The 228,245-nt window shown below is 72.6% G+C and carries 181 protein-coding genes, 1 tRNA gene, 1 pseudogene, 3 CRISPR repeat arrays and 1 riboswitch (2 of these 187 only partly in view); of the genes and pseudogenes, 101 read left to right on the forward strand and 82 right to left on the reverse strand.

What is annotated here, in order from left to right; translation table 11 throughout:
- The 5 genes from ACSMTC_RS30290 to ACSMTC_RS30310 all read left to right on the forward strand — a co-directional run.
- Positions 1-199: the 3' end of a DUF4865 family protein gene (locus ACSMTC_RS30290; RefSeq protein WP_436562909.1), read on the forward strand. The gene continues 389 nt to the left of window position 1, outside the view; only the last 199 of its 588 coding nucleotides appear in the window; its start codon lies off the left edge, out of view; it ends in the stop codon at positions 197-199.
- Entirely contained in the window at positions 196-1,134 is a 939-nt protein-coding gene (locus ACSMTC_RS30295; RefSeq protein ID WP_436562910.1) for a phosphotriesterase family protein, read from the forward strand. Before ACSMTC_RS30290 ends, ACSMTC_RS30295 begins: the two co-directional genes overlap by 4 nt.
- Positions 1,135-1,419: 285 nt before the next feature.
- Complete coding sequence (locus ACSMTC_RS30300; protein ID WP_436562911.1) at positions 1,420-2,283, forward strand: universal stress protein; 864 nt, start codon at positions 1,420-1,422, stop codon at positions 2,281-2,283.
- 67 nt (positions 2,284-2,350) lie between these two features.
- Positions 2,351-2,806: a hypothetical protein gene (locus tag ACSMTC_RS30305; RefSeq protein ID WP_436562912.1), complete on the forward strand. Its 456-nt coding sequence runs from the start codon at positions 2,351-2,353 to the stop codon at positions 2,804-2,806.
- Between the two features lie 184 nt (positions 2,807-2,990).
- Complete coding sequence (locus ACSMTC_RS30310; RefSeq protein WP_436562913.1) at positions 2,991-4,145, forward strand: alpha/beta hydrolase; 1,155 nt, start codon at positions 2,991-2,993, stop codon at positions 4,143-4,145.
- Positions 4,146-4,149: 4 nt separating this feature from the next.
- Here ACSMTC_RS30310 and ACSMTC_RS30315 read toward each other — a convergent pair whose 3' ends face one another.
- Together ACSMTC_RS30315 and ACSMTC_RS30320 are read right to left on the reverse strand one after the other, a co-directional pair.
- Complete coding sequence (locus ACSMTC_RS30315; protein ID WP_436562914.1) at positions 4,150-4,479, reverse strand: MoaF-related domain-containing protein; 330 nt, start codon at positions 4,477-4,479, stop codon at positions 4,150-4,152.
- A gap of 218 nt (positions 4,480-4,697) precedes the next feature.
- Positions 4,698-5,093 carry a ribonuclease gene (locus ACSMTC_RS30320; protein ID WP_436562915.1) on the reverse strand — a complete coding sequence of 132 codons (396 nt, stop codon included), beginning with the start codon at positions 5,091-5,093 and terminating at the stop codon, positions 4,698-4,700.
- Positions 5,094-5,505: 412 nt separating this feature from the next.
- Between ACSMTC_RS30320 and ACSMTC_RS30325 the strand changes: the two genes are divergently transcribed.
- Positions 5,506-5,817: an antibiotic biosynthesis monooxygenase gene (locus tag ACSMTC_RS30325; RefSeq protein WP_436562916.1), complete on the forward strand. Its 312-nt coding sequence runs from the start codon at positions 5,506-5,508 to the stop codon at positions 5,815-5,817.
- A gap of 163 nt (positions 5,818-5,980) precedes the next feature.
- Here the strand turns inward: ACSMTC_RS30325 and ACSMTC_RS30330 are convergent, their stop codons facing one another.
- On the reverse strand, positions 5,981-6,775 hold the full coding sequence (locus ACSMTC_RS30330) for an IclR family transcriptional regulator (RefSeq protein ID WP_436562917.1): 795 nt from the start codon (positions 6,773-6,775) through the stop codon (positions 5,981-5,983).
- A gap of 188 nt (positions 6,776-6,963) precedes the next feature.
- Here ACSMTC_RS30330 and aceB point away from each other — a divergent pair, with 188 nt between their 5' ends.
- Positions 6,964-8,643, forward strand: coding sequence for a malate synthase A (gene aceB, locus ACSMTC_RS30335; protein WP_436562918.1), 1,680 nt, complete (start codon positions 6,964-6,966; stop codon positions 8,641-8,643).
- 62 nt (positions 8,644-8,705) lie between these two features.
- On the opposite strand, the gene ACSMTC_RS30340 is transcribed toward aceB, so the two are convergent.
- From ACSMTC_RS30340 to uraD, 5 genes are all read right to left on the reverse strand, one after another.
- Complete coding sequence (locus ACSMTC_RS30340) at positions 8,706-10,088, reverse strand: 8-oxoguanine deaminase (protein ID WP_436562919.1); 1,383 nt, start codon at positions 10,086-10,088, stop codon at positions 8,706-8,708.
- 62 nt (positions 10,089-10,150) lie between these two features.
- Positions 10,151-11,605, reverse strand: coding sequence for a nucleobase:cation symporter-2 family protein (locus ACSMTC_RS30345; RefSeq protein ID WP_436562920.1), 1,455 nt, complete (start codon positions 11,603-11,605; stop codon positions 10,151-10,153).
- 253 nt (positions 11,606-11,858) lie between these two features.
- Entirely contained in the window at positions 11,859-12,773 is a 915-nt protein-coding gene (pucL, locus tag ACSMTC_RS30350) for a factor-independent urate hydroxylase (protein WP_436562921.1), read from the reverse strand.
- Positions 12,774-12,798: 25 nt separating this feature from the next.
- On the reverse strand, positions 12,799-13,152 hold the full coding sequence (uraH, locus tag ACSMTC_RS30355) for a hydroxyisourate hydrolase (RefSeq protein WP_436562922.1): 354 nt from the start codon (positions 13,150-13,152) through the stop codon (positions 12,799-12,801).
- Between the two features lie 49 nt (positions 13,153-13,201).
- Entirely contained in the window at positions 13,202-13,726 is a 525-nt protein-coding gene (uraD, locus tag ACSMTC_RS30360; RefSeq protein WP_436562923.1) for a 2-oxo-4-hydroxy-4-carboxy-5-ureidoimidazoline decarboxylase, read from the reverse strand.
- A gap of 404 nt (positions 13,727-14,130) precedes the next feature.
- Here uraD and ACSMTC_RS30365 point away from each other — a divergent pair, with 404 nt between their 5' ends.
- Complete coding sequence (locus ACSMTC_RS30365) at positions 14,131-15,312, forward strand: RNA-guided endonuclease InsQ/TnpB family protein (RefSeq protein ID WP_436564853.1); 1,182 nt, start codon at positions 14,131-14,133, stop codon at positions 15,310-15,312.
- 17 nt (positions 15,313-15,329) lie between these two features.
- Here the strand turns inward: ACSMTC_RS30365 and ACSMTC_RS30370 are convergent, their stop codons facing one another.
- The gene (locus ACSMTC_RS30370) at positions 15,330-15,698 is read right to left on the reverse strand and encodes a helix-turn-helix domain-containing protein (protein ID WP_436562924.1); all 369 of its coding nucleotides are present in this window, start codon (positions 15,696-15,698) and stop codon (positions 15,330-15,332) included.
- Positions 15,695-15,970, reverse strand: a complete 276-nt coding sequence (locus tag ACSMTC_RS30375; protein WP_436562925.1) for a thiamine-binding protein — start codon at positions 15,968-15,970, stop codon at positions 15,695-15,697. The genes ACSMTC_RS30370 and ACSMTC_RS30375 overlap by 4 nt, the downstream gene beginning before the upstream one ends.
- A 272-nt stretch (positions 15,971-16,242) precedes the next feature.
- On the opposite strand from ACSMTC_RS30375, the gene ACSMTC_RS30380 reads away from it, so the two are divergent.
- From ACSMTC_RS30380 to ACSMTC_RS30395, 4 genes are all read left to right on the forward strand, one after another.
- Positions 16,243-17,385 (forward strand): glycerate kinase, encoded by a 1,143-nt coding sequence (locus ACSMTC_RS30380; RefSeq protein ID WP_436562926.1) that lies wholly within the window; start codon positions 16,243-16,245, stop codon positions 17,383-17,385.
- A 177-nt stretch (positions 17,386-17,562) separates the two neighbouring features.
- Complete coding sequence (gene allB / locus ACSMTC_RS30385; RefSeq protein ID WP_436562927.1) at positions 17,563-18,960, forward strand: allantoinase AllB; 1,398 nt, start codon at positions 17,563-17,565, stop codon at positions 18,958-18,960.
- Positions 18,961-18,970: 10 nt separating this feature from the next.
- Positions 18,971-20,227 (forward strand): allantoicase, encoded by a 1,257-nt coding sequence (gene alc / locus ACSMTC_RS30390; RefSeq protein ID WP_436562928.1) that lies wholly within the window; start codon positions 18,971-18,973, stop codon positions 20,225-20,227.
- A gap of 233 nt (positions 20,228-20,460) precedes the next feature.
- Positions 20,461-21,240, forward strand: coding sequence for an IclR family transcriptional regulator (locus ACSMTC_RS30395; protein ID WP_436562929.1), 780 nt, complete (start codon positions 20,461-20,463; stop codon positions 21,238-21,240).
- Between the two features lie 188 nt (positions 21,241-21,428).
- On the opposite strand, the gene ACSMTC_RS30400 is transcribed toward ACSMTC_RS30395, so the two are convergent.
- Complete coding sequence (locus ACSMTC_RS30400) at positions 21,429-22,178, reverse strand: ricin-type beta-trefoil lectin domain protein (protein WP_436562930.1); 750 nt, start codon at positions 22,176-22,178, stop codon at positions 21,429-21,431.
- A 214-nt stretch (positions 22,179-22,392) separates the two neighbouring features.
- Here ACSMTC_RS30400 and ACSMTC_RS30405 point away from each other — a divergent pair, with 214 nt between their 5' ends.
- The 8 genes from ACSMTC_RS30405 (at position 22,393) to ACSMTC_RS30440 (ending at position 30,296) form a co-directional block, all read left to right on the forward strand.
- Positions 22,393-22,827 carry an XRE family transcriptional regulator gene (locus tag ACSMTC_RS30405; protein ID WP_436562931.1) on the forward strand — a complete coding sequence of 145 codons (435 nt, stop codon included), beginning with the start codon at positions 22,393-22,395 and terminating at the stop codon, positions 22,825-22,827.
- 19 nt (positions 22,828-22,846) lie between these two features.
- The gene (locus tag ACSMTC_RS30410; RefSeq protein ID WP_436562932.1) at positions 22,847-23,500 is read left to right on the forward strand and encodes a ParH-like protein; all 654 of its coding nucleotides are present in this window, start codon (positions 22,847-22,849) and stop codon (positions 23,498-23,500) included.
- The gene (locus ACSMTC_RS30415; protein ID WP_436562933.1) at positions 23,490-24,683 is read left to right on the forward strand and encodes an MAB_1171c family putative transporter; all 1,194 of its coding nucleotides are present in this window, start codon (positions 23,490-23,492) and stop codon (positions 24,681-24,683) included. Before ACSMTC_RS30410 ends, ACSMTC_RS30415 begins: the two co-directional genes overlap by 11 nt.
- Before the next feature lie 182 nt (positions 24,684-24,865).
- Positions 24,866-25,771: a metal-dependent hydrolase gene (locus tag ACSMTC_RS30420; protein WP_436562934.1), complete on the forward strand. Its 906-nt coding sequence runs from the start codon at positions 24,866-24,868 to the stop codon at positions 25,769-25,771.
- A 217-nt stretch (positions 25,772-25,988) separates the two neighbouring features.
- Positions 25,989-27,074 (forward strand): PDR/VanB family oxidoreductase, encoded by a 1,086-nt coding sequence (locus ACSMTC_RS30425; RefSeq protein WP_436562935.1) that lies wholly within the window; start codon positions 25,989-25,991, stop codon positions 27,072-27,074.
- Positions 27,075-27,086: 12 nt separating this feature from the next.
- Entirely contained in the window at positions 27,087-27,923 is an 837-nt protein-coding gene (locus ACSMTC_RS30430; RefSeq protein WP_436562936.1) for a M24 family metallopeptidase, read from the forward strand.
- Positions 27,920-29,635 carry an SDR family oxidoreductase gene (locus tag ACSMTC_RS30435; protein WP_436562937.1) on the forward strand — a complete coding sequence of 572 codons (1,716 nt, stop codon included), beginning with the start codon at positions 27,920-27,922 and terminating at the stop codon, positions 29,633-29,635. The genes ACSMTC_RS30430 and ACSMTC_RS30435 overlap by 4 nt, the downstream gene beginning before the upstream one ends.
- A gap of 37 nt (positions 29,636-29,672) precedes the next feature.
- Positions 29,673-30,296 carry a LysE family translocator gene (locus ACSMTC_RS30440; protein WP_436562938.1) on the forward strand — a complete coding sequence of 208 codons (624 nt, stop codon included), beginning with the start codon at positions 29,673-29,675 and terminating at the stop codon, positions 30,294-30,296.
- 45 nt (positions 30,297-30,341) lie between these two features.
- On the opposite strand, the gene ACSMTC_RS30445 is transcribed toward ACSMTC_RS30440, so the two are convergent.
- The 4 genes from ACSMTC_RS30445 to ACSMTC_RS30460 form a co-directional block, all read right to left on the reverse strand.
- Complete coding sequence (locus ACSMTC_RS30445; protein WP_436562939.1) at positions 30,342-31,526, reverse strand: XdhC family protein; 1,185 nt, start codon at positions 31,524-31,526, stop codon at positions 30,342-30,344.
- Positions 31,527-31,658: 132 nt separating this feature from the next.
- Positions 31,659-34,082 (reverse strand): xanthine dehydrogenase subunit D, encoded by a 2,424-nt coding sequence (pucD, locus tag ACSMTC_RS30450; RefSeq protein ID WP_436562940.1) that lies wholly within the window; start codon positions 34,080-34,082, stop codon positions 31,659-31,661.
- Positions 34,079-34,567, reverse strand: a complete 489-nt coding sequence (locus tag ACSMTC_RS30455; RefSeq protein WP_436562941.1) for a (2Fe-2S)-binding protein — start codon at positions 34,565-34,567, stop codon at positions 34,079-34,081. The genes pucD and ACSMTC_RS30455 overlap by 4 nt, the downstream gene beginning before the upstream one ends.
- Positions 34,564-35,451: an FAD binding domain-containing protein gene (locus ACSMTC_RS30460; protein ID WP_436562942.1), complete on the reverse strand. Its 888-nt coding sequence runs from the start codon at positions 35,449-35,451 to the stop codon at positions 34,564-34,566. Before ACSMTC_RS30460 ends, ACSMTC_RS30455 begins: the two co-directional genes overlap by 4 nt.
- Positions 35,452-35,846: 395 nt before the next feature.
- On the opposite strand from ACSMTC_RS30460, the gene ACSMTC_RS30465 reads away from it, so the two are divergent.
- Positions 35,847-37,439 carry a PucR family transcriptional regulator gene (locus ACSMTC_RS30465; RefSeq protein ID WP_436562943.1) on the forward strand — a complete coding sequence of 531 codons (1,593 nt, stop codon included), beginning with the start codon at positions 35,847-35,849 and terminating at the stop codon, positions 37,437-37,439.
- A gap of 85 nt (positions 37,440-37,524) precedes the next feature.
- Here the strand turns inward: ACSMTC_RS30465 and ACSMTC_RS30470 are convergent, their stop codons facing one another.
- Positions 37,525-38,556, reverse strand: a complete 1,032-nt coding sequence (locus tag ACSMTC_RS30470; protein WP_436562944.1) for a glycoside hydrolase family 26 protein — start codon at positions 38,554-38,556, stop codon at positions 37,525-37,527.
- Positions 38,557-38,800: 244 nt separating this feature from the next.
- Here ACSMTC_RS30470 and ACSMTC_RS30475 point away from each other — a divergent pair, with 244 nt between their 5' ends.
- The 3 genes from ACSMTC_RS30475 (at position 38,801) to ACSMTC_RS30485 (ending at position 42,943) form a co-directional block, all read left to right on the forward strand.
- A complete protein-coding gene (locus tag ACSMTC_RS30475) occupies positions 38,801-39,325 on the forward strand; it encodes a hypothetical protein (protein WP_436562945.1) in 525 nt (174 codons plus the stop codon).
- Between the two features lie 169 nt (positions 39,326-39,494).
- On the forward strand, positions 39,495-41,651 hold the full coding sequence (locus ACSMTC_RS30480; protein WP_436562946.1) for a bifunctional polysaccharide deacetylase/glycosyltransferase family 2 protein: 2,157 nt from the start codon (positions 39,495-39,497) through the stop codon (positions 41,649-41,651).
- 2 nt (positions 41,652-41,653) lie between these two features.
- The gene (locus ACSMTC_RS30485) at positions 41,654-42,943 is read left to right on the forward strand and encodes an acyltransferase family protein (protein WP_436562947.1); all 1,290 of its coding nucleotides are present in this window, start codon (positions 41,654-41,656) and stop codon (positions 42,941-42,943) included.
- Positions 42,944-43,054: 111 nt separating this feature from the next.
- On the opposite strand, the gene ACSMTC_RS30490 is transcribed toward ACSMTC_RS30485, so the two are convergent.
- Positions 43,055-44,134 (reverse strand): alpha/beta hydrolase, encoded by a 1,080-nt coding sequence (locus ACSMTC_RS30490; protein ID WP_436562948.1) that lies wholly within the window; start codon positions 44,132-44,134, stop codon positions 43,055-43,057.
- A gap of 353 nt (positions 44,135-44,487) precedes the next feature.
- Between ACSMTC_RS30490 and ACSMTC_RS30495 the strand changes: the two genes are divergently transcribed.
- From ACSMTC_RS30495 to ACSMTC_RS30525, 7 genes are all read left to right on the forward strand, one after another.
- Positions 44,488-45,477 (forward strand): substrate-binding domain-containing protein, encoded by a 990-nt coding sequence (locus ACSMTC_RS30495; RefSeq protein WP_436562949.1) that lies wholly within the window; start codon positions 44,488-44,490, stop codon positions 45,475-45,477.
- On the forward strand, positions 45,474-46,505 hold the full coding sequence (locus ACSMTC_RS30500; protein WP_436562950.1) for an ABC transporter permease: 1,032 nt from the start codon (positions 45,474-45,476) through the stop codon (positions 46,503-46,505). The genes ACSMTC_RS30495 and ACSMTC_RS30500 overlap by 4 nt, the downstream gene beginning before the upstream one ends.
- On the forward strand, positions 46,466-47,281 hold the full coding sequence (locus ACSMTC_RS30505; RefSeq protein WP_436564854.1) for an ATP-binding cassette domain-containing protein: 816 nt from the start codon (positions 46,466-46,468) through the stop codon (positions 47,279-47,281). The genes ACSMTC_RS30500 and ACSMTC_RS30505 overlap by 40 nt, the downstream gene beginning before the upstream one ends.
- Positions 47,282-47,283: 2 nt before the next feature.
- Complete coding sequence (locus tag ACSMTC_RS30510) at positions 47,284-48,393, forward strand: ROK family glucokinase (protein ID WP_436564855.1); 1,110 nt, start codon at positions 47,284-47,286, stop codon at positions 48,391-48,393.
- 431 nt (positions 48,394-48,824) lie between these two features.
- Positions 48,825-49,256: a hypothetical protein gene (locus ACSMTC_RS30515; RefSeq protein ID WP_436562951.1), complete on the forward strand. Its 432-nt coding sequence runs from the start codon at positions 48,825-48,827 to the stop codon at positions 49,254-49,256.
- A 314-nt stretch (positions 49,257-49,570) separates the two neighbouring features.
- Positions 49,571-50,374, forward strand: coding sequence for an exodeoxyribonuclease III (locus ACSMTC_RS30520; protein WP_436562952.1), 804 nt, complete (start codon positions 49,571-49,573; stop codon positions 50,372-50,374).
- A 164-nt stretch (positions 50,375-50,538) separates the two neighbouring features.
- Positions 50,539-51,453 (forward strand): hypothetical protein, encoded by a 915-nt coding sequence (locus tag ACSMTC_RS30525; RefSeq protein ID WP_436562953.1) that lies wholly within the window; start codon positions 50,539-50,541, stop codon positions 51,451-51,453.
- Between the two features lie 85 nt (positions 51,454-51,538).
- Here ACSMTC_RS30525 and ACSMTC_RS30530 read toward each other — a convergent pair whose 3' ends face one another.
- Together ACSMTC_RS30530 and ACSMTC_RS30535 are read right to left on the reverse strand one after the other, a co-directional pair.
- The gene (locus ACSMTC_RS30530; protein ID WP_436562954.1) at positions 51,539-52,258 is read right to left on the reverse strand and encodes a lysoplasmalogenase; all 720 of its coding nucleotides are present in this window, start codon (positions 52,256-52,258) and stop codon (positions 51,539-51,541) included.
- On the reverse strand, positions 52,255-53,115 hold the full coding sequence (locus tag ACSMTC_RS30535) for a sterol desaturase family protein (RefSeq protein WP_436562955.1): 861 nt from the start codon (positions 53,113-53,115) through the stop codon (positions 52,255-52,257). The genes ACSMTC_RS30530 and ACSMTC_RS30535 overlap by 4 nt, the downstream gene beginning before the upstream one ends.
- Positions 53,116-53,274: 159 nt before the next feature.
- Here ACSMTC_RS30535 and ACSMTC_RS30540 point away from each other — a divergent pair, with 159 nt between their 5' ends.
- Positions 53,275-54,759 carry a DUF2398 family protein gene (locus ACSMTC_RS30540; RefSeq protein WP_436562956.1) on the forward strand — a complete coding sequence of 495 codons (1,485 nt, stop codon included), beginning with the start codon at positions 53,275-53,277 and terminating at the stop codon, positions 54,757-54,759.
- A 114-nt stretch (positions 54,760-54,873) separates the two neighbouring features.
- Here ACSMTC_RS30540 and ACSMTC_RS30545 read toward each other — a convergent pair whose 3' ends face one another.
- The 3 genes from ACSMTC_RS30545 to ACSMTC_RS30555 form a co-directional block, all read right to left on the reverse strand.
- The gene (locus ACSMTC_RS30545; RefSeq protein ID WP_436562957.1) at positions 54,874-55,059 is read right to left on the reverse strand and encodes a hypothetical protein; all 186 of its coding nucleotides are present in this window, start codon (positions 55,057-55,059) and stop codon (positions 54,874-54,876) included.
- Between the two features lie 240 nt (positions 55,060-55,299).
- Positions 55,300-55,671, reverse strand: a complete 372-nt coding sequence (locus ACSMTC_RS30550; protein WP_436562958.1) for a MerR family transcriptional regulator — start codon at positions 55,669-55,671, stop codon at positions 55,300-55,302.
- 95 nt (positions 55,672-55,766) lie between these two features.
- Complete coding sequence (locus ACSMTC_RS30555) at positions 55,767-56,543, reverse strand: alpha/beta fold hydrolase (RefSeq protein ID WP_436562959.1); 777 nt, start codon at positions 56,541-56,543, stop codon at positions 55,767-55,769.
- A 231-nt stretch (positions 56,544-56,774) separates the two neighbouring features.
- Here ACSMTC_RS30555 and ACSMTC_RS30560 point away from each other — a divergent pair, with 231 nt between their 5' ends.
- Together ACSMTC_RS30560 and ACSMTC_RS30565 are read left to right on the forward strand one after the other, a co-directional pair.
- Entirely contained in the window at positions 56,775-57,947 is a 1,173-nt protein-coding gene (locus ACSMTC_RS30560) for a sulfite oxidase (protein WP_436562960.1), read from the forward strand.
- A gap of 224 nt (positions 57,948-58,171) precedes the next feature.
- Positions 58,172-62,212: a Pls/PosA family non-ribosomal peptide synthetase gene (locus ACSMTC_RS30565; RefSeq protein ID WP_436562961.1), complete on the forward strand. Its 4,041-nt coding sequence runs from the start codon at positions 58,172-58,174 to the stop codon at positions 62,210-62,212.
- A gap of 153 nt (positions 62,213-62,365) precedes the next feature.
- Here the strand turns inward: ACSMTC_RS30565 and ACSMTC_RS30570 are convergent, their stop codons facing one another.
- From ACSMTC_RS30570 to ACSMTC_RS30590, 5 genes are all read right to left on the reverse strand, one after another.
- Positions 62,366-62,983 (reverse strand): TetR/AcrR family transcriptional regulator, encoded by a 618-nt coding sequence (locus ACSMTC_RS30570; protein ID WP_436562962.1) that lies wholly within the window; start codon positions 62,981-62,983, stop codon positions 62,366-62,368.
- Positions 62,984-63,071: 88 nt separating this feature from the next.
- The gene (locus ACSMTC_RS30575) at positions 63,072-63,989 is read right to left on the reverse strand and encodes an acyl-CoA thioesterase (protein WP_436562963.1); all 918 of its coding nucleotides are present in this window, start codon (positions 63,987-63,989) and stop codon (positions 63,072-63,074) included.
- A gap of 204 nt (positions 63,990-64,193) precedes the next feature.
- Positions 64,194-65,447, reverse strand: coding sequence for an MBL fold metallo-hydrolase (locus tag ACSMTC_RS30580; RefSeq protein WP_436562964.1), 1,254 nt, complete (start codon positions 65,445-65,447; stop codon positions 64,194-64,196).
- Between the two features lie 454 nt (positions 65,448-65,901).
- Positions 65,902-66,357, reverse strand: a complete 456-nt coding sequence (locus ACSMTC_RS30585; protein ID WP_436562965.1) for a MaoC family dehydratase — start codon at positions 66,355-66,357, stop codon at positions 65,902-65,904.
- 147 nt (positions 66,358-66,504) lie between these two features.
- Positions 66,505-66,936 carry a pyridoxamine 5'-phosphate oxidase family protein gene (locus ACSMTC_RS30590; RefSeq protein ID WP_436562966.1) on the reverse strand — a complete coding sequence of 144 codons (432 nt, stop codon included), beginning with the start codon at positions 66,934-66,936 and terminating at the stop codon, positions 66,505-66,507.
- Positions 66,937-67,240: 304 nt separating this feature from the next.
- Between ACSMTC_RS30590 and ACSMTC_RS30595 the strand changes: the two genes are divergently transcribed.
- The 13 genes from ACSMTC_RS30595 (at position 67,241) to ACSMTC_RS30655 (ending at position 80,959) form a co-directional block, all read left to right on the forward strand.
- Entirely contained in the window at positions 67,241-68,095 is an 855-nt protein-coding gene (locus ACSMTC_RS30595; protein ID WP_436562967.1) for a hypothetical protein, read from the forward strand.
- A 133-nt stretch (positions 68,096-68,228) separates the two neighbouring features.
- Complete coding sequence (locus ACSMTC_RS30600; RefSeq protein WP_436562968.1) at positions 68,229-68,852, forward strand: hypothetical protein; 624 nt, start codon at positions 68,229-68,231, stop codon at positions 68,850-68,852.
- Positions 68,853-68,866: 14 nt separating this feature from the next.
- Positions 68,867-69,793 (forward strand): hypothetical protein, encoded by a 927-nt coding sequence (locus ACSMTC_RS30605; protein ID WP_436562969.1) that lies wholly within the window; start codon positions 68,867-68,869, stop codon positions 69,791-69,793.
- A gap of 111 nt (positions 69,794-69,904) precedes the next feature.
- Entirely contained in the window at positions 69,905-70,729 is an 825-nt protein-coding gene (locus ACSMTC_RS30610; protein WP_436562970.1) for an SAF domain-containing protein, read from the forward strand.
- Entirely contained in the window at positions 70,729-71,892 is a 1,164-nt protein-coding gene (locus ACSMTC_RS30615; protein WP_436562971.1) for a CpaE-like family protein, read from the forward strand. Before ACSMTC_RS30610 ends, ACSMTC_RS30615 begins: the two co-directional genes overlap by 1 nt.
- Complete coding sequence (locus ACSMTC_RS30620; RefSeq protein WP_436562972.1) at positions 71,882-73,474, forward strand: TadA family conjugal transfer-associated ATPase; 1,593 nt, start codon at positions 71,882-71,884, stop codon at positions 73,472-73,474. The genes ACSMTC_RS30615 and ACSMTC_RS30620 overlap by 11 nt, the downstream gene beginning before the upstream one ends.
- Positions 73,474-74,421 (forward strand): type II secretion system F family protein, encoded by a 948-nt coding sequence (locus ACSMTC_RS30625; protein WP_436562973.1) that lies wholly within the window; start codon positions 73,474-73,476, stop codon positions 74,419-74,421. The genes ACSMTC_RS30620 and ACSMTC_RS30625 overlap by 1 nt, the downstream gene beginning before the upstream one ends.
- The gene (locus ACSMTC_RS30630; RefSeq protein ID WP_436562974.1) at positions 74,418-75,302 is read left to right on the forward strand and encodes a hypothetical protein; all 885 of its coding nucleotides are present in this window, start codon (positions 74,418-74,420) and stop codon (positions 75,300-75,302) included. The genes ACSMTC_RS30625 and ACSMTC_RS30630 overlap by 4 nt, the downstream gene beginning before the upstream one ends.
- 32 nt (positions 75,303-75,334) lie before the next feature.
- The gene (locus tag ACSMTC_RS30635) at positions 75,335-75,607 is read left to right on the forward strand and encodes a hypothetical protein (protein ID WP_436562975.1); all 273 of its coding nucleotides are present in this window, start codon (positions 75,335-75,337) and stop codon (positions 75,605-75,607) included.
- A 236-nt stretch (positions 75,608-75,843) separates the two neighbouring features.
- Positions 75,844-76,206 (forward strand): TadE/TadG family type IV pilus assembly protein, encoded by a 363-nt coding sequence (locus tag ACSMTC_RS30640; protein ID WP_436562976.1) that lies wholly within the window; start codon positions 75,844-75,846, stop codon positions 76,204-76,206.
- A gap of 41 nt (positions 76,207-76,247) precedes the next feature.
- The gene (locus tag ACSMTC_RS30645; RefSeq protein WP_436562977.1) at positions 76,248-76,643 is read left to right on the forward strand and encodes a TadE/TadG family type IV pilus assembly protein; all 396 of its coding nucleotides are present in this window, start codon (positions 76,248-76,250) and stop codon (positions 76,641-76,643) included.
- Between the two features lie 54 nt (positions 76,644-76,697).
- Positions 76,698-77,162: a hypothetical protein gene (locus ACSMTC_RS30650; RefSeq protein ID WP_436562978.1), complete on the forward strand. Its 465-nt coding sequence runs from the start codon at positions 76,698-76,700 to the stop codon at positions 77,160-77,162.
- Complete coding sequence (locus ACSMTC_RS30655) at positions 77,162-80,959, forward strand: LysM peptidoglycan-binding domain-containing protein (protein WP_436562979.1); 3,798 nt, start codon at positions 77,162-77,164, stop codon at positions 80,957-80,959. The genes ACSMTC_RS30650 and ACSMTC_RS30655 overlap by 1 nt, the downstream gene beginning before the upstream one ends.
- Positions 80,960-81,205: 246 nt before the next feature.
- Here ACSMTC_RS30655 and ACSMTC_RS30660 read toward each other — a convergent pair whose 3' ends face one another.
- On the reverse strand, positions 81,206-81,658 hold the full coding sequence (locus ACSMTC_RS30660) for an SRPBCC family protein (protein ID WP_436562980.1): 453 nt from the start codon (positions 81,656-81,658) through the stop codon (positions 81,206-81,208).
- A 56-nt stretch (positions 81,659-81,714) separates the two neighbouring features.
- Here ACSMTC_RS30660 and ACSMTC_RS30665 point away from each other — a divergent pair, with 56 nt between their 5' ends.
- Both ACSMTC_RS30665 and ACSMTC_RS30670 read left to right on the forward strand, forming a co-directional pair.
- The gene (locus ACSMTC_RS30665; RefSeq protein WP_436562981.1) at positions 81,715-82,197 is read left to right on the forward strand and encodes a MarR family winged helix-turn-helix transcriptional regulator; all 483 of its coding nucleotides are present in this window, start codon (positions 81,715-81,717) and stop codon (positions 82,195-82,197) included.
- 383 nt (positions 82,198-82,580) lie between these two features.
- Complete coding sequence (locus tag ACSMTC_RS30670; protein WP_436562982.1) at positions 82,581-83,447, forward strand: alpha/beta fold hydrolase; 867 nt, start codon at positions 82,581-82,583, stop codon at positions 83,445-83,447.
- Between the two features lie 134 nt (positions 83,448-83,581).
- Here ACSMTC_RS30670 and ACSMTC_RS30675 read toward each other — a convergent pair whose 3' ends face one another.
- Positions 83,582-84,214, reverse strand: a complete 633-nt coding sequence (locus tag ACSMTC_RS30675) for a DUF4232 domain-containing protein (protein ID WP_436562983.1) — start codon at positions 84,212-84,214, stop codon at positions 83,582-83,584.
- 444 nt (positions 84,215-84,658) lie between these two features.
- Between ACSMTC_RS30675 and ACSMTC_RS30680 the strand changes: the two genes are divergently transcribed.
- Entirely contained in the window at positions 84,659-86,677 is a 2,019-nt protein-coding gene (locus ACSMTC_RS30680) for a hypothetical protein (RefSeq protein ID WP_436562984.1), read from the forward strand.
- Between the two features lie 112 nt (positions 86,678-86,789).
- On the opposite strand, the gene ACSMTC_RS30685 is transcribed toward ACSMTC_RS30680, so the two are convergent.
- The 4 genes from ACSMTC_RS30685 to ACSMTC_RS30700 all read right to left on the reverse strand — a co-directional run bounded on the left by ACSMTC_RS30685 (position 86,790) and on the right by ACSMTC_RS30700 (position 91,685).
- On the reverse strand, positions 86,790-88,157 hold the full coding sequence (locus ACSMTC_RS30685; RefSeq protein ID WP_436562985.1) for a S53 family peptidase: 1,368 nt from the start codon (positions 88,155-88,157) through the stop codon (positions 86,790-86,792).
- A 204-nt stretch (positions 88,158-88,361) separates the two neighbouring features.
- A complete protein-coding gene (gene fabG, locus ACSMTC_RS30690) occupies positions 88,362-89,120 on the reverse strand; it encodes a 3-oxoacyl-ACP reductase FabG (protein WP_436562986.1) in 759 nt (252 codons plus the stop codon).
- Between the two features lie 155 nt (positions 89,121-89,275).
- The gene (locus ACSMTC_RS30695) at positions 89,276-90,463 is read right to left on the reverse strand and encodes a thiolase family protein (protein ID WP_436562987.1); all 1,188 of its coding nucleotides are present in this window, start codon (positions 90,461-90,463) and stop codon (positions 89,276-89,278) included.
- A 58-nt stretch (positions 90,464-90,521) separates the two neighbouring features.
- Positions 90,522-91,685 carry an acyl-CoA dehydrogenase family protein gene (locus ACSMTC_RS30700; RefSeq protein WP_436564856.1) on the reverse strand — a complete coding sequence of 388 codons (1,164 nt, stop codon included), beginning with the start codon at positions 91,683-91,685 and terminating at the stop codon, positions 90,522-90,524.
- A gap of 296 nt (positions 91,686-91,981) precedes the next feature.
- Here ACSMTC_RS30700 and ACSMTC_RS30705 point away from each other — a divergent pair, with 296 nt between their 5' ends.
- Positions 91,982-92,626, forward strand: a complete 645-nt coding sequence (locus tag ACSMTC_RS30705; protein ID WP_436562988.1) for a TetR/AcrR family transcriptional regulator — start codon at positions 91,982-91,984, stop codon at positions 92,624-92,626.
- Between the two features lie 193 nt (positions 92,627-92,819).
- Here ACSMTC_RS30705 and ACSMTC_RS30710 read toward each other — a convergent pair whose 3' ends face one another.
- Together ACSMTC_RS30710 and ACSMTC_RS30715 are read right to left on the reverse strand one after the other, a co-directional pair.
- On the reverse strand, positions 92,820-94,241 hold the full coding sequence (locus ACSMTC_RS30710) for a sugar porter family MFS transporter (protein WP_436562989.1): 1,422 nt from the start codon (positions 94,239-94,241) through the stop codon (positions 92,820-92,822).
- A 173-nt stretch (positions 94,242-94,414) separates the two neighbouring features.
- Positions 94,415-95,215: an SDR family NAD(P)-dependent oxidoreductase gene (locus ACSMTC_RS30715; protein ID WP_436562990.1), complete on the reverse strand. Its 801-nt coding sequence runs from the start codon at positions 95,213-95,215 to the stop codon at positions 94,415-94,417.
- A gap of 86 nt (positions 95,216-95,301) precedes the next feature.
- Between ACSMTC_RS30715 and ACSMTC_RS30720 the strand changes: the two genes are divergently transcribed.
- Positions 95,302-96,156 carry a helix-turn-helix transcriptional regulator gene (locus ACSMTC_RS30720; RefSeq protein ID WP_436562991.1) on the forward strand — a complete coding sequence of 285 codons (855 nt, stop codon included), beginning with the start codon at positions 95,302-95,304 and terminating at the stop codon, positions 96,154-96,156.
- A gap of 226 nt (positions 96,157-96,382) precedes the next feature.
- Here ACSMTC_RS30720 and egtD read toward each other — a convergent pair whose 3' ends face one another.
- The 5 genes from egtD to ACSMTC_RS30745 form a co-directional block, all read right to left on the reverse strand.
- Entirely contained in the window at positions 96,383-97,366 is a 984-nt protein-coding gene (egtD, locus tag ACSMTC_RS30725; RefSeq protein ID WP_436562992.1) for an L-histidine N(alpha)-methyltransferase, read from the reverse strand.
- 114 nt (positions 97,367-97,480) lie between these two features.
- Positions 97,481-98,221 (reverse strand): ergothioneine biosynthesis protein EgtC, encoded by a 741-nt coding sequence (gene egtC / locus ACSMTC_RS30730; protein WP_436562993.1) that lies wholly within the window; start codon positions 98,219-98,221, stop codon positions 97,481-97,483.
- On the reverse strand, positions 98,221-99,576 hold the full coding sequence (egtB, locus tag ACSMTC_RS30735) for an ergothioneine biosynthesis protein EgtB (protein WP_436562994.1): 1,356 nt from the start codon (positions 99,574-99,576) through the stop codon (positions 98,221-98,223). The genes egtC and egtB overlap by 1 nt, the downstream gene beginning before the upstream one ends.
- Complete coding sequence (egtA, locus tag ACSMTC_RS30740) at positions 99,570-100,904, reverse strand: ergothioneine biosynthesis glutamate--cysteine ligase EgtA (protein WP_436562995.1); 1,335 nt, start codon at positions 100,902-100,904, stop codon at positions 99,570-99,572. Before egtA ends, egtB begins: the two co-directional genes overlap by 7 nt.
- Positions 100,905-101,097: 193 nt before the next feature.
- Positions 101,098-102,228, reverse strand: coding sequence for an aminotransferase class I/II-fold pyridoxal phosphate-dependent enzyme (locus ACSMTC_RS30745; protein ID WP_436562996.1), 1,131 nt, complete (start codon positions 102,226-102,228; stop codon positions 101,098-101,100).
- A gap of 343 nt (positions 102,229-102,571) precedes the next feature.
- Between ACSMTC_RS30745 and ACSMTC_RS30750 the strand changes: the two genes are divergently transcribed.
- The 3 genes from ACSMTC_RS30750 to ACSMTC_RS30760 all read left to right on the forward strand — a co-directional run bounded on the left by ACSMTC_RS30750 (position 102,572) and on the right by ACSMTC_RS30760 (position 107,746).
- The gene (locus tag ACSMTC_RS30750) at positions 102,572-104,605 is read left to right on the forward strand and encodes a putative Ig domain-containing protein (protein ID WP_436562997.1); all 2,034 of its coding nucleotides are present in this window, start codon (positions 102,572-102,574) and stop codon (positions 104,603-104,605) included.
- Positions 104,606-104,783: 178 nt separating this feature from the next.
- Entirely contained in the window at positions 104,784-105,590 is an 807-nt protein-coding gene (locus ACSMTC_RS30755) for an SAM-dependent methyltransferase (protein ID WP_436562998.1), read from the forward strand.
- Positions 105,587-107,746: a putative bifunctional diguanylate cyclase/phosphodiesterase gene (locus ACSMTC_RS30760; protein WP_436562999.1), complete on the forward strand. Its 2,160-nt coding sequence runs from the start codon at positions 105,587-105,589 to the stop codon at positions 107,744-107,746. Before ACSMTC_RS30755 ends, ACSMTC_RS30760 begins: the two co-directional genes overlap by 4 nt.
- Positions 107,747-107,803: 57 nt before the next feature.
- On the opposite strand, the gene ACSMTC_RS30765 is transcribed toward ACSMTC_RS30760, so the two are convergent.
- On the reverse strand, positions 107,804-108,469 hold the full coding sequence (locus ACSMTC_RS30765) for a GTP cyclohydrolase II (protein ID WP_436563000.1): 666 nt from the start codon (positions 108,467-108,469) through the stop codon (positions 107,804-107,806).
- Positions 108,470-108,718: 249 nt separating this feature from the next.
- On the opposite strand from ACSMTC_RS30765, the gene ACSMTC_RS30770 reads away from it, so the two are divergent.
- Both ACSMTC_RS30770 and ACSMTC_RS30775 read left to right on the forward strand, forming a co-directional pair.
- Positions 108,719-109,627, forward strand: coding sequence for an NADP-dependent oxidoreductase (locus ACSMTC_RS30770; protein ID WP_436563001.1), 909 nt, complete (start codon positions 108,719-108,721; stop codon positions 109,625-109,627).
- A gap of 13 nt (positions 109,628-109,640) precedes the next feature.
- A complete protein-coding gene (locus tag ACSMTC_RS30775) occupies positions 109,641-110,405 on the forward strand; it encodes a VOC family protein (protein WP_436563002.1) in 765 nt (254 codons plus the stop codon).
- Positions 110,406-110,604: 199 nt separating this feature from the next.
- Here ACSMTC_RS30775 and lnt read toward each other — a convergent pair whose 3' ends face one another.
- A complete protein-coding gene (gene lnt / locus ACSMTC_RS30780; RefSeq protein ID WP_436563003.1) occupies positions 110,605-112,116 on the reverse strand; it encodes an apolipoprotein N-acyltransferase in 1,512 nt (503 codons plus the stop codon).
- 523 nt (positions 112,117-112,639) lie between these two features.
- Here lnt and ACSMTC_RS30785 point away from each other — a divergent pair.
- Positions 112,640-114,097 carry an FAD-dependent oxidoreductase gene (locus tag ACSMTC_RS30785; protein ID WP_436563004.1) on the forward strand — a complete coding sequence of 486 codons (1,458 nt, stop codon included), beginning with the start codon at positions 112,640-112,642 and terminating at the stop codon, positions 114,095-114,097.
- A gap of 112 nt (positions 114,098-114,209) precedes the next feature.
- Here the strand turns inward: ACSMTC_RS30785 and cobN are convergent, their stop codons facing one another.
- Positions 114,210-117,821: a cobaltochelatase subunit CobN gene (cobN, locus tag ACSMTC_RS30790; RefSeq protein WP_436563005.1), complete on the reverse strand. Its 3,612-nt coding sequence runs from the start codon at positions 117,819-117,821 to the stop codon at positions 114,210-114,212.
- Positions 117,822-118,032: 211 nt separating this feature from the next.
- Positions 118,033-118,179: riboswitch (cobalamin riboswitch) on the reverse strand.
- A 76-nt stretch (positions 118,180-118,255) separates the two neighbouring features.
- Between cobN and ACSMTC_RS30795 the strand changes: the two genes are divergently transcribed.
- From ACSMTC_RS30795 to ACSMTC_RS30810, 4 genes are all read left to right on the forward strand, one after another.
- Positions 118,256-119,494 (forward strand): cobalamin biosynthesis protein CobG, encoded by a 1,239-nt coding sequence (locus ACSMTC_RS30795; protein ID WP_436563006.1) that lies wholly within the window; start codon positions 118,256-118,258, stop codon positions 119,492-119,494.
- Positions 119,491-120,117 (forward strand): precorrin-8X methylmutase, encoded by a 627-nt coding sequence (locus ACSMTC_RS30800; protein WP_436563007.1) that lies wholly within the window; start codon positions 119,491-119,493, stop codon positions 120,115-120,117. Before ACSMTC_RS30795 ends, ACSMTC_RS30800 begins: the two co-directional genes overlap by 4 nt.
- Positions 120,114-121,679 (forward strand): precorrin-2 C(20)-methyltransferase, encoded by a 1,566-nt coding sequence (locus ACSMTC_RS30805; protein WP_436563008.1) that lies wholly within the window; start codon positions 120,114-120,116, stop codon positions 121,677-121,679. The genes ACSMTC_RS30800 and ACSMTC_RS30805 overlap by 4 nt, the downstream gene beginning before the upstream one ends.
- Before the next feature lie 156 nt (positions 121,680-121,835).
- Entirely contained in the window at positions 121,836-122,759 is a 924-nt protein-coding gene (locus tag ACSMTC_RS30810) for a S41 family peptidase (RefSeq protein WP_436563009.1), read from the forward strand.
- Between the two features lie 98 nt (positions 122,760-122,857).
- Here ACSMTC_RS30810 and ACSMTC_RS30815 read toward each other — a convergent pair whose 3' ends face one another.
- The gene (locus ACSMTC_RS30815) at positions 122,858-123,628 is read right to left on the reverse strand and encodes a cobalt-precorrin-6A reductase (protein WP_436563010.1); all 771 of its coding nucleotides are present in this window, start codon (positions 123,626-123,628) and stop codon (positions 122,858-122,860) included.
- A 20-nt stretch (positions 123,629-123,648) separates the two neighbouring features.
- Here ACSMTC_RS30815 and ACSMTC_RS30820 point away from each other — a divergent pair, with 20 nt between their 5' ends.
- Positions 123,649-124,800, forward strand: coding sequence for a cobalt-precorrin-5B (C(1))-methyltransferase (locus ACSMTC_RS30820; protein ID WP_436563011.1), 1,152 nt, complete (start codon positions 123,649-123,651; stop codon positions 124,798-124,800).
- Positions 124,801-125,142: 342 nt separating this feature from the next.
- Here the strand turns inward: ACSMTC_RS30820 and ACSMTC_RS30825 are convergent, their stop codons facing one another.
- The 5 genes from ACSMTC_RS30825 to cbiE all read right to left on the reverse strand — a co-directional run bounded on the left by ACSMTC_RS30825 (position 125,143) and on the right by cbiE (position 131,110).
- Entirely contained in the window at positions 125,143-125,811 is a 669-nt protein-coding gene (locus ACSMTC_RS30825) for a hypothetical protein (protein WP_436563012.1), read from the reverse strand.
- 570 nt (positions 125,812-126,381) lie between these two features.
- Positions 126,382-127,506, reverse strand: coding sequence for a HesA/MoeB/ThiF family protein (locus tag ACSMTC_RS30830; RefSeq protein WP_436563013.1), 1,125 nt, complete (start codon positions 127,504-127,506; stop codon positions 126,382-126,384).
- A gap of 477 nt (positions 127,507-127,983) precedes the next feature.
- On the reverse strand, positions 127,984-128,805 hold the full coding sequence (locus ACSMTC_RS30835) for a MerR family transcriptional regulator (RefSeq protein WP_436563014.1): 822 nt from the start codon (positions 128,803-128,805) through the stop codon (positions 127,984-127,986).
- Between the two features lie 239 nt (positions 128,806-129,044).
- Complete coding sequence (gene cobM, locus ACSMTC_RS30840) at positions 129,045-129,806, reverse strand: precorrin-4 C(11)-methyltransferase (protein ID WP_436563015.1); 762 nt, start codon at positions 129,804-129,806, stop codon at positions 129,045-129,047.
- The gene (gene cbiE / locus ACSMTC_RS30845; RefSeq protein ID WP_436563016.1) at positions 129,803-131,110 is read right to left on the reverse strand and encodes a precorrin-6y C5,15-methyltransferase (decarboxylating) subunit CbiE; all 1,308 of its coding nucleotides are present in this window, start codon (positions 131,108-131,110) and stop codon (positions 129,803-129,805) included. The genes cobM and cbiE overlap by 4 nt, the downstream gene beginning before the upstream one ends.
- 296 nt (positions 131,111-131,406) lie before the next feature.
- Here cbiE and ACSMTC_RS30850 point away from each other — a divergent pair, with 296 nt between their 5' ends.
- Positions 131,407-132,438 (forward strand): zinc-binding alcohol dehydrogenase family protein, encoded by a 1,032-nt coding sequence (locus ACSMTC_RS30850; RefSeq protein ID WP_436563017.1) that lies wholly within the window; start codon positions 131,407-131,409, stop codon positions 132,436-132,438.
- Here ACSMTC_RS30850 and ACSMTC_RS30855 read toward each other — a convergent pair.
- Complete coding sequence (locus ACSMTC_RS30855; RefSeq protein ID WP_436563018.1) at positions 132,420-132,860, reverse strand: MarR family winged helix-turn-helix transcriptional regulator; 441 nt, start codon at positions 132,858-132,860, stop codon at positions 132,420-132,422. The two genes, ACSMTC_RS30850 and ACSMTC_RS30855, sit on opposite strands and share 19 nt — an antisense overlap.
- Positions 132,861-133,007: 147 nt before the next feature.
- On the opposite strand from ACSMTC_RS30855, the gene ACSMTC_RS30860 reads away from it, so the two are divergent.
- Positions 133,008-134,186: a hypothetical protein gene (locus tag ACSMTC_RS30860; protein ID WP_436563019.1), complete on the forward strand. Its 1,179-nt coding sequence runs from the start codon at positions 133,008-133,010 to the stop codon at positions 134,184-134,186.
- A 29-nt stretch (positions 134,187-134,215) separates the two neighbouring features.
- On the opposite strand, the gene ACSMTC_RS30865 is transcribed toward ACSMTC_RS30860, so the two are convergent.
- From ACSMTC_RS30865 to ACSMTC_RS30875, 3 genes are all read right to left on the reverse strand, one after another.
- Positions 134,216-135,589 carry a sensor histidine kinase gene (locus tag ACSMTC_RS30865; RefSeq protein ID WP_436564857.1) on the reverse strand — a complete coding sequence of 458 codons (1,374 nt, stop codon included), beginning with the start codon at positions 135,587-135,589 and terminating at the stop codon, positions 134,216-134,218.
- A 126-nt stretch (positions 135,590-135,715) separates the two neighbouring features.
- Positions 135,716-136,393 (reverse strand): response regulator transcription factor, encoded by a 678-nt coding sequence (locus ACSMTC_RS30870; protein ID WP_436563020.1) that lies wholly within the window; start codon positions 136,391-136,393, stop codon positions 135,716-135,718.
- A gap of 361 nt (positions 136,394-136,754) precedes the next feature.
- The gene (locus ACSMTC_RS30875) at positions 136,755-137,573 is read right to left on the reverse strand and encodes an alpha/beta fold hydrolase (RefSeq protein ID WP_436563021.1); all 819 of its coding nucleotides are present in this window, start codon (positions 137,571-137,573) and stop codon (positions 136,755-136,757) included.
- 132 nt (positions 137,574-137,705) lie between these two features.
- Here ACSMTC_RS30875 and ACSMTC_RS30880 point away from each other — a divergent pair, with 132 nt between their 5' ends.
- Positions 137,706-138,308 (forward strand): TetR/AcrR family transcriptional regulator, encoded by a 603-nt coding sequence (locus tag ACSMTC_RS30880; RefSeq protein ID WP_436563022.1) that lies wholly within the window; start codon positions 137,706-137,708, stop codon positions 138,306-138,308.
- A 288-nt stretch (positions 138,309-138,596) separates the two neighbouring features.
- Positions 138,597-139,829: a serine hydrolase domain-containing protein gene (locus ACSMTC_RS30885; RefSeq protein WP_436563023.1), complete on the forward strand. Its 1,233-nt coding sequence runs from the start codon at positions 138,597-138,599 to the stop codon at positions 139,827-139,829.
- 90 nt (positions 139,830-139,919) lie between these two features.
- Here ACSMTC_RS30885 and ACSMTC_RS30890 read toward each other — a convergent pair whose 3' ends face one another.
- The 7 genes from ACSMTC_RS30890 to ACSMTC_RS30920 all read right to left on the reverse strand — a co-directional run bounded on the left by ACSMTC_RS30890 (position 139,920) and on the right by ACSMTC_RS30920 (position 149,196).
- Positions 139,920-141,275, reverse strand: a complete 1,356-nt coding sequence (locus ACSMTC_RS30890; RefSeq protein ID WP_436563024.1) for a bifunctional folylpolyglutamate synthase/dihydrofolate synthase — start codon at positions 141,273-141,275, stop codon at positions 139,920-139,922.
- 108 nt (positions 141,276-141,383) lie between these two features.
- On the reverse strand, positions 141,384-142,703 hold the full coding sequence (locus tag ACSMTC_RS30895; RefSeq protein WP_436563025.1) for an MFS transporter: 1,320 nt from the start codon (positions 142,701-142,703) through the stop codon (positions 141,384-141,386).
- A 79-nt stretch (positions 142,704-142,782) separates the two neighbouring features.
- Positions 142,783-144,435, reverse strand: a complete 1,653-nt coding sequence (locus ACSMTC_RS30900) for a phosphodiester glycosidase family protein (protein WP_436563026.1) — start codon at positions 144,433-144,435, stop codon at positions 142,783-142,785.
- 187 nt (positions 144,436-144,622) lie between these two features.
- On the reverse strand, positions 144,623-146,134 hold the full coding sequence (locus ACSMTC_RS30905; RefSeq protein WP_436563027.1) for an MFS transporter: 1,512 nt from the start codon (positions 146,132-146,134) through the stop codon (positions 144,623-144,625).
- 185 nt (positions 146,135-146,319) lie between these two features.
- Complete coding sequence (locus ACSMTC_RS30910) at positions 146,320-147,069, reverse strand: beta-glucanase (protein WP_436563028.1); 750 nt, start codon at positions 147,067-147,069, stop codon at positions 146,320-146,322.
- 203 nt (positions 147,070-147,272) lie between these two features.
- Positions 147,273-148,565, reverse strand: coding sequence for an aspartate aminotransferase family protein (locus ACSMTC_RS30915; RefSeq protein WP_436563029.1), 1,293 nt, complete (start codon positions 148,563-148,565; stop codon positions 147,273-147,275).
- A gap of 103 nt (positions 148,566-148,668) precedes the next feature.
- Entirely contained in the window at positions 148,669-149,196 is a 528-nt protein-coding gene (locus tag ACSMTC_RS30920; RefSeq protein ID WP_436563030.1) for a SixA phosphatase family protein, read from the reverse strand.
- Between the two features lie 220 nt (positions 149,197-149,416).
- Between ACSMTC_RS30920 and ACSMTC_RS30925 the strand changes: the two genes are divergently transcribed.
- Together ACSMTC_RS30925 and ACSMTC_RS30930 are read left to right on the forward strand one after the other, a co-directional pair.
- Positions 149,417-149,665 (forward strand): hypothetical protein, encoded by a 249-nt coding sequence (locus tag ACSMTC_RS30925; RefSeq protein ID WP_436563031.1) that lies wholly within the window; start codon positions 149,417-149,419, stop codon positions 149,663-149,665.
- A gap of 99 nt (positions 149,666-149,764) precedes the next feature.
- Positions 149,765-151,615, forward strand: coding sequence for an ABC transporter ATP-binding protein (locus tag ACSMTC_RS30930; RefSeq protein ID WP_436563032.1), 1,851 nt, complete (start codon positions 149,765-149,767; stop codon positions 151,613-151,615).
- Between the two features lie 72 nt (positions 151,616-151,687).
- Here ACSMTC_RS30930 and ACSMTC_RS30935 read toward each other — a convergent pair.
- A pseudogene (locus ACSMTC_RS30935) lies at positions 151,688-153,520 on the reverse strand (poly(A) polymerase); the annotation flags it as partial.
- Between the two features lie 216 nt (positions 153,521-153,736).
- Between ACSMTC_RS30935 and ACSMTC_RS30940 the strand changes: the two are divergent.
- From ACSMTC_RS30940 to ACSMTC_RS30960, 5 genes are all read left to right on the forward strand, one after another.
- A complete protein-coding gene (locus ACSMTC_RS30940) occupies positions 153,737-154,702 on the forward strand; it encodes an alpha/beta hydrolase (RefSeq protein WP_436563033.1) in 966 nt (321 codons plus the stop codon).
- Positions 154,695-155,861 (forward strand): acyltransferase family protein, encoded by a 1,167-nt coding sequence (locus tag ACSMTC_RS30945; RefSeq protein ID WP_436563034.1) that lies wholly within the window; start codon positions 154,695-154,697, stop codon positions 155,859-155,861. Before ACSMTC_RS30940 ends, ACSMTC_RS30945 begins: the two co-directional genes overlap by 8 nt.
- A gap of 25 nt (positions 155,862-155,886) precedes the next feature.
- Complete coding sequence (locus tag ACSMTC_RS30950; RefSeq protein WP_436564858.1) at positions 155,887-157,179, forward strand: sensor histidine kinase; 1,293 nt, start codon at positions 155,887-155,889, stop codon at positions 157,177-157,179.
- Positions 157,180-157,187: 8 nt separating this feature from the next.
- Positions 157,188-157,859, forward strand: coding sequence for a response regulator (locus ACSMTC_RS30955; protein WP_436563035.1), 672 nt, complete (start codon positions 157,188-157,190; stop codon positions 157,857-157,859).
- A 184-nt stretch (positions 157,860-158,043) separates the two neighbouring features.
- Positions 158,044-159,471, forward strand: a complete 1,428-nt coding sequence (locus ACSMTC_RS30960) for a family 2B encapsulin nanocompartment shell protein (RefSeq protein WP_436563036.1) — start codon at positions 158,044-158,046, stop codon at positions 159,469-159,471.
- 84 nt (positions 159,472-159,555) lie between these two features.
- Here ACSMTC_RS30960 and ACSMTC_RS30965 read toward each other — a convergent pair whose 3' ends face one another.
- Positions 159,556-160,611, reverse strand: coding sequence for an ABC transporter permease (locus ACSMTC_RS30965; protein ID WP_436563037.1), 1,056 nt, complete (start codon positions 160,609-160,611; stop codon positions 159,556-159,558).
- A 336-nt stretch (positions 160,612-160,947) separates the two neighbouring features.
- Here ACSMTC_RS30965 and ACSMTC_RS30970 point away from each other — a divergent pair, with 336 nt between their 5' ends.
- Positions 160,948-161,631 (forward strand): TetR/AcrR family transcriptional regulator, encoded by a 684-nt coding sequence (locus ACSMTC_RS30970; protein WP_436563038.1) that lies wholly within the window; start codon positions 160,948-160,950, stop codon positions 161,629-161,631.
- A 25-nt stretch (positions 161,632-161,656) separates the two neighbouring features.
- Here the strand turns inward: ACSMTC_RS30970 and ACSMTC_RS30975 are convergent, their stop codons facing one another.
- Together ACSMTC_RS30975 and ACSMTC_RS30980 are read right to left on the reverse strand one after the other, a co-directional pair.
- Positions 161,657-161,863 (reverse strand): DUF397 domain-containing protein, encoded by a 207-nt coding sequence (locus tag ACSMTC_RS30975; protein ID WP_436563039.1) that lies wholly within the window; start codon positions 161,861-161,863, stop codon positions 161,657-161,659.
- Positions 161,860-162,732, reverse strand: a complete 873-nt coding sequence (locus tag ACSMTC_RS30980; protein ID WP_436563040.1) for a helix-turn-helix domain-containing protein — start codon at positions 162,730-162,732, stop codon at positions 161,860-161,862. The genes ACSMTC_RS30975 and ACSMTC_RS30980 overlap by 4 nt, the downstream gene beginning before the upstream one ends.
- Positions 162,733-162,853: 121 nt before the next feature.
- On the opposite strand from ACSMTC_RS30980, the gene ACSMTC_RS30985 reads away from it, so the two are divergent.
- The 3 genes from ACSMTC_RS30985 to ACSMTC_RS30995 all read left to right on the forward strand — a co-directional run bounded on the left by ACSMTC_RS30985 (position 162,854) and on the right by ACSMTC_RS30995 (position 166,439).
- The gene (locus ACSMTC_RS30985) at positions 162,854-163,303 is read left to right on the forward strand and encodes an ATP-binding protein (RefSeq protein ID WP_436563041.1); all 450 of its coding nucleotides are present in this window, start codon (positions 162,854-162,856) and stop codon (positions 163,301-163,303) included.
- A gap of 145 nt (positions 163,304-163,448) precedes the next feature.
- Positions 163,449-164,489, forward strand: coding sequence for a hypothetical protein (locus ACSMTC_RS30990; RefSeq protein ID WP_436563042.1), 1,041 nt, complete (start codon positions 163,449-163,451; stop codon positions 164,487-164,489).
- Between the two features lie 303 nt (positions 164,490-164,792).
- Positions 164,793-166,439 (forward strand): hypothetical protein, encoded by a 1,647-nt coding sequence (locus ACSMTC_RS30995; RefSeq protein ID WP_436563043.1) that lies wholly within the window; start codon positions 164,793-164,795, stop codon positions 166,437-166,439.
- Positions 166,440-166,490: 51 nt separating this feature from the next.
- Here ACSMTC_RS30995 and ACSMTC_RS31000 read toward each other — a convergent pair whose 3' ends face one another.
- Positions 166,491-168,575 (reverse strand): hypothetical protein, encoded by a 2,085-nt coding sequence (locus ACSMTC_RS31000; RefSeq protein WP_436563044.1) that lies wholly within the window; start codon positions 168,573-168,575, stop codon positions 166,491-166,493.
- A gap of 100 nt (positions 168,576-168,675) precedes the next feature.
- A complete protein-coding gene (locus ACSMTC_RS31005; protein WP_436563045.1) occupies positions 168,676-169,539 on the reverse strand; it encodes an LLM class flavin-dependent oxidoreductase in 864 nt (287 codons plus the stop codon).
- A gap of 145 nt (positions 169,540-169,684) precedes the next feature.
- Between ACSMTC_RS31005 and ACSMTC_RS31010 the strand changes: the two genes are divergently transcribed.
- Positions 169,685-170,791 carry an ADP-ribosylglycohydrolase family protein gene (locus tag ACSMTC_RS31010; RefSeq protein WP_436563046.1) on the forward strand — a complete coding sequence of 369 codons (1,107 nt, stop codon included), beginning with the start codon at positions 169,685-169,687 and terminating at the stop codon, positions 170,789-170,791.
- Between the two features lie 93 nt (positions 170,792-170,884).
- On the opposite strand, the gene ACSMTC_RS31015 is transcribed toward ACSMTC_RS31010, so the two are convergent.
- The 5 genes from ACSMTC_RS31015 to ACSMTC_RS31035 form a co-directional block, all read right to left on the reverse strand.
- On the reverse strand, positions 170,885-173,614 hold the full coding sequence (locus tag ACSMTC_RS31015; protein ID WP_436563047.1) for a hypothetical protein: 2,730 nt from the start codon (positions 173,612-173,614) through the stop codon (positions 170,885-170,887).
- A gap of 19 nt (positions 173,615-173,633) precedes the next feature.
- Positions 173,634-175,817 (reverse strand): putative T7SS-secreted protein, encoded by a 2,184-nt coding sequence (locus ACSMTC_RS31020; protein ID WP_436563048.1) that lies wholly within the window; start codon positions 175,815-175,817, stop codon positions 173,634-173,636.
- Positions 175,817-176,452: a hypothetical protein gene (locus tag ACSMTC_RS31025; protein WP_436563049.1), complete on the reverse strand. Its 636-nt coding sequence runs from the start codon at positions 176,450-176,452 to the stop codon at positions 175,817-175,819. The genes ACSMTC_RS31020 and ACSMTC_RS31025 overlap by 1 nt, the downstream gene beginning before the upstream one ends.
- Positions 176,452-176,889, reverse strand: a complete 438-nt coding sequence (locus tag ACSMTC_RS31030; RefSeq protein WP_436563050.1) for a hypothetical protein — start codon at positions 176,887-176,889, stop codon at positions 176,452-176,454. Before ACSMTC_RS31030 ends, ACSMTC_RS31025 begins: the two co-directional genes overlap by 1 nt.
- Before the next feature lie 175 nt (positions 176,890-177,064).
- Positions 177,065-177,760: a TetR/AcrR family transcriptional regulator gene (locus tag ACSMTC_RS31035; protein ID WP_436563051.1), complete on the reverse strand. Its 696-nt coding sequence runs from the start codon at positions 177,758-177,760 to the stop codon at positions 177,065-177,067.
- Positions 177,761-177,865: 105 nt separating this feature from the next.
- Between ACSMTC_RS31035 and ACSMTC_RS31040 the strand changes: the two genes are divergently transcribed.
- From ACSMTC_RS31040 to ACSMTC_RS31055, 4 genes are all read left to right on the forward strand, one after another.
- Positions 177,866-179,242 carry a serine hydrolase domain-containing protein gene (locus tag ACSMTC_RS31040; RefSeq protein WP_436563052.1) on the forward strand — a complete coding sequence of 459 codons (1,377 nt, stop codon included), beginning with the start codon at positions 177,866-177,868 and terminating at the stop codon, positions 179,240-179,242.
- A 779-nt stretch (positions 179,243-180,021) separates the two neighbouring features.
- Complete coding sequence (locus tag ACSMTC_RS31045; RefSeq protein WP_436563053.1) at positions 180,022-181,434, forward strand: family 2B encapsulin nanocompartment shell protein; 1,413 nt, start codon at positions 180,022-180,024, stop codon at positions 181,432-181,434.
- 100 nt (positions 181,435-181,534) lie between these two features.
- Positions 181,535-182,905 (forward strand): family 2 encapsulin nanocompartment cargo protein terpene cyclase, encoded by a 1,371-nt coding sequence (locus tag ACSMTC_RS31050; RefSeq protein ID WP_436563054.1) that lies wholly within the window; start codon positions 181,535-181,537, stop codon positions 182,903-182,905.
- Positions 182,906-182,922: 17 nt separating this feature from the next.
- Positions 182,923-183,819 carry a geranyl diphosphate 2-C-methyltransferase gene (locus tag ACSMTC_RS31055; RefSeq protein ID WP_436563055.1) on the forward strand — a complete coding sequence of 299 codons (897 nt, stop codon included), beginning with the start codon at positions 182,923-182,925 and terminating at the stop codon, positions 183,817-183,819.
- Between the two features lie 420 nt (positions 183,820-184,239).
- Positions 184,240-185,611: a CRISPR direct-repeat array (repeat unit 29 nt; unit sequence GGGACCAACCCCGCAGGCGCGGGGAGCAG).
- Between the two features lie 116 nt (positions 185,612-185,727).
- On the opposite strand, the gene istB is transcribed toward ACSMTC_RS31055, so the two are convergent.
- From istB to casA, 9 genes are all read right to left on the reverse strand, one after another.
- Entirely contained in the window at positions 185,728-186,567 is an 840-nt protein-coding gene (istB, locus tag ACSMTC_RS31060) for an IS21-like element helper ATPase IstB (protein ID WP_436558408.1), read from the reverse strand.
- On the reverse strand, positions 186,567-187,838 hold the full coding sequence (gene istA, locus ACSMTC_RS31065) for an IS21 family transposase (RefSeq protein WP_436558407.1): 1,272 nt from the start codon (positions 187,836-187,838) through the stop codon (positions 186,567-186,569). The genes istB and istA overlap by 1 nt, the downstream gene beginning before the upstream one ends.
- Before the next feature lie 131 nt (positions 187,839-187,969).
- A CRISPR array of direct repeats spans positions 187,970-191,719; the repeat unit is 29 nt; unit sequence GGGACCAACCCCGCAGGCGCGGGGAGCAG.
- An 80-nt stretch (positions 191,720-191,799) separates the two neighbouring features.
- Entirely contained in the window at positions 191,800-192,153 is a 354-nt protein-coding gene (cas2e, locus tag ACSMTC_RS31070; protein WP_436563056.1) for a type I-E CRISPR-associated endoribonuclease Cas2e, read from the reverse strand.
- The gene (gene cas1e / locus ACSMTC_RS31075; RefSeq protein ID WP_436563057.1) at positions 192,150-193,127 is read right to left on the reverse strand and encodes a type I-E CRISPR-associated endonuclease Cas1e; all 978 of its coding nucleotides are present in this window, start codon (positions 193,125-193,127) and stop codon (positions 192,150-192,152) included. The genes cas2e and cas1e overlap by 4 nt, the downstream gene beginning before the upstream one ends.
- A 5-nt stretch (positions 193,128-193,132) precedes the next feature.
- On the reverse strand, positions 193,133-193,837 hold the full coding sequence (cas6e, locus tag ACSMTC_RS31080) for a type I-E CRISPR-associated protein Cas6/Cse3/CasE (RefSeq protein ID WP_436563058.1): 705 nt from the start codon (positions 193,835-193,837) through the stop codon (positions 193,133-193,135).
- Between the two features lie 4 nt (positions 193,838-193,841).
- Positions 193,842-194,528, reverse strand: a complete 687-nt coding sequence (cas5e, locus tag ACSMTC_RS31085; protein WP_436563059.1) for a type I-E CRISPR-associated protein Cas5/CasD — start codon at positions 194,526-194,528, stop codon at positions 193,842-193,844.
- A complete protein-coding gene (gene cas7e / locus ACSMTC_RS31090; RefSeq protein WP_436563060.1) occupies positions 194,525-195,757 on the reverse strand; it encodes a type I-E CRISPR-associated protein Cas7/Cse4/CasC in 1,233 nt (410 codons plus the stop codon). The genes cas5e and cas7e overlap by 4 nt, the downstream gene beginning before the upstream one ends.
- 71 nt (positions 195,758-195,828) lie before the next feature.
- Positions 195,829-196,449 carry a type I-E CRISPR-associated protein Cse2/CasB gene (gene casB / locus ACSMTC_RS31095; RefSeq protein ID WP_436563061.1) on the reverse strand — a complete coding sequence of 207 codons (621 nt, stop codon included), beginning with the start codon at positions 196,447-196,449 and terminating at the stop codon, positions 195,829-195,831.
- Complete coding sequence (gene casA, locus ACSMTC_RS31100) at positions 196,446-201,236, reverse strand: type I-E CRISPR-associated protein Cse1/CasA (RefSeq protein ID WP_436563062.1); 4,791 nt, start codon at positions 201,234-201,236, stop codon at positions 196,446-196,448. The genes casB and casA overlap by 4 nt, the downstream gene beginning before the upstream one ends.
- Positions 201,237-202,125: 889 nt before the next feature.
- Positions 202,126-204,165: direct repeats of the CRISPR family, unit length 29 nt; unit sequence GGGACCAACCCCGCAGGCGCGGGGAGCAG.
- 860 nt (positions 204,166-205,025) lie between these two features.
- Between casA and ACSMTC_RS31105 the strand changes: the two genes are divergently transcribed.
- Complete coding sequence (locus ACSMTC_RS31105) at positions 205,026-205,958, forward strand: LLM class F420-dependent oxidoreductase (protein WP_436563063.1); 933 nt, start codon at positions 205,026-205,028, stop codon at positions 205,956-205,958.
- 77 nt (positions 205,959-206,035) lie between these two features.
- On the opposite strand, the gene ACSMTC_RS31110 is transcribed toward ACSMTC_RS31105, so the two are convergent.
- Positions 206,036-206,123, reverse strand: a tRNA-Leu gene (locus ACSMTC_RS31110).
- Positions 206,124-206,707: 584 nt separating this feature from the next.
- Here ACSMTC_RS31110 and ACSMTC_RS31115 point away from each other — a divergent pair.
- Complete coding sequence (locus ACSMTC_RS31115; RefSeq protein WP_436563064.1) at positions 206,708-207,304, forward strand: ATP-binding protein; 597 nt, start codon at positions 206,708-206,710, stop codon at positions 207,302-207,304.
- A gap of 270 nt (positions 207,305-207,574) precedes the next feature.
- On the opposite strand, the gene idi is transcribed toward ACSMTC_RS31115, so the two are convergent.
- Positions 207,575-208,222: an isopentenyl-diphosphate Delta-isomerase gene (gene idi / locus ACSMTC_RS31120; protein WP_436563065.1), complete on the reverse strand. Its 648-nt coding sequence runs from the start codon at positions 208,220-208,222 to the stop codon at positions 207,575-207,577.
- Between the two features lie 547 nt (positions 208,223-208,769).
- Between idi and ACSMTC_RS31125 the strand changes: the two genes are divergently transcribed.
- The 16 genes from ACSMTC_RS31125 to ACSMTC_RS31200 all read left to right on the forward strand — a co-directional run.
- Positions 208,770-210,782 (forward strand): DUF5941 domain-containing protein, encoded by a 2,013-nt coding sequence (locus tag ACSMTC_RS31125; protein WP_436564859.1) that lies wholly within the window; start codon positions 208,770-208,772, stop codon positions 210,780-210,782.
- Positions 210,779-211,534, forward strand: coding sequence for a phosphocholine cytidylyltransferase family protein (locus ACSMTC_RS31130; protein ID WP_436563066.1), 756 nt, complete (start codon positions 210,779-210,781; stop codon positions 211,532-211,534). The genes ACSMTC_RS31125 and ACSMTC_RS31130 overlap by 4 nt, the downstream gene beginning before the upstream one ends.
- Positions 211,522-212,583: an iron-containing alcohol dehydrogenase family protein gene (locus tag ACSMTC_RS31135; protein ID WP_436563067.1), complete on the forward strand. Its 1,062-nt coding sequence runs from the start codon at positions 211,522-211,524 to the stop codon at positions 212,581-212,583. The genes ACSMTC_RS31130 and ACSMTC_RS31135 overlap by 13 nt, the downstream gene beginning before the upstream one ends.
- Positions 212,561-213,391 (forward strand): CDP-alcohol phosphatidyltransferase family protein, encoded by an 831-nt coding sequence (locus ACSMTC_RS31140; RefSeq protein ID WP_436563068.1) that lies wholly within the window; start codon positions 212,561-212,563, stop codon positions 213,389-213,391. Before ACSMTC_RS31135 ends, ACSMTC_RS31140 begins: the two co-directional genes overlap by 23 nt.
- Positions 213,392-213,480: 89 nt before the next feature.
- Positions 213,481-214,326 (forward strand): glycosyltransferase family 2 protein, encoded by an 846-nt coding sequence (locus ACSMTC_RS31145; RefSeq protein ID WP_436564860.1) that lies wholly within the window; start codon positions 213,481-213,483, stop codon positions 214,324-214,326.
- Between the two features lie 138 nt (positions 214,327-214,464).
- Positions 214,465-215,433 carry an ABC transporter permease gene (locus ACSMTC_RS31150; protein WP_436563069.1) on the forward strand — a complete coding sequence of 323 codons (969 nt, stop codon included), beginning with the start codon at positions 214,465-214,467 and terminating at the stop codon, positions 215,431-215,433.
- 7 nt (positions 215,434-215,440) lie between these two features.
- Positions 215,441-216,256: an ABC transporter ATP-binding protein gene (locus ACSMTC_RS31155; protein ID WP_436564861.1), complete on the forward strand. Its 816-nt coding sequence runs from the start codon at positions 215,441-215,443 to the stop codon at positions 216,254-216,256.
- Positions 216,257-216,392: 136 nt separating this feature from the next.
- Positions 216,393-217,328 (forward strand): squalene synthase HpnC, encoded by a 936-nt coding sequence (hpnC, locus tag ACSMTC_RS31160; RefSeq protein WP_436563070.1) that lies wholly within the window; start codon positions 216,393-216,395, stop codon positions 217,326-217,328.
- Positions 217,329-217,369: 41 nt separating this feature from the next.
- Positions 217,370-218,227, forward strand: coding sequence for a presqualene diphosphate synthase HpnD (gene hpnD / locus ACSMTC_RS31165; RefSeq protein WP_436564862.1), 858 nt, complete (start codon positions 217,370-217,372; stop codon positions 218,225-218,227).
- Positions 218,228-218,393: 166 nt separating this feature from the next.
- On the forward strand, positions 218,394-219,791 hold the full coding sequence (hpnE, locus tag ACSMTC_RS31170) for a hydroxysqualene dehydroxylase HpnE (protein ID WP_436563071.1): 1,398 nt from the start codon (positions 218,394-218,396) through the stop codon (positions 219,789-219,791).
- The gene (locus ACSMTC_RS31175) at positions 219,788-220,951 is read left to right on the forward strand and encodes a polyprenyl synthetase family protein (protein ID WP_436563072.1); all 1,164 of its coding nucleotides are present in this window, start codon (positions 219,788-219,790) and stop codon (positions 220,949-220,951) included. The genes hpnE and ACSMTC_RS31175 overlap by 4 nt, the downstream gene beginning before the upstream one ends.
- 178 nt (positions 220,952-221,129) lie before the next feature.
- Positions 221,130-223,073, forward strand: a complete 1,944-nt coding sequence (shc, locus tag ACSMTC_RS31180; RefSeq protein ID WP_436564863.1) for a squalene--hopene cyclase — start codon at positions 221,130-221,132, stop codon at positions 223,071-223,073.
- Between the two features lie 231 nt (positions 223,074-223,304).
- A complete protein-coding gene (locus ACSMTC_RS31185; protein ID WP_436563073.1) occupies positions 223,305-223,964 on the forward strand; it encodes a 5'-methylthioadenosine/S-adenosylhomocysteine nucleosidase family protein in 660 nt (219 codons plus the stop codon).
- Between the two features lie 2 nt (positions 223,965-223,966).
- On the forward strand, positions 223,967-224,998 hold the full coding sequence (gene hpnH / locus ACSMTC_RS31190; protein WP_436563074.1) for an adenosyl-hopene transferase HpnH: 1,032 nt from the start codon (positions 223,967-223,969) through the stop codon (positions 224,996-224,998).
- A 4-nt stretch (positions 224,999-225,002) separates the two neighbouring features.
- Positions 225,003-226,922 (forward strand): 1-deoxy-D-xylulose-5-phosphate synthase, encoded by a 1,920-nt coding sequence (gene dxs, locus ACSMTC_RS31195; RefSeq protein WP_436563075.1) that lies wholly within the window; start codon positions 225,003-225,005, stop codon positions 226,920-226,922.
- Positions 226,912-228,245, forward strand: partial view of an aspartate aminotransferase family protein gene (locus ACSMTC_RS31200; RefSeq protein WP_436563076.1) — the 5' portion only. 52 nt of this gene lie beyond the right edge of the window; 1,334 of the gene's 1,386 nt are visible here — the first part of the coding sequence; the start codon lies at positions 226,912-226,914; its stop codon lies beyond the right edge, outside the window. The genes dxs and ACSMTC_RS31200 overlap by 11 nt, the downstream gene beginning before the upstream one ends.

Here is a 228,245-nt window from a genome sequence, read left to right on the forward strand (position 1 = left end):
CCTCGCGGGCCTCCCCGACCGGCCCGGCCTGCACTCGGTCGCCGTCGCCCTCGACCCGAACCGCTGGGAGCTGCTGCGCTTCGCCCTGTGGGAGCAGGACACCGCCCCCGCCGACGAGGACGACACCGCCTACCAGGTACTGCATCTGTCCCACCCCGAACTCGACGCCCTCGCGGCCGGAGCGGAGGCGGCCCGATGAGCGGCACCCCGGCGGTCCGTACCGTCCTCGGCGACCTCGACCCCGCCGAACTCGGGATCTGCGACGCACACGACCACCTCTTCATGCGCAGCCGGCTGCTCCCCGGCCAGGAACTGGACGACCCGGTGGCCGCCGAGGCCGAGCTGCGCGCCTTCGCGGCCCTCGGCGGACAGGCCGTCGTCCAGTGGACCCCGCACGGCATGGGCCGACGGCTGCCCGACCTGGTCGCGCTCGCCCGCGCGACCGGGGTCCACCTGGTCGCCGCGACCGGCCTGCACCAGGCCGCCCACTACGAGCCGGAGCGGCTGCGCGACCTGGACCTGGCCCGGCTCTTCGTCGCCGAACTCACCGAAGGCACCGAGCACGCCGGCCCGACCGGCCCGACCGGCCCGACCGGCCCGACCGGCCCGACCGGCCGGGCCGGGCTGATCAAGGTGGCCGGCGGCTACCACGGCCTGGACCGGCACGCCCGCTGGACCATGACGGCGGCGGCCGAGGCCCACCACGCCACCGGCGCCCCGATCGCGGTCCACCACGAACTGGGCACCGGTGCGCTCGACGTCCTCGACCTGCTCTGCGGCAGCCTCGGCGTCCCGCCGCACCGGGTGATCCTCGGCCATCTGAACCGCTTCCCCGACCTGCGCCTCCAGCGCCAGGCCGCCGAGTCCGGCGCCTACATCGCCCTCGACGGACCGTCACGCGTCAACCACGCCACCGACCACCACCTCTTCGACACCCTGGCCGCGCTCATCGAGGCGGGCCACGCCGAACACCTGCTGCTCGGCGGTGACACCACCACCTCGGCGGCCCGCGGCAACCCGGGCATGCCGTACCTTCTGGCCACGCTGCGCCCGCGCCTGGCAAGGGAGTTCGGGCCCGATCTGCCCGACCTGGTACTGCGCGCCAACCCGGCCAGGGCCCTGGCCTTCGCCTGAACCCCGCACCGTGCGGGCCGCGGTCCCGAACCCTCCGCCACGTGGGTCGAGGCGCCGAACCGTCCGCCGTGCGGGCCGAGCCGGACGCCTCGCCCGTCGGGCCAGGGACGGGCGCCGGGCGCCACGGCCGGCCGCGGCGAAGGCCCCGGGGCGGGGCCCGCCCGGCGAGGTCTCCCCGGCAGGCACGGCGGTGCATCCTGGTACCAGGGCCCTGCGGGACGGCTCGCACCGGATGGACCCGGGACGGGCCGGACGCGGGGCATGGAGCGGTTCCTGGAGCCGAGTATGAACAGCAGAACCCCCGCGGGAATCGTGGTCGGGGTGGACGGTTCGCCGCAGGCGGCCGCAGCCGCCGAGTGGGCCGCACAGGAGGCCGGGCGGCGGGGCTGCTCGCTGCACCTGGTGCACGCGGTCAACACGGGCACGGTCACGCTCTCCCCGCGGACGAGCGAGGCGGTCACCGATCTCATCCTCAAGAACGCCAGGGACGTCCTGGACGAGTCGCTCGGCAAGCTGGCCGCCGCTCATCCCGAGCTGCACCTGACCGGCGACGTGGTGCCCCGGGAAGCGGCCCTGGCCATCCTCACCGCCGCCGAGCACTCCGAACTCGCCGTGGTCGGGACCCGGGGCCACGGGGGCTTCGCCTCCCTGCTGCTCGGCTCGGTCAGCCTGCGGGTCTGCGCCCACTCCGGCTGCCCGACGGTGGTGGTGCGGCAGGGGTCCTCCACGGGTGAGCACATCCTGGTGGCGATCCGGGACGAACGGGACGGCGAGGCGCTGCGGTTCGGGCTGCGCGAGGCCACCACGACCGGTCTTCCGGTCAGGGCCGTGCACGTCTGGTCGCCGGTGGTGGCCGACGTCGCGCACGCGGCGCCGATGATCGACGAGCTGGGCGAGGAGGCCCGGCTGCACGAGCAGCTGCTCCACCACACCTGCGACCCGGTCAGCGAGGAGTTCCCCGGCGTCCCCGTCCACGCCGAGCACCTCGCGGGTGCCACCGCCGCCACCCTGGTCGAGGCCTCCCGCCAGGCCGCGCTCCTGGTCATCGCCCGCCACCCGCCGGCTCCCCACTTCGGCCTCCGCCTCGGCACCGCCCTCCACGCGGTCCTCCACCACGCCCACTGCCCGGTGGCCGTGCTCCCGGTCTAGGGCGTGTGGCTACCCCGAGGGCGCCGGGCCGGTGCGTCCGGCCGCCGCGTCCGGCATGATCTTGATCATGGGACATCCGCAGCTGCCGACCACCGAGGCCGCCGTCACGGCGATCCGCGAGATCGCGCGCCTCCACCACCTGGACGTGACCGTCACCGACGACATCGGTGCGGACCGGACCTCCCGCCGCACCTCGGCCGGAGCCTTCGCGGTCGCGGACCCGGACGGGTCGCTGCCGCACGAGGCCTTCGTCGAGCTGGGCGGCTCGCCCGCCGTCACCGTGCAGCTCTTCCCGGAGGGCGATGCGAGGATCACCGTGGACGGTGTCGAGTTCGCCGACGTCCCCCGGGACTCGGTTCCCGGGTTCCTGCGCTCCGTCTACGGCGGACTGGCCCGGGTGAAGGGGCGGTTCTTCCCGCCCGGGCAGTGGCTGACCGTGCCGCTGTCCGGCGACGAGACCTACCGTGAGCTCGTCCCGTCCGGCGCGCTCACCCCCTGGCTGGCCCGCAGCATCAGGGGCTAGCCTCGGGCCCCGCCGCCGTCCCGCGGGCCGGCCCGGACGGAGCGCTCTTACAGCTCCGGGGCCCCGGCCGCAACCGCGCGCCCCTCTGCGGCGTACCTTCGGGCATAGGTCCTCCGCGGGCCGTCCATCACGCACCGGGCCGTTGGGCCACGGGCTGTCCGCAGCACACGGGAGAAGCAGGGCGATGGGGCTGACGAGCCACAAGGTGCTGGCGCTGGCGGTACTGGCCGCGGTACTGGCGATGACCGCGACGGTATGGCTGTGGCCGCGGCTGGCCAGGACGAGCTGGAAGTCGGTGCTCGGCCGGATCGGGGCGCTGCTGGTCACCCAGTTCGCGGTGCTCTGCGCACTGGCCCTGGTGGCCAACAACTACTTCGCCTTCTACGGCAGTTGGGACGATCTGCTGGGGACCGGGGACCAGGGTGCGGTCACCGTGCGCAGCTCGGCCGGTACGAGCAGCGACGGCCGGGCGGCGGGTGCCGCGACCGTGCAGCTGCTCGGCAAGGAGCCCGTCCAGGGCGGCGGGGCGGACGGCCGTGATCCCGGGCAGGTCGGCCGGATCGACTCGGTGCGCATCCCCGGACCGGCCAGCGGACTGACCACGGACGGCTATGTCTACCTGCCCCCGCAGTACTTCCAGTCCGACCACGCGAACGCCAGGTTCCCCGCCGCGATCGTGATGACCGGCTTCCCCGGCGACGCCAAGAACCTGATCACCAGGCTCAACTACCCGGGCGCGGCGCTGGACCTGATGCGGGCGGGCAGGATGCAGCCGACCGTCCTGGTTCTGATGCGCCCCTCCCCGGCGATGCCCACCGACACCGAGTGCGAGAACATCCCGGGCGGGCCGCAGTCCGAGACCTACTTCGCCAAGGACGTGCCGAAGGTGATGGAGGCCAGCTATCGGGTGGCCGCCGATCCGCACGCCTGGGGCGTGATGGGCGACTCCACCGGCGGGTACTGCGCGCTCAAGCTGACGATGCGCAACCCGGGTTCGTTCCTCACCGGCGTCTCGCTCTCGGGCTACTACAAGGCGGCCGAGGACGCCACCACCGGCGACCTGTTCAAGGGCAGTGAGCAGCGCCGCAACGAGGCGGACCTGGTCTGGCGGCTGAAGAACCTGCCAAGGCCCGCGGTCTCGGTCATGGTGGCCGGGACGGAGGAGGGCGACGGCGACTACAAGCAGCTGACGGACGGGTTCGTGGCCGCGGTCCAGGCGCCGATGACCGTCGCGACCGCGAATCTGCCCAGCGGCGGCCACAACTTCAAGACCTGGGGCCGACTGCTGCCCCCGGGGCTGGAGTTCCTCTCCCAGCACCTGGAGGTCCCGGCCCGGTAGCGGTTCAGGAGATCTGCTCCAGCGTGCCGGTGTGCAGTTCGCCGACCCGGCCGCCCTCGCCCTCGTAGGTCCAGAAGGTGCGGACGGTCAGCTTGGCGAGGTCCATCACATGGCTGACGGTGAGGCCGCTGGCCTCGGTCCAGCTGACGAAGTAGATCTGCGGGGCGACCTCGGCCACGTGCAGGGCGACGTCCTCCGACTGGCCGGCGGACTCGCCGAGGCCTTCCCAGTGCAGACGCGTCCCGTCGGCCGAGTAGGCGTTGCGGAAGGCGGCGCCGTTGTCGACCCGGAACAGGTAGGTGTGTCCGGCGAAGCCTGGCAGGGGCGCGGTCATCGTATGGGTGATCCTCTGGAGAGTCGGTCGGCGGGTGCGGCCGAGGACCGGCCGCACCCACCAAACCTATCCGACGCGCCGCCGGAATCCGTCGTTCGGCTTCCGAACCGGCTGGCCGCGCCGGTGCCGTGGCGTCGGCTCAGCGCCGGTCGGCATCGGTCGGCGTCGGTGGATCACCGGTGGATCACCGGCGGATCACCGCCGAGGGGGCTGTCCGTTCAGCAGGTGAAGTCGATCAGGTTGAACGTCGCGTAGTGGTCGGAGGTGTAGTAGTCCTCCTGGTCCCCCTCACCGGTGATGATCCGCCGGGTGCCTCTGGTGGAGGCACCGGGGGTGATCACGGTGTACTCGTGGTAGTAGCCGTACGACTCGGAGGGCAGCACGCCCTCGCGGTTCTGGAAGACGACACCGTCCTGCGAGTACGGGAACGGCCCACCCTGGGCGATCAGGGAGAGGGTGTCGTCCGCCTCGCTCGGCAGCGCGCTCTGGCAGATCGTGCCGCTGACATCGGCGTGCGCGGCGGTGGCGGAGACGGCGGTGGGCGCCAGGGTCAGCAGGGCGACGGCGGCGACGGAGACGGCGCGGGACTTCCACGCGCGTAGAGTGTTGGTCATGTCAGCAGTGTGACGGCGTGTCAGGTTGACACGGAAGGGCCATGACAAGGCTTTACCGGAATCTCATCAACGCAAAACCGGCGCGACTCATGCCGTACCGCCGTCCGTTGCCGCCGCTTCGCGATGGGCCGTCGTGTCGGTGCATACCGGGCATTCGTGCAGGTTGGGCGGCTGTGGGTGCTGGGGCCGGGGCGCCTGGGAGTGGAGTGCTCGGATGCTGCGTCCGCCGCCCCGCCCGCCACCGGTGGAACGCCGCCCGCCTTCACGGCGGCCCGCGTGCGGGTCTGCCGCCGGGGCTGGCCCCATCTGCCCGACCCAAGCGGCCCTTGCTCCTCGTGCGCCCCGTTCGCGCAGAGTGCCAGGCCGGTCGCGGAAGGTGTCAGCGTAGCCTGGAACTGCGGAGGTGATAGCGATGTCCGGAAGGGTGTTGAGCGAGGTCAGCGCCGTGGTGGCGGCCGAGCGGGAGACCGAGTTGGTGGACTCCTACCGGGAGTTGGTGTCCGGCCCGCTGCCGGACGGGCTGATCAGGACCGAGCTGCTGCGCGGCCCCGGCGGGCGCTGGAGGGTGCAGTCACTCTGGCGGGACCTGGAGTCCCTGGAGGCGGTCCGCGCCAACCCCCGGCTGGCTGCCGCGCCCCGTCTCTTCGCGCAGCTCGGCGCCGAGCCGGAGCTGACGGTGTTCCAGCTCTCGGCCAGTCAACTCGGTGTGCCGGTCATGGACTGAGCCCCGCGCGGGGTTGGGCACGCAGGACTCCACCGGATCGCCTGCGTGCACGGGAGTCCGCGTGCGCGGGAGTTCACGTGCACGGTGGTTCGCGCGCCTCCACGGGCGGCCGCCCGCGAGGCCTCGGCCGCCCGCGCCGCCCCGGTGGCCCGGGGCGCGCCGCTCAGGGGGCGAGGACCTGTCCGAGGCGCGAAGCGATCCGGATCATCACCGGCACCAGTGCGGTCTCCCCCTCCTGGGCCTCCAGAGCCCGGATCCGCGCCTCGGGGCCGGAGACCGAGAGTGCGGTGGGTGTCGGTGCGCCGGGCACCGCCACCGCGATGCAGCGGACCCCGATCTCCTGCTCCTGGTCGTCCACCACGTAGCCGCGCTCCCGGGAGAGTGCCAACTGCGCGAACAGCTCCGCAGGGTCGGTCACCGTGAAGGGCGTGTGCGACTGCAGCGGCTGGGTGCCGAGGGCGGCCCTGGCCTCCTCCTCCGGGAGCTGGGCGAGCAGCGCCTTGCCGACGCCGGTGCAGTGCGGCTGGACCCGCCGCCCGACCTCGGTGAACATCCGCATCGAGCGCCGCGACTGGACCTGCCCGACGTACACCACCTCACCGCCCTCCAGGACGGCCAGGTTGGCGGTCTCGCCGGTGGCCTCCATCAGTTCGGCCAGGTAGGGGCGGGCCCAGCTGCCGAGCAGGCGCCCGGCGGTCTCGCCGAGCCGGATCAGCCGGGGGCCCAGGGTGTACCGGCGGGCGGTGTCCTGCCGGACGTAGCCCTGCTGGACGAGGGTGCGGATCAGCCGGTGGATGGTCGGCATCGGCAGACCGGAGACGGTGGACAGCTCGCTCAGGGTGGCGACGCCGCCGGAGTCGGCCAGCGCCTCCAGTAGCTGGAAGGCGCGTTCGACGGACTGGACGCCGCCACTCGCGCGGTCGGACCCTGTGGGTGCTGTGGCGGGGGTGCTGGCCACCGGCGTTCCCTTCGCTGTCGGAGGAGGAGCTGGGTCGCCGCAAACTCTCAACAAACCGTTGAAATTCTGTATCGCGGAAACTAGTCTCCACCTTACAGAATGGAGCCGATCCGCAGGCGGGCACGGATCGAGGAAGTGCCCGCCGGAGCACCCTTCGCCGGCTCCACCGTCCAAGGAGTGTCGTGCTCATGGCTGCAGATCAGGGACCCGGTCCCAGCCTTCGGCCGGGGGTGCCCACGGGCGCATCCCCCGCCGCCCCGGCCGTCACCGTCGCCGGTCCGAGCGTCCCCCGCGCGGCGGAGGTGCTCACCCCGGAGGCGCTCGCCTTCGTGGCCGGGCTCCACTGCGCCTTCGAGGGCCGCCGCCAGGAGCTCCTGGCCCGGCGGAAGACCCGCCGCGCCGAGATCGCCCGGACCGGCACGCTGGACTTCCACCCCGAGACCGCCGCGATCCGTGCGGGTGACTGGAAGGTCGCCGAGGCCCCGCGAGCGCTGCGGGACCGCCGGGTCGAGATCACCGGGCCGACCGACCGCAAGATGGTGATCAACGCACTCAACTCCGGTGCGAGGGTCTGGCTGGCCGACTTCGAGGACGCCACTGCCCCCACCTGGGAGAACGTGGTCACCGGCCAGCTCAACCTGATCGACGCCTTCGAGGGCCGGATCGACTTCACCTCACCGCAGGGCAAGGCCTACACCCTCAGGCCCGCCGCCGAGCTCGCCACCGTCGTGGTCCGCCCGCGCGGCTGGCACCTCGACGAGCGACACCTGCTGGTCGATGGCGCCCCGGTGGCCGGCGCCCTTCTCGACTTCGGCCTGTACTTCTTCCACAACGCGGAGCGGCTGCTGGCCAAGGGTGCGGACGACCCCAACTCGGGGCCGTACTTCTACCTCCCCAAGACCGAGAGCCACCTCGAGGCCAGGCTCTGGAACGATGTCTTCGCCCACGCGCAGGCCGAGCTCGGCATCCCGTACGGCACCATCCGGGCCACCGTCCTGATCGAGACCATCACGGCGGCCTTCGAGATGGAGGAGATCCTCTACGAGCTGCGCGACCACGCCTCCGGGCTCAACGCGGGCCGCTGGGACTACCTCTTCTCGATCGTCAAGAACTTCCGCGACGCCGGCGGGCACTTCATCCTGCCGGACCGCAACAGCGTCACCATGGCCTCGCCGTTCATGGCCGCCTACACCCGGCTGCTGGTGCGAACCTGCCACCGGCGCGGTGCCCACGCCATCGGCGGGATGGCCGCGTTCATCCCCTCCCGCAAGGACCCCGAGGTCAACGCGGTGGCCCTGGCGAAGGTGAAGGACGACAAGGACCGCGAGGCGGCGGGCGGTTTCGACGGCTCCTGGGTGGCCCACCCCGACCTCGTCCCGGTGGCCCGGGCCTCCTTCGACGCGGTGCTCGGCGAGCGCCCCGACCAGAAGGACAACCCGGGCCCGGACGAGGCCGTGACGGCCGCCCGGCTGCTCGACATCGCCGGCGCCGGCGGCAGCTGCACCCGGGCCGGGCTGCACAACGCCGTCCAGGTCGGCATCCGCTACATCGAGGCCTGGCTGCGCGGCCTCGGCGCGGTCGGCATCTTCAACATGATGGAGGACGCCGCCACCGCGGAGATCTCCCGCTCGCAGATCTGGCAGTGGGTCCACAACGGCGTCATCCTCTCCGACACCGGCGAGAAGGCCACCGCGGAGCTGGTCCGCCGCCTCGTGGCCGAGGAACTCGCCGCCCTGCGGGCCGAGTCGGGCGACGCCGCCTACGCCCGGGGGCGCTGGAGCGAGGCCGCCGAACTCTTCGAACAGCTGTCACTGGCCGAGGAGTTCGTCGACTTCCTGACCCTGCCGGCGTACGAGCTACTCGACTGAGCGCGGCCGGTGGAGGGCCGGACGGCGCACCGTCCCTGGCACGGCCCGGAGCCCGGTGCGGATCAGCCGCGGGAGGCGAGCTCCTTGGCGGCGCGGGCGCAGGCCAGGGCGATCCGGTCCTCGTCCGCCGTGGTCAGGTTGCCGTGCTCGACCACGGTGTCGCCGTTGACGAAGAGGGCGGTCAGCGGGGGCAGTGCGCCCAGCACCAGGGCGGCGACCGGGTCGGCGATCGAGGAGTGCATGATGCCGTCGATCCGCCAGAGCGCCAGGTCGGCGAGTTTGCCGGCCTCGATGGATCCGATCTCGTGATCGCGGCCGAGCAGCCGGGCGCCGCCCATGGTGCCCAGGCGCAGCGCCTGGCGGACCGTCAGTGCGTCCGGGCGGCCGTGCAGGCGGTTGATCAGCAGGGCGTTGCGCAGCTCGGTGCCGAGCTCACCGGACTCGTTGGAGGCGGTGCCGTCCACACCCAGGCCCACCGGGACGCCGGCCCTGAGCATGTCCGGGACCCGGGCGATGCCGGCCGCCAGCCGTGCGTTGGAGGAGGGGCAGTGGGCGACGCCGGTGCCCGTCCCGGCGAACCTGGCGATGTCGGCGTCGTCCATGTGGACGCAGTGCGCCATCCAGACGTCCTCGCCCAGCCAGCCGGTCGACTCGAAGTAGTCGGTCGGGCCCATGCCGAACCGCTGCCGGCAGAACGCCACCTCCTCGGTGGTCTCGGAGCCGTGGGTGTGCAGCCGGACGCCCTTGCGGCGGGCCAGTTCGGCGCTCTGCCTCAGCAGCTCGGTGGAGACCGAGAACGGTGAGCAGGGGGCGAGGGCGACCTGCAGCATCGAGCCGAAGGAGGGGTCGTGCCACGTGTCGACGGCCGCCTCGGAGGAGATCAGGATGTCCTCGGTCCGCTCGACCGTGTGGTCCGGCGGCAGTCCGCCGTCCGTCCTGCCGCGGTCCATCGAGCCGCGCAGCGCGGTGAAGCGCAGGCCGAGTTCGCGGACGGCCTCGATGGAGGCGCCGAGGACGTCGCCACCGCCGCGCGGGAAGACGTAGTGGTGGTCACAGGCGGTGGTGCAGCCGGACTTGAGCAGCGCGGCGGCGGAGCCCAGGGCGGCGGCGTGGACGAGGCTGTCGTCGATCCGGGCCCAGGCCGGGTAGAGCGCCACCAGCCAGTCGAAGAGGATGTCGTTCTGGGCGAGTCCCCGGGTGATCCACTGGTAGAAGTGGTGGTGGGTGTTGACCAGCCCCGGGGTGGCCAGGTGGCCCTCGCCGTCGATCCGGCGCACCACGTTGTCCAGCCACCGCGGGGCGGGGCCGTCGCCGACCGACTCGATCCGGTTGCCGAGGAGGACCAGGTGGCCGCGGGCGTACTCGGTGTCGTCGGCGTCGACGGTGGCGATCGCGACGTGCTCGATCACGGTCCGCCGGTCTGCGGGCGGGGGCTGGACTGCCATGGTGTGACTCCTAGGGGGAGGGCCGGGGACGCGGGACGCGCGGTCGCGCGCCCCCCGGCCGGTCAGGGCGGTGGCGCCGTCGGGCCGGGTGCTTCGCCGTCCGGGGAGCGGCGGTTCCCGCCGAGGTGGTGGAAGAGCAGGTTGAGCAGGACGGCCGCGATGCAGCCGGCCGAGATCCCGGAGTGCATCAGGGTGCGGACGGCCTCCGGGAACGGGTCGTAGAAGTCGGGGGAGGCGATCGGGATGACGCCGACCCCGAGCGACACCGACACCACGACGGTGTTGGCACCGGAGTCCAGGCCGGCCTCCGCCAGGGTGCGGATACCGCTCGCCGCGACCGTGCCGAAGAGCACGATCCCGGCGCCGCCGAGCACCGGCTGCGGCACCAGCGAGACCAGTGAGCCGAGCACCGGGAAGAGTCCCAGCAGAACCAGGATCCCGCCGCCGGCCGCGACCACGAAGCGGCTGCGGATCCCGGTCAGTGCCACCAGTCCGATGTTCTGGGCGAAGGCACTGCAGGCGAACCCGTTGAAGACCGGGCTGAGCGCGGTGGCCAGGCCGTCCGCCCGCAGTCCCGCCGTCAGGGTCCGCTGGTCGGCACGGCGGTCCACGATCCGGCCGAGCGCGAGCATGTCGGCGGTGGACTCGGTCATCGAGACCACCATGACGATGCAGAGCGAGACGATCGCGGTGAGGTCGAAGGCCGGTGCGCCGAAGTGGAACGGGGACGGGAGCGCGAAGATCTTCGAGTCCTCGACCGCGCCGAAGGCGGTGAGCCCGAGCGGGAGGGCGGCCAGGGTGCCGATCGCCAGCCCGATCAGGAGCGAGAGCTGCTGCCGGAAGCCGCGCAGCAGCCGGTTGCACAGGACCACCGCGGTGAGGGTGAACGCGGCGAGCCCGATGGCCCCGGCGGATCCGTAGCCGGGGGCGCCGGGCGAGCCGCCCCGGGCCCAGCCGACCGCCACCGGAAGCAGGGAGACCCCGATGAGGGTGATCACGGTGCCCTGGACGACCGGCGGGAAGAACCGGATGAGCCTGCTGAAGTACGGCGCCGTGAGCAGGCACAGCACCCCCGCGGTGATCACGGCTCCGAAGATGACGGGCAGGGCCGCCTTGGGGCCGTGCTCCTTGGCGATGGCGAGCATCGGTGCGACACCGGCGAACGAGACGCCGTTCACGAACGGCAGCCGGGCGCCGATCCTCCGGACGCCCAGAGTCTGGAGCAGGGTGGCCAGACCCGCGGTGAACAGGCTGGCCGAGATGAGCAGGGCGAGCTCGGCGGGGGAGAGCCCGACGGCGGCGCCGACGATGAGCGGGGGCGCGACCACGCCCGCGTACATCGCGGCGACGTGCTGCAGACCGGTGGTGAGGAGCCGTACCGGCGGGAGCAGTTCGTCCACCGGATGGACCCCGTGGCCGGGCGGGGTGCCGGGGGTGGTGGCCGGCACCCCGCCCGGCCGCGGTGGTCCCTCGGGGGTGGAACCGCCGTCAGTGGTTCGGGTGGAACGGAGTGCCATGTCGAGCCCCTCCTGTGCTCGCGGCCCCGGCGCGCCCGTGGTGCCGGAGACGGCCCGAGGGCGGTGCGGAGTCTCTCGGGCGGATTCTTCGGCGACTCCGGTCGGCCGCCGGGTGAGCACGCTCTCCGACGGGTGGAGAGACAGGCTCTTCAACTGCCGTGACTGTCAGGGGTGTTGCCGGAATTCCGGGACCGTTCGGCGGGTGGTTCCGGAGGGTGCGGTGGTGCCGGACGGCGTCCATGGTGGCCGGGGGTCAGGTGACCGGGATCACCGGGACGACGCCCTCGCGGTGCACGGTGCCCTCGATGAGGCCGTACATCCGGTCGGCGGCGTAGTAGACCTCGTCGTCGTTCTTGAGGCCGAAGGGCTCCAGGTCGACGAGGAAGTGGTGTTTGTTCGGCAGCTCCAGGCGGACCTCGTCCACCTCGGCGCGGTTGTCGAGCACCCGGGCGCCCATCGCGTGCAGGGTCTGCTGCAGCGAGTAGGAGTAGGTCTCCGCGAAGGCCTCCAGCAGATGGCGCCTCACCTGGGCGTAGCAGCGGTTCCAGTCGGGCTGGGCGGTACCCGCCCGGCCGCGGTAGGAGTACGTCCAGCGAGCGGTCACCTCGGTGGCCAGGATGCGGTCGTAGGCCTCCTTGAGGGTGGTGTACCTGTCCTTGAGGTAGCCCCAGAACTCCGAGTCGGTGGAGTTCATCACGGTCAGCCCCCTGAGGCCGGAGATCACCCGGACGTCCTCGCCGTCGTAGACGATCTCGGCGGTGCGGGTCTCCTGGCCGTTGCGGACGAAGGAGTGGCCGACCTTCTTGGGGCCGGTGGGGTGCGAGGTGCCGTCCGGGGTCCCGATCCGGTCCCAGGCGTACTCCTCGATCCGGATCCGGGCGCGGCGGACCGGAGCGGTGCTGTCGACGAAGTGGCGGGCCAGGGTGATGCCGAAGGCCTCCGCCGACTCGATGCCGTACTCCTTGGCGAAGGCGTAGACGGTGTTCTTGGTGGTGTCGGTGGGCAGGCAGTTGGCGTTCGAGCCGGTGAGGTGGACGTCCTCGAAGTCGCCGGAGAGCGCGACCGAGACGTTCAGGTCCTTGATCTCGTGGCGGGAGGAGTCGCGGCGGACCCGGACGATGCGGTTCTCCGCCTTGCCGTACTGGTTCTGACCGAGCACATGGGCCATGGCAGGCTCCTAAGCAGGTCGCGGCCTAGCTTCCGCGGTAGACCGAGTAGCCGAACGGGTTGAGCAGCAGCGGCACGTGGTAGTGCTGCTGCGCGGGCGCGACGGTGAAGACGACCGAGACCTCGGGGAAGAACGGCGTCCCGTCCGGTCCCGGTGTGCGGTCCGCCCCCGCGGCGTAGTAGGCGGCGGTGTCGAACCGGAGCCGGACGACCGAGCCCGCCGCCACGGCCGGCAGGTCCCCGGCCCGGCCGTCGGCGTCGGTGGCCCGGGTGCCGAGCACCGTCCAGCCGCTCCCGGTGCGGGTCGCCAGCTCGACCGGGACGCCCTCGGCCGGGCGGCCGAGGCTGGTGTCGAGCACATGCGTGGAGATGCCGGTCATGAGTGAAGTGACCTCGAATACAGGTGAGTTGACCAGTGATCAGCGAATTTCAGAAGCCGTCGAGCAGCCGGTTGATGCGAATGTCGTTGATCTTGCGCAGTTCACCCCGGACGATCTCCGTCTCGGTGGCGGCGTCGTTGGGAAGACGTCGACGCAGTGACGCGAGCATGGTGGCGGCGGTGTGGCCGCTGGCGCAGACCAGGAACACATGGCCGAACTTCGCCTCGTAGGCGGCGTTGGCCCGGTGCAGTTCGTCGAGGAGCGCGATGTCCGCGCCCCGGACACCGGCCTGCTCGCACTCGGAGGCGGCGTCGCCCGCCCTGGGCTCGCCGATCCGCGCGTGGCCGGCCATCGCGTCCTTCAGGGCCTGGACGGTGAGCGACGCCATGGCGGCCGCGTTGGCGGCCAGCAGCGCCTCGCGGTCGGCCCACGGCCGGGAGGCCGCGACGGCCCCGGCCCAGTCGGGGCTGGCGCAGATCTCCAGCAGGATCCCGGCCAGCTCGGCCGAGGGGGCCTCGGCCAGCGCCTTCAGGGTGGCGGTCGCGTCAGCAGGCGCGCGGGGGTGGTTGGTCACGGGTGGACCTCCTGAGGAGTGGTGCCACTCGCACAAGCTAGATCCGCCACCCCCGAGCGTCAACACTTTGTTGAACGGTTGGTGGTCGTGTTTCGGGCGGTCGGGGCGTCCGGCGTGTGATCCGCCGAATACGCCTGCCGCCAAATACGCCAGCCGTCGAGTACGCCGCTGCTACGGCCATAGCGGGCTGGGCCGATGGCGGCTGCGGTCAGCTGGTCCTGCCGCTCTCCTGCTGCCGGTTCAGCGCGATCTTGCGAGGAACCCCGGCCGTTTACGGCCGGGAGGAATCGCATCCTAGACCCGGAGGAGTGGAGCGCCGGAGTTCGCTTCGTTGGCAGCCGGTGCTTGCTGTCAGTGCCTCCTGTTACGTTGCGCTGGTGAAGCTCGTGACGCAGGTGAAGCTGATGCCGGAGGCCGACCAGGCCGCCGCACTACGCTCCACCCTGCGCGCGGTCAACGACGCGGCGTGCTGGGTGTCGGTTGTGGCCTTCGAGTGCGGTGTGCCACGTGAGTGGGAGCTTCGCAAGCACACCTACGCTGAGTTGAAGGCGCGCGGACTGGGGGCGCAAGCCGCCCAGCACGTCATCAAGAAGACACGGGATGCCTACACCGCGTTGAAGGCGAACATCCGCGCCGGGAACCTCGGTAAGCCGGGTTCCAAGCGCCGGGTCAAGGCGGAGTCCAAGCCGATCGCGTTCCGCCCTGAGGCCGCGCAGCCCTACGACGACCGGTGTCTGTCCTGGCAGTTCGATGCTGGAACAGTGTCGATCTGGACCACGGCCGGACGGCTCAAGGGCGTGCGTTTCACGTGTTCGCCGGACGCGCTCAAGATGCTCCGCGAGCACCGCCAGGGCGAGAGTGACCTGATCGAACGTGACGGCGAGTTCTACCTGGTCGCCACCTGCGACGTCCTGGAGGAGCCCCTCAACGAGGATCCGACCGGATTCATCGGCGTCGACCTCGGCATCGCCAACATCGCCACCACGTCCACCGGTTACCGGGCTGCGGGGCGCGGCCTGAACCGGCACCGCAGGCGGCAACTCGACCTCCGCAGGAAGCTCCAGGCCAAGGGCACCAAGGCTGCCAAGCGCCTGCTCAAGAAGCGTTCCCGCAAGGAAGCCCGGCACGCCGCCAACGTCAACCACATCGTCTCCAAGGCCATCGTCACCACCGCTGAACGCACCGGCGCGGGTATTGCCCTGGAAGGTCTCACGGGCATCCGCGGCCGGGTACGGCTCCGCAAGGACCAGCGGACCTCTCTGCACTCGTGGAGCTTCCATCAGCTCGCCGTCTTCGTGGGGTACAAGGCGAAGCGCGCCGGGGTGCCGTTGGTGTACGTCGATCCGGCGTACACCAGCCAGGAGTGCTCCGAGTGTCACCACATCGACCGGAAGAACCGCGTCGATCAGGCAACGTTCGCGTGCCGCGCCTGCGGGATCGTCATGCATGCGGACTTCAACGCGTCCCGCAACATCGCCCGCAGGGGCGAGACCGTGTGGACTGCGGGGCGTGAGTCACGCGTCCCAGCCACCGCAACCCAGGTGGCTCAGACGTGGGAGGCCACGCGGCAGCCAGCCGCGCCCTAGCCACAAGCCCGGCCCCTTCAGGGCCGGGTCAAGTTGACGTAGTTGTATACAGTGAACCGGCTGACGCCGAGTGCCGCGGCCACCGTCTCCACCCCGTGGCGGACGGTGAAGGCGCCGCGCTCCTCCAGCAGGGCGACCACGCGCTGCTTCTCCCCGCGGTCCAGTTCGGCCAGCGGGCGGCCGTCGAACTGGCGGGCCATGTCGGCCAACAGGCGCTCCAGGGCGCTGTTCAGGTGGGGGAGGCGGACGGCCACCGCCGGCACGCCGTCCCACTCCAGGACGACATCGTCGGGCCGGGCCTCGGTCAGCTCGACCCGGGTCGCGCCGACGGCTTCCAGCAGCGGCTTTATCGCCGAGGCGAGCGGGTGCTCCAGGGTGTCGCTCACGGCGTGCCCACTCCTTCCGGACCCTGCTCCGTGCCCTTGTCGAGGACGCTGACCTGGAGGGAGATCCGGGTGGCTCCGGCGTCCAGGGTCTTTCGCAGCAGCTCGGAGACGGCGGACAGCACCTGCTCCGCCTCGCCCTCCGCGCCGGTGCCGAACGGGCCGACGGACACGGCGAGACCTGCCTCGTCCACCGCCCGCCGGGCGGCCGCCGCGTGCTCGGGGAACGTGTCCAGCTCGAACGGTTCGGTCGTGAACTCCACCATCAATCGCACCCGCTCACTCTATCGAGAGGCGCCGCGGGCGGGGGCGGGACGGGGAAGGGCCGGGTGGCCGGGCGGTGCCCCTCCCGCGCGCGAGGGAGCTCCCGTACGCCGGAAGCGGCCCGAGGGCGACGGCGGGGCGGGGGATCTCCACGGGGCCCGGGGAGCCGCGAGGGCGGATACGGTCAACTGTCCAGGAGCAGATGCCCGGTTGCCGGGATACCCTCGCAGTTCCCCGAGCCCCGGACCGTGCGACTCACCTGATCGGAAGAGAGGCCGCCGCCATGCCCGCCACCCCCGTCGAGGGCCATGTGGTCGTCGCTCCCGACAAGTTCAAGGGCACCCTGTCCGCTGCCGAGGCCGCGGCCCGGATCGCGGCGGGCATCCGCCGCACCGTCCCCGGTACGGAGGTCCGCGAGCTGCCGGTCGCCGACGGCGGTGAGGGCACGCTGGACGCCGCGCTGGCGGCCGGGTTCGCCAGGGTGCCCGTCAGGGTCACCGGTCCGACCGGGCTTCCGGTGGACGCCGCGATCGCGGTCAGGGGGGACACCGCGGTGGTCGAACTGGCCCAGGCCGCCGGGCTGGCCCGGCTCCCCGGCGGGCGTACCGCGCCGCTCACCGCCGGTTCCCGCGGAGTCGGCCAGCTGATCGCCGAGGCGGTGGCGCTGGGTGCCGGACGGATCGTGGTCGGCTTGGGCGGCAGTGCCTGTACCGACGGCGGTGCCGGCATGGTCCAGGCGCTCGGTGCGCGCCTGCGCGACGCCGGCGGGGCCGAGCTCGCCCCGGGCGGCGCGGCGCTGCGCGGACTGGCGGCCGTCGACCTCTCCCCGCTCGCCGACTCGCTGGCCGGGGCCGAGATCACCGTCGCCTGCGACGTGGACAACCCGCTGCTCGGCCCGCGCGGCGCGGCCGCCGTGTACGGCCCGCAGAAGGGGGCCGCAGCCGAGGACCTGGTGGTCCTGGAGGAGGGGCTGACCCGCTGGGCGGACACGGTCACGGCGGCCGTCGGCCGGGACTTGCGCGAGGTCCCCGGCGCCGGGGCCGCGGGCGGGGTCGGCTTCGCCGCGCTGGCGCTGCTCGGTGCCACCATGCGGCCGGGTATCGAGCTCCTCCTCGAACTGCTGGGTTTCGACGAGGCGGTGCGCGGGGCGCGCCTCGTGGTGACCGGCGAGGGCTGTCTGGACGCGCAGACGCTCCACGGCAAGGCGCCCGCCGGCGTCGCCGCGGCGGCCGCCCGGGCGGGGGTCAGGGTGGCCGCGGTGGCCGGGCGGCTGGAGCTGGGGGAGGAGCAGTGGCGAGGGGCCGGCTTCGTCTCCGCGGTCGCCCTCACCGATCTGGCCGGACGGCCCGGCGACAGTACGGCCAGGGCCGCTGAGCTGGCCGAGCTGGCCGGCGAGCGGCTGGCGGCCGCACTGCTGGCCCGCTGAACCCCGGCGGCGGCTCGCGGCTGTGCGCATTGACGTTCTGTTGAAGGCGGTCCTAGGCTCCGAGCCATCACGGCAGCCGGTCCGGGCGGTTTGAGCGCAGGACCGCCGACAGCCGCCCCGGCACCGCCCGCCCGCTTCGGCGACCACCACCCGTACTTTCCGAGCACGGAGGTCCAGATGCCGCTCAGTGAGACGCCGCCTCAGGGACCGCCCCGCCTCCGGGTGCCCGTACCCGGTGCCGCCACCGCGGTGTTCCGCTCCCGCCGGGTGGTGCTGCCGGACGGGGAGCGTCCAGCCGACGTGCTGATCCGAGGCGGTCGGATCGCGCGGATCGCCGACCACGGCACGCTCGCCGAAGAGGGCGTGACCGACCTCGGCGAAACGGTTCTGCTGCCCGGTCTGGTCGACACCCATGTGCATGTGAACGAGCCCGGCCGCACCGAGTGGGAGGGCTTCGCCACCGCCACCAGGGCCGCCGCCGCGGGCGGGGTCACCACGATCATCGACATGCCGCTGAACTCCGTACCGCCCACCACCACCGTGGACGGCCTGGCGGCCAAGCGGACGGCCGCCGAGGGCCAGGCCTGGGTCGACGTGGGCTTCTGGGGCGGGGCGGTCCCGGGCAACACAGCCGAGCTCGAACCGCTGCACCGGGCCGGGGTGTTCGGCTTCAAGAGCTTTCTCGCCCCCTCCGGCGTGGAGGAGTTCCCGCACCTCGGGCGGGCCGACCTGGAGACCGCGCTGGCCGAGCAGGCCAGGATCGGCGCACTGGCGATCATCCACGCCGAGGACCCCGCGGTGCTCGCCGCCGCCCCTCGGCAACCGGGCACCCACTACCGGGACTTCCTCGCCTCCCGGCCGGCCGAGGCCGAGACCGCCGCCGTGGCGGGGCTGCTGGAGGCCGCCGGGCGTACCGGTGCCCGGGTCCACGTCCTGCACGTCTCCTCCGCCGCCGTGCTGCCGCTGCTGCGGCAGGCCCGGGCGGACGGCGTCCGGGTGACCGCCGAGACCTGCCCGCACTACCTCACCCTCGCGGCCGGGGAGGTGCCGGACGGCGACACCGCCTTCAAGTGCTGCCCGCCGATCCGCGACGAGTCCAACCGCGAGCTGCTCTGGGAGGCCCTGGCGGGCGGCGAGTTCATCGCCGTCGTCTCCGACCACTCGCCCTCCACACCGGAGTTGAAGGGCCTGCGGCGCTACGGCGGCAGCGGCGACTTCACCGCCGCGTGGGGCGGTGTCGCCTCCCTCCAGCTCGGCCTGCCCGCCGTCTGGACCGAGGCCCGCGGGCGCGGCCACGGTCTGTCCGAGGTGGTCCGCTGGATGTCCGCCGGACCTGCCTCGCTGGTCGGCCTGACCGGCAGCAAGGGCGCCATAGCGGTCGGGTACGACGCCGACCTGGTCGCCTTCGACCCCGACGCCCGGTTCGCGGTGCGCGCCGACCGGTTGCACCACCGCAACCCCGTGACCCCGTACGCCGGCCGGACCCTCACCGGTGCGGTCCGCGCGACCTGGCTGCGCGGCCGGGCCGTGGACGTGACCGGTGAGCCGTTCGGCCGTCAGCTAACTCGAAGCTAGGAGTCGGAAGTTGAGCACACATCAGCCGACCGGAGCCCCGTTCGCCGAGCTGGTCGACCTGGCCTCCCGCGTGCTGGGCGCCGGCGCCGTCGCCACCAGCGACGACACCTTCGCGGCGGCGGAGAACCTGCTGGTCGCGGAGCCGGCCGAGTTCCGTCCGCACACCTTCGGCCACAAGGGCCAGATCATGGACGGCTGGGAGAGCCGCCGCCGTCGCGGCGTCTCGGCGCGGCAGCCGCATCCGACCGACGAGGACCATGACTGGGTGATCGTCCGGCTGGGCGTCCCCGGTGTGGTCCGCGGTGTGGTCGTGGACACCGCGCACTTCACCGGCAACCACCCCGAGTCCGGGTCGGTCCAGGGTGCCTCCGTCCCCGGCCACCCCTCGCCCGAGGAGGTCCAGGCGGCCGAGTGGGTGGACCTGGTGCCCCGTACACCCCTCCGGGGCGACACCGCCCATGAGTTCGAGGTCGGCAGGGAGCGGCGCTTCACCCACGTCCGGCTGAACATCTGGCCGGACGGCGGCGTCGCCCGCCTGAGGGTGTACGGCGAGGTCCGCCCCGACCCGCGCGACCTGGACGGGCTCACCTTCGACCTCGCCGCGCAGGAGTACGGCGGCGTCGCCGAGGCCGCCTCGGACCGCTACTTCTCCTCCCCGCACAACCTGAACGCTCCCGGCCGGGCCGCCGTCATGGGCGACGGCTGGGAGACCCGGCGCCGGCGCGACAAGGCCAACGACTGGGTGCGGATCGCCCTGGCCGGGGCCGGCCGGCTCCTGGCGGCCGAGGTGGACACCACCCATTTCGTCGCCAACGCCCCCGGCTGGGCCGACCTGGTCGGCTACGACGCCTCGGCCGGGGGAGACCCGTCGGCCGACGCGGCCGGCTGGTTCGAGATCCTGCCCCGCACCCGCCTGCAGCCCGACACCCGGCACCGCTTCCGGCTCACCGGGGACCGCCCCGTCACCCACGTCCGGATCAACGTCTACCCCGACGGCGGTCTGGCCCGGCTGCGCCTCACCGGCAGCCTCACCGGAGCCGGCCGCGCGGCCCTCGCACTGCGCTGGTTCAACTCGCTGTCCGCCGCCGAGGCCGAGGCCGCGCTCACCGAGGCCGGACTGGACGCGGCCGAGGCCGGCGCGCTGACCGCCGCCCGCCCGCTCGCGGACGCCGCCGCGGCCGCGCTCGTTCTGGGGCCGGCCGACGGCCCTGACGGTGAACGGTCCGCCCGCCGGCGCTCGGCCCTCGGGCGCCTGCTCGGCGTCTGACCCCTCCCGTACCGCGGGAGCCGATCGCGGCCAGCCCCCGCAGGGCCCCGGCGGGCGCGTTCCGAAGGCTGTCTGCCGGGGTGCGGCGGGCTGCATATGCCAGTCAAGGGGAACCGGCATTGTGCAGGCGAAATTCGCCTCGGCGTGGGCTGTGACACCCCGGGCGTGGATAGTCTGGGGGGATCGCGGCAGGTCCGCGCGGATGGGTGGGATCGCACGTGAAGGGGGCCCTCATGACGGCACGGAGCTGGGGCGACCAAACCACACTCGACCAGGGTGGTCCGAGTCCGTTCGGCCCGCTGCAGCGGGCCCTGCGACTGCTGGAGGCGGTGGACCGCCACGGCGCCGGCGTCACGCCGGCGGTCCTCGCCCGTGAACTCTCGCTGCCCTTCGCCACCGTCCAGGAGCTGGCCGAAGTGCTGGAGCTGGAGGGCTATCTGACCAACCAGGAGGGTGCCTGGGTGCTCGGCGGCGCCTTCGCCCTGCTCGGCCAGTCCAGCCGCAGGCAGCTGCTGCGCAGCAAGCTGGACCGCACCCTGGCCGAGCTGCGCGACGAACTGGGCGCCGCCGTCTACTTCAGCCGCTACGTCGACGGCGAGCTGACCGTGGACGCGGTCGCCTCCGCCGACTACGCCCCGCCGGTCGAGGAGTGGGTGGACCTCCGGGCCTCGGCGCACGCCAGCGCGCTGGGCAAGTGCCTGCTCAGCCAGCTCGACCAGGACGCCCGCCGGGACCATCTCGCCCGGCACCCGGCGGCCCGGCTCACCTCGCGGACCATCACCGACACCGAGCAGCTGATGCACCGTCTGGAGCGCCAGCCCGCCACCGTCCCGGTGCTGGACATCCAGGAGTACTCGATGGACACCGTCTGCGCGGCCGTCCCGGTCACCGCGGGCAGCACGGTCGGCTGCCTGGCCACCGCGCTGCCGGTCTCGGACATCCACCGGCTGCGCGCCGCCGCCGAACTCCTCGCCGAGCGGGCCGCTCCGCTGATGATCGCGATGGCGGTCTGACCGGGCGTCACCGGTACCCGGGGCGTCACCGGTAGGCGAGGAAGACGGAGCCCTGGAAGGCGGTGTTGAGTACGGCGGCGATCACCATGGCGTAGCGCAACTGCGGTGATCGCCAGAGGAATGCGTGTGCCATGGCCACCTCTTCCGGTCTTCCGGGCGGGCGTCTTCCGGTGCCGATCGTGGGTGGGTCAGCCGGGCAGGTGCCACTTCTGGTTGGCGAGGCCGTTGCAGTCCCAGATGCCGAGCTGGTTGCCGTTGCCGGTGCCGAAGCCCAGGTCGTCCAGGCAGCGGCCGGACTGCGGGTTGAGCAGCGAGCCGTCCGGCCGCGGCTTCCACTGCTGGGCGCCGCTGCCGTTGCAGTCGTAGAGCTGCACCAGGGTGTGGTCGGCGGTGCCGCCGCCCTGGACGTCCATGCACTTGCCGAGCGCGTGCAGGGCGCCGTCGGTGGCGACGGTCCACTGCTGGGCGGCGGTGCCGTTGCAGTCGTAGATCTGGACCGGTGCGCCGTTGCCGGTCCGGCCGCCGGCGACGTCGACGCACTTGGCTGCGTAGCCGGTGATCTGGCCCTTGGGGCCGACGGGCGGCGGCGGGACCAGGCCGCCGAAGGCGACCCTGGGGATCGAGGGCTGCACCAGGAAGCCGTTGTGGAAGCCGCAGCCCGTGGTGTAGGCCGTCCCGTCCCCGACCATCTCCCGGCTCCAGACGGACCAGGACTGCAGGACCGGGCCGTTCCAGTACTGGCACTGCGCCATCACCGACCAGGTCTGCCGGGGATCGATACCGCTGCAGGTGCCGACGCCGCTGTCGGCGACGACGCCGGTGGAGCAGCCGGCGGCGGCGGGCCTCACCGCCGATGGGGCGGCCTGGGCGGCCGGAGCGGTCAGGGCGGCCGCAGAGGCCAGCAGTGAGGTCGTCAGGACTGCCGCGGCACGGCGCATGTGGGACGCCCTTTCTGAGTAGTCGTCAACTCATCGTTCTGCCAGGGTTGATGAGCCGATCCCGGCCTCGCCAGGATCGCAGTCGGCTCCATGGGCGTCAACTGATGTGAATGAGAGTTGTGAGATCCATCCATTTCAGCTGGCGTCCCATTCAGCTGGGCCGCAAGGGCGGCTACCCTTACGGGGGCAGGCTGCTGGACCCGGGAGGTGGACCATGGGGGACGACGAGGTGGGAACGCCCTCGCTCGCCGAGAAGATCGAGCGGCTCTTCGAGGTGGTCCGGCGGGACGACCGGGAGCCGTACACCAACGAGGAGGTCGCGCGGGAGTGTCGCCGGTTGACCGGCGAGTCGTTCTCGACCACGTACCTCTGGCAGCTGCGCACCGGTCGGCGGGACAATCCGACCAAGCGGCACCTGGAGGCTCTTGCGCAGTTCTTCCAGGTCCCGGCAGCATACTTCTTCGACGACACGGAGTCGGCGCAGATCGCCAGGGAGCTCGAACTCCTCGGCGCGCTGCGTGATGTGGGGGTCCGTGACGTGGCACTTCGTGCGGTCAATCTGTCGGCCGAGGGGCTGGGCACGATCAGCGACATGATCGACGTCATCGCCCGTCGGGAAGCCGCCCGCCGGGCTGACCTCCCGGGCTGAGCGGCCGGAGGGAGTCCAGGTGCGGTTCGGTCCGTTCCGGCTGACCCTGCCGGGAGCGCGGCGCGGCGCCGCCGCGCCGGACGGACCGGCCGGGGAGGGCTCGCGGCGGCGGGACGTCTGGCGGCGGTGCAGCGAGATCGCCGACTCGCTGACGCTGCCCGACCCGTTCGACGCCGCCGCGTTCATCGCCGCGCTCGCGCACCAGCGCGGACGGCCGATCGAACTGCTCCCCGTCGCCTGGCAGCCCAGTACGCCCTGCGGCCTGCTGGTCACGGCCGACCAGGCGGACTACATCCTGTACTGCGCCGACACCAGCGCCCTCCACCAGCAGCACATCCTGCTGCACGAGGCGGCCCATCTGCTCTGCGGGCACCAGGGCGGGGCGCGGCGCCCGCTCGGGCTGACACCGCATCTCTCGCCCGACCTGGTGCGCAGGGTCCTGGGCCGGACCGTCTACACCGAGCCCGAGGAGGAGGAGGCCGAACTGCTGGCCTCGCTGGTGCTGCACCGCCTCGCCTGGTCAGCCCCCACCGCCCAGGGCCTGAGCAGTGAGCAACTGCGGATCGGCGCGCTGCTCGGTCTCAAGTGCGGCCTCGAAACGGGCGCCGGGTCAGGTGCCGGTCCGGGCACCGGCGTTGCCGGGGAGAGCCGCCGGGACTCCGATGCCGGCTGACCTCGTCCACTACCTCGCCTGCGCCATCGCGGCCACGCTCTGGGTCACGCTGCTCCTGCTGAACCGCGGCCGCGGCCCGGACTCCGCGGTCCGCTACGGCCGGGCCTTCGCGTTCTTCCTGGCGGTGGCCACGGCGCTGCTCGCACCCTCCACCCTGGCCGGGCTGCACCGGCTGGACCCGGAGCTGGACTGGCCCATGCTGCTCGGGGACGAGCTGCGCGGCGCCGCGGTCTACTGCCTCGCCCGGCTGGCCCTGGCCCTCAGGCCGTCCGGGGCCGGTGGCCGCCGGGTCCGCTGGTACCACGCCGCGAGCGTGCTGGCCGCGCTGGGCGCCGTGCCGCTCTTCATCGCGGCCGACTCCCGGGTGCACGGCGGCACCATGCTGATCGCCGAGCCGGGACGGCTGGCCATGGCGGGGTACAACCTGCTGATGACGGGATACACCACGGGATCGATGGCGGTCTTCGTGGTCCTGATCGGCCGGCGCTCCAGGGACTGCGCACAGCCGCTGCTCCGCCTCGGGCTGCACCTGATCGTGCTCAGCGGGATGGCCGGACTGGTCTGGTCGGCCTGGGGGCTCGACGACGTGCGGGCGGTTCTGGTCACCGGCGCGCAGACCGAGGGGGAGGACTCGGTCTCGGTGGTGCTGGGGACCGCCACCACCGCGCTGGCGGTGGCCGGTGCCACCGTCAGCCTCTGGGGCGGGGGACTGGTCTCGGTGCGGCAGCGGCTGTACTCCTACCGCTGCCACCGCCGCCTGGCGCCGCTGTGGACGGCACTCCACGAGGCGCTGCCGGAGATCGCCCTGGACCCGGTCGGCGGCGGCCGCCTCGGCGGTCCGCGCAGTGCGGCCTTCGCCCTCTACCGCCGGGTGATCGAGATCAATGACGCCCAGTTGGCGCTGCGTCCGTACCGCCACCCGGACACCGCCGCCTGGGTCCGCGAGCTCGACCCCGACTGCCGCCCCGAGACCGTGGAAGCGGCGGCCATCGCGGCGGCGGTGGAGTCGGTCCGGGCGGGGTGGCGGCACGCGGCCTGGACGGCGCCGAAGGCGGACGCGCCGGCCGCCGCTTCCACGGCCGCGACGGAGACGGACTGGCTGATCCGGGTCGCCGACGCCTACCGGACCGCTCCCGCGGTGGCCGCGGTCCGGGACCGGATCCGTGCCGAGCTGCGCGGCTGAGTGCCCGTCACGCCGCGGGTCCGGCCCCGGTGGCCGGATTCTTCCGACACGTCGCGGTACTACTGTCGGCCGGTCTTATTAGACTCGATGTCGATAAGAATGCCCGAAACCCTTGTAGGGCGCTCTACTCACGAGTAGGTTGCCGGTAACCACCGCGCCACCCGCAGGTCAGGAGGCTCCCCATGCCCCGCCCCACCGCATCCTTGGCCGCCCCGCCCGCCGTACACGACGCCCTGGTGCTCGAACCCAGGGACGTCCGCTTCGACTGGTCGCGGCTGCCGCTGCACTGGATCCCCGACGAGCCGATGGCCACTCACACCATCAACGTGCTGCACCTGCTGCTCCCCGAGGGGGAGCGCTGGTTCACCCGGGTCTTCAAGGACGCGCTCCCGATGATCAGGGACGAGCAGCTGCGTGAGGAGGTGCTCGGCTTCATCGGCCAGGAGGCGATCCACGCCGAGGCCCACCAGGAGGTCCTCGACCACCTGCTCTCCCAGGGGCTCGACCCGCGCCCGTACGTCCGTCAGATCAACTGGCTGTTCCACCGCATCCTCGGCGAGAGGCCCGGACTGACCGGGTGCCAGCGCCGCGAGAACATCATCGAACGGGTCGCCTTCGTCGCCGCGATCGAGCACTTCACCGCCTTCCTCGGCGACTGGGCGCTCAACTCGCCCGGACTGGACCTGGCCAAGGCCGACCCGACCATGCTCGACCTGCTGCGCTGGCACGGCGCCGAGGAGGTCGAGCACCGCAGCGTCGCCTTCGACCTGATGGTCCACCTCGACCCGGGCTACCTCCGGCGGGTCCGGGGCATGGCGATGTCCGGGCCGCTGCTGGTCCACCTCTGGGTACGCGGGGTCCGCTTCCTGCTCGCCGCCGACCCCACCCTCCAGGGGCGGGTCCGGCCCACCTGGCGCGAGGCCCAGCTGAACTCCAGGCGCGGCCTGCTGCCCGATCCGCTCAAGTCCCTCCGCTCCGGCCTGCGTTACCTGCGCCCCGGCTACCACCCCACCCAGGAGGGCTCCTCCAGCCAGGCCCTCGCCTACCTCGCCGCCTCCCCGGCCGCCCGGGCGGCCGCCACGCACTGACGGCAGGTCAGAACGCCTCGGGGGATGTCGGGGACCGTGCGAGAACTCCCGTATGCCAAGGCACGGCTGACCGCGCGCGGCCGGCCGGGCAGTGCCCCGTCCCGGGGCCGGCGCCGGCCGGGGAGCGCCGAAACCGCCACCGAGGCACACGGACGCCGCGCACCGTCGACCCCGCAGCGCCGCCCCCATCTGTTCAATTCGACCCGGAGCCGCCCGGATGGACCTCAGCACACCGCCGCCCGACCTCTACGGCCGCCCCCGGCCGGACCGCTTCATCCAGCGGCTCACCGCCTTCGGTGACCGCTACAACCCCGCCATGGGCGGCCCGCTGCTCCGCCGCAGTCCCCACCGCGCCGAGCCCCGCCCCACACGGCAGATCCAACTGGTCGTCACCCGGCACGAGTCGGTCGCCGACGACGTGGTCGAGCTGCACCTCGCCGACCCCTCAGGCGCGCCCCTGCCCGGCTGGCAGCCCGGCGCCCGCCTGCTGCTCACCCTCCCCTCCGGCCGCGAGCGCCACTACTCCCTCTGCTCGGACCCCGCCGATCCGCGGCACTACCGCATCGCGGTCCGCCGGATCGCCGACGGAGGCGGCGGTTCGGTGGAGATCCACGACGAGCTGCACGTCGGCGCGCGCCTGACGGCCCGTCGTCCGCGCAACGGCTTCGCCTTCTGCGCCGAGCCGGCCGTCCTGTTCCTGGCCGGCGGCATCGGCATCACCCCGCTGCTCCCGATGGCGCGCGAGGCGGCCCGCCTGGGCCTCGACTGGCGGCTGGTCCACACCGGCCGCACCGCCGGCTCCATGCCGTTCGCGGACGAGCTGCGCGCCTTCGACCCGCGCCGGGTCACCCTGCTCACCGACGACCGCGACGGCGCCCCGACGGCCGAAGCCCTGCTCGCCCACGCCCCGGCCGGGGCCGCCGTCTACTGCTGCGGCCCCGCCCCGATGCTCGCCGCCGTCCAACGGGCGCTGGACGCCTCGCCCGCGCGCTCGCTGCACTTCGAACGCTTCGGGGCCGCACCCGTCCTGGACGGCCACTCCTTCACCGTCCGGCTCGGCGCCGGCGGACCCGAACTTCCCATCCCCGCTGACCGGTCCGCACTCGACGTGCTCCGCGAGATCCGACCGGACCTGCCGTACTCCTGCCACCAGGGCTTCTGCGGCACCTGCAGGCTGCGGCTGCTCTCCGGCACCCCGCAGCACCGCGACCGCCGCCTCACCGAGGAGGAGCGCGCCGCCGGTGCCCTGCTGCCCTGCGTCTCCCGAGCCGCCGAGGGCGAGACACTCGTCCTCGACCTGTAAGGAGCCCGACCCATGCCGCGCTTCCCCTTCGACGACCGCGACCTGGAACGCTTCCGGGAGACCCAGCAACTCGCCTACCACTGCGCCGAGCAGGTGGCCGCCTGGATCGAACCCGGGGTGACGGAGCGCCAGGCCACCGCCAAGCTGCGCCGCTGCCTGGTCGCGGCGGGCGTCCAGGACTTCTTCCACGTCCCGTTCGCCTGGTTCGGCGACCGCACCGCCTTCCGGCACTTCCACACCCCGCTGCAGTTCTTCGCCGGCGACCGCCGCCTGGCCGAGGGCATGCCGTACGTCCTGGACTGCGCACCGGTCGTGGACGGCTACACCGCGGACATCGGCTACGGCGGCAAGGTCGGCGAGAACCGGATCTGGGACCGGCTCGCCGCCGACCTCCAGGTGTACCGGGAGCTGATCCTGCGCGAGGTGCGGGCCCGCAAGCCGCTCGACGAGGTGTACGCCGCGGTGGACGCGCAGATCGCCGCACACGGCTACGACAACCGCCACCGGGTCTACCCGGGCCGGGTGATCGGCCACCAGGTGACCCGGATGACCGCTCGCGGCCCGGCCGGGGTGAACGTCTTCGGCTTCGGCGTGCGCACCCTGCAGACCCTCGGCCGCGAGCTGATCAGCGAGCGCCTGCACGGCCGCTCCCCGCTCTGGGCCGACGGCCGCGCCTCGCGCCACGCACCGACTCCCGGACTGTGGGCGGTGGAACCGCACATCGGCTTCCGCGAGGTGGGCATCAAGTTCGAGGAGCTGCTGGTGGTCACCGAGGACGACGCCTACTGGCTCGACGACGACCTGCCGCACGTACGCCGGTGGGCCCGGCAGAAGGAGACCGCTCGATGAAGAAGCAGCGCACCGTCCGCTCCGGCGGCATCTCCCTCGCGGTGTTCGAGGAGGGCGACCCCGCCGGCCCCACCGTGATCCTGGTGCACGGCTACCCGGACACCCATGTGGTCTGGGACGACGTCGCCGCCGATCTCGCCGCCGACCACCACGTGGTCCGCTACGACGTCCGCGGCGCCGGTGCGTCGGGCGTCCCGCGCTCCCGTGCCGGGTACCGGCTGGAGCTTCTCGGCGCCGACCTGTTCGCGGTCGCCGACGCGGTCAGCCCCGACCGGCCCGTGCACGTGGTGGCGCACGACTGGGGCTCGGTGCAGTCCTGGGAGGCCGTCACCTCGCCCGGCGCCGAGCAGCGGATCGCCTCCTTCACCACCATGTCCGGGCCCTCGCTGGACCACATGGGCCACTGGATCCGCCACCGGCTGCGCAGGCCCACCCCGCGCCATCTGAGGCAACTGCTGGTCCAGGGCGTCCACTCCTGGTACATCACCGCCTTCCACCTGCCCTTCCTCGCCCCCGCGGCCTGGCGGCTCTGGCTGGCCCGGGCCTGGCCGAGGGTGCTGCGCGACCTGGAGTCGGTCACCCCGCGCCCCGGCCATCCGCAGCCGACCCTCAGGCAGGACGCGGTCCGCGGCATCGAGCTGTACCGGGCCAACATGCGGCCCGTCCTGCGCGATCCGCGCGAGCGGCCCACCGAGGTGCCGGTCCAACTGGTCACCCTGGCCCGGGACCACTACGTCGGGGAGTTCCTCTCCGAGGGCCTGGAGCGCTGGGTTCCCAGGCTGAGGCGCCGCACCCTCGACGCCACGCACTGGTCCGCGCTGCTGGAGCGGGGGCCGGCGGTGGCCGGACTGGTCCGCGAGTTCGTCGCCCGGGCCGACGCGGGCGAGGCCCAAAGTCCTTCGGACAACGGACAGTTGGTGGTGATCACCGGGGCCGGCAGCGGGATCGGCCGGGCCACCGCGCTCGCCTTCGCCGAACAGGGCGCCACCCTCGCGCTCGCCGACCTCGACCTGCCGTCCGCCGAACGCACCGCCGAACTCTGCGAGTTGGTCGGCGGCCGGGCCCGCGCCTACCGTCTCGACGTCAGCGACGGCGCCGCCGTGGACGCCTTCGCCCAGCAGGTCGCGGCCGAGCACGGGGTGCCCGACGTGGTGGTCAACAACGCGGGCATCGGCCACTCCGGGACCTTCCTGCAGACCACCGAGAAGGAGTGGCAGCGGGTCCTGGACGTCAACCTCTGGGGCGTCATCCACGGCTGCCGGGCCTTCGGCACCCTGATGACCGAACACGGGCGCGGCGGACACATCGTCAACCTGGCCTCGGCCGCCGCCTACCTGCCCGCCAAGGTGCTCGCCGCGTACGCCACCAGCAAGGCCGCCGTACTGATGCTCTCCGAGTGCCTCGGCGCCGAACTGGCCCCGCACCGCATCCGGGTCTCCGCCATCTGCCCCGGCATCGTCAACACCAACATCACCCGCACCTCCACCTTCTCCGGCACCACCGCCGGCGAGCAGGCCGCGAAGCGGGAACGCGTCTCCAGGATGTACGCCCGCCGGGGGTTCCCGCCCGAGAAGGTCGCCGCCGAGATCCTCCGGGCTGTCCGCACCGGCAAGCCGGTCGTCCCGGTCACCTTCGAGGCCAAGGCCGCACGCCTGCTCGGCCGGCTCTCCCCGGGCCTGCTCCGCCGGGCCGCCCGCCTCGACATCGGCTGAGCACGGCCCGCCGGCCACGGGGTTAGGATCGAGGTCCATGGAGATAACGACAGCTCTGTGGTCCTTCGCCCTCGTCGTGGGGCTGCTCACCCTCACCCCGGGGCTGGACACCGCACTGGTCCTGCGGACCGCGGCTCTGGGGGAGCGCCGGGGTGCCTGGGGCGTGGTGCTCGGCATCCAGACCGGCACCCTGATCTGGGGCACCCTCAGCTCGCTCGGGATGAGCGCCCTGCTCACCGCCTCCCGGCTGGCCTACGAGACGCTGCGCTGGGCGGGAGTCGCCTACCTGCTCTGGATGGGCGTCCAGATGATCCGCCGAAGCGGCGCCCCCGCGCCCGAGGAGGAGACCCGGGCCCAGACCGGCGGGCTGTTCGCGGGCTGGCGGCGCGGGACGCTGACCAACCTGCTCAACCCCAAGGTCGGGGTGTTCTACGTGGCGGTGCTGCCGCAGTTCATCCCGGCCGGGGCGCCGCACCTGGCGACCGGTGTGCTGCTCACCTGCGTGCACGTGGTCGAGGGGGCGCTCTGGTCGGCGGTCCTGGTCGGTTTCGCCCAGGCCCTGCGCGGCTGGCTGAGCCGGCCGAACGCCCGCAAGATCATGGACCGGATCACCGGAGCGGTCATCCTCGGCTTCTGCGTCCGCCTGGCCGTCTCCGACTGACGAGGAGTCGGCCGCGCGGTCGGCGCCCCCGGAGGGGCGCTGCCGTCATGCCGCGTGGACGCGGGGTACGGACCCGGGGCCGCCGTCGGAGCGGGACAGGTCGTGGTGGATGGGGCCGTCGCCACCGGAGAGCGGGAGGCAGCCGCCGCCCCGGCGGTGGGCGACGATCTCGGCGGCGACCGAGACGGCGGTCTCCTCGGGGGTGCGGGCACCGAGGTCCAGGCCGATCGGTGAGCGCAGGCGGGCGATCTCGGCCTCGGTGAGCCCGGCCTCGCGGAGCTTCGCCTCGCGGTCCCGGTGCGTGCGCCGCGACCCCATCGCGCCGACGTACCCGAGCGGCAGCCGCAGCGCCCGCTCCAGCAGCGGGACGTCGAACCTGGCGTCATGGGTGAGCACGCACAGCACGGTCCGCCCGTCGATCCGCTCCAGCTGCGAGTCCAGATAGCGGTGCGGCCAGTCGACCACGACCTCGTCGGCCTCCGGGAAGCGCCGCCCGGTGGCGAAGACCGGCCGGGCGTCGCAGACCGTCACGTGGTACCCGAGGAACTTGCCGATCCGTACCACCGCCGCCGCGAAGTCGATCGCCCCGAACACGATCATCCGTGGCGCGGGGACGTACGACTCGACGAAGAAGACGGCCACACCCCGCCCGTCCGCATCGCACGGACGCCCGTCCGGTCCGAGGACGAGCTTCCCGGTGCGCCCGGCGTCGAGCATGGCCCGGGCCTCGGCGACCAGGGCGCGCTCCAGCACGGCGGTGGTGCCGGGCGCGGGCGAGAGCGACCCGTGGTGGGTGCCGGCGGTGACGGCGACGGTGGCGCCGAGCAGCCCGGCGGGGCCGTCGACCACCCGGGCGAGTGCGACCGGCGTACCCGAGGCGATGTGGGCGATGCCCGCGTCCAGCCCGGGATCGGTGCCCGGCGCGATCGGCTGGACGAAGACGTCCAGGACGCCGCCGCAGGTCAGGCCGACCGCGAAGGCGTCCTCGTCGCTGTAGCCGAAGCGTTCCAGGACCGGCGTGCCAGAGGCGATGGACTCCCGGCAGAGCTCGTACACCGCACCCTCGACGCAGCCACCGGAGACCGAGCCGATCGCCTCGCCCGCCGCGTTCACGGCGAGCGCGGCCCCGGGGTCGCGCGGCGCGCTGCCCGAGACCCCGACCACGGTGGCGACGGCGAAGGAGTGCCCGGATGCGTGCCAGCCCTGCAACTGCTCGGCGATGTCCTGCACGTCCGGGCTCCTCATGCGTGTCGGGGACGGGAACGGGGTCGACAGGAATAGATAAGCGGATCATGGCACCGCCGTGGTGCGGGGGGTGGGTACCCGGCACCACGGCGGGCGGCGCCGGGTCCTGACGCGCGGTCAGAGGGTGCCGGTCAGGTGCTCGGGCCGGACCGGGATCCGGTTGAGCGCCAGGCCGGTCGCGTTGCGGATCGCGGCGACGATCGACGGCGTGGCCGAGACGGTGGGGGCCTCGCCGACGCCGCGCAGCCCGTACGGGGCGTTCGGGTCCGGGAGCTCCAGGATCTCCACCGGGATCGGCGGGGTGTCCAGGATGGTGGGGATCAGGTAGTCGGTGAAGGAGGCGTTGCGCACCTTCCCGTCGCTGACGATGATCTCCTCCATGACGGCCAGCCCCAGCGCCTGGGTGCAGGCGCCCTGGATCTGGCCGACCACCGCGAGCGGGTTGACCGCCTTGCCGACGTCCTGGACGGCGGTCAGCTCGACCACCCTGACAAGTCCGAGCTCCACGTCCACGTCGACCACCGCGCGGTTGGCGCAGAAGCTGTACTGGACGTGGCCGAACCCCTGCCCGGTCTCCCTGTCGAACGGCTGGGTCGGGCGGTGGCGGTACTCCCGGGTGAGGTCGATCGCCTCGTTACCGAGCAGGTCGGCGACGGAGACCAGCACGCCCTGGGACTCGGAGACCACCTTGCCGTTGACCAGCGTCAGATCACTCCCCGTCCACCCGTAACGGCGCCGGCCCTCCTCGAACAGCGCCTGCCTGACCGCCTCGGCCGCCAGCTTCACCGCGCCGCCGGTCATGTACGTCTGACGCGAGGCGGAGGTCGAGCCGGCCGAGCCGACCTCGGTGTCGGCCGGGCGGATGGTCACCTGCTCGACGCCGAGCTCGGTGCGGACGATCTGGGCGTGCACGGTGACGCCGCCCTGACCGACCTCGGCCATCGCGGTGTGCACCATGGCGACCGGCTCGCCGCCGATCACCTCGAGCCGCACCCGGGCGGTGGAGTAGTCGTCGAAGCCCTCGGAGAAGCCGACGTTCTTGATGCCGACCGAGTAGCCGACGCCGCGGACGATGCCCTCACCGTGCGAGGTGTTGGACAGCGCGCCCGGGAGCTGCCGGATGTCGAGGTCGTCGAGGTCCAGCGGCGGGGGCAGCGGCATGTCCTTGACCCGCCGCAGCAGCTCGGCGACCGGGGCGGGGGAGTCGATCCGCTGTCCGGTGGGCATGTGGTCGCCCTCGGCCATCGCGTTCAGCCGGCGCAGCTCCACCGGGTCCATGCCGAGGGCGTCCGCCAGCCGGTCCATCTGCGACTCGTACCCGAAGGCGGCCTGTACCGCGCCGAAGCCGCGCATGGCTCCGCAGCTCGGGTTGTTGCTGTAGAGGGCGAGCGCCTCCATCCGCACGTTGGGGATCACATAGGGGCCGAAGCCCAGTGAGGCCGCGTTGCCGACCACGGCCGGCGAGGAGGAGGCGTACGCGCCGCCGTCCAGCACGATCCGGGCGTCGGCGAAGACCAGCCGGCCGTCCCGGGTGGCCCCGTGCTCGTAGTGCAGCTTCGCCGGGTGGCGGTGGACGTGGCCGAAGAAGGACTCGTCCCGGGAGTAGACGATCTTGACCGGCCTGCCGGTGTGCCGGGCCAGCAGGCAGGCGTGGATCTGCATCGACAGGTCCTCGCGGCCGCCGAAGGCGCCGCCGACACCGGCCAGGGTCAGGCGGACCTTCTCCTCCGGCAGGGCCAGCACGGGTGCCATCTGCTTGCGGTCCACGTGCAGCCACTGGGTGGCGATGTACAGGTCGATGCCGCCGTCCTCGGCGGGCACGGCCAAGCCGGACTCCGGGCCGAGGAAGGCCTGGTCCTGCATGCCGACCTCGTAGTCGCCGCTGACGATGACATCCGCCGTGGCACGGACCTCGTCGCTCACCCCGAGGCCGGAGACCAGCTTCTGTGAGTGCACGATGTTGCCCCGAGCGTGCGCCCGGTACTCGTGCGGCTCGTGGACGTAGCCGTACCTCTCCGGATCGAGGCACTGCTCCTCGGTGACGATCGGGGTGAGCACCCGGTACTCGACCTTGATCTTCTTCACCGCGCGGCGGGCCGTCTCCGGGTGGTCGGCCGCGACCAGCGCGATCGCCTCGCCGTGGTAGCGGACCTTGTCGATGGCCAGCACTGGCTGGTCCTGGATCTCCAAGCCGTAGTACTTGGAGCCCGGGATGTCCTGGTGGGTGAGGACCGCGTGGACGCCGGGGACCTTGAGGGCCTCGGAGACGTCCACCCCCAGGATGTCGGCGCGGGGGTGGGGCGAGCGCAGCGCCGAGCCCCAGAGCATGTCCTCGTGCCACAGGTCGGAGGAGTACGCGAACTCGCCCTTGACCTTCAGCGTGCCGTCCGGGCGCAGCGGCGAGCCGCCGACGCCGTCCCTGCCCGTCTGCCGGATGTCCTGGAGGTTCTTCTGCCCCCGGATGGTCCGGGTGGTGCCCGGTCCGCCCGCCCGCGCCTCGCCGGTGCGGCGGGTGCTGTGCCGGATGGTCCGCCCGCTCATTCGCCACGCCCCTCGGCAGCGCACTTGCGGGCGGAGGCCAGCCGCACCGCGTCCATGATCTTCTCGTAACCGGTGCAGCGGCACAGGTTGCCCGAGAGCGCCTCGCGGATGTCGGAGTCGCTGGGCTGGGGGTCCTGCTCCAGCAGCGCGTCGGTCTGCACCAGCAGGCCGGGGGTGCAGAAACCGCACTGCACGGCACCGGCGTCGACGAAGGCCTGCTGGACCAGGCCGAGCTCGCCGTCGTCGGCGGTCAGGCCCTCGACGGTGCGGACCTCGCGGCCCTGTACCTGGCCGGCCGCGACCAGACACGAACAGACCGCGACACCGTCCAGGTAGACGGTGCAGGAACCGCACTCGCCCTGCTCACAGGCGTTCTTCGAGCCGGGCAGACCGACCCGCTCGCGCAGGACGTACAGGAGGCTCTCGCCCTCCCAGACGTCGTCCGCCTCCACCGGTCTGCCGTTGGCGGTGAACGTGACCCTCATGCCGCACTCCCGATCTGCTTGCCGTAGTCGTTCCAGGTCCAGGTGAGGGTGCGGCGGGCCAGCACGGCCAGTGCGTGCCGCCGGTAGCCGGCGGTGCCCCGGACGTCGTCGATCGGGGAGGCGGCGGCCCTGACCAGCTCGCCGAACCGCTGGACCACCTCGGTGCCGAGCGGCTCGCCCGACTCCCACAGGCCCCGCTGCTCCAGTTCGCCCCGCAGGTACTCCTCCGCCTCGACCGCGCGCCGCGGCGTGGGGGCGGCCGAGCCGATACCGGTGCCGACGGTGCGGCCCCTGGGGTGCAGTGCGAAGCCGAAGGCGCACACCGCGATCACCATCGCGTTCCGGGTGCCGATCTTCGAGAACTGCTGCGGACCGTCCGCGACCGGGATGTGCACCGCCCGGATCAGCTCGTCGGCCGCCAGGCAGTTGCGCTTCACCCCGACGTAGAAGTCGTCGATCGGGATCATCCGGGTGCCGCGCACGGAGGCCGCCTCGACGAACACGTCAGGTCCGGCGGCCAGCAGCGCGGGGTGCGAGTCACCCGCGGGCGAGGCCGCGCCGAGGTTGCCGCCGACGCCGCCGCGGTTGCGGATCTGCGGGGAGCCGACGGTGCGCGCCGCCAGCGCCAGGCCGGGCAGCGGCCCGGACAGCTCGTTGATGATCCGGGTGTAGGTGACCGAGGCGCCGAGCCTCACCACGTCGCCCTCGACCGACCACCGGTCGAGCTCGCCGATGCGGTTCAGGTCGAGGATCGCGGACGGCCGGCGGAGGTCGAAGTTCAGCTCGACCATGACGTCCGTGCCACCCGAGACGGGCAGCGCGGTCGGGTGCTCGGCCTTTACCGCGAGCGCCTCGTCCCAGGTGGCGGGCCGAAGGAACTCCATGCGGGTGTCTCCTCAAGTCGTCGCCGGCCGGACCGCGGGCACAGTGCCCATCGGCCGGTGTCCGGACCGTGCCCACCGTCCCCTCGCCGGGCGGTGAGCCCAGGTCACCGGAGTGTGTCCGGCGGCGTGTGGCCAGTGAACCGCTGGACCGGGCGCACTGGCAGTCACCGATGGCATGAAGCCCCTGCCCTGCTCCTGCCGGACATCCTGTACGTTCCTCTAAGGCGGACAATTGCCCTGTACAGCGGCGTGCCCACCGCTACCTACGACCGTAATCCGGCCGTGACCGCCAAGTCACGGGTCCGTGACCCGGGTGTCGGTCGGGGGCGCACCGGCCGAACGGTCCCGGGCACCCTGTGGGCCCCTCACCACCACACAGACGAAGGAGTCTGCGGATGCGCGTCCGTGACCTGCTTGCCCCCGGGGCCCCGCGGCTGCGGCTGCTCGCCGCCGAGGAGGAGCTCGACCGGCAGGTCGGCGGTGTCATGACCACGGACCTGCAGGACCCCGGCCGCTACCTGCACGGTGGTGAACTGGTGCTCACCGGCATGCTCTGGCGGGGCAGACCCGAGGACTCCGAGCGGTTCGTGCGGACCATCGTGGCGGGCGGCGCGGTCGCCCTCGCGGCCGGTGAGGCCGAGGTCGGGCCGATCCCGGAGGACCTGGTGGAGGCCTGCCGCCGCCACCGGCTGCCGCTGCTCGCCGTCCCCGACGACATCGCCTTCAGCACCCTCACCGAGTTCATCGGCCGCCAGGTCTCCGCCGACCGGGCCGCCGACCTCGCCGCCCTGGTCGACCGGCACCGGATGCTGGTCTCGGCCGCGGGCGGGGGCGGCCTGGACGCCGTACTCGACCTGCTGGGCGGCGATCTCGACCTGGACTGCTGGGTGCTCGCCCCCACCGGACGGGTGGTCGCCGGACCCGCCGACCGACTCCCGGCCCCGGACCGCGACCAGCTGGTACGCGCCCACCTCGCCGCCCAGCACCAGCGCCGCCGCCCCCCGCACCGGGCCCGCCTGGCCTCCGGCTCCTACTCGCTGCTGCCGGCCTCGGCCACCCCCGAGAGCGGCTCGCCGCTCGCCGACTGGGTGCTCGTGGTGGCCGGTGACGTGACCGAGTGGACCACCAAGCGCCAGCAGCTCGCCGAGAACCTGGCCCGGCTGGTGGCCGCCGAGCGCACCCGCCGCGACGAGGGCCGCCGGCTGCGCCGCCGGCTGGCCGACGAGATGCTGACGCTTCTTCAGGGTGACGCCGACCCGGCCGAGATCAGCAGGACGCTGTACGCCTCCTCCGCCATGGCTGCCCGGTATGACGGCCCGGATCCCACCGCCCTTGCCGCGGAAGGCAGTTGGCTGGTGCTCAGTGCCGAGGGCACGGGTCTGCCCGAAGGGGCGGTGCGGTCGGTCCTGGAGGAGGCGCTCACCGACGCCACCGACCTGGCCCTGGTGTCCGGTACGGGCACCGGTGCCGTGGTGGTGCTGCCCGCCCCGGAATCCGCCGTCCCCGCCGAGGCGTTGGGCGAGCTGCTCGCCCCGCTGGAGGCCGGACTCGGCTCCGAGGGCCGGATCACCCTCGGCGTCTCCGCCCCCGCCTCGGAGGCCGGCGGGCTGCGCGGCGCCCTGGAGGAGGCCAGGCACGCCCGCCGGATCGCCGCCGCGAGGGTGGGCCGGGTCTGCGTCGCGGGTCCCGAGGAACTCGCCTCGCACGTCCTGCTGTTGGCCGCGGTCCCGGACGAGATCCGGCGTGCCTTCCGAAGCCGTCTGCTGGACAAGGTGATCGCCTACGACCTCGAGCACCAGGCCGACCTGGTCCGCACCCTGGAGGCGTTCCTGCGCTCGGACGGTTCCTGGACCCGCTGCGCGGCCGGGCTCCACGTCCACGTCAACACCCTGCGCTACCGCATCGGCCGCATCGAGGAGTTGACCGGTCGCGACCTCTCCCGCCTGGAGGACCGGGTCGACTTCTACCTGGCCCTCGAACTGGCCTGAGTCGTCGGAGTGATGCCCCGCGCGGGAACGGCCCCCGCTGCGGGGGCCGGGCACCCCTGGCTGAGCCCGTTCCCCCGAGGGACCGTCAGGGGGCGACCCGGAAGCCGAACTTCTGCCCGGCGGCCGCCTTGGCCACCTCGGCGGCCGCCGCCGCGGAGCTGTCCACCCGCCAGTCCGTCGGCTGCTTGCTGCCCGGCCACTGCCTGAGCAGGTCGTACCAGACCAGTCCGATCAGGCCGTCGCTCGCGGCCGCGCCCGCGAACAGGTCGTCGATCTGGGCGACCTTGCGCGGGCCCTCCGCGACCCCGGTCTCGGCGATCAGCAGGGGCTTGGCGGAGAAGGACCTGACGGTGCGGATGGTCGGGGTGAACAGGGTGCGGTAGTCGCTGCCGTCCTGCGGGCCGTAGTAGCCGATCAGGCCGACCCAGTCGAGGTAGTCGTCACCGGGGTAGTACGGGCGGATCGCCGCCGGGGTGCCGGAGTCGGTCACATGCGGGGTCCAGACCCAGATCACGTTGGTGGTGGCCTGGTCGCGGAAGACGTCGTGGATGTGCCGCCAGGCGGCGACGAAGTCCGCCGGACTCGCGTGGCCGGGCCCCCAGGCGGTCCAGCCGCCGTTCATCTCCGGTGCGAAGCTGATCACCAGTGGTCCCTGGTACGAGCGGACCTGCTGGGCGAACCGGGTGAGGTAGGCGTCCTCGCCGCCGGAGGCGATCCGGGTGAGCGGCGCCTGCTCGGGCACCCAGGTGAGCATCGGCACCTGGCCGTTGTGCCACAGCTTGGTGTTGCCCGCGGGGTCGAAGTCGTCGCCCCACTCCTGGTAGTACTCGCGGATGTCCGGCTGGTGCCCGGCCTTGGCGCCGAACGAGTTGACCGGTGCGAGATCGCCGACCGCCCCGTCGGACGCCACGCCGAACAGCCGGCCTCCGGGCGTGCGCAGGGCCGACGCGTCGTAGGGAGGGGCCGAAGGGGAGGCCGCGGGGCTGGTGGCCGCCGGACCGCTCGCCGGAGCCGCGCCGCCGCCACTGCACGCCGCGAGGAGGAGCGGTGCGGCGACGGCCAGGGCGACCGCGCGGTGGGTCCGGGGTCCGCGGGCGGCGAGAGCGCTTCTGATCAAGGGGGGCCGTTCCTGAGCGGGATGGTTCGGGCCGACTTCATCGGCGGGTTCCGGGCATCCTATGAGGTCATCCGATGAGCGGGAAAAGTGTCATGTTCCAGGAGGAATTGCGATCAGGTCACAAGAGCTGGCCAGATCCACCCAAATCGAACATTGATGCAGATTCCGCTGACGAATGTGCACTACGGTCCTCCCTGGCAGCAGAACCGCGACTCCCAGTTCCTTTGGAAAGGCCCCGCCCTCGGTGGCAGTACCACTTCTTCGGCCCGAGCATCCCGAGCCCGGGCCGGCCGTCCCGACCGCAGGGCACTCCCCGGTCTTCGTCGACCAGTCAGGCAGCCGCGGGCGCAGGCTCCGCGGCTTCGGCTGGCTGATCGGCCTGGCCAGTGCCATGGGCGCGGCGGCACTCAGCAGCAGTCTCATCGGCCTCCAGTCCCAGGCACCCGCACTCCAGGTGCCGCCCCAGCCGTCCAGCACCATCGCCGGCCCCCGGCCGAGCGCCACCGGCCTGCCTGCCGTCTCCCCCTCGCCGATGGGCAGTCCACCGCCGGCCTCCGGTTCGCCGGCCGCCACCGGTCCCGCGGCCATGGCCACCCCGCCCGCCGGCAGCGCGAAGCCGTCGGCGGGAGCGGGCCACTCCCAGAGCCCGGTGCACTCCCAGAGCCCGGTGCACTCCCAGAGTCCGTCCGGCGGAAGGCCGACCGCGACGGCGCCGCACCCGAGCCGCTCGCCCGGCGCCGTGACCGGAACCCATACGGCGAAGTCCTAGACCGACCGGCGACAGCTCTCGCCTGGACATCGCGCGCTGCGCTCTCTTCCCCCAGCCTCCGGCCGGGGGACCCCCTCCTTCACCCACGCTCCCTGTTGCCGGTCGGTCGCAGCCCGCACTCCACCCCAGATTCACCGACCTCACCCACGTTCCGGATCCAGGTACACACATGTCCCGCCATCAGCGACGGCGGCAGTCGATTCTTCGGCCGCGCCGGCTCGCCGCCCCGCCACTGCGCTTCTTCCTGCCGGTGTCCTTGCTGGTCTGTCTGCTCGCCATGCTGGTGCTGCGCGGGATGGCCACCAACGAGGTCTTCCACGACGCCCGGATCGCCGTCTCGGTCGACAAGACCACGGTGCCGCCGAACCTGCTGACCGGTGGTCCGATCATCGACGCCCGGGGTCCCAGGAACGACCACCCGGTGAGCTACTCCGTCCCGGACCACACCGTGGTGCTGAGCTTCGACGACGGCCCGGACCCGGTGTGGACGCCGAAGATCCTCGATCTGCTGGCGGCCCACCACATCCACGCCACCTTCTTCGTCACCGGTTCGATGACCGCGCACAATCCGGACCTGATCCGGAAGATCGTGGCCGGCGGGCACGAGATCGGGCTGCACACCTTCACCCACCCCGACCTGGCGCTGCAGTCCAGGAGCCGGCTCGGCTGGGAGCTCGGCCAGACCCAGCTGGCCCTGGCCGGGGTCGCGGGCGTGCACTCCTCGCTCTTCCGCCCGCCGTACTCGTCCACCGCGGACGCGCTGGACGACTGGACCTGGCCGGTGACCAAGGACGTCGGCAAGCGCGGCTACCTCACCGCCTTCATCGACTCGGACACCGACGACTGGAAGCGCCCCGGTGTGGACGCGATCGTCAAGACCGCGATGCCCAAGGTGCCGGGCAAGGGCGAGCTGGTGCTGCTGCACGACGCCGGCGGCGACCGCTCCCAGACGGTGGCGGCGCTCGGCCAGATCATCGACCGGCTCCAGGCGCAGAACTACCGCTTCGCCAGCATCGGGGAGGCGCTCGGTGCCTCCGACACCATGGTCCCGGTGCACGGCTACCAGCTCTGGGCGGGGAAGGCGTTCATCCTCTGCACCCAGATCTCGGTCACCGTGCTGCCCTGGCTGATCGGGCTGCTGGCGGTGGTCGGTGCGCTGGTCTTCGCCAGGTTCGCGCTGATGCTGGTGCTGGCCACCCGGCACGCCCGCCGCTCGCGCCGTCCGGACTTCTCCTGGGGCCCGCCGGTGACCGCGCCCGTGACGGTACTGGTCCCCGCCTACAACGAGCGCGAGTGCATCGCCAACACGCTCAACTCCCTTGCCGCCAGCGAGCATCCGATCGAGATCATCGTCATCGACGACGGATCGACCGACGGTACCTCCGACATCGTGGAGGAACTGGCGCTGCCCAACGTCCGGTTGATCAGACAGCCCAACGGGGGCAAGTCCACCGCGCTCAACAACGGCATCGCCAACGCCTCCCACGACATCGTGGTGATGATGGACGGCGACACCGTCTTCGAGCCGTCCACCGTACGGGAGTTGATCCAGCCGTTCGCCGACCCGGGCGTCGGCGCGGTCGCCGGGAACGCCAAGGTCGGCAACCGGGACACCCTGATCGGGGCCTGGCAGCACATCGAGTACGTGATGGGCTTCAACCTCGACCGCCGGATGTACGACTCGCTCAACATCATGCCCACCATCCCCGGGGCGATCGGAGCGTTCCGCCGCAGCGCCCTGCTCCAGGTCGGCGGGATGAGCGACGACACCCTGGCCGAGGACACCGACATCACCATGGCCATGCTCTGCCAGGGCTGGCGGGTCGTCTACGCCGAGCGGGCCAGGGCCTGGACCGAGGCCCCGGCCAGCATGCAGCAGCTGTGGTCGCAGCGGTACCGGTGGAGCTACGGCACCATGCAGGCGATGTGGAAGCACCGCCGGGCCGTCCTCGACCGGGGCCCGGCGGGCCGCTTCGGCCGGGTCGGCCTGCCCCTGGTGGTGCTCTTCGGCGTGCTGGCCCCGCTGCTGGCCCCGCTGATCGACCTGTTCCTGCTGTACGGGGTGTTCTTCGTGGACGCCCCGGGCACCCTGGGCGCCTGGGCCGCCGTGCTGCTGCTCCAGGGCGGTCTGGCCTGGTACGCCTTCCGGCTGGACGGCGAGAAGCCCTGGCACCTGGTCACCCTGCCGGTCCAGCAGGTGGTCTACCGGCAGCTGATGTACCTGGTGCTGCTCCAGTCCTCCATCACGGCGGTGACCGGCGGCCGGCTCCGCTGGCAGAAACTACGGCGCACCGGCGAGGTCGCGGCGCCGATCGTGGAGGTCTGATCATGTCCGAGTCCTACGCCCTCGCCCCCGACCTCCGCTCCGACACCATCCGGCTGCGCCTTCCCCGGCTCGCCCCCGAGGCCCGGCCGGCCGAGCAGGGTGCCGAGCAGGGTGCCGAGCAGGGCGCCGAGCAGGCACCCGCGCCGCGCAAGGGCGGGCGCGACCGCTACCTGGACCTGCTGCGGGCCCTGGCCCTGGGGCGGGTCGTGCTGTACCACAACTTCGGCTGGGCCTGGCTGCCGCTGGTCTTCCCCTCGATGGGTGTGATGTTCGCGCTGGCCGGGTCGCTGATGGCCCGTTCGCTCAGCCGCCCGGCGCTCAGCGTCATCCGGGGGCGACTGCGCCGTCTGCTGCCGCCGATGTGGCTGTTCGGCGCGGTCCTGATCACCGCCATGGTGCTGGACGGCTGGGGTCCGGGCTCCGCCGGGAACCCGGCCCGCTGGTGGGGCGAGCTGGCGTTCTGGGTGCTGCCGCTGAGCACCCCGCCGTTCGGCGACAACCTGCACGGCTTCCACGGCGTGGTCGAGCCGACCTGGGCCGAGCAGATCGCGGTGCCGCTGTGGTACCTGCGCGCCTACCTCTGGTACGTACTGCTCTCGCCGCTGATGCTGAAGGCGCTCCGCCGGCAGCCGTGGATCACGGTGTTCACCCCGCTCGCCCTGTCGATCCTGATCAACTCCGGTCTGTTCGACCAGGAGGGCCGGATCTGGGAGACCGTCACCGACTTCACCACCTTCGGCTCCTGCTGGATCCTCGGCATGGCCCACCAGGAGGGCCTGCTGCGCAGGCTGCCGCAGTACCTCGCGCCCTCGGTGGCACCGCTGATCATGGTGGCCGGCCTCTGGTGGCTGTTCAGCAGGCCGGTGGAGGACCCGACGGCCCCCAGCGACCTGGACAGCGTGCCGATCGCCCAGGCGGTCTGGTCCTTCGGCTTCGTCCTGCTGCTTCTGCACCTCAGTCCGTCCTGGGAGAGCTGGCCGCGGCCGCTGGAACGCTGGAACGGCCTGATCAGCCTGCTGAACGCGCGGGCGGTCAGTGTCTACCTCTGGCACAACACCGCGCTGGTCCTGGCGATCCCGATCATCGACCGGCTCTGGGACATCGACTTCATGTTCCAGCACGGCCAGTGGCTGCTGCGCAGCCACTGGTTCCCGCTGATGATCGCGCTCCCGCTGATCGCCCTGTTCGTCCTCTGCTTCGGCTGGATGGAGGACCTGGCGGCGAAACGTTCACTCAGGCTCTTCCCGTGGCCGCGCCGGCAGCTCGGCAGGCGCCGGGCCGCCGGAGACTGAGCGGCGGCTGGGAGGGCACTGGGCAGCGGATGAGGCGGACCCGGGTGGTGCCTGGGAACGCGAAGGGGCCTGCCGAAACGTTTCGGCAGGCCCCTTCCGGGTCGTTCGATCTCAGTGCTGGACCGGGATGACCCCCGTCAGCCACTTGAAGGCCTCGGGGAGGAGGTTGGCCCAGACGTCCGTGGTGTGCGGGCCGGTGATCTCCTGGACCGTGACCGTGGTCGGAGCCTTGGCGGCGGCCTTGACGGCGAGCCCGGCCTCGTAGCCGTCGGTCTTGGCGCCCGCCATGAAGAGCGCGACCTTCGGCGGGGTGGCGGCGTTCTTCAGGATGTTCAGCGGGTTGGAGATCTCGTGCAGGTGCGGATCCTTCGCGGTGAGCGAAGCCGGCTCGGCGGCCGGGTCGTTGTAACCGGAGAGGCTGATCGCGGCGCGGTAGCGGTTGGGGTGCGACACGGCGAGCTTCTCGGCGCAGTGGGCGCCGGCGGAGTACCCGGCCACGGCCCAGCGGTCGGCGGAGTCGTCCACCCGGAAGTTGTCCATCACCATCTGCGGCACGTCACGGCTGAGCCAGGTCTCCGCGTTGACCTTGCCGGGAACGTCGGCGCAGCCGGTGTCGGTGGTGTTGCCGAGCAGCAGGGTGCGCGGCGAGACCAGGATGAACGGGGCCACCTGGCCGCTCTCCATCAGCGGCTTCAGCTTGGCGGTGACGTGCAGCGAGCCGTACCAGGTGGAGGAGGAGCCCGGCCAGCCCGGCAGCAGCTCGACGACCGGGAACTTCTTGTCCTTGTACGCCGGGTCGTCGTACTGCGGCGGGGTCCACACCACGACCTCGCCGTCCACACCGGAGAGCTGGCCCTTCAGATCGGTGGTCTTGACGTCCTTGGGGACCTTGGGGTCGTCGACCGCCTTGAACTGCTGGATCACCTTGGGCCGGTCCGAGGCGGCCTGACCCGGGGCCGCGTTCGGGTCCTCCTTCGGTACCTCGGGCACGGCCCGGATGTGGTTGCCGGTACCCAGCAGGTCGTCCCAGCTGCCGTAGATCAGGTTGGCGTTGTTGACCATCACGAAGACCATCAGCACGGCCGTGATCTGGGTGAACAGAATCATGATCAGCCGAGTCAGGAACTGCAGCGGCTTGGGACCGCGCACCTTCCCCCAGAACAGCATGGCAACCGCGATCGAGACCGGCACAAGGACGATCGTGAGGATCAGAAATGGCTTACCTGTGAGTTGCATCTACATTCTCGTATCCGGGTTGCAGGCTGACCGGGCACCGCTTGCCCGGCACGCACTCCGATGGGATCAGACGGTCTCGAACGGGAGATCAGTTGCTCTCGAACCTGGTGGAAAGCTGAGAGGAACGTCACATGTTGCTGGGAACCGGCTAAGTGCGGGGACATAGTCTGCCACCCGTCCGGGTGGGGGCGTTCAACGGCCCGGCCCCCCGCTGTGGAGGCCGTGCGGCTGCCGTACCGTCACCCGCGCGGCGGTCCGAGTGAGGGGGTGCGTGCTGACCTGGGAGAAACGCACCGACAATAGGAGGTATGCCACGAACCGTAACGATGCTCCTCGCCCTTGCCCTGCTGACGGCAGGCTGCAGTAGTACTGGAGGCCTGCGCGCCGAGCAGGCCCGCAGCCGGGCGGCGAGCACGGCGGGCGGCGCGGTCGACACCCCCCGCTGGAAGATCGCCATGATCACCCACGCCGGGGCGGGCGACGCCTTCTGGGACACCGTCCGCAAGGGCGCCGAACAGGCCGCGGCCAAGGACAACATCACCTTCCTCTACTCCAACGACGCGCAGACCCAGGGCCAGGTCCAGCTGGTGGACGCCGCCGTCGACCAGAAGGTCGACGGGATCCTGGTCACCCTGGCCAAGGGCGAGGCGATGGCCGCCCCGCTGGCCCGGGCGAAGGCCGCCGGCATCCCGGTGATCAGCATCAACTCCGGCCAGGAGTACTCCGCCCGCTTCGGCGCGCTGACCCACATCGGCCAGGACGAGAGCACGGCCGGCCAGGCGGCCGGCGAGGCCCTGGGCAAGCGGGGCCGCAAGGACGTCCTGTGCGTGATCCACGAGCAGGGCAACATCGGCCAGGAGCAGCGCTGCTCCGGCGCCAAGGGCGCCTTCGGCGGACAGCTGGAGACCCTCTACGTGAACGGGGTCAACCTGCCCGACGCCCGGTCCGCGATCGCCGCCAAGCTCCAGGCCGACCCGAACCTGGACACCGTCCTCACCCTCAGCGCCCCGCTCGCCGCCACCGGACTCCAGGCCATCCAGGACGTGGGGCGCGGCGTCGAACTGGACACCTTCGACCTCAACACCCAGGTGGTGGACGGCCTGAAGTCCGGCTCCGTCGGCTTCGCCGTGGACCAGCAGCCCTTCCTCCAGGGCTACGAGGGCGTGGACCTGCTCTGGCTCTACCGCTACAACCTGGACGCCCTCGGCGGCGGGAAGCCGGTGCTCACCGGACCGCAGGTGCTCACCAAGGACGACGCCCCCGCGCTCGCCGAGTACGTCGCGCGAGGTACCCGATGAGCACCGACGTACTCGCCCAGGAGCGGTCGCCGCGCCGCCGGCACCACCACTCCCGCCCGGAACTCGGTGCGCTGCTCGCCGCCGTCGCGGTCTTCGTGTTCTTCGCCGTGGCCGCGGAGAGCTTCCTGAGACCCGCCTCGATCGGCACCGTGCTCTACACCGCCTCGACCATCGGGATCATGGCGGTGCCGGTGGCGCTGCTGATGATCGGCGGGGAGTTCGACCTCTCGGCCGGGGTGGCGGTCACCACCGCCGCGCTGACCTCCTCGATGGTCTCCTACCAGTTCACCGCGATCACCTGGGTCGGGTCGCTGGTCTCGCTGGCGGTGGCGCTGGGGATCGGCGCACTGAACGGCTGGCTGCTGGCCAGGACCGGGCTGCCCAGCTTCATCGTGACGCTGGGCACCTTCCTGATGCTCACCGGCGCCAACCTCGGCGTCACCAAGGTGATCTCCGGCACGGTCTCCACCAAGTCGATCGCCGACATGCAGGGCTTCGCCTCCTGCCACTGGCTGTTCGCCTCCCAGTTCACCGTCGGCGGGCTCACCCTGAAGGCCACCGTGTGGTGGTGGCTCGGCCTGATGCTGCTCGGCAGCTGGGTCCTGCTGCGCACCCGCTTCGGCAACTGGATCTTCGCGGTCGGCGGTGACGCGGCCGCCGCCCGCGCGGTCGGCGTGCCGGTGGCCCGTACCAAGATCTTCCTCTACCTGGGCGTCGGCTTCTGCGCCTGGGTGCTCGGGCAGCACCTGCTGTTCTCCTTCGACACCGTGCAGTCGGGGGAGGGCGTCGGCAACGAGCTGATCTACATCGTGGCGGCGGTGATCGGCGGCTGCCTGATCACCGGCGGCTACGGCTCGGTGGTCGGCTCCGCACTCGGCGCGCTGATCTTCGGCATGACCAGCAAGGGCATCGTCTACGCCGAGTGGAACCCGGACTGGTTCAAGTTCTTCCTCGGCGCGATGCTGCTGCTGGCCGCGCTGCTCAACCACTGGGTCAAGCGACGGGCGGAGCGGGGGCCGGGCAAGTGACACTTCTCGAACTGACGGATGTGGGCAAGTCCTACGGGGCCGTCCGGGCGCTGGAAGGCGTCTCGCTGACGGTTCAGCAGGGGCGGATCAGCTGTGTGCTGGGCGACAACGGCGCCGGGAAGTCCACCCTGATCAAGATCATCGCTGGGCTGCACCCGCACGACGAGGGCAGCTACGCCATCGCCGGCGAACAGGTCCGGCTCAGCTCGCCCCGGCAGGCGCTGGACCGCGGCATCGCCACGGTCTACCAGGACCTCGCCGTGGTGCCGCTGATGCCGGTCTGGCGGAACTTCTTCCTCGGCGCCGAACTCGGCCGCTTCCGCCTGGACGTCCCCAGGATGCGCAGCATCACCCGGGACGCCCTGGCGAAGATGGGCATCGAACTGCAGGACGTGGACCAGCCGATCGGCACCCTCTCCGGCGGCCAGCGCCAGTGCGTGGCGATCGCCAGGGCCGTCCACTTCGGCGCCAAGGCGCTGATCCTGGACGAGCCGACGGCCGCACTCGGTGTCAAACAGTCCGGCGTGGTGCTCAAGTACGTGGCCGCCGCCCGGGACGCCGGGCTCGGCGTGGTGCTGATCACTCACAATCCGCACCACGCCTATCTGGTGGGCGACCACTTCACCCTGCTGAAACGAGGGAGGATGGCGGGTAGCCATCCGCGCTCGGAGATCAGCCTGGAACAGCTCACCACTGAGATGGCGGGCGGTTCCGACCTGGCCGAGCTCTCCCACGAACTCGGCCGTACCGAACCGAAGGAGCATCCGCCGACGTGACCGTGATCCCCAGCGGCACCGCCAGGCCGCCCGTGCTGCCCACCCTCTTCGGCCTCGGCCCGCGCAACGCCGACCGGCGCCGCCGTGCCCTGCCCCCGAGCGTGCTGCGCCTGCCCACCATCGGGGTGGACATCGGCGGCACCAAGGTGGTCGCCGGAGTGGTCGACGGCGAGGGCAAGGTGATCGACCGGCTGCGCACCGAGACCCCGGACAAGAGTAAGAGCGCCAAGGTGGTCGAGGACGTCATCGTCGAGCTGGTACTCGAACTGGCCGACCGGCACGACGTCCACGCGGTCGGCATCGGCGCGGCCGGCTGGGTGGACGCGGACCGCTCCAAGGTGCTGTTCGCCCCGCACCTGAACTGGCGCAACGAACCGCTGCAGGAGGCATTGAGCGAGCGCTTCCGCTTCCCCGTGGTGGTGGAGAACGACGCCAACGCCGCCGCCTGGGCCGAGTGGCGCTTCGGGGCCGGCCGGGGCGAGGACCACATGGTCATGATCACCCTGGGCACCGGCATCGGCGGCGCGGTGGTCCGGGACGGCTTCGTGGACCGCGGCAAGTACGGTCTGGCGGGCGAGTTCGGCCATATGCAGGTGGTCCCGGGCGGTCACCGCTGCCCGTGCGGCAACCGGGGCTGCTGGGAGCAGTACTCCTCCGGCAACGCCCTGGTTCGCGAGGCCCGCTCGCTGGTCGAGGAGGAGTCGCCGGTGGTCGAGCCGCTGCTCGCCCGCGCCGGCGGCACTCGGGAGGGCATCACCGGGCCGCTGGTCACCGAGGCGGCCCGGGCTGGTGACCCGGTCGCCATCGAGCTGCTCTACGACATCGGCAACTGGCTCGGCGTCGGTATCGCCAACCTGGCCGCCGCCCTGGACCCGGGACGCTTCGTCATCGGCGGCGGCGTCTCCGAGGCGGGCGACCTGCTGCTCGGCCCGGCCCAGGAGGCCTTCAAGCGCACCCTCACCGGTCGAGGCTTCCGGCCCGAGGCCCAGATCGTCCACGCGGCCCTCGGCAACGAGGCGGGCCTGGTCGGCGCCGCCGACCTGGCCCGCCAGGTCGCGCGCCGTTTCCGCACCATCAAACGCCGCCGTTCCGAACGGGCCCACCTGGCCTGAGACGGACATCCGGGGCGACGCCGGCCCGGGACGGGACGGGTCCGCCCCGGGCCGGCGTCCGCCTGTTCGGCCCGGGACGGGCCCGGTGCGGGCGGACGCGCCGTCAGGCCGCGTGCCAGCGGTTGCGGCCGTCGGAGCCGGGGCCGCAGACCATGGGTGTGCCCTTCGAGGTCACGCCGGTGGCGCCCTCGGGGGAGCAGAACGCGCCGGGGTGGACGACGGGGCCCGAACCGCCTCCGGTGGAGCTGCCGCCGGAGCCGGAACCCCCGGTTGACGAGCCCCCACCCGAGGAGCCGCCGCCTGAGCCGGAGCCTCCTGAGCCTGAACCACCTCCGGAGCCGGAGCCGCCGGAGGAACCGCCGCCCGAGCCGGAGCCGCCGGACCCGGTTCCTCCCGATGAGTGGCTGCCGCCGGTCGAGGAGGACCCGCCGGTGGAGCCGGAGGTGCCGTGGGTCTCCTCCGGTGCGGGATCCGGTGCCGCCGTGGTGGGAGCGGGGGCCGGCGAACTGTCGGCCGCCTCCGGCGAAGGCGTCGGCGTCGGCGTGGGAGTCGGCGACGGTGACGGCGAAGGTGACGGCGTCGGCGAGGGGTCGGGCGTGGTGGCGGCCGTCGAGGTCACGGCCGACGGCGCGTCAGGGGTGGCCTGGCTGGGCGCGGGGCCGACCAGGGCGCCGAGCCAGAAGAGGCAGCTGAAGAGGGCCAGGACGGTGCTGAGTATTCGCTTCCACAGCGCGCGCGGCCAGCTCCAGGCGATCGCGAAGGACGCCACCGGCAGGAAGATCAGCGCGAGCACCTGGATCGCTCGCCGCTGCCACCAGGGGCGGGGCGGCGGTGGTGGCGGGGTCGGTGCCGGGTACGGGTAGGACGGGTCCGGAGGCTGGTACACGGTCGCTGCGGCATCCTTCGAGCTTGCGGGGAGTGGAGAAACGGCTCGCAAGGTATCGAAGTGATCGTCTTGCTCTTCAAAAGATCTGCATTTCGTGTACTCAACCGTTACATCCTGTGTCACCTCCGCACGCCGGCGGGCCGGAGGCGACCCGGGCCTGCGGAGCGGCTGCCCGGGCCTTCCACCGGGTCGCCGGGGTTGTCGGTGGCGGGCGGTATGTTCGGGGTGGGATTCCCGGTGAGGGTTTCCGTCCCTGTCCGCACCAGCTCCGCACGCCCGGGAAGGCCGCCCGTGACCGTCCGAATCGCCACCTGGAACATCAACTCCGTCACCGCCCGGCTGCCCAAGCTGCTGGAGTGGCTCGACGGCGCCAAGCCGGACGTGCTCTGCCTGCAGGAGCTCAAGTGCGCCACGGACGCCTTCCCCTTCGAGGCGGTCGGCGAGCTCGGGTACGAGGCGGCCGCCCACGGCACCGGCCGCTGGAACGGCGTGGCGATCCTCTCCAGGCTCGGCCTCACCGACGTCGTCCGGGACCTGCCCGAGCAGCCCGGCTACCTGGCCGACGGCGCGCTGCTGCCCGAGACCGAGCCGCGCGCCATCGCGGCGACCTGCGGTCCGGTCCGGGTCTGGTCGGTATACGTGCCCAACGGCCGCGAGGTCGGCCACGCCCACTACCGCTACAAGCTGGAGTGGCTGGAGACCCTGCGCCGGTCCGTCCTGGAGGACGCCGCCGGGGCCCGCCCGTTCGCCGTGCTCGGCGACTTCAACGTCGCCCCGGCCGACGAGGACGTCTACGACCGCGCCGCCTTCGAGGGCCAGACCCATGTCACCGAGCCCGAGCGCGTCGCCCTCGCCGCCCTCCAGTCGGCCGGCCTGCAGGACGTCGTGCCGCGCGCGCTGAAGTACGACCGCCCGTACACCTACTGGGACTACCGGGCCCTCGGCTTCCCCAAGAACCGCGGCATGCGGATCGACCTCACCTACGGCAACAAGCCCTTCGTCGAGGCCGTCAGCGACAGCTACGTCGACCGCGAGGCCCGTAAGGGCAAGGGCACCTCGGACCACGCGCCGGTGGTGGTCGACCTGGCGCTGTAGCCGGGTCCCGCCGGGTCCCGCCGGGGCCTTCCGGGTACCCGAACGGGCCCGTGCGGTGGCCGCCGGTGTCGGTGCTGCCTAGCGTCGGGGGCGACAGGGCGTAGTCGTCCGATCACGTGGACGGCCAAGTCCCCGGCTGCGCCCGAGAACCTGGAGGTACGGGCATGCGCATCACGCGTACGGCCGCAGCTCTGCTGGGTGGCTCGGCTCTGGTCGCGGTCGCGGTCCCGGCCGCGATCGGCTCCGCGACGTCCGAGACGGCGGCCAGGAACGCCGAATCGGTCCTGGTCAGCCCGGCCGCGGCGGCCCCCGGAGAGTCGGTCACGGTCAGCGTCGCCTGCGGGAGCAGTCCGGAGAGGACCGTGACCGCCGGCTCGCAGGCGTTCTCCGGCGGGAAGGCCACCCTCAGCGCCGGTCAGGACGGGAAGTACAGCGGCACCGCCCTCCTGGTGGCCAAGGAGGAGCTGGCCCGGCTTGCGTCGGGCAAGTCCGGTAAGGGCGACAACAAGTGGGGCGTCGAGGGCAAGTGCCCGGACGGCAGGAGCTTTGCCGGGGCCGTCGAGGTCGCGCTGGGCGCCGCCGGTGCGGGATCCACGGTGAACGCCGCGCCCGCGCCCGCGCCCGCGCCCGCGCCCGCGCCCGCTCCCGCCCCCGCTCCCGCCCCCGGGCAGGGTGTCGGGGAGTTCGGGGAGCGGCCGGGCGGGCCGGTCCGGGACCCGGGGCGAGAGAACGGTGCGGGCCACGAGAACGGCCGGGGCCACGAGAACGGGGCCGGCCGCGACGGTGGCTCCGGCCATGAGGGCGGTTACGGCCATGAGAGCGGGGGCGGCCGAGACGGCGGCTCGGGTCACGACGGCGGGTACGGCCGAGACGGCGGCTCGGGTCACGACGGCGGGTACGGCCACGAGGGTTCCTCCGGCCACTACCCGCACGGCGGCATGGGCACCGGCCTGGGCGGTTCGATCACCAGCGACCCGAAGCAGCTGACCGCCGGGGCCGCGCTGGTCGCGGCCGGGATCGGCGGCGTCTGGCTGCTGCGCCGCCGCGGTGGCGCCAAGGAGGACGCGGCGAGGCACTGAAGGCCCGGCGGTGAACCCGGGTCGGACCCGCGAGGCCTGTGCCTGGCGCGGGTCCACCGCCGGCCTCCCGTCGACGGCGCCCCGCTCAGCGCCCGGCTGAGTGGACCGGGGCGCCGAGGCCCGTCCGGGCTCCGGCCGGCTCGGTGCCGGACGCGTCGGCGGTCTGCGCGTGCAGGGTGCCGACGGCCAGCAGGTACTGGGCCACGATGTAGGTCGCCATGATCCAGAACCCGTGTCCGGGCAGTTCGCGCCAGCCCGCCAGCTGAGTGGCGATCAGGGTGTCCGAGAGCAGGAACAGCGCCCCGCCCAGGCCCGTCCGCCAGCCGAGGCCCGCGGAGGTCACGGCGGTGGAGGCGAGCAGCAGACTGTAGGCCGCGACCGGGATCTTCAGGTCGCCGAGGCCGGGCCAGAGCTGACTCACCAGGGTCGCCCAGGCCGCCGCGTACGCCGCGGCGACGAGCACGGTGCGCCGGTGGTCGTTCAGCGCGCCCCGCTTGACGAACATCGTGACGTAGCAGACATGGGCGGCCGCGAAGGAGCCCATCCCGGCCAGGAAAGCGGTGTCGCCGCCGACCTGCAGCAGTACGTCGCCGCCGGTGCTGGCCGCGAGCGCCGCGGTGAGCAGCTTCGGCGTCCGCTCGGCCCTGGCCAGGGTGTGCGCGGCGAGCAGCGGCATCAGCGCCGGCTTGGTGGCGGCCTGCAGGACGCTCGCACCGGTGGCGATGGCACCGAGGTGGGCGGCCGAGGTCGCGGCGAGGGTACCGAGCAGGCCGCGGGCGCTGCGCAGGCGTCGGGTGATGGTCATGCGGGGTTGCCCTCCGGGCGGTCGGTCGGGGCCGGCTGCCAGCCGGGCCCCTTGGTGAGATGACGGACGCGGTCGCTCCAGCTGCCGGCCCTGGCGACGTCCCGGGCGATCGAGACGTACTCGTGGGTGGCCACCCGGAGCGGATTGAACGTGTCCAGATTCTTCGTCAGTCCGAAGACGCACCTGGTGGTCTCCGGGGTGAAGCTGCCGAACAGCCGGTCCCAGACGATCAGGATGCCGCCGAAGTTGCGGTCCAGGTAGCCGCCCTGGGAGGAGTGGTGCACCCGGTGGTGGGACGGCGTGTTGAGGACGTACTCGACCGGTCGCGGCAGGCGGTCGATCCGCTCGGTGTGGATCCAGAACTGGTAGACCAGGCTGGCCGAGGAGCAGAAGGCCAGGGCGGCCGGGTGGACGCCGGCCAGGATCATCGGGATGTAGAACGGCCAGGCGGTGGCGCTGGTCCAGGGCTGGCGGAGCGCGGTGGAGAGGTTGTAGTGCCTGCTGGAGTGGTGCACCACATGGCTGGCCCAGAGGATCCGGACCATGTGGTGGCCCCGGTGCACCCAGTAGTAGAAGAAGTCCTGGGTCAGCAGCATCAGCGGGACGGTCCACCAGAGCACCGGCACCCGCAGCGGCGTCAGCTCGTAGAGCACGGAGTAGACCGCTACGACGGGGATCTTCCAGCCCGCGTCGAAGAGGAGGCTGCCGAGACCCATGGTGAGGCTGGTCGCGGTGTCCCTGACGCCGTAGCCGCGCTCGTCCTGGTCCGGATGGACCCGGAACGAGACGATCTCCAGGGCGGTGAGCAGGACGAAGGCAGGTATCGACCACAGCACGACGTCGGGCAGGCGGGGCATGCCAGGACGATAGGCGACGCCGGGCGGCTTGCGGAAGGGGTGGTTACCGGTGCGTAGGACATCGTCGCGCACCGGGCGGCCGGAATCGGCGCCGATTCCCCCGGCCGGTCCGGACGGTGCCGCGAGCCGCCTCACCCACCGTCTAGTCTTGTGTGCGACATGGAGCAGCGCGAGTACACCACCGGCGCCGGAGCGGCACCCGGTGGCCTGGCAACCGGGCGCGGGGTGGGAGCGGGACAGCTCATCGCCGACGCGCCTGCCGACATACCCGCCGGGGCGCCCGCCGTGACGGCGGCTCCGGTCGGTGCGGCCGCTGCCGATACCCGGGCGGAGCGCCTGGCGGTGCGGTTGGCGGCGGCCGACCCCGGTGCGGCGCACGATCTGTTCACGGCGGCCTACGGGCTCTACGGTGCGCGGCACTTCGGCGGTGTGGTGGAGGCCGGGCGGGCCGCGGGGCCGGGGACCAGCTGGTGGCACGGGCCGAGTGTGCAGCTCCCGGCCGGGCTCAGGTCCCGGGTGGGCCGGCAGGCCGGGGGCCCGCGCCGGGCCCGGCGGATCGCCGCCGACGCGCAGCCCCCCGTGGCCCCGGCGACGCGCGGCCGGCATCGCAAGCCCGAGCGTTCGCCCGGCAGTACGCCGCAGGAGGTGGCGGTCGAACGGCGCACCGCCGCCCGGCTGTTGGCGGCACACCCGCTGGTGACCGCGACCGGCCCGCACGCGGCGGGCTTTCCGCTGGTGCGGCGTCATGCGGACTGGCTGGCGGAACGATTCCTCACGGTGCTCGGCTACCCGCTGACCATCGGTCACTCCTACGCCCGGCTGCACAAGGCCGGGCTGCCGGGCCGAGGGCTGACCGGCTTCGAACCGGCCGGGTACGCCGGTCTGGTACGGGCGCTGAGCGCGCTGGCCGACGGGCGACCGGTCGAGGCCGAGCGGGACGATGTCCTTCAACTCCTGGACGAATGGCAGGTGTTGACCCGGGATGCGGACGGCGCTCCACAGGTCGACCGTGAACTCGCGCGCGCACTGGGTCCGTTGGCCGCGCCGCCCGCCGAAGGTCCGGCTCTCACCGTACGGCGGCTGCTCGCCGAGACCCCGGTGGTGCTGCTGGACGAGCTGAGCGCCGAGGAGCGGGGCTGGCTGCTGGAGCACCAGTGGGCGGAGGCCGAGTTGTTCGCCGACTTCCTCGGGCTGGAGGCGGAGATCAGGGCCGAGGGCGTCGCCCTGCTGGATCCGGCCGACGAGCTCACCGACCTCGCCCTGCCGGGCAGCGGCACGCTCGCCCAGGCCGCCCTGCTGCTGGCCGAGCGCCTGGTGGAGGATCTGCGGCCGCTGCCGGAGGAGTCGGCGCCGTCGGCGGTGCTGATTCCCGACGCGCTGATAGACGGTGCGCTGGGCGACATCACGGACGAGTACGGCCTGGCGGCCGGGTGGCACCGCGACTACCTGGCCGACCTGGCGGGATTCCGGCGGGACGCGCTCGATCTGCTGCGCCGGATGCAGCTGATCGCTCCGGCCGGGCGGGCCTGGCTGCTGCGGGCTCCGGCCGCGCGCTACGCCCCGCCGTCGGAGGTCCACCGGACGTCGGGGTCCGGGCGGCACTCCCGGCCAGGGCCGGCGGTCCAGCAGGAGCTGATGGTCTGACCTGGCGGCCTGCCGGGCGCCGCCTCGCGGCCTGGGGGCGCGGCTCTTTGAGGGCCGCTGCCTTCGGGACCGCTGCCCGGGGCCGGGCGCGGCGGGCGGGCCCGGGCGGCGGGCTCAGCGCGCTGCTGCGGCGGCGACGGTGTCCTGGCGGACGGTTTCGACGGTGGCGGCCACACCGAGACTGCCCAGGGCGATCGAGGCGGCGACGGCGGCGCAGGCGAGGACGCGGCGGTGCCGCTGGGGGAGGGGGAAGCGTTCCGGGGGAAGGGCCTGCGGGGCCGAGGTCGGCTGAGCGTTCATGGTGCGGAGCATTCCAGAACGGCGTTAAGCGATGACTACGCCCGGGTGAAGACTGGGCGGGGCTCGGGCGTCGGGACATCTGCGCAGGTGACGGGCGGGTGAGGGGTTCGTGAGGGCCGGGTGCGGCTCCGCCGGTCCGGGCCGGGGGAGCCGCACCGTACGTTCGAGGAGTGAAGGCGGTGCGCCCGTGGGCGGCCGCGCCCGGCCGGCCGCTGTTCGGGTTCAGGCCGCTGTCCGGGTTCAGGCCGCGTACGGGGCGGTGGCCGGCCGGGCGGTGGCCAGGTAGTCGGCCAGGGCCGCGCGGCTCTGCAGGAGGGTCTCGATCCGGCCGTCCAGGTCGGCGAGTTCGGCGTGCAGCGTGGCCAGCAGGCTGGGGCAGGCCTCCAGGGCGGGCAGCGGCCCGGTGGCGCACGGGAGGATCTCGGCGATCACCCTGGTGGGGAGTCCGGCCGTCAGCAGGCCGCGGATCTGGCGGACCCTCACCTGGGCGTCCGCGCCGTACTCCCGGTACCCGCCGGAGGTGCGCTCGGCCTGGAGCAGCCCCTGCTGCTCGTAGTACCGCAGCAGGCGGGTCGAGACGCCGGTCAGACGGGAGAGCTCTCCGATGCGCATACCCGGTCCAACGCCGCTGTGCGACCGGCTGTTCCGGGCGAACGGCGCGGCCCGCGGGAGGGCCACCGGCGGACCGGTGACCGCTGCCGCCGTCTTCACCGGTGCTGCTCCGCGAGGAAGTCCCGGATCGCGGCCAGCAGTTCGGGGCCGCGCTCGATGGCGACCAGATGGCCCGAGGCGAGTTCGAGGAGCCGGGCGCCCGGGATGTGCTCGGCGAAGGTCCGGTGCTGCGCCGGTACGGACAGGGTGTCCTCGGTGGTGCTGATCACCAGGGTCGGCACGGTGATCCGGGGCAGGTCGCCGGTGATGTCCACGGTGGAGACCAGCTCGAACTGCCGGCGCAGCCCGGCCGGTGTGCCCGCGGCCACCGCCTTTGCCAGCAGGGTGAGTTCGTCCGACGAGTGCCGGTTGATCCAGTCCGCGCCGAACGCGTAGGTGATGTTGAACTTGCCCCACAGCTCCGGGCTGAGCCGCTCCGCCGCCAGCAGCGCGTCGATCACCAGCCGGATCTGCGAACCGGCCTTGGCCACCCCGGCGACCAGCACCAGCGAACGCACCCGCTCCGGGTGCCGGGCCGCGGCCCGGACCGAGACCGCCGAGCCGAGCGAGAAGCCGACCAGGTCGAAGCTCTCGTGCCCCTCCTCGACGGCCGCCGCGACCAGCCGGTCGGCGAGGTCGTCGAGGTCGAGCGGGCCCTCCTCGACCGGGCTGGCGCCGGAGCCCGGGTAGTCCGGGGCGACCACGGAGTAGTGCTCGGCGAGCGGGCCGATGAGGGTGCCCCAGTTCGCCTCGGCACCGCCGCCCGCGCCGTGCGCGAGGACGAGCGCGGGACCGCTGCCCTTGGTGATCCGGGAGAGTGAATTTTCCGCCATGGTCAACTCCTTGATGGTACGTCGGACATGATGCCGGGTTTCGGCCGGTGCGGCGCCGTCACTGGGAAAGCTAGAGGTTGACACCTGTGTCAGGGTCAAGCCGACGGCTGTCGGAGTGCTCCGGGCCGCCCTATCATCCGGGCATGACTGGGCTGCTACGGGCGCCCGACCACCCCGCGGGCGCCCGCGGACACGCCTCCTCCCAGCCACCCGAACGGAAGGACGCGACCGATGGACGAGTTCGAGTACAACCGTGTGCGACACACCGTCAGCGGCGAGGAAACCCCGCGGCCCGGAACGGAGGCGGCGGCCGGAAGGCCCGGGATCGTCAAGCCGCTGCCGCCCGAGTGGTTCATCCCGCGCGGGACCAACGCCGAGATGCGCTGGGACACCCTGCGCGACAGCTGTACCGGCTTCCACACCCCCACCGAGCGGTTCTTCGTCCGCAACCACACCAGCACCCCGGTGATCGACCCCGACGGCTGGCGGCTCACCCTCACCGGCAGCGGACTGGCCGGACCCGCCGTCCGGTTCGACCTGGCGGAACTGCGCCGGCTGCCGGCCACCTCGTACAGCGCGGCGATCGAGTGCGCGGGCAACGGCCGGAGCTTCTTCACCACCCAGCAGCGGCAGGACGTCCCCGGCACCCCCTGGACGCTCGGCGGCATCGGCGTCGCCCGCTGGCGCGGGGTGCGGCTCGCCGAGGTGCTGCACCTGGCCGGACTGCGCCCCGAGGCGGTGGACGTGATGCCGATCGGACTCGACCCCGACTACGTCACCTCCGACGGCCGGAACCTGGGCCACGTCCGCCGGCCGTTGCCGGTCTCCAAGGCGCTGGACGACGTCCTGCTCGCGTACGAGATGAACGACGCCCCGCTGACCGCCGATCACGGCGCCCCGCTGCGGCTGGTGGTGCCCGGCTGGGTCGGGATCGCCTCGATCAAGTGGGTCGGCACCATCGAGGTCTCGACCGAGCCGCTCCGGTCACCGTGGAACACCGAGTTCTACCGGATGTTCGGCCCGGACTACCCGCAGGACGGCGGAGCGCCGCTCACCCGGCAGACGGTCAAGTCCGTCTTCGAACTGGCCCGGGGCGCCACCCTCGCCCTGGGGGAGCGTCACCTGCTGTACGGGCGCTCCTGGTCCGCCGGGCCGGCGATCGAGTGGGTGGAGGTGAGCTTCGACGACGGCCGGAACTGGCGCCGCGCCAGGCTCCTGGACGAACCGGGCCGCGCCGTCTGGACGCGCTGGAGCGTCGACTGGCAGCCCCGGTACCCGGGCCGGCACACACTGCTGGCGCGCGCCGGTGACGTGGAGGGAAACACTCAGCCCCGGGTGACGCCCGTCAACCGCGAGGGCTACCTCTTCGACGCCATGGTGCGGCACCCCGTGAATGTCGTCTAGACCACATGCGGTGACCTGCTCATTACCACTGGTAGGGTGCCTCGCTGCGCCGTTCGCAATCTGTGAGCTGTCCTTAACATCCATGAGACTTTGATGAACAGACGCCCTCAGCGAACGGTTTGGCATGACTGTGCGTCTAGCCTCATGCAGCGGGGCACTGGCCGTGCACGGTCCGTAGCCGCCGTTGGATGGATCCGCAGTCCACGAGACCGAAGAGCAGGTTGATGGAATCACGTGAAGTAGCGGACTTGAGTCTGCCTCCGTTCGGGAACACACCCGGACTGGCGGGCGGGGCGCTGTGGCCGGTGACCCCGGCCGCCCCCGTACGGACCCTGATCGATGTGATCGAGGCCGCCGCCCAGGCGAATCCGTACGTCCCCGCCCTGGATGCGGGCGCCGTGGTACTCGACTACCGGACGCTGCTGGAGCAGGTCGACGCGTTCGCCGGACGCCTGGCGTCCCTCGGCATCGGCCGGGGGGACCGGGTCGGTGTGCGCGTCCCGTCCGGGACGGCCGACCTCTACATCGCGATCCTCGCGACGCTGCGCACCGGCGCGGCCTACGTACCCGTCGACGCAGACGACCCCGACGAGCGGGCCGAGATGGTGTGGGCGGACGCCGGGGTCAGCGCGGTGGTCGGCGCCGGCCTGGCCATCGCGACCGACGCCCGCACCAGGCCCGGAGGCCGCCCGGGCAGACCGACCCCCGACGACGACGCCTGGATCATATTCACCTCGGGAACCACCGGGCGTCCCAAGGGAGTTGCGGTCAGCCACCGCTCCGCGGCGGCCTTCGTCGACGCCGAGGCCAGGCTGTTCCTGCGCGGCCGCCCGCTCGCCCCCGGCGACCGGGTGCTCGCCGGACTCTCGGTCGCCTTCGACGCCTCCTGCGAGGAGATGTGGCTGGCGTGGCGTCACGCCGCCTGCCTGGTGCCCGCCCCGCGCGCGCTGGTGCGGGCCGGAGCCGACCTCGGGCCCTGGCTGGTCGAGCGCCAGATCACCGTGGTCTCCACCGTGCCCACCCTGGTCGCGCTCTGGCCGACCGAGTACCTGGAGCGGGTCCGGCTGCTGATCCTCGGCGGCGAGGCCTGCCCGGAGGAGCTGGTCCACCGGCTGGCCGCCCCGCACCGTGAGCTGTGGAACACCTACGGCCCCACCGAGACCACGGTGGTCGCCTGCGCCGCCCTGATGACCCCCGGTCAGCCGGTGCGCATCGGAGCCCCGCTGGACGGCTGGGAGCTCGCGGTCGTCGACGAGCAGGGCAAGCCGGTCGCCTGGAACGAGACCGGTGAGCTGCTGATCGGCGGCGTCGGCACCGCCCGCTACCTGGACGCCGCCAAGGACGCCGAGAAGTTCGTCGACAGCCCGTACCTGCACAGCACCCGCGTCTACCGCAGCGGCGACCTGGTCCGGGCCGACCCCGAGGGGCTGGTCTTCGTCGGCCGGGCCGACGAGCAGGTCAAACTGTCCGGACGCCGGATCGAACTCGGCGAGGTCGACGCCGCGCTGCAGGCGCTGCCCGGCATCCGCGCCGCCGCCGCGGCGGTCCGCAACACCCCGGCCGGCGGTCAGGTGCTGGTCGGCTACCTGGTTCCCGACGGCGGCCCCGGGACCCCGTTCGACACCGCCGCCGCCCGGGTGGCGCTGCTGGACCGGCTGCCCCAGGCCCTGGTCCCGCTGCTGGCCCTGGTGGACGACCTGCCGACCAAGACCTCCGGCAAGGTCGACCGCAACGCCCTGCCCTGGCCGCTGGCCGGCGTCACGCAGACGGCGGAGTCCACCGGCCCCGCCCTCACCGGCACGGCCGGCTGGCTGGCCGAGAAGTGGCAGGACCTGCTGGGCCTGCCGGTCTCCGGGGACACCGACTTCTTCTCCCTCGGCGGCACCAGCATCGCGGCCGCCAAGCTGGTCTCGGAGCTGCGCACCCGCTACCCCGCCGTCTCCGTCGCGGACATCTACGGCCACCCCACCCTGCTCGCCCAGGCCGCCAGGCTGGACGAGCTCGGCGGTCCGCCGCGCGAGGAGCGCCTGGTCCGGCCGACTCCCCGGCGTGCCGGAGTGGTCCAACTGGCCGTGCTCACCCTGCTGTTCACCGTCAGCGGCCTGCGCTGGGTGCTGGCCCTGGCCGCGCTCGACAACCTGGCCGGGGCCGACAGCTTCGTCGGGCACAAGCTCTCCTGGACCCCGTACACGCCGTGGTGGCTGATCATCACCGGCTGGGTGGTGCTGTCCAGCGCGGCCGGACGGCTGGTGATCGGGGCGGTTTCCGCCCGGCTGCTCACCGCGGGACTGCGGCCCGGCAGCTACCCCCGGGGCGGCTCGGTCCACCTGCGGCTGTGGGCCGCCGAACGCCTGGTGGCGTCCTTCAACATCGGCTCGGTGATCGGCACCCCGTGGGCCGGCCGGTACGCCCGGCTGCTCGGCTGCCGGGTCGGCGAGGACGTGCACCTGCACGCCATGCCGCCGGTGACCGGCCTCGCCCGGTTCGGCTCCGGCGCCAGCATCGAGCCCGAGGTGGACCTGGCCGGCTGGTGGCTGGACGGCGACATCCTGCACCTGGGCGGCGTCGAGGTCGGCCGGGGCGCCCGGGTCGGCACCCGCAGCACCCTGATGCCCGGCGCCCGGGTCGGCGACTTCGCCGACGTCGCCCCCGGCAGCTGCGTCCTCGGCGAGGTCGCCGAGGGCCAGCAGTGGCACGGCTCCCCGGCCCGTCCGATGGCCGGTGCCGGCCCGGCGGGCACCGGCTGGCCGCTGCCCGCGCACCACCGCTCCCGGCTGTGGAACGCCGCGTACGGGCTGGGGCTGCTCGGCTTCGGGCTGATGCCGCTGATCGCCGCGCTGCCCTCGCTGGCCCTGGTCCTCTCGCTGCTCGACCAGGACCAGACCCTGCGCACGGCGATGGTCCAGCTGCTGCTCGTGACGCCGCTCGCGGTGGTGGTCTCGCTCGTCTGCTACGCCCTGATGCTGATCGCCACGGTCCGGCTGTGCAGCCTGATGATCAAGCCGGGCCACCACCCGTCGCTCGGCCGGGTGGCATGGGCCTCCTGGGTCGTCACCCGTCTGATGGACACCGCGCGCAGGTCGCTGTTCCCCTTCTACGCCTCGCTCCTCACCCCGGTCTGGCTCCGGCTGCTCGGCGCCCGGATCGGCCGGCGGGTGGAGGCCTCCACGGTGCTGGCACTGCCCGGCCTGATGCGGGTGGACGACGGGGCCTTCCTCGCCGACGACACCCTGGTCGCGCCGTTCGAGGTGCGCGGCGGCTGGCTGCGGATCGGCCACTCCGAGGTCGGCCGGCGGAGCTTCGTCGGCAACTCCGGAATCGTCGGACCGGGCCGTACGCTCCCCGACGACTCCCTGGTCGGGGTGCTCTCCGACGCACCGCCGCACGCCGAGCCCGGCTCCTCCTGGCTCGGGCGCCCCGGCTTCTCGCTGCCCCGGGTGGCCCGCACCGGTGACCTGTCCCACACCTACGACCCGCCGAGGCGGCTGATGGTCGCGCGCGGCCTGGTGGAACTGTGCCGGCTCCTGCCGGTGCTGCTGGTCGCCTTCCTCGGCGACCTGGCCTTCGGTGTACTCCAGGAGGTCATCGACCAGGACGGCCGGGCGGCGGCCGCCGCGTGCGGCGGGCTGATCCTGATCGGGGCGGGGATCGCCGCGCTGCTCACCACCACGGTGGCGAAGTGGCTGCTGGTCGGCCGGTTCAGGACCGGTGAACACCCGCTCTGGTCGCACTTCGTGTGGCGCAACGAGCTGTACGACGTCTTCGTCGAGGAGCTGGCGATGCCCTGGCTCGGCCAGGCGATCATCGGTACTCCGTTCCTCAACGTCTGGCTCCGCTCGCTGGGCACCCGGATCGGACGCGGTGTCTGGTGCGAGACGCACTGGCTGCCCGAGACCGACCTGATCGCCATCGAGGACGGCGCGAGCATCAACCGCGGCACGGTGCTGCAGACGCACCTGTTCCATGACCGGGTGATGCGGCTGGACACCGTGCGCATCGGCGCCGGGGCCACCACGGGCCCGCACTCCATCACGCTGCCGGGGTCGAGCCTCGGCCAGGGGGTCTCGGTCGGGGCCGCCTCGCTGGTGATGAGCAACGAGTCGATGCCGGACGGCACGCGATGGCTCGGCAACCCGGTCGCGGCCTGGCCGGCCGAGCAGCCCGTCGGGCCCGGATCGCATCTGGTGAGCGGGTTCGGGCGACGGCGCGCGCGGTCCCGGGGGCACCGGGGTGGTGGGCGGCGGCAGGTGGGCAGCGGCGTCTGACGCCGCCGGACGCCGGTGACCTACCGCTGACGGCGGGTGGGACCTTCGGGTCCCGCCCGCCGTTTCGTTCGAAGGCGCGGGAAGCGGCCGGAACGCCGGGACCGGAAGACGGGAGCGCCGCGGCGGCCGGTCGCCCGCCGGGGCTCCGTGCGCTCAGGCGGCTTCGTACGGGGTGAGGACCAGGCGCACGACGTCCTCCAGACGGCGGCGGGCGTCGTCGAGGGTGGTCCGGCCGGTCACCCAGGCGGTCAGCTCGCCCTGCCAGGCGTGGCCGACGATGTGCCGGACCACATCGCCCGCACCGGGCGGGACCTCGGCCATCACGGCGTTCAGCGCCGCTGCGTCGGCCCGGACCAGGCCCTGCAGGGCCTCGCTCGCGAAGGGGTCGGTGGAGGCCGCGACCGACACCCGCAGCCGGGCGAGCTGGGGCTGGCGCTGGTAGGCCCGCATGCCGTGCCGGACGAACCGGACCACCCGGTCGGTGCCGGTGAGCCCGGCGCGGGGACTGCGCAGGTCGGCCACCAGGTCGGCCAGCAGCAGCCGGTGCCAGTCGGCGATCGCGGCGGCGAGCAGGTGGTCCTTGGAGGAGAAGTACCGGTAGGCGGTGCCGAGCGCGACCCCTGAACGCTCGGAGACCTGCTTCATCTGCAGGCGCTCGACGCCGGTCTCGTTCACCAGCGCGAGGGCGGCCGAGAGCAGACTCCGGCGGCGTTCGAGCTGACGGGGCGACATCGCCTCGATCGGCCGTGGTGACAGGTCAACCTTGGTCACCCGCACCATGATACGGGGCGGCCACCCGGGAGCGAACGACGCCTGATCAGCGCACTACCGGCCGCGGAGGTGCGCCGGGGGGCGGTCCCTACGGCTGCACCGGGGGTGGCGCCAGCTCGCGGAGCAGGGTCTCCTGCACCGCGGAGGCGACCAGTTCGCCGTCCCGGTTGTAGAACTCGCCGAGGGTGAGCCCGCGTCCGTCCGAAGCGGACGGGCTGCGCTGTGCGAACAGCAGCCAGTCGTCCGCGCGGAACGGCCGGTGGAACCACATCGCGTGGTCCAGCGAGGCGAGCATGACCCTGGGCGGTCCGGAGCGGTGCAGCCGGTGCGGCTGGAGGTGCAGTGCCGCGGTCGGGGCGAGGGTCAGGTCGGAGAGATAGGTGAGCGCACAGACCTGGACCAGCGGATCGTCGGCCGGAAGCGGGGTGCCCGCCCGGAGCCAGACGAACTGCTGTGGCACGCCCGGGAGTTCAGCAGGAACGCCGGGGGCGTCGGCCGGGACGAAGCGCATGTCGAGCGCACGGAAGCCGCTGCTGCGGGCGTAGTCCTCGGGGTGCTCCGCCGCCCAGCGGGGCAGCGGGTCCGGCAGGTCCTCGGGCCCGGGCACCGGGGGCATGGTGCGCTGCCGGGCGCCGCCCTCCTCGGGGAGCTTGAAGGAGGCGGAGAGTGTGAAGATCGCCTCGTTGCACTGCAGCGCGGTCACCCGCCGGGTGGCGTACGAGAGTCCGTCGCGGACCCGGTCCACCTGGTACTCGATCGGGCGCTGCGGGTCGCCGGGGCGCAGGAAGTAGCCGTGGAGCGAGTGCACCGTGCGGGCCGGGGCCACCGTCAGCCCGGCGGCGGTGAGCGCCTGCGCCGCGACCTGGCCGCCGAAGGCGCGCATGGGCGCCCCGGCGTGGCAGCGGCCCCGGAACAGGTTCTTGTCCAGGGTCTCGATCCGCAGCAGCTCGATGAACGAGCCCACCGTGCCGTGGTCCGGATTCTGCTGTCTGATGGCGTCGGTCACCCGCACATGGTGGCAGAAGAGGGCCGGTCGGTGGTGTGACCTGGGTTACCGGAAGAACCCCGCGGCGGATGGAACGAGTTCCAGAAACGTGGGTCACGGGCCGGCGGGTTCCGGAAACGGCGAGTTCCGGAGAGCGGCGGGTTCCGGGCACCGGCGGGTCCGGAACCCGTCTCCACCGGCCCGCGGGCTTCGGCGCCCGGGGGCTCAGACCGTGACTTCGTCACCTTCGGCAGGCCGGCCGGTGACCGGGGCGGCGGGTTCGGGGACCAGCGGTTCGGCCCCTCTGGGCACCGCCGCGACCGCTCGCCACCAGAGCCGGAGTGCGGGTGTTTCGGCGGGTTCGAAGGGGTGCCCGGGGACGGGGACGGCGAGACGGGCACCGAGGGCGTGGGCCGCGGCGACCGTGCGCTCGGCGGGTTCCTCCCACGGGTGGGGAGCGAGGTTGAAGGTGCACCAGTGGATCGGGAGCATCAGCCGCCCGCCCAGGTCGAGGTGGGCCCGGACGCCCTCCTCGGGGGTCATGTGCACCTCGGGCCAGAAATCGCTGTAGGCGCCGATCTGCATCATCGTCGCGTCGAACGGACCGAGCCTGCGGCCGATCTCGGCGAAGCCGGGGAAGTAGCCGGTGTCCCCGCTGTGGAAGATCCGGTGCTCGGGTCCGGCCACCGCCCAGGAGGCCCACAGCAGGTGCGGACTGGTCTTCGGCCCGCGGCTGCAGTAGTGGCGGGCGGGGGCGGCGGTGAGGGTGAGCCCCGCGACCTCGGCCGACTCCCACCAGTCCAGTTCGACGATCCGGTCGGCGGGCACCCCCCAGTGCTCCAGGTGCGCCCCGACGCCGAGCGGCACGGCGAAGACCGCGGTGGAGCCGGTCAGGGCCCGTACGGTGTCCATGTCCAGGTGGTCGTAGTGGTCGTGCGAGATCACCACCACGTCCACCGCGGGGAGCTCGGTCAGCGAGAGCGGCACCGGGTGCAGCCGCCTGGGTCCGGTCCAGGCGAACGGGGAGCAGCGTTCTCCCCAGACCGGGTCGAACAGGACCCGGCGGCCGTCCAGCTCGGCCAGGACGGTGGCGTGGCCCAGCCAGGTCAGCCGGAGCCCGGAGGCGGGCGGCTCGGCCAGTTCGACCGGCCGCAGCCGGTGCAGGGGAACGGCGGCGGCCGGCACCCGGCGCGGGCGGTTGGCGGTCAGCTGGGAGTGGGTGAGCTCCAGCGGCGAGCGGTCGTAGACCAGCCGCCGGGTCGGTACGGGGTTCCGGAAGGCGCCGTCGGTGAAGTTCGGTGAGGCGAGGACGCGGGCCAGCCGGTCGCCGGCCGGCTCGGCGCCGAAGGCCTCGGCGCGGAGCCGGCGCCAGGCGGTGCGAGGCAGTGCGCGGAGTGGCAGGAGGCCGGGACCGGTGCCGGTGCCGAGCTGCGTGGTCAGAGTGGTGAACCGGGAGATCCAGGAGACGGAGCTGGGCACAGCACCTCCATGGGCGCACAACAACGCACGTTCGCAGTGACGCGAACGCACGGGAGAGGCCGTGCGGCAGGGGCCCGTGAACCCGCTGCCGTACGACAGGCATCTGACCGGACCTTACCGTTCCGGCGGCCGCCGAACCCGGTGAACGGGGTGGCCAGCACGCCGTTCGGCGGACCCGCACGGATCCCGCGGATGGGCCAACTGCCGCTGCCCGGTGGGCGCGAGCGCCTGCGGCGGTGGTGGCCGCCGCAGGCGTGAGCCGGTGCACTGTGGCGCGAGGGCGCGCAGGGGCCGGGAGCGTGCGCGGGGCGCGTGGGTTCGGACGGTGTACGCGGGCTCAGGGCGTCGGTGGCCAGGGCGCAGGCCGTCGGTCGCCACGTCGGTTGCCACGTCCGTTGCCAGGGCCCGGGCCGGCCGTCCGGGGCCGACCGCGGACCGGGCGGGGTGCTCCGGCTCAGGCGGCGTAGAAGCGGGTGATGGTCTCGGCCACGCAGTGCGGCTTGGGGCCGGTCTCGCTGCTGATGGTGAAGCGGACCACGGCCTGCACACCGCCGGGGACCTCGGCTGCCGAGAGCAGTTCGGCCGTCGCCCGCACCGCCGTGCCGACCGGCAGCGGGGCGGGGAAACGGACCTTCTCCGAGCCGTAGTTGAGGGCCATCCGGACGCCGTCGACGCTGTAGCACTCCTTCGCCAGCACCGGGATCAGCGAGAGCGTCAGGTAGCCGTGCGCGATGGTGCCACCGAAGGGGCTGTCCTTGGCGCGGTCCGGGTCGATGTGGATCCACTGGTGGTCGCCGGTCGCCTCCGCGAACAGGTTCACCCGGTCCTGGTCGATGATGTGCCACTCGCTGGTGCCGAGTTCGGTGCCGACGGCGGCGGAGAGGTCGGCGAGCGAGGCGAAGGTCGTCACAACGTGCTCCTGTGGGGTGCTGCTGGCGGGACTCCGATTCCGCAGAGTATGCCTACTCGGGAGTCACCTGTCAGGAGTCGCAGGCCCGGAGACCGGCGGCCACGGGCCCGTCGGACCCGGGCGGCGCCGGACGGTGGCACCCCGGACTCAGGAGATGCGGACGGGCCGGACGGCCGGGAGCAGGCGGTGGCCGCTGACCAGTTCCGGGGCGAGCCGCACGAGGCGCTGCTCCCGGGCGGGCACCGTCGGCCGGGGTGCGGGAAGCGGCGGGTGCCCGTGCGCGACGGCGTCGCGGACCGTTTCGGTGCGGCCGTGGACCAGGACTGACCAGCCGGTCCCGGTCACCGGGTCGAGCCGGTCGGCCTGGAAGGCGGCGACCGTGCCGTCCAGGGCCCGGGCCACCGCGGCCCCGGCGTCCAGGGCCAGGAGCAGCCGCCCGTCGGGCCCGACCTCGAAGGCCACCGGGCGAACGGCGGGCAGCGCGTGCTCGGTGTACACCACCCGCCCGATGGGCACGGTGCCGAGCAGGCGCAGGCACTCGGCCTCGCTCAGGGTCTCCACCCGGTTGTCACGGTCCATGGCAGTGATGGTGTCGCCCCGGCCACCGGGCCAATAGAGTCCATGGTCCCTGGGCTGTGGCGATTCCCGGCCGTGACCGGCGAGGCCGGTCGGTGCGGGCGGTGAGGCCGGTACGACGCCGGTACGCGGCCGCGGCGGTAGCTTGTCGGCGGTGTTCCGAGCTGGTTCAGTCCAAGGTGGGTCCGCGGTGTGGTCGCGGACAACTCGGCGGTGACGGGGCGGGACGACTGAGATCCGGCGGCCGGTCGGCCGAGTCGGAGCGGTGGGCGGCCGGCGCGCGGGCCGGCGGTACGGGGAGGGGTCGGTGCGAATGGGCGGCGGCATCGAACTGGTGGTGATCGGTGCGGACGGTGGGCCCGAGCGCGCCCACGGCGGCTCGGCGCGGGCGGCGGAGGGGGCCGGGCTGCTCGCCGACGCGCTGCCCGGAAGCTGCTTCGACGCCGGCACCCGGGGCTGCCGGGTGACCCTGCCGCCGCCGGACGCGGACGCCAACGCCATGCTCACCGCACTGCGGGCGGCGGCCCAGAGACCCTCGCGCTGGCTGGTGGTCTGCCTGATCGGCCAGCTGGTGGCCGATCCGCGCGGCCGGCGGCTGGCGCTGGTGGCCGGTGGCAGTACCTCCGACAACGCCTACCGCCGAGGGCTGGCCTGGGACTGGGTGGTCAGCACCATGGTCCACGGCGAGGCCGAGGGCACCCTGCTGCTGGTGGACGCGGTGGCCGACCGGGAGACGTGGGCGGCACTGGAGCACGGTGGGGAGGACGGCGCGGGCGAGCTGCTGGCGCACTCCCGGGTGCCGCTGTGGGGACGGGTCGGGCGGTTCACCGCCGGGCGGCGCGGCCGGGACGCCGTACTCCCGGGCGGGGAGGGCTCGTTCGCGTGGGCGCTGGCGCGGGTGCTGGAGAACGGCGTACCCGGCGCACCCGCCGCCCTCGGGCCCGCCGAGCTCCAGCCCGTGGTGGAGGCCGAGTTGGGCCGGGGGGCGGGTGGTGGTGCGGGTGCGGGGGGCGTTCGACTGCTCGTTCCAGGCCAGCACGGGCGCCTGCTGATGCGCAATCGGGCGGCCGTGCGAGGCGTATTGGCCGGATTGTCGCTTTCAGAGGAACTGTTGGCGGTTCTGTGGCGGGAAAGTGCCCCAACGGATCCGCCTTCCGCGTAAGGTCAGGGGGCCCGAGGTGTTGCCGCGAAGAGGCGGGTGGCGAAGAATCGATGCCCCGGGCAGCACTGCGGGACGGCGGATATCTTCTGGCGGCCATGGCAACGGACGGTGCCGGCCGCGATGAGGTGGGGCGATGCGGCAGCGCGGAAGAGTGTTGCGCCCTGGGGCGGTTGGAGTCGGCGGCGCGATCCTGCTGACGGTTCTCACCGCGTGCGGCGGTGACGGTTCGGCGGGTTCCACCGATCGGCTCGCCAGCCCCGGGGCCAGCGTCGCGGTCCCGGCGCCGGTAACCCCTTCGGGTGGTACGGCTCCGGAGTCGGCCGCCCCCACCGAAGGGCCGGAAGGCGCGGTCGGGCGAGTGGTTCTGAGGGCGTATCAGGCCTGGTGGGATGCCCAGACGGCGGCTTTCGCGCAATCCGGTTCCGATGGTTCGCAGTTACAGGCCTACTCGTCCGGACTCGCGCTGAGTGAGGCGGTCGCCAGTCTTCACCAACTGCACGAGGCCAGACTGGTGATGATCGGAAGTCCGCACAACTCGCCGGTGGTGAAGGCGATCGACCTCGAATCGAATCCGCAGACCGCATCGGTCGAGGACTGCCTCGATGTCGGCGACTGGCATCAGGCGGACGCCGCGACGAAGGCGTTGAAGGATCCGAAACAGCGGCTCTCGCGCTATGTCGCCACCGCTGGACTCCGTAAGACGGACGGACGTTGGATGATCGTCGACTTCAAACGAGAGGTGGACCGAACATGCTGAAGTCCGCTCGGCGATTGGTGATTCAGTTCGGTCTGCTGCTCGGAATGCTCACCGCCTCACTCTCCCCGGCGATCGCCGACGATCCGGGAGGTGGAGCCGGACCGTGCGCCGTACGCGACATCTGCGTCGTCATCACCGAGCCCGGCGGCGGGACTCCGAGCGGTGGCACCGGTGGCGGTGGCACCAGCGGTGGGAGTGGCGGCGGGGAGCAGCTGTGCAGCTGGAACGGGCAGCAGTGGCCGTGCTGGGACGACACGCTGGGCTGGTTCAGTTCCTCGGACGGGTGCTACTACCACCGGATGGACCCGCAGCCGCCCGCCGGTGACCCGCTCTGGACCGGGCACACCCCGTCCCAGGGGGCGATGTACGAGGTCAACTGCCGTGGTACGGACGGGAACCTGACGCCGAAGACGCCGATGTTCTTCGCGCAGCCGCCCGGTGGCGAGCCTCCGCCGGACCGGCCGTACGACCTGGGGCTGAAGGCGCTGAAGGAGATCCGGCTGGCAGCGCCCGAGCTGCATGCCGCGCCGACCGGCACCGCCGTGGTCGGGGTCCCGGTGTGGCTCTGGTACGACCGGAACGACGCCACCGTGGGTCCGCTGAGCGCGACGGCCAAGGGGCGGCAGATCAGTGTGACCGCCACCGTCACGCTGGACAGCGTCACCTGGGACACCGGCGACGGCTCGACCGAGACCTGCAGGTCGGCCGGTACCCCGTACCACGTGGACGCCGGGGGCTCGCCCTCGCCCGACTGCGGTCATGTGTACCGGACCGGCTCGGCCCGGCAGCAGGACGGCCGGTACTACCTGACCGCCACCCTGAACTGGAAGGTCAGGGCCGAGGTCAACGGCACCGGCGAGAAGGTGTTCGCGTTCGACTTCCCGGTCACCGCCGACCAGCCGCTCCCGCTGCGGGTCGGCGAGGTCCAGGTCCTCAACTGACAGTCCTCAACCGACAGTCCGCCACTGGCCCGGCCGCCCGACCGGCGGGCCGGCAACCAGCCGGCCGGTCGCCGAGCGCCGAACAGTCCCCGTACGAAAGGCCGTAGTCCGGTGGAGAACCGAACCTTCGCAGCGCCGAGTACCGGCACCGCCGCCCTCGCGCCCGAGCCGGCGCGCGCGGTGCCGCACACGCCGCCACGCACGCTGCGCGCCCGGCGCCGCAGGCCGGCCGTGCTGGCCATGTCGGTGGCGCTGATCGCGGCGGGCGGACTCGGCGGCGCGGTGCTCTACAACAGCACCGGCCAGCGGATCTCCGTACTGGCTCTGGCCCGTGACGTTCCGATGGGGCAGACGCTGACCGCCGACGACCTGGTGGTCGCGCGGATCGCCGGGGATCCCGCGCTGCGCCCACTGGACGCCAGGGACCGGCAGCGCGCCATAGGGCTGCACGCCACCACGGACCTGCACCGGGGCGCGCTGCTGCTCAACGCCGACGTCAACGCGGACCCGGTGCTGAATCCCGGTGACCAGGTCGTCGGTGTGGCCGCCAAGCGCACCCAACTGCCCGCCACCAGGCTGCAGACCGGCCTGAGGGTGCTGGTCGTCGCCACCGTGGACCAGTCCAACGGCCAGGCCGGGACCACCAGGACCCCGGACACCCTGCCCGCCACGGTGGTCACGGTCGGCCGGGTGGACTCGGACGGCGGCCAGGTGGTCGACGTCGCGGTGCCGCCGACCGACGGGCCCCGGCTGGCCGCCTGGGTGGCCAGCGGGAAGTTCCAGGTGATCCTGGCGCCGAGGGCGGACGCCGCTCACGCGCCGGAGCCGTCCGGCAGCTCCTCCGCCGGTCCGTCGGGCGCACCCTCGTCCGGCGGCCCCTCGGGTGCGCCCTCGGCCGGCGGCGCGGCAGCGAGCCCGGGCGGGGGTGGCAACTGATGGCCGTCGTCGCCGTGGTCGGCGGTCCCGGTGCGCCGGGCGCCACCACCAGCGCCCTGGCCCTGCTGCTGGCCTGGCCGTTGCAGCCCGGCCGCCGGATCATGCTGGTCGAGTGCGACCCGGACGGCGGCGCGGTGCTGGCCGGAGCGCTGGAGGGCCGGGTCGAGGCCGTGTACGGGCTGCGCAACCTGGCCGTCGCCGACCGGCGCGGCCTGCTCGCCCAGAGCCTGTGGGAGCAGCTGATCGACCTCTCCCCGGCCGGCGGCGGCGAACGGCTGCTGCTGCCGGGACTGACCGACCCCGCGCAGGCACCCGGCCTCGCCTACACCTGGGAACCGCTGGTGGAGACCCTGCACGCACTGGAGCCCCAGGGCTACGACGTCATCCTGGACCTCGGCCGCTCCGGCGCGGCCGGGGCCGGGGCGGTGCTCACCCGGCGGGCCGACGTGGTGGCCGTGGCGGTGCGGACCACGCTGCGCGGACTGAGCGCCGCCCGGCCCCGGCTGGCGGCGCTCCGCGAGGACCTGGACACCTCCGGCACCGGCGCGGACGCCCTCGGGCTGCTGCTGGTGGCCGAAGGCCCGTACCCGGCGGCCGAGATCTCGCGGCAGTTCGCGCTGCCCACGCTCGGCCTGCTGCCGTACGCGCCGAGGACCGCGCGGGTGCTCTCCGACGGCGGCGACACCGCCGACCGGCGGTTCATCCGCTCGGAGCTGATGCGTACCGCCAGGTCGGCGGCCGACCAGATCCAGCTGCTGATCCGGCGGCGGCGTCAGCGGCTCGCCCCGGCAGCGGCCCCGCCCGGCCCGCAGGAGGGGCGGTTCGAGCCGGCGCAGCCGCTCCCACCCGCGCAGCCGCTCCGGTACGGGCAGTCGTTCCCACCGGGGCAACCGGGCCGGCCCGGGCAGTCGTTCCCGCCCGGTCAGCAGGGTCAGCAGGGTCAGCAGGGTCAGCCGGGGCAGTACGGCGGGCAGTTCCCGCCGCCCGCGCAGCCGCCGATACCGGCCGAGGACCCGGCCTTCGAGGCGCGCCCGGCGGCATACCTCGGGCCCGTCCCGGCACCCGCCCCCGCGCCGTACGTACCGCACCCGCCCGCCCCCGAGCCGTTCCAGCCGCAGCCCCCGCAGCAACCGGCGTACGGGGAGGTGCTCCGTGCGCGGTAGCCCCCTGTACCAGAGCCCGGGCGGCGCGGTGGACCCGGCCGAGCTGCCCTGGACCACCACCGCCACCACCGCTCAGCCCGTGACGCCGCCCGTGACGGCGCCCCCGCCCGTGGTGCCGAGCGCCGCACCGGCCGGCCGGTTCACCCCGGGGCCGGTCCGGGGCACGGACGCGCCCGCGCTGGAGCCGGTCGCGGCACGGCCGGCGGTCGATCCGCAGGTCGCCCGCGAGCTCAAGCGCCAGGTCGCGGCCGAACTGCACCAGCAGCTCTCGCGGTTGGCCGGCGGCTCGGGCCTGGAGGCCGACCGGGCGACCCGCCGTCAGCGCGGGCGCGCGCTGATCGAGGAGGCGGTCGCCCGGTGGTCCGACGCGTACGCCCAGACCCACGGCATCCCGCCGACCAGGGAGCAGGACCGGGCGCTCGCCGAGGCCGTCTACGACCTGCTGTTCCGGGCCGGGCGGCTGCAGCCCTACCTGGACGACCCGGAGATCGAGAACATCCTGATCAACGGCTGTGACGATGTCTGGGTCTCCCGGGTGCACCAACCCCTGCGCCAGGTACCGCCGGTGGCCGACACCGACGAGGAACTCGTCGAGCTGCTGCAGGACCTGGCCCGCCAGCACGGCGGCGGTGAGCGCACCCTCTCCACCGCGAGCCCGACGCTCGCGCTGCGCCTGGAGGGCGGGATGCGCCTGCAGGCGATGACCGAGGTCACCCCCCGCCCGTACGTGGCGATCCGGCGTCACCGGGTGGCCTCCGCCACCCTCACCGACCTGGTCCGGCTCGGCACCCTGGACGCCACCCTGGCCGCCTTCCTGGCCTCGGCGATCCGGGCCAGGAAGAACGTGATGATCACCGGCACCCAGGGCGTGGGCAAGACCAGCCTGCTGCGGGCGATGGCCGCCGAGATCCCGCCGGACGAGCGGATCGGCACCCTGGAGTCGGAGTACGAACTCTGGCTGCACACCCTCGGCCACCTGCGCCAGGTGGTACCGATGGAGGCCCGCGAGGGCAACGGAGAACGCGTGGACGGCCGGCCGGCGGGCGAGTTGACGATCGGCGAACTGATCCCGGCCGCGCTGCGGATGACGCTGTCGCGGATCATCGTCGGTGAGGTCCGCTCCAGCGAGGTCGTCCCGATGCTGCGGGTGATGACCAACGGCGAGGGCGGCTCGATGTGCACCCTGCACGCGCGCGGCCCGCACATGGTGGTGGACCGGATCGCCGAACTCTGCCTGGAGTACGGCGCGCACATGACCGACAGCCTCGCCTACCGCCTCACCGCCAACGCCGTCGACCTCATCGTGCACGTCGCCATGGTCGACGAGACCGCCGTCGGCGGCCGCCGGCACCGCTTCGTCTCACACGTCCTGGAGGTCACCGGCCTCGGCGAGAACGGCCGTCCCGCGATGAACACCGTCTTCGGGCCGCGTCCCGAGCACGGCGAACCCAGGGCCGTTCCGCACACCCCGCCGAGCTGCGTCGACGACCTGCGCCGGACCGGCTTCGACGCCGCGCTGCTCCAGAACCCGTACGGGAGTTGGGGCGCCCCGCTGGCGCTGCGGATCGGCGGTCCGCGGTGATGCTGCTCTTCGTACTGTGCGGCCTGCTGGTCGCGGGCGGCGCCGTCGCCCTGGTGACCGGCCTGCTCGGCGGTGCGCCCAGGGAGACGGACCGCAATCCGATGGGCGGGCGGCTGCACACCCTCTGGTACGGCGCGCCGGGCAGCCCGAGCGCCCGGGTCGCCCGGCTGCGCCGGATCCAGAGTGCGCTCGCCCTGATCGCGGCGCCGACCGCCTGGCTGTTCACCGGAGTTCCGCTCACCGCCCTGCTGGTGCCGCTCGCCGTCTTCGGCCTGCCCTGGCTGTTCGACGCCACCCGCTCCGACACCCGCCGGATCGAGCGGCTGGAGGCGCTCTCGGAGTGGACCCAGCGGCTGGCCGACGTCCTGCTGCTCGGAGTCGGGCTCAACCAGGCGATCCTGACCAGCCGCCGCACCGCGCCGCCCGCCCTGGAGAGCGAGATCGCCGAGCTGGCGGCCCGGTTGCAGTCCCGCTGGCGTCCCGAGGACGCGCTGCGCGCCTTCGCCGACAGCCTTGCCGACGCCACCGCCGACAAGGTGCTGGCCGCGCTGCTGCTGCGCGCCGGGGACAGCGGCCCCGGACTGGCCCGGGCGCTGGCCGACCTGGCCGAGTCGGTGCGCGAGGAGGTCCGCCAGCGGCGTGCGATCGAGGCCGACCGGGCCAAGCACCGCACCACCATCCGCTGGCTGGTCACCATCATCGTGGGCGTGCTGGCGGTCGGCTCGTTCAACACCGACTACACCGCGCCGTACGAGACCTTCGTCGGCCAGCTGGTACTCGGGGTGGTCTCGGTCGTCTTCGTGCTGGTGATCGCCTGGATGCGCTCGCTCGCCCGGCACACCCCGCCGCCCCGGCTGCTGGAGGTGGACCGGCGCAGCAAGGCGGGCCGCCTGCCCGGAGCCGAACCCGAGGCGCCCGCCGACCCGTTGCTGAAGGAGGCGCGGTGATCTCGCCCTGGGCCGTCCTCGCCGGTGCCGCCGCGGCCGGCGGCATCGCCCTGCTCGCCGCCGAACTGCGGCCCGCCCCACCGGACCTGGGGCAGGCGCTGGACCGGCTGCACCGGGTGCCGGCCGAGCAGACGGCGCGCGGTACGGACGGGCTCTCCTGGTACGACCGGGTCGGTGAGCGCTCGCTCGGCCTGCCCGGCGCCCGGATCCCGCACCAGCAGCTGGCGCTGATCGGCCGGACCCCGGCCCGGTTCATGGCGCACAAGCTGCTGTTCGCGCTGATCGGCCTGCTGCTGCCCGGGTACTTCTCGGCGATGGCCCTGGTGCTCGGCATCGGCCTGCCGCCGGCCGTACCGCTGCTGCTCGGCCCGGTGCTGGCCCTGCTCGGCTGGCTGGTCCCGGACGCCATCGTGGCGGGCGAGGCCAAGGAGGCCAGGACCGAGTACCTGCACGGCCTGGTCGCCTACCTGGAACTCGTCGCGCTGGAGCGGGCCGCCGACTGCGGACCCGCCGAGGCACTGCGGCGGGCCGCCTCGGTCGGCCGGGGCACCGTGTTCCGCCGGATCCGGGACGCCCTGGAGCGCGCCAGCACCGACCGGCTGCCGCCCTGGGAGGGGCTGGACGCGCTCGCCGTCGAGCTCGGCCTGACCCCGATGCAGGACGTGGCCGACATCATGCGCATCTCGGGCACCGACGGCGCCGCCGTGTACGACACCCTGCGCGCCCGGGCGAAGAGCCTGCGCGGCGAGCTGCTGGCGGAGGAACTGGCCAGCGCCAACACCGACAGCGAACGGATGGTCGCGCCCGGCTCGGTGCTCACTCTGCTGATGACGGCGCTGATCGTCTTCCCGGCCCTCTACCAGATGCTCAACGTTGTCTAGCCGTCCGCCACTTCCTCAGGAGACCAGCGACCATGAACCGGATCCGCAATCTGCTCACAGCGCTGCTGCTGCCCCTGCTGCTGCCGGTGCAACTCGCCATGTCCGTCTTCGTCCACTACCGGATGGGCCGGGTCCGCGCCGCCCGCGCGGCCGGCGACCGGGGTGCGATCACCATCGAACTGGCCCTGGCCGTGGTCGGGTTGGTGGTGGTCGCGGGGATCATCGTGGGCGTGCTCTACAGCCTCGCCGGGAAGGTCAAGAGCAAGGTCAACGACACCCCGATCGATGTGCCGAACCCGACGTGAGCCGCTACTCCTTGCTCGCCTCCGGGCGCTCTGACCCGGTGCCGACACTCGTCCCTCCGGCGCGCCCTCGTTCCTCGGTCGCTTGGCGCTCCTCCCTTTCGACACCGGCGCGCTCTTTGGCTCGCAAGGGGGCCTTGCTCGCCTCCGAGCGCTCTGACCCGGTGCCGACGCTCTCCCCCAGCCAGGGGGTACCTCCCGGTCGGAGGCTGGGGGAGGCCTGGTCCGACCGGGGGGCGATGACGCTCAGCCTGGCCATCGTCTTCCCGGCGGTCCTGGCGATGGTGGTGCTGGTGGTGCAGGCCGCCCTGTGGTGGTACGCGAGCCAGGCGGCGCTGACCGCCGCGCGGGAGGGCGCCGACGCCGGGCGGATCACGGGGGGCACGCCGACGAAGGCCGTCCAGCGGGCGACGGACTTCCTCGACCGCCAGGGCGCGCTGGCCGAGCCGATGGCGGTGCTCCCGGGCGGGGACGCGCAGATGTTCAGCCTGCGCGTCTCCGTCCGGGCGCAGAGCCTGCTGCCCGGGATGACCGGGATGACCATCGTCCGTCAGGTGACCGCCCCGCGCGAGAAGTTCGTCCCGCAGGGCGGTCAGCCGTGAGGCGGGGGGCGGACCTCCGGGCCGACCGGGGGAGCGTCGCGGTGGAGGCCGCTCTCGTCGTCCCGGCACTGGTGCTCTTCGTGATGATCGCCGTGGTGGCCGGGCGTATTCAGACCACCGGCGGGGTAGTGGATGCGGCAGCGCGTTCCGGCGCCCGCGCGGCCTCGCTCGCCCGGAGTCCGGATGGCGCGCGGCAGGCGGCACAGGACGCGGCACGGGAGGTGTTCCGGGACCAGCGGGTGCCCTGCGGCGACGCCGAGACGGCCCCGGTCGAGTACGGCACGATCGACACTCCGACCGGCCCGCTCACCACCGTCAGCGTGACGGTGAGCTGCAAGGTCGCACTGGACTACCTGTCGGTCGGGGGAATGCCGGGCAGCCGGACCATGACCAGCCGGTTCACCTCGGTGATCGACCGGTACCGGGGCACCGGCTGACCGGGCTCCGGCAGGCGAGACCCGGGTCAACCACCCGGTGGGGGAGGGGAATTGATGCCACGCCTTAGCAGACGTGGGCCAGACGCGGCACCGGACACCGGTGCGGTCTCCACCTTTGTGGCGATCTGCGCCGCCGGACTGGTCGTGGTGATCGGCATAGTGCTCGACTGCGGCGGCCGCCTGCGCGCGATCGAGAACACCGACGCGCTCGCCCAGGAGGCCGCCCGCGTGGCCGGGCAGCAGCTCGACCAGGGGGCGGTGCTGCGCGGGGACGGCTACCCGGTGATCGGCGCCCGCGAGCACGACCTCGACGTGGCCACCCGCGCCGCCGACGCCTACCTCGACCAGTACCACCTGAGCGCCGACGTCGGCTTCAAGGACGACCACACCGTCCAGGTGAGCATCGACACCACGTACCGCACCGCACTGCTCGGTGCGATCAACGTCAACACCCTCCCGGTGCACGGCCAAGGCACGGCCACCCTGGTGCACGGGGTCACGGAAGCGGAGAACGGCTGATGGCCGCGCCACGAGCCAGGCACCACGCCCACGGCACCCGTACCGACTCGTCCGCCCGCGGCGAAGTCCCGGGCGCACCGGGCCCCGACCGGCGGCGCCCGGTGCCGCTGCGCGCCGACCGCCGTGCCAGGAGCGCCGGTTCGGTCGCCGCCGCGCTCGGCGCGCTGACCGCGCTGCTCGGGCTGCTGGCCGGCCTGCCGGCGCTGCTCCTCTACGGCACCCTGGCGGTCGCCGGGATGGGCGACCCGGCGGGCGGCGGGTTCGTCTCGATGCTCACCGGCCCCGACGACGGACGGCTCTTCCTCTGGGCGCTGGTCGTGGTCGGCTGGGGCGCCTGGCTGTGCTTCGCGCTGTCCGTACTGCTGGAGGTCCCGGCGCAGCTGCGCGGCCGGATCGCCCGCCGGATCCCCGCCTTCGGCTGGAGCCAGCGGCTCGCGGCCGGACTGGTCGGCTCGGTCCTGGCCGTGCTGCCGGTCGCGGGCGGCGCCTTCGCGGCCACCCCCGACAAGGCGCCCGCGGTGGTCGCCCCGGCCCAGCTGACCGCCCGCGCCCCCCTCGCCGCACTGCCCGCCGCCCCCGTCGCCCCGGCCCTCGCGCCGGCCGCCGCCGACCAGCAGCCGACGTACACCGTCCGGGACTCCCGCCCGGCGGACAGCCTCTGGTCCATCGCCGAACGCCAACTCGGCTCCGGTGAACGGTGGGTGGAGATCGCCAAGCTCAACGACGGCCGGACGATGGACGATTCGGGCGGCCGATTCGACGCCGACCGGCCGATCCAGCCCGGCTGGAAGCTGCTCATGCCGAACGACGCCAAGCCGGACGGGAGTTCGGCGAGCCCGTCGCCGGGTTCGTCCCAGGGAGGCGGTACCGCTCCCGCGACCACGCCCGCCGGTGGGCAGCACGCAAGCGTCACCGTGCACCCGGGCGACACGCTCTCGGCCATCGCCGAGCAGGAACTGGGCTCCGCGGAGGCCTGGCCGAAGCTCTTCGAGGCGAACAAGGGTGTCAGCGCGCCCGACGGGGAGAAGCTGACCGATCCGGACGTCCTCACCCCCGGCATGGTGCTCGCCATCCCCGGTGCGCAGGCCCAGCCGCCGACGCCGGCCCCCTCCCAGTCCCCGGACCCCGCGCCCGGTACCGGCGGTGCGACCCAGTCCGCCCCGGCCTCCGGCACCCCGAGTGCCACCCCGAGCCCGGCCCCGGCCGGCGCCCACCCGTCCGCCCCGGCCGGGCACAACCCGCCCACGGCCAGGCCGGGTTCCGCAGGCAGGGGGGTGTCGCCCAGCGACGACTACAGCATGGCACTCGCCGCCTCCACGGTGGGCGTCCTGCTGGCCGCGGTGATGATCGGAACGGTGGCCCGCCGCCGGGGCGACCAGCAGCACGCCCGCCGTCCCCGGCACCGGATCGCGCTCCCGCCCGCGCCCGCCGCCGCCTTCGAGGCCGAAATGAAGGTCCGCCAGGGCGACACCGCGCTCGACCTGCTGAACCGGGCGCTGCGCACGCTGGCCCGCAACACCGTGCGCGGAAGCAAGCGCCTGCCCGCCCTGGTCGCGGTCCGGGTGACCGCCGAGCGCACCGTGGAGCTGCACCTCGCCGCCCCCGCCGCGCCGATCGCACCCTTCCGGGCCGCCCACGCGCCGAACGTCTGGTGGTGCCCCGAGGACTCATCCGAGCTGCTGTCCGCCACGCAGGCGGCCAGGACCACGGCGCCGTACCCGGCCCTGGTCACCCTGGGCACCGCTCCCGACGGGGCCGTGGTCCTCGCCGACCTGGAGACCGTACGGCTGATGCACCTGTCCGGGCACCCGGACGACGCCAGGGACGTACTGCGCACGCTGGCGGTGGAGTTGGCGCACAGCCCGCTCGCCGACCGGCTGCACCTGCACCTGGTCGGACTCGCCGAGGACCTGCCGCTCACCGGCCCGGCGGTGGAACGGGTGCACCGGTACGACAGCCTGGAGGCGGCCATCACGGCACTCGGCCCGCGTACGGTCAAGGCCAGGGCCACCCTGGTGGCCGCCGAGGCGGCCAGTCCCCGGGACGCCCGCAGCCGGGGCCACGCGGACGAGTCCTGGGTGCCCGAGATCGTGCTCTCCACCCAGCCGCCCGGCGGCAGTCTGCCCGCCGAACTGGGCCGGCTGCTCGACGGCACCCCGCGCACCTGCCTCGCCGTGGTGACCCGCGCTCCCGAGCGCGGCAGCGGCCCGGTCGCCCGTTGGACCCTGCCCAGCAGCGGTGCCGCCAGCATCCCGGGACTGCACCTCGGCGTCGAACTCCAGAAGCTCGACCCGCAGCAGTACGACCACCTCGGCGAGCTGCTGCGGACCGCCTGCGACACCACCCAGTACCCCGCCCCCGACTGGACCCTGGACGGCCCGGGCGGTGACCGCGACGCCGAGGAGATCCCGCTGCCTCCCGTGCCGGTGCTGGCCGCGGTGGGCGCGCCGCCGGCCCTGCCGGTGGACCTGGCCGGCGCTCAGCTGATGACCCGGATGATCGGCACCGGTGCCAGCCCGTTCGCCGGCACCGACCCCACCGCGACCCCGGCCCCGCGCCTCGCCGCTCCCACTGACACCGCCGTCCCCGCCGCCACCGCCCCCGCACCCGCACCCGCCCCCGCCGACGCCGAGCCCGGCGCGGTCGAGGAGGACCGGGCGGGACCGGTCGCACCGCCGCGTCCGCCGTCCCGGCACAGCGCCAACGGCCTCGGGCTGCACAGCAACGCCCCGGTGTCCGCCGGTCCGGCCGACACCGACGCACCGGCGACCGTCGAACCGCCGGCGCCCGAGAGGCCCGAGCCCGTCCGCCCCGCAGCGCCCCCCGAGCCCGCGCCGATGCACGACCCGGCGCCCCCGGCGGAGGCCTTCGCGGACCCGGCCGGCCAGGCGCGCCCCCTCCCGGCGGGCGTGGTGCACCCGGTGGCGCCGGTGTCCCCGGTCCCGCCCGCGCCCAGCTCCACCCGCAGCGACAGCGACGACCTGCTGGCCATCCTGCGTTCCCCGGAGGCGCACGCCGCCCGGACCGCCCCCCGGATCCGGCTGCTCGGTCCGGTGGACGTGCTGGGCGCGGCCGGTCCCGCCGAGCCGGCCGCGGTGTCCCGGCTGACCGAGCTGGCCGCCCTGCTCGTGCTGCGCCCGGGAGTCGAACACGGCGCGCTCGACCGGGCCCTGCACCCGGGAGCCGCGCACCTGGTCCCCGACCGGTCCGGTGCCGGGCCCGAGGCCGACCGGCCCGCCACCCCGCTGCCCGCCAAACTCGCCGAACTGGCGGCCTGGTTCGGCAACTCCACCGAGGGCCGGGCCTTCCTCCACCTGGACACCCCGGACGGCTACGCCTTCGCCCCGACCGTGACCTGCGACTGGGACGAGTTCCGCAGCCTGTACCGGCGCGGCATGCGCAGCACCAGCAGTACCGCCGACGCCGCCCTGGCGCACGCCCTGGCCCTGGTCCGCGGCGCGCCCTTCGCCGAGGCCCCGACCACCGCCTACACCTGGGCCGAGGCCGAACGCCAGGACATGATCGCCGCGATCGTCGACACCGCGCACGAACTCGCCGCCCGCCGCCTCCAGTACGGCGACCACCGCAGCGCCGAAGCCGCCATCTTCCGCGGCCTCGCCGTCGCCCCGGACGTCGAGCTCCTGCACAGGGACCTCTTCTACACCTATGCCTCCGCCGGAGCCCGCGACCAACTGGTCCGCGCGGTCAACCGGTTGGACGCCCTCAGCCGCCGGACCGGCCGCGACCTGGACGCCGACACGGTCGCCCTGCTCCGCGACCTGCTCGCGGGCAACTGACCGGCCGGCCGGGGTCCAGGTTCCGCGGTTTCGTGAACACTTCCGTCAGTCCTGCGTCAGGGTTTGCCGGGCAGGCTTCGGAAGAACTCCCGGATGTCGGCCACGAGTAGCTCGGGTGCTTGGAGGGCGGGGAAGTGCCCGTGGTGCGATGGTTCCGGCAGTCCGAGTACCCGGGGTGACCGTACGGTGATGTGGTCGGCTGCGGCCGGCCGCGACAGGTGGGGCGGACCGTCCCGGCTGGTCGGTTCAGGCGCCGTTCTCGACCAGAGCCTTGAGCCGCGGCAGGGTCTTCTCGATGCCCTCGGCGTTCCAGCGGGGCCACGGTGTGCGCAGGAGCAGCCCGCGCACCGGCGAGGTGGAGAAGTCGCAGGTCTCGACGACCCGTGTGGCGCCGTCGACCGCTTCGAGTTCGTAGCGCCAGCGGTGCTTGCCGGGGTGGCACCACGCGATGCGCCGGTCCGCCTCGAACTCAACCACCGTGTTCACGATTTGGTAGCGCACACCGAACAGTTTCATGGCTGTTTTGAACGTGTCGCCCAGGCCCAGGCGGTCGGGTCCCGAGACCGCGTTCTTCACGGTGCCCGAGCCGTCGAAGTCGGCGTGGCGGTGCGGATCGGCGAGCACCGAGAACACCGCCGAGGGCAGTGCGGCGATGACGATGCTGCGTGAGATTAAGAGGGGGTGGCGTACGGAGGGCATGCGGTTCTCCTCATTCGCTCATTGCGGCCCGAAGCGCAACATGACAACATGTTGCCATGCCCGAGAAGGTAGCGACACGACAACATGCTGTCAAGGACGGCGGCCGGGCCTGTGCTGCCTACAGTGCACTGATCGACCAGGTCGGCAGACTCGCCGACGTCGTCGAGGCGATCGGCAACGGCATCGCCCGGCCGACCGGCCAGAGCCTGGCGCGCTGGCAGGTCCTCGCCGAGGTCGAACACGAAGCCGCCCCGATCGGGGTCATCGCCGGGCGGCTCGGCCACACGCGCCAGGGAGTCCAGCGCGTCGCGGACCTGCTCGTCGAGGACGAACTCGCCTGCTATCGACCCAATCCCGCGCACCAGCGGGCCAAGCTGCTCGAGGTCACCCCGACCGGCCGCGCCGCACTGCACAGGATGCAGGCGGCCTACACCCAGCTTGCCCTGCGCACCACCGAAGGTCTCGATCCGGAAAGGCTCGACCTCGCACGCGAGACCCTCGTTGAACTGCAGCGCCGCCTCGAATCCGAGCTGCCCTGACCCATCGGATGGCGCGGCGGCACCCAGGGGATCTCGACGCACAGATCGCCGTCAGGACCGCCGTCAGGGCCCGCCGCGCCCATCCGGCTGACAAACCGGTCAGGACCCGGGTGCGGACCGTCGAAGACGCCCGTAGATCGAGCGCGTAGAGAACTCCAGTGCAGGGCATGAGGGCGATCTCCCTCGTCACGCTTACCTCTGCGACGAAATAAGGGAGTTCGGCAGGAATGGTCGGGTGGCCGGGCGCATTGCTGCTGGGCCGTTCCTGCGCACGCATTGCCACCTATAGCGAGGGAACCCGGTACCGTCCGGGCCGCCGGAAGGCGTGAAAGCATGGACGGGTGAGTACGAGTTTCCGCGCGCGGGACCGAGTGACGACACCGGTGCTCGAGATCGCATACGAGCAGACCGGCGAGCGCGGCCGGGAATCGGGCGTGCCCGTGATCCTTCTGCACGGATTTCCCTACGACGTCCGGGCGTTCGACCAAGTCGCGGCCAGGCTCGCCGCCCGCGGGAGGCTCGTGCTGGTGCCCTACCTGCGGGGCTACGGGCCGACGAGGTTCCGGCACGAGGAGACCGTGCGCAGCGGCCAGCAGGCGGCGCTCGGCCAGGATCTGATGGACTTCATGGACGCGCTGGGGATCGAGCGGGCGGTGGTCGCGGGCTACGACTGGGGCGGACGCGCGGCCTGCGTCGCCGCGGCCGCCTGGCCGGAGCGCGTCCAGGGCCTGGTCACGGCGGGAGGCTACGCCATCCAGGACATCGCGCGCTCGACGGAGCCCGCCACGCCGGAGGCGGAGCGCAACTTCTGGTACCAGTACTACTTCCACTCGGAGCGCGGACGCAGGGGTCTGGAGCAGAACCGCGAGGAGCTGTGCAAACTGCTCTGGCGACTGTGGTCGCCGACCTGGCCGGAGGCCGAGGAGGCGTTCGCCGCCTCGGCGAAGAGCCTGCACAACCCGGACTTCGTCGAGGTGGCGATCCACTCCTACCGGCACCGGTACGGCCTGGTGGAGGGCGATCCGCGCTACCGGGCCCTGGAGGACCTGCTCGCCGCCCGGCCGCCGATCGAGGTTCCCACGGTCGTGCTGGTGAGCGGCGCCAACGGAGTGATCGCGCCCGCCGACCAGGGCGGCACCGAGCACTTCACCGGCCCGTGCGAGGTCCGGACCCTGCCCGGGGTGGGTCACAACGTTCCGCAGGAGGCACCGGAGGCCTTCGCCGACGCGATCCTGAGCCTGCCTGACTGAACCGGGCGTCGCTGCCGGCCCAGCGCGGCGGCCCACGGCCGATGACCGCCGGCACCTGCGGGCCCCATGGCGGAACCGGGCCACACGGCGACCGGGGCGGCTGCGGACCCGTCGGATCCGCAGCCGGGCGGCTGCTACGGGAGACCGGACCAGGCGCTGATCCCCAGCCTCCCGGTGGTGCCGAGGTCGAGCAGGGCCGGCACGCGGTGCGCCCGCGCCCCGGGGCGCGGGACGATCTCCAGGTAGCCACCGTTGACCGGGGCTTCGTCGGAGGCGTCCACGGTGTTCCGCCAGACCACCCCGAACTGGGCGCTCTCGCCGGGCCGCAGGGTCAGCGGCACGGGACCGGCGTCGAAGCCCTCGATGACGGTGATGGGGGCGGCGCCATGGCCGACCGTGAGGTCGAGCGGCTGCTGCTCCCGGTCCAGCAGCCGGACCGTCGGGTAGCCGTCCAGGGTGTAGGGCTCGGTGCCGCAGTCGGTCAACTCGACCGTCAGGACGCGCAGTCCCAGCGCCGCGTTGGCCTCCCCGGCCCGGAGGACGACCCCGTCGGCCGGGCATTCCCCGGAGGTGTCGTCACCCGTGCCGTACGCGGCCACCGCCATGGAAGACGGTGCGACGGGAGACGGTGCGACGGGCGCGGCCGCGTACGCCCCGGTCGCGGCGGCCGACCTGGTGCCGCAGCCGGTGAGCAGGCCGCCCACCGAGAGCAGCAGGCATGCGGCGATGAGGGATGTGCGACGGTTCCCGACGGATGTCGTCTGCATCTGCCCATCGTGTCACAGTTCTTGACCGAGTCTTTGCCTTTTCGGTGATACGGACCGCATCGGCACGCCATCGCGTGCCGGTCACCGCGGATCGGATTCGGCCCCCGGCCCAACCGATCTGACGTACGGTACGTCCGAAAGCGCACACGATCCGGCCGCCCGGAAGCGGCACCTCCGAGGGCCCGGCCTGGCTCGTCCGAGGGATCGCACCGTAAGGTTGCGGATCGCGCGTGGTGAAGAGCACCACGGTAGGAGAGACAGGCCCGCGTGAATGGCGTGGGGCGGGGCGGGAGACCGGCGGTGGCTGACCTCACATCGACCTCCGGGAGCGGCGACCAGCCCCCCGGCGCAGACGATACGGCTCCGCTGCCCCCGTACCCGCCGGCCCCGCCGGCCGTGCCGAGCGCCCCGCCGATGCCGCCCGTCCCGCCGACCCCGCCGCCGATGCCGAGCACCCCGCCCAGCCCTGCGGCCGAGCGCACCGCCGTGCTGCCGCCGGTTCCCGACGCCATGGACGGGCCGATGCCCTCCACCGGCTGGACCGGGATGATGCCCGCGATCCGGCTCCAGCAGCCGACCGCCGCACCCGTGACGGTGGGCGCGAGCCCGGGGCTAGGCGGTGGACCGCGCGGCCGGATCCTGGTGGTCGAGGGCGGTTACGGCGGATCAGGCCGCCGTCTGCTGGGGCGCAGCGGCTCGGCACAGGCACCGGTGCTCTCGGCGATGCTGGCCGGTGTCTCGCCCTCGATCCTGCTGGCGGCCGACGCCGTGGACGCCGTCCACCTGCCCGGTGCCAGCGACCCGCAGAGCGTCCTGGCCCACCTGCGGGCCGCCGCCCGGCACGCCGGACCGCTGATCGTCCACCTCGGCGGCCACCTGATCGCCGACCGGCGCGGTGGCCAGCTCTACCTGACGCTGCGTGACTCCAAGGCGGGATCGATCCGCCAGGACGGGCTGCCCTGGGCAGCCGTCGCGGCCGAGCTGCAGCACCGCCCGGCCGAGTGGGACACCCTGGTGATCGCCGACCTGAGCGCCGACCAGGCCGTCTGGCCGCAGCTCCAGAGCACCATCTCCCCGCTGACGGACGGCGTGCCGCTCTGGGCGGTCGTCGCCCCGGACCCGGAGCAGATCGGCACCTTCACCCGCGCGCTGATAGAGGCGCTGCACGGTGGCCGCCCGGGCGCCGAGCCCGTCCTGACACCGGAGCAGCTGCGCCAGCAGGTGCACTCGGTACTGCGCCCCGACGTGATCATCCATACCGCGCACCCCGCCGACCGGCCGCTGTTCCGCAACACCGCCCGCCAGCTGGGCGAGGCGGAGCCCCGGCCGCGCGACGGACGGCTCCCGGCGGCCGTGATGCCGAAGCCGCCCGTGCGAGTGGCGCGGCAGCGCAAGGCGGCGGACCGGGTGCGCCTGGACAAGGGCACGGCTGCCCGGACGCCGGAGCCGACACCGGCCTCGCGCGGACCGGTCTCGCTGCGCAAGCCGGGTGTGCCTCCGACGCCGCCGCGTCCGGTGCGGCCGGTCTCACTGCGGAAGGCGACGCAGCCGGTTCCCGGCACCGCGCCCGCCGAGACGGGAGTGCCCGCGGTGAGCCTGGCCAAGGCGGTCCCGGCTCCCGTCGTGGAGCAGCCGGAGCCGAGGCCCGGCCTGATGACGCAGACGGGAGGGCGGCCGGCCGAGTCCAAGGCACCCGCCGCTCGGGTGCGCCTGGCCAAGAAGCCGGCCGAGGCCGCCGGGGCCTCGCAGCCGGAGCCTCCGGCTGTCGAGCCGTTGGCCCCTGAGTCGTTGGCCCCCGAGCCCTTGGCCTTCGAGCCGTCGGTCTCCGAGCTGTCGGTCTCTGAGTCGTTGGCCTTCGAGCCGTCGGTCTCCGAGTCCCCGGTTGCCGAGGTGTCGGCTCCCGAGCCGTCGGTGGCCCCCGAGACGGAGCCCGCGCCCGATCCCGCCCCCGCGCCCGATCCCGCCCCCGAGACGGAGCCCGCCCCCGAGACGGAGCCCGCCCCCGAGGCGGACCCGCTCGCCGCCTACCGTGAGGCGATCGGCCGGATCGTCCGCAGCGCCGACGCGGGCGAGCACGAGCAGGCGATGGAGCTGGCGCTGGAACTGGAGCAGCAGGCGGTCTCCACACATGGCCCCGGCGGACCGGCCGTGCTCCAGGTCCGCCAGGTCCGTGCCCACGTACTGAGACTTGCGGGCCGTCTGGAGCAGGCCGCCGAGCTGTACCGCGAGGTCGCCCTGGCACTGTTCCGCTCCGAGGGCGCCGAGCATCCGGAGACCCAGCGGGCGGCCACCAACGCGGAGGCCTGCTGGCGCTCGATCAAGGACAAGACCGAGGCGATCAGGGTGGCACCGGAGATCATCGAACTCCGCGCCTACCTCCCCGGCCCGGACGGCCGCAAGCTGCGCGCGGCCGAGCGCTACCTCAAGCAGCTGGTGACCGCGGAGATCGAGACCCAGCTGTAGACCGACCGACGGGCTGATCGAAGGGCCGACCGATCGACGGGCTGATCGACCGGCCGGCGGCCCATCGACGACCGATGGGCCGTCGGCCGTGCCGACGAGGCCGGACCCGTCACTACCCGGCGAGGGCGTGTACGAAGCGAGCCCCGTCGATGGTGCCGAGCCCGCTCGCGAGGTTGTAGCCGGGCCTGGCCGAGTAGCCGCTGACACCGCCCCAGGAGTTGTCGCCGACCGTGACATCGGTGATGCCGCTCGCCTCGGCGGGCAGCCGGCCGAGCGCGTACAGGCGCGGGTTGAGCTGTCCGAGGCGGTGGCCGGCCAGCTGGTCGGCGAGTGCGACGATTCCGGCGAAGATCGGGGTGGCCTCGCTGGTGCCGCCGGTGAGGTGCCAGCCGACCTGGGTGGGGTCGTAGGACTCGTACGTCCAGGCGGCGCCGTCCACGGCCGCGCTCATGCTGATGTCGGGCGTGCCGCGGTGGCCGCCGGTGACCTTGGCGACCTTGGCCTGGTACGAGGGGCGCGGGAAGACGGCCGAGACGCCGCCGCCGCTCGCGCCGTACTTGTCGTGCCAGACCCGGTCGGGCGCGGTGCGGTCGCCGCTGTCGTCCAGGGTGAGCTGGGTCCCGCCGACCGAGGTGACCAGCGGGTCGGAGGACGGCCAGGAGTTCACCCGGTACGGATAGAGCCCGCTGGTGTCGGTGGAGTCGGTGGCGCCGTTGTCACCGGAGGCGGCGAGCACCGTGACGTTGTGCTCGGCGGCGGCCCGGAAGGCGTACCGCAGCCCGGTGAGCGAGCCGAAGTCGCCCTTGTCGAAGCCGGGGAAGGTGTTCTCGGTGGCGCTGAAGCTCTGCGAGATCACGTCGGCCCGGCCGGAGTCGATCAGTGCCTTCTCGGCGTCCATCATCTCGGGCAGGCCGGTCATCCCCTCGGTCTCCGCCACCGGGGTCTCCACCAGCAGGATGTGCGCGTCGGGGGCGATCGCGTGGGCGTACTGGACGTCCAGGGTGGTCTCACCGGCCCAGGCGAGGTGGTCCCGGTTCGCGGGGTCGAACGGCGGCACGTTCCCCCACTTCACCACCTCGACCCGGGTGTCGGGGAGGCCCCACTGCTTGTCGAACGCCTCCAGGTCGTGCTGGACGGTCGGTGAGCCGAAGGAGTCCACGATCACGATGGTCCGGCCCTTGCCGGTGATGCCCTCCCGGTAGAGCGGGCCCAGGTGGTACGCGGTGCGGTACTGGAGCGGCGAGTAGCAGCGCAGGCCGGTCTTGCTGACGCAGGCCGAGGTCGCCGTCGGCGCGCCCAGGCCCGTGAGGCTGATGCGCCCGGTCGAGGCCGGCCGGACGTGCACCCCGGCCGGGGCGGTGGCGGCACGGCCACCGCCGGCGACGCCGGTGGTCAGTGCGGCGGCCCCGGCCGCGAACAGGGCCAGGGCACGCACCACGACGGAGTGGCGGGGACGGCGGCCGGCCGGAAAGGCACCCATGGGACTCCTTCGGAACGACGGTTCGACGGTATCCGACTGTGGACGGTCGGCCCAGTCGTCTCCCCGGTCCGGGAGCGGCCGGGCCACGGCCGGTTCGGAGGGGCCGGACGGCCCCTACCGGCCACCTGGATAGGTAGCGGCCGTCCCCGGTCCCGGTAGCGACGCGTCAGGATCGGCCGACTGACGGACAGCCGGTCACCTGTTTCAGCGTGCTCCACCGTTCACGTACAGGGTCTGGCCGCTGACGTAACTGGCGTCCTCGCTCGCCAGGAAGGCCACCACGGCGGCGATCTCCTCCGGCTGGCCGACCCGGCGCAGCGGGGTGCGATCGGCGACCTCGGCCTGGTGCGACTCGGGCGTGGCACCGACCCGCTCGGCGGTGGCGGCGGTCATCGAGGTGGCGATGTACCCGGGGGCGACCGCGTTGACATTGACGTTGAACGGGCCGAGCTCGATGGCCAGCGTCGCCGTCAGCCCCTGGATCCCCGCCTTGGCGGCGGCGTAGTTGGCCTGGCCCCGGTTGCCGAGCGCGGAGCGCGAGCTGAGTGAGACGATCTTGCCGTACCGCTGCTTCACCATGTACTTCTGCGCCACATGGCTGCAGTTGTAGGCGCTGGTCAGGTTGACCGACAGGACGGCGTCCCAGTCCGCCTTGGGCATCTTGAAGAAGAGGTTGTCCCGGGTGATCCCGGCGTTGTTGACCAGGATGTGGATCCCGCCGAGTTCCTCGGCCGCGGCGGCGAACACCGCCTCCACCGCGTCGTAGTCCGAGACGTCGCAGCCGTACGCGCGCGCCGTGCCGCCCTTGGCGGTGATCGCCTCCACGGTGCCCTGCGCCCGCTCGGCCGTCAGGTCCACCACGGCGACCGCCGCCCCCTCCTCGGCCAGCCGCAGCGCGGTCGCCGCGCCGATCCCCTGCGCGGCGCCGGTGACCACGGCGACCTTGCCTGCGAAACGTGCCATTGCCCTCTGCTCTCCTTCGGATGGGATGGGTACACCGGGGGCGGGGAGCCGCACACCCGGCTCGTACTGATCTCACTAGGGCGGACCGGCAACGGGCTTCGCGCACGCGCCTGTTGCCGGTCCGCCCTGCCCGCACTCGTGCCGCCCGAGGGGCGCTAGTCGCGCTCGACCACCACCGCGCTGCCCTGCCCCACGCCCACGCACATGGTGGCCAGTCCGCGCCGGGCCCCGGTACGCCGCATCCGGTGCAGCAGGGTGGTGAGGATGCGTGCTCCGGAGCTGCCCAGCGGGTGCCCGAGTGCGATCGCGCCGCCGGTGGGGTTCACCAGCTCCGGGTCGAAGCCCAACTCCCCTATGCAGGCCAGCGCCTGGGCCGCGAACGCCTCGTTGAACTCGGCCTCCTCGATGTCCGCCACCTGCCAGCCGACCCGGCCGAGCAGCTTGCGGGTGGCCGGCACCGGGCCGATCCCCATCACATCGGGGTGCACCCCGGCCGAGGCCCCGCCGACGTAGCGGCCGAGCGGCTCCAACTCCAGCTCCCGCAGCACCTCTTCGCTCACCAGCAGCAGCCCGGCCGCACCGTCGTTCATCGGCGAGGCGTTGCCCGCGGTCACCGTGCCGCCCTTCCGGAAGACCGGCTTCAGGCGGGCCAGCTTTTCCAGGGAGGTGTCCTCCCTGATGCCCTCGTCCTGGCCGACCGTCACCCCGTCCGGGCGTACCACGGGCAGGAGTTCGGCGTCGAAGTGCCCGTCCTTGCAGGCGAGCGCCGCCCTCTGGTGGCTGCGCAGCGCGAACTCGTCCTGCTGCTCCCTGGTGACGCCGTACCGGGCCGCGACCTCCTCGGCGGTCTCGCCCATCGAGAGCATGTCGTGCAGCTCCGGCATCCGGGGGTTGACGAACCGCCAGCCGAGCCGGGTGTCGAAGGTCTCCATCCGCTGCGGCAGCGCCTCGTCCGGCCGGGCGAGGACGAAGGGCGCGCGGGTCATCGACTCGCAGCCGCCCGCGATCACGATCTCGGCCTCGCCGCAGCCGATCGCCCGGGCCGCCGCGGTGACCGCCTCCATGCCCGAGGCGCAGAGCCGGTTGAGCGTGGCGCCGGGCACGCTCTCGGGCAGCCCGGCGAGCAGGACGGCCATCCGGGCGATGTTGCGGTTGTCCTCGCCGGCCTGGTTGGCGGCGCCCCAGTAGACGTCGTCGATCCTGGCCGGGTCCAACTGCGGTACCTGGTCCAGCAGTCCGCGCAGTACGGCCGCGGAGAGGTCGTCCGGGCGTACGGTGGACAGCGCGCCGCGCAGTCGTCCGATCGGGGTGCGGCGGGCGGCGGCGAAGTAGACGGGACGCATTTCCTCTCCTCTGCTGAATCTGCCTGTCGGACCGGGACCGGGTGCCGGGCCGGTCGGATCAGAACGCGTTGATGCCGGTCAGGGCACGTCCGATGAGCAGCTTGTGGATCTGGCTGGTGCCCTCGTAGAGGGTCATCACCCGCGCGTCGCGCAGGTACTTGCCGACGGGGTACTCGTCGATGAAACCGTAGCCGCCGAAGACCTGCAGGGCGTTGTTGGCGGCCCGGACCGCCGCCTCGCTCGCGTAGAGCTTGGCGGTGGAGGACTCGGTGGCGAACGGCAGGCCGCGCTCGATGTGGTCGGCCACCCGCCAGGTCAGCAGCCGGGCCGCCTCGATGTCGACCGAGATGTCCGCGAGCAGCTCCTGCACCAGCTGGCGGGAGGCGATGGGCCTGCCGAACTGCTCGCGCTCCCCGGCGTACTTCACCGCCGCGTCCAGGCAGGCCCGGGCGATACCGACGCAGCCGGCCGCGACCGACATCCGGCCCTTGGCCAGCGCGGCCATCGCCACCGTGAACCCCTTGCCCTCCGGGCCGAGCCGGGCGCTGTCCGGGACCCGTACGCCGTCCAGGGACAGCTCGGCGGTGGCCTGGCCGCGCAGGCCCAGCTTGCCGTGGATCTCCCGGCGGCCGAAGCCCGGCAGGTCGGTGGGGACCAGGAAGGCGGTGATGCCGCGATGGCCCTGCCGGTCGGGGTCGCTGCCGCCGGTGCGGGCGAAGACCAGTGCCACCTCGGCCCAGGTCCCGTTGGTGATGAACGTCTTGGTGCCGGTGATCAGCCAGTGGTCACCGTCCTGGACCGCCCGGGTGGTGAGGTTGGCGGCGTCCGAACCGGTGCCCGGCTCGGTCAGCGCGAAGCAGCCCAGCGCCTCGCCCGAGGTCAGCCTCGGCAGCCAGTGCCGCTTCTGCTCCTCGGTGCCGAAGCCGTTGACGGACTTGCCCACCAGCCCCAGTGACACCGAGACGATCCCGCGCACCGCCGAGTCGCCCCGGCCCAGCTCCTCCAGCACCAGGCAGTACGCCAGGTGGTCGCCGCCGCTGCCGCCGTACTCCTCGGGGATGGTCAGCCCGAGGAAGCCGACCTCGGCCAGCTTGCCGACGATCGCCCGGTCCACCGACTCGGCCCGGTCCCAGTCGGCGGCGTACGGCACGACCTCGCGGTCGGTGAACTCGGCGGCCAGCTCGCGTACGGCGGCCTGCTCCTCGGAGAGCTCCAGGTTCATCGCGGCGGCCCCCTCGTCCCGGTCCGGCACCTTGTCCCAAGGGCCGGGGCCAATAAACTAGCGGTGCAAGTTTTATTGGACTGTAGCCCGCCGGACCCGGATCTGGGAAGAGGTGCTGTTACTCGCCCTTTCGGCACCGGGGGGCTGCCCCCAGCCTTCGGCCGGGGGACCCCCTCGGCTCGGGGCGGGGCGCTCGCCCGCTCACCTCCGGGCGCTCTCGCCCCGGCGGCTCAGGGCGGAGAAGCGGGCTGAGACAATGGCCGGCGAACATCCGGCATGCCGCCGAGGAGGCGATGATGGCGCGCCCGCGCACCCCGCTGCTCAGTCGCGACCGCATCGTCACGGCCGCTCTCGCACTCGTCGACGCTGAGGGCCTGGAGGCGCTCTCCACCCGCCGGCTGGCCGCCGGGCTCTCGGTGAGCGGGCCCTCGCTCTACAACCACTTCGCCACCAAAGACGAGCTGCTCGACGCCGTGGTGGACAGCGTGATGGGCGAGGTCGACCTCGGCATGTTCGGGGAGGGGAGCGGTGCGGACTGGCGCAGCGCCCTGCGGGACTGGGCCCGCTCCTACCGGGCGGCCCTCTCCGCTCACCCCAACATCGTCCCGGTCCTCGCCCAGGGCCCGGGCCGCCGCCCCAACGCGCTGCGGCTCGCCGATGCCGTCTTCGGCTGCCTGGTGGACGCCGGCTGGCCGCGCGGGCAGGCGACCCGGATCGGCGCGCTGATGCGCTACTTCATCACCGGCTCGGCGCTGGCCTCCTTCGCCGCCGGCTTCCCCGAGGACGCCCGGCTCTACGCCACCGAGTACCCCCACCTCGGCGAGGCCCACCTGCTCGCCGAAAGGCGTCGCGCCATCGACGACGGCGCCTTCGAGACCGGTCTGGAGGCCCTCCTCGACGGGCTGGCCCTCAGATTCCCCGGCCCGGGGCGGCGGGACTGAGCCGTGCTGCCGGAAGGCGGGCCGACCGGCCGTCCCCCGGCGCGGTGACGCACCGCTCTGGCCGGGGCCGTCGGTGGAGCACCCCGGTGTGCCGCGGGCGGTTCCCGTGGCAGGGCGCGGCCCGACGGGACGCACGAGGGCCCCGCGCCTGACGCCGTCAGGTGCGGGGCCCCGGTGTGCGGGAGGGTGGGGGTCAGCCCATCTCCTCCAGGCGGACGCCCTTGGTCTCCTTCATGAAACGGGCCACGAAGATGATCGACAGCGCCGCGAAGGCCGCGTAGATCGCGTACGTCGCCGAGAGGTTCCAGCGGGACATCGACGGGAACGACACCGTGATCGCCCAGTTGGCGACCCACTGGGCCGAGGCGGCGACCGAGAGGGCGGCGGCGCGGATCCGGTTCGGGAACATCTCGCCGAGCATCACCCAGACCACCACGCCCCAGGACAGGGCGAAGAAGAGCACGAAGGCGTTGGCGGCGACCAGGGCCACCGTGCCCTGGAGGTCCGGGATCCTGACGTTGTCGCCGCTGCCGGTGGCCGAGCTGAACGCCCAGGAGGCCGCGCCCAGCGAGAGGGCCATGCCGACCGAGCCGATGATCGCCAGCGGCTTGCGGCCGATCCGGTCGACCAGCAGGATCGCGATCACGGTGCCGACGATGTTGATGATCGAGCTGGAGAAGCTGATCAGCAGCGAGCTGCTCTGGTCGATGCCCACCGACTGCCAGAGGATCGACGAGTAGTAGAAGATCACGTTGATGCCGACCAGCTGCTGGAAGACCGAGAGGCCGATGCCGACCCAGACGATCGGGAGCAGGCCGAAGCGGCCGCTGAGCAGGTCCTTGAAGCGCGGTCGGTGGTCGGAGGCGATCAGGCCCTGGATCTCGGTGATCCGCGCCTCGGTGTCCACGCCCTCACCCTCGACCTCGCGGAGCACCTTGCGGGCGTCCTCCAGCCGCTCGACCGAGATCAGGTAGCGCGGCGACTCCGGGATCATCGAGGAGAGCACGAAGTAGACCACGGCCGGGATCACGCAGATCCCGAGCATCCACTGCCAGGCCTCCAGGCCGAGCAGGTGGCCACGGGTGTCACCGCCGGCCGACTCGGCCAGCACCCAGTTCACCAGCTGCGAGATGGCGATGCCGAGCACGATCGCGGCCTGCTGGAAGGAGGCCAGCCGGCCCCGGTACTTGGTGGGCGCGACCTCGGCGATGTAGGTCGGGGCGATCACCGAGGCGATACCGATCGCGGCACCGCCGAGCACCCGCCAGCACGCCAGGTCCCAGGCGGCGAAGGGCAGCATCGAGCCGACCGCGCTGATGGCGAACAGGACGGCCGCCACCTTCATGACCCGAATGCGGCCGTAGCGGTCGGCGAAGCGGCCCGCCAGCGCGGCACCGACGGCCGAACCCAGCAGCGCGGAGGAGACGATCAGGCCGGTGGCGCCGCTACCGATCCCGAACCGGTCCTGGATCCCGGAGACCGCACCGTTGATCACTGAGCTGTCGTAGCCGAACAGGAAGCCGCCGAGGGCGGCGGCCGCGGTGATGAAGACAACGAATCCGAGCCGGTCCGGGGCCTGGGCCCCGGACCTTACGGGCTGCTGGGTGACGCTCACGATCTGACTCCTGTACTCAACGCTGAGGCGCTGAATAGTAACCACATCGTTTAAGCCTTGTACATCAGGTCGTTGATCATCACCGCAGCCTTTTCAAGACTTGAACATATGTCCCTTGCAGACAGGCCCGGGTCGGACTTGGAAACAGGCCCCGGCAGGCCTCGGAGCGCAGTTCAGGCCAGCATTCCGCCGTCGACCCTCAGTACCGTGCCGGTCACGTAGGAGGACCGGTCGCTGAGCAGCCAGGCGGCCGCCTGGGCGATCTCGTCGGGGTCGGCCGTGCGGCGCAGCGGGGTCCGCGCGTTGAGCTGCTCGACGATCCCGGGTGAGGACTTCTCCCACTCGCGCAGCATCTCGGTCAGCACGGTGCCGGGCGCGATGGCGTTGACCCGGATGCCCTCCGGGCCGTAGGTGACGGCGGCCGACTCGGTGAGGCTGTTGACCGCTCGTTTCGTGGCGGCGTACGCGGCCAGTTCGGGGTTGCCCGTCAGGCTGCCGACGCTGGAGGTGTTGACGATGGCCCCGGTTTTGGCGGTGGCCCGGATGGCGGCGACCTCGGCGGCCATCGCCTGCCAGGTGCCCCTGAGGTTCACGGCGTAGACGTGGTCGAGGTCGGCTTCCCTCGTCCGGTCCATCGGGCCGGGCGGCGCGATCGCCGCACCGTTGTTGAAGGCGACGTCGAGCCGGCCGTACAGCTCCACGGCACGGTCGACCGCGGCGCGCACCGCGGCCGCGTCGGCCAGGTCGCAGACCACGTGGTCGGCGGTGCCGCCCGCCGCCCTGATCTCCTCGGCCACGGCCTCCAGCTGGGCTTCGGTACGGGCCGCGAGCAGCACCCGGGCGCCCTCCCGGGCGAACAGCCGTGCCGCGGCCGCCCCGATGCCGCGCCCGGCGCCGGTGACGAAGGCGACCTTGCCGGCCAGCAGGCCCGAAGTGACCTGGGTGGCCGCGGTGTCGATCGGTGTGTTGTCCATGGCACCGAGCCTGCGGCCGGTCGAGGAGGCCATCCAGGTACCGGCAGTACCTGGATGGACGGAGGGGCTCTTGCTCACACTTGGGTGTGGACAGACGACAACTGGCCGGTTTCCTGCGCAGCAGGCGCGAGCGGATCACCCCCGCCGAGGTGGGACTGCCCGCCGGGCCGCGCCGCCGTACCCCGGGGCTGCGCCGTGAGGAGGTGGCGCAGCTGGCGTTCATCTCCGCCGAGTACTACACGCGGCTGGAGCAGGCCCGCGGTCCGCGGCCCTCGCGCGAGGTGCTGGCCGGGCTGGCCCGCGCGCTGCGCCTGTCGGATGCCGAGCGCGACCATCTGCACCATCTCGCCGGCGCCCCGCCGGGTCCGCCGGCCGGGCCCTCCTTCGAGGTGCGGCAGAGCCTCCTGGACCTGCTGAACCGGCTGCCGCAGACGGCGGCGATCGTGCTGTCCGCGACGTACGAGGTGATCGCCTGGAACGATCTGGCGGCCGCCCTGCTGGAGGACTTCTCCGCCCTGTCGCGGCGCGACCGCAGTCTGATCCGCCGGGCCTTCCTCGGGCCGCGCCCCGAAGGGGGGTGCCGTCTGTACGGGCTGTCGGACTCGGACGAGTTCGCCCGCAGCGCGGCCCGGCACCTGCGTGCCACCGCCGCCCGCTATCCCGACGATCCCGGGGTGGCCGCGCTGGTGGCCGAACTCGTCGACGGCAGTGAGGAGTTCGCCCGGCTGTGGTCCTCCCATGACGTGTGCGCCAAGCCCACCCTGTGCAAGACCATCCGGCATCCGCTGGTCGGCCCCGTCACCGTCGACTGCGACGTCCTCGACATCACCGACCGGGACCAGCGGCTGGTGCTCTACACCGCCGCCCCCGGCTCGCCGTCCGACCAGGCGCTGCGGTTGCTGTCGGTCATCGGCACCCAGCGCCTCGATGTGCCCGGCTGAGAGAGTGCCGGGTGCTTGACCGACCGTGCGGCGTGAGGTGCCGGCGGTGGTCTTCGCGGTCGAGGTGTCCGCGAAGACCACCGTCAGGTGTGTCCGTCCGTGCGAGCCGCCCCGCCCGCCTCGCCGGCGAGGAGACCGGACCGCGCGGCCCCGTCGTGACCGACGCGGCCCGCCGCCTCGCCGGCGACCTCGGGAACGGGTGACCACCCGGTCGCCCGACGCTTTCTCAGACGTGCCGCCCGACCGGCTCCGCCAGCGACAGCCCGAAGCGCCCCTGGTCGTCGGTCCACCACTCGGCCAGCCGGAACCCGGCGGCCGTCAGCTCGTCGGCCACCCGGGCGTGCCGGAACTTCGCCGAGATCTCCGTCCGCAGCTCCTCGCCCTCCTTGAAGCGCACCGGCAGACCGAGCGCGTCCACCCGCACCGTCTGGGACGCGCGCGAGCGCAGCCGCATCTCGACCCACTCGGCCGCCGGGTCCCAGAGCGCGACATGGTCGAACGCCGCCGGGTCGAAGTCCGCCGACAGTTCGCGGTTCACCACGGCGAGCACGTTCCGGTTGAAGGCGGCGGTCACCCCCGCCGCGTCGTCGTACGCGGCCACCAGCACGGACGGTTCCTTGACCAGGTCGGTGCCGAGCAGCAGGGCGTCACCGGGCTCCAGCTCGCGGCGGAGCGTGGCCAGGAAGTCGGCCCGCTCGGCCGGGAGGAGGTTGCCCAGGGTGCCGCCGAGGAAGGCGACCAGCCGGGGGCCGCCGCCGGGCGGCAGGCCGAGGCCCTGGGTGAAGTCGGAGACGATGGCGTGCACCGCCAGCCCCGGGTAGTCCTCGGTCAGCGCCCGCCCGGCCGCCGTCAGCGCGCTCTCGCTGACGTCCACGGGAACGTACGCCCGCAGGCTGCCCACCTCGCGCAGCGCGTCCAGCAGCAGCCGGGTCTTCTCGGAGGAGCCGGATCCCAGCTCCACCAGGGTGCGGGCCTTGGTGACGGCGGCGATCTCGCGGGCGCGGGCGAGCAGGATCTCCCGCTCGGCCCTGGTCGGGTAGTACTCGGGCAGTCGGGTGATCTCCTCGAACAGCTCGCTGCCGCGGGCGTCGTAGAACCACTTCGGCGGCAGCCACTTGGGACTCGCGGTCAGACCGTGCCGTACGTCGTGGCGTAGCGCGCGGCTGAAGTGGTCGGCCGGCAGCAGTCGGGTGAGGTCGAAGGTGCCCATGATGCGGTGTTCCTCTCACGGCGCAGCGGATTCACGCGGCGGATCGGGACGGGGTCGGACCGGTCGGCAACAGGGCCCGTGGCGTCGACACTCCCTGTCGCCGGTCGGTCTTGGTCAGCCGAGCGGCCGGACGGTCACGCCGTCCGGGTCGGCCAGCAGCAGCGAGCGGTCGGGTGGGTGCTCCCAGCCGGGCAGGTCGTCGTACGGCTCCGAGGCGAGCAGCACCGAGCCGGGCCCCCGCCGGTAGCAGAGGCTGTCGCCCCAGGCCACGGCGGCGATCGAAGTCCCGTCGGTGAGCAGCAGGTTGAGCCGGGCCTCGGCGCAGTGGCCGGCGGCCTCCAGGACGGTCTGGGCGAGCGCGGTGTCCAGCGGCGCGCCCGCGCGCAGCCGGTGCAGGACGAGTGCCCACAGCAGCGCGGAGTCGCTGGCGGCCGCCAGGTCGAGCAGTTCCTCCGGCGGCAGGGTGGCGGCCAGCTTGCCGAGCTGCCCCGGCCAGCCGGGCAGCGCGCCGTTGTGGCTGAACAGCCAGCGGTCGGCGCCGAACGGTGCGGCCGCCGCCTCGCCCGGTGCGCAGCCGTCGGTGGCGGAGCGCACCGCGGCGAGCAGGGCGCGGGTCCGCACCACCCGGGCGAGGTCGGTGAAGGAGGGGTCGGCCCAGATCGGCCCGGCCCGCCGGTAGCGGGCCGGAACCGGGTCGTGCTCGGCGTACCAGCCGACGCCGAAGCCGTCCGCGTTCATGCTGCCGTACTGCTGCAGCCGGGGCGCCCAGGACTGCCGGTACAGGCCGGCCGGCGGGTCGACCAGCAGCCGTCCGATCGCCACCGTCGGTCCCAGATAGGCGAGATGACGGCACATCAGGCGTCCTCGACCGAGGCGGCGGTGCGGAAGCCGGAGAAGATCTGCCGCCGGACGGGGTAGTCCCAGTTGCGGAAGGTGCCCCGGCAGGCCACCGGGGCGACGGCGAACGAGCCGCCGCGCAGCACCTTGTACTCCGGGCCGAAGAACACCTCCGAGTACTCCCGGTAGGGCCAGGTCCTGAAGCCGGGGTACGGCCGGAAGTCACTGGCCGTCCACTCCCACACGTCGCCGATCAACTGCCGTACCCCGTAAGGAGAGCCGCCTTCCGGGTAGCTGCCGACGGGGGCCGGCTGCAGATGGCGCTGGCCCAGATTGGCCAGTTCGGCGGTGGGGTCGGCGTCGCCCCAGGGGTAGCGGCGGGAGCGGCCGGTCGCGGGGTCGTACCGGGCGGCCTTCTCCCACTCGGCCTCGGTCGGCAGCCGCCGCCCGGCCCAGCGGGCGTAGGCGTCGGCCTCGTACCAGCACACGTGCAGCACCGGCTCCTCGCCCGGTACCGGCTCGGTCACCCCGAAGCGGCGGCGCAGCCACAGGCCGTCCTCGCGCCGCCAGAACAGCGGGGCCTCCAAACCGGCCTGCTGCCGGTGCGACCAGCCCTCGGGTGTCCACCAGCGCGGGTCGTGGTAGCCGCCGTCCGCGATGAACTCCTGGTAGGCGGCGTTGCTCACCGGAGTGGTGTCCAGCCGGAAGGCGGGCAGGTCCACCCGGTGGGCGGGGCGCTCGTTGTCCAGCGACCAGGGCTCGGTGTCGGTGCCCATGGTGAACGGGCCGCCGGGGACGAGGACTTCGGCCGGCAGCGGTCCGGGGGCGGCTGCGGGCGGCGGGGGAGCGGTGAGCGCGGCCGGGCCCGGTCGGAGCTGATGGGTGATCAGCATGGTCTCGTCGTGCTGCTGTTCGTGCTGGGCGATCATTCCGAAGGCGAAGCCCGCGTCGAGCAGCGGAGCCCCTTCGAGCGGGGTGGCCGCGAGCAGGTCGAGCACCCGGCCGCGCACCTCGTGGGAGTAGGCACGGGCTTCGGCCGGGGGGAGCAGCGGCAGTGCGGGGCGTTCGGCGCGCGGGTGCTGGAAGGCGTCGTAGAGCGGGTCGATCTCCGGGTGCATCGCCTCGCGACCACCGACGTTGCGCAGCAGCCAGAGCTCCTCCTGGTTGCCGATGTGGGCGAGGTCCCAGACCAGCGGGGACATCAGCGGGGAGTGCTGGGCCGTCAGGTCGTGCTCGTCCACGCAGTCGGTGAGCGCCGCGGTTCTGGCGCGGGCGGCCAGCAGTTCGGCGGCAATCCGCTCGCGCAGCGGCCCGGGGGCCGGCCCTTCGGCGGGATCCGGCGTGGCCTCGGGGAGACGGTCGGCGTTCAGCATGGTGCGCTCTCCTGGGGGACTGGACGGACACCGGCCCGCAGGGCGTCCAGCTGGTCGTCGGCGGGACAGCGGCCCCGCGCGGGGTGGCGTTCGGCGAACCGGGCGAGCGCGCCGCGCAGCCGTTCGCCGTCGGCCCGTCGGCCGAGGGCCTGCTCGGCGGCGGCGAAGCAGGCCAGCGCGGCCCGGCGCAGTGCGGGGTCGGTCATCGCCAGGGTGGCTGCCCGGCGCCAGAGCCCGGAGCGCGGCGGCAGGTGGTCGAGGGTGCCGAGGGGTTCCAGCGCGGCGAGTGCGGCGTCGGTGGCGGCCGGGTCGTCCAGCAGCCCGGTGACCAGCGCCAGCGGGACCAGCCAGCCGCTCTCCGGCTGGGCGTCGATCATGCGCAGTTCCAGGTGGCCGCGTGGGCGGATCGGCGGGAACAGCGTGGTGCAGTGGTAGTCCAGGTCGGCCACGGTGGGCGGCCGTTCGCCCCCGTCGCGCAGCCAGTCCCGGAAGGTGCGCCCGGCCGGTGCGGACCAGGAGTGGCCGTCGCCGCGCCGGATGCACATCAGCTCGGCGTCCAGTACGTAGCGGGCCCAGTTCTCGGCCGGGTCGCCGTCGGCCAGCCGCGGTGCCAGGGTGCGGGTCGGATCCATCCGGGACCAGATGATCTGCCGGGTGGAGCGGTGGCCGGTGAGCCGGCCGTCCAGTAACGGGGAGTTGGCGAAGGCGGCGACCAGTACCGGGCCGAGCAGATGGAGCAGCCGCCAGCGCTCGGTGTACGACGCCCGGCCGCGCTCGGTGCCCGCGTCCACGCAGACCTGGAGGGACGCGGTGCCGCACATCATGGTCCGGCCCCAGGGCCCGGAGCGGTCGAAGTGCCGCGCCATCGCCAGGTAGCGGGGGAGGGGGAGCTGCATCCGGCGTTCACGGGCCAGCGGGTCGGTGCCGGAACCGGTGAGGCGCAGGCCCTCGGCGGCGAACGCGGAGCGTAGGGCGCCCTGGTCGAGCAGCAGGCCCTCGGCGCAGTCGCCGGGGCTCTCGGCGGGCGGGGAACTGAGTTCGACCTGCCCGCCGGGTTCGTGGGTGAGAGCGGAGCCCGCCGGGAACAGCGGACCGGGGGGCCGGCGGTCGGGGCCGGAGGGCAGGGCCGCCAGGGCCCGGTTCACCCGCCGCGGATCCACCGCCGCATCGGGGTATCGGAGGTCGTGGACGAACCACTCCGCCTCCACACCGGTCAGCCGGGGTGGGCCGATCTTGAAGCAGATCGCGGTCAGATGCCCCTCGGCATTCGCCTCGGTCAGCGGCGGTACGTCCGTGCCCTGGGGTATGTCGGTCAGCGTCTCGGTCACCGGGCTCACCTCGGTCAGTGGCGGGGCGGCACCCTTCGGTGCGCTTGGTCCCGCCGTACGGCTGTCACCGGACTCACCAATCCTCGGGCCGCGGTCGCGGCCCGGTACTTCTTGCTCAGTCTGCTACGAATCAAACCTCCGCGCCGACCGGGCCGCGTCCGCTCCGGTGGAACCGGCAGGCCGGCGCGGAGGCTCAGCGCCGGGGCCCGGGGCCGGTCAGACGCGTGAGCGCCCGGGCCAGCAGCGGCCGGGGCAGGGCGTAGTTGAGCCGCAGGCACCCCCGTCCGAGCGGCCCGAAGTCGGCGCCGTCCGAGAGCTCCACGCCCCGTTCCGCCATCAGGGCCTCGCGCGCCCGCTCGGCGGGCAGGCCGAGCGCGGCGGCATCCAGCCAGAGGAGGTACGAGGCCTCGGGGCGGGAGAGCGCCGCACCGGCCGGAAGCGCGGCCAGCACCAGCTCGCGGTGGGTGACCAGTTCGCCGAGCAGGCCGTCCAGCCAGGGGCCGCCGTGCCGCAGCGCGGCCTGCTGCACCACCTGCTCCAGCAGGCCGCCCTCCCAGAGGCCGTAACCGGCCAGATGGGCCGTCAGCCGTTCGCGCAGCACGGCGTCCGGCACCAGGGCGAAGCAGCTGGGGATGCCCGAGGTGTTGAAGGTCTTACCGACCGAGCTCAGCGTCACCACATGCCGGGCCGCCGCCCCGGCCACGGCCACCGCCACCGGCTGCGGCAGCCCGTGATCGGGATGGACCAGGTCGCCGTGCACCTCGTCCGAGACCAGCAGCCCGTCGCCGGCGGCCGCCCCCTCGGCCAGGGCCCGGATCTCCGCGGCCGTCCAGACCCGCCCGGACGGGTTGTGCGGGCTGCTCAGCGCGATCAGGTCGGTGCCGCCGGCCGTCAGCTCGGCCACCGGCAGCCGGTAGCCCAGCGCGTCCCGGGCCAGCGGCACCATGCGGAACGGCAGCCCGGCCGCGCGGCAGAGCTGTGCGAAACCGGCCCACTCGGGCGCCGGGAACGCCACCGGCCGCCGGGGCCCGGCCACCGTGAACAGCAGCCGCAGCGCGGTCCGCGGGCCGAACGGCAGCAGCATCACCCAGTCCGGATCCACCACCACCCCGTGCCGCTCCCGGTACCAGGTGGCGACCAGCTCACGCCCGGCCGGATCGCACGCGGTGTAGCCGTACGCGGCGTGTTCCGCCCGCCGCGCCAGCGCGGCGCCGATCTCCGGCGGCCCCGGCAGGTCCATGTCCGCCAGCCCGAGCGCGATCCGCCCGGCCCCGGCGCGGGCCCACTTGACGCTTCCGGTACCCGTGCGGTCGAACCGCTCCACCAGACCTCCAGACGGACGGCTGCACCCCGACTCCCCTGCGGCCCGCGTCGGCGCCGGCCCCCGGATCCGGGGGCCGTGCGCCCTCACGGCCGCGCTCGTCGGCATCCTGCCGGCCTACCCCACGCGCCCGGCCCAAACCGCGTCCCCGGTCGCCGGCGCCTTGCCAAGTCGCAACCGCCGCACCGGAGATGAGAAACCGGCGTATTGATTTCACCAAATCTACACATGATCAACGGGCGTTGCCCATACTCGGCTCGACCACGCACCATTCGGACGAGTCACTGCCGCCCGACCGGGCACCGCCTTCGTGCGACCCCCGTCGGCGGCGGAAGGGTGGGGACCCATGACACACCGGCGGTACACGGCGGACCCATGGGGGAGGGCCGCCGCTCGGCGGGCGTTACCGCTCATCGCGGTACTGGCCCTGGTGACGGCGCTCACCGGAGTGGCCGCACCGCAGAGCGCCCGGGCGGCGAGCACACACCCGCAGGCGCGCCGGGCCTGCGCGGACGCGCGCCCCGGACACGCCCGATGCCGGTTACTGGTACGGACCGGACCGGCAGGCACGGCCGAACCCAGGGCGGCGGCCGAGCCGCCCGCCGGCTACGGCCCGGCGGACCTGCGGAAGGCCTACAACCCGAGCGGCGCCTCCGACGGAGCGGTGGTGGCCGTGGTGGACGCCTACGACGACCCGAACGCCGCCCTCGACCTGGCCGTCTACCGAGCCGAGTACGGACTGCCGCCGTGCACCGAGGCGAGCGGCTGCCTCACCAAGGTGAACCAGCGCGGCCGCGCCGACGGCTACCCGGCGCCGGACGACGGCTGGGCCAGGGAGATCTCGACCGGCCTGGACATGGTCTCCGCGCTGTGCGACGACTGCCGCATCCTGCTGGTCGAGGCCGACTCCGACCGCAGCGACGACCTCGGTGCCGCCGTGAACACCGCCGTCTCGCTGGGGGCGCGGTACGTCGCCACCGGCTACGGCGCACCCGAGGACCCGTCCGAACTCGCCCTGGACGAGAAGTACTACGACCACCCGGGCGTCCTGATCACCGCGGCCGCCGGCGACGACGGCTACGGCACCTCCTACCCGGCCGCCTCGCAGTACGTACTGGCGGTCGGCGGCACCACACTGACCAGGAAGAGTGACCCCGACCCCCGCGGCTGGACCGAGACGGCCTGGGGCGATGCCACCGGCCGGAACGCGGGCACCGGTTCGGGCTGCTCCACCGTGGAGCCCAAGCCCTCCTGGCAGAAGGACACCGGCTGCCCCGGCCGGATGATGAACGATCTCGCGGCCGTCGCCGATCCGGCGACCGGAGTGGCCGTCTACGACAGCTACGGGGACCAGGACACCAAGGGCTGGTCGGTGGCCGGCGGTACCGGCACCGCGGCCGTGATCGTCGCCGCCACGGCCGTCCACGCCGGGCCGGCCTGGCCGAGCTCCCGGCCGGCCTCGTTCCCGTACCTGTCCGGCCGCCTGGGGCTGACCTGGGACGTGGGCGCCGGAGCGAACGGCTCGTGCGACGGCTCCGCCGCCTACTTCTGCACCGCACAGAAGGGGTACGACGGGCCCACCGGGCTCGGCACGCCGAAGAGCACGATCGCCTTCACCGACCGGGTCGTCGCGCACGGGCTGATGACGGTGACCCAGCCGCCCGCGCAGACCGGCCGGGTCGGCACACCCGTCTCACTGCAGATCAAGGCCAAGGGCATGTGGTCCAACAAGCTGGGCTACGCGGCCACCGGGCTGCCGCCGGGGCTGTCCATCGACCCGGCGACCGGACTGATCTCCGGCACGCCCACCGCCTGGGGCACCTGGACGACGAGCGTCAACGTCCAGGACTTCCACCGGCACGACCTCGGGGTCTCCTTCGCCTGGCGGGTCACCACCGCCGGCGGCTGCTACCCGGGCCGGCTGCTGGGCAACCAGGGCTTCGAGACCGGCACCCCCGGCCCCTGGACGGCGACCGGGGCCTGGACCTTCGACACCGTGAACCCGGCCCACACCGGCCACTACTCCGCGTACTTCGACAAGAACCGGGCCACCGGCCCGAGCGACACCCTGAGCCAGACCGTCGCCATCCCGGCCGGCTGCACCTCGTACCGGCTCGACTACTGGCTCTGGCCCTCCTCGGACCTGCCCCCGGCCGACCCGGCCCAGGACTTCCTGCGGGTGCGGCTGCTCGACGCCTCGGGCAAGGTCCTCACCACCCTGGCCACCTACTCCAACCGGGATGACACCGACCACTTCGTGCCGCGCAGCGTCGACCTGTCCGCCTACGCCGGGCAGACGGTGGTGCTCGCCTTCACCACGGACTCGGCCGCCGACGAGACCGACTTCGCGCTGGACGACGTCACGCTGACGATCGGCTAGGCCGGTACCGCCCTGGGGAGCCGCCCGGACGTCCGGGCGGCTCCCCGTGCCGTGCGACCTGCGGTACCGGTCGCACCATCGCGGCCGCCCGGCTTGCAGGCAGCGGATGATGATAGGAAGATCCTGACGTTTGTTGTCTACTCCAGTTGTCTGCTCCAGCTCCGGAAGGGTTGCCGTCATGGGACGACCACACTGGGTACCCGCCGGAACCGATCTCGACAAGCCGAACGCCGCCCGTGTGTACGACTACTACCTCGGCGGCTCCCACAACTTCGAGGCCGACCGCGAGATGGCCCGCAGGGCCATCGAACTCTGGCCCGACCTGCCCGCCATCATGCGCTCCAACCGCGCCTTCCTGCGCCGGGCGGTCCGGCACGTCGCCGACGCGGGCATCTCCCGCTTCCTGGACATCGGCTCCGGCATCCCGACCTTCGGCGCCGTGCACGAGGTGGCCAGGGGTATCCACCCCCGGTCCCGGGTGGTGTACGTGGACCGCGACCCGGTCGCGGTCGCGCACAGCCGCCTGCTGCTGGGGGACGACCCGCTGAGCGAGGTGGTCGAGGCCGACCTGCGCTCGGTCGAGGACCTGCTCGCGCGCCCCGAGGTCACCGCACTGCTGGACGCCGGCGAGCCGGTCGCGGTGCTGCTGGTCGCGGTGCTGCACTTCATCACCGACGACGACGACCCCGTCAGGCTGGTGGCCACGCTGCGCGACGCCCTGCCGCCGGGCAGCGCGCTGGTGCTCAGCCACGCCTCCACGGAGGGCCGCCCGGACCAGGCCGGCCCGCACCAGGACCTCTACAAGAGCACCCCGACCCCGCTCACCATGCGCGGCCGGGACCGGATCGAGACACTCTTCGACGGCTTCGAACTGGTCGAGCCCGGCGTGGTCTACCTGCCGGAGTGGCACCCCGAGAACCCCGAAAGAGTCGGCCCGCACCCGGAGTGGATGTCCGGTATGGCCGGGGTCGGGTTCCTGCGGTGAGTTGGGCCCCGCCGGAGGAGGCCGCCCGGCCCGAGAGACAGGACCGCCCCGGCGGGCACCGCGGTACCGACGTCCGGCACGAGCACGCGACCGGGTTCCACCGGGAGTGGGCCCGGCTGCTGCAGGGCGGCCACGGGGTGGCCGTCGACCCGGCCATCCTGGACCGGCTGATCTCCCGGACCGCCGGGCTGCTGCACCGCGCGCAGCTGGAACGCCCCTTCCAGCCGGAGCTGGCCACCGAGGCGGGCGCCCTGCTGGTGGACGCGCAGTTCACCGACCCGGCGGTGCTCTCCCGCGCGGTCGAGCTGCTGCAGCTCCAACCGCTGGACGACCGGGCCCCGCAGCTCTGCGGGGCCTTCGCGGCAGGCTGGGCGGCGGCGCTGCGCGAGCGGACCCTGCGGGAGCAGGAGTCCATCCGGCTGGCGGCCGACACCGCGCGCCAGGAGATCGAGAAGGCGCTGCGCGCCTCCGAGGCCCGGTTCCGGGCACTGTTCGAGAGCGCCGCCATCGGGATCGGCCTCGGTGACGTCGACGGCACCATCCTGACGGTCAACCGGGCCCTGCAGGACCTGTTCGGGGCGCGCCCCGAGGACCTCCAGGGCCGGCGGGTCGGCGACCTGGTGCATCCCGAGGACACCCCCGGCGTCTGGGAGGCGTACGAGGAACTCATCGCCGGCAAGCGGGAGTACTTCCAGTTCGACAAGCCGTACTACCGGCAGGACGGCGAGGTGGTCTGGACCCATCTGACCGTCTCGCTGATCCGCGACGACGACGGCAAGCCGGTCTACCAGGTGGCGATGCTGGAGGACATCACCGACCGCTACCGCCTCCAGGAACGGCTGCGCCACCAGGCCAACCACGACCCGCTGACCGGACTTCCCAACCGGGCGGCCTTCTTCGAGCGCCTGGAGAAGCTCTTCGAGGAGCCCGAGCCGGGTGCCCGGTTCGGGCTCTGCTACGTGGACCTGGACGGGTTCAAGGTGGTCAACGACAGCCTCGGCCACGACACCGGCGACCAGCTGCTGACGGCGGTGGCCGGACGCCTGGAGGCCGCGCTCACCCCGCTCGGCCACCTGGTGGCCCGGCTCGGCGGTGACGAGTTCGTCGTCCTGCTGGAGAACTGCCGGGGTGAGCAGGAGGCGGTCGCGGCGGCCAAGACGGTGCTGGCGGCGCTCACCAAACCGGTGCTGATCGGGGACCACCGGCTCGCCGTCGGCGCCAGCGTGGGCGTACTGGAGCGCCGGGTCGCCAGCACCACCCCGGGCGCGGCGGTCCGGGCCGCCGACCTGACGCTCTACCGGGCCAAGGAGGCCGGCCGGGGCCGCTGGGTGCTCTTCGACCCGCAGGAGAACGCCCGCGCGGTCAGCCGCTACACGGTCTCGGTCCGGATGCCCTCCGCCCTGGACCGGGGCGAGTTCTTCATCGACTACCAGCCGCTCTGCTCGCTGCGCGACGGCTCGCTGGTCTCGGTCGAGGCACTGGTCCGCTGGCGGCACCCGCAGCTGGGTGTGCTCGGACCCGAGGAGTTCATCGGGATCGCCGAGGAGACCGGCCTGATCATGCCGCTCGGCCGCTGGGTACTGGAGCAGGCCTGCACCCAGGCCGCCGACTGGGTACGGCAGTTCGGCGATGCGGCGCCTCAGCTGAACGTCAACCTGGCGGTCCGCCAGGCGCGCAGCGCCAGCCTGGTCGGCGACGTGGAGCGGATCCTGCGCACCACCGGACTCAGCCCCGCAAAGCTCCAGTTGGAGATCACCGAGTCCACCGTGGTCGGGCCGGAGGACGAGGCACTCAAGTACCTGCACGCGCTGGTGGACCTGGGAGTCTCGCTGGCCGTGGACGACTTCGGCACCGGCTGGTCCAACCTCGCCTATCTGCGCGACCTCCCGGTCTCCGGGCTGAAGATCGCCGGCTCCTTCGTCGGCGATCTGCACGATCCGGGCAAGGACGCCGCGCTGGGCTGGCGGATCATCAGCGGACTGGTCTCGCTCGCCCACACCCTGGGTCTCACCGTCACCGCCGAGGGCGTCGAGACCGGCGCCGACGCCGACCGCCTGCGGCAGATGGGCTGCGACTGGGCCCAGGGCTGGCACTTCGGCCGCCCCGTCCGCCCGGCCGACATAGCCCGCCGCATCGCGGAGGGTAGCGGCCGTTAGACCCCGGCCCGTACCGCCGCCCGCAGCGGTGGAACGGAGGTCTTCCGGCCGGCCGGTTCAGGCGCCGACCGGGAGCACGGAGATGCCGTGGCCGAGGGTCAGTTCGGTGCCCGCGGCCTTGGTGCTGAGGTAGCGCACATTGCTCTCGGAGAGGTGGACGCCGGTGGGGACGCGTTCGGCGACCGTTATGCCGAGGCCGGTGAGCTGGGCGGCCTTGTCGGGGTTGTTGCTGAGCAGGCGGATGCCGGTGGCGCCGAGGGTGTGGAGCATCTGGGCCGCGGCCGTGTAGTCGCGGCCGTCCTCGGGCAGGCCCAGGGCGGTGTTGGCCTGGTAGGTGTCCAGTCCGGAGTCCTGCAGGGCGTAGGCGTCGAGCTTGTTGTAGAGGCCGATGCCCCGGCCCTCCTGGCGGAGGTAGAGCAGGTAACCGCCGCTGTCGGCGATCCGCTCCACGGCCTCGCGCAGCTGGGGCCCGCAGTCGCAGCGGTCCGAACCGAGGACGTCGCCCGTCAGGCACTCCGAGTGCAGCCGGACCAGCGGCGTCCGGCCCACCTCGCCGAGCCTGAGGGCGAGGTGCTCGGCGCCGTCGGCCAGGCCGTGGAAGGTGTGCGCCTCGGCCTCGACCCGGTAGCCGTCGCCGAAGGTGAGCGGGATGCGGACCCGGGAGCGGACGGTGGCCGGGCCCGGCAGGGGGCGGTGCTGCTGCTCGTGCTCGGGCTGGGGCATGCCGGGCCTCCGGGGGTCGCCGGGTGGCGGGTCGCCCCCGGGGGTGCAGATGCTCTGGGTTCGAAACCGCTGGTCGGGCTCGACCGTACACTGTTGTTCGAATTTGAACAAATATGCTCCCGTCGGAACCCGCCGAGGATCCGGCGCCTCGTTCGGCTCAGCTTCCCCGTTTCGGCTCAGCATTCCCGTCCGCCTGTGCGGCCGCGCCCGCAAGCTGGTGAAGGGGCGTCGCCGAGCGTAAGGAAGACCATGTCCAAGGCATTCGGATTCGTGGCCTACGGCGGGCCGGAGAACCAGGAGTTCTTCGACCGTCCCACCCCCTCGCCCGGGCCGGGCCAGCTGCTGGTCGCCGTCCGGGCCGCCGGGGTCAACCCCGTGGACTGGAAGATCCGGCAGGGCTTTCTGGGCACCGGACGGCCGCTGCCCGCCGTGCTCGGCTCCGAGGTGTCGGGGGTGGTGCAGGCCGTCGGGGCGGGCGTCGAGGGATTCTCGGTCGGTGACGAGGTCTTCGGTGCCACCGTGGCCGGCGGCTACGCCGAGCACACCCTGCTGGACGCCGCGATCACCGCCCACAAGCGGCCCGACGTCAGCTTCGCGCAGGCGGCGACGCTGCCGGTGGCCGCCGCGACCGCGTACGACGCGCTGACGCAGCTGGATCTGACGGCCGGGCGGACGCTGCTGATCCTCGGTATCGCCGGCGGGGTCGGTACCGTCGCCGCCCAGCTCGCCAAGGGGCACGGGCTCACGGTGCTGGGGACGGCGGGTGACGGCAGCCGGGCCTCGGTGGAGTCGCTCGGCGCCACCTGGATTCGGTACGGCGAGGGCGTGGCCGACCGGATCAGGGCCGTCGCGCCGGACGGCGTGGACGGAATCCTGGACCTGGTCGGCGGTGACGACCTGCGGGCCGCCGCCGTGGCCCTGCGCGACCCGGCCAGGCTGGTCTCCACCGCCGACCAGGCCACCGTCGCCGAACTGGGCGGTGCGTTCGTCCGGCGCAGCCTCGGTGCCGACACCCTGGACGCGCTGGCCAAGCTGGTCGCCTTCGACGCGCTCGACCCGCACATCGCCGCCACCTACCCCCTGGAGCGCGCCGCGCAAGCCCTCGCCGACGTGGAGTCGGGTCACGTCCGCGGCAAACTCGTCCTCGACCTCGGCTGATTGGACGCCCACCGTGAAGATCACCACCCCCACCGTCAACGCGCCCTGCTGGGTCGAACTGGGCACCACCGACCCCGAGGCCGCCGGCGCCTTCTACCGCGAACTCTTCGGCTGGGCGGCCAGGACCGACGTCCGCCCCGGGGCCGGCGGCTACACCCAACTCCTGGTCGGCGACGCCCCGGTGGCCGCGATCGGCCCCATCGCCTCCCCCCGGCAGCGGACCGCCTGGCTGGTCGGCATCGCCACGGCGGACGCCGACGCCACCGCCGCTGCCGCCGTCGAGAACGGCGGCAGGGTGCTGAAGGAACCGACGGACGTCTTCGAGGAGGGGCGCTTCACCGTCCTCGCGGACCCGGCCGGCGCGGTCTTCACCGCCTGGCAGGCCAAGGAGTTCAAGGGGGCGGGCCTGCTCAACGAACCGGGCGCGCTCGGCTGGGTGGAACTGGCCACCCGGGACACCGCCGGGGCCAAGGAGTTCTACAGCCGGGTCTTCGGCTGGAGCGTCACCGTCGGTGAGACCTACACCCAGTGGGGCCTGGCGGGCGAGGACTTCGGCGGAATGCTCGACATGGCCGAGCAGTTCCCGCCGGACGTACCGCCGTACTGGATGCCGTACTTCGCGGTGGCCGACGTCGACCTGGTCGCGGAGCGGGCCGCGGCACTCGGCGCCACGGTCATGCTGCCGCCCACGGACGTGCCGGGCGGACCTCGGCTGGCGGTGGTCCATGACGCCCAGGGGGCCCGGTTCGGCATCCACGCGGCGGGCACCGAGGGCTGAACTCCTCGGGGGGAAAAGTGAGTTGCCCGTGGCCTCAGCGGACGGGGCAGCCCCCGGCGCGGCCGGATGCGCCGGGGGCTGCCCGCTGACAAGCCACCTCTCCGAGCTCCCCGAGGGCGCTCAGTACTCGTGACCGGGAGCGGCGGCGGTACTGGGTGGTCCCATCTGCCCCAGCGGATCGCGGCGGTGCGGATCCTCTTCAGGCCGCGTCCGGCGACGCGGGTGGGGCGGCAGGGCCCGGGCGGAGCAGGGTGAGGCCGCCGGCGGTCAGGGTGATGGCGGCGGCGGAGAGCGGGGCCCAGTCGCCGAGGCGGTCGTACCAGGTGCGGTCGGTGGGGGCGGCGAGGGGGAGTCGTACGGTGAGGGCGCCGTTGGCGGAGGTGTCCAGGTGGGCCAGGCGGCGGCCCTGGCGGTCGTAGGCCACCGACTCGCCGGTGAGGGCGGCCTGGACCACCGGCCGGCCGGTCTCGGCGGCCCGCAGTGCGCCGAGTGAGGCGTGCTGCGTGGGTGCCCAGGTGTTCTGGAAGGTCGAGGTCGCCGACTGGTAGACCAGCAGCCGGGCGCCGTCCCTCGCCGCCGTGCGGGACATGTCGGGAAAGGTGGACTCGAAGCAGATCAGGGCGGAGAGCGGCAGTGGGCGGCCGTCGCGGGTGCTCGCCTGGAGCAGGTGGAAGTCGGTGCCCGGCACCCGGTTCTCGGCCGCCGCCCTGCTGATCCCGGCGAGCCAGCCGAGCACGGGGCGCAGCGGGATGTACTCGCCGAACGGCACCAGGCGCATCTTGCGGTAGCGGGCGGCGACGCCGTCGGGAGTGATCAGGACGGCGTCCTTGGAGATCCGGCCGTCGGCCTTGCGGGCGTCCTCGCTGACCAGGAGCTGGGCGCCGGTCGCGGTGGCGAGGCCGCGCAGCCGGTCCACCGTTGCGGAGTTGCGGTCCAGGTCGGCGGCGGTGCTGCTCTCGCCCCAGACGACCAGGTCAAGCGGCTGTCCGATCAGGCGGGTGGTGATCGCGGCGCTGGCGTCGAATCTGGCGGTGGGGCCGTCGGTCACGCCCGGCTGGACCAGCGCCACGGTGGCCTGCTCGCCGGGCGAGGGCTGGGTGCGCAGCGCGAACAGCGCGGGACCCGAGAGCACCACGAGTGCGGCCACCGTGGCGGCCAGTACCCGGCCCGCGAGCTGACGACTCGTCAGAACGACGAGTACTCCGGTGTTGGCCGCCACGATGGCCGCGCTCACCAGCCAGGCCCCGCCGACCGAAGCCAGCGCCAGAATGGCCGGGTGCTGCCACTGGCTGGCGCCGAGCAGTGCCCAGGGTCCGCCGAGTGCCTGCCAGGAGCGCGCGTACTCGATGGTCACCCAGACCGACGGGACGACCACCAGTGCGCCGAGAGTCCGCGCGAGGGTGAGCGGTGGGTGCAGCAGGCGCCACACCGCCAGTCCGAGCGCGGTCTGCAGTGCCCCGAACACCACGGCCAGCAGGAGCAGTCCCGGGCCGATCGAGGGCGCCAGCCAGTACAGCGCGGCCAGGATGAACCCGGCGCCGAACCACCAGCCCCGGAGCGCCGCCTCCCGTCCGCTCGGTGCGCGCTGCATCAGCAGCAGGCCGGGCACCAGGGCGACCCAGGCGAGCGGGGCCAGGTCGGGAGCGGGGAAGGTGAGGACTGGCAGTGCGCCGGCGAGGAGCGCCGCGAGGCGGGCGAGGCGGGGCGTCATGACCTGATTGTCCGCCCGTACGGTGCGAGTTCCCAGGTCGCGGAAGCCGGAGTCTTCGCCGGTCTTCGGGCGCTCGGGAGGGCCGGTGGGGCGGGGCTGCGCGGGCGGTCATCGCAGGAGCTACCGGGCCACGGACGGTAGTCGTTCCGCACGGGGTGGCGTGATCGGCTCGCAGTGTGCATGTTGGCGATCGATCGCTTCGAGATGTACAAGTCCCCTTCATAGCAACATATTTGACGTGTCATCGGGAGTCCGGCGAAGTCCGGCCGTGCCGCCGGGTAGCCGTCGGGGCCCACGCTCGGTACGACGACGCGTCCGGTCGGCGTGCGGTCACGGGCTCCCGGCCGACCGGTGAGGAGACGTCGTTCGAGCGCTTCCGGAGGAGGTGCGACGATGGAGTCGATGGTGTCCGCCGCCGGGATGCCAGGGCCCAGGGAGGTGCGGCCCGACTCCGACCCCGGCGTCCAGGACGCCGCTCGCCGCCGTGGCGCCCTACGTCCGGCCGGGAGCGGGAGGAGATCTCATGACAGCGTTGGCGGGCTCTCCCCGCGCGGTGGAGCCCCAGGCGGTGGCGGACCTCCGGGTGGCGGTGGTCGGTTCGGGGCCGGCCGGCCTCTACACGGCCGAGGCGATGGTGAAGCAGGCCGCGGCGGACGGGGTCGAGGTGGAGGTGGACGTCCTGGACCGCCTGCCCACCCCCTACGGTCTGGTGCGCTACGGCGTCGCCCCGGACCACCCCTCGATCAGGTCGATCGCGGACTACCTGAGGAGGGTGCTGGAACTCCCGAGGGTCCGGTTCCTCGGAGGCCTGTGCTTCGGCCGGGACGTGACCCGCGAGATGCTCCTCGCCTGTTACGACGCCGTGGTGTACGCGACCGGCGCCCCGCTCGACAAGCGGCTGCGGGTACCCGGCGAGGACCTGCCCGGCAGCGCCGCGGCAGCCGACTTCGTCCGCTGGTACTGCGGGCACCCGGACTCGGACCCCGCGATGTTCGAGCTCGATGCCGAGGCGGTCGCGGTGATCGGAGCCGGCAACGTCGCGCTCGACGTGGCCCGGATCCTCGCCAAGCCCGCGGCCGAGTTCGGGGCCACGGACGTACCGGAGCCGGTGCTCGCCGCGCTGGCGGCCAGCAGGGTCAGAGAGGTCCACATCATCAGCCGCCGTGGGCCCGCGCAGGCCAGGTTCACCCCCAAGGAGCTGCGCGAACTCGGTGAGGCGCCGGGCTTCGAGGTCACGGTCGACCCGGCTCAGACCGATCTCGACCGGTTCGATCCCACCGGGGAGAGCAGCGCCCTGGCGGAGTCGGACCGCCGGGTGCGCGGCAACCTGGCGGTGATCAGGGAGTGGGCCGGGCGGGAGCCGAGGGAGTGCCCGAGGCGGGTGTCGGTGAGGTTCTGGGAGCGGCCGGTGGAGATCATCGGCACCGACCGGGTGACGGCGCTGCGGGTCGAGCGGACCAGGCCCGAAGCGGCGGGGCGGGTGGCCGGTACCGGTGAGTTCACGGAGCTGCCGGTGCAGCTGGTGCTGCGTTCGGTCGGCTATCAGAGCGTGCCGCTCCCCGGGGTGCCGTTCGACGAACGGCGTGCCGTCGTCCCCAACGCGGAGGGGCGGGTCCTCGGGGCCGACGGCACCCCGCTGGCGGGGGAGTACGTCTCCGGCTGGCTCAAGCGCGGGGCCACCGGCGTGATCGGAAGCAACAAGTCCGACGCGGCGCAGACGGTCCGCGCGCTCCTCGCCGACCGGGCGCGGGACGCGCGGCCGGCGCACCGTGCGGACCGCGCGGCGCCACGGCTGGCCGAGCTGCTGGCCGCACGCGGAGTGCGTCCGGTGAGCTACGCCGACTGGCTCGGGATCGACGAACGGGAGCATGAGCTCGCCACGGCACTGGGCCGGGGTGAACGGGTGAAACTCTGCGGCTGGGACGCACTGGACAGGGCCTGCGGCCGCGGCCGGGCCGCCCGGGCGGGGGCCCGGCCGTGAGGAGCCCGCCCGGCCGGTGAGGAGCCCGCCACGGCAGGCAAGGCCGCGTCGGGCTCCTCATGACAGGTCCCCCCGTCCGGTCCGGTCCGGAGACCGTTCCGGGAGGCAGACCCTAGCCGTTGCCCTCCAGATCCCCCTCGGTCTCCAGGAAGGCGGTGCGCAGGGCGTCGATCAGCTCGGGGTCGGGCTCGGCCCAGAGACCGCGCTCGGCGGCTTCGAGCAGTCGCTCGCTGATGCCGTGCAGCGCCCAGGGGTTGGCCGCGCCGAGGAACTCGCGGTTGGTCGGGTCGAGCACGTACTCCTGGGTGAGCCGCTCGTACATCCAGTCGGCGACCACGCCGGTGGTGGCGTCGTAGCCGAACAGGTAGTCCACGGTGGCGGCCATCTCGAAGGCGCCCTTGTAGCCGTGCCGGCGCATCGCCTCCAGCCAGCGCGGGTTGACCACGCGGGCGCGGAAGACCCGGGCGGCCTCCTCGGTGAGGGTGCGGGTGCGCACCGTCTCGGGCCGGGTCGAGTCGCCGATGTAGGCGGTCGGGGCCTTGCCGGTGAGCGCGCGGACGGTGGCCACCATGCCGCCGTGGTACTGGAAGTAGTCGTCGGAGTCCGCGATGTCGTGCTCGCGGGTGTCGGTGTTCTTGGCGGCGACGGTGATCCGCCGGTACGCGGTCTCCATCTCCTCGCGCGCCGGGCGGCCGTCGAGACCGCGGCCGTAGGCGTAGCCGCCCCACACCGTGTAGACCTCGGCCAGGTCGGCGTCGGTGCGCCAGTCACGGCTGTCGATCAGCTGGAGCAGGCCGGCCCCGTACGTACCCGGCCGGGAGCCGAACACCCGGACCGTGGCCCGGCGTTCGTCGCCGTGCTCGGCGAGGTCCGCCTGGACGTGGGCGCGGACGAAGTTGTCCTCGTCCGGCTCCTCCTGCCGGGCGGCCAGGCGGACGGCGTCGTCCAGCAGCGCGACCACGTGCGGGAAGGCGTCCCGGAAGAAGCCGGAGATGCGCAGCGTCACGTCGATGCGCGGGCGGCCCAGCTCCTGCGGGCTGATCGCCTCGAGACCGGTGACCCGGCGCGAGGCGTCGTCCCAGACCGGGCGGACGCCGAGCAGGGCGAAGGCCTCGGCGATGTCGTCGCCCGCCGTACGCATCGCGCTGGTGCCCCAGAGCGAGAGGCCGACCGAGGGCGGGAAGGCGCCGTCGTTGTCCGCCCGGTAGCGCTCGATCAGCGAGGCGGCCAGGGCCTGGCCGGTCTCCCAGGCCAGCTTGCTGGGGACGGCCTTGGGGTCGACCGAGTAGAAGTTGCGGCCGGTCGGCAGCACGTTGACCAGTCCGCGCAGCGGGGAGCCGGACGGTCCGGCCGGGACGAAGCCGCCGTTCAGCGCGTGCAGCACGGCGTCCAGCTCGTCGGTGGTCCGCATCAGGCGCGGCACCACCTGGCGGGCGGCGAAGTCCAGCACCTGGCGGACCGCCTCGCCGTGCCCGGCCGCGACCTTCTCCACCGCCTCCGGTGCCCAGTCCTCGGCCTCCATCGCCTCGACCAGCGCACGTGCCTGGGCCTCGGCCGCGTCGGTGGCACCGAGGGTCGGCGCCGCCTCGTCCAGGCCGAGCGCCTCGCGCAGGCCGGGCAGAGCGTTCACACCGCCCCAGATCTGCCGGGCGCGCAGGATGGCGAGCACGATGTTGATCCGGTCCTCGCCGACCGGGGCCTGGCCGAGGACGTGCAGGCCGTCCCGGATCTGGGCGTCCTTGACCTCGCACAGCCAGCCGTCGACGTGCAGCAGGAAGTCGTCGAAGCCGTCGTCCTCGGGGCGCTCCCGGAGACCGAGGTCGTGGTCGAGCCGGGCGGCCTGGATCAGGGTCCAGATCTGGGCGCGGATCGCGGGCAGCTTGGCCGGGTCCATCGCGGCGATGTTGCTGTGCTCGTCGAGCAGTTGCTCAAGGCGCGCGATGTCGCCGTAGGAGTCGGCGCGGGCCATCGGCGGGACCAGGTGGTCGACCAGGGTGGCGTGGGCACGGCGCTTGGCCTGGGTGCCCTCGCCCGGGTCGTTCACCAGGAACGGGTAGATCAGCGGGAGGTCGCCGAGTACGGCGTCCGGACCGCAGGCGGCCGACAGCGCGGCCGTCTTGCCCGGCAGCCACTCCAGGTTGCCGTGCTTGCCGAGGTGTATCACCGCGTGGGCGCCGAAGCCGCCGTCCTCCCGGGCGGCCGCGATCCAGCGGTAGGCCGCCAGGTAGTGGTGCGAGGGCGGCAGGTCGGGGTCGTGGTAGATGGCGACCGGGTTCTCACCGAACCCGCGCGGCGGCTGGATCAGCACCAGCAGGTTGCCGGAGCGGATCGCGGCCAGCACGATGTCGCCGTCCGGGTTCCGGCTGCGGTCCACGTACAGCTCGCCGGGCGCCGGGCCCCAGTGCTCCTCGACCTGCTCCCGCAGCTCGGCGGGGAGCTCGGCGAACCAGCGGCGGTAGTCGGCGGCCGGGATGCGGACCGGGTTGCGGGCGAGCTGCTCCTCCGTCAGCCAGTCCTGGTCGTAGCCGCCCGCCGCGATCAGCGCGTGGATCAGCGCATCGCCCTCGTGTGAGGCATCGTCGCCGACGTCGAGTCCCGGCAGCTCGTCACCGAGGTCCATGCCCTCCGCGCGCAGCCGGTGCAGCAGCCGGACCGCGCTGGCCGGGGTGTCCAGACCGACCGCGTTGCCGACCCGGGCGTGCTTGGTCGGGTACGCGGACAGCACCAGCGCCAACCGCCTCTCGGCGGGCGGGACATGGCGCAGCCGGGCGTGCCGGATCGCGATGCCCGCGACCCGGGCGGCGCGCTCGGGGTCGGCCGCGTAGACGGTCAGGCCGTCCTCGTCCAGCTCCTTGAAGGAGAACGGGACGGTGATCAGGCGGCCGTCGAACTCGGGTACGGCGACCTGGGTGGCGGTGTCCAGCGGGGAGAGGCCGTCGTCGCTGCCCTCCCACTGGGCCCGCGACCAGGTCAGGCAGAGCGCCTGGAGGATCGGCCGGTCGAGCGCGGCGAGCGCGCCCGCGTCCCAGGCCTCCTCGTCCCCGCCCGCCTGCGCCTCGGCCGGGCGGGTGCCGCCGGCGGCCAGCACCGTGGTGACGATCGCGTCGGCCCGGCCCAACTCGGCCAGCAGCTCGGACTCGGCGCCGCGCAGCGAGGAGCAGTACAGCGGCATCGCACGGCCGCCCTGGTCCTCGATCGCCCGGCACAGGGTCTCGACGAAGGCGGTGTTGCCGCTCATGTGGTGGGCGCGGTAGTAGAGCACCGCGATCAGGGGGCCCTCGGTGGTCGAAGGCGTGCGCTCCAGCGGGCCCCAGGCGGGGGCCGAGGCGGGCGGGGCGAAACCGTGGCCGGTGAGCAGCACGGTGTCGGAGAGGAAGGCGCCGAGCTCGGCCAGGTTGGCCGCGCCGCCGTGCGCCAGGTAGGCGTGCGCCTCGGCGGCGATCCCGGCGGGGACGGTGGACAGCTCCATCAGCTGGGCGTCCGGCGCCTGTTCACCCGTGAGCACGACCACCGGGCGAGGGCCGGCCAGCAGCGCGTCCAGGCCCTCCTGCCAGGCCCGGCGGCCGCCGAGCAGCCGGACGATCACCAGCTCGGTGCCCTCCAGCAGCGCGGGCAGCTCCTCGGGGGTCAGCCGGGCCGGGTTCCCGAGGCGGAAGCGCACCGGGCCCTGCGAGGCGCGGGCGCTGAGGAGATCGGTGTCGGAGGTCGACAGCAGCAGGATCATGCGGTGGGCCTCCCGGCCTGGTGGATGGTGGGCCGAGCGGTGCGGTGCTCGGCGGACGGCGGAGTGCGGCGGGTGCCCGGCCGGCCCACGGGAACGGGTGGCGTGGGAGCGTGCGGCGCCGGCTCGGCACACCCGGCACACAGCGGGCGGAGCACGGCGGACCCGGGCATGCGGGAGCGCATCACTTCTGGCCTTCCTCGGGGTCCGCGCCCCGGGCTGGTCGAGGACGGCGGGAGTACCTGGCTCCCAGGGCCCAGTTGAGCCGTGGTTACAGTGGCGGGACCGCACCGGTTTTCCACCGGTTTCCTCCGCATATGCCGTCAGGCCGCCCGCGCGGGCCGCCCGGGAGCATCGTACGGGTTGCGACTGACCTGGGGGGAGTGTGATCTGTTCGGTACGGTGCACCCCGAGCGGTGATCTGTATGCTCGCCGCCATGCCACCCACACCCGACGCCGTCGTGCCGGGCCCCGGTGCGCCCGACCGCGACCGTTCGGACGCCTGTCCGGGGGCCCTGCGGCTGCACACCGCCGACGACGGCTCCCTCGCCCGGATCCGGATACCCGGCGGACTGCTGACGGACCGTCAGGCGATCGCGCTCGCCGAGGCCGCCGAGGAGCTGGGCGACGGCGAGTTGGAGACCACCTCGCGCGGCAACGTGCAACTGCGCGGCCTGCCTTCGGACTCCGGTCTCGAACTCGGCCGCCGCCTGCGCGCCGCCGGACTGCTGCCCTCGGACACCCATGAGCGGGTCCGCAACATCGTCGCCTCCCCGGCCGCGGGGCTGGACGGCCTCGGCCACGCCGACGTCCAGGACTGGGCCCGCGAACTGGACCGGCGCCTGTGCGCGAGCGAGGCGGCGGCCGGGCTCTCCGGCAAGTTCCTCTTCGCCCTGGACGACGGGCGCGGTGACGTCGCCGCCCTCGACGCCGATGTGACATTGATCGCAACCGCCGGCGGCGGCGCCCTGCTGCGCCTCGGCCGCGCCGCCACCGCCCGCCCGGTGCCGCCCGGCCGCGCCGCCGAAGGTGCGGTCCGCGCCGCCGAGGAGTTCCTGCACGCGCTGCGCGCCACCGGCACCAAGGCCTGGCACCTGCGCGAGGCGCCCGAACTGCTCGACCCGGGCACCGAAGAGCTGCCGGCCCTGCCCGGCGCCGCCCCTGCCCCCGGCGCCCTGCCCGGCGGGCTCTCGGTCGGCCTGCGGTTCGGCCGGGTCGGCGCGGCACGGTGGCGGCTGCTGGCCGCGGCCTCGGCCGGGGAACTGCGCCTGACCCCCTGGAGGGGAGTCATCCTGCCGGGGGCGGCGGCCGGCCGGCTGCCCGAGCTGGCGGCGGCCGGGTTCCGTACCGACCCCGGTTCGGCCTGGGAGCGGGCCAGTGCCTGCACCGGGCTGCCCGGCTGCGCCAGGTCGCGGGCCGACGTACGGGCCGACGCGGCACGGGCGTTGGACGCGGCGGCGCGGCGGTCCGCCCCGGGCGGACTGCCCGTGCACTGGTCCGGTTGCGAGCGGCGGTGCGGGCATCCGGCGGGGGAGTGGGTGGACGTCCTCGCCACGGGGCAGGGCTACCGGGTGACCCGCGTCGGCGCCTCGGCGAAGGCGCCGGCGGATGTGTCAGTGAACGTGACGACAGAGCGGATGGCCGAGGCAGTGGCCGAGGCCCGGAGGATCAAGTGATCGAGTACGAGAAGGACGGCGCGGCCATCTACCGCCAGTCCTTTGCCACCATCCGGGCCGAGGCCGAACTGGCCCACCTGCCCGCCGACGTGGCGCAGGTCGCCGTGCGGATGATCCACGCGTGCGGCATGACCGACCTGGTCGAGGACCTGCTCTGGTCGCCCGGCGTGGTCGCGAGCGCGCGCGCCGCGCTGCACGCCGGTGCGCCGATCCTGTGCGACGTGTCGATGGTGGCCAGCGGGGTCACCCGCAAGCGGCTGCCCGCCGACAACGAGGTGATCTGCACCCTCTCCGACCCCTCGGTGCCCGAGCTGGCGAGGAAGATGGGCAACACCCGGAGTGCCGCCGCGATGGAGCTGTGGCTGCCCCGCCTGGAGGGCGCGGTGGTCGCCGTCGGCAACGCGCCGACCTCGCTGTTCCGGCTGCTGGAGATGATCGAGGCCGGTGCGCCGCGTCCGGCCGCCGTGATCGGTGTGCCGGTCGGCTTCATCGGCGCCGCCGAGTCCAAGGAGGCGCTGGCCGCACACCCGTCCGGCCTGGAGCACCTGGTGGTGCGCGGTCGGCGCGGAGGCAGCGCGATCGCCGCCGCCGCCGTCAACGCGATTGCGAGTGAAGAAGAGTGACGGAGCATCAGGAAGTCGCCAGCGGGCGGCTGTACGGTGTCGGCCTCGGCCCCGGCGATCCGGAGCTGGTGACCGTCCGGGCCGCCGCGCTGATCGGCCGGGCCGACGTGGTGGCGTACCACAGCGCCCGGCACGGCCGTTCCATCGCCCGCTCGATAGCCGAGCGCTACCTGCGCGGCGACCAGATCGAGGAGCAGCTGGTCTACCCGGTCACGGTCGAGACCACCGACCACCCCGGCGGCTACCGGGGCGCACTGGACGAGTTCTACGAGGAGGCCGCCGCCCGGCTGGCCGCCCACCTGGACGCGGGCCGGGACGTCGTCGTACTGGCCGAGGGCGACCCGCTGTTCTACGGCTCGTACCAGCACATGCACAAGCGCCTGGCGCACCGCTACCCCACCGAGGTGGTGCCCGGGGTGACCTCGGTGAGCGCCGCCGCCGCCCGGCTGGGTGAGCCGCTGGTCGAGGCCGACGAGGTGCTGACCATCCTGCCCGGTACCCTCCCCGAGGAGGAGCTGACGGCGCGGCTGGCCGCCACCGACTCCGCCGTGGTGATGAAGCTGGGCCGTACCTTCCCGACCGTGCGGCGGGCGCTGGAGCGCTCCGGGCGGCTGGCCGAGGCCCGGTACGTCGAGCGGGCCACCATGGCGGGCGAGCGCACCGAGCCGCTGGCCGAGGTGGATCCGGCGAGTGTCCCGTACTTCTCGGTCGCCGTACTGCCCAGCCGGATCGGGGGCGCGCCCGTCGAACCCGCAGGGACCGCCGAGGGTGCGCAGTGCGCCGACGGCGAGGGCGAGGGCGAGGGCGAGGGCGAGGGCGAGGTCGTGGTGGTGGGCCTCGGGCCGGCCGGCCCGCTCTGGCTGACCCCCGAGGCACGCGGTGAACTGGCCGCCGCCACCGACCTGGTGGGCTACACCACCTACATCGACCGGGTACCCGTCCGTCCCGGCCAGCGGCGGCACGGCTCGGACAACAAGGTGGAGGCCGAACGCGCCGAGTTCGCCCTGGACCTCGCCCGGCGCGGACACCGGGTGGCCGTGGTCTCCTCCGGCGACCCGGGTGTCTTCGCGATGGCCACCGCCGTACTGGAGGCGGCCTGCCAGGAGCCCTACCGCTCGGTGCCGGTACGGATCGTGCCGGGGATGACGGCCGCGCACGCCGCCGCCTCCCGGGCCGGTGCCCCGCTCGGCCACGACTACGCGGTGGTCTCGCTCTCCGACCGGCTCAAGCCCTGGGAGGCGGTGGCCCGGCGACTGCGCGCCGCCGCCGAGGCCGACCTCGTGCTCGCCCTCTACAACCCCGGTTCGCAGAGCCGCACCACCCAGGTCGGCCTGGCCCGCGACCTGCTCCTCGAACACCGCGCCCCCGACACCCCCGTGGTGATGGCCCGCGACGTGGGGGGTCCGACCGAGCGGGTCCGGACCGTCCGGCTCGCCGAACTCGACCCGGCCCAGGTCGACATGCGGACCATCCTGCTGGTCGGCTCCTCGCAGACCCAGGCGGTCCGGCGCGAGGACGGCACCGAGGTGGTGTGGACGCCGCGCCGGTACCCCTCGGCCTGAGCGGTCCGCGACGGGGCGTCAGTCGGGCAGAACACCCGCCTGACGCCCCGTCGAAGGTCTCCCGGGGCAGGGGTACCCGCGCGGCGCACCGCCGCCCGTTCCCGCGGTCTGATAATCGGTCGGCTCACCGGGGGCCTCCCGCTACCATCGCGGCTCATGACGACAATCGCCGACACGGCCGGAACACTCGACACGGCCGGAACACTCGACAGGGCCCTCGCCCTGATCACCGCCGGGTACGTCTTCCCCGAGCGCACCGCCGCCATCGAGACCGCGATCCGCGGACACCTCGCCGCCGGCACCTACGAGGGCCTGGCGGCACCGGAGTTGTGCGCGGCGGTCACCGCGCACCTCCAGGAGGCCTGCCCCGACAAGCACCTGCGGCTGCTGTACGAACAGGAGCCGCAGCCGATGGAGGAGGAGCCGGAGGAGCTCGCCGAGGCGCGGTTCGAGTCGATGTGCGTGGAGGCCAACTTCGGTGTCCAGCGGGTCGAACGGCTCGACGGCAACCTCGGCTACCTGGACCTGCGTCTGATCGCGGACCCCGCCACGGCCGCCGGCACCTTCGCCGCCGCCATGCAGCTCCTGGCCCGGACCGAGGCCCTGATCCTCGACCTCCGGAAGAACATCGGCGGCCTGCCCTCGGGCGTCGCGCTCTGGTGCAGCTACTTCTTCCCGGACGGCGAGACCCACCTCAACGACGTCTACGACCGCAAGACCGAATCGACCCGCCAGTACTGGACCTCCACCCACCTGCCCGCCCCTCGCTACCTCGACCGGCCGGTCTACGTGCTGACCAGCGACTCGACCTTCTCCGGCGGCGAGGAACTGGCCTACAACCTGCAGGCCACCAAGCGGGCCACCCTGGTCGGCGAGACCACCCGGGGCGGTGCCCACCCCACCGCCCGGATCTCCGTCACCCCGCACGTCACCGTGACCGTACCGACCGCCCGCTCGATCAACCCCGTCACCGGCACCAACTGGGAGGGCGTGGGCGTCATCCCGGAGATCTCCGTCCCCGCCGGAACGGCGCTGGAGACCGCGGTCGAGCACGCGCTGCGGCGGATCACCGCCGGGTAGGCCCGGCCCGGTTCGGCCGGCGGTGATCTCCGGCGGGCGCCCGGGCACGGGCCGGCCGAGCCGGTAGTCGGACCGGGGCCGGTGCGTGCCGTCGGCCGTCAGAGTGCCCGTACCGGAGACGCCAGCCAGGCGAGGGCGCCCGGGACGTCCGGGACGGCCGGGACGCCCCGGGGGAGTTCGGGGCGGCGGACGATGACCACCGGCAGGCCGAGTTCGCGGGCGGCCGTCAGCTTCGGGGCGGTGGCCGCACCGCCGCTGTCCTTGGTGACCAGGACGTCGATCCGGTGCTCGCGGCAGACGGCCCGCTCGCCGTCCAGGGTGAACGGGCCCCGGTCCAGCAGGACTTCGGTGTGCGGGGGCATCGGCGCCTCGGGGGCGTCCACCGAACGGGCAAGGAAGTGGTGGTCGGTGAGGTGGGCGAAGGCGGCCAGCCCCTGGCGTCCGGTGGTCAGGAACACCCGGCGGCCCAGGCCCGGCAGGGCGTCGGCAGCCTCGGCCAGCGAGTCCACCGGGTGCCAGCGGTCCCCGGGAACCGGCACCCAGCTGGGACGGCGCAGCGCGAGCAGGGGAACATGTACCTCGGCGGCCGCCTCGGCCGCATTGCGGCTGATGGTTCCGGCGAAGGGATGGGTGGCGTCGATGAGCGCGTCCACGTGCTGCTCGCGCAGCCAGGAAGCGAGCCCGGACGGCCCGCCGAACCCGCCGATCCGCACCTGGCCGGCCGGCAGCCGGGGCTCGGCCACCCGGCCCGCCAGCGAGCTCGTCACCCGCACCGACGGGTCGGCCGCCAGCCGCTCGGCCAGCCGCCGGGCCTCCGTGGTGCCGCCGAGGATCAGGACGTGCCGCACCGGGGCCGGCTGCACAGACATGGGAACTCCAGGGGACGTACGTGGCTGAGACGGGAGGCCGGGCCGCACAGCTCAGGAGCAGCGGACTGCGGCACGGGTGGACGACGGGTGCCTGCGCGACGGCGGCGACCGCCGCAGCGTACACGGCACTGCTGACCGGGGAGTTCCCCGACCCGGTGACGATCACGCTGCCCAAGGGCCAGCAGCCGGCCTTCGCCCTCGCGGCAGATGACCTGACGTACCGTCAAGAAGGTTCCGGTGTAAGGACCCAGGCCATGGCCGCAGTGGTGAAGGACGCCGGGGACGACCCGGACGTCACCCACGGCGCGCTGATCCGCTCCACCGTGCGGCCCGCGCCGCCCGGGAGCGGGGTGGTCTTCCGGGCGGGTCCCGGCGTCGGCACCGTGACCAAGGCCGGTCTGCCGCTGCCCGTCGGCGAACCCGCGATCAACCCCGTGCCCCGGCAGATGATGCGGGACGCCGTCGCCGAGATCGCCGCCCGGTACGGCGGCAGCGGGGACGTCGAGGTCGAGATATCGGTCGACGGCGGCGAGGAGATCGCCCGCTCCACCTGGAACCCCCGGCTCGGCATCCTCGGCGGCCTGTCCATCCTCGGCACCACCGGCATCGTGGTGCCCTACTCCTGCTCCGCCTGGATCGACTCCATCCGGCGCGGCGTGGACGTCGCCCGCGCCGCCGGGCGCACCCATGTCGCCGGGTGCACCGGATCGACCTCCGAGAAGGTCGCCGTCGCCGTCCACGGCCTGCCCGAGGACGCCCTGCTCGACATGGGCGACTTCGCCGGGGCGGTACTGAAGTACCTCAAGCGCCACCCGGTACCCAGACTGACGGTCGCCGGGGGCTTCGCCAAGCTCTCCAAACTCGCCGCCGGCCACCTCGACCTGCACTCCTCCCGCTCCCAGGTCGACAAGGGCTACCTGGCCGGGCTGGCCCGGCAGGGCGGCGCGGACGAGGCCCTGACCGCCGCCGTCGCCGCCGCCAACACGGGACTCGAGGCCATCCAGCTCTGCTCGGCCGCCGGTGTCCCCCTCGGCGACCTGGTCGCCCGGGCCGCCCGCACCACCGCCCTCGACGTCCTGACCGGCTCACCGGTGGCCGTGGACGTCATCTGCATCGACCGCGCCGGAACCATCGTCGGCCGAGCCGCCCCGGCGGGGCCGGGGCACCGGTAGCGCGCGGAGGACCCTGACGAGCGTCGCCGGGCAGGGTTTCCCGGTGCTGCCAGGCGAGCCGGAGCAGCGCGGCGCCCGCCGGCTGCATCGGCTCGGAGCCCGTGAGGTGGTCGACCCGGTCGGCGGGCGTGCTGAGCGGCATCAGCCCCTTGGCGCGGCGAGGCGGCCGAGGTCATCGACACCGCCCACCTGGCGCCGACTCAGGTTGCCGGGCAGGCCCTGAAGGTCCTCCAGCGGCGGTGACCGAAGCTCATTCCGCGGCGATGTCCGACGAAGCCGTCGACGCGCTCCGAGCCTTCCCGCCACAGACCTCTCTGCGACCTTGTTCCGACCAACTCGCGGTCAGAGCGCCGGCTCGTCCTGGACGAGATAGCCCAGGGCACGGGCCTGTGCGGCAACGGTCTCAAAGTCTGCGGTGGAGGAAAGCGACGCGACCGTCCGGCGATTCAGCGGGGAACCCGTCAGAACGGCCTTCACGGCGTCTCGGTCGACGGGTCGTTCATGGTAGTCCTCGGCGTACTCCACGTATGCTTCCGGGCTGCCGTCGGTGAGAAGGCTGAACAACCAGCCGGCGCCGTCAGACTCGTCGTCGGCGAACTCCACTGATCCGCACTGCCACGTGGTGGCATCTGCCTCACGCCATGCGCACACCGTCGCGTCGAAGAATCCCTTGAACTGAAGCTCCGGTGCCGCCGAGTAGTGTGCGAGCGCGGCGGGCAGGCCGTCGAGCAGACCGGGCCAGTGCGCGCGGGGCTCTTCCCGCCATGGAGTGGCGTCGCTCTCGTGGTCGAACCCGTAGAGGAACACCCCGGCCGGGTCGAACACGATCCCGTACTGGTCACCGGAGCCGTTGTCCATCGACGCCAGGCCGACGCCTTCGCGCCAGTCGGACACGAAGGAGTGGGTGGGAGTGTCCTCATCGAGGATGGTGTCGAGCAGCGCCAACGCCCGGCAGCGGGCAAGCAGAACGGCGGGTTCCGGCAGCAGGGTCACCAGTTCGTGAACGGTCATGGCGCACATTCAACATCGCGCCACCGACACCCCCGACCGCGAGCACCGTCGGGTTGTGGACGGTGCGGTCGGTCGTCTCCGATCTCGCCGCCGGCCGCCTCGACCCGCACTCCTCCCGCTCCCAGGTCGACAAGGGCTACCCGGCAGGGCCGGCCCGGCAGCGGGCCGCTGCCGTACGTTGCCCGTGAGCAGCCCCGGCCCGGTCTCGGCCCTCGGAGGGCCGTCTCACGCGGTCAGGCGGAGAACCGGCCGTCAGGCGTGAGAGGGGACCGGGCCGGGGCAGCGCCGGCCGGCACCGCTCAGTGCGTGCGGAGTGCGGCTACGCGGGTGCGGGTCGGCGGCTTCTCACAGTGGGGTCAGAACCGAGCCCCCATGACGAAGGTCCTCTGGTTCGTCTGGCCCTTGTCCAGCTTGCGGATCAGGACCGCTCCGGTCGCCTTCTGCATGCCTGTCACCTCCCTCCCCTCCGGGTGTCCGCACCGTGCACGCGGCCAGGCTGCCGCGCGCCGGTGAGTCCGAAGCTCATGACGCCCCGCCCGCGCCGCGGTGCGCGGCCGGACGGTTGCCGGGTCAGGCCCGGTTGCCGCACAGCGGGCAGTCGGGCCGGCGCTCCGTCGTCAGGTAGAGCCGCTCGTCCGGCGCGACCAGGTTCAGCCCGAACTGGAAGCTGCGGCCGTCGAAGTCCGGTGCCCCGGTGATGTGGGCCAGCACCGCGTGGGCGACCATCAGGCCGCCCAGGCCCGCGGAGACGGCGGTGCTCGCGGCCACGTCGTCGTTGCCGAGCGGCGCCTGCTCGCCCGGTGCGACGACGGCGGCCGGCGCGTTCTCCGACAGTTCGGCGCTTCGCTGGTGGAGGCACTCGAAGCAGGCGCCGCGCTGGTCGAAGGTCTGGGCCACGGCCACCGGCCCGACGTATCCGCCGGTCACCCAGGGAACGCCCGCCTCGCGGCAGGCGGTGTCGGCCCAGTGCTTGATCTCCTGCGGCTGGTCCGCGCACAGGGCGAGCACATCGCAGCGGGCCGCGAGGCGGCGCAGGTCCGCGACTCCCTCGACCTTCGCCTCCTCGCCGGTGACGCTGACCGTCGAGTTGACCGCGCGCAGCCGTGCCACGGCCGCGTCCACCTTGGAGCGTCCGATGTCGGCCTCGGTGTACAGGAACTGCCGGGTGAGGTTCGACAGTTCGACCCGGTCGTGGTCGACCAGGTGCAGCGTGCCCACGCCCGATGCGGCCAGCGCCAGGGCCACGCTGGAGCCGCCTCCGCCGAGCCCGACCACCACGACCGTGGCCGCCTTGATCCGTTCCTGCGCGGTCCACGCCGAAGGCCGCGGCGTCAGGTCGATCCAGCGGTAGAACGCCTGGTTGCGCGAGTACCGCTGCTGCTCCTCCGCGCTGAGTACGGCCGAGTCCTGGGCCGCGGCGTCCTCAAGGAACCCGCCGTGGTAGAGCGCGTCGAGCAACGCCGTCACGGTCTCGCCGGGCTGCCCCGACTCGGCGCCGAGCTGCTCCGGGGACCGCGTGCCGTCGACCAGCCGGATGATCTGCCAGAGCGAACCGTCCGGGTCGTCGATCGCCGAGGCGATGCCGTGGATGTCGCCGCCGATCTGGATCGTTCCGTCGTCCCGCCGGAGCGCCTGGTGCTCGCGCTTGACCCGAGGGAGGTGGTAGGGAGGCTGCGACGCCCCGGCCGATGGCATATGGCTCCAGTCGAACGCTGACGATGACATCACGTGCGAACCGCCGGTCGATCCACGTACCGCCGCGCCACCACAGTCGCTGTGCCGCGTCGGTGATGCCGCGCCCCCGGACGGGGAGGCTTGAACTCCGGGGAGTCTGTGATGAATTGGTGTGCGTGGCGCAACGCAAACGATAGGTAGGCACTTATGAGCCGTCAATGCCATTGAATATCAATGTTCTTGAGAGCGCAGGCCGCGTGCTCCCAGGAGTGCTGGGCCGGGTGGAGCCTTGCCGGACCCGTCCGTTCGTGTGGTTGTGCCGGATCGCGCCGCGCCGTCCCGCCGGCGCCACCTGCCCCGGCGGGACGGCGATCGTCTCGCTCCCCGTGAAGCCCGCGAAACCGCGGCCGGGCAGCCGCGGATCCGTGCGGCCGCCGACTGCCCGACCATGGCGCTCGGCCCTGCGGGGGCCTCGTCCGGGCCGATCCCCCCTGACTGTCAGGGCGCGGCGACCGGTGCCTGCAGTTCGGTCACCCAGTCGTCGCGGTTGTCCGGGCACTCCAGAGTGACCTCCCGCGGGTATCCCTCCGACCGGTACCCGTTGCCGTCGATCCAGCGGGCCAGGGCCTGTGCCGTGGGCAGCACGGTGTCCATCGAGCCGCGGTGCACGATCGTCGCCGCCTGGTCGACGGGCGGCAGGTCGAGTACCCGGAAGGCGCCGTCCTGAACGGGGGCCGTCACCTGGACGGCGGCGTGGACGACGATCCTGCCGCCGCCCTCCGGGGCGTCCTCGTAATAGGCGACACCGGGCCCCGTCGGCGTGACACCGGCCGCGCCCAGGCGCCGGAACAGCTCGTCGTAGAGCGGCCCGATGACCGGGCTGATCTCCTGCGGCTCGAAACTCGCGGCGGTCGCGGTCAGCTCCGCCACCCGGATCGCCGGAACGCTTTTGATGACGACGTCATTCGTGGGCATGTGCCCCTCACTCTCGATCGACCGGAGCCTCACCTCGACCTGGACCAGCCGTGCGGCCGCGGCGGTCATCGTGGCCTCCAGCTCGGCCCGCCGCAGCCGCAGCATGCCGCGCAGTTCCTCGGTGCTGATCCTCTCGTCCACGATGTCCTGGACCTGTTGGAGGGTGAAGCCGAGGTCCTTGAGCGCGATGACGCGGTTGAGGCGGGCCAACTGGGCGGCCGTGTAGTAGCGGTAGCCGGTGGCCGGGTCGACATGGGCCGGACGCAGCAGTCCGGTCGCGTCGTAGTGACGCAGCATCCGGACCGAGACGCGGCCGTGCCGGGCGAAGTCTCCGATGGTGAACATGATGTCTCCGAGTTCAGCGCCTGACACGGTGTGAGGGTCAACAGGCCGCTTCCCGCCCGGTACGGGGCAGCCACGCCGGCACCGGGCACCCATCCCGTGAAGCACCCGTCGGGCAACGCCACCGCGTGGGGTGTCCTCCGATTCCGCGCTGCCGACGATCGCTCCGGCACGACCGCCGGCTCGCAGCACCCACCACGAGGTCGCTCATCGCATCCGACCGGTCACATCGGACCTCTCGGCTAGCCGTCGCAGGGCTCGTGCGGCCGCTCGCGCTCCGGGGAGTAGAGGTGGCTGTCGCGGAACTGCTCCGCCCCGAGGGTGCGGCCGACCAGGATGACGGCGGTCCGCAGGACGCCGGCCGCCTTCACCCGGGCCGCGATGTCGCCGAGCGTGCCCCGGAGTACCAGCTCCTCCGGGCGGCTGGCCATCGCCACGACGGCGGCGGGGCAGTCGGCGCCGTAGTGCGGCAGCAGCTCGTCCACCACGCTGTCCACGTACCGCGCCGCCAGGTGCAGTACCAGCAGGGCGCCGCTGCGCCCGAGGGTGGCGAGGTCCTCGCCCTGCGGCATGGGGGTGGCCTGCCGGGCGACCCGGGTGAGGATCACCGTCTGGCCGACCGTCGGTACCGTCAGTTCGCGCTTGAGCGCCGCGGCGGCGGCCGCGAACGCCGGTACGCCGGGCACCACTTCGTACGGGATGCCGACCGCGTCCAGTCGCCGCATCTGCTCGGCCACCGCGCTGAACACCGAGGGGTCGCCCGAGTGCAGCCGGGCCACGTCCTGGCCCTCCTCGTGGGCGCGGACCATCTCGGCGATGATCTGGTCCAGGTTCAGGTTGGCGGTGTCGACCAGCCGGGCGTCCGGCGGGCACTCGGCGAGCAGTTCGCGCGGTACCAGGCTGCCCGCGTACAGGCAGACCCCGCTGGCGGCGAGGATCCGCTGGCCGCGCACGGTGATCAGGTCGGCGGCGCCGGGACCGGCTCCGATGAAGTGGACGGTCATGGCGTCTGCTCTCCCTGGGTGTTGGCGTGGGTGTCGGTCTGTTCCGCGGCGGGCTTGACCACCGACCACTGGGTCACCGGCATCGCCTGCCGCCAGCCGGTGAAGCCGCCGACCGGTACCGCGTGCGCCACCGCCAGTCGCAGCAGTTCGCCGCCGTGCCGGCGGTACCACTCGGTCAGCAGGGCCTCCGACTCCAGTGTGACCGTGTTGGCGACCAGCCGTCCGCCCGCCGGCAGGGCGTTCCAGCAGGCCTCCAGCAGGCCGGGGGCGGTGAGTCCGCCGCCGATGAACACCGCGTCGGGGGTGGGCAGTTCGGCCAGTGCGGCGGGCGCGGGGCCGGTCACCACCGCGAGCCCGGGCACCCCGAGCGCGGCCGCGTTGCGGGCGATCCGCTCCGCCCGGAGCGGGTCGCGCTCCACGCTGACCGCCCGGCAGGAGCGGTGCGCACGCAGCCACTCGATGGCGATGCTGCCCGATCCGCCGCCGATGTCCCACAGCAACTCGCCGGGCACCGGCGCGAGTTGGGCGATGGTTGCGGCGCGCACATGACGCTTCGTCAGCTGACCGTCCGACTCGTACGCGTCGTCGGGCAGCCCGGGGACCAGCGAGCGGCGGGGCGCACCGGGCGCGGGAGCGCACTCGACGGCGATCAGGTTGAGCGCGGCGCCCGCCCGGTGCGGCCAGGAGTCGGCGCGGCCGTCCAGCTGTCGCTCCTCGGGGCCGCCGAGCTGCTCGAGGACACGCAGGCGGCTCGGGCCGAAGCCGCGTTCGGTGAGCAGCGCGGCGACGGCGGCGGGCGTGCCCGCGTCGGCGCTCAGCACCAGCAGCCGGCGGCCCGGGTGCAGGGCGAGGGTGAGGGTGTCCAGCGGCCGTCCGACCAGGCTGACCACCTCGGTGTCCTCCAGCGGCCAGCCGAGCCTGGCGCAGGCGTACGACACGGAGGACGGGTGCGGCAGCACCCGCAGGCGCCCGGGACCGACGGTCTCGGCCAGGGCGCGGCCGATGCCGTAGAACATCGGGTCGCCGCTGGCCAGTACCACCAGGCGCCGCCCCGCGTGCTCGGCGAGCAGCCCGGGGACGGCCGGGCGCAGCGGTGAGGGCCAGGGCAGCCGGTCGGCGGTGACCTCCGGCGGGAGCAGCTCCAGCTGGCGCGGACCGCCGATCACGGCGTCCGCCGCGTGCAGCGCCGCCCGCGCGGTCCCGGTCAGGCCGGCCCAGCCGTCGGCGCCGATCCCGACCACGGTGACCGGCTGGTCCGCGGTGTCCGTCGCTCCTGGCGGCACGGGGGGCGTGGCGGTGGCCAACGGGCTGCTCCTCTGGTGGTCGGGCTGACTGTCCGCGCTGGTCGCGACCGGTCCACGCCGGCCGCAACGGGCAGCCCGCAGCCTACCGGGACCGGTCCGGCCCGCTGCGGGCGCCCGGATCACCCAGGTCCGCGGCCGCCGAGTGGATCCGGGCTACTCCTCCGGAGGCGGGCCGTCGCCGTCGGCCGTCCGGCCGGGTCCGACGTCCGGACTGGACTGATCCGGCCGGTGGTGGCCAACTCGGTAGGGGAGCGGTCCGACGGGTGCGCCGGGCCGTCGAGCGAGAGGAGCGGCCGATGGGCGGCGCGGTCCGGACGGGGGCGTGGGTGGTCGACGGGGGGCTGCGGTGGGTGGCACGGGAGGTGCCTGAGCCGGGGCCCTACGGGGTGGTGGTGGAGGTGTCGGTCTGCGGGGTGTGCCGGACCGATCTCCATCTGGTCGAGTGGGATCTGCCGACCCACCTGCCACAGTGCACGCCGGGCCACGAGGTCGTCGGCCGGGTCGTCCGGGCCGGGCCCCGGGTGGCCGGGCTGGCGCCGGGGGACCGGGTCGGGGTCGCCTGGCTGGCGCGGACCTGCGGGCTGTGCCGGTTCTGCCGCAGCGGGCGGGAGAACCTCTGCCCGCACTCCCGGTACACCGGCTGGGACCTGCACGGCGGGTACGCCGGCCTCACGGTGGCCGACAGCCGCTACGTCTACCGGCTGCCGCCCGGTGTCCCGGACGAGGAGTTCGCTCCACTGCTCTGCGCGGGCATCATCGGCTACCGGGCGCTGGAGCGGGCCGAACTGCCTCCCGGCGGACGGCTGGGCATCTACGGCTTCGGCGCCTCGGCCCACCTGACCGCGCAGCTGGCGCTGGCCAGGGGTGCGACCCTGCATGTCTTCACCCGGGGCGAGGACGCGCGCCGGCTGGCTCTGGAGCTCGGGGCCGCGTCGGCGCAGGAGGCGTACGCGGGCTCGCCGGAGCCGCTGGACTCGGCGATCCTGTTCGCGCCGGTCGGGTCGCTGGTGCCGGTCGCGTTGGAGGCGCTGGACAGGGGCGGGACGTTGGCGATCGCCGGGATCCACCTCACCGACGTGCCGGCGCTCAACTACCAGCGGCACCTGTTCCAGGAGCGGACGCTGCGCAGTGTCACCGCCAACACCAGGGCGGACGGTGAGGCCTACCTCGCCGAGGTGGCCGCGCACCGGCCGGTGGTGCACCTGACGCGGTACGCGATGGCGGAGGCGGCCGAGGCGCTGGCGGACCTGGCGGCCGGCCGGTTCACGGGAGCGGCGGTGCTGGTGAACGACGGCCGGTCCGAGGCCGGTCAGAAGTCGGAGTTGTAGCGCTCCAGATAGGCGGCGAACTGGGCGATGTCCGTGTCGTCCCAGTCCGCGAGGCGGTCCAGGAACGCGGTGCGGCGTCGCTCGTAGGCTGCGCGCATCGCCGTCAGGCCGGTGGGGGAGGGGCGCAGGATCTGGCCGCGGTGGTCCTCGGGGTCGGTCTCGCGGACCACGTAGCCGAGCTTCTCCAGAGCGCCGACCTGGCGGCTGACCGTCGACTTGTCGAGCATGAAGTACGCGGCCAGATCGGCCCCCCGGCAGCCGCCGCGCTCGGTCATCAGGTCGAGCATGGAGAAGGCGACCAGGGAGAGCTCGGGGTGCAGCTCCGCGGCCCGGCTGCGGGCGCGCCTGGCGAAGGCGGTGAGCTCCCGCTGGATCGAGCGGAGCGAGTCCTCGCGGGAGGGGGATGGGGCTTTCTCGTTCACGGTTGTATAGTACATCCGTATGGGTTGTATTTACCAACCTATCGGACTCATCTGCCCTGATGGTTGTATTTGCCAACCGGCACTGACGCTGGCACTCCCGACCTGACGGACCGATCGCGAGACAAGACGAGAAGGACCGCACGGACCATGACCGCATCCCACCGGGCCGCACACGCCAATCCCACGGCTGCGAAGACCGCCAGCGCGAAGGCCGCCGCCGTGAAGGCTGCTGCTGTGAAGGCCGCCGGGCAGGGCGCCCCGGGCCTGGGGCACAGCCTCCGGCACCTCGCCGTGCACCTGCTCACCCCGCTGCTGATGTGCCTGGGCATGGCCCTCGCCTACCAGGGCGCCTTCCACCAGCCCGAGCCGCACCACCTCAAGGTCGCCGTGGTCGGCACCACGCCGCAGGCCCAGGTGCTGGCCCAGACCGTCAAGGACCGGGCCGGCGACGCCCTCGACGTCACCACGCTGCCCGACCGGCAGAGCGCCGAGCAGCAGCTCCGCGACCGGAACCTGGCCGGGGCGTTCCTGCCGAGCTCCAGGCACCCCGAACTGCTGGTCGCCAAGGCCGGCTCCGACACCTCGGCGATGGCCGCGGAGGCCGTGTTCCAGACCGTCGCGGCCCACCAGGGCGCACCGCTGGCCGTCACCGACGTGGTACCGCTCACCGCCGGTGACCCGACCGGTCAGGGGATCTTCTTCCTGCTGGTCGCGCTGAGCATCGGCTCGTACGGCAGCGTGGCCGTGATCGGCGCGGCGGGCTCGGCGGTGGCCATGTGGGTGCGGGCGCTGGTCGGCCTGGCGACCTCGCTGGTCGTCAGCGTGATCGGGATCGCCACCGCGGGCCCGCTGTTCCACATCGTCGACCACCACCGCGTCGCCGTCTGGGCGCTCGGCTGGCTGTACTCGGCGGGCATCATCGCGATCGGCACCGGCCTGCACACCTTCCTCAAGCGCTGGACCACGCTGACCCTGATGGTGCTCTTCGTGATGCTCAACTTCACCACGTCCGGCGGTATTTACCGGCCCGAGCTGCAGAACGGCTTCTTCGGCGCGCTGCACGCCTTCTGGAACGGCGCCGGTTTCGTGGAGGGCGCCCGCAGCATCCTCTACTTCGACGGCGGTGCCGGGCTCGGCGGGCGGGTGCTCTCGCTGGTGCTGTGGTTCGTCGCGGGCCTGGCCGCGCTGGCCGTCGCGGGCCGGTACGAGAGGCGGCGCGCCCTGCCGACCGAGGTCGCGGCGGCCCGGGTGCCGCTGGAGCGGGCCGAGGCGGCCGAGGCGAGCGAGGCGGACGAGGAGGAGATGGCGGAGGCCGTCGGAGTCTGAGCCGTGTCCGGCCCGGCCGGGGAGTGCGGTCAGTCGCGCTCCCCGGCCGGGTGCTCCCGGTGGAGCGGGAGGCGGGCGACCAGCAGGGCGCCGCGGGGGGAGGGCGCGGCGGTGAGAGTGCCCCGGTGGTGGGTGGCGATGTCGCGGGCGATGGCGAGGCCGAGGCCGGTGCCTCCGTGGTCGCGGCTGCGGGCGTCGTCGAGCCGGGTGAAGCGCTCGAAGACGCGGTCGCGGTCGGCGTCCGGGATACCGGGGCCGTCGTCGCGCACCTCCAGTACGGCGGTGCCGCCGGGGTCGGTGCGCAGGGTGAGCCGGACCTGCTGCTCGGCGTGGCGCTGGGCGTTGTCCAGCAGGTTGGTGAGCAGCCGGGTGAGCCAGCTGCGGTTGCCGGTCACGGTGATGTCCGGCTGGAGCTCGGTGTGGACCGGGATCCGGTCGCCGTGGCGGGCGGCCACGGTGGCCCGGCAGAGTTCGGTCAGATCCAGGGAGTGGGTCTTGACCGGGTCCGCGGCGTCCATCCTGGCGAGCATCAGCAGGTCGGAGGCCAGGTCCTGGAGGCGGACGGTGTCCTCGAGCGCGTCCTTGACCAGGTCGGGCCAGAGCTCCGGGGCGGGGTGGGCCATGGCGACCTCGAGCTGGGTGCGCAGCACGGTGATCGGGCTGCGGAGCTCGTGCGAGGCGTCCGCGATGAACTGGCGCTGCCGGGCGCCCGCCTCCTCCAGCCGGTCCAGGGTGGAGTTCATGGTGCGGGCCAGGCGCGCGATCTCGTCCTCGGCGGCCGGGACCGGGACCCGGCGGTGCAGCCGGTGCTCGGTGATGTCGGCGACCTCGGCGCGGATCGCCTCCACCGGGCGCAGCGCCCGGCCGGTGACCCACCAGGTGACCCAGGCGACGGTGCCGAGCAGCAGCGGCAGGCCGACGGTGAGCGCGGCCTTGGTGATGTCCTTGGCGGCGTCGGCCTGGCGCAGCGAGGTGCCGGCGTAGATGGTGAGCGGGCCGGTGGGTGTCCGGGTGGTGACGGCGACCATGCGCTGGTCGTGGTCGTCGTCCACCGGGCTGCCGGACCAGGTGGTGCGCAGGGTGCCGGAGGCCGGACGGAGATTGGCCACGGGGGGCCGGCCGGCCAGGTTCTGGCTGGCGGCCACCACCCGGCCGTTGGCGTCCACGGCCTGGATGAAGTCGGCGCCGTGGGCCAGTGGCACCAGGTCGGGCAGTCGGCCCTGGGCCGCCAACTGGGCGACGGTGTCGGCCTGTTGGACGGAGGCGCGCTCGGCGTCGGCGCTCAGGTTGGCGTGCAGGATGGCGAGCAGGGCGAGGGCGCCCGCCCCGAGGGCGACCGCGACGACCGCGGTCGCGCCGACGGTGGCCCTGGCCCGTACGGAGGCCGGCCACAGGCGGCGCAGGGCGCGCGGGAGGAGGGGGTGCGGGCGGGGGAGACGGGGAGGACGGATCCTGGGCACGGCGGTCAACCCCGTACGTTCCGGCACTGCGCGGAGCGGGGCACGGCGGCGGGGCCGAACCGGCGGGGCTCAGCCACCGTCGGCCGCCAGGCGGTAGCCGGCACCGCGGACGGTCTCCAGGGCCGAGCGTCCGAAGGCCGTGTCGATCTTGCGGCGGACGGCACTGACGTGCACCTCCACCAGGTTGAGGTCCGCCTCGAAGGCCGAGTCCCAGACCTGGTCCAGGATCTCGCGCTTGGGCACCACCTCCCCGGCCCGTCGGGCCAGGTACTCCAGTACCGCGAACTCCCGTGCGGTGAGCCGTACTTCGGTGTCGGCCCGGGTGCAGGAGCGGCGCGCCGGGTCGATCACCAGGTCGCCGAGGGCGAGCGTCCGCGGCAGGCGGCGGCCGGTACGGCGGTGCAGGGCGCGCAGCCGGGCGACCAGGACCACGTACGAGAACGGCTTGGAGAGGTAGTCGTCGGCGCCGGTGTCCAGCGCCTCCGCCTCGTCGTACTCGCCGTCCTTGGCGGTGAGCATCAGGATCGGCGTCTCGTTACCGGCCGCGCGCAGCCGGGCGCAGACCCGGTAGCCGTTGAGGCCGGGCAGCATGATGTCGAGCACGATCACGTCGTAGTCGCGCTCTATGGCCAGCCACAGTCCCTGGTGCCCGTCATGGGCGGTGTCCACGGTGAAGCCCTCGGCCTGCAGCCCCCGTTGCAGGGCCTGGGCCAGCCGTTTCTCGTCCTCTACCACCAGTACGCGCACGGGGTCCAGGGTCGCACACCGGTTCTGCCGAGGCTGAAGCGGTCTTCAGCGCGCTTCAGGTTGACTTCAGGAACGCGTGGCCATGCTGAGCTGCTGCCCACTGCCGCCCTGCGCCCGGCGCCGGGCGGCCCCTGAGCCCCCCGGTGCACCGCACCGGGAGGATCCACCCGGCCCGCCACACCCCGGAGCGGCCTTTCGTCGCTGCGGCGGGCCGGGTGCGTACACCCCCGGGCCGTGCCCTCACCGCTGCGAGCCGGGTGGGCGCGGCGGCACCCGCGAGGTGCCCGGCGTTCGCGCGAGGTGCCCGGCCGCCGTCGTGGCCCCGGCCGGCGGCCGAGGGTCGGGGTGAAGCGGGGCGGACTCAGCCCTGGAGGGAGTCCAGGAACTCGCGGACGGCCCTGCCGAAGCCCACCGGGTCGCCGCTGTGGACGAAGTGGTCGGTTTCCAGGGAGGCCAGCCGGGTGCGGGGCCGGCGTTCGGCCATGGCGTGCGCCAACTCGCCGTCCACGCAGGGCGGTCGGGTGCCGCAGACCAGCAGGGCCGGGCAGTCGCTGCCGAGCCACTCCGCCCAGTGGTCGCCGTGCACCTGCTCCTCGGAGGAGACCGTGTCCTGCGGGTGGAAGGGCAACTGCCAGCTGCCATCCGGGAGTTCACGCAGATACTCGCCGATCATCGGCCCCGCCACCGGGCCGAGCGCTTCGAGCAGCGCCTCACGGGTCGGCGCCGTGTAGGGCCAGCCGAGTACGAAGGCGAGCGGGCTCGGTCCCCCGGTCGGGATGGCGGCCGCGCCCTCCTCGTTGATCAGCGCGCTGACCAGGTGCGGATGGCGGGCGGCGAGCTGGTAGGCGGTGATGGCGCCGCCCGAGTGGCCGAGCGCCGGGACCGGCCCGAGGCCGAGGTGTTCGAGCAGGGCGACGACGTCCGCTATGTAGCCCTCACGGGAGTAGTCCGCCGCCCGGTCCGAGTCGCCGTGGCCGCGCAGGTCGGGGGCGATGATCCGCCACTGCGGCGCCATGTCGCGGGCCAGGGCGGCGAAGGTCATGCCCTCCGACAGGTGGCCGTGCAGGGCGAGCAGCGGGCGGCCCGGACCGCCGAAGTCGAGGTAGGAGAGCCGGCGGCCCGCGAGGTCCAGCCCGGCGCGTACGGGGTCGGTCGGCTTCGGTGCTACGGCGTGGCTCATGGCTTCCCCTCGGTTCGGTGTCCGTTCCCGGCGACATCGCAACCGTAGCGAGGATTTGGGCAAATGCGCAATGCATTCGCCTAAGACGAGCGTCTAAGGCTTTCGCGCGACCCTCCGGCTATCATCCGGGCCATGGGAAACCGTGAGGATCTGCTCGCCGGGGCCAAGCAGTGCCTGCAGGACAAGGGCTACGCGCGCACGACCGTCCGCGACATCGCATCGGCCGCCGGGGTCAGCATGGCCGCCATCGGCTACCACTTCGGCTCCCGGGAGGAGCTGCTGAACGCCGCCCTGCTCCAGGCCATCGACGAGTGGGGCGTGGAGATCGGCCGCGCCGTGGCCGGGGCCGTGGACCCGGACGCCACGTCGGCCGAGCAGTACGAGGCCATGTGGACCCAGGCCATCCGGACCTTCGACAGCCACCGCTCGCTCTGGGTCGCGAGCGTCGAGGCCTTCGTGCAGGCCGAGCGCTCGCCCGGGCTGCGCCGGCAGATCGCGGCCGGCCAGGCCGAGGGCCGGCGGGGTGTGACCGCGGGGCTGCTGGGCACCCCCGAGGAGGCAGTTCCGGAGGCCTCGACGCGCACGCTCGGGGCGGTCCAGATGGCCCTGCTCTCGGGGGTCATGATGCAGTCGCTCACCGACCCGGACGGTGCGCCGTCCGCCGCGGAGATCGTGGCGGGCCTGCGCGGCCTGATCGCCGTCCTCGACCGGGAGCCGGGCGGCCACGAATCCTGATTGACCGTCAGATGTGTTGGTGATGCGCCCGATCCGGTCCTGCGCCGGTCATACGGCCCACCCGCCGTGCCCGAGCCGAGGCAGGCCGATGGTTCCCGGCCGACCCTGAGTGAGTTTCAGCCAGCCGTCCGACTGCGGGAGGGGAGCGACTCAGCCCTGCGAGGGAGTCGGAGACCGAGGTGCGGGAGGTAGACAGTAGGTGTCCGAAGGGACGGTCCGCCGCACCTTGGGCGGCGGACCACGGCCGGTGGGCGACCCCGGCCAGAAACGGGAGGGAACATGGCTGGCATGCGGTTAGGGCACGGACTGCGCGGGGTGGGCGTGCGCGCGGCGATCGGGGTGCTGGCGGGCGCGACCGTCGTCGGAGTGGTCGCTCCCACGGCGCTGGCGGCGACGCCCGCACCCGCGCAGCTGTCGGCGGCACCGGCGAACCCGGCCCTGGATCAGGAGCTTCAGGCCGCGCTGGACGGAGCGGTGGCGGGTCAGGGCAACAGCGCCGCGCTGGCCGCGGTCCGGGTGGACGGCCGTACCGCCTGGAAGGGCTCGGCGGGCGTGGCCGACCTGGCGACCGGCGCTCCGGTGAACGCCGACGGCGGTTTCCGGATCGGCAGCGTCACCAAGACCTTCGTCGCGACGGTGGTGCTCCAACTGGTCGGTGAGCACAGGGTGGTCCTCGACGATCCGATCGAGCGCTACCTTCCCGGCGTGGTCCCGAACGGCGAGCACATCACCGTCCGCCAGCTCCTCAACCACACCAGCGGGATCTACAACTACCTCCAGGACCCGCGCCTGGCCGTGACCTCCGCGGACGACATGTGGAAGTGGCGCAAGGACTACCAGCCACGGGGAATAGTGGACATCGCCACCTCCCACGCCCCCAACTTCGAACCCGGCACCAAGTGGTCCTACTCCAACACCAACTACATCCTGGCCGGGATGCTGATCCAGCAGGTCACCGGCCACAGTTGGGCGGAGGAGGTCGAACACCGGATCATCCGCCCGCTCGGCCTGCACCACACCTCGATGCCCGACACGTCGACGGCCATCCCCGGCCCGCACGCCCACGGGTACTTCAAGACGCCCTCCGGCCCGGTGGACGTCACCGTGATGAACCCCTCGATCGCCTTCTCGGCCGGAGCCGGGATCTCCACCACCGCCGACCTCGCCAGGTTCAACGCGGCGCTGCTCGGCGGCCGGCTGCTGCGCCCGGCCGAGCTCGTCGAGATGAAGAGGACCGTCCAGGCCGCCCCCGGCTTCGACTACGGCCTCGGCCTGTTCCGGGTCCACAGCACCTGCGGTGAGCTGTGGGGCCACGACGGCGGTACGCCGGGCTTCGACACGGTCGTCTTCGGCGATCCGCAGGCACGGCACCAGATCGTCGTCTCGTACAACCCGTACGACCCGGCGGGTGCGGCGTCCGCCGGGAAGTCCATCAACAACCTGGTGAACCTCGGTGCCTGCGGGGTGCCGCTCCCGTCGGCACCGGCCACGGGGCAGCAGCCGCCCGGGCAGGGTCAGTAGCGTCCGTCCGTCCGGAGCCGGTGCGGTCGCGGAGCCGGAGCCCCGTCCCCTCCGGCGGTTGCCGGGGGGACGGGGCGCTCCGCCGCCCGGTCAGGCCGGCGGCAGGCCGAGCGCGGTACGGGCCTCGCCGACCAGGCGGAGTGAGCCGATGACCACCACCAGGCCACCGGGGCCGGTGAGTTCGGCGGCCCGGCGCAGCGCCGAGGCGGCGTCCGGCGCGATGACGGACGTCGCACGCCGGTCCGGGACGAGACCGGCCCGCAGGGTGTGCGGGTCCGCCGCCCCGGCCGCCCCGGTGCGGGTGAGGACCAGGGGCCAGTGCTCGGGCAGCGGCGCGAGCATGCCGTTCGCGTCCTTGTCCCGCATCGCGGCGAAGACCAGCGCGGTGGGCCTGGTCCCGCTCTCCCCCTCGCCGCCCGCCAGGCGCAGGATCTCCGGGGCGACGGTGGCCACGCCCTGGGGATTGGTGGCGCCGTCGAGCAGTACCCGGCCCGTCCAGCCGTCCAGCCTTGCCTCGGCGACGAGTTCGAGGCGGCCGGGCCAGCGGGTGGCGGCCAGGGCCGTGCGCAGCCGGTCGTCGTCGAGGTCCGGGATGTGCCCCCGGTCGGCCATCGCGTCCACCGCGGCCACCGCCACCGCCAGGTTGTGGTGCTGGTGCGCGCCCGGCAGCGGGCAGGGCAGGCCGCGGTGCACGGCGCGGGGGGTGGTGACGTCGACGAGCATGTCTGACTGCTCGTCAGATTCGTTGCCTGCCGGGCGGGCTGTGTACCGGACCTCGTGGTCCATGCGCCACACGGACAGGCCCGTCCGCCCGGCCAGCACCCGTTCGGCGGCCGCGGCGGCCTCCGGTGGAATCCGGCCCAGGACGACGTGCTCGCCGTCGCGCACCACGCCGACCTTGGACTCCGCGATCAGCGCCAGCGAGTCGCCCAGCAGCTCGGTGTGGTCGAGCGCGATCCCGGTGACCACCTTGACGTCGAAGTCGAGGAACCTGGCCGCCGCCCAGCGTCCGCCGATGCTCGCCTCGGCGACCGCCAGCTCCACCCCGGCCCGCCGGAAGTGCGCCGCGGCGGTCGCCGAGCACATCCCCGAAGCGGACACGGGCAGTTGGTGCCGGTCGATCGCCTCGCAGACCTCCGTGAACGCCGCCGTGTACTGCTCGCGGGTGACCGGAACGCCGTCCACCCGGACCCGCTCCCGGGGCTCCTGCAGGTGCGGGCTCGGCATGCTGCCCGCGCGCGCACCGGTCGAGGTCAGCGCCGACACCGCGAACGCACTGGTCGAGCCCTTGCCGTTGGTCCCGACCACCATCATTCCGCGTAGCCGGCGCTCCGGGTGGCCGAGTGCCTCGAGCAGTGCCGGAAGGTTCCCGAACAGTGCCCCCCGCTCCTCGGGCCGGTAGCCGTAGAGCCTCGCGAGGCGGTCCGCGCAGTCCTGGTAGTCCACGAGGAGCAATCATGGCACCAACGGGGGAAGGACGGACCGGATTCTCCGCTTCCCCTGGCCTTTCCGGTTCCGGGTTCCCGATGCGGTAACTCGCCTCGGACGAAGCCGTCATGACCGACTGTCGGACCGGAGAGGCCGACCGGGAACCGCCTGCTCCTCTCCCTGCCGCTGCCCCTGCTCTTCTCCCCGCCCCTGCCCCCGCTCCTGGCGCAGAGCGCGGATGGGCTTCGAGGCCATCCCCACCACCCCGGCCGCGCACACGGCGGTCGCACACAGCGCCGTCGCGGTGACGGCACCGGCCGAGTCGGCGAGAGCGCCGAGCGCGTTGTTGGCCAGCACCAGCGCGAGGCTCTGGACGAGCGTCAGCAGCGCCTGCACCCTGCTCAGATGGGTGGCCGGGACGTTGGCCAGGACCAGCGGGGAGAGGTGGCAGGCGAACATCCCGGAGCCCGCGCCGACGGCGATCCCTCCGGCCACCGCGACGGCGGCGGTCGGAGCCGTGGCCAGCACCGCGGTGCCCAGCGCCGCCCCGCACAGGCCGATCGCCGCGCCCACTCCCACCCGGTTCACGCCGCCGCGCCGCGCGACCACCAGCGCCACGGTGAGTGTGCCGAGGCTCAGACCGCCGGCGACCAGGCCCGTGGCGCCCGCGCCCCACCCGCGCTCCCTGGCCAGCAACGGGTTCAGCAGCGAGGCCACCGGCAGCAGGAACCCGGCGGCCACCGCCGTGAGCAGCAGAGCCGGCCGCAGGACTGGGTCCTTGACGGCGAGCCGCACCCCGTCGGCGGCCGCCGCGAGCAGTCTCCCCTCCCGGACCGGAGGTTCGGCCCCGGCGGCGGGCCGCACCCGCAGGAGCACCACGAGGACGAGCGCGAACGTCGCGGCGTCCACGGCGGCGGCGCCAGCCAGCCCGGCGGCCGAGACCAGTACGGCGCCGAGCGGTGCCCCGAGCAGCGAGGCGAGCTGGCCGCCGGCCTGCCGCGCGGCCAGTGCCCGGGGCAGCTGCGGTTTCGCCACCAGGCGGGCGGGCATGGACCCGCTGGCCGGGAGGTAGAACGCGTCGACCGTGCCGACCACGGCGGCGACCGCCAGCAGCAGCCACGGCGACGGCCCGAGGCGCAGGCCCGCCAGCGCCAGCACCACCGTCACCGCGAGCATCACGGCATCCCCGGCGATCATCACCCGCCGGGCACCGAACCGGTCGCCGACCGCCCCGCCGAGCAGCAGGAGCACCGTACGCGGGAGGGTGATGCCGGTCAGCACCAGCGCGCCCGTGCCACCGCCGTGGGCACTGGCCGCCCACCCGAGCGCGAAGTACAGGACCGCGTCCCCCACCAGCGAGGCCCGGGTACCGGCCAGCCAGACGAGATACGCACGAGGAAGTCCCGCCCGGCCCGCAACGGTCCGGGCGGTGTCATCAGTCGCCATGGCCGCCGACCGTAGGGCCCTCGACCTGCTTGAGGGCAAACGCTCCGGCCCCCGGGGCGGACCGCCCGGTGGGTCGTCCTCAGTGCGGTGCGGCCGCCGGCGGCAGGACCAGGAGGGCGTTGCCGACCGCGCGTTCCCCCGCCGGGTCGGAGGGACGGCCGACCAGGCCGGTACCGGCGGCGTACATGGCGGAGGAGCCGCCGCCGTCGAGGTTCATGGCCTCGGTGGCGCCGAGGGCGTGCAGGACCCTGGCCTCCTCGTCCAGGGAGAGGCCCTGGCTGTAGCCGGGCTCCCGGCCGTCGGCCTGGAGCAGGATGATCCGGCCGGCGCGGTCGGTGCCGATGGCGGTGCGCGGGTTGCGGCGGATCCCCCAGCCGTAGAAGTAGGACGGATCGCCGGGGTGGACCAGGCCGTCGGCGACCGGGCGGATGTCCTGGGCGCCCCGGGTGAGCAGCTTGGGGCCGCCCGCGATCACGTAGTCGTCCGGGCCGAACCCGACCTGTCGGCCCCGGCCGTCGGTCACCGTGGTCTCCAGGGCCAGGCGGCCGCCCACCGGGAGGCTTCCGGTGAGCCAGGCGGCCTCGGTGCCGATCGACTGGACGACGGTGTCACCGGCCGGGACCGGCCTGCCGTCGCGCGGGCCGACGGAGACCACGGTCCCGGCGGGGTCGAGGACCGCCTGGGCGCCGGGACCGGCCGGGGGAGCGGAACCGTACTCGGGGGTGAGCACCACGGTCTCGTCCGGTTTGGTGCAGGTGACGTCCATCAGGGGCGCGGCGGTGGGCCGGTCGCCCGCCTGGCCGCAGTTGGGGATCAGGCCGGGGGAGCGGTTGAGGCCCGCGACGGCGTGGTCGCCGTCCGGCGTGCGGAGCCGGATGGCGGTGCTGAGCTCGGCGAACTCGATCCGCCTGCCGCCGTCGCGCAGGATCGCGGCGATCCGGCCGTCGGTCGCCTCGTGCAGCAGCCTCCCGTGCTCGACCACGGCACCGATCGGCTGGCCGGGCACCCCGGCGGCCGGATCCATGACGAAGTAGCCGCCGTTGACCGCGGCCAACGCGCCCCCCTCGGCCGCGAGCCGGGAGGTGGTCCGGCGCCCGGTCTGGCCGTCGCCGTGGGACTCCTCGATCCGGCCCGCGAACCGGTGCGGATCGATCACCAGCTCGTGCAGCACCCAGGGTCCGCTGGTCTGGGTCCGCTCGCCGCCGGTGAACATGCCGACGCCCTTGAAGCCCAGTCGCTTCAGCTTCCTGGCGGCCGCGCTCGCGGCCGCCTGGTCGCGGTAGCGGCCGAGCCGGACCGTGAAGCCCTGCGAGCCGGCCGGGAGGTCCCGGTAGGCCGGGTTCCGCTCCTCGACCACCTCGGGCCGGTAGCCGGCCGCGGTCAGCCGGGCGGCGACGGCGGTGGCCGCGGCCTTGCTACCGAGGACCGAGGACGGGGCGTCCGGGTCGGGCGAGGGCGGCAGTTCACCGGCAGGGATCGCCACGTCCACCGTCCAGTGGTCGCCCGGCGCGACCCGCCCCCGGACGATCGTGGTCAGGGTCACCCCGTCGGCCAGTTTCCGGGTGCTGCGGGTCTCCGGCAGGTCCTTCGACCCCAGCGGCAGGCCCGCCGCCCGGTCGGCCCGCGCCGCGTCCGCCACCGGCCCGGCCTGCGCCGTGCCCATGGTGAACGGTGCGACGGCCATGAGCAGTCCGGCGAGTGCCGCCGCGCGCGGTCGGATCCGTACGGCCATGTCCTCCCCCTTCCCGTGACGCTCCGAAGCTCCGGTGATGCTCCGAAGCTCCGGTGACGCCTAGGTGACGGTCGGCCGGGGCCCTCGCCACGGCCTGACCGCAGCCTGACAACCGGCCGGTTCCGTGCGCCACCGCGCGGGGGTGAACGGGACACCAGCGTTGGGTGTCCACCGCCCGTACACCGGGTCAGGCGCCCGTGGCGGGCCGCCGGATCACGAACACCGCGATCAGCACGGCGAGTACGGCGAAGACCAGCCCCGCGGTGAAGGCGCTCGCGATGCCGTGCGCCAGGACCTGCTGGGCGTACGGTGCGGGCAGCCGGCCGCTCGCCCGGAACTGCGCCAGCTGCGCCGCGGTGCCGTGGTCGGACAGCCGGACGAGCTGCCGGGCGGCCTCGTGGCGGCTCGCCGCGCCGTACACGGTCACCAGGATGGACAGGCCGAGCGAACCGCCGATCTGCTGCGTGGCGTTGAGGGTGCCGGTGGCCGCCCCGGTCTCGTGCGGGGCCACTCCGGAGACGGCGGTCAGCATGGTCGGGACGAAGAGCGAGCCCATGCCGAGGCCGAAGAGCAGCGTCGGGCCGAGCACGCCCCCTGCGTAGCCGCTGACCGTGGAGGTGTGGGTGAGCCAGAACAGCCCGCCCGTCACCAGCAGCGCGCCGGTGACCTGGAACGGCTTCGCGCCGAACCGCACCTGGTTGCGGGCCGCGATCTGCGCGGCGGCGACGATGGACACGCTGATCGGCAGGAAGGCGAAACCCGCCCGGAGCGGACTGAAGTCCAGCACGTTCTGCACGAACAGGGTGATGAAGAAGAACACGCTGAACATCGCGCCGGCCAGGCAGAGCATCATCGCGTAACTGCCGGACCGGTTGCGGTCGCGGAACAGGTGCAGTGGAGTGATCGGCTGGGCGGTGCGCCGCTCGTGCAGCAGGAAGTACGGCAGCAGGACCAGCGCGGTGGCGAACGCGGCGAGGGTCCAGCCGTCGGTCCAGCCGTGCTCGGAGGCGCGGATGAAGCCGAACACCAGGGAGCCCGTGCCCAGGGTCGCGGTGCACGCGCCGAGGAGGTCGAAGCGGCCGGGACGCCGGGCGGACTCGTTGATGTAGAGCGGGGCCAGCAGGGCGACGGCGAGGGCGATCGGCACGTTGACGAAGAACACCCACCGCCAGGACAGCCAGGTGGTGAGCATCCCGCCGGCCAGCACCCCGATCGCGCCGCCGCCCGCCGCGACCGCCGAGTACACCCCGAAGGCGCGGTTGCGGGCCCGTCCCTCGGCGAAGTTGGTGGCGATCAGTGCGAGCGCGGTGGGCGAGGCGATGGCGCCGCCCACCCCCTGCAGCGAGCGCGCCGCCAGCAGCCAGGTGGCGGAACCGGCCACGCCGCCGAGCAGCGAGGCGAGGCCGAAGAGCAGGACACCGACGACGAACATCCGGCGGCGGCCGAGGATGTCCCCGGCCCGGCCGCCGAGCAGCAGCAGGCCGCCGAAGGTCAGTGTGTAGGCGTTGACCACCCAGGAGAGGCCCGCGGTGGAGAAGGCCAGGGCCTGCTGGATGTGCGGCAGCGCGATGTTCACGATGGTGATGTCGAGCACCGCCATCAGCTGGGCGGCGGCGATCACGGTGAGGGTGATCCCCGGGTGCCGACCGCGTCTCGCGCGTGCGGGCGGAGCCTGGGCCAGGTCGGCTGAAGAGGCCATGGCGTTCCCCTGGGGGCTGGGAGTGAACGACGCCGTTCACTTGAACCGAGGCTAGCCGTCCGGGGCGTCGGGGGCACAACGGCGAGGCCGCTCTCCACCGGCACCGGCCCGTTGAGCGGGAACTCGTTCCGGCCGCACCGCGCGCCTCGCCGCCGGTCGTCCCACCGCGGCCCGTCGGCGTGGGGCTACGACCGGGTGATCGACAGTGAGTGGCAGGTCCAGAAGAGCGGTCCGTTGTCCCGGGGGGCCGGGCGGGGGTGGTAAGTGCCGTCGCTCACCGAGAGGTTTACGATCAGATAGGCGTGCCAGGAATTCCCGACCCCGCGTCCGTCGGCGAAGACGAGCGCGCCGTTGACGTACCAGAGGACCGATCGCGCGCCGAGCACCACCCGCAGGTCCAGGGTGGCCCCGGGGGCGACCGCGCCGGTGGGGTCGTTCCAGTAGCTGTGGCCGCCCCGGACGTTGTTGGAGAGCTCCAGCATGCCGGGGTGGTCCGGGTGGTACTCGAAGAAGTCCACCTCGTTGCCGCCGTTGCGCCAGGTCCAGATCGCGGGCCAGGCGCCGAGCCCGGTCGGCAGGGTGACCCGGGCGTCCAGGACGTCACCGGTGCGGAGCTGGAAGGCGTCCGGACTGCCCTCGGTGGTCAGCAGGTCGCAGTCCCACAGGCCGTCGGTCCGGCGGGTGGCGGTGAACCGCCCGCCGGGGCAGTAGTGGTTGTTCAGGTGGTCCAGCTTGTGGTCGCTCCGGTTGGTCGGGCCCGACTGCGGATAGGCGCTGGTGCGCCCGGCGGCCCACTGCCGGGTCGAGCCGAAGTCGGCCTGGAACACCACCTGGCCTCTGACAGGCTCGACCGTCTCCGGCGGGGTCTCGCTCCGCCCGGACCACCGGAGCCACCGCTGCCGCCACCACGCCTGAACTGTTCGCCAGAGCCGCATGGTTGTCACCTCCCGTGAATGACAGCTCACACGGCGTGGTGTACCCCCTCCGGCGGAGTCGATGCGGAGCCCTCAGGTCCGGCGGGTGGCCGGGCGGCGTGCGGCGGGAGGTGGGCTCCGCACGGGAGGCGCGGCCGACCGGCAGTGCGCGCCCGACCTGCGGTGCGCTGCCGGTCGGCGGCGCACCGCAGGTGGCCGGGTGGTCAGGCCGCCCGGGCGCTGTTCACCGCTTCGAGGGCGTCGACCAGCACGGCCAGCCCCTCCTCGGCCTCGTCCGTGCTGAGCGTGAGCGGCGGCGCCATCCGCAGGGTGTGGCCGTACAACCCGCCCTTGCCGATCAGCAGTCGGCGCTCCCTGGCCTCCTCCAGTGCGGCGGCGGCCAGCGCCGGGCTCGGCTGCCGGCTCGCCGGGTCGACCAGGTCGACCGCGAACATCAGCCCCTTGCCCCGGACCGTGCCGACGATCGGCAGCTTCTCGGTCGCCGCGCGCAGACCCGCGATCAGCCGGCTGCCGAGCCGGTGGGCGTTGGACTGGAGGTCGTGCTCCAGCAGGTAGTCCAGGGTGGCGTTGGCGGCCGCCGTTGCCAGCGGGTTCCCGCCGAAGGTGGAGATGCCGTTGGCCGGGAGGCCGTCCAGCAGGTCACCCCGTGCCACCACGCCGCCGATCGCCAGGCCGTTGCCCAGGCCCTTGGCGAAGGTCATGGCATCCGGTGTCACGCCGTGGGCCTCGATGCCCCAGAACGTCTCTCCGGTGCGGCCCCAGCCGGTCTGCACCTCGTCCGAGACCAGCAGGATCCCGTGCTCGTCCAGCACCTGCTTGAACTCCCGCAGCAGCCCGTCGGGTGCGGCGGTGAAGCCGCCGACGCCCTGGATCGGCTCGACCAGCAGGCAGGCGACGTCGGTGGCGGTGGCGGTGGCCAGGCAGGTGCGCAGGTCCTCGACGCAGAACCGCCGGTACTCGCTCTCGGACAGCTGCGGGAACCGCTCGCGGTCGGTGCCGTGGAGGTAGTGCACGTTCAGCGGGGAGAGCGAGGAGTTCTTCCAACTCCGGTTCCCGGTCACGGCCATGGCGCCGTACGAGCGGCCGTGGTAGCTGTTGCGCAGTGCGAGCACCTGGTCGGAGCGGCGGGCGTGGGTGGCCAGCAGCAGGGCGGTCTCGTTGGCCTCCGTGCCGGAGTTGGTGAAGAACACCTTGGCGTCCGGGATGCCGGAGAGCCGGGCGACCTTCTCCGCCAGCTCAACCTGGGAGCGGATCAGGTACAGCGTGGAGGTATGGACCACGCCCGTCCTGAGCCGGCGCTCCAGCGCCTCACGAACCTCGGGGACGTCGTACCCGAGCATGTTGGTGAGGATCCCGCCGAAGAAGTCGAGGTAGCTCACCCCGTCCGCGTCCTGGACGCGACACCCCTTGCCGCTCACGAGCTCCAGTGGGCTGTCGTAGTAGAGCGTCAGCCAAGCGGGCAGGACTGCGCGATGCCGATCCAACAGTTCCGACATGTCGGGTCTCGCTCTCCTCTCGGGCAGGCGAAGCGACCGATCGGTCAGGCCGTGCCGCGATGTTACCCGGATCACACCGTTCCGCGGCAGCCTTTCCGGCGGTTCAGTCGTCGGGGTGGCGCGGTACGACGAAGTCCCGCAGCAGGGCCGATCCCGCGGTCAACTTCCCCCACGGGATGTGGAGTTCGAGTACCGCGGCGGCGCAGGTGGGGAACTTCTCCCGGAGTCGGTCCAGGTGGTCGCCGACCGCCTCGCCGGTGAGCTCCAGGGCCAGCTCCTGGACGGCGGGCTGGTGCCCGACCAGCAGTACCGTCCGCGCGTCCACGGGTACTTCGCGGAGCACGTCGGTGATCTCCTCGGGCGGCGCGCCGTAGAGCCGCTCGTCGTACTCCACCGCGGGTGCGACCGCCCATCGCGCCGCGACCAGCTCCCAGGTCTCCCGGGTGCGCCGGGTCGGCGAGCAGAGCACCAGGTCGGGCAGTAGATCGAGGGCGCGCAGCCAGTCGCCCGCCCGGTCCGCGTCGCGACGGCCCCGCGGGGCCAGCGGGCGGTCGCGGTCCGGGACGTCCTCGGGGCGGGCGGACTTGGCGTGGCGCAGTACGACCAGCCGTCGCGGGGGGAGCTCGGTCATGCCCTCATGCTGTACCCGCCCCGTCCGATCGGCAGCCTGGTGACGGCTCGCCACGCAGTGTTTCTTGACCAGATGTTGACTGGAACAGGGTGTCAGCAGCCCGGCCATGGGGCCGATCCGACGGAGTCATTAAATCTTCACATTTCCCCCACTCTGCGCTTGTGCATCACCGGTGCCGGGATGACGATGGAGTCAGGGAACTTCGAAAGAAGGTCTGATCATGGCATTCCTCGGAAATTTCCGTTCCTTCGGCTTCCGTGAAGGCGGCTGGGGCGGTGGACGCGGCGGCTACGGCGGCTACGGACGCGGCGGCTACGGCGGCTACGGCGGCTACGGCTTCGGACGTGGCGGCTACGGCGGCTTCGGACGTGGCGGCTACGGCGGCTACGGCTTCGGACGCGGCGGCTACGGCGGCTTCGGACGCGGCGGCTACGGCGGCGGCGGACGCGGCGGCTACGGACGTTACTGAGCGTCTCCAACCCAGTTGTGAGAGCGGGCCGGGCATTCTTGCCCGGCCTTGCTGTTCGATCGGGGGGCCGGTCTCGGGGACGAGCGAGAAGGCTGTGAGATGACGAGGAAACGCCGCCTCCGGTCGGCCCTGCGACGGCTGCTCGTCGTCGAGGACTCGGACGCCCTGGTAGCCGCCGCACCGCCGGTTCCGCTCCGGGAGATCTTCCGGCGTTTCTGGCCGTACACCAGGGGCGGCCGCCGCTGGCTGCCGGTGCTGCTGGTCCTGGTCGTACTCGGCCCGGTGGTCGAGGCGGCGGAGATCTGGCTGCTGAAGATCGTGATCGACGACATGCTGATCCCGCACCGGCTGAGTCTGTTCCTGCCGATCGCCCTCGCGTACGTCGCGCTGACCCTGCTCGCCGGGGCGCTGGACTTCGCCGACGGGGTGACCTCCACCTGGGTCAGCGAGCGCTTCCTGCTCGGCCTGCGGTCGGACGTGTTCCGGCACATCCAGGGCCTGTCGCTGGGCTTCTTCGAACGCCGCCGGCTCGGCGACGTGCTGTCCCGGGTGACCGAGGACGTCGACGCGGTCGAGACCTTCCTGCTCTCCGGGATCGTCAACACGCTCAGCCAGCTGGCCAGGCTCGGCATCTACGTCGGCGTGCTGCTGGTGCTGCGCTGGGACCTGACGCTGATCGCACTGGTCGCCGCACCGCTGTTCTTCCTCATCGCCCGCGGCTTCGCCGGGCTGATCCAGGGGGCCTCGCGCGAGCGCCTCAGGCGGAGCGGCTCGATCAGCGCGGTCACCGAGGAGGCGCTCGGCAACATCGCGCTCGTCCAGGCCTACAACCGCCAGGACTGGGAGCACGCCAGGTTCCAGCGGGAGAGCGTCGGCCGGTACCGCGCGACGATGGCCTCGACCCGGATCGGGGCGCTCTACGGGCCGGCGGTCGACATCGTGGAACTGCTCGGCGGCATGGTGGTGATGGGTCTCGGAGCCTGGGAACTCGTGCACGGCGGGCTCACGCTCGGCGGGCTGCTGGTCTTCCTCGCCCTGCTCAGCCGGCTCTACGGCCCGATCCAGGGCATGTCCGGGATCGGCACCGTCTTCTTCGCCGCCTCCGCCGCCGCCGAGCGGATCATCGAACTGCTCGACCAGCGCCCACAGGTGACCGAACCCGCCACTCCCCGGGCGATCGGCCGCGCCCGGGGCGGGATCGAGTTCGACGGCGTCACCTTCCGCTACCCCGATACGGCGGGAGCCGCACTGTCGGACGTGTCCTTCAAGGTGGCACCGGGGGAGACCCTGGCCCTGGTCGGCGTCAGCGGCGCGGGCAAGTCCACCGTCGCCAAGCTGCTGCTGCGCTTCTACGACCCGGACCGCGGGGCGGTCCGGCTCGACGGCGTGGACCTGCGCGAGCTGTCCCTCCTCGACCTGCGCGAGAACGTCGCGGTGGTGCTCCAGGAGACCCTGGTCTTCCACGGCACCGTCCGGGAGAACATCGCCTACGGGCGCCCGGAGGCGACCGAGGCCGAGATCCTGGCGGCCGCCCGGGCGGCGGACGCCCACGAGTTCATCACCGGGCTCCCGGACGGCTACGACACGGTGGTCGGCCAGCGCGGCCGGCTGCTCTCCGGAGGCCAGCGCCAGCGGCTGGCCATCGCCCGCGCGATGATCCGGGACGCGCCCGTCCTCGTCCTGGACGAGCCCACCACCGGCCTGGACGCCGAGTCGGCCCGGCGGATCATCGGCCCGCTGCGCCTGCTGATGGCCGGTCGCACGACCATCATCATCTCGCACAACCTGCTCACCGTCCGTGACGCCGATGAGATCGTGCTGCTCGACCACGGACGGCTCGCCGCCCACGGCACCCACGACGAGCTCCTCGAGCGCAGTCCCGCCTACGCCGCGCTCCACCGGCTCCACCACCCACCGGGCGAGTCCGAGTCGGTGCCGATCGTCCCCTGAGCCCCTGAGCCCCGTCCGTCCGGAGCTTCCGCCCGGCGGTCCGGCCGCGGCCCTGGAGGGCCGCCGCGCCGGTCAGCGCAGCGTCGGCACCGCGCCGCACTCCACCAGCTCGACCGTCACGGCCGGCAGCCCCCGGGCCCACCCTTCGGCGATCCCGGCGAGCCGGGCCGTGTCCGGGGGTGTACGGCCGAGGCCGATCGCGAAGCAGCTCACCGCCGGGGCGGGCTCGAACGGGCGCGGCCAGGCGTGCGCGTCCGGTACCCCGGCGTCCTCCAGGGCGGAGAGCAGGGCGCGCATCCGGCCGCGGACCCGGTCCAGGGTCTCCTCCGGCGCTTCGGTCCGGGCCGGCCGTACGGTCACCACCGCCCAGGCCGCGTGCCGGCGGTGCAGGGGCGGTGGCGAGAGCAGCTCGGGCCAAGGGGAGGAACGGGCCGCAGCCGCGGCCTCCAGAACCTCCCAGGCGCGGTACAGCTCCTGGGACAGCAGCTCCGCGCCGCCCCCGCCGACCTGCCCGGTGCAGCTGCGCACCGGTGGGCTCGGCGTCAGGACCGTCACCGCCCCCGGCCACGGAGCGTCGGCGGCGGTGAGCGCGACCGGGTCCCGCCAGTCCCAGACCGCCCAGCGGGCGAAGAAGTGCCGGAGCAGGCCGTCGGCGTCGAGGTCACCGGCCTCCCGCACCGTCCGGGCCGCCAGGAGGGACCAGGCCAGGCCCGGCAGGCCGCCGAACGGGGCCGAGTCGAGGCCGCGCGCGCGAGCCCAGGCCCTGACCTGCCGGGCCAGTCGGGCGAAGGCGGGGTGGCGGCCGCCGACCGCCGCCCGTACCGCGTCCGCGTCGCTGACCGCGCTCAGCGCGATCGAGGCCGCCTCGCCCAGCTCGGCGCGGCGGTCCACCGCCTCGGCGGGGGCGAGCGCACCGGTGGCGACCACTGCCAGACAGACGTCCAGCCCGTCGGCGCACAGCCGCAGGCCCGGCACCCCGGCGCCGGTCGCCCGCCGCACCCGGGCCGCGTCCGGCAGCGCCGCGCCGACCCGCGCCCGCACCTCGGCCATGTCGACCGAGCCCGGCAGTGCCGCCACCAGGTCCAGGCCGGCCCCGGCCAGGGCGCAGCCCGTCCGCCGCGAACCGGCGACCCGGACGACCCCTTCGCCCAGCGCCTCGGAGATCCGCCGCACGATGCCGTCGGCCGTGGAGGCGTCACCGCCTCCGGCCGGCTCACCCGGGTCCGCCCAGGCCTGCCGGGCGCCGTCCGCGGCCGGCTCGGCCGCCCCACCCGGACCGGTTTCGGGAAGCCAGTGGACCTCGCCCGTGCCGAGCGCGACCGTGGCCCGGGGCCGCATCGGCTCGTCACCCCGGCGGGAGAGCAGCACCACTTCCCCGACCAGCGCCGACCGGGAGCCCAGCCGTGCGTCGCACTCGGCGGCCAGCCGCCGGGGGTCGCGGCTCCGGCCCAGCGAGAGGTGCGGGGTGAAGCCCCTGGCACGGCCATGGCAGCTCGGGAACCGCTCCACCAGCGCCCGGTACAGCTCAGCCCACGGCGCCGCGCCGGCCGCGGCCGGATCGAACCAGACGGTCGAGTACTCCCGGTGCCGGAAGCTGCGCACCCCGTGCAGCCGGGCGGTGAACGCCGGTGTCCGCGCCGCCGCGGAGGCCAGCAGCGGGGCGGCCCGCTCGAACTCGTACTCCGGTACGAAGCCGAACAGCACGTTGACATGCGGCGGCCACCGGCGGATCTGCGGGTCGTGCTCCCAGCGGATGTCCTGGATCGCCGGCCAGAGCTCCCCGGGTGGAAGCCATGCCACGGCCGTGCGCGGCGTCGGTGCGACGTCGAGGACGTCGGCGACCCCGGCCCCGCCGAAACCCGGCTCCGCTTCCACACCGCAATGGTCCGACTCCTCCACCCCCTCCGCACCCGTCCGGGCAGGCCAGCGACCAGCACAGCAGCCGGGTATGACGGCCCGGACCAGCGGTCTTGGCCGGTCCACGGGGTGAAGCCCCCTACCCGTAGTACTTCAGGACTACCCGGCAGGTCCGCTCCGCGGCGGGACGCCGGTCACAGGGGGTGATCCATACCTTCGGTGCCGGAAGTGCGACAGAGCTCCGGTACGGAAGGACCACCCGACATGGCGTCACGCCCGCTCAGCCGTCTGCGGCGCACCCTGCTCGCCGCCCTGGTGACCGCCTCGGTGGCGCTGCCGGTGTCGGGTGCGGCCGGCCCCGCGGCGGTACCGGCCCCGGCCCCGGCCGCCCTCGCGCCGCTGCGGTCCGTGAGCCCCGCGGCGCTCGCCGAGCGGTACGCGGCCACCCGCGCGGACATCCGGGCGGCCGAGCGGACGGCCGCCGGGCACGGCGACCGGGAGCGCGCCGCCGAGCTGCACGGGATGGCCGACCCGGCGCGCCGTTTCCTCTCCTTCGACGGCCGCGACGGCGGGCGCGCCGCCGAGGTCTTCGGCGACCTGTCCGACGCCGACCGGATCGCCGTACTGGTCCCGGGCTCGGACACCGATCTCGACCGGTACGGACGCTTCCGGGACGGCGCGCTGGCGCTCCGTCAGCAGCTGGGCGGCCGCTCCGCCGTCATCGCCTGGCTCGGGTACCGGACTCCGAGCCTGCTGAGCCCCGACGTGCTGACCACCGGCCTCGGGGCGGACGCCGCCCCCGAACTGCGCCGCTTCACGGCCGAGTTGAGCTCGGCCGCGCCCGCCGCCCGGATCTCCGTGCTCTGCCACTCCTACGGTTCGGTGGTCTGCGCCAGGGCCGCGTCCGGGCTGGACGTCGCGGACCTCGTCCTGTTCGGCAGCCCCGGTACCGGCTACCGCGACGCCGCCGCGCTGCACACCCGGGCCGCCGTCTGGGCGGGCCGGGGCACCGGCGACTGGGTCGGCGACGTGCCCCACGTCCGGCTCCGGCTCCCCTTCGCCACCGTCGGTCTGGGGACCGACCCGATCTCGTCGCAGTTCGGCGCCAGGGTCTTCCCGGCGGGCGACGGCGGCCACAGCGACTACCTCAAGCCCGGTTCCGTGTCCCTGCGGAACATCGCCCGGATCGTCTCCGGTCTCACCCCTGCCCAGGAGGGCGGCCATGCGTGACCTCGTACGGCGGATCGACTCCGCCACCCCACCGGACCGCGACCGTGCCGTCGACGCGCTGCGCGCCCTCGCCATCCTCGGTGTGGTGCTCGGCCACTGGCTGGTGACCGCCCTGGTCGCCGACAGCGGTGCCCTGTACGGCGCCAGCCCGCTCCGGTTCATGCCCCAACTGACGCCCGTGTCCTGGGTGTTCCAGACCCTGGCGGTGTTCTTCCTGGTCGGCGGCCAGGTGGGAGCGCAGAGCTACGCCTCGGCCCGCGACCGGGGCACCTCGTACCGGCGGTGGCTCGGCGCCCGGCTGGCGCGGCTGTTCCGGCCGGTCGCCGTCCTGCTGACGGTGTGGAGCGTGGCGACGGTCGCGATGCTCGGCTCCGGGGTCGGCCAGGACACCGTGCACACGCTGGCCAAGCTGGCGGTGTCCCCGCTCTGGTTCCTGCTGGTCTTCACGGCGCTGACGGCCGCGACCCCGCTGGTCGCAGGGCTGCACCCGCTCTGGCCGCTGGCCGTCGTGCTGCTGGTGGACCTGGCCCGGTTCCATCTGGGTGCGCCCGCCGGGCTCGGCTACGTCAACGAGCTGGCCGGCTGGCTGGTCCCGTACTGCCTGGGCGCGGCCTGGGCCCGGGGCGCGCTGCGCGGCCGTACCACCGGCTGGGCGCTGCTGCTCGGCGGCGCGGGCGCCACCGCCGCACTCGTGCTGTGGGCGGGCTATCCGGCCTCCATGGTCGGGGTGCCCGGTGCCCCCGTCTCCAACCTGGGACCGCTCACCCTCGCGGCCGTCACCTTCGGTCTCGCCCAGTGCGGCGCGGCCCTGCTGCTGCTCGGCCCGCTGCGGCGGGTGCTGCGGCGCCCCGCGGTCTGGGCGGCGGTGGCACTGGTGAACCTGTTCGCGATGACGGTCTTCCTGTGGCACCAGACCGCGATGATGGCGGTCACCGCGATCGGCCTGTTCACCGGAGGGTCGCTGCCCGGTCTGCACACCGTCCCCGACGGCGCCGGCTGGGTGCTCGCCCGGCTGCTCTGGCTGCCGGTGTTCGCGCTGGCGCTGATGGTGTGCTGGGCCGCGTTCCGCTCGTACGAGCAGCGGAGGCCCGCGCGGAGCGCCACCCGGGTGGTGCGCGAGGAGCGCCCGCTGCTGACGCCGGCGGTGCGGCGTGCCTAAAGTGGATCTTGTGAAGCGGGGGGACATGATGGAGCGGCTGGTCGGCGCCCTGCGGGAGCTGCCGCGGCTGCTGCGTGACGATCTGTGGACGGCGGCGTTCGAACCGGTGCCGCGCAGAAGGCGGTTGGGCGGGCACTGGTTTCCGGCGATCGTGGTGCTGGTGGTGTTCGCCGCGGTCTTCCTGGGCGTCGCTGACGCGAACATCCTGACCACCCAGTACTTCCTGGGCCGAAGCGCCGGCCCGGTGCTCGCGTTGATCCAGGCGACGGCGCTGCTGCTCGCGCTGTTCCGCCCACTGCTGGCCTGGTGGGTGTCGACGACCGTGGCGGCTCTGGCCGCACTCCTCGCCCGGCCCGTACCGCCTGATCTGTTCGTCTTCTGGGCCAGCCGCAACCCTGACCCCGTCAACGGGCCCGGGCTCACCCTGGAGGCCGGGGTGCTGTTCCTGGCAGCGCTGGCGCTCAAGCCCCGAGCCGCGGTCGAGGCGCTGGCGGTCAGCGTGGTGGTGGGCCTGGCCTGCAACGGCGTCGTGCGCTTCGGCGGCGTCGACATCGTGGCCCTCACCATCGCCGTCCTGGTCGGTGCCTCGCTGCGCGGCCGTCAGGTGGCCCGTAGCAAGCTGGTCGAGCAAGAGGTGATCACCGCCGAGGAGCGGGCCAGGCGCACCCTGCTGGAGGAGCGCAACCGGATCGCCCGCGAGCTGCACGACGTGGTCGCCCACCACATGTCGGTGATCTCCATTCAGGCCCAGGTCGCCCCGCACCTGGTCGAGAACCCCTCCGAGGAGCTCAGGGAGAACCTGGCCGGCATCCGCCAGAACGCCGTCGAGGCGCTGGCCGAACTGCGCCGGGTGCTGGGCGTGCTGCGCTCGGAGGACGCCCAGGCGGAGGGCGTGCGCTACTCCCCGCAGCCCACCCTGGGCCGGCTGGACGAACTGATCGGCAATGTCCGGGGCACCGGGCTGACGGTCACCACCGGGACGACCGGCGAGATCCGTCCGCTGTCGCCGGGCGTCGAACTGTCGGCCTTCCGCATCGTGCAGGAGGCGCTCAGCAACGCGATGCGGCACGCGCCCGGAGCGGCGGTCCGGGTCGAACTCGGCTACCAGCCGGACGGCTTGACCATACAGGTGGTCAACACCGCTCCCGAGCAGCCCGCCCCGCCCTCGCAGGGGGCCGGCCACGGGCTGTTGGGGATGCGCGAGCGAACTGCCATGCTGGGCGGCGAACTGGCCGCCGGACCCACCCCGGACGGCGGCTGGGAAGTGACCGCGAACCTGCCCGCAGGCGCCCCGAAGCCGTCCGCCGAACCCCGCTGAGGACACCCATGACGACCATCCGCGTGCTGATCGCCGACGACCAGATGATGGTCCGTCAGGGCTTCACGGTGCTGCTCAACGCCGAACCGGACATCGAGGTGGTCGGGCAGGCGGTGGACGGCCTCGACGCCGTCGCCAAGGTCGCCGAACTCGCCCCCGACGTCGTCCTGATGGACATCCGGATGCCCGAGCTCGACGGCATCGAGGCCACCCGTCGGATCACCGGGCCCGCCGGCGCCGCCGTCCGAGTGCTGGTGCTGACCACCTTCGACCTCGACGAGTACGTCTACGAGGCGCTTCGCGCGGGCGCCTCCGGCTTCCTGCTCAAGGATGCCTCGGCCGCCGAACTCGCCCAGGCGGTAAGGGTGGTGGCGGCCGGCGACGCCCTGCTCGCGCCGAGCATAACCAGGCGCCTGATCGCCGAGTTCTCGCGGACCACCAGCGTCCCCCGCGCCCCGCTCAAGGACCGCGTCGGCGACCTGACGGAACGCGAGACCGAGGTGCTGTCCCTCATCGCGCAGGGCCTGTCCAACGCCGAGATCGCCGAGCGCCTGGTGGTCGCGGAGCAGACCGTGAAGACCCATGTCAGCCGGATCCTGGTCAAGCTGGGCCTGCGCGACCGCACCCAGGCCGCGGTCTTCGCCTACGAGACGGGGCTGGTGCGCCCGGCGGGGTACTGAACCGTCCAGAGATGGCCTCCCGCTACTCACGGTACGCGGTGAGTTCGTTCCTGTAGGCGCGCCTGCGACAGTCTCGGATCACGGTGCGTTACTAATTCGTACCGAAGTGATCAGCCTGGGTGTTCAGTTCGGACCCGGCCTGATCGCAGCCATGCGGATCATCTCAGGAATCGGAGAGCAGTCGATGACCGTTGAGACGCGCCCGGGGCAGGCAGCGAAGACTGGGGGACAGGTGCAGGCGGAGGAGCAGCACAGCCTCAGCACCGCGGCGGCACGGAACCTTGCGACGACCACCAAGTCCGAACCGCAGATGCAGGGGATCAGCTCCCGGTGGCTGCTGCGGAAGTTGCCGTGGGTCAACATCCCCGGCGGCACCTACCGGGTGAACCGGCGGCTGTCGTTCACGGTCGGCGACGGGAAGGTGACCTTCGACAAGAACGGCTCCAAGGTCCGCGTGATCCCTGCGGAGTTGGAGGAACTGCCGCTGCTGCGAGGCTTCAACGAGCCCGTGGCCCTGGGTGCGCTGGCCGACAAGTTCGTCCAGAAGGAATACGACCCCGGTCAGATCATCGTGGAGCAGGGGCGGAAGGCCGACCACGTGTTCCTGATCGCGCACGGCAGGGTGGAGAAGATCACTCCGGCGAAGTACGAGGGCGAGGCCGTCGTGGGCCGGCTGTCGGACGGCGACAGCTTCGGCGGCAACGTGCTGGCGGACGCGGACGGCAAGTGGGAGTTCACGGCCCGCGCGGTGACCGCGACCACGGTCCTGGCGCTGCCGTACAACGCGTACAAGACGGTCGCCGGCCAGTACGAGGCACTGCGGTCCCACGTCGAGCAGCTCGGCGCCAGTGCGCAGCGGCCGACGAACAGGGCGGGAGAGGCCGTTATCGAGTTCCTCTCCGGCCACGAGGGCGAGCCGACCCTGCCGGGCACGTTCGTGGACTACGAAGTCAACCCGCGCGAGTACGAGTTGAGCGTGGCGCAGACCGTGCTGAGGGTGCACACCCGGGTGGCCGACCTCTACAACCACCCGATGAACCAGACCCAGCAGCAGTTGCGGCTCACCATCGAGGCGCTGCGCGAGCGCCAGGAGAAGGAACTGGTCAACAACCCCGACTTCGGGCTGCTCAACAACACCGACTTCGACCAGCGCATCCCGACCCACTCCGGCCCGCCCACCCCGGACGACTTCGACGACCTGCTGAGCATGCGCCGCGGCACCAGGTACATCTTCGCCCACCCGCGCGCCATCGCCGCCTTCGGCAAGGAGTGCAACAAGCGCGGCATCTACCTCGGCAGCGTCGACGTCGACGGCCACCACATCCCCGCCTGGCGGGGAGTGCCGATCCTGCCGTGCGGCAAGATCCCGATCTCGGAGTACCAGACCTCGTCGATCATCGCCATGCGCACCGGCGAGGACAACGAGGGAGTCATCGGCCTCTACCAGACCGGACTGCCGGACGAGATCGAACCCGGCCTCAACGTCCGGTTCATGGGAATCGACGAGAAGGCCATCATCTCCTACCTCGTCAGCACCTACTACTCCACCGCCGTCCTCGTCCCGGACGCCATCGGCATCCTCGAGAACGTCGAGGTGAGACCGCGTGACTGAAGCGCGTACTTCGGGGCCATGGCGGCCAAGGACCTCGTCCCGATCGACGCCGTCGACCCTCCCACCCTGCCGCGGCCGGAGCGGTCACGCCGCGGCCGGCTCCCGCCGAGCGGCTCGGAGGTCGAGGACGTACTGGACGGCCAGGCACCCGAGCGTCCAGGCGGCGAGCAGGAGGAGGCCACCGGTCAGATGCGCGGAGTGGTAGTAGCCGGCGCCGCGCAGTGCCCGGACGGCGGCGGCCGGAGGCATGATCTGCGACAGGGGAGCCAGCCACGGCGGCAGGAAGGAAGGGGGCAGGATGCCCCCGGAGGTGGCGTTGCCGAAGATCAGCAGCACCACCGACGCCACCGGCATGCCGATCGGGCCGCACACCCGCAGCAGCACTCCGGCCGCTGTGGCGGTCGCCATGGCCAGCAGGCCCGCGACCAGGGCCACGGTGGCGAACGCGGCCGGCAGGGCGTGCAGGGCCGCGTGGCCGATGAGCGCCACCATGACGCCGGTCGCGGCCGCGAAGACCACGGTGGAGGCCAGCCGGGCGGCCAGCGGCAGGCGCGGGGCGATCTGGTACGAGGACACCGAGAACAGGAAGCCGGCCAGCACCACGCCGAAGGAGGCGTAGAAGACCGACAGCCCGCGGGTGTCGCCTGAGGCCAGCGGTACCACGTCCTCGACCGCTACCGGGTGGCCGACCGCCGAGGTGGCGGCGGCCTGCAGGCCGGCGACGGTGGACGGGCCCTGAGCGCCCGCCGCGATGAGCACCATGTCGTGGCCGCGGGCGACCAGGGCGGCGGGCACCTGGTCGTGCGCGACGGCGTCACGGGCGGCATCGGCACTGGGGTAGCGGTGGAAGGTGTACGCGTCGGGCGCGGTGTCGTTCAGGGCGAGTTCGGCCCGCGCGGCGGTCTGCTCGGAGGCTGCGATGCCCAGTGGCTGGTGGTGGGCCGTGGGCGCGTGGAAGGCCGCCAGGTACACCGCGACGAACACCGTTCCGATGGCCAGAGCGGTCACCACCGGAACGAGCATGGCCTTGCGGATTCCGGCACCTGCGGCGAGCACCGGGGTGGGGATGCCGGGCTCGGTGTCGAGCAGTGCGTGGCGACCGCGTCGCTCGCCGTTCTCGGGGCGGGAAACGGTCGGCATGTCGACGGATGCCCCCGCCGGCCGGTCGGTTGGCGAGGCGGACCGAGTCGGCTCGGCACCCTCGGGGGACGTGGGGACAGGCGTGGTGCGGTGCATGGCGAGGGTATCTGCCGCTTACGCGCGGCCTGCGGTGGGGGATTTCTTGCGGTGAACGCCAACAGGGCTTCAGCCGTGGGGACTTGCCCATGAGGCGCCAGTGCCGAGTCGGCCGGGGCGGACGACTGTCGGGCCGACGTGGACGAGGCTAACACGAACCGCAGGAAATCCTTCACTTATTCGGATTGCCGTACGCTCTAGCACGCAGACAGAGGACGACGACAGCAGAGGTGGACCACGGTGACCGGCAGCACCCCGGCGCGGCGCGGGACCCCGCGGCTGCGCGCCGACGCCGCACGCAACCGCGCCCAGATCCTGGCCGCCGCGCGCACCGCCTTCCGCGAGTCGGGCACCGCCGTCCCCCTGGACGAGATCGCCCGCCGGGCAGGCGTGAACATCGCCACCCTCTACCGGCGCTTCCCCGACCGCGACGCCCTGATCACCCAGGTCCTCCTGGACGGCTTCACCTTCGTGCTCGACACCGCCCGCACGGCGGCGAAGACGGCGCGGACCGACCCGCTCGCGGCCGTGGAGGCCTTCCTGCAGGATCTGATCGACCACCGCGACCTGCTGGCACTGCCCCTGATCGGGGGCCCCACGACGAACGATCCCCGGGCCCGCGAGCTGCAACGGGAGATCGCCGTCGCGCTGGAAGAGATCCTCGCCGAAGGGCGCACCCGCGAGGCCCTCCGCCCCGACCTCAGCGCGGTCGACCTCATCACCACCGTCGCGCTGATCTGCCGCCCCCTGCCCTACCTCCCACCCGGGCAGGCCACCGCGCTGGCCGCACGGCACCTCGGCGTCTTCCTCGACGGGCTGCGCCCGGACCGCACCCGTACCCTGCCACCGGCCCCCACCCACGAGGAGGTGACGGCCCACCTCGCCGTCGAGGCCGGGTCGGCCGACACCCCCACCGAGCCGTAACGTCCCGGGGCACCGAGAGATACGGTCAGGAATACGCTCGGAGCTTGGCGGCGAAGGGTACGAAGGCCGTCCACTCCTCGGGTGTGAACGACAGTTGGGGTCCGTGCTCGTCCTTGGAGTCGCGGACGAGTACGGCGTCAGTTGCGAGGGCCACCTCGACGCACTCGCCGCCCTCGCCTCCGCTGTGGCTGCTCTTGAACCAGGTCGGTCCCGTGGATTCCTCGGCGTTCATTGCTCTCCCAGCAGCTTATCGATCAAGGCCAACGAGTCCCGTGGGGTGAGAGCTTGACCTCGAATGCTTCCGTAGCGCGCGGCCAGCATACGGACTTCGACGGGTTCGGTGACGAGGTGGCCGACGCCTTGCACTTCCAAGTAGCCGACCTGAGGCTTGTTCTTCGGGGTCAGCAGGATGAACGGGCCGTCGACACCAGCGTATTCATGGCAGTCCAGCGGGAGCACCTGAACTGTTGCGTTCCGAAGCTGTCCAAGCTTCAGCAGATGTTCCAACTGCCCCTGCTGAACCAGGCGACCGCCGATCTCGCGGCGGAGCACCGACTCGTCGATGACAGCTGTCACGAGCGGAGCGGGCCAGCGGGTCAACGTTTCCTGGCGCGCGAGCCGTGCGGCGACGCGTTGCTCAATCGTCTCCTCCAGCAGTAGCGGTTGTCGCACGGAGAAGGTGACCCGTGCGTACTCCTCGGTCTGGAGAAGACCGGGAACCGTAAGCGTGCTGAAGAAGCTGATCTCCTCCGCCTCGGCCTCGAGTCGCGCGTAGTCCCGGAACCACGCCGGATGCCGTACCCGCGCCCGCGTCTTCGCCCGTACGACGTCCTCCTTCGCCGCCTTCAACAGGCCGCCCGCGCCCAGCAGTTCGTCCGCCGCGTCAAGGAAATCGGGCTGCGGGGTCCGCCGTCCGCGTTCCAGGGACGAGATCAGGTCCTCTCCGTAGTTCAGCCGCTCGCCCAGCTCCCGTTGGGTCAGTCCGGCGCGCTCGCGCAGGAGTCTGACCTGGCGGCCGATCGTCCGGAACAGGTCCGCCGACCCGTCCTCGTCCTCCGGCTGCTCGGGTCTGCGCTCCGTCAGCGCATCCGCCCCCGACATCGACACTCCGACCACCGCCTTGCCGACGAACCGTACAGGGCACCTTCCGTGCCGGTACGCATGCCCGCCGTACCGCGAGCCTTGCTGGTCAGCGTACGGCCGACCGCACACGCTGGGTGACGTGAACGCCGAAACAACACACCTTCCAGGCCCCGCCGTTGCCGCCGCCGCGCGCCACTTCACGGTGCTGCTCTCCGGTACGCGCCGGGGCGCGCGCCTCGCGCGCCGGTTCGCGGTGCAGCAACTCACCGACTGGGGTGAGCCGTACGAGACGGCCGAGCAGATCGTCGCCGAACTCGCCTCCAACGCCGCCGTGCACGGTCGTCTGCCCGGTCGGAGCTTCCGGCTCACGCTCTCGCTCGATCCGGGTGTCACGCTCCACATCGCCGTCACCGACCCTCGCCCGGAACTGCTCCCGGAACCCGGTGACTTCGGCGTTCTCACCGGAGAGGACGCGGAGTCGGGTCGTGGTCTACTGATCGTGGCCGCGCTCGCCGACCGCTGGGGCGTGGACCTCACCGTCAGCCCGGTCAAGACCGTCTGGGCCGAACTCGACCTCGGCGCAAGGTGATCGGACCAGCCTGACGCCTCGTCCGTTCCGGCGCAAACCACGGATGACGGCCAGTCACGGCGTGCTACGGTGCGGCTACGGAAACGAATCGACCCCGGCGGTGCTACCAACACCCCGGGGTCCGGCACGGGAGCAGAACCTCCTCATGCTCGTCCACTTTATCGCGCCCGCGCGCTATCTCCGGGCTTCCCACGACATCATCCGCCACCCGCGTCTGAAAGGGGTGGCGAAGACCCTCCTCCTGTGGGCGCTGTCCCTGCCTTTCAACAGCAAGGACACCATCCTGAGCATCGGTCGCCGGATGCCCGAGGGGCGGGAGGCCGTCTCCAGAGCGCGCGGCCAGCTGATCGACGAGGGATTCCTCCACATCCGCCGGTTCCAGCATCCGACCAAGGGCACCTGGGTCACCAAGGTGATGGTGACCAGCGTCCCGCTCACCGATCCGGAGGAGGTCGCCGCCGCCTGGGCCGCAGCGGAGGCGGCAGCCGCCACGGCGCCGAGTTCCGGGAACCCGACGGTCGGTGAACAGGTCAGTCGGGTTGTCGGCACTTCCCCCAAGGGGGAGAACAACGAGGAGAACACCTCCCTCCCCGCCCAGCCGCCTCCGGTACCCGAACCGACCCGGCTGGCCGCTCCCGATCCGTCCGCTCCCGATCCGACCGTTCCCGACCCGTCCGCCCCCGATCCGTCCGCTCCCGAGCCGGCCGCCACCGAGCCGGCCGCCACCGAGCCGGCCGCCACCGAGCCGGCCGCCGCCGAGGCGGCGCGTCTGCTCTGCGGACTCGGTGCGCGCGACCGGCGCCTTCGGCTCGGCCTGGCCGAAGCGTTGGAGCTGGCACCGCTGGTCTGCGAGTGGCTCGCCCGGGACGCCGGCCCGCACCGCCTCCAGGAAGCGCTGCTCGACGGCCTGCCCGACCGGGTCCATGCCCCGGCGGCGTTCCTGCGCAAGCGCCTGGAGGTCAAGATGCCCGCCGCCCCCGTCCTGGCCCCGCCGCCGCGCCTCGGCCATGAGTGCGCCCACTGCCGGGTCCCGACACCGGCCCCCGGAGTCTGCCGTCCCTGCGCCGGGCTCAACCGGTCTCCCGATCCGGACCCCGCCGCCGTGGCACGCACGCGCCAAGGCGCGGCCCGCGCCCGCGAGCTGATGCGCAGTGCCCGGGCGACCGCGCTCGTGGGCGTTGGCTGAGTGTGACGCGCGTCGACTGTGTGTTTCCTTAACTACCAATCGGTACAGGCGATCTGTCGCCACGTCGGGCACTACGCTGCCGTCCGTATCTCCGGATCGGTGACGGGCGTCGGCACCTGAGGTGTTCAGCCGTCGCCGGAAGCACTCGTTGCGGTGCCCGGGGCAGGGCAGCCCCGCCGCGCCGATCCACCTTCCTGACTTCGCAGCCAAGCAGGCTGACCGGTTGATCCCGCCCCGTGTTCAGGGGCGGCCCGGTCCGGCCTGCCGCTCATCCTTCCGCTCATCCTTCCGGGAGAAGCCGCAGTGGAATCCACCAGCTATCGGATGGTCGTCTCGACCGAACAGGACTTCGTGACGGCCGCCGCCGTTGCCGAGCAGCAGCTCGCCGCGTGGCTCACCGGCAAGCGCTACGACGCGTCGGCTCTCCTGGACGGCCGTAACGAGATTGCCCCGAACGTCACACTCGACCGCGACTCCTACTCCGGCCGGCGCGGCGCCTACACGCGCTGGAGGATGCGCGAGACGCCGTCCAGCCGGATCGGCACGTGGCAGTCCACCCTGACCGTCCGTGACGACCACCAGGACGACCAGCGCCTCACCTGGGTGCAACTCGACGTCGAACACCTTCCGTCCGGGCCCGACGAGCAGCCTTCCCGGGTCAACACGCCCAGGATCGCCAGGCCCCTCCTGGAGGCGCTGCGGGCCCGTGACGGACTGGCCGACGTCACCCCTCTGCCGCTGCTCATCACACCCGGGGACGTGGACGAGGTCATAGAGGAACTGTGCGACCCTGACCGGCGGTTGCCGATCGTGGTCGCCAGCGTGCCGTACCGCAAGGACGCCGACCGGTGGACCGACTCCGTCGTGGAGAAGGCGTTCGCGTATCTCGCCGGACTCGCGGTGCTCTACGTGCTGACCGCCGAAGCGCAGCCCGAGTTCAACCAGGCGCTCGAGTTCCACCCGGTCTACGGCGGCGGTGTCCGCACCTATCTCCCGGGGATCGATCTCGCCTGGAAGCAGGACGCCCAGCGCCACCCCGTGATGTCACGCTCCACCCTGGAGGCCGATCCCCGCCGCGCGGCCGCGATCCTGGCCGCACTCCCGCAGCGGCACGCCCGACTCGTGCCGCTGCCCCAGCCCCTCAGCACGCTGCCCGTACAGCGCACCCGTCCCCGTCCGCTGACGCAGGGGTCGGAGCTGGAGCGGCTGAAGTCGGAGAACGAGACGCTGTACGCGATCCTCTCGGACGCCGAGCAGACCGAGGCGGCCCGCGTCGAGGAAATCGGCGAACTGCGCCGTGAGCGGCAGGAACTGGAGTTCCGCACCTACGAGTTGAGCGGCGAGTACGACGAACTCTACGAGGAGCTCCAGAAGGCACGCCGCCGGGTGCGTGCTCTGCAGGTCCAGTTGGAGAAGGCAGGCGCGCGCGATCTGGCCTATGCCGAGCAGGGGTCCACCGCCATCGCCCGCCCGAGGAGCTTCGCGGAGCTCCTGGACCGCATTCCCGATCTGGCGCACATCCGCTTCACCGGAAGCCGGAAGGTCACGCTCTCCCTCGACGACCACCCGGTGGACAACTGGGTCGAGATGGCCTGGGACGGTCTGCTCGCCCTGGAGCACTTCGCGGCCGCCTCCGCCGAAGGGACGGCGCACTGCGACTTCCGCGCCTGGTGTTCGTCATCGTCGGCCGACGTCCACCCGTTCCCCGTGGGCAAGGTGAAGATGGTGGAGTCCGACGCGGTGGGCAACCGCAGGCGCTGGAAGGAGGAGCGCACCTTTCCCGTACCGCCCGAGGTCCACCCCGACGAGAAGGTGTACATGCAGGCCCATCTCCGGATCGGCGGCGGCAACACGGTGGCTCCGCGCCTCCACTTCTACGACGACGGCTCGAACACGGGTCTGCTGTACGTCGGTTACATAGGGCCCCACCTGACCAACACCCTCACCTGAGAGGTGCATCGGCCCACCGGTGGCCTGCTGCGCCGGTGGGGACGAACCAGGTCAGCGGCGCCGCTTTCGGCTGCGGCGGGTGGTGCCTCCGCGCCGGGCGCCGTTGATGCGTCCGAGCTGTGCGGAGCGTTCGCGCAGCGGACCGTCGGCAAGGGAGTGGAGCGTCGCGAGCCCGGCCCGGTCGGGGTGTCCGGAGGCCAGCGCGGCGGCGATGATCTCCCGGGCCTGGCTGCGGCCTTGGGAGAGCAGCGAGTCCACGGTGGCGTCCCGGCCGCCGATCTCCAGGAGCTGCAGCAGGCCCTCGGCGACCATCAGCAGCGACTCGGGCTCGGTGAGGTCGTCGGGGTCGAGGACCTCGAGGCGGGTGAGGATGCTCAGGGCGGTCGGGGCGAGGTGCCGGTCGCTGCGGAGAGAACGCAGGAGCTTCTCGCCTTCGACGTCCGGAAGGGCGGTGGCGAGGGTGTCGAGCATGGCCTCGGCCCGGGTGCGCCACGGCGTGTCCCGTACGGCCTGGAGGAGTTCGCTCAGCGCGGGTTCGGCGCCGCCGTGCGTGGCGGTCCAGATGGTGAGCTCGGCGCGGGCGGATTCGGGATCGTAGTGCTCGGCGAGTACCCCCAGGAGCCCGGCGGCCGGAGCGTGGGCGAGTTCGCCGATCAGGGGTGCGTCGCGGCCTTCGGCGAGCAGCCGCAGCCGCACGGCATGGGTGCCGAGGTCGGTGAGGCGGATCAGCTCGACCGGGCCGGCGGTGAGCTCCCGGCGCAGGTCCTCGGCGCGTCGGGGAGCGTCGAGGTCGGGGGCCGGAGCGCCCGGGAGGGTCGCCGGTTCCACGGGCGTCCCCGAAGGCAGGGCCGGGGTGGGCGGCGTGGGCGGAAGGTCGAGGAAGGCCGGATGGGCCATGCCCCGCTCGCGGGTGAGGACGCCGAACTGCTCCAGGACGTCGAGGACATGGCGAAAGTCGTCGTCCGCCTCCTGCAGCCACGTGCGCTCCAGTTCCGGCTCCTGGCCCCAGGAGCGGTAGTGGGCACGGTAGGCCAGGTGGGTCGACTCGCGCAGCCCGGGCCAGGGCATCGGGTACGGAAGGCTGTAGAGGGTGTTGAGGACATCGGGCAGGAGGTCCTCGTACGCCGTGAACATCATCGACGCCGCGTGGTACCGGTCCCGGCCGATCAGTGCCTTGCGCAGTTCGAAGAGCGTCTCGAAGGCTCGCTGCCACAGCGCGAGCGGGTCCTTGAGCAGCGGTTTGGCCGTGGCCACCGCGTACACGCGGCCCTTGGCCGACCGGACCACGCGGGCCCTCTTCGCCCACTGGAAGACCAGGTGCAGGTGCGGCAGATCGGCGCTGGTGCGGGGTGAATCGTGACGGTCGCCGGTGCCCAGGGCGGTGACGAGTTCCCGGGCGTCGGCGAGTGTGAGCCGCCCGGCCTTCGCCAGTTCCCGGCCGTCCTTTCCGGCCCACTCCGCGAGACCGGCCAGTTGCCCGACGAGGGGGACGGCCGCCGCGGCGGCGCGCAGTTCGTCCTCTCCCGGCAGCGTTACGGGCAGCTGGGGCTCGGCACGTTCGACCCCGGGCGGGCCGGTGAGGCGGTGGCGCTGGACGATCGCCGCCAGCGCCGCCTCGTCGTAGGGAACCCGGCCGTGCCGGGCGCGCTCGGTGAACCGCTCCAGCGCACGCTGGTCGAAGACGTCGACGCCCTGCTCGGCGGCGACGGTCGTCCAGAACTTCGCCAGCCCCCAGCGGGTGCGGTCGGCCATCGCCTCCGCGAACCTAGGCGCCACCGCGTCGATCGCACGTTCCAGCTCGAGCGGCGGTTCACCCAGAGGATCGTCCAGCCCCATCGCTCGCAGGAACCGCAGGAGGGCCAGGAGCCCTCCCGGGCCGTCGGCCGGCGGCTCACCGGGCAGTTGGGTGAGCGTGCGCGGCAGCCAGTCGAGCAGGAACTCCACCACATGCCGCGCCTGCCACCGCCCCAGCCGGCCGTCGACCGTACCGCGGTGTCGGTAGTCCAACGCCGACTCCGCCACCACCGGGTCGCACGCCTCACCGCGTTCCTCGCACCAGGCCACAAGGCGGCTGACCAACTGCTCACAGCAGACCGTGAAGCCGTTCTCGTCATCCGGCTCGAAGAACATACGCATGGGACTCGGTGCCTCGCGGGGGACGGTGGGTTGACTTCGTCAGCCTACCGGTGCGGGGCGAGCGATGACGCCGTGTCATGAAACGATCACGTCCTTGTTGTCAGAGGACCGGCGGCCCCTGCTCGATGCGGCGCAGGACCGGTGCGAGCCGGTCGAGTTCACCGCTGTCCAGGATCTGCCGTTCGTCCCACCAGGTGGCTCCGGCGTCCAGCAGCGGCCCGATCGAGTCGAGCGCCTTCGCACCCTTGCCGGCGGTCGTTCCACCGAGGACGATCTCGAAGGGACTGTCCTTCCTGTCGCCGCGCTGCTGGTGGAGGTAGGCGACCAGGTCGCGGACCTCGTCGACGGGCGGGATGTGGCCGTGCCTGGCGGAAGTGAACAAGGGGACCGCACCGTCCCAGCGGGCGGCGCGGCGCATCGGCGGGCGGTTCGGCCAGAATCCGGCGATCCAGACCGGGGGTCGAGGGCGTTGCACGGTGGCGGGCAGCAAGGTCACGTCCCGTACCCGGTAGTGCCGCCCGTCGTGGTCCACGGGCTCGCCCGTCCAGAAGCGCTGCAGCAAGTCCAGCCCCTCGTCGAGGCGTTGGGCGAGTACGAGGGGGTCGGTCGTGTCGCCGAAGCGGCCGTACTCGTCCTCGATCGGACCGCCCAGACCCGCCCCGAAGATGACCCTGCCGCCGCTGAGATTGTCCAAGGTGGCCACTTGGCGGGCGAGTTGCTGCGGACGCCGCCGGGCGACGGGGGTGACCAGCGTGCCCAGCCTGATCCGCGAGGTCGCCAGCGCCGCGGCCGTCAGCAGCATCCAAGGGTCCCCGTACGGCCGCTGCTGGTACCGTCCGTGCACAACGTGGTCCCAGACGAACAGCCCGTCCCAGCCTGCCTGTTCCGCTGCTTGGGCGACCGTCGCCACCGTCCTGGGATCGGCGAAGTCACCGAAGTTCGGGATGTTGATGGAGAAGCGCATCCCTGCATGCTCCTCCGCACGGCGAGGCGCGGCAATCGGATATCAGGACATGGTCGGCGGCAACCCCCGCCCCGGTCGCGGCCGCCCGACCGCACGCCGAGGCGGCTAGCATGCGTGGCGGTCATCGGGCCGAAGAGGGGTGCGAATGAGGTATCTGCAGGGGGAGGAGCTGGCCGTCTACCGGGCGCGGGTCCGTGGCTGCCTGCTCGGCGGAGCGATCGGGGACGCGCTGGGCAACCCGATCGAGATGAAGTCGATGGTCACGGTCGAGGCCCAGTACGGGGAGGAGGGCATCACCGGGCTGGTCCCGGATCGTCACGGCATGGTCGGGACGATCACCGACGACACCCAGATGACCCTGTTCACGGCCGAGGGCTGGCTGCGCGGCTACGCCCGCATCATGGCGGACGGCGGCAGGGTGGAGACCGCCCTGGTGCAGGAGGCCTACCTGCGCTGGCTGGACACCCAGCAGCACGACGCGCCGCCACCCGAGCTCAGCGCTCCGCACCGCACCGGATGGTTGCGCAAGGAGCCCTGGCTGTACGCGCGGCGCGCCCCCGGCCGCGCCTGCGAGTTCGGCGTCCCGAAGAACCACGTCCCCGACCCGCTCGGCGCGGTCGACGGCACCCCCGGCCCGGTCAACCCGGACGCGAAGGGGTGCGGCTCGGTGATGCGCTCCGCGCCGTTCGGCTTCACCGACGCGAGCCCCCAGTACGCCTTCGAACTCGCGGCACGTTGCGCCCGGATCACCCACGGTCACCCGACCAGCTACTACGCCTCCGGCGCCTTCGCTGCCATGATCAGCCACCTGATGACCGGCGAGTCCCTGGCGGGCGCGGTCCGCCTCGGCATGGAGCTGCTGGCCCGCTACCCGGGGCACGAGGAGACAACCGCCGCCCTGCGCAAGGCTGTTGGCCTCGCGGCAGCCGGCCCCGCGACTCCGCAGAAGGTGGAGAGCCTCGGCGGCGGCTGGATCGCGGAGGAGGCCCTGGCCATCGCCGTCTACGCGGCGCTGGCCCGCACCGACCACTGGAAGGACCGCACCCCGATCGAGTCCGCGCTGCTGCTGGCGGTCAACCACTCCGGCGACAGCGACTCCACCGGCGCGATCTGCGGCAACCTCCTCGGCGCCCAGCACGGCGACGCCCTGCTGCCCCAGCACTGGCTGGCCCAGATCGAGGGGCGGGCCCAGATCGCCATGCTCGCGGACGAGTTCACCGCCACCGTCTGCCCGGGCGGACAGCGACCGTAGGACTACTGACGCCGCGTCGGGAAACGGGACGTCGTCGCCTCACCCCGGCGGTCCACGCGGAAGCCGTCGGACCGCCGGGGACGTGGTCGGTGATCAGTCGAGGGTCAGGCCCAGAACGCCCTCGGGAAGACCGAGGCAGACCAGGCCGGTCGGATCGATCGCGAGATCGCCAGCGGGCAGACCGAGGCGAAGGTCAACCATCGTGGCGGCAGTGCCCCAGCGGCGGAGGCGGATCAGGCCGTCGGCCCAGGCGGATGCGATCAGCAGGCCCTTGGGCGTGCTGGCGACGGCCACGGCCGTGACCAGGTGGTCGCGGGCGTCGACCGGGTCCGGCATCGGCGGGCGCCCGTGCATCCAGGTCCATATCTTGCCGTCCGCACCGCCGCTCACCACGAGGACGCCACCGTCCACCCGGGCCAGGTCGAGGCTGGTGACCGGGCCGTTGTGCAGCGGCTGGTCCGGGGACAGGAACGCCTCTCCGCCGAGGCGGACGTACGTCACTTTGCCGCCGCCGTCCCCGACTGCCTGGATCGGGCCACCGTCACCACTGAGGGTGGCGATGGCGGAGACTCCGTCGTCGATGTACTCGGGGAGCCCCTCGGCCGCGCGGGAGGGCTTACCGGGATCGCCGCCGAGGGGCACGGCGGTGACGACGCCCTTGCGGTCCAGTACGAACACTCCGCCGTCCTCGCCGCAGGCCAGGCCGGCGACGAGTCGGTCGCGGGGCCGGAACGGGCCGGTCTTGAGGGAGTGCTGGCCGGTCTCAAGCTCGATGAACCCGACAACGCGGCTGAGGGCCAAGGCGAGGAGCCCGGCGAAGGGGCCTGCGCCCAGGGCCAGCCGTTGCACCCGGTCCCCGTCTTCCCGGTACGACCACAGCGCCCGCCACCCCTGGCCCGACTTCGCGGCACACCAGTCGGCGGCCTGCTGGTCCCGGCCTGCCAGCCAGGCGTGCAGGGCAGCGGCCTTCACAGTCGGCTCGGAGGTGCCGATCACCACCGGCCCGGCGAGATGCCATGCCTTGGCGAGCTCGCTTTGCGTGCCGCCGGTCGCCTGGGCGTGCTCGAATGCGGCGGTGACCTCGATCGGATCGGCGTGGACCAGGAACTCGGGGTCCGACAGGAACTGGTCTGCGGCACCCGCGTACAGGGCATGGCGCAGCAGCAGTCCGAGCCAGCCCGGTGCGACCTTCGTCAGGTCGGCCCAGCTGCCATTGGACTGCCGGAGACCGGCGCTGATCTCCCGTACCAGCGCAGTGTGGTCGAAGGGCGGAGCCCCGGCCGCAACCTGCGCGAGCTGTTCGGGTTCCAGCCGGCAGAGTCGGCGTTCGGCCGACGGTGGGACGTACCCGCCCGCCTTGCGGACGACTCCCCGGCTGTCCACGGGCAGCATGAGCCATTCCTCGCCGGTGAGCGGCCGTCCGGAGGCGGCGAGCGAGTGGATGGCAGGGCGCAGTTCGTCCGGCAGTGCCGCCCACCAGGCTGAGGCCAGTTGCGACGCCCGGTCGGCGGGCGAGGCTGCCGGGCTCAGAGTCGCTCCGGTGGGGGTGCGGGCGGCGAGGTGGGCCAGACCGGGGCTCGGGTAGACCTGGTCAGCGACCACCCCGGCACCAGCCGCCTTGGCGCACCAGGCGGTGAAGCGGTCCTTGTCGGTCCAGCGGGGGTCGTCCAGGTCGAGTACGGCTTCGCCGGACGCGGCGGCGGTCAGTGCCGTTGCGGCGGGTGCGCCGGAGGCGGACTCCACCAGCACCCGCAGCCACGGGACTTGGAGCAGCGGGGTGAGAAGTTCGGTGGCGATCCGTTCGGGCATGTCGGGCAGCAGGTCGCTGCCGGCCCGGTCGAGGTCGGTGACCACCAGGACCCGGGGTACGCCGTCCTGCAGCGCCTCCGTCAGATCGGCGGGAGTGCCGCCGGCCACGCCGAGCCGGTCGGCCAGCAGCCAGGTTGCGCTGCGGACCGTCAACCCCGTGGCGGAGAGCGTCGCATGGACGCGCCGTCCGGTCCTGGGGTTGTCTATCGGGCAGGCTGTGGCAAGCCAGGTGAGCAGGTGGGTGCGGCCACTGCCGGAGGAGCCCGCGATGCGGCAGAACCTGGGTGCCCTCGGGTCCTCCAGCCAGTCCAGCAGCGCTTGGCCGGCCGCTCGGCGGCCTGCCCGCAGTGGCGGTACCGCACTGGCTTCGCCTGACGTAACGGCTGCTTCGGGGGTGGAGCCGTACACCGGGTTGTGCCAGAAACGCAGCAGCACGCCCCGGGAGTCGACCTGCCAGGCCCCCTCCACCGCTTGCGGGGGGACCCGCCCCGCCGAGTCGTGGCCCTCGTCCACCTTGTACAGCCAACCAGCCCCGGCCTCAGCCTGCTTGAGCTGCTCGTTGGTGATCGGCGGGTCGGGACGGTACCCGATCGGCGGCACCGGCTCCTTCGGTGGCGTCCAGCCCTTGGCGGCAAGGCTTTTCAATTCGGTGAGGCTGCTCGCGACGGCTTTGGACTCAATGACGATGTGCCCGTAGAACGGATGTCCCGGGTCCGCAGCAAGCTGCTGGACGGCTTGCGTCGGGGGAAGCCCTTGGGACTTGGCCTCGAGCAGCTTTGCGGACCAGAAGATGGCGGAGTTCAGGTCACCGTCCGCCAGTCGCCGTTCGAAGTCGGCGGCGTCGTCAGCGTCACAGGTCCAGAGGTAGCCGGTAACCCGGCCGTGTTCGTTGGCCACCGTGTAGAACTCGACGGCCTGGTCCGTGCTGTCCGCGTAGCGCGGCGGCCCCTCATCGACCACCACGAACGCCAGGTCCTCGTAGAGACGTTCGCTGGTCCAGCTGCTGGGCTTCACCGATCTTCCCTCGTAGTCATCACAGGACCTCACCGTAGACATGGAGTTTGCCGTCCGCGGACTTGATCACTTTATCGACCCGCCACTGCTGCCCTCGGCCGAGCAACAGCTCTCGCTCGGTAGAGCCGAACTGCCCCGCGCCCTCCACCCAGAGCCCGGGTATCCCCGCGGGGACCTTGAGGTGCAGCATCGCCGATTGGCCCCGGAACGCGGCTGGGACATCCCACCCGGGTGAGGTGGACATGAAGCCCGGTTCGGTGAAGGTCTTTCCCGGCATCTTGTCCGGGGGTAGGTCCAGATAACCGAGATCGACGCCCCGGCTGACCACGACGTCCTCCGGAACAGGATGGGCCGTCATAGCCCTGTCGAGTTCGGCGATGCGGTGCGCCATGTCACTTGTGAGGTCCTCCTGGCCGCGGAGAGGCCCGTTGAACTTGCCGCTGCCCTCCGTGTAGGCCGCGATCGCGTCCTTCTGCGACTGGGGAAGCCTGCTGACATCTTCATTCCACGACTTTCCGAAGTCCATGACGTCGTAGTCGTCCATCATTCTGCGGGTGCCCTTGGAGATCTCCGCCTTGGCGGCGCTCATCTCCTCCTCGGCCAAAGCCCGCTTTTGCGCGACTTCGGGGTCTTCCCTGTCCCGGAACCAGTCCGGTAGCTCGCGCTCCGGCGCGGGCGTGTGCTCAGCAGCGGGCTCATGGGCGGGAGCCGGTTCGTGGGCAGGGGTGTGTTCGGGCGCGGGCGTGTGCTCGGGAGCAGGCTCCACCGCGTGCTCGTGTGCCGGTGCGGGATCGGGTTCAGGAGTGTGGGTCGGGGCGGGTTCGTGGGTCGGGGCGGGGGCGGGCTCAGGTGCGTGGGTCTGGACCGGTTCGGGGGTGGTTGGGCGGACGGCGCCGGGTTCGGGGGGTCGGACGTGTTCGGGGAAGGCGCTGACGTCGAAGTGGGGCGCGCTCGGGCGGTTGAACGCGGCCCCGGCGGCCCGTTCGGCTGCGTCGGCGGCGGCCTTCTGCGCGGCGTTCTCGGCCGCGTTCTGCGCCGCGGTTTCCGCGGCCTTGATGCCGCCGCGTTCGCCGGCGGCGGCCGCCGCGTCCATGGCCACCCGCGCGCCCGCGACACCGGCCTCGCTGCCACCGCCGGTGGCCAGACCCGACAGCAGGTTGAAGATGGCCGTGCCACCGGCCTCGGCCGGGTCCTTGCCCCAACCGGAGCCCACGACGGCCGAGACCAGCTCGGTCGGATGGTTGGCGGTGTGCACCAACCCGGCGGCAACCGTGTTCAGATGATCGAGATACAGCGCGGGGTGAGTGAGGTTGTAGGGGTCCATCGGGTTCACACCGCGCACGAACTTCACCAGGTCGGTCGCGCCCTTGACGACACCGCCCTCGAAATGGACCACACCGACCACGGCCTCCACGTTCAGGTCGGCGAAGTCCATACCGAGCCGGGACAGCAGACCCGGCTCCTTCGGCGCATGACCGGTCGCAGCCGCCAGCGCGTCCGCAGCCGTCCGGGCCGCGCTGTCCCGCTGCCCGCGCGCGGCCCGCAGCATCTCCTGAGCCTGCTTGAGACCGGCCTCACCGGGGTCGTGGAACTCACCGGGAGCGGTCGGCGCGGCGACGTTCTGCCCGGCCGCCGCCGCCCGACGGCAGTCATCGAGAGCGCTGTTGTACTCCCCGACCTGCCGGTTGTACGCGTTCCGGGCTTCCTCCGACGCCTTCCTGGCGGCGTTGTAGGTGTCGATGGCCTGCTGCGCCTGCTCCTGCGCCCAGCTGACCGTGCCCTGGTACACCTGCAGCGCCCTGCCCGCGGCCGCGCACGCGTCACCGGTGGTCATCCACGCTTTGGCCTGCGGGGAGAACTTCTTCCGGAACGCCTCCGCAGCCTCACCCTGCCAGTGCTCGGAATCCAGCCGGGTCATCCCCGCACCGGTCTCCTCGAAGGCCTGGGCGAACTTCTGCAGGTGCTGCGCGCTCTCCCCGATCGCGTCGGCGTCACCGTGCAGCAGTTCCTTCGGGTCCTCGCTCTCCCCGAGGTTCCGTTCACCGATCGCTGCGCCGAGGTCGTCGGCGACGTGATCGCCCCAGTCGTCGACCGTGTGCGCCGCGTCGTGCAGGCCGACCAGGTCCAGGCCCTTGCCCGCGAGGTGCGCGTTGGCGTCGACGAACTCGCCGAATCCGCGCTTGACCGAGCCGAGGACGCTCATCAGCCGCCCCCGCCGTTCGCCTGGGAGGACATCTGGTTGAGCTGCTTGGCCATCGCCTCGGCCTTGGCCCGCTTGGCCGCCAGCTCGTCCAGGTTGCCGTCCATCATCGCCAGGGCCTCGACGTTCGTGTTGGACAGCAGGTCGGCCTCTTCGTTCTTCCAGGTGGCCGCGGAGTGAACCGCCTGGTCCTGGAAGGACTTCGCCGAGTAGTCCGCGTCCCGCACCTGGGTGTAGGGGTTGTCCGAGAGCGTCTTCCCCCAGGACCGGCCCTCCACCTGCTCCCGCGTCAGGTTGGGATCGCCCAGCGCGGCGTTCGCGACGTCCTTCGCCACCCCCGACACGTACTGCTCCTGGTCGTGGTAGATCCCGGCGGACAGGTGCAGTTTGTCGGCGATCTCATTGCCGGCCTGTACCAGCGCCCGGACGCCCCAGGACCAGCGCTCGCAGAACTCGTCGAAGGCCTTCTTCACGTCCTGGTTGCCGAGTTGCATTCCCGTCAGTTCGAGCTCGGTGAAACCACGCCCGACCTCGGCGCCCTCGGCCATGCCGATGGACTTCAACTCAGCGATGGCATCGTTGATCCCGGCTGCCGTCAGCTTCAACGCCTCCGGGTCCACCTGGTATCCCCCGGCCATCAGCGCCTGCCCCCGTTCAGCGCGCCGGTACCCGCTGCCGAGGCGGGCGCGGGGCTGACGTCCAGCGCGACCGAATCCGGCACGATCCCGCGCACCGGCGGGAACAGCATCGGCTGCCCGCCCGCCACGTCCAGCGCCACCCCGCCCGGCACGCCCAGGGCCGGCACCGCCACATCCAGCAGCCGCGAACCGTACACCGACAGATAGTCCAGCCGCGTCCCGTCGAAACTCCTGGCCCGCGCGAAAGCCGTCAACTCCGCCTCACCACTGAACGCGTAGATCCACCGCAGCCCGCCCTCGTCGCCGGTCCACACCAGACCAGCCGAAGTCCTCGGCACCAGAACCACACTCGACCGGAACTCTCCGACCAGCAGCCACGGATCCCCCATCTGCGCATGCAACATCCGGAGTTGATGCGCCAGCCCGGAGTTGGCCACCAAGTCCCCCCTCACTCATGGTCAACAGTGCATCACTCTATCGAACGCATGGTCAGTGCTCGGTGCGGCCGGCGGCGGCGTACAGGAGTAGCTTGACGAGGCCCTCAAGCCCGAGGGGCTCGGCGGCCGGCAAGGTGTCGGGAGTTGTTCGGGGCGGGTGGTGTCCGGGCGTGAGTCACCCGCGCCGGTTGGCGCTTTTAGCGGCGAGGCGGACCTCGAAGCCGTCGAGGAGGGACTGAAGGCCGAACGCGAAGGTGTTGTCGGGCGCTGCGGCGTATTCCGTGGCGGCCGTGGTGCCGAGGCGTTCGCGCAGGCGCGGGAATTGCATCGCGGTCTCGGTCGCGCGTGTCATGGCATCGGCCATCATTTGCTCGGCGTCCGCGCCGTTCTTGTTCAGCCGACGGTTCAGTGAGACCTGTGCGGCAGGGCCGAGCGCGTTGCCGAGCACGAAGGTGAACACGGTGGCGGCCGCCCGGTCCGCGTCGCCGGCGGCGAAGCCCGCCTTCTCGTAGATGGCCAGGCTGAGGTCGTTGTACCGGGCCTGGCCGGGACCGTGCAGAAGGTGGCTGCCGAATGCCTGGCCGAGCCAGGGGTGCCGGGTGAGCATCGCGTACATGCCGTTGGCATGGGCGGTGGCCGCCGTGCGCCAGTCGCAGGCGTCGAGATCGGGCAGCTCGACCTCGTGCCAGATCGCGTCGCCGGCGAGCCGGACCAGGTCGTCCTTGGTCTTGATGTGCCAGTAGACGGCCGTGGCGGCCGAGCTGAGCCGTTTCGCCAGGCTCCGCATGTTGAGGCCGTCCAGCCCCTCGTCGTCGAGCAGCTCGATGGCTGCACGGACGATCCGGTCTGCGGTCAGTGTGTCTCGCGGCATGACCACCACCCTACTTGAACTTAGTTCGTGACACGTCTTGCACTTTGTTCGAGTGGCTGCCTACGCTTCCCCCCGTACTTAGTTCAAGTGCTCTGAGGGGGAGTCATGTCGCAGGACCGGTTGTCGGAATTCATCAAGGCGCAGGCCACGGAGCTGGGCGTTCCAGGTGCAGCTGTCGGGGTGCTCCTGGACGGCCAGGAGATATCCGCCTCGCACGGTGTGACCAGCCTCGACAACCCGCTGCCGGTCGACGAGAAGACGCTCTTCCCGCTGGCGTCGGTGTCCAAGACCTTCACGGCGACGGCGCTGATGCGCCTGGTCGCCGAGGGGAAGGTGGATCTGACCGCACCGGTGCGGCGCTACGTACCCGAGCTGAAGCTGGCCGACGAACAGGCCGCAGCGCAGATCACCGTCCTGAACCTGCTCAACCACACCGCGGGCCTGGACTGGAACCTGATCGACGACGGCGAAGGCGACCGGTCCCTGGCCGGACTCGTGGCGAAGCTTCCCCAACTGCCGTTGATCGCACCGCCCGGGGCCCGCGCCTCGTACAGCCAGGCCGGCTACAACCTGGCCGGGCGGGTCGTCGAGAAGGTCACGGGTCTGCCTTTCGAGCAGGCCATGACCTCGCTCGTGCTGGAGCCGGTGGGCCTGTCGGACACCGTGTACGGACTGGCGGAGGTGATGGTCCGCAAGTTCGCCGTCGGCTACAACCGGGGCGAGGGCGGCGAACTGCGAGCCGCCCGGCCCTGGGGAGCGTTCAGGGAGGGCGCGCGCGCCGACAACCCCGGCGGCGGCCTCGCCTCCTCGGTGAGCGACCTGCTGCGCTGGGCGCGGTTCCAACTCGGCGACGGCGATGGCGTACTGCCCGCCGCTCAGCTGCACCGCATGCGGGAACAGACGGTCGAGCTGCGCGCCAGTACGCTCGGCGACGGCTTCGGCATCTGCTGGTTCCTGCACGACCTGGACGGTCTCCACGGGATCGGCCACGGCGGCTCGGGCAACGGTCAGTTCGCCGAGCTGCTCATCGTGCCCGAGCGCAACTTCGCGGTGGTCTCCCTCGCCAACGTCGGCCCGGACGGCTACCCCTTCAACCAGTCCGTCGTACGGTGGGCGCTCGAGCACTACCTCGACGTCGTCGAGAAGACGCCGGAACCGCTCCCGTACGACGAGAGGAAGGCCCAACAGGTCGCCGGCCGCTACGAGATCGACGCCATGAACCTCGATATCGCCACCGACGGCACCCGCCTCACCCTGGCAGTCGGGATCAAGCCGGAGATCCGCGAGGCGTCGAACGAGGAAATGCCCCCGGACTACCCGGCCGCGGCCATCGGCTTCCTCCCCGGCGAGGGCGACGAGTACATCCTCACCGAAGGCGGCCTCAAGGGACAGCGCGGCTACTTCTCCCGCGACGCCAACGGCGCGGTCATCGGCGTGGACCTCGCCGGCCGGCTCTTCAAGCAGGTCACGCGAACGTCCTGAGCCAAACCGGTATCGACCATGCCGCCTGATCTCCGGGGGTGCGACGTCGGTGCGCCCTCCTCTTTCGATCGGCTGAACGCTCATCGGCTGAACGCTCACTCCTGTAGTCGCCACCGAGAGACGGTCATGCCACCGCGTTCGAGGGTGGTCGGGCCGTTGGTGGCGTACTGCACGGGAGACGGATCCGAGGCCTTAGTGTCCAGCAGGACTTCGAGGTCTTGCCCGCCCAGAGGCTGTGTGGTGGGTGCAGTGGGCTGATGCCCGATCAGGGGTGGTCCTCATGGGGCCGCCCCTCGATCGTGTGCGGCAGACGTCGGTAGCGGCAACGCCTGGCGTCGTTCAACGCCTGGCGACGTGCGACACCTGACACAACCGCTTGACGCCGTGGCGGCGTTGGTGGGCGCAGGCGAACTTGAAGCGGTTCACCGGTGCGCCTCCCCGGCGAGATGTCGGTGGCCTCGCAGAGGATGCCTCCGCCCTGTGCTCCGGAAGGCAGTTCTTCTCCACCATCAATAGGACTTCTGTCCACACCAGCAACAAAGGTTCGATTTTTCCGGCGTCCGACGTCCCGGGTGAAGGATCATCACTCGCTCGCGCAAACCTTCGGCGGGGCAAGATCACCGCATGGAGTTAATGTCATCGGCTTCCCAAGTCGCTTGGGCGAACCGGCCGTTACTGTTGCCCGGGATCTGGGCGGGTTATCCGGATGTTTCTCCCCTTTAGCTCTTCCCGGGTCACGCGCCGCGCCAGCCATCTCACTTACGAAGAGGGCCCGTCCGATGACCGTTGATATCAATCCGCAAGCACAGCCGGAGTCGCCCGAGCGGTCCAGTCTGAGTACGGCGGGTGCCCGCAACCTCGCCACTACGACGAAGTCCGCCCCGCAGATGCGGGAGATCACCTCTCGCTGGCTGCTGCGGATGCTCCCCTGGGTGGAGACCAAGGGCGGCACCTACCGGGTGAACCGTCGGCTGAGCTACACCGTCGGCGACGGGCACATCGAGTTCATCCAGGAGGGCGCCGACGTCCGGGTCATCCCGCGCGAGCTCGGCGAGTTGGCCCTGCTGCGCGGCTTCGAGGACATGGAAGTGCTGACGGCGATCGCCCGCCGGTGCGTCCAGCGCGACTTCCGAGCCGGTGAGACGCTGGTCGAGCGTGGTGCACCCGCTGAGCAGATCCACCTGATCGCCCATGGCCGGATCAGCCAGACCGCCGCCGGCAAGTACGGCGACAAGGTCGCGGTCGCGGTACTCGCCGACGGCGACCGGTTCGGTGAGAACGCCCTGCTGGACGCGGACGCCCGGTGGGACTACACCGCCACCGCCATAACCGCCGGCACCCTGCTCACGCTGTCCCGCGCCGACTTCGCCGCCGTGATGTCTACGGCGCCGAGCCTCCAGGCCCACATCCGGCAGTTCAGTTCGCTGCCCCTCCAGCGACAGAACCGTCACGGTGAGGCCGAGATCGCACTGTCGGCGGGCCACACCGGTGAGCCCGAGCTGCCGGGCACGTTCGTCGACTACGAGCTGAAGCCGCGCGAGTACGAACTCTCCGTCGCACAGACCATTCTGCGGGTCCACACGAGGGTCACCGACCTCTACAACGGGCCGATGAACCAGACCGAGGAGCAGCTCAGGCTCACCATCGAGGCGCTGCGCGAGCGCCAGGAGTACGAGCTGGTCAACAACCGGGAGTTCGGTCTGCTGCACAACGCCGACTTCAAGGAGCGCATCCAGGCCCACTCCGGTCCGCCCACCCCGGACGACCTCGACGAGCTGCTCAGCCGCCGCCGCGGCTCCAAGTTCTTCGTCGCCCATCCCAGGGCGATCGCGGCGATCGGGCGCGAGTTCAACTCCCGCGGGCTCTACCCAACCCATGTCGACCTCGGCGGGCAGCAGGTGCCGGCCTGGCGCGGAGTCCCGATCCTGCCGTGCAACAAGATCCCCGTCACCAAGGGGAACACCAGCTCAATCCTGGTCATGCGCACCGGAGAGGACGACCAGGGCGTCATCGGTCTGCGCCAGACCGGTCTGCCGGAGGAGTACGAGCCAGGTCTGTCGGTGCGCTTCATGGGCATCGACGAGAAGGCGGTCATCTCCTACCTCGTCACCACCTACTTCTCCGCAGCCATCCTCGTGCCGGACGCGCTCGGCGTGTTGGAGAACGTACAGGTCGCCCACAGGCGCGACTAGCAGACCTGCCCGACCCGGCAGCCACGGCAGCCCGAGCCTTCCGGGCCGGCCGGGCGCGCCCGGGGCCGAGACAGCCGCCCACCCCCCCAAGGATCCATGGATGCCCAACCCCGAGCCCTTTCCTCTGCAGTTGAACCCATCCGCTGTTCCCCACACCGGGGCGCACCCCCTCACCGGTGCGACCGCCCGCGCCCGCAACGCGGGGGACGCCACCAACGGGCCTCCCGCACCGTCCGTGCCCGCCCCGCTCTCCGCCGATGTCCCGCTCTCCGCTGACATCCCGCTCTCAGCCGACATCCCGCCCTCCGTCGACGTACCGACCGCTGCCGACGTACCGACCGCCGCCGACGTCCCGATCACCGAGGCACGGACATCGAGCGTGGCTCTGGAACGGATCCTGCGTGGCCCAAGTGGCCTGGGCACGGCGAGCCTGTACCTGGCCCGGCGGGAGGAGCCGTCGGCGCCGCTGGGACCGCCGGCGGCTCCGGCGGAGGGCAACCCGATCCCCGGTCTCTACTACCACCCGGTGCCGGAGCCCGACCCCGTACGGGTGGAGGAGGTCAGCCAGAGGATCAAAGCCTGGGCGCTGGACGAGGTCGACCTGTACCCCGATGAGTGGGAGGACCAGTTCGACGGCTTCTCCGTCGGGCGCTACATGGTCGCCTGCCATCCGGACGCTCCCACCGTCGACCACCTGATGCTGGCCACGCGCCTGATGGTCGCCGAGAACGCGGTGGACGACTACTACTGTGAGGACCACGGAGGCTCGCCCATCGGCCTCGGCGGACGCCTTCTGCTGGCGCACACCGCCCTCGACCCCCTGCACACGACGGAGGAGTACCAGCCGCCATGGGCGGAGTCGCTCCTCTCCGATGCGCCTCGACGTGCCTACCGCTCCGCCATGGAGTACTTCCTCCAGAAGGCCAGCCCTTCCCAGGCCGACCGGTTCCGGCACGACATGGCGCGCCTGCACATGGGTTACCTCGCCGAAGCCGCCTGGGCCCAGACGGATCACGTGCCCGAGGTGTGGGCGTATCTGGCGATGCGTCAGTTCAACAACTTCCGTCCCTGCCCGACCATCACCGACACCGTCGGCGGCTACGAACTGCCGGCGGACCTGCACGCTCAGCCCGCCATGCAGCGGGTCCTCGCGCTCGCCGGGAACGCCACCACCATCGTGAACGACCTGTACTCGTACACCAAGGAACTCGGTGGCCAAGAGCGGCACTTGAACCTTCCCGTGGTGATCGCCGAACGTGAGGGCGTCTCCGACCGCGAGGCCTACCTGAAGGCAGTCGAGGTCCACAACGACCTCATGCACGACTTCGAGACCGAAGCCGCAGCCCTGGCCGCCACCTGCCCCCTCCCGAGCGTGCAGCGCTTTCTGCGGGGCGTGGCGGTGTGGGTCGACGGCAACCACTACTGGCACCAGACCAACACCTATCGCTACAGCCTGCCCGATTTCTGGTAAGAAGAACGGACTTATCTGTGACCAGCACCGAGCCCACCACCATGGTCGCCCCTTCCACCGGCACCTCCGCGTTCATCCCCACCCCGGTGAGTGACTACCAGAAGGACATCGCCCGCTACTGGGACCACGAGGCCAGGCCCGTGAACCTGCGTCTCGGTGATGTCGACGGCCTCTACCACCATCACTACGGCATCGGCGAGGTCGATCACAGCGCTCTCGGCGATGCCGAAGACAGCGCGTACGAGAAGAAGTTGATCGCCGAGCTGCACCGTCTGGAGTCGGCGCAGGCCGAATTCCTCCTGGACAACCTCGGCCCCGTCAAGCGCGGCGACACGCTTGTGGACGCCGGCTGCGGACGCGGCGGCTCGATGGTCATGGCCCACCAGCGCTTCGGGTGCAAGGTCGAGGGCGTCACCCTGTCGGCCAAGCAGGCCGACTTCGCGAACCAGCGTGCCCGCGAACTCGGCATCGAGGACCAGGTCCACGCCCACGTCTGCAACATGCTCGATACGCCTTTCGAGACCGGGAAGGCCACGGCCTCGTGGAACAACGAGTCGACCATGTACGTCGACCTGCACGACCTCTTCGCCGAGCACGCCCGCATCCTCGCGTTCGGCGGCCGCTACGTGACCATCACCGGCTGCTGGAACCCGCGTTACGGCCAGCCCTCGAAGTGGGTCTCCCAGATCAACGCGCACTTCGAGTGCAACATCCACTCCCGGCGGGAGTACCTGCGCGCCATGGCCGACAACCGTCTCGTACCGCAGGCCGTCATCGACCTCACCCATGCGACCCTGCCCTACTGGGAGCTGCGGGCCACATCGTCCCTGGTCACAGGAATTGAGGAAGCGTTCATCAATTCCTACAAGGACGGCTCCTTCCAGTACCTCCTGATCGCAGCCGACCGCATCTGAGCGGTCGTTCGGCCGGGGGCCGTTTTGCCACCCGCTGCCCTGAGATCCGTTGCGGAAGTACTGGTCGCAGCCACTCGTTGACGGCTGCGACCAGTACTGCTGCTTCTCCTGGCGGACGTCCGGCACCACTCGCCGGGCTGCACGATGGCCCGCTACGGGCGCCGGCGGAAGGACGGGGCGCGGCGACCGGCGGCCTCCGGAGCGGGGCGACCGGGCCTGTCCGCCTTGGTCTGACCGGGAGTCTCCGGCTCCGTTGGTCACGCGGTTGGTCACGTGACGGCTGAACCGTGCCAGGAAAGCAGAAGGACCCCAGATCAACTGGGGTCCTTCTTTGGTGTCCGAGGGGGACTTGAACTCTCGCCTCGGACGCCAGCGCTATAGGCCTCTGACCTGTGCGGCGGAGCGGTGACGGCGTTCGCCGGGACCAACCCCGCAGGCGCGGGGAGCAGGACCGTCTCTCGGTCGGGGAACCATTTGCGGCGGGACCAACCCCGCAGGCGCGGGGAGCGGGGCCGCGGCCATCACCCGGTCCACCTGCCGCAGGGACCAACCCCGCAGGCGCGGGGAGCGGATGCTGGAGGCAGCCGTCATCATCCGGCCGTAGGGACCAACCCCGTAGGCACGGTGAGCAGTTGCTTGCGAGGATCGCCCCTCGCAGCCTCTCCGGACCAACCCCGTAGGCACGGGGAACAGCTGCCACGACCAACACCCGTACCAACCTGCGCAGGGATCAACCCCGCAGGTGCCGGGAGCAGAGCTGGCACATCGCCCCGGCCGACGCCGAGCTGGGACCAACCCCGCAGGCGTGGGGAGCAGGATGGCCACCGCCTGCTCGACGTAGACCCGGAGGGACCAACCCCGCAGGCGCGGGGAGCAGCGGGCCCGGCTGCGGGCCGAGCGCACTGCCGCGGGACCAACCCCGCAGGCGCGGGGAGCAGCTGGAGGTTCTCGCCGGTAATGATCGGGTGCTGGGACCAACCCCGCAGGCGCGGGGAGCAGTCGGCCGGATCGGGTCCGGGGCGGTAGTCCGGGGGACCAACCCCGCAGGCGCGGGGAGCAGCAGGCGCGGGAGATCGCCCAGCGCGCCGAGGCGGGACCAACCCCGCAGGCGCGGGGAGCAGCTTGCCCGCGGCCAGACGCCCCGTGCGGATGCGGGACCAACCCCGCAGGCGCGGGGAGCAGGATGGCGACCGCGAAGGGCAGGTGGGCGACCAGGGACCAACCCCGCAGGCGCGGGGAGCAGCGGGCCCGGCTGCGGGCCGAGCGCACTGCCGCGGGACCAACCCCGCAGGCGCGGGGAGCAGCTGGAGGTTCTCGCCGGTAATGATCGGGTGCTGGGACCAACCCCGCAGGCGCGGGGAGCAGTCGGCCGGATCGGGTCCGGGGCGGTAGTCCGGGGGACCAACCCCGCAGGCGCGGGGAGCAGTCGGCCGGATCGGGTCCGGGGCGGTAGTCCGGGGGACCAACCCCGCAGGCGCGGGGAGCAGCAGGCGCGGGAGATCGCCCAGCGCGCCGAGGCGGGACCAACCCCGCAGGCGCGGGGAGCAGCTTGCCCGCGGCCAGACGCCCCGTGCGGATGCGGGACCAACCCCGCAGGCGCGGGGAGCAGGATGGCGACCGCGAAGGGCAGGTGGGCGACCAGGGACCAACCCCGCAGGCGCGGGGAGCAGTACTCCTGGTCCAGGAAGCGCTCGATCAGGTTGGGACCAACCCCGCAGGCGCGGGGAGCAGCGCAAAACCTCGACATCGCGATGTTGTTCGGAAGGACCAACCCCGCAGGCGCGGGGAGCAGTGAGAGGTTCCGCCGTGTCCGCTATCCGCTGTCGGCGGCGGCTGAACCGTGACCCACTTTGGGCGTTTGAGTTCTGACCCTTTTATGCCCTTTTGCGTCGTCGGTGGTCTTCTTGTTCAGTCGTTGTCGGTGGTGCGAACGCGGCCGAGTTCGCGGCCCCGCATGCGGTAGGACTCGCCTTTGAGGGAGTGGACCTCGGCGTGGTGGACGAGCCGGTCGATCATGGCGGCGGCGACGGTCTCGTCGCCGAAGACCTCTCCCCAACGTCCGAACGGCTTGTTCGAGGTGACGATCACGCTGGCCCTCTCGTAGCGGTTCGAGATCAGCTGGAAGAACAGGTTCGCGGCCTCGGCCTCGAACGGGATGTAGCCGACCTCATCGATCACGATCAGCGGGTAGCGGCCGAGTTTGACGAGTTCGTCCTGGAGTCGTCCGGCCTGGTGGGCGGCGGCCAGGCGGTCGACCCACTGGGCGGCGGTGGCGAACGCGACCCGGTGGCCTGCCTGGCAGGCCCGGATGGCGAGCCCGGTGGCCAGGTGGGTCTTGCCGGTGCCCGGCGGGCCGAGGAAGACGGCGTTCTCCTTGGCCGCTATGAAGTCCAATGTTGCCAGGTGGGCGAGTTGTTGGCGCGTCAGGCCGCGCAGATGGGTGCGGTCGAGTTCCTCGATGGTCTTGATCGCGGGGAAGCGGGCGGCGCGGATGCGGCCCTCGCCGCCGTGGGAGTCTCGGGCGGCCACCTCGCGCTGCAGGCAGGCGACCAGGAACTCCAGGTGGGTCCAGGACTCGGCCTGAGCGCGTTCGGCCAGGCGCTCGGCGGCGTCCAGCAGCGCGGGCGCCTTCATCACACGGGCATAGAAGGCCAGGTCGGCGGAGGTCTGCCGACCGGTTCGGGCCGCCTGGCCGTCGGGCCCGGGGGCTGTCGCGTCGGTCGTGGCGGCGGTGGTGGTGCGGGGCATCAGGTGTCCTCCTTTCCGGCTCCGCCCTCGATGAGGGTGAACATGCGGTCGTAGGTGGCCAGTTCGCGTTGCTCGACGTCGATGCCGAGGCCGTCGGGGTCCAGAAGGGTGGCGGCGCGGGCGGCTTGCGCTCGGGCTGCCTGCTGGTAGATGACCTCACCGCGCAGGGTCTGGGCCGCCGCGGCGTGCTCGGGGTCGGTGATCGACTGGTGTTTGGCCCAGCAGCGGGTGTGGCGGGCCACGATGTCGTTGCCGGCGATGACGGTGACCTGCTCGTTGTCGGCACGGACCATCACCGTCTTGCCGATAGCGCGGGGGTGGACGGAGTAGTCGTTGGTGTCCACGCGGATGTAGTGGTCGCGGCCGATGCGGGTGTGGAAGCGCCACCAATGCGGTGGGGAGACGGGCGGGATGGTGAGCATCGCGGCCCGGTCCGCCTCCCAGCGGTCCACCGGCCGGGCGTCGATCGAACGGTGCTGGCGCCGGTTGGCGATCTGCAGCCAGGCGGTCAGCTGGCGGTTGAAGTCGTCCGGGCCGGTGAAGGTGCGGCCGGGCAGGAAGCTGGTCTCCAGGTAGCCGTTGGCGCGCTCGACCAGGCCCTTCGCCTCCGGGTCGCGTGGCCGGCACAGATGGATCCTGACCGCGAGCAGGCCGGCGAACGCGGCGAACTCGCTGGTCAGTTTTCCTTTGCCGACACCCGGCTCGTTGTCCCAGACCAGCATTTTCGGGACAGCTCCCCAGCCGCCGGCGAGCAGGCGCCAGTGGCCGTCGATCAGGTCGCCGGTGTGCCTGGAGGGCAGCATCCGCGCGGTGATCACCCGCGAGTATCCGGACACGATCACCAGGACCGGGGGCCGGCCGCACTGGCCGTAGCCGAGCGGGATGTCCACCGGCGGGAACCACAGGTCGCACTGGGCGAGTTCGCCCGGCTGGTAGACCGTGCGGGAGACCGGATCGACGGGCAGGTAGGCCGGTCGCAGCTCGCGCACGCGTTCCTTGAGGATCGTCAGCCCGCGCTGCCAGCCGATCCGCTCGGCGATCACCGTGGCGGGCATCGTCGGGGTCTGCTTGAGCAACTCGCGGATGGCCGGCTCGACCGCGTCCACGGCCGATCCTTTCAGCGGGCGTTGGTAGACCGGCGGCCGGTCGGTGGCCAGGGCTCGCTTCACCGTGTTCTTCGAGATGCCCATGTGGCGGGCGATTGCCCGGATCGGCATCTCCTCGGCCCGGTGCAGTCGGCGGATCTCAGCCCAGTCCTCCACGGGAATCACCCTCTCCTCCTGACCCTCGATGGGGATCAGGATGATCAGACGATTACAAGAAGGGTCGGATTTGCTCCGGTGGGTCCCGATTCATCCGCCGTTCAGCGGTCACAATTGGCCCGTCGCTGAGAATCCGCACCGGGACCAACCCCGCAGGCGCGGGGAGCAGGAGAGAACGCGAAAAGAGCCTCGGACCGCCCGGGGACCAACCCCGCAGGCGCGGGGAGCAGAAGAACCGTTTCACCGTCGCCATGACGGCGACGGGACCAACCCCGCAGGCGCGGGGAGCAGCAACTTCTCCTTCTCGACCTACCTGCCGTTGGAGGGACCAACCCCGCAGGCGCGGGGAGCAGCGCCCTGGCGGTCGTCGGTGCCGGGATCAGCTTGGACCAACCCCGCAGGCGCGGGGAGCAGCGCAGGTCGCGCCAGTCGCGCAGCTCGATCCAGGGACCAACCCCGCAGGCGCGGGGAGCAGGGTGCCGGCCTGCCGGTACAGGTCGGCCAGATCGGACCAACCCCGCAGGCGCGGGGAGCAGGTGCGCGGTTCGGTGCCCACGAGGACGATGCTGGGACCAACCCCGCAGGCGCGGGGAGCAGGACCACCGCCTCAGCCTCAGCCGACACCGGCGGGGACCAACCCCGCAGGCGCGGGGAGCAGTGGTGGTGGTACACCGGCCCGGGGCCGCCCTCGGGACCAACCCCGCAGGCGCGGGGAGCAGCCGTTGGTCGAAACCACTGCTGCCGAGGCCGAGGGACCAACCCCGCAGGCGCGGGGAGCAGCTGCCAGCGAAACACACTCCGTCCAGCACTCCGGGACCAACCCCGCAGGCGCGGGGAGCAGGACGTGTGTGCCTAAGGGTCTGCGTGTCTGTCGGGACCAACCCCGCAGGCGCGGGGAGCAGCAGGTGACGACCAGACCAACGGTGGGAGGGTAGGGACCAACCCCGCAGGCGCGGGGAGCAGGCTCGTACCGGTTCCGGTCGCACGGTCAGGTCGGGACCAACCCCGCAGGCGCGGGGAGCAGGCGGTGTGCGTCCTCGGCGCGCAGCTGAGGGTGGGACCAACCCCGCAGGCGCGGGGAGCAGGACCGGCACCAGACCGTGGCGCTCGGCTCCGCGGGACCAACCCCGCAGGCGCGGGGAGCAGTCTCTTGCCCAGCTCGTAATGACGCCACGCGCGGGACCAACCCCGCAGGCGCGGGGAGCAGCCCCCTCCGACCCCGCCCCCCTCCCCGGTGTTGGGACCAACCCCGCAGGCGCGGGGAGCAGGCCTCGGGTACGGCGACGGCGGCCCCCTGGCGGGGACCAACCCCGCAGGCGCGGGGAGCAGTGCGGCTGGCGGCCGGCCAGGGTCACGTCGGTGGGACCAACCCCGCAGGCGCGGGGAGCAGGCGCGGCGATCTGGTCGAGGCCGAGCAGAGCGGGGACCAACCCCGCAGGCGCGGGGAGCAGATGCCGTGGCGGGGGGCTGAGTACAAGGGCGAGGGACCAACCCCGCAGGCGCGGGGAGCAGCTGGTCCGGCCGCAGAAGTGGGGCAAGGGCCCGGGACCAACCCCGCAGGCGCGGGGAGCAGGATGGTCGCCGCGAGCTGATCGGCGAGAGCCTGGGACCAACCCCGCAGGCGCGGGGAGCAGCCGGGCCTGGGGCCGGCCGGGGCCGCGCGGGTGGGACCAACCCCGCAGGCGCGGGGAGCAGAAGGGCGGTGACTCCACGCTCGCCACGTCGGGGGGACCAACCCCGCAGGCGCGGGGAGCAGGTCCTCGGCTTCGTCGGCCTGTGCCTCGACCAGGGACCAACCCCGCAGGCGCGGGGAGCAGCGCCGTCGACCGGGGCCGCGTTGTCCGACCACGGGACCAACCCCGCAGGCGCGGGGAGCAGCCGTGGGGCTCGCGGGTGCGGTCACCGGGGAGTGGACCAACCCCGCAGGCGCGGGGAGCAGTTCGTCCCGGATCCCTGTTGAGGAATGCCGCCGGGACCAACCCCGCAGGCGCGGGGAGCAGTACCTCACCGCCCGGCCGCTGGCCGCCGAGGAGGGACCAACCCCGCAGGCGCGGGGAGCAGAGGGAGACGTGGAACTGTGCCGCGACCAGCGCGGGACCAACCCCGCAGGCGCGGGGAGCAGCCAGATCGCGTCCTTGTTGGGGATCGGGGGCAGGGACCAACCCCGCAGGCGCGGGGAGCAGATCCCGGACGCGGCGGAGGCGGTCCGGGCCTGGGGACCAACCCCGCAGGCGCGGGGAGCAGTCCCGCTTCCGCCTGATGGTGGACGGCGTGCCGGGACCAACCCCGCAGGCGCGGGGAGCAGCCCGGCCTGCGGCCACACCCGGCGTGAGGAATGGGACCAACCCCGCAGGCGCGGGGAGCAGTACCGCCGTGATCCCGATGGGTTCGTGACCCGGGGACCAACCCCGCAGGCGCGGGGAGCAGCTTGGCACCCGAGATGAACGCCGACCACTCGCGGGACCAACCCCGCAGGCGCGGGGAGCAGTTCGGCTCCCCCGTCGCTCGGGCAGCGAAGCCGGGACCAACCCCGCAGGCGCGGGGAGCAGGCGGCTCCCGGGACCGGCGGCCGGTATCAGCGGGGACCAACCCCGCAGGCGCGGGGAGCAGGCATCCGTGACGGCGGCCGGCCGACACCACCCGGGACCAACCCCGCAGGCGCGGGGAGCAGAATCGGCTGGCGGCGGTCATCAGGTCGGCGGGGGGACAACCCCGCAGGCGCGGGGAGCAGACCCTGCAGCAGCCCGTCGCCCGCGGCGGCCAGGGACCAACCCCGCAGGCGCGGGGAGCAGCGGACCTCGAGAGCTTTCAGTGCCTTGAGCGCGGGACCAACCCCGCAGGCGCGGGGAGCAGTACGACTGCCCGAGTTGGCTGGTGGAGCGACGGGGACCAACCCCGCAGGCGCGGGGAGCAGCAGGGCGGGATGAACCTGCGGACCACGGTTTCGGGACCAACCCCGCAGGCGCGGGGAGCAGTACACCCTCGGGGACCCGCAGGGTAGCTCCACGGGACCAACCCCGCAGGCGCGGGGAGCAGTCCTGCACCGCAACGTTGTTCGGTGCCTGGAGGGGACCAACCCCGCAGGCGCGGGGAGCAGTACACCCTCGGGGACCCGCAGGGTAGCTCCACGGGACCAACCCCGCAGGCGCGGGGAGCAGTCCTGCACCGCAACGTTGTTCGGTGCCTGGAGGGGACCAACCCCGCAGGCGCGGGGAGCAGGCAGTCTGGCTCTGGCACGCGGTGGCGGACTCGGGACCAACCCCGCAGGCGCGGGGAGCAGGACCCCCAGCGAAGCGGGGTGCTGGACTACCGGGGACCAACCCCGCAGGCGCGGGGAGCAGGTCAGGATGAGGGCGACCGCGCCCGTGCCGACGGGACCAACCCCGCAGGCGCGGGGAGCAGCTGCCAGGCCATGGCCGCCCACGCGGCCGCCAGGGACCAACCCCGCAGGCGCGGGGAGCAGTGCGGCGGCGAGGGCCACGGCACCGACGTCCGGGGACCAACCCCGCAGGCGCGGGGAGCAGCACGTACTGCAGCCACACGGCGAGCACGTAAAGGGACCAACCCCGCAGGCGCGGGGAGCAGACAGCGGAGTACATCGAGGACCAGGACGACGAGGGACCAACCCCGCAGGCGCGGGGAGCAGCAAGGTCCCTACTTTCGTGAGTACGTACGTTCGGGACCAACCCCGCAGGCGCGGGGAGCAGGGCGGCGGCCTCCTCTTGGCGCTGGCGGGACAGGGACCAACCCCGCAGGCGCGGGGAGCAGTCCGCTATCAGGCTCTGCCCTGGTCGTGGTTGGGGACCAACCCCGCAGGCGCGGGGAGCAGCGTCCTTGACCCCACGGGTGGGTCCGGGCGGGGGGACCAACCCCGCAGGCGCGGGGAGCAGTCCTGGTGAGCTGCGCGTTTATCAGGTGAGGGTCGCGCTTTGGGCTACTTCTGTTGAAACGGGCATCTGGGGTAAATCACTCATCTCTGGCCGAAGCGGCGCCGCTTGGATGCATTGCTCCAGCCTCTTGTCGGAGGTTCGGTCGGCGGGGTGGCTGGGCGGTCGGCGGGACGGCGGATCAAGGTGATGCCTTCGTAGTTGACCGGGTGCCACTTGTGGTCGTGAGTCTCGAAGGCGAATCCCTGTTCCGTGTCGGTGGTGTAGGTGAGCAGGGCGCGGCCCTGGCCGGTGTACTGCTTCACTTCCTGCCAGAGCAGGTCGCGGACGCGCGCCGAGGGGTTGCCGACGAAGACGCCGGGGGAGATCTCCAGCAGCCAACGGGTCAGCAGGCCGCGCAGGCCTACCGGGCAGTTGGTGAGCACGACTGTGATCACCAGTCGACCTCGTCGGCGTAGTTCCTGCCGCCGGCAACTCTGCCGTCCCGATCCGTCAGCAGGTCCACCCGGTCCACCTCGTCCACCAGGTCCGCTCCCTCGGCCCCGTCCATCTCGGTGCCGCCCCCTCCGTACGGCGCGAGGAGGCGCTTGATGTCGTCCACGCACCGGTCCAGCAGGCGGGTCTCACGGATCCGGTCGCGAAGTGCCCGTCGGGTGCGGGCGGCGATGTCCTCATCGCCTTCGGAGGCCGCGTCGAAGGCCGCCGGGATCGCGACGTCCGTCTTGTAGAGGTCGGCGACATCGAGGACGAAGGACAGTTCGTGGCCGGAGTGGACGAAGCCGAGGGCGGGTGAGCATCCGAGCGCCGCGACGACGGTGTGGGCGATGCCGTACATGCACTGGGCCGCTGCGGTGACGGCCTGGTTCGGGGTGTCACCGGAGGTAAAGTCGCCGGGGGTGTAGTGGCGGCCGTTCCAACGGACTCCGGTGCGGAGCGACTCCCGGCGGTAGGTTTCCTTCACCCGCTTGCCCTCGTGGCCCAGTAGCTCCTTGCGGGTCAGGCCGGCTGGATCCTCGTCCGGGAACCGGGTCTGGTACATCGCTCGGGCGACGTCGATGCGGCTGCGCCGATTGGCCCAGGCCGTGGCCTGGGCTTCTGCGAGCGCGGACGAACGGGTCAGTGCCCGACCGCCCGCGTAGTAGCGCACGCTGTTCTCGCCGACCCAGACCACACCGGCCCCGCATTCACCCAGCACGCTCATCGCCTGGTGGGTGATCCGGGTACCGGGGCCGAGCAGCAGCGCGCCGATGGTGGCCGCGGGGATGTGGACGGTACCGTCGGCGTCGTCCGCGGTGATCGCGTTGGCGTCCCGGTGGACGACGCACCGCTCGAGGTAGACGAACGACAACCGATCGCTGACACGGGCGAGTTCGCGCGGAGTGGACTGGCCGCGCCGGGCCGGGGTGCTCATCGCCGTCACCGTACCGGGGCGAGCGTCATCAGACCGCAGCCGTACGCCTTGGCCTTGCCCAGGCCGGCCGTCAGAGTGCGGCGGAATGCGTCGGGGTCGGTCACCCGCAACCGGCCGTCGTAGGTTGCGGTGACCAGGGTGACCCGCCTGCCGGGGCCACCGGGTTGCTCGGTCTTCGTGAAGTCCAGCCCGCGCTGGTCTCGGACGATGAGCTCGTGTTCGTCGCCTTGCGGCAGCAGTTGGCGATCGGGTGTCTTCTCGATGATGCTGAAGCCGCCCTTCTCCTGGCGGCCGAGCAGCCACTGGGCCTGATGGCGGTGGGTCAGATGCGCGGTCCGTTTCGTCGGTTCGCCCTCCTTGCGGCGGATGCTGTGTACGGGGTTGGCGGTGAGCCGGAACGACCAGGTGCTGCCGGCGGTGAGGCCGTTCAGGAAAGGCGCGTAGTCGAAGGTCTGCCACCCACCGGTGGCCGGCCAGCCTGCCTGTTCCACCAGGTGCGTCAGATCCGGACGCTGTGGGCTGACGAGGTAGAGAAGCACCTCGGCAGGGGAGTTGTGGTCGACCCGCCACAGGATGCGTGGGCCGCCGTCCGGCTGGCCCGGCGGTTCGGCGAACGACGACATCACGGCGGCGTGCAGCCGCTGCGGAGAGGACAGCAGGCGCCTGGTGCCGGTGCGGGCGGTGTTGAGGCGGAAACGGGTGAGGAACATGGGGTCAGGCACCGTCCAGCAACTGCGTCGGATCGTGGTCGGGGGTGGGCGTAACTGTCGTGACGGAGACATTGCGCAGTGCGTAACGCCGGTGCCGGGGGTCGAAGGTGATCGGCTGGTCGCGCTGGCTGTACTCAGCCTGCCCGTCGCCGGGCTCGGCCTCGATGAGGACGGACAGCGTCTCGGTGTCACGGTGGTGTCGTCTCCGGTACCAGTCGGAAGCGCACCAGGCCTGTTCCTCCAGTACCTTCCGCAGATCGGATCCGGGGTGTACGCCGAGGTCGATGGGCAGGCTCGGCGGGCATGAACGCCGCCCCAGGTACGGTAGGAACACCGGTGCCCGCACGGCCGCGTGCAACCTGTCGATCAGCGCGTCCTCGCCCTGGACGGCGGCGAGGAACACCGCGTCCGCCAGATAGAAGCGGTGGGACAGCGGCATCGACCGATCGGTATCGGCGTGGTGCGCGGTCTGCAGGTCCGCGATGCGTGTGCCGGGTTGGTCGATCCGCACCCCGAACCGGAGAGCGGCGAGGTCGGACAGGTCGGCGTCGCGCTCACGCCCCAGCGCACCGGCCAGCAGGCCGATGACACCGCTCTTGGTGGGGGCGGTCTCGGTGGTGCGCCGGGCGAAGCGCGCCGAGGAACCCCATGACTGCAGCGGGCCCGCCAAGCGCAGCACGAGCACGCTCATCCACGCTGCTCCGCACGTGTGGCGATGGCTTCGGCGGCCGTTCGGGAGACCGCCTCACCCACGGCCGCTCCGACGGCTTCGACCAGTCCTGGCAAGGTCACCTCGGTCCCCAGCGCGGCGAGCGGTTCGGTGCCGTCGCTCGCCAGCAGCACCCAGCTGCGGCCGTCGGTCTCCGCGCCGTACGCACGCTCGATCTTCGGGACGAAGGCAGCCAGTTCCCTGCAGGCGGCGGTGACATGTCCGCCGCCGGCATCCGCGCGGACGGCCTTCTCGAACGCGCCGACGAAGCTGATCGGGCGAGCCGAGCGAAGCTTGACGATGACGGCGTCCGGCAGCGTGTGGTGGGCGAAGGTATTGATCTTCCCGGTGGGGATCGAGGTGACGAAGCCCTCGGTGAAGGCTTCGACCGCGCGCCGGACGGCCTTGCCCGCCGACTCGTCGGTGCCGGGCCCCGCGCTGAGGTTGCGGTACAGCTGGTCGACGTCGACCGCCGCGTAGCGGTACAGCGTCGCCGAGTTGAAGTCGACGATGCCGATCATGCCGGCGCCCGGCTGGGCGTCGGTATTGCGGTCGTCCACAGCCGTGTAGTAGTCGGATTCGGTCTCCACCGCATGGACGCTGATCGCGTGGGCCACCTGGGCCGCGGCGTCCACATTGATGTCGGTGGCATCGGCGACCATACGGCCGAACAGGGCGATGTCGACCGAGTGGCCGGTGTCGGCGATCTCCCGGGCCGTGGCCTTGTTCTTCTTGTCCTTGAAGAACGCCGTACTGTCGCCCGACTTCAGCGCCTCGAGCGCGAGTACGGCAAGGCCGTCGAGCTGACGTGCGCTCAGGAACATCAGATAGGAGGCCTCGGGGGAGGGGTCGGCCGCGCCCTCCTTGGCCGCGTTCGTCTTGCGCCTGGGCGGCTCGACCTTCGCGCCGGTCGCGGTGGTGATCGTCTCGGCCGCGAGTGCCAGCGCCCGGGGGGCGTCGGTGGTCGGATGCAGCCTGGTGATGCGTTCCGCGAGGGCCTCGGCCACCTTCTTGGTCCGCACCCCAAGCTCGCTGGGATCGAGCAGCTGCGCGAACTCCCGTCGTGTGGCGCGCTTCCACGCCTGGCTGGACACCCGGGACCGGCGAACACCGCCGTACACGGCCGTCTTCGGAGAACCGGTGTCGTCGCGGTTCAGATTGCTCGGCGGTACGGTCTGCAGGATGTGGATGTCGAGGATGGTACGGCTCACGAGTGATGATCCTTGTCGCTAACGGGAGTGCGGCGGGTCGGGGTGGCGGTCGTCGCGGAGGACGGCGGGGGTCAGTCGGACGAGTCGGTGGCGGGCGGTCGGTAGGCGTGGAAGCTCTGCCCCCAGGCCCGGTGCACCGCGATCCGGCTGCTGGGCTGCTGCCACTGGAAGAGCTGGTCGGCGAGGAGCGCGTAGTCGAGCGGGATGGCATCGCGACGCAGCAGTAGCACGAGTTCACGCAGCCGCTGGCTGAGCATCTCGAAGGACGACGCCGAGGCAAGGCGTGCGAACCGCTTGCGGATCGGCTCGTCGATATCGTCATCTGGCATCAAATCGCGTACAGCACTGCCTAGTTGATGGCCGCCTGGGCGATGCATCCCAGCCTCGCGGTGGGACTGCTGGTGCAGCGCCCAGAGGGTGACGGCGGTGTGGAAGGCGTTCTCCGCCTCGGCTGCCGTCCTCGCCGGCTGACCCGCTTCGTAGAGCCGTTCCATCCCGGTGATGCCCCACAGCTCGGCGGCATCTGCGACGGACCGGCCGACACCACGGCGGATGCACGCCACCGCCGCGACCGCCTCGGACCGGTCGTGGCGATAGCCGCTCTGCAACTCGCGGATGCGCTCGTCGACGACAGTGCCCACCAGGCGCAACTGCCGTCGACCGGGCCGGGCAGGAGAGGAGGGAGTGGTCATGCGCCCGCCTTCGGGTCGTCGGGATCGGAAGCGTCGCCTCCGCCGGATGGGGGCGGGGCTTCTGGTGGTGGGGCGTCGGCCGCCGCGAGGGAAAGCACCCGGTTCAGACGCCCCCTGAACCGCAGGTGGGCGCGGGCGTCGTTAAGCCAGTAGCGGCCGCCACCCTTGGGGTTGTCGAGCACCCGGCCATCCCGGGCGGCCTGCGGCGCGGACTCCACCAGCTCCCGCCCCAGCCGGCCGATACGCCGGCGTACCTCGTGCTGCCATGCCTCCCGGGCCTCCTCCGGGGCGTCGGCCGCCGTGCCCAGGGCCTCCAGCCAGCGCCGGTAGGGCCCGTCCAACTCGCCGTAGCCGAGGTCAAGGGCACGGCCGCGCGGCGCGTCGCGGTCGGAGCCGGCCGCCTCCGCGAGGTCGGCCGCCAGCTCGCCGAGCGCCCGCACCGCTTCCTCCGCGTCCCCCACCGCGTCGATCGCGACTCGGCTGTACCGGCGATCGCGCTCGTGCAGCAGGATGATCGACATGGTGACGCCGTCGTCCACCATCTCGTCGACCACCGACTGCTGAGTCCCGTACACCGCTCCGACGATCCGTGCGCGGAGCAGCCGGCGGCGCGGCAGCAGGCCCTCTGTCGCCAGCCGCGCCAACCATTCCAGGACCCGGGGGCGCAGGAGCTCGGGGCCTTTCGCGCGCTGCTCACCACTGCGTTCGACCTCGGATGTCAGCAGGCCGTCCAACCCCCGCCATGCGGCGCGGGCCGGGTCGTGCTCGCGTGGCAGGTACACCTGTGCCTCGCCACGCTTCTTCTCCTGGGCCCTGCTGCGCCGCCAGGCGGTCATCGGCTCAACGGTGTGCCGGTTGTGCGGGGAGAGCGGATCGCCGTACGAGAGCACGACGCCGTGCACCGCCTGGCCGTCGTGATGCAGCCGTACCCGCCGGGACTGCCAGGTGTACAAGTCCCGTGGGCCCGACGGGCGCCGGGATGCGGGATCGGCGGCATCGGGATCCGCTGTCGGTCCGTAGGGGCCGCGCCGCCAGGCCGGACGGTCGTCCTTGGTGAACTGCAGGCCCCTGGTATCCGCGGCCACCAGGTTGAGCAGCAGTGTCTCGCGCAGGGTGTCACCCTCGGCCAGTACTCCGCCCAGGTTGCCGCTCCAGGCGACGCCCTGCGGATAGACCTTGCCGCCTTTCGCCCTCGGGTCGCCGGCGGCTCCCGTTTTGATTCCGGAGGTGTCGAACGCCTGCGCGTGGACCAGCCAGCGCGCCGCCTCCGCGAAGTCGAGCCGACCGACCTCGGGCATCCGCATGGTGAAGAACGGGTCGCCGTTCGGCACGTCGGCGACGATCCGGTTGAGGCCGGCCACCTCGTCCTTCTCCGTACGCAGCTCGGCCACCTGGAAGAACGGCGTCTGCGGGTGCAGCAGATCGAGCCTGTCCCGGTGCTCCTCCAGATACGGGCCGACCACGGCGAACGGATCGGAGCTCAGCCACAGCTCCTCCCAGTCCTCCAGTTCCTTGGGCCCGTCGACGGCGTCATGGAGGACCGCAAGCAGCAGCCGCAGCAGCGCGAACTCCTGGGTGGGGACGTCGCCGACCAGTCGGCGCACCGCGCCGGCCTCGGCGAAGACCTCGCGCAGCGAGAGCTCTGCCGTTGTGCCGTCCAGCCGCTGCACGGGCAGCCACGGGCGTGACACCAGATCAAAGGACGGCACCCTTGCCACCTCTTTCATCGTCCGAACCCCGGCCGAAGCCACCTCCAGGCCATCGGCCGAGCTGTACCGCAAATCAAAGCCTGCCAGCCGGGTGCGACAATCCTCGTCCAGCACCAGGATCAGCTCTCCTGCCAGGCGTGGACACTCCTTCACCTGCCAGGCGGGAACGTGGAGTTGCTCCAGCTCCTCGATCACTTGGTCAATCATCCACGGCTTCGAGAAACGCGGTGGCAGCCGCAGCGAACTCGCCGCCAAGGCCCGGGTCGCCCGAGGTGAGGGGACCGTGTCGACCGGGAGTTCCAGTCCCCCCATGCCACGGTCCAGCCACGGCACGGTGGTCAGCACACCGTCCACCCGCCGCTGTGCGACCAGTACCTCCAGGCTCTCCTCGCCGTCGCGCACCTGTGCCCGGCCGCTGCGGGTGTCCTCGGCGTCCCCGACACCGGCCTCGATCCAGCCGACCAGGGACCGCCCCGGCCGGCCGACCTCATCCAGACGGAACACCTCGGCGCGGGCGCTCTGGTCGGCGCGCAGCACGCGGTACTCCTCGGCGGCCTCGGATAGTTCCGCAGCCCAGGACGCCGGGCCCACAGGACCTTCTCCGTATGCCAGTTGGACAAGCGGGCCGATGTCATCGGGCAGCCGGACCGGGCGTCGGTGCCCCGCCAGATGCGGCTGCAGGACAGCCAGCGCTCGCAGCAGTGGATGGAGCCGGTAGACGGCGGCCGAACCATCGACGGGCTCCGACGGTCCGTCAGCCCGCCACCGCACACCCGTGACCAGGCAGCGCGCCACCCGTAGCCGAGCGGGGCGCTCGCTCTGGCCGGATCCGCGCTGGTGGCGGTGCACACGGCCCATGCGCTGAAGCATCAGGTCGACCGGACACAAGTCGGTCACCAGCAGGTCGAAGTCGACGTCCAGTGACTGCTCGACCACCTGGCTGGCCACCACGATGTGCGGACCCTTTGGCCGGCGGCCATGACGACCGAAGCGCTCCAGCAACTCGCTGTCCTTGCGGGCCCGGTCGAGATCGAGGAAGCGTGCGTGCGTGACCGTGACAGCCGCCGCGCCGAACCTATCCCTGAGCAGCTGCGCTGCCTCCAGAACACGGTCCACTGTGTTGCGCACCACCAGTGCGCAGCCACCGTCGGCCAACTCCAGTGCCAAACGGTCGGCCAGCTCGACGAGATCGTCGCCGAACTGCTCCACGTGCACGGTGGTGGCGCGGCCCGAGGCGGCGGTGGGGCGCGCCACGAGCGGGGGTGCGCCGGGGGCGAATGCCGTCAACAGGGGGTATTCGGCTGCTTCTTGAGAATCACCTTCGCCGGGGTCGGCTTCCCGGCCGTCTCCTTGGCTGGTTCCCCGGCCTTCGCCTTGGTCCACACCCGTGCCTGCGCCCGCGTACGCCTGGACGAGTGCCCGCCGGGTCTCGGTCGGCAGCGTGGCGGACAGCATCACCACCGGCACCCGGTAGGCACCGAGCCAGGACAGCACCCGCTCCAAGTAGGTGTTCATGTAGGCGTCGTACGCGTGTACCTCGTCGATCACCACGACCTTGCCGGCCAGCGCCAGATGCCGCAGGACGAGATGTCGGCTCTTGAGCCCGGCGAAGAGCAGCTGGTCGATCGTGCCGACCGCGAATGAGGCCAGCATCCCCTTCTTCCGGCCGCGCAGCCATTGATGAGCAATCAACTCGGCTGCTGCAGATCGCTCTTCCCGCCAGGAGTGAGGGATGCCGCGCGGCCCGTCGACGTCCACCGCTGCGATCGGCGGGTCCAGGTCCACGGACTCGATCGATAGATCCGGCTCCACCGCCCCGATCGACGGCCTTGGGTCGGTCGCTACGATCGACCGGTTCGCGGTCCGCAGCAACCCGGCGTACTCGTCGTGCAGCGCGGCCTTGGCGTGCGCCAGGAATACCGAACGCTCGCCGCCACCCGGCAGGCGGTCCACCCACTCCAGCAGCCGGGAGAACATGGCATTGCTCGTCGCCCGCGTCGGCAGTGCCACGAAGCAGCCACCCGCACCGCTCCGCGCGGCGAAGATCTCGGCGACAGCGAGGGCGGCCTCGGTCTTGCCCTCGCCCATCGGTGCCTCGATCACCATCAACCCCGGCGTCGGCATCGCCCGCGCGAGTTCGATGGCCTGGACCTGCACCGGCCTGGCAGTGGAGCCGGGCGGCAGTACGAAGCGACTCGCGATCAGTTCGGTGGCCGCCCCGGACGGCTCCTCGGGCGCCCATGGCGGCGGCAGGCTCAACCCGTGCCAGGCAGCCGCCGTCCGCTCGGCCTCCGATTGCGAAGAAGCCTCGGGATAGTAGGGGAACAGCTCCGGATTGCTGGCCACCCAGTCGGCGATGATCACGATGGCGGTCAGCAGGACCTGCGCAGGCTGCGAGAGCTTGACCGTCCGCAGCGCGGGCAGGACCTCCCGCATGCCGTACACCGCCGTACAGGCGTCGAGTAGCTCGACCTGCACACTGTGCCAGTGCCGTTCGCTCGGGCCGGGCGTGCGCAACAGCTCGGGCCGGAGGTCGAGATCGTGGATCTGCGAGTACCCCGGCGGCACCCCGTGATGCCCGCCGGCCACCACGGTGAACTGTCCGGCAGCCCGCTCCGACCAGCCATGCGACTCCACCAGCCAATCCTGGAGCAGAAGTTGACCGGCCAGCCCGTGCGGAGCCCGCCGCCGGTCCTCCCCGAACTGCTTCTGCTGCGGCATCGCAAGACCCGCCGCCCGCATCCGATCGGCGAGCACGTCGACCTGGCAGGCGAAGGCAGGAGTGGCCTTCCCGACATCATGGGTGGCGGCCAGCCAGACCGTGAGCGCACGCGCGTGCGCCATGCCACCCGGCAGCTGAATCGCTATCAGCCGACGGACGTTCGCGGGCAACCAGTGATCCCAGAGCAGCTCGGCAACCGCCGCGCTGTCGGCGAGGTGCCGCCACAAGGGCAGCCAGCCATCGCTCGCACGGTCGTGCTTCGCCCAGATCGAACGGGCGGCGGGCGTCAATCGCACGCCGAGATCTGCTCCCGCTCCCTGGCCGGTGGTAGTTGGACGAATGGGCCGATCGGACATCAACTTCGCTTCCTGAAGCGGCTGAAGTGAACCGGATGCATGGTGATGATCGAGGATGACGTCCAGCCAGATGATCGTTCACCTGGCTGGACACGGGTACACACATCGACGTCCACGGGTCCGGCAGCGCGTGAACCCGGACGCCTGGCCCCGACAGGACCGACCAGCGGGTGGGCTCGGCAGGCCGGTGGCCGCCGGTCACGGACACAAGCCATGGCCGGCGACCGGCGCTGCGGAAGGGCGAGTACGCACGTCTCGCCCGCGTTACCGCCGTCGGCTCACTGCGGTCGGCGCCGGGTGCGCCAGCGGCCGGTGGTAGCGATCACCAGCACCACGACGATGACGACCGCTCGCACGTCCGCGTCCAGCGGAATCCCGGAGCCTGCGCCTGCCGCCATGCTCGCGAGTGCGAGGGGCATTAGGCGCTCGGAACTGTTGGCTGTCAGGGCATTTGCCCTGGTGAGGTGTAGCATGACTCGTCTCCTTTGGTGGAGATGCCAGGTCCGTTGGCATGGCAAGCTGGGCGGACCTGGCTCCCTCATTTCTGGGCGTGATGCATCATCTGCGGAAACCCTGACGCAACGTCAGCCCAGCCGCTTGTCCGAAGACGGTACTCCCATTCAACATCCTTTGCACATCGGACAGTTGAGGGATTCAGCCGTTGCATGTACGCCATCTAGTTCCAGCAAGTGATGACTGGTTGAGCCAGTGTCCTGGCGCTCAATCCCCGCAGGTGCGGGGAGCAATGTGATGCATCTGCGCCATCTAGGGACCAACCCCGCAGGCGCGGGGAGCCGAAGTGGCTTGACGATACGGCGGGTTGGCATGGTTGGCCAACCCTGCATGTACAGGGAGCAGTTCTTCGGACTGCCGTGTGGATCACCGCTTCGGGACCGACCCACCAGGCGCGGGGAGCAGACGGCTTCGCGACCTGGGAGCACGCATTCCTCGGGACCAACCCCGCAGGCGCGGGGAGCAGTTCGTCGCCCCGGTTCGGCGGTTCAGGTTCGGGGGACCAACCCCGCAGGCGCGGGGAGCAGTTGAGCCGGAATCGCCCGGGCTTCCCCGCCTCGGGACCAACCCCGCAGGCGCGGGGAGCAGGACCAACTCCGTCAGCGCACCGGCCAGGATCGGGGACCAACCCCGCAGGCGCGGGGAGCAGGTCACTCCACGCGGTGATCTGCAGCAAGGTGGCGGGACCAACCCCGCAGGCGCGGGGAGCAGGCCGACCGGCTGCTGACCGAAGCCCGGACGAAGGGACCAACCCCGCAGGCGCGGGGAGCAGGACCAGGCGCAGCCCGCTCCCCAGCCCCAGCCGGGACCAACCCCGCAGGCGCGGGGAGCAGCGATGGTGGGCGGCTGGCTGCGACGGACCCCGGGGACCAACCCCGCAGGCGCGGGGAGCAGAACAACCCGCAGCATGAGCGCGCGCTGCGGGAGGGACCAACCCCGCAGGCGCGGGGAGCAGTGGGCGGTCCGCTGGCTGACGCCCCCCGGGGGGGGGACCCCGCAGGCGCGGGGAGCAGGCTGCCTTGGCCCTCTCCACAGGCGGGGCGACGGGACCAACCCCGCAGGCGCGGGGAGCAGCTCCAGCCGCTCTTCCCACGCGTCGCCGGTCTGGGACCAACCCCGCAGGCGCGGGGAGCAGGTGGCCGGGGGTCTGGGGGCGGAGCCCCCGGGGGGACCAACCCCGCAGGCGCGGGGAGCAGATTGCCGCCCGAATGGGCGTTCTGTTCTGACAGGGACCAACCCCGCAGGCGCGGGGAGCAGATCGAGGCGTACGACCGCACCTACTACAAGGTGGGACCAACCCCGCAGGCGCGGGGAGCAGAGGGGATGACCATCAACGACGCCGCCCAGGCCGGGACCAACCCCGCAGGCGCGGGGAGCAGCGCCTCCCGCCGCTGCGGGAGGTGATGCAGCAGGGACCAACCCCGCAGGCGCGGGGAGCAGCGCCGACGTACCACCAGGCGGTACCGGGCACCGGGACCAACCCCGCAGGCGCGGGGAGCAGCGCCGACGTACCACCAGGCGGTACCGGGCACCGGGACCAACCCCGCAGGCGCGGGGAGCAGCCCGGCTGCTGCGCCGTTTCTGGGGTGGAATTGGGACCAACCCCGCAGGCGCGGGGAGCAGGCGCCTGCAGTCGCGTTCAGAAGACGTCACCCGGGACCAACCCCGCAGGCGCGGGGAGCAGAGCCTGGGCACGTCGAGGGGCAAGCACCCGCCGGGACCAACCCCGCAGGCGCGGGGAGCAGTGGTCTTCCCCTCCTCGCCCCTGTCCGGGGCTGGGACCAACCCCGCAGGCGCGGGGAGCAGCCCGTGAGCTGCTGCTCGTGCTGGTGCTCGGCGGGACCAACCCCGCAGGCGCGGGGAGCAGCACGAAGAAGCAATCCTTCAGGGCCGCTTGACGGGACCAACCCCGCAGGCGCGGGGAGCAGCTGCCTTTTGCTTTTGGTTTGTGGTTGTTGTGGGGACCAACCCCGCAGGCGCGGGGAGCAGCGATGACGCACCAGCAAGCCGGGCTGCCGGTCGGGACCAACCCCGCAGGCGCGGGGAGCAGGCCGACCCCATGAACTCCTGCCTGTACGGTCCGGGACCAACCCCGCAGGCGCGGGGAGCAGCGGTTGAGGCTGGCCGCGAGCGCCACCAGGTCGGGACCAACCCCGCAGGCGCGGGGAGCAGCAAGGTCCCTACTTTCGTGAGTACGTACGTTCGGGACCAACCCCGCAGGCGCGGGGAGCAGCTGGACTGACGGTGTGGTGAGCCAGGCCGTCAGGGACCAACCCCGCAGGCGCGGGGAGCAGTTCTCCGCGCTCTCAGCAGCCTCGCGGCGGGCGGGACCAACCCCGCAGGCGCGGGGAGCAGTGGAGGGCCTGCCCGAGGCCGACCCAGCACCCGGGACCAACCCCGCAGGCGCGGGGAGCAGACTTGGTGAGCTGGGCTTTTGTCAGATCGGGGCTGCGCTTTGGCGTACTTCTGTTGAAACGGGCATTCGGGGCAAATCTCCTTATCGTCGGCCGAAGTGCCGACTCTTGGACGCCTTGCTCCAGCTTCTGGTCGACGGTTCGATGGTTCGGCGGTTTGACTGGCGGGTGTGGAGTGGCCGGTCGGGCAGTGGATCAATGATGCCCCCGTGGTTGATGGTGTGTCACACACGTGCTCGTCGTGGGTATCGAGACGGCACCGAAGACCTGGAGCACCCGAGGGGGCAGTGGTGAGTGTGCGACAGCGCCGGCCCGTCACCCGGCGGGACATCACCGTTGAGGTGCTGGCGATCGTCGCGGGTATGTCCCGTGAAACCGGTCCGGCGCGTGGATCCGTCGTCCCCAGCCCCCGCTGAACAACACCCCAGAACGGCCCAGTCCGGGTTCTCCTGGGCAGGGCCCCTCGGGCTCAGCCCGCACCCTGGTCGGGATTACCCCGATCAGGGTGCGGGCGTACGCTCGCCAGGTCATACACGGCAATGGTCCATGGCGAACGGTCCACTGCCCGGAACCCGCGCCCCTCGGCCTCGTCTCGCCCCACCGGGGCGACCACCTGAGCGCCCCCGGCGAAACCTGGCCCCGGGTGCCCTGGCCCCGGTGCTGCCGGTGCGGATCGGAGACCGATAGTCCCGTGTCGGTGACCTGTAGGGAGGGCAGCACCGGCTCCGGCTGGAGCCCGCACACCTGCCGGGCCTGCGCCGACAAGTAGTTCGGTGGTGGGAGGCGGCACTCGTCCGGACGGGGGAACCCAGACGGGTGCAGCAAGCTGCGTCTCTTTGGGCCGCTGGGGGAGGATCGGCCCATGACGATAAGGCTGGGAGTCGGGCTGCCGCAGCTGAAACGGTTCGACGTGTCGCGTGATGTCGCCCAGGTGGCGCGAGCGGCGGAGCGGATCGGTTACGAGAGTCTGTGGGTCTTCGAACGGGTGCTGTTCCCGGAGCGGCCGCAACAGGGGCTGTACTCGATCCCCGGACTGGCATGGCCGGACTCGTACCGTTCGGTGGCCGAGCCTCTGGTGGTGCTGTCACTTGCCGCCGCGGCAACCGAGCGGGCCCGACTGGGCAGCAGCGTGCTGATCGCGCCGTTGCACCTCCCCTTCCAACTCGCCCGGACTCTCGCCACCTTGGACGCGGCGTGCGGCGGCCGGGTACTGGCGGGGTTCGGCACGGGCTGGTCGCTGGACGAGTACGCGGCGGCGTCCTTCGCCCCGTTCCAGGAGCGCGGGCGGGTGCTGGACGAACTGCTTGACGTCTGTGCGGCGGTCTGGGGCCCGAACCCGGTCTCGTACCAGGGTACTTGGACCGTGATCAACGAGGCCGAGGTCGGACCGAAACCCGCGAGTCCGATCCCGGTCTATCTGGCGGCGACCAACCGAAAGGCGCTGGACCGGGTGGCCCGTCGCGCCGACGGCTGGCTCCCCACGGGAGTTCCGCCGGAACAGCTGGCCTCCCAGTGGCGGCAGCTGACGGATCTGGCCGCGTCGTACGGCCGTGACGAGCACGCGCTGAAGATGTGCGTGCGGGCGAACGTGCAACTCACCCGCGATCCGGTAGACGACGGCCGGCGCCGGCCGTTCGTGGGCACGGTCGAGCAGATCGTGCAGGACGTGGCCGCACACGCGGCGGTGGGAGTCGAGGAGGTGCTGCTGGACCTGCAGGGCAACGTACGCGACGCCGATGAGCTCACCGATCTTGCGGCCCGGGTGTACGCGGACGTACGAGCCGCATGCGGCTAGTCGGGATTCCAGGATGCGCCGATGCCACTTGCGTGGCCGGAAAGCAGAAGGACCCCAGATCAACTGGGGTCCTTCACTGGTGTCCGAGGGGGGACTTGAACCCCCACGCCCGATAAAGGGCACTAGCACCTCAAGCTAGCGCGTCTGCCATTCCGCCACCCGGACAGGGTGTGTGCCTCGGGTTTTTCTTCCTGCGCCCCGTGGCGACAGAGAGAACATTACCAGGCTTCCGGAGTGCTTCTCACCTGCGTATCTGTCCTTCGGTGAGGGTTGGCCGCCGAAGTTGGGATGAATCGGTCAAATGAGATCAAGTGGGGCGTAATGCGGCGGTGTGTCAGGCCGCGTGGGCGGTGGGTGGTGGGCGATGGGCAGTGGGCGATGGGTGGCCCGGCGGGCGGGGCCGGGAGGGTGGTGGATGCCCGGGGGTGGCGGCCGGGGCGTTGGTGGGGGTGAAGGTTTCGGCTGCCGCATGGACGTAGGTGCTGCAGAATTCACCGGAAATAGTCAGGGTTCGATCAGGAATGGGCTTGGGATGGCCTAGTTTCAGTCCATGACCCGCCGTTGGCCGGGGTTTGCCTAGCCTCTGGTGACCCAGGGATCCCGAGCGGAGTGCCCGATTCCCGAGGGCCGGTGGCCCGGCTGCCGGTGTCGCCTCCCATCACCCGCGCGAAGGGCGGCTTGAGGTGGAGCAGATGAGCGGGGCGGCGGAATCCGCGACGAGGACTGCGACGGGGGAGCATCCGAGGGCGGTGGCGCAGTCGGCGGCGGAACGGCCTGGCGGAGAGCCGGGGCAGCCGGTCGAGGGCGTCTGGCGGTTCTCGGCGGTCGCGCACGAGGCTTCCGTGCCGCAGACCCGGCACGCGGTGCGGGACCGGCTGCTGGCCCAGGGGCTGGCGGCGGAGCGGTACCAGGAACTGGTCGACGACGTGCTGCTGATCGTCTCCGAGCTGGTGGGCAACGCGGTCACCCACGCCGCCGTGCTCTCCCCGTACCTCACCACCGAGCTGGCGATCGAGGACGGCTGGGTGCGGATCTCGGTGGAGGACGGCCACCCGCACCGGCCCAAGGCGCTGGAGAGCGACCAGGGCCAGCTCGGCGGCCGGGGCCTGCTGCTGGTGAAGAGCGTGACCTCGCAGGCCGGCGGGGTGTGTGACGTCGAGTGCACGGGCGAGGGCGGCAAGGTGGTCTGGGCCGCCCTGCCGCTGCCCGCCGGCCCCGTGGGCAGGACGGGCGACGGGGACGACGGCGAGGCGGGTGGGGGCCCGGGACGTACCGGCCCGGCGCACACACCGGACCCGGACGCGCTGGACGGACTGTCAGCCGACGGCGGACTCTGGCCGGTGTGAGCCCGGCGTGAGCTGATGCGCGCTCGGCGTGAGCCGATGAACGCCCGGCGCGAGCCGGAGTGAGCCGGTGCGCGCCGACACGAGGGCGCCTGTGGGTCGAGAGACACCGACACCCACGGGGTCGGAAGAGGCCCGTGGAGCCGGAAGGAGCGGGCGGCCCCGGCACCGGAAGGGCCGCACACGGCGAGGGCCCGACCCGGAGTGCTCCCGGTCAGGCCGAACCGGACCCGGGGCACCCTCGGGCCGGGCCCGATCCGAAGCCGGCCAGGGCTACCAGTCCCGTCCGGCGATCTCCCGGATCCCCGGGAGCGCGGCTTCGAAGACCGTCCGGAACCACACCGAGAACGGCTTCTCGGCCTCCAGCGCCTTCAGCTCCTCCGCGGTGACGAACCGGGTGTCGTCCACCTCGTCGGGGTTCGGGGCGGGCGGTGCGGTGACCAGGCCGACGAAGAGGTGGTTCCACTCGCGCTCGATCAGGCCGGAGGTCTCGTCCGGCAGGTCGTACCGGACGGTGCCGGCCTCGCAGAGCAGGGCGGGCGCCACGCCGATCTCCTCGGCGGTACGCCGCGCGGCGGCCACGAACGGCGGCTCGTCGGGGTACGGGTGGCCGCAGCAGGTGTTGGACCAGACACCGGGCGAGTGGTACTTGCCCAGGGCCCGGCGCTGGAGCAGCAGCCGACCCTGACGGTCGAAGAGGAAGACCGAGAACGCGCGGTGCAGGCGGCCGGGCTGCTGGTGTGCCGAGAGCTTCTCGGCCGTGCCGATGGTCACGCCGTCGTCGTCGACGAGTTCCAGCAGGATCTCCGGGGCGGGGGAGCCCTGGGCGGGGGCGGCCGGGGGCACTGAGGGGGACGAGGACGAGGCTGCCGCGCTCTGCTCCGCGAACTGCGTCTGGCTGGTCGGTCGGATCTCCGGCATGGGGCCTCTCTCGGCACGGGGGTTGCGTCGGGGGCCCAGTCTGCCCCATGGCCCACAGGGCCGGACGATCCGACGCACACGGGGGCGTGGGAGGTCCGAATCACCAGCCGACACGTTCGATTCGTGATCGGCTCCGCCTCGCCCGGTTCACCTTCTGTCTGCCGAGTTGTCAGGTCACCGTCGTGTGGCGGCGGGTACGCGGCTTGAAGGCAGGGCATGCGGTCCGGAATGATGATCTGTGCGGTCCGGGTGCGTCAGCTGTGGATAAGCGCTGCCTGCTGCCTGCCTGCTGCCATTTCGAGGGCGAATCACCCGTCCGGTAGCCTCGGTCGGTGCGCCTGGTCGCCGGAGACACTCCATCCGGTACCACCCGCCGCTGCAGTCGTACGTCCAGAAACCCCCATTCGTCCCACCGCACACCGTTGTGGCCGGACCGCACACCATCGCCAGGGAGTGAGTTCCGCTGTCCACTGTGATCGTGACCGGCCCCGAGCTGCTCGCGTACGGAAGGCCCGCAGGGGCCGGCCGGGGCAGGCACACCGGAGCGATGACCGCGACGCCGCTGGCCGCCGCCCCGACGGCGACGGCGTCCGCCACGGCTTCCGACGCCCTCCAGGGTGCGCTCGGCGCGGACCTCGCCGCCATCGGCTTCCGCCGGGTCCTGCGCGCGCACGACGCCGCGCAGCTGGCCGCGCTGCTCTCCTCGGTCGGCCCGGACGAGCGCCTGGCCGTGGTGGACGCCGGCTTCGTCGGCCACCGCCACTCGCTCCGGCTCGCACTGACCGACCCCCGCTTCCCCGCCGCCGCCGTCCCCGGCGCGATGGTGGTCTCCGGCGCGGAGGCCCGTACCGCCCTCGCCTCGGCCGCCCAGCACCTGAGCGCCGAACCGCAGCTGCCCCAGCAGCGCACCAGGGAGCAGTACGGGAACGGCTACGGCGCCGCCCCCCAGGGCGGCGACCCGTACGGCACCGCCCGGTACGGCTGGTCCGACCGGCAGCACGAGCGCCCGCTCCCCGACCTGCTCGCCGACGTGCTCGAGCAGCGCGGCCTGCCCGTCCAGCGCCCCGAGCTCGGCACGCTGGTGGCGACCGTCCCCGGCGACGAGGACGAGCTGCACGCGGCCCGCGCGGCGGTGGCCCAGGTGGACGAGGAGGCGGTCCGGCTGCGCCGGGCGGTGAAGGGCAGGGACGGCTTCTTCACCACCTTCTTCGTCAGCCCCTACTCGCGCTACATCGCCCGCTGGTGCGCCCGGCGCGGCCTGACCCCGAACCAGGTGACCACCGCCTCCCTGCTCACCGCGCTGATCGCGGCGGGCCTGGCGGCCACCGGCACCCGGGGCGGCTACATAGCCGCCGGTGTGCTGCTGCTCGCGTCCTTCGTGCTGGACTGCACCGACGGGCAGCTCGCCCGTTACTCGCTGCAGTACTCCACCGTGGGCGCCTGGCTGGACGCGACCTTCGACCGGGCCAAGGAGTACTCCTTCTACGCGGGTCTGGCACTCGGCGCGGCCCGCACCGGGGACCACGTCTGGGCGCTGTCGCTCGCCGCGATGACGCTGATGACCTTCCGGCACAGCGTGGACTTCGCCTTCATGGCGGCCGACCAGGAGACCTCGCGCAACCCGGTCACCGCCGGCAGCAAGCAGCAGAACACCAACACCAGCCCCACCGCGCAGTTCTCCAACCGCCTGGACCGGGTCGGCTGGACGGTCTGGGCCCGCCGCATCATCGTGCTGCCGATCGGTGAGCGCTGGGCCCTGATCGCCCTGCTCACGGCCTGCACCACGCCCCGGATCACGCTGACGGTGCTGCTCGCGGGCTGCGCACTGGCCTGCTGCTACACCACCGCAGGCCGGGTGCTGCGCTCGGTCAGCCGGCGCCGTCCGCGCGAGGACCGGGCCGCCCGGGAGGTCGCGACCCTGGCCGACGGCGGTGTGCTGACCGAGCTGCTGGCGCCGGTGCTCCGCCCCGTCGCGCGCTTCCTGCCGGGACTGGCCGTGCCGCTGCTGGCCGCCGTCGGCGCCGCCGGGCTGCCGGTCGCCGTGTACCTCACCGCGGGTACCTGGCAGGCGGTCGGCGCCGCGGCCGGGTACGTGCTGCTGAGCTCGCTGGTGCTGGCCCGCAGGCTCACCGGCGCACTGGACTGGCTCGCCCCCGCCTTCTTCCGGGCGGGCGAGTACCTGACCGTGCTGGCGCTCGCGCTGAAGCTGGACATCGCGGCCCTCCCGGCCGCGTTCGGGCTGGTCGCCGCCTTCGCCTACCATCACTACGACACGGTGTACCGCCTGCGCGGCGGCACCGGAGCACCGGCCCGGTGGCTGGTGCGAGTGACCGGCGGGCAGGAGGGCCGGGCACTGCTCGTCACCCTGGTGGCGGCGCTCGTCTACCACGGCGGTCCCGTGGGGCCGATCGGTCACCAGACCGCCGGGGCACACGCCCTGCAGGTCGTCCTGGTGGCTCTGGCCGGCCTGCTCGCCCTGGTCGTGGTCGCGGAGAGCATCCACTTCTGGGTCCTCGGCGACGCCACCGCAGAACACGATGAATCAGGAGACACCGCATGATCGGCCTCGTTCTGGCAGCCGGCGCCGGCCGCCGGCTCCGCCCGTACACCGACACCCTGCCCAAGGCGCTGGTGCCGGTCGACGGGGAGCGGACCGTCCTGGACCTCACCCTCGGCAACTTCGCCGAGGTCGGTCTGCGGGAGGCCGCCATCGTGGTGGGGTACCGCAAGGAGGCGGTGTACGACCGCAAGGACGCCCTGGAGCAGAAGTACGGCGTCAAGCTCCACCTGGTCGAGAACGACAAGGCCGAGGAGTGGAACAACGCCTACTCGCTCTGGTGCGCCCGTGACCTGTTCGGCGAGGGCCTGCTGCTCGCCAACGGCGACACCGTGCACCCGGCCTCGGTCCAGCGCACCATGCTGGACGGCAACGACCAGATGATCAAGGAGGGCAAGGCCCCCGGCATCCTGCTCGCCCTGGACACCGTGAAGAAGCTGGCCGACGAGGAGATGAAGGTCGTCGTCGACCCGGCCAAGGGCATGCAGAAGATCACCAAGCTGATGGACCCGGCCCACGCGACCGGCGAGTACATCGGTGTCACGATCATCAACCCGTCCGCCAAGGACGCCCTGTCCGACGCCCTCAAGGCGACCTACGAGCGCGACCCGCAGCTGTACTACGAGGACGGCTACCAGGAGATGGTCAACCGCGGCCTGCGGATCGACGTGCAGCCGATCGGCGAGGTCTCCTGGGTCGAGGTGGACAACCACGACGACCTGAACAAGGCACGGGAGATCGCGTGCCAGTACTGACCCGGCTGCTGCCGTCGCCGGTCTTCGTGGAGATCCGTCCGGGCGCGCTGGACGCGCTCGGCGGCATCCTCGCCGACCAGCGGCTGTCGGCCTCCGGCCGGATAGCGGTGGCGATCAGCAACGGATCGGGTGCGCTGCTCCGGGAGCGGCTGGGACCGCTGCTCCCGGACGCCGAGTGGTTCGAGGTCGTCGACGGCAGCCTGGACAGCGCGGTACGCCTGGCGGACGCGATGCGGGCGGGCCACTTCGACGCCGTGGTCGGCCTCGGCGGTGGCAAGATCATCGACGCCGCCAAGTACGCGGCGGCCCGGGTCGGCCTGCCGCTGGTCGCGGTCGCCACCAACCTGGCGCACGACGGCATCTGCTCTCCCGTCTCCACCCTCGACAACGACGCGGGCCGCGGCTCCTACGGGGTGCCCAGCCCGATCGGCATCGTGGTGGACCTCGACGTGATCCGCGAGGCGCCGTCGCGCTTCGTCGCGGCCGGCATCGGCGACGCGATCTCCAACATCTCGGCCTGCGCCGACTGGGAGCTCTCGCACGAGATCACCGGCGAGAAGGTGGACGGCCTGGCGGTCGCGATGGCCCGTTCGGCCGGTGAGAACCTGCTCCGCCACCCGGGTCAGCTGGCCGATCAGGACCTGCTCACCTGCCTCGCGGAGGCCCTGGTACTGTCCGGCATCGCGATGAACATCGCCGGCAGCACCCGCCCGTCCTCGGGCGCCTGCCACGAGATCTCGCACGCCCTGGACGTGCTGTACCCCAAGCGCTCCGCCCAGCACGGCGAGCAGGTCGGCCTCGGCGCCGCCTTCGCCAGCCACCTGCGCGGCGAGCGCGAGCTGACCGGCCTGATCGTGGACCGCCTGCGGTTCCACGGGCTGCCGGTGACCGCGGCTCAGATCGGCTTCACCGAGGCGGAGTTCACCGAGGCGGTGCACTACGCTCCCAACACCCGTCCGGGACGTTTCACCATCCTGGAACACCTCGATCTCTCTCCCTCCGACATCAGGGACGCGTACGCCGACTATGTCCATGCCGTCAACAACTGACCGCCCCGCGGTCGACCTCACGGTCCGGCCCTCGATCGAGGAGCTGCGGGCCGTCATCCACCCGGAGGGCATGCTCCAGCGCCGCAGTGCCGAGCACTGGGCAGGCCGCTGGTACATGCGGAAGATCTCGCTGCGGATCACCCGCGTGCTCTCCACCATGACGGCGATCACGCCCAATGGCCTGACCTACCTGATGATGTTCACCGGCATCCTGGCCGGTGCCGCACTGGTGATCCCCGGCATCGCCGGAGCCGTCCTGGGCGCCTTCCTGATCCAGGTCTACCTGCTGCTGGACTGCGTCGACGGCGAGGTCGCCCGCTGGCGGCGGCAGACCTCGCTCACCGGTGTCTACCTGGACCGGGTCGGCCACTACATGTCCGAGGCCGCGCTGCTCACCGGTCTCGGCCTGCGGGCCAGCGACCTGCTGCACCGGCAGGGCCACGCCTCGCACTGGGAGTGGGCCTTCCTCGGCACGCTGGCCGCGCTCGGCGCGATCCTGATCAAGTCCGAGACCGACCTGGTCGACGTGGCCCGCGCCCGCAGCGGGATGACCGCGGTCGAGGACAGCGCCTCGGTGCCGCGCTCCTCCGGGGTGGCCAAGGCCCGCCGGGCGGCGTCCTTCCTCAAGTTCCACCGGCTCGTCGGCGCCGTCGAGGCCTCGCTGTTCATCCTGGCCGCCGGGATCGCCGACCAGGTCCACGGCGGTCTGCTCTTCACCCGCCTCGCGGTGGTGGTCCTGGCCGCGATCGCCATGCTGCAGACGGTCCTGCACCTGCTCAGCATCGTCCTCTCCAGCAGGCTGCGATGAGCGCCCCCCGCCCCGCGCCGGGCCAGGAGCGCCGGGAGGCGGGCGGGCGAGCCGCCGCCGACTTCCGGCTGGGTGCCGTCATCATCACCATGGGCAACCGCCCCGAGGAGCTGCGCGCGCTGATCGACTCGGTACGGGACCAGGAGGGCCCGGCCGTCGAACTGGCGGTGGTCGGCAACGGCGCCCCGCTGCCCCCGCTGCCCGAAGGCGTCCGCACCGCCGAGCTGCCCGAGAACCTCGGGATCCCCGGCGGGCGCAACGTCGGCATCGAGCTCTTCGGCAGGGACGGCCGGGAGGTGGACGCCGTCCTCTTCCTGGACGACGACGGGCACCTGCCGAACCGGGACTCCGCCCGGCTGCTGCGCGAGGCCTTCACCGCCGACCCGAAGCTCGGCATCGTCTCCTTCCGCATCGCCGACCCGGACACCGGTGTCACCCAGCGCCGGCACGTCCCCCGGCTGCGGGCCAGCGACCCGCTGCGCTCCTCCCGGGTGACCACCTTCCTCGGCGGCGCCAGCGCGGTCCGCAGCGCGGTCTTCCCGAAGGCCGGGCAGCTGCCGGCCGAGTTCTTCTACGCGCACGAGGAGACCGACCTGGCCTGGCGCGCCCTGGACGCCGGCTGGGAGATCGACTACCGCGCGGACATCGTGCTGCACCACCCCACGACTTCCCCGGCCCGGCACGCCACGTACTTCCACAACGTGGCCCGGAACCGGGTGTGGCTGGCGCGACGGAACCTTCCGGTGCCGTTCGTGCCTCTCTACTTGGGAACCTGGTTGCTGCTCACTCTGGCCCGTCGTCCCTCGGGCGACGCGCTGAAGTCCTGGGTGGGCGGTTTCCGGGCTGGTTGGAGCGAACCCTGCGGTCCGCGACGACCGATGCGATGGCGTACTGTATGGCGACTGACCAGGTTGGGCAGGCCGCCAATCATCTGATCGCATCAGCAACTGATCACATCAGGGCGGCAGCCCCACTGCCGACCGGACAATCCCCCCGAGATCCCAGTGGATCCGCAGGCCCGTCGCCGCTCCCCCCGGTGGCGGGCCCGATATCCGATCCCGTGAAGGACGAATGTGTCAACAGTGAGTGACTTCAGCCTCTCCACACCGAGTGGGGCTGATGCGGGCCTGACCCCGAAGCAGCTCGCGGCCAAGTACGGCCTGGAGGTCAGCGGCAGGCGGCCCGGTCTGACCACGTACGTGAAGCAGCTGTGGGCGCGGCGCCACTTCATCCTGGCCTTCGCCACTGCCCGCCTGGTCGCTCAGTACACGACCGCGAAGCTGGGCCAGCTGTGGCAGGTACTCACGCCGCTGCTGAACTGCTCGGTGTTCTTCCTGGTCTTCGGTGTGATGCTGAAGAGCCGGGACAGCATCCCGGTCTACCTCGCCTGGCTCTGCGTCGGCGTCTTCGTCTTCCAGTTCTCGCAGAGCGCGGTGCAGGCCGGTACCCGTTCGATCGCCGACAACCTCGGCCTGATCCGGGCGCTGCACTTCCCCCGGGCCTGCATGCCGGTGGCCTTCACCGTGATCCAGCTGCAGCAGCTGCTGATCTCGATGGTCGTCCTGGTCGGCATCGTGCTGCTGAACGGCCAGATGCCGCACACGACCTGGCTGCTGATCATCCCGGCGCTGCTGCTGCAGTGCCTGTTCAACGCCGGTCTGGCCATGATCATGGCCCGTGTCGGCTCCAAGGCCTCGGACATCTCCCAGCTGATGCCGTTCATCCTGCGCACCTGGATGTACATCTCCGGCGTCATGTACAGCATCCAGGGGGCGATCGCCAGCTGGCCGCCGCTGGCCAAGACGGTCATGTCGCTGAACCCGGCGACGATCTACATGGACCTGATGCGCTACGCGTTCATGCCGAACAGCTTCAGCAAGCACTACTACCACGGTGGCAAGGACCACGCGGGCCACGCCCTGCCGCAGCACCTGACCCTGCCGCACCACATCTGGTTCACCGCGACCGCCTGGGCTGTGGTGGTCTTCGTGGCCGGTTTCGTGTTCTTTTGGAAGGCAGAGGAGGAGTACGGCCGTGGCTGACATCGCGATGAGCAACTTCCGAGAGGCGAGCCAGGACGCGTCCAAGACCGCGTCCTCGGGGCCCGCCCGGACCCCGACCGTGGTCGTCGACGACGTCCACATCGTCTACAAGGTGCACGGCGCAGGCTCCGGCAAGGGCAGCGCCACCTCGGCGCTGAGCCGGCTGATCGCCAAGAAGCGCTCGCCCGCCATCCGCGAGGTGCACGCCGTGCGCGGCCTCAGCTTCACCGCGTACAAGGGTGAGGCGGTCGGCCTGATCGGGTCGAACGGTTCCGGCAAGTCCACCATGCTGGCGGCCATCGCGGGTCTGCTGCCCACGGAGAAGGGCGCGATCTACACCAACGGCCAGCCGTCGCTGCTGGGCGTGAACGCCGCGCTGATGAACGACCTGACCGGTGACCGCAACGTCATCCTGGGCTGCCTGGCCATGGGCATGACGCCCAAGGAGGTCGAGTCCCGGTACCAGGAGATCGTCGACTTCTCGGGCATCAACGAGAAGGGCGACTTCATCTCGCTGCCGATGCGCACGTACTCCTCGGGTATGGCGGCCCGTCTGCGGTTCTCGATCGCGGCGGCCAAGACCCACGACGTGCTGCTCATCGACGAGGCGCTGGCCACCGGTGACCAGAAGTTCCAGAAGCGCAGCGAGGCCCGCATCCGCGAGCTGCGCAAGGAGGCCGGTACGGTCTTCCTGGTCAGCCACAACAACAACGCGATCAGGGACACCTGCGAGCGCACCATCTGGATCGAGAAGGGTGAGCTCATGATGGACGGCCACACCGACGAGGTCGTCCGCGAGTACGAGAAGCACAACCGAGCCTGAGCACGGCGGGTACGGCGGGGGCCGGTGCCGGGGCGAAACGCCCTGGTACCGGCCCTTCGGCTGTGCCCGGACGGCGGGGCGCGTGTCCGGTGTGGGCCGGTGAACCCGACCGGTGTAGAACGGGGGAGTGACGGTAGTGGCAGCTTCGGCTAAATCCGATAACCAGACAGATGGCGGCACGCTCGACAAGGCGGACCTGGAGAACTTCCCGGTCGCGCCCTTTTTCCTGCCTGCCGCCTGGCGTACCGACCTGATGGCGGTCTACGGCTTCGCCCGCCTGGTGGACGACGCGGGCGACGGAGACCTGGCCGACCCCGCTGCCGTCGCCGAGCTACTGGGCGTCGAGGCCACCCGTACGGCCGAAGACGGGACGGCCTTCCGGCTGGCGCTGCTGGACGGGCTGGAGCGCGACCTGGACCGCGCCTTCGAGGCGGCGCTCACCCCGGACGCCGCCGCCCCGCACCACCCGCTGATGCGTGCGCTGGTCCCGCTGATCGACCGGCACGCCGTCACCCCCGAGCCGTTCCGCCGCCTGATCGAGGCCAACCGGGTCGACCAGACCATCACCCGCTACCCGGCCTACCGCGACCTGCTCGACTACTGCACCCTCTCCGCCGACCCGGTCGGCCGCCTGGTGCTCGCCATCGCGGGCATGGCCACCCCGGAGCGGATCGCCTACTCCGACGCGATCTGCACCGCCCTGCAGGTGGTCGAGCACCTCCAGGACGTCGCCGAGGACCTCGGCCGCGGCCGGATCTACCTGCCGGCCGAGGACCTGGACCGGTTCGGTGTCACCGAGCAGGACCTCGCCCAGCCCACCGCGGGGAGGCGGGTGCGCGAGCTGGTGGCCTTCGAAGCGGACCGGGCCCGGACCCTGCTCGATCACGGCGCGCCGCTGGTGGGTACGGTTTCCGGGAGGCTCCGACTGCTGCTGGCGGGATTCACCGCAGGCGGGTACGCGGCCCTGGAGGCCATCGAGGCCGCCGGGTACGACGTCCTGGCCCAGCAGCCGAAGCCGGACAAGCGCCGCCTTGCAGCGAAGGCGGCGAGACTCTTCGCGAAGGGAAGGTGAACGCCCGCGTGGCGGCATCACCACTGGCGTCCGCTCAGGTCATGGCGGCGTACCGGTACTGCGAGGCGGTCACCGCCCTGCAGGCCCGCAATTTCAGCTACGGCATCCGGCTCCTCCCGGAGGCCAAGCGGTACGCCATGTCCGCGCTCTACGCGCTCGCCCGCCGGATCGACGACATCGGCGACGGCGATCTGCCGCCCGAGCGCAAGGCAGAACAGCTCGGGCGCACCCGCGGGCTCCTCGACGAGATCCGCTCCGGCGGCGTCAGCGTGGACGACACCGACCCGATCAAGGTCGCCCTGGCGGACGCCGCCCGGCGTTTCCCGATCCCGCTCGGCGCCCTCGACGAACTGATCGACGGCGTCGAGATGGACCTCAAGGGGGCCGAGTACCCGACCTTCGAGGACCTCAAGGTCTACTGCCGCTGCGTCGCGGGCTCCATCGGCCGGCTCTCGCTCGGCGTGTACGGCTGCGAGGACCCGGAGCTCGGCGCCGAGTACGCCGACACCCTGGGCCTGGCCCTCCAGCTCACCAACATCCTGCGCGACCTGCGCGAGGACGCCCTCAACGGCCGCACCTACCTGCCCACCGAGGACCTGGTCAGGTTCGGCTGCGAGCAGGGCTTCGCCCTGCCCAGGCCCCCGATGGGCGCCGACTTCACCGGACTGGTCGCCTTCGAGGCCGCCCGTGCCCAGCGCTGCTTCGAGGACGGCCTGCGGCTGCTGCCGATGCTGGACCGCCGCAGCCGGGCCTCCACCGCCGCCATGGCGGGCATCTACCACCGGCTGCTCGGCCGGATCGCCGCCGATCCCGAGTCGGTGCTGCGCGGCCGCGTGTCGCTGCCGGGCTGGGAGAAGGCATACGTGGCGCTGTCCGGGCTCGCCGGAGGGCGTTCTTGATTCTCTCGGAAGTTATGTCACGCTGTGTCAGCACAACATCACGAAGCCGGGGCCTCAGGCTGTCCGCAAACGGATGTTCGACGCCCGCGATCGGGTATGCGACGGCCCCGAGTGGGCACGTGGTGTCCATGAGCGAACAGCGGAACGACGGCAGGGGGTGGGGCAGATGACCGGAGCAGGGATGTCCGCCCGCCGCAGCGCCGTGGTGGTCGGCGGCGGCCTGGCCGGGATCACCGCCGCGCTGCGCCTGGCCGAGGCCGGGCAGCAGGTCACCCTGCTGGAGACCAGGCCCCGGCTCGGCGGTCTGGCGTTCTCCTTCCGGCGCGGTGAGCTGACCGTCGACAACGGCCAGCACGTCTTCCTGCGCTGCTGCACCGCCTACCGCGGTCTGATCGACCGGCTGGGCGCGGGCCGACTGGTGGATCTTCAGCCCCGCCTGGACGTCCCGGTCCTCGGCCTCGGCAGCGGCGACCGCCGCAGCTTCGGCCGGCTGCGCCGGGACGCCCTGCCCGTACCGCTGCACCTCACCCGCAGCCTGGCGGGCTACCCGCACCTCGGCCCCGCCGACCGGCTGCGGGTGGTCCGCGCGGCGCTCGCCCTGCAGCGGCTCGACCTGGCCGACCCGGCACTCGACCGGCTCTCCTTCGGCGACTGGCTGCGCCGTCACGGCCAGACCCCGGCCACCGTCGAGGCCCTGTGGGACCTGGTCGGCGTCGCCACCCTGAACGCCACCGCCGACCGGACCTCGCTGGCCCTGGCCGCGATGGTCTTCAAGACCGGTCTGCTCTCCGACCCCGGGGCCTCGGACATCGGCATGGCCGCGGTCCCGCTCGGCGCGATCCACCACGACGCGGCCCTCGCCGAGCTGGACCGCCTGGGTGTCCGGGTACTGCTGCGCAGCCGCGCCGCCGAGCTCAAGCCCGCGGACCGGCACGCCGTCCGGCTGGAGAGCGGCGAGCTGCTCACCGCCGACACCGTGGTGCTGGCCGGTGCCCAGGACAGCGCCGCCGCGCTGCTGCCGGCCGGCGCGATCCCCCGTCAGGAGCGGCTCGCCGACCTCGGTACCTCGCCGATCCTCAACGTCCATGTGGTCTACGACCGGCGACTGCTGCGCCGTCCGTTCTTCGCGGCGCTCGGCTCACCGGTGCAGTGGGTCTTCGACCGTACGGCGCACTCCGGCCTGGCGGTGCCCGGCGCCCAGTACCTGGCGCTGTCCCAGTCGGACGCCGGGGAGGAGATCGACCTGCCGGTGGCCGAGCTGCGGGAGCGCTATCTGCCCGAGCTGGCACGGCTGATCCCGGGCGCCCGGCAGGCCCGGGTGCTGGACTTCTTCGTCACCCGGGAGCGCACCGCGACCTTCGACCCGGCACCGGGCACCGCCGCCCTGCGCCCCGGCGCCGTGACCGGCATCCCCGGGCTGCTGCTGGCGGGCTCGTGGACCGCCACCGGGTGGCCCGCGACCATGGAGAGCGCGGTGCGCAGCGGCCATGCCGCCGCCGACGCCGCACTGGCCGGGGCCGGACGGATCCCGGTCGACCGAGGCGACGGGAGGTGGCCCCGATGACCGCGGGCCCCAGCACTACTGACATCGCACCGGGCGGGCCTCTCGGCCAGGCCCGGCGTCCGGACGGAGAGGGAGAACACGTGGAGGCTCGCGCCGCATCGACCGCGACGGTCGGGGAGGCCGCTTCGGTGCAGGAGCTGCTGGCGCGCGGCCGGAGCCTGTGCACCCCGCAGCTGCGCGCCGCGGTCGCGGGACTGGCCGCACCGATGGACACCGTGGCGGCGTACCACTTCGGCTGGATCGACCGGGACGGCAGGCCGGCGGCGGGAGACGGCGGCAAGGCCGTCAGGCCCGCGCTGGCACTGCTCTCCGCACAGGCGGTCGGCGCGCCGGCTGAGATGGGTGTGCCGGGAGGCGTCTCGGTAGAGCTGGTGCACAACTTCTCCCTGCTCCATGATGATCTGATGGACGGTGACGAGACCCGACGGCACCGCGCCACCGCATGGACGGTGTTCGGCCCGGCCCAGGCGATCCTGGTCGGCGACGCGCTCGCCACCCTGGGCACCGAGGTGCTGCTGGACGCCGCCGTCACCGGTGGCGCGAGCGCCGCCGACGCGGCCCGGGCGGTCCGTCTGATCACCACCGCCACCCGGAAGCTGATCGACGGCCAGGCCAAGGACGTGGCCTTCGAGTCCCGCGACGCCGTGACGGTCGAGGAGTGCCTGGACATGGAGGGCGGCAAGACCGGCGCCCTGCTGGCCGCCGCCTCCGCGATCGGCGCCGTACTGGCCGGGGCCGACGACCGCACCAGTGACGCGCTCCAGCGCTACGGCCACCACCTGGGCCTGGCCTTCCAGGCGGTGGACGACCTGCTGGGCATCTGGGGCGCCACCGAGGTGACGGGCAAGCCGCACTGGGGCGACCTGCGCCAGCGCAAGAAGTCGCTGCCGGTCGCCGCCGCGCTGGCCGAGGGCGGCAGTGCCTCCCGCCGGCTGGCCGAGCAGCTGGCCGACCCCGAGGGGCACGGCGAGGAGAGCGAGCAGGTGCTCGCCGCCCGCGCGGCCCTGATCGAGGAGGCGGGCGGCCGGGCCTGGACCCAGGCGGAGGCCCGCCGCCAGCACACGACGGCCCTCGCCGCACTGGACGAGGTGCCGATGACCGACGAGGTGCGCCGGCACTTCGTCGCACTCGCCGAATTCGTGGTGGTACGGGAGAGGTGACGTCAAAGTGACAGCAACCGCGGACGGCCGGCTCGACCCCGAGTACGATCCCGAGCCGGTCGCGGTGGGCGACCGGCCGCCGGTGCCTGAACGGCCCAGCGGCCGGATCGCGTCGGCCGGGCGGCCGACCAGGGCGCTGGGCCCGGTACGGTGCGAGGCCGCCGGGGCCGACGGTGTGGTGAACGGGGCCTCCGGTCAGGCCGAGCAGGTCCCCGACCGCACCGCGCCGGCCGAGGCACTGGCCAGGGCCACCGCTCACCTGCTGTCACTCCAGAGCCCCGAGGGCTGGTGGAAGGGCGACCTGGAGACCAACGTCACCATGGACGCCGAGGACCTGTTATTGCGTCAGTTCCTGGGCATCAGGACCGAGCAGCAGACCCAGGCGACAGCCGCCTGGATCCGCTCCCAGCAGCGCCCGGACGGCACCTGGGCCACCTTCCACGGCGGCCCGCCCGAACTCTCCGCCACCGTCGAGGCGTACGTCGCACTCAGACTCGCCGGTGACGACCCCGAGGCCCCGCACATGCTGGCGGCGGCGGGCTACGTACGCGCACACGGCGGAATCGCCTCGGCCCGCGTCTTCACCCGGATCTGGCTCGCGCTCTTCGGCTGGTGGCCCTGGGAGCGGCTGCCGGAGCTGCCACCCGAGCTGATCTTCGCGCCCAGGTGGCTGCCACTGAACATCTACGCCTTCGGCTGCTGGGCCAGGCAGACGATCGTCCCGCTGACCGTGGTCTCGGCCCACCGCCCGGTCCGTCCCGCGCCCTTCCCGCTCGACGAGCTGCACAGCGACCCCGCCGACCCGTACCCCCGGCGGCCGCTCGCTCCGCTGACCACCTGGGACGGCGTCTTCGAGCGCCTGGACAAGGCGCTGCACGCCTACCACCGCTACGCCGTACGGCCGCTGCGCCGGTTCGCACTGGCCCAGGCCGGCCGCTGGATCATCGAGCGGCAGGAGGCCGACGGCTGCTGGGGCGGCATCCAGCCGCCAGCCGTGTACTCGCTGATCGCGCTGCACCTGCTCGGCTACGACCTCGACCACCCGGTGATGAAGGCCGGAATCGCCTCCTTCGACGGCTTCACCGTGCACACCGAGGACGGCCGGCGCTGGATGGAGGCCTGCCAGTCCCCGGTCTGGGACACCTGCCTCGCCACCATCGCGCTGCGCGACGCCGGACTGCCCGACGACCACCCCGCGCTGGTGGCCGCCGCCGAGTGGATGCTCGGCGAGGAGATCACCCGGCGCGGCGACTGGGCCGTCAAACGGCCCGGGCTCGCCCCCGGCGGCTGGGCGTTCGAGTTCCAGAACGACAACTACCCCGACATCGACGACACCGCCGAGGTGGTGCTCGCGCTCAGCCGGGTCGACGTCCCCGACCGGGAGCGGCTGCAGGGCGCGGTGCGGCGCGGCGTCGAGTGGAACCTCGGGATGCAGTCCAAGAACGGCGCCTGGGGCGCCTTCGACGTGGACAACACCAGCAAGCTCCCCAACAAGCTGCCGTTCTGCGACTTCGGCGAGGTGGTGGACCCGCCGTCCGCGGACGTCACCGCACACGTGGTCGAGATGCTCGCGGAGGTCGGCCGCTCCGACGACCCGCGCACCCGGCGCGGCATCGCCTGGCTGCTCGCCAACCAGGAGGCGGACGGCTCCTGGTTCGGCCGCTGGGGCACCAACTACGTCTACGGGACGGGCTCGGTGGTCCCCGCGCTGATCGCGGCCGGGCTGCACCCCGGACACCCCGCCGTCCGGCGGGCGGTCCGCTGGCTGGAGGACCGGCAGAACCCGGATGGCGGCTGGGGCGAGGACATGCGCTCCTACGAGGACCCGGAGCGCTGGGCCGGGCGCGGGGAGTCCACCGCCTCGCAGACCGCGTGGGCGCTGATGGCGCTGCTCGCGGCCGGGGAGGGGCCGGACGGTGCGCGCAGCGCGGCGGTCGAGCGGGGCGTGCACTGGCTGGCGGACACCCAGCTGCCCGAGGGGACCTGGGACGAGCCGCACTTCACCGGCACCGGGTTCCCCTGGGACTTCTCGATCAACTACCACCTCTACCGGCTGGTCTTCCCGGTGACGGCCCTCGGCCGCTATCTGCACGGAAACCCGGTGCCCGGCGGCCACCGATGAGGCCCGGCCGCGGCCGGGTCCGGTGGCGGACTCGGCCCACGCCCCTGAGGATCGGGCCAGACGGCCGGATCGGAGGACTGGGATGAGGGCGAGGAGCCGCGGATCCGCGGGGTACGGAGAGCCGGGTGAGCGACGCTCCGGTGTGGTGAGGGGCCGGGCGCGTGGAGCCCGCCGCCCCGCCTGCCGCTCGGGCGCCGCCTCCGGGGAAGCCCTGCGGACCGGGGCCCCGCGATGAGAGGCGGGGCGCTGCTGGTGGTGTGCGCGCTGGGCCCCGAGGTGTGGGCGCTGCGCGGCGGGGACTGGAGCGGGGCCGAGGGCGGCCCGCCGGTGCTGCTCAGGACCGGCGTCGGGCGCGTGCGGGCCAGGCGGGTGGTCGGCGAGCTGCTCGCCCACGACGGGTACGGTGCCCTGGTGGTGGCCGGTTTCGGGGCCGCCGTCGGCCCCGGCGTGCGGCCGGCCGACGTGATCGTCGCCGACGCCGTCCGCGACCCCGAGGGCAACCAGTACCCGCTGGACTCCGCCAAGCACCTGGCCCGCGCCCTGCAGTCCCGCGGCCTCACCACCCACACCGGGCTGCACCACACCGCGGACCACGTGGTGCGGGGCGCCGAGCGGCGGGCGCTGAACTCCAGGGGCGCCCTGGCCGTGGACATGGAGGCGGCCGCCGTCCTGGCCGTCCGCGCCGAGCTGCGCCCCCACCTGCCCGCCGCGGTCCTGCGGGTGGTGGTGGACACCCCCGACCACGAACTGATCCGGCCGGGCACCCTGCCGGCCGGAGTGCGGGCCTGGCGGACCCTGCGCGCCGCCGTACCGGCCCTCACCGCCTGGCACCGCCAGGCCGCTGCCGCACTCGAATCCCTGCCCTCGACGCTCCCTCAGGAGGCGAGTTAGTCATGGCCATGCCGCTGCGCCAGTCCGTCCGCATCAGCACCTACCTCATGCAGCAGAAGCTGAAGCGCCGGGAGAAGTTCCCGCTGATCGTGGAGCTGGAGCCGCTGTTCGCCTGCAATCTCGCCTGTGAGGGCTGCGGCAAGATCCAGCACCCCGCCGGGGTGCTCAAGCAGCGGATGCCGGTGGCGCAGGCGGTCGGGGCGGTACTGGAGTCGGGCGCGCCCATGGTGTCCATCGCGGGCGGCGAACCGCTGATGCACCCGCAGATCGACGAGATCGTCCGGCAGCTGGTCGCCCGCCGGAAGTACGTCTTCCTGTGCACCAACGCGCTGCTGCTGCGCAAGAAGCTGGACAGGTTCAAGCCCTCGCCGTACCTGACCTTCACCGTGCACATCGACGGGCTGCGCGAGCGGCACGACGCCTCGGTGGCCAAGGAGGGCACCTTCGACGAGGCGGTGGAGGCGATCAGGGAGGCCAAGCGGCGCGGCTTCCGGGTCACCACCAACAGCACCTTCTTCAACACCGACACCCCGCAGACCGTGATCGAGGTGCTCGACTACCTCAACGACGAGCTGCGCGTCGACGAGATGATGATCTCCCCGGCGTACGCCTACGAGAAAGCCCCCGACCAGGAGCACTTCCTCGGTGTCGAGCAGACCAGGGAGCTCTTCCGCAAGGCCTTCGCCGGCGGCAACCGGCGCCGCTGGCGGCTCAACCACAGCCCGCTCTTCCTGGACTTCCTGGAGGGCCGGGTCGACTTCCAGTGCACCGCCTGGGGCATCCCCAACTACTCGCTGTTCGGCTGGCAGCGCCCCTGCTACCTGATGGCCGACGGGTACGTGCCCACCTACCGCGAACTGGTCGAGAAGACCGACTGGAGCAAGTACGGCCGGGGCAAGGATCCGCGCTGCGAGAACTGCATGGCGCACTGCGGGTACGAGCCCACCGCCGTGCTGGCCACCATGAGCTCGCTCAAGGAGTCGCTGCGCGCCGCCCGGGAGACCCTCGGCAGCTCCGGCCCAGCGGCCCGGTGACGGCATGTCGCTGCTGAGCGGGATCAAGGGACCGGCCGACCTCAGAGCCCTGGAGAGTGCCGAACTCCCGTTGCTGGCCCAGGAGATCAGGGACTTCCTGATCGACGCCGTCACCAGGACCGGCGGTCACCTCGGCCCCAACCTCGGCGTGGTCGAGCTCACCATCGCGCTGCACCGGGTCTTCGACTCGCCCCGGGACCGGATCCTCTGGGACACCGGCCACCAGGCGTACGTGCACAAACTGCTCACCGGACGGCAGGACTTCTCCCGGCTGCGCGCCAGGGGCGGCCTGTCCGGCTACCCCTCGCGGGCCGAGTCCGGGCACGACCTGATCGAGAACTCGCACGCCTCCACCGTGCTCGGCTACGCCGACGGCCTGGCCAAGGCCGACTCGCTGCTGGGCCGGAGCGAGGGCAGGAACGTCGCGGTGATCGGCGACGGCGCGCTCACCGGCGGCATGGCCTGGGAGGCGATCAACAACATCGCCGAGGCCCGGGACCGCCCGCTGGTGATCGTGGTCAACGACAACGAGCGCTCCTACGCCCGCACCGTCGGCGGCCTCGCCCACCACCTGGCCACGCTGCGCACCACCCAGGGGTACGAGCGGTTCCTCGCCCTCGGCAAGGAGGCGCTGCAGCGTACGCCGCTGGTCGGGCAGCCGATCTTCGACGCGCTGCACGGTGCCAAGAAGGGCTTCAAGGACGCCTTCGCGCCGCAGGGGATGTTCGAGGACCTCGGGCTGAAGTACCTCGGCCCCATCGACGGGCACGACATCGGCGCCGTCGAGCAGGCGCTGCGGCAGGCCAGGAACTTCGGCGGCCCGGTGATCGTGCACTGCCTCACCGTCAAAGGGCGTGGGTACCGGCCCGCCGAGCTGGACGAGGCGGACCGCTTCCACGCGGTCAACCCCATCGACCCGTACACCTGCCTGCCCGTCTCGCCCTCGGCCGGGGTCTCCTGGACCTCGGTCTTCGGCGCGGAGATGGTCGCCCTCGGCGCGGAGCGGCCCGACCTGGTCGCGATCACGGCGGCGATGCTCCGGCCGGTCGGGCTGGCCAGGTTCGCGCAGGCCTACCCCGAGCGGACCTTCGACGTGGGGATCGCCGAGCAGCACGCGGTGGCCAGCGCCGCCGGGCTCGCCACGGGCGGACTGCACCCGGTGGTCGCGGTGTACGCCACCTTCCTCAACCGGGCCTTCGACCAGGTGCTGATGGACGTCGCCCTGCACCGGCTCGGCGTGACCTTCGTCCTGGACCGCGCGGGTGTCACCGGCAACGACGGTGCCTCGCACAACGGGATGTGGGACATGTCCGTGCTCCAGGTGGTGCCGGGCCTGCGGCTCGCCGCGCCGCGCGACGCCGAGCAACTGCGCGTCCAGCTGCGCGAGGCCGTCGCCGTGGCCGACGCGCCGACCGTACTGCGGTTCCCCAAGGGCGACCTCCACCCCGCCGTCCCGGCCGTGGAACGGATCGGCGGGGTGGACGTACTGCAACGGACCGGGCCGGCACCGGAGATCCTGCTGGTCGCCGTCGGCGCGATGGCCCCCGCCTGCCTGGACGCCGCCGCGCTGCTGCGCGCCTCGGGCCACACCGCCACGGTGGTGGATCCGCGCTGGGTCAAACCGGTTGACCCGGCGCTGCTGGAACTCGCCGCCGCACACCGGCTGGTGGTCACCGTCGAGGACAACGGCCGCGTCGGCGGGGTCGGTTCGGCGATCGCCCAGGCGCTGCGCGACGCCGGCGTGGACACTCCGCTGCGCGACCTCGGCATCCCGCAGGAGTTCCTGGCGCACGCCGGGCGCGGCGAGATCCTGGAGGAGATCGGCCTCAGCGGTACCGGGGTGGCCGCGCAGACCGCCTTCTTCGCCAAGCAACTGCTGTCGACCCCGCCGAACCGAGGAGCGAACCAGCGCCATGCCGGCTGACCGCCTTGACCTCGCCGCGCTCATCGCCGAACGCGGACCGGAGCGCTACGAGCTGCACGCCCGCTACCTCAACCCGCAGCTGCCCAGGATGCTGCACACGCTCGGCTTCGACCGGTACTACGAGCGCGCCGAGGGCCCCTACTTCTACGACGCCGAGGGCAACGAGTACCTCGACATGCTGGCGGGGTTCGGCATCTTCGCGCTCGGCCGGCACCACCCGGTGGTCCGGGAGGCGGTGCGGCAGGTGATGGACCTCGGCCTGCCGGACCTCACCCGCTTCGACTGCTCCCCGCTCCCCGGCCTGCTCGCCGAGCAACTGCTGTCCTTCGCACCCGAGTTGGACCGGGTCTTCTTCGGCAACAGCGGAACCGAGGCGGTGGAGACCGCGCTCAAGTTCGCCCGGTACGCCACCGGGCGTCCCCGGGTGCTGTACTGCGACCACGCCTTCCACGGTCTGACCACGGGCTCGCTCTCGGTCAACGGGGAGAACGGATTCCGCAGGGGATTCGACCCGCTGCTGCCGGACACCGCCATCCCGCTCGGTGATCTCGGCGCACTGGCACGGGAGTTGAAGAAGGGCGATGTCGCGGCGCTGATCGTCGAGCCGATCCAGGGCAAGGGGGTGCACGCCGCCCCGCCCGGCTGGCTGTCCGCCGCGCGGCAACTGCTGCACGAGCACCGGGCGTTGCTGATCTGCGACGAGGTGCAGACCGGTGTGGGGCGTACCGGCTCCTTCTTCGCCTACCAGGAGGAGGGGGTCGAACCCGACCTGGTCTGTGCGGCCAAGGCGCTGTCGGGCGGGTACGTGCCGATCGGGGCGACGCTCGGCAAGGGCTGGATCTTCGAGAAGGTGTACTCCTCGATGGACCGGGTGCTGGTGCACTCCGCCAGTTTCGGCTCCAACGCCCAGGCGATGGCGGCCGGGCTGGCCACCCTCCACGTCATGCGGGAGGAGAAGGTGGTCGAGAACTCCCGGCAGGTCGGCGAGGTGTTCCGGGAGAGGCTGGCGGCCCTGGTGGACCGGTACGAGCTGCTGGCCGAGGTACGGGGCCGGGGACTGATGATCGGGATCGAGTTCGGCCGGCCCAGGTCGCTGAAACTGCGCACCGGTTGGACCGCCCTGCAGGCGGCGCGCAAGGGGCTGTTCGCGCAGATGGTGGTGGTACCGCTGCTGCACCGGCACCGCATCCTCACCCAGGTGTCCGGCGACCACCTGGAGGTGATCAAGCTGATCCCGCCGCTGATCATCACCGAGCGGGAGGTGGACCGCTTCGTCGACGCCTTCACCGAGGTGATGGACGAGGCGCACCGGGGCAGCGGGTT

This window comes from Kitasatospora sp. HPM-01-4, from assembly GCF_051374625.1.
Taxonomy (GTDB): Bacteria; Actinomycetota; Actinomycetes; order Streptomycetales; family Streptomycetaceae; genus Kitasatospora.

What these genes read in the sequence shown, in the direction of transcription:
- ACSMTC_RS30295 (WP_436562910.1), top strand. Translation starts at nt 196, where the DNA reads ATGAGCGGCACCCCGGCGGTCCGTACCGTCCTCGGCGACCTCGACCCC.
- ACSMTC_RS30300 (WP_436562911.1), top strand. Translation starts at nt 1,420, where the DNA reads ATGAACAGCAGAACCCCCGCGGGAATCGTGGTCGGGGTGGACGGTTCG.
- ACSMTC_RS30305 (WP_436562912.1), top strand. Translation starts at nt 2,351, where the DNA reads ATGGGACATCCGCAGCTGCCGACCACCGAGGCCGCCGTCACGGCGATC.
- ACSMTC_RS30310 (WP_436562913.1), top strand. Translation starts at nt 2,991, where the DNA reads ATGGGGCTGACGAGCCACAAGGTGCTGGCGCTGGCGGTACTGGCCGCG.
- ACSMTC_RS30315 (WP_436562914.1), bottom strand. Translation starts at nt 4,479, where the DNA reads ATGACCGCGCCCCTGCCAGGCTTCGCCGGACACACCTACCTGTTCCGG.
- ACSMTC_RS30320 (WP_436562915.1), bottom strand. Translation starts at nt 5,093, where the DNA reads ATGACCAACACTCTACGCGCGTGGAAGTCCCGCGCCGTCTCCGTCGCC.
- ACSMTC_RS30325 (WP_436562916.1), top strand. Translation starts at nt 5,506, where the DNA reads ATGTCCGGAAGGGTGTTGAGCGAGGTCAGCGCCGTGGTGGCGGCCGAG.
- aceB (WP_436562918.1), top strand. Translation starts at nt 6,964, where the DNA reads ATGGCTGCAGATCAGGGACCCGGTCCCAGCCTTCGGCCGGGGGTGCCC.
- ACSMTC_RS30340 (WP_436562919.1), bottom strand. Translation starts at nt 10,088, where the DNA reads ATGGCAGTCCAGCCCCCGCCCGCAGACCGGCGGACCGTGATCGAGCAC.
- ACSMTC_RS30345 (WP_436562920.1), bottom strand. Translation starts at nt 11,605, where the DNA reads ATGGCACTCCGTTCCACCCGAACCACTGACGGCGGTTCCACCCCCGAG.
- pucL (WP_436562921.1), bottom strand. Translation starts at nt 12,773, where the DNA reads ATGGCCCATGTGCTCGGTCAGAACCAGTACGGCAAGGCGGAGAACCGC.
- uraH (WP_436562922.1), bottom strand. Translation starts at nt 13,152, where the DNA reads ATGACCGGCATCTCCACGCATGTGCTCGACACCAGCCTCGGCCGCCCG.
- ACSMTC_RS30365 (WP_436564853.1), top strand. Translation starts at nt 14,131, where the DNA reads ATGCCGGAGGCCGACCAGGCCGCCGCACTACGCTCCACCCTGCGCGCG.
- ACSMTC_RS30380 (WP_436562926.1), top strand. Translation starts at nt 16,243, where the DNA reads ATGCCCGCCACCCCCGTCGAGGGCCATGTGGTCGTCGCTCCCGACAAG.
- allB (WP_436562927.1), top strand. Translation starts at nt 17,563, where the DNA reads ATGCCGCTCAGTGAGACGCCGCCTCAGGGACCGCCCCGCCTCCGGGTG.
- ACSMTC_RS30395 (WP_436562929.1), top strand. Translation starts at nt 20,461, where the DNA reads ATGACGGCACGGAGCTGGGGCGACCAAACCACACTCGACCAGGGTGGT.
- ACSMTC_RS30400 (WP_436562930.1), bottom strand. Translation starts at nt 22,178, where the DNA reads ATGCGCCGTGCCGCGGCAGTCCTGACGACCTCACTGCTGGCCTCTGCG.
- ACSMTC_RS30405 (WP_436562931.1), top strand. Translation starts at nt 22,393, where the DNA reads ATGGGGGACGACGAGGTGGGAACGCCCTCGCTCGCCGAGAAGATCGAG.
- ACSMTC_RS30415 (WP_436562933.1), top strand. Translation starts at nt 23,490, where the DNA reads ATGCCGGCTGACCTCGTCCACTACCTCGCCTGCGCCATCGCGGCCACG.
- ACSMTC_RS30420 (WP_436562934.1), top strand. Translation starts at nt 24,866, where the DNA reads ATGCCCCGCCCCACCGCATCCTTGGCCGCCCCGCCCGCCGTACACGAC.
- ACSMTC_RS30425 (WP_436562935.1), top strand. Translation starts at nt 25,989, where the DNA reads ATGGACCTCAGCACACCGCCGCCCGACCTCTACGGCCGCCCCCGGCCG.
- ACSMTC_RS30430 (WP_436562936.1), top strand. Translation starts at nt 27,087, where the DNA reads ATGCCGCGCTTCCCCTTCGACGACCGCGACCTGGAACGCTTCCGGGAG.
- ACSMTC_RS30435 (WP_436562937.1), top strand. Translation starts at nt 27,920, where the DNA reads ATGAAGAAGCAGCGCACCGTCCGCTCCGGCGGCATCTCCCTCGCGGTG.
- ACSMTC_RS30440 (WP_436562938.1), top strand. Translation starts at nt 29,673, where the DNA reads ATGGAGATAACGACAGCTCTGTGGTCCTTCGCCCTCGTCGTGGGGCTG.
- pucD (WP_436562940.1), bottom strand. Translation starts at nt 34,082, where the DNA reads ATGAGCGGGCGGACCATCCGGCACAGCACCCGCCGCACCGGCGAGGCG.
- ACSMTC_RS30455 (WP_436562941.1), bottom strand. Translation starts at nt 34,567, where the DNA reads ATGAGGGTCACGTTCACCGCCAACGGCAGACCGGTGGAGGCGGACGAC.
- ACSMTC_RS30460 (WP_436562942.1), bottom strand. Translation starts at nt 35,451, where the DNA reads ATGGAGTTCCTTCGGCCCGCCACCTGGGACGAGGCGCTCGCGGTAAAG.
- ACSMTC_RS30465 (WP_436562943.1), top strand. Translation starts at nt 35,847, where the DNA reads ATGCGCGTCCGTGACCTGCTTGCCCCCGGGGCCCCGCGGCTGCGGCTG.
- ACSMTC_RS30480 (WP_436562946.1), top strand. Translation starts at nt 39,495, where the DNA reads ATGTCCCGCCATCAGCGACGGCGGCAGTCGATTCTTCGGCCGCGCCGG.
- ACSMTC_RS30485 (WP_436562947.1), top strand. Translation starts at nt 41,654, where the DNA reads ATGTCCGAGTCCTACGCCCTCGCCCCCGACCTCCGCTCCGACACCATC.
- ACSMTC_RS30495 (WP_436562949.1), top strand. Translation starts at nt 44,488, where the DNA reads ATGCCACGAACCGTAACGATGCTCCTCGCCCTTGCCCTGCTGACGGCA.
- ACSMTC_RS30500 (WP_436562950.1), top strand. Translation starts at nt 45,474, where the DNA reads ATGAGCACCGACGTACTCGCCCAGGAGCGGTCGCCGCGCCGCCGGCAC.
- ACSMTC_RS30525 (WP_436562953.1), top strand. Translation starts at nt 50,539, where the DNA reads ATGCGCATCACGCGTACGGCCGCAGCTCTGCTGGGTGGCTCGGCTCTG.
- ACSMTC_RS30530 (WP_436562954.1), bottom strand. Translation starts at nt 52,258, where the DNA reads ATGACCATCACCCGACGCCTGCGCAGCGCCCGCGGCCTGCTCGGTACC.
- ACSMTC_RS30535 (WP_436562955.1), bottom strand. Translation starts at nt 53,115, where the DNA reads ATGCCCCGCCTGCCCGACGTCGTGCTGTGGTCGATACCTGCCTTCGTC.
- ACSMTC_RS30540 (WP_436562956.1), top strand. Translation starts at nt 53,275, where the DNA reads ATGGAGCAGCGCGAGTACACCACCGGCGCCGGAGCGGCACCCGGTGGC.
- ACSMTC_RS30545 (WP_436562957.1), bottom strand. Translation starts at nt 55,059, where the DNA reads ATGAACGCTCAGCCGACCTCGGCCCCGCAGGCCCTTCCCCCGGAACGC.
- ACSMTC_RS30550 (WP_436562958.1), bottom strand. Translation starts at nt 55,671, where the DNA reads ATGCGCATCGGAGAGCTCTCCCGTCTGACCGGCGTCTCGACCCGCCTG.
- ACSMTC_RS30555 (WP_436562959.1), bottom strand. Translation starts at nt 56,543, where the DNA reads ATGGCGGAAAATTCACTCTCCCGGATCACCAAGGGCAGCGGTCCCGCG.
- ACSMTC_RS30560 (WP_436562960.1), top strand. Translation starts at nt 56,775, where the DNA reads ATGGACGAGTTCGAGTACAACCGTGTGCGACACACCGTCAGCGGCGAG.
- ACSMTC_RS30565 (WP_436562961.1), top strand. Translation starts at nt 58,172, where the DNA reads ATGGAATCACGTGAAGTAGCGGACTTGAGTCTGCCTCCGTTCGGGAAC.
- ACSMTC_RS30590 (WP_436562966.1), bottom strand. Translation starts at nt 66,936, where the DNA reads ATGGACCGTGACAACCGGGTGGAGACCCTGAGCGAGGCCGAGTGCCTG.
- ACSMTC_RS30600 (WP_436562968.1), top strand. Translation starts at nt 68,229, where the DNA reads ATGCGGCAGCGCGGAAGAGTGTTGCGCCCTGGGGCGGTTGGAGTCGGC.
- ACSMTC_RS30615 (WP_436562971.1), top strand. Translation starts at nt 70,729, where the DNA reads ATGGCCGTCGTCGCCGTGGTCGGCGGTCCCGGTGCGCCGGGCGCCACC.
- ACSMTC_RS30625 (WP_436562973.1), top strand. Translation starts at nt 73,474, where the DNA reads ATGCTGCTCTTCGTACTGTGCGGCCTGCTGGTCGCGGGCGGCGCCGTC.
- ACSMTC_RS30635 (WP_436562975.1), top strand. Translation starts at nt 75,335, where the DNA reads ATGAACCGGATCCGCAATCTGCTCACAGCGCTGCTGCTGCCCCTGCTG.
- ACSMTC_RS30640 (WP_436562976.1), top strand. Translation starts at nt 75,844, where the DNA reads ATGACGCTCAGCCTGGCCATCGTCTTCCCGGCGGTCCTGGCGATGGTG.
- ACSMTC_RS30650 (WP_436562978.1), top strand. Translation starts at nt 76,698, where the DNA reads ATGCCACGCCTTAGCAGACGTGGGCCAGACGCGGCACCGGACACCGGT.
- ACSMTC_RS30655 (WP_436562979.1), top strand. Translation starts at nt 77,162, where the DNA reads ATGGCCGCGCCACGAGCCAGGCACCACGCCCACGGCACCCGTACCGAC.
- ACSMTC_RS30660 (WP_436562980.1), bottom strand. Translation starts at nt 81,658, where the DNA reads ATGCCCTCCGTACGCCACCCCCTCTTAATCTCACGCAGCATCGTCATC.
- ACSMTC_RS30665 (WP_436562981.1), top strand. Translation starts at nt 81,715, where the DNA reads ATGCCCGAGAAGGTAGCGACACGACAACATGCTGTCAAGGACGGCGGC.
- ACSMTC_RS30675 (WP_436562983.1), bottom strand. Translation starts at nt 84,214, where the DNA reads ATGCAGACGACATCCGTCGGGAACCGTCGCACATCCCTCATCGCCGCA.
- ACSMTC_RS30680 (WP_436562984.1), top strand. Translation starts at nt 84,659, where the DNA reads ATGCCGAGCACCCCGCCCAGCCCTGCGGCCGAGCGCACCGCCGTGCTG.
- ACSMTC_RS30685 (WP_436562985.1), bottom strand. Translation starts at nt 88,157, where the DNA reads ATGGGTGCCTTTCCGGCCGGCCGCCGTCCCCGCCACTCCGTCGTGGTG.
- fabG (WP_436562986.1), bottom strand. Translation starts at nt 89,120, where the DNA reads ATGGCACGTTTCGCAGGCAAGGTCGCCGTGGTCACCGGCGCCGCGCAG.
- ACSMTC_RS30695 (WP_436562987.1), bottom strand. Translation starts at nt 90,463, where the DNA reads ATGCGTCCCGTCTACTTCGCCGCCGCCCGCCGCACCCCGATCGGACGA.
- ACSMTC_RS30700 (WP_436564856.1), bottom strand. Translation starts at nt 91,685, where the DNA reads ATGAACCTGGAGCTCTCCGAGGAGCAGGCCGCCGTACGCGAGCTGGCC.
- ACSMTC_RS30705 (WP_436562988.1), top strand. Translation starts at nt 91,982, where the DNA reads ATGGCGCGCCCGCGCACCCCGCTGCTCAGTCGCGACCGCATCGTCACG.
- ACSMTC_RS30715 (WP_436562990.1), bottom strand. Translation starts at nt 95,215, where the DNA reads ATGGACAACACACCGATCGACACCGCGGCCACCCAGGTCACTTCGGGC.
- egtD (WP_436562992.1), bottom strand. Translation starts at nt 97,366, where the DNA reads ATGGGCACCTTCGACCTCACCCGACTGCTGCCGGCCGACCACTTCAGC.
- egtC (WP_436562993.1), bottom strand. Translation starts at nt 98,221, where the DNA reads ATGTGCCGTCATCTCGCCTATCTGGGACCGACGGTGGCGATCGGACGG.
- egtB (WP_436562994.1), bottom strand. Translation starts at nt 99,576, where the DNA reads ATGCTGAACGCCGACCGTCTCCCCGAGGCCACGCCGGATCCCGCCGAA.
- ACSMTC_RS30750 (WP_436562997.1), top strand. Translation starts at nt 102,572, where the DNA reads ATGACACACCGGCGGTACACGGCGGACCCATGGGGGAGGGCCGCCGCT.
- ACSMTC_RS30755 (WP_436562998.1), top strand. Translation starts at nt 104,784, where the DNA reads ATGGGACGACCACACTGGGTACCCGCCGGAACCGATCTCGACAAGCCG.
- ACSMTC_RS30765 (WP_436563000.1), bottom strand. Translation starts at nt 108,469, where the DNA reads ATGCCCCAGCCCGAGCACGAGCAGCAGCACCGCCCCCTGCCGGGCCCG.
- ACSMTC_RS30770 (WP_436563001.1), top strand. Translation starts at nt 108,719, where the DNA reads ATGTCCAAGGCATTCGGATTCGTGGCCTACGGCGGGCCGGAGAACCAG.
- lnt (WP_436563003.1), bottom strand. Translation starts at nt 112,116, where the DNA reads ATGACGCCCCGCCTCGCCCGCCTCGCGGCGCTCCTCGCCGGCGCACTG.
- ACSMTC_RS30785 (WP_436563004.1), top strand. Translation starts at nt 112,640, where the DNA reads ATGACAGCGTTGGCGGGCTCTCCCCGCGCGGTGGAGCCCCAGGCGGTG.
- cobN (WP_436563005.1), bottom strand. Translation starts at nt 117,821, where the DNA reads ATGATCCTGCTGCTGTCGACCTCCGACACCGATCTCCTCAGCGCCCGC.
- ACSMTC_RS30795 (WP_436563006.1), top strand. Translation starts at nt 118,256, where the DNA reads ATGCCACCCACACCCGACGCCGTCGTGCCGGGCCCCGGTGCGCCCGAC.
- ACSMTC_RS30810 (WP_436563009.1), top strand. Translation starts at nt 121,836, where the DNA reads ATGACGACAATCGCCGACACGGCCGGAACACTCGACACGGCCGGAACA.
- ACSMTC_RS30815 (WP_436563010.1), bottom strand. Translation starts at nt 123,628, where the DNA reads ATGTCTGTGCAGCCGGCCCCGGTGCGGCACGTCCTGATCCTCGGCGGC.
- ACSMTC_RS30825 (WP_436563012.1), bottom strand. Translation starts at nt 125,811, where the DNA reads ATGACCGTTCACGAACTGGTGACCCTGCTGCCGGAACCCGCCGTTCTG.
- ACSMTC_RS30830 (WP_436563013.1), bottom strand. Translation starts at nt 127,506, where the DNA reads ATGCCATCGGCCGGGGCGTCGCAGCCTCCCTACCACCTCCCTCGGGTC.
- ACSMTC_RS30835 (WP_436563014.1), bottom strand. Translation starts at nt 128,805, where the DNA reads ATGTTCACCATCGGAGACTTCGCCCGGCACGGCCGCGTCTCGGTCCGG.
- cobM (WP_436563015.1), bottom strand. Translation starts at nt 129,806, where the DNA reads ATGACCGTCCACTTCATCGGAGCCGGTCCCGGCGCCGCCGACCTGATC.
- ACSMTC_RS30850 (WP_436563017.1), top strand. Translation starts at nt 131,407, where the DNA reads ATGGGCGGCGCGGTCCGGACGGGGGCGTGGGTGGTCGACGGGGGGCTG.
- ACSMTC_RS30860 (WP_436563019.1), top strand. Translation starts at nt 133,008, where the DNA reads ATGACCGCATCCCACCGGGCCGCACACGCCAATCCCACGGCTGCGAAG.
- ACSMTC_RS30875 (WP_436563021.1), bottom strand. Translation starts at nt 137,573, where the DNA reads ATGAGCCACGCCGTAGCACCGAAGCCGACCGACCCCGTACGCGCCGGG.
- ACSMTC_RS30880 (WP_436563022.1), top strand. Translation starts at nt 137,706, where the DNA reads ATGGGAAACCGTGAGGATCTGCTCGCCGGGGCCAAGCAGTGCCTGCAG.
- ACSMTC_RS30885 (WP_436563023.1), top strand. Translation starts at nt 138,597, where the DNA reads ATGCGGTTAGGGCACGGACTGCGCGGGGTGGGCGTGCGCGCGGCGATC.
- ACSMTC_RS30895 (WP_436563025.1), bottom strand. Translation starts at nt 142,703, where the DNA reads ATGGCGACTGATGACACCGCCCGGACCGTTGCGGGCCGGGCGGGACTT.
- ACSMTC_RS30900 (WP_436563026.1), bottom strand. Translation starts at nt 144,435, where the DNA reads ATGGCCGTACGGATCCGACCGCGCGCGGCGGCACTCGCCGGACTGCTC.
- ACSMTC_RS30905 (WP_436563027.1), bottom strand. Translation starts at nt 146,134, where the DNA reads ATGGCCTCTTCAGCCGACCTGGCCCAGGCTCCGCCCGCACGCGCGAGA.
- ACSMTC_RS30910 (WP_436563028.1), bottom strand. Translation starts at nt 147,069, where the DNA reads ATGCGGCTCTGGCGAACAGTTCAGGCGTGGTGGCGGCAGCGGTGGCTC.
- ACSMTC_RS30915 (WP_436563029.1), bottom strand. Translation starts at nt 148,565, where the DNA reads ATGTCGGAACTGTTGGATCGGCATCGCGCAGTCCTGCCCGCTTGGCTG.
- ACSMTC_RS30920 (WP_436563030.1), bottom strand. Translation starts at nt 149,196, where the DNA reads ATGACCGAGCTCCCCCCGCGACGGCTGGTCGTACTGCGCCACGCCAAG.
- ACSMTC_RS30925 (WP_436563031.1), top strand. Translation starts at nt 149,417, where the DNA reads ATGGCATTCCTCGGAAATTTCCGTTCCTTCGGCTTCCGTGAAGGCGGC.
- ACSMTC_RS30930 (WP_436563032.1), top strand. Translation starts at nt 149,765, where the DNA reads ATGACGAGGAAACGCCGCCTCCGGTCGGCCCTGCGACGGCTGCTCGTC.
- ACSMTC_RS30940 (WP_436563033.1), top strand. Translation starts at nt 153,737, where the DNA reads ATGGCGTCACGCCCGCTCAGCCGTCTGCGGCGCACCCTGCTCGCCGCC.
- ACSMTC_RS30945 (WP_436563034.1), top strand. Translation starts at nt 154,695, where the DNA reads ATGCGTGACCTCGTACGGCGGATCGACTCCGCCACCCCACCGGACCGC.
- ACSMTC_RS30950 (WP_436564858.1), top strand. Translation starts at nt 155,887, where the DNA reads ATGATGGAGCGGCTGGTCGGCGCCCTGCGGGAGCTGCCGCGGCTGCTG.
- ACSMTC_RS30955 (WP_436563035.1), top strand. Translation starts at nt 157,188, where the DNA reads ATGACGACCATCCGCGTGCTGATCGCCGACGACCAGATGATGGTCCGT.
- ACSMTC_RS30960 (WP_436563036.1), top strand. Translation starts at nt 158,044, where the DNA reads ATGACCGTTGAGACGCGCCCGGGGCAGGCAGCGAAGACTGGGGGACAG.
- ACSMTC_RS30965 (WP_436563037.1), bottom strand. Translation starts at nt 160,611, where the DNA reads ATGCCGACCGTTTCCCGCCCCGAGAACGGCGAGCGACGCGGTCGCCAC.
- ACSMTC_RS30975 (WP_436563039.1), bottom strand. Translation starts at nt 161,863, where the DNA reads ATGAACGCCGAGGAATCCACGGGACCGACCTGGTTCAAGAGCAGCCAC.
- ACSMTC_RS30980 (WP_436563040.1), bottom strand. Translation starts at nt 162,732, where the DNA reads ATGTCGGGGGCGGATGCGCTGACGGAGCGCAGACCCGAGCAGCCGGAG.
- ACSMTC_RS30990 (WP_436563042.1), top strand. Translation starts at nt 163,449, where the DNA reads ATGCTCGTCCACTTTATCGCGCCCGCGCGCTATCTCCGGGCTTCCCAC.
- ACSMTC_RS31000 (WP_436563044.1), bottom strand. Translation starts at nt 168,575, where the DNA reads ATGCGTATGTTCTTCGAGCCGGATGACGAGAACGGCTTCACGGTCTGC.
- ACSMTC_RS31005 (WP_436563045.1), bottom strand. Translation starts at nt 169,539, where the DNA reads ATGCGCTTCTCCATCAACATCCCGAACTTCGGTGACTTCGCCGATCCC.
- ACSMTC_RS31010 (WP_436563046.1), top strand. Translation starts at nt 169,685, where the DNA reads ATGAGGTATCTGCAGGGGGAGGAGCTGGCCGTCTACCGGGCGCGGGTC.
- ACSMTC_RS31020 (WP_436563048.1), bottom strand. Translation starts at nt 175,817, where the DNA reads ATGAGCGTCCTCGGCTCGGTCAAGCGCGGATTCGGCGAGTTCGTCGAC.
- ACSMTC_RS31025 (WP_436563049.1), bottom strand. Translation starts at nt 176,452, where the DNA reads ATGGCCGGGGGATACCAGGTGGACCCGGAGGCGTTGAAGCTGACGGCA.
- ACSMTC_RS31035 (WP_436563051.1), bottom strand. Translation starts at nt 177,760, where the DNA reads ATGCCGCGAGACACACTGACCGCAGACCGGATCGTCCGTGCAGCCATC.
- ACSMTC_RS31040 (WP_436563052.1), top strand. Translation starts at nt 177,866, where the DNA reads ATGTCGCAGGACCGGTTGTCGGAATTCATCAAGGCGCAGGCCACGGAG.
- ACSMTC_RS31045 (WP_436563053.1), top strand. Translation starts at nt 180,022, where the DNA reads ATGACCGTTGATATCAATCCGCAAGCACAGCCGGAGTCGCCCGAGCGG.
- ACSMTC_RS31050 (WP_436563054.1), top strand. Translation starts at nt 181,535, where the DNA reads ATGCCCAACCCCGAGCCCTTTCCTCTGCAGTTGAACCCATCCGCTGTT.
- istB (WP_436558408.1), bottom strand. Translation starts at nt 186,567, where the DNA reads ATGCCCCGCACCACCACCGCCGCCACGACCGACGCGACAGCCCCCGGG.
- cas1e (WP_436563057.1), bottom strand. Translation starts at nt 193,127, where the DNA reads ATGAGCACCCCGGCCCGGCGCGGCCAGTCCACTCCGCGCGAACTCGCC.
- cas6e (WP_436563058.1), bottom strand. Translation starts at nt 193,837, where the DNA reads ATGTTCCTCACCCGTTTCCGCCTCAACACCGCCCGCACCGGCACCAGG.
- cas5e (WP_436563059.1), bottom strand. Translation starts at nt 194,528, where the DNA reads ATGAGCGTGCTCGTGCTGCGCTTGGCGGGCCCGCTGCAGTCATGGGGT.
- casB (WP_436563061.1), bottom strand. Translation starts at nt 196,449, where the DNA reads ATGACCACTCCCTCCTCTCCTGCCCGGCCCGGTCGACGGCAGTTGCGC.
- casA (WP_436563062.1), bottom strand. Translation starts at nt 201,236, where the DNA reads ATGTCCGATCGGCCCATTCGTCCAACTACCACCGGCCAGGGAGCGGGA.
- ACSMTC_RS31105 (WP_436563063.1), top strand. Translation starts at nt 205,026, where the DNA reads ATGACGATAAGGCTGGGAGTCGGGCTGCCGCAGCTGAAACGGTTCGAC.
- idi (WP_436563065.1), bottom strand. Translation starts at nt 208,222, where the DNA reads ATGCCGGAGATCCGACCGACCAGCCAGACGCAGTTCGCGGAGCAGAGC.
- ACSMTC_RS31125 (WP_436564859.1), top strand. Translation starts at nt 208,770, where the DNA reads ATGACCGCGACGCCGCTGGCCGCCGCCCCGACGGCGACGGCGTCCGCC.
- ACSMTC_RS31130 (WP_436563066.1), top strand. Translation starts at nt 210,779, where the DNA reads ATGATCGGCCTCGTTCTGGCAGCCGGCGCCGGCCGCCGGCTCCGCCCG.
- ACSMTC_RS31140 (WP_436563068.1), top strand. Translation starts at nt 212,561, where the DNA reads ATGTCCATGCCGTCAACAACTGACCGCCCCGCGGTCGACCTCACGGTC.
- ACSMTC_RS31145 (WP_436564860.1), top strand. Translation starts at nt 213,481, where the DNA reads ATGGGCAACCGCCCCGAGGAGCTGCGCGCGCTGATCGACTCGGTACGG.
- ACSMTC_RS31155 (WP_436564861.1), top strand. Translation starts at nt 215,441, where the DNA reads ATGAGCAACTTCCGAGAGGCGAGCCAGGACGCGTCCAAGACCGCGTCC.
- hpnD (WP_436564862.1), top strand. Translation starts at nt 217,370, where the DNA reads ATGGCGGCGTACCGGTACTGCGAGGCGGTCACCGCCCTGCAGGCCCGC.
- hpnE (WP_436563071.1), top strand. Translation starts at nt 218,394, where the DNA reads ATGACCGGAGCAGGGATGTCCGCCCGCCGCAGCGCCGTGGTGGTCGGC.
- ACSMTC_RS31175 (WP_436563072.1), top strand. Translation starts at nt 219,788, where the DNA reads ATGACCGCGGGCCCCAGCACTACTGACATCGCACCGGGCGGGCCTCTC.
- ACSMTC_RS31185 (WP_436563073.1), top strand. Translation starts at nt 223,305, where the DNA reads ATGAGAGGCGGGGCGCTGCTGGTGGTGTGCGCGCTGGGCCCCGAGGTG.
- hpnH (WP_436563074.1), top strand. Translation starts at nt 223,967, where the DNA reads ATGGCCATGCCGCTGCGCCAGTCCGTCCGCATCAGCACCTACCTCATG.
- dxs (WP_436563075.1), top strand. Translation starts at nt 225,003, where the DNA reads ATGTCGCTGCTGAGCGGGATCAAGGGACCGGCCGACCTCAGAGCCCTG.